The sequence below is a fragment of the Mycobacterium sp. 20KCMC460 genome, from assembly GCF_022179425.1.
GTDB classification, from domain to species: domain Bacteria; phylum Actinomycetota; class Actinomycetes; order Mycobacteriales; family Mycobacteriaceae; genus Mycobacterium; species Mycobacterium kiyosense.
In genome coordinates, this window is record NZ_AP025524.1 from 572,236 (window position 1) to 801,763 (window position 229,528).

206 protein-coding genes, 5 pseudogenes and 1 riboswitch (2 of these 212 running past the window's edge) are annotated in these 229,528 nt (G+C 67.7%); of the genes and pseudogenes, 124 read left to right on the top strand and 87 right to left on the bottom strand.

Annotated elements, in window-relative coordinates; all coding sequences use genetic code 11:
* Positions 1-543, top strand: the 3' end of a protein-coding gene (locus MKCMC460_RS02670) for an SLC13 family permease (RefSeq protein ID WP_238305948.1). It extends 675 nt beyond the left edge of the window; the window shows 543 of its 1,218 coding nt (coding positions 676-1,218); its start codon lies beyond the left edge, outside the window; the stop codon is at positions 541-543.
* Here MKCMC460_RS02670 and MKCMC460_RS02675 read toward each other — a convergent pair.
* Complete coding sequence (locus tag MKCMC460_RS02675) at positions 540-1,124, bottom strand: TetR/AcrR family transcriptional regulator (protein ID WP_236979783.1); 585 nt, start codon at positions 1,122-1,124, stop codon at positions 540-542. The genes MKCMC460_RS02670 and MKCMC460_RS02675 overlap by 4 nt on opposite strands.
* Positions 1,125-1,313: 189 nt before the next feature.
* On the opposite strand from MKCMC460_RS02675, the gene MKCMC460_RS02680 reads away from it, so the two are divergent.
* From MKCMC460_RS02680 to MKCMC460_RS02690, 3 genes are read left to right on the top strand one after another with little or no spacing between them, the layout of a single operon-like run.
* Positions 1,314-3,545 carry an acyl-CoA dehydrogenase gene (locus tag MKCMC460_RS02680; RefSeq protein ID WP_236979785.1) on the top strand — a complete coding sequence of 744 codons (2,232 nt, stop codon included), beginning with the start codon at positions 1,314-1,316 and terminating at the stop codon, positions 3,543-3,545.
* A gap of 10 nt (positions 3,546-3,555) precedes the next feature.
* Entirely contained in the window at positions 3,556-4,764 is a 1,209-nt protein-coding gene (locus MKCMC460_RS02685; RefSeq protein WP_238305295.1) for a thiolase family protein, read from the top strand.
* 2 nt (positions 4,765-4,766) lie between these two features.
* Complete coding sequence (locus MKCMC460_RS02690) at positions 4,767-5,174, top strand: Zn-ribbon domain-containing OB-fold protein (RefSeq protein ID WP_236979795.1); 408 nt, start codon at positions 4,767-4,769, stop codon at positions 5,172-5,174.
* 33 nt (positions 5,175-5,207) lie between these two features.
* Here the strand turns inward: MKCMC460_RS02690 and MKCMC460_RS02695 are convergent, their stop codons facing one another.
* Both MKCMC460_RS02695 and MKCMC460_RS02700 read right to left on the bottom strand, forming a co-directional pair.
* Positions 5,208-6,662 (bottom strand): aldehyde dehydrogenase, encoded by a 1,455-nt coding sequence (locus MKCMC460_RS02695; protein ID WP_236979797.1) that lies wholly within the window; start codon positions 6,660-6,662, stop codon positions 5,208-5,210.
* Between the two features lie 117 nt (positions 6,663-6,779).
* Entirely contained in the window at positions 6,780-7,757 is a 978-nt protein-coding gene (locus MKCMC460_RS02700; RefSeq protein WP_236979799.1) for a LacI family DNA-binding transcriptional regulator, read from the bottom strand.
* Between the two features lie 267 nt (positions 7,758-8,024).
* On the opposite strand from MKCMC460_RS02700, the gene MKCMC460_RS02705 reads away from it, so the two are divergent.
* From MKCMC460_RS02705 to MKCMC460_RS02730, 6 genes and pseudogenes are all read left to right on the top strand, one after another.
* A complete protein-coding gene (locus MKCMC460_RS02705; RefSeq protein WP_236979800.1) occupies positions 8,025-9,377 on the top strand; it encodes an amidohydrolase family protein in 1,353 nt (450 codons plus the stop codon).
* Between the two features lie 44 nt (positions 9,378-9,421).
* Positions 9,422-11,719, top strand: a complete 2,298-nt coding sequence (locus MKCMC460_RS02710) for a CoA transferase (protein ID WP_370653137.1) — start codon at positions 9,422-9,424, stop codon at positions 11,717-11,719.
* A gap of 1 nt (position 11,720) precedes the next feature.
* Positions 11,721-12,050 carry a hypothetical protein gene (locus tag MKCMC460_RS02715; protein WP_236979804.1) on the top strand — a complete coding sequence of 110 codons (330 nt, stop codon included), beginning with the start codon at positions 11,721-11,723 and terminating at the stop codon, positions 12,048-12,050.
* Between the two features lie 15 nt (positions 12,051-12,065).
* Positions 12,066-13,238, top strand: a complete 1,173-nt coding sequence (locus MKCMC460_RS02720) for a thiolase family protein (RefSeq protein ID WP_236979806.1) — start codon at positions 12,066-12,068, stop codon at positions 13,236-13,238.
* On the top strand, positions 13,235-13,666 hold the full coding sequence (locus MKCMC460_RS02725) for a Zn-ribbon domain-containing OB-fold protein (protein WP_236979814.1): 432 nt from the start codon (positions 13,235-13,237) through the stop codon (positions 13,664-13,666). The genes MKCMC460_RS02720 and MKCMC460_RS02725 overlap by 4 nt, the downstream gene beginning before the upstream one ends.
* Positions 13,663-14,316 (top strand): annotated as a pseudogene (locus MKCMC460_RS02730) (hypothetical protein); the annotation flags it as partial. The gene MKCMC460_RS02725 and the pseudogene MKCMC460_RS02730, both read left to right, overlap by 4 nt.
* On the opposite strand, the pseudogene MKCMC460_RS02735 reads toward MKCMC460_RS02730, so the two are convergent.
* A pseudogene (locus tag MKCMC460_RS02735) lies at positions 14,314-14,448 on the bottom strand (short-chain dehydrogenase); the annotation flags it as partial. The pseudogenes MKCMC460_RS02730 and MKCMC460_RS02735 overlap by 3 nt on opposite strands.
* A 129-nt stretch (positions 14,449-14,577) precedes the next feature.
* Between MKCMC460_RS02735 and MKCMC460_RS02740 the strand changes: the two are divergent.
* Positions 14,578-16,425, top strand: a complete 1,848-nt coding sequence (locus MKCMC460_RS02740) for a hypothetical protein (protein WP_236979816.1) — start codon at positions 14,578-14,580, stop codon at positions 16,423-16,425.
* Between the two features lie 79 nt (positions 16,426-16,504).
* Here MKCMC460_RS02740 and MKCMC460_RS02745 read toward each other — a convergent pair whose 3' ends face one another.
* Positions 16,505-17,044 (bottom strand): DUF3558 domain-containing protein, encoded by a 540-nt coding sequence (locus MKCMC460_RS02745; RefSeq protein ID WP_236979818.1) that lies wholly within the window; start codon positions 17,042-17,044, stop codon positions 16,505-16,507.
* 48 nt (positions 17,045-17,092) lie between these two features.
* On the bottom strand, positions 17,093-17,905 hold the full coding sequence (locus MKCMC460_RS02750; RefSeq protein ID WP_236984553.1) for a polysaccharide deacetylase family protein: 813 nt from the start codon (positions 17,903-17,905) through the stop codon (positions 17,093-17,095).
* Positions 17,906-18,128: 223 nt separating this feature from the next.
* Between MKCMC460_RS02750 and MKCMC460_RS02755 the strand changes: the two genes are divergently transcribed.
* Entirely contained in the window at positions 18,129-18,608 is a 480-nt protein-coding gene (locus tag MKCMC460_RS02755; RefSeq protein ID WP_236984555.1) for an SRPBCC family protein, read from the top strand.
* Between the two features lie 79 nt (positions 18,609-18,687).
* Here the strand turns inward: MKCMC460_RS02755 and MKCMC460_RS02760 are convergent, their stop codons facing one another.
* Complete coding sequence (locus MKCMC460_RS02760) at positions 18,688-19,392, bottom strand: cutinase family protein (RefSeq protein WP_236979819.1); 705 nt, start codon at positions 19,390-19,392, stop codon at positions 18,688-18,690.
* Positions 19,393-19,761: 369 nt separating this feature from the next.
* On the opposite strand from MKCMC460_RS02760, the pseudogene MKCMC460_RS02765 reads away from it, so the two are divergent.
* The 4 genes and pseudogenes from MKCMC460_RS02765 to MKCMC460_RS02780 all read left to right on the top strand — a co-directional run.
* Positions 19,762-20,160: pseudogene (locus MKCMC460_RS02765) on the top strand (NAD(P)/FAD-dependent oxidoreductase); the annotation flags it as partial.
* The gene (locus MKCMC460_RS02770) at positions 20,160-22,028 is read left to right on the top strand and encodes a PE family protein (RefSeq protein WP_238305296.1); all 1,869 of its coding nucleotides are present in this window, start codon (positions 20,160-20,162) and stop codon (positions 22,026-22,028) included. The pseudogene MKCMC460_RS02765 and the gene MKCMC460_RS02770, both read left to right, overlap by 1 nt.
* A 110-nt stretch (positions 22,029-22,138) precedes the next feature.
* On the top strand, positions 22,139-23,194 hold the full coding sequence (locus MKCMC460_RS02775; protein ID WP_238305297.1) for a sulfate ABC transporter substrate-binding protein: 1,056 nt from the start codon (positions 22,139-22,141) through the stop codon (positions 23,192-23,194).
* 10 nt (positions 23,195-23,204) lie between these two features.
* Complete coding sequence (locus tag MKCMC460_RS02780) at positions 23,205-24,953, top strand: SulP family inorganic anion transporter (protein WP_236979821.1); 1,749 nt, start codon at positions 23,205-23,207, stop codon at positions 24,951-24,953.
* Here MKCMC460_RS02780 and MKCMC460_RS02785 read toward each other — a convergent pair.
* Positions 24,950-25,771, bottom strand: coding sequence for an SDR family oxidoreductase (locus tag MKCMC460_RS02785; RefSeq protein ID WP_236979823.1), 822 nt, complete (start codon positions 25,769-25,771; stop codon positions 24,950-24,952). The two genes, MKCMC460_RS02780 and MKCMC460_RS02785, sit on opposite strands and share 4 nt — an antisense overlap.
* 54 nt (positions 25,772-25,825) lie before the next feature.
* Between MKCMC460_RS02785 and MKCMC460_RS02790 the strand changes: the two genes are divergently transcribed.
* Positions 25,826-26,419, top strand: a complete 594-nt coding sequence (locus MKCMC460_RS02790; protein WP_236979831.1) for a bifunctional 2-polyprenyl-6-hydroxyphenol methylase/3-demethylubiquinol 3-O-methyltransferase UbiG — start codon at positions 25,826-25,828, stop codon at positions 26,417-26,419.
* Here MKCMC460_RS02790 and MKCMC460_RS02795 read toward each other — a convergent pair.
* From MKCMC460_RS02795 to MKCMC460_RS02805, 3 genes are read right to left on the bottom strand one after another with little or no spacing between them, the layout of a single operon-like run.
* The gene (locus tag MKCMC460_RS02795) at positions 26,327-27,235 is read right to left on the bottom strand and encodes an SDR family oxidoreductase (RefSeq protein ID WP_238305298.1); all 909 of its coding nucleotides are present in this window, start codon (positions 27,233-27,235) and stop codon (positions 26,327-26,329) included. The two genes, MKCMC460_RS02790 and MKCMC460_RS02795, sit on opposite strands and share 93 nt — an antisense overlap.
* Before the next feature lie 7 nt (positions 27,236-27,242).
* Positions 27,243-27,650 (bottom strand): nuclear transport factor 2 family protein, encoded by a 408-nt coding sequence (locus tag MKCMC460_RS02800; RefSeq protein ID WP_236984557.1) that lies wholly within the window; start codon positions 27,648-27,650, stop codon positions 27,243-27,245.
* Positions 27,647-28,699 carry a zinc-binding dehydrogenase gene (locus tag MKCMC460_RS02805; protein ID WP_238305299.1) on the bottom strand — a complete coding sequence of 351 codons (1,053 nt, stop codon included), beginning with the start codon at positions 28,697-28,699 and terminating at the stop codon, positions 27,647-27,649. The genes MKCMC460_RS02800 and MKCMC460_RS02805 overlap by 4 nt, the downstream gene beginning before the upstream one ends.
* A 122-nt stretch (positions 28,700-28,821) precedes the next feature.
* Here MKCMC460_RS02805 and MKCMC460_RS02810 point away from each other — a divergent pair, with 122 nt between their 5' ends.
* Positions 28,822-29,652 (top strand): helix-turn-helix domain-containing protein, encoded by an 831-nt coding sequence (locus MKCMC460_RS02810; RefSeq protein ID WP_236984559.1) that lies wholly within the window; start codon positions 28,822-28,824, stop codon positions 29,650-29,652.
* Here the strand turns inward: MKCMC460_RS02810 and MKCMC460_RS02815 are convergent.
* The 3 genes from MKCMC460_RS02815 to MKCMC460_RS02825 all read right to left on the bottom strand — a co-directional run bounded on the left by MKCMC460_RS02815 (position 29,642) and on the right by MKCMC460_RS02825 (position 31,028).
* Complete coding sequence (locus MKCMC460_RS02815) at positions 29,642-30,052, bottom strand: DUF302 domain-containing protein (RefSeq protein WP_236979833.1); 411 nt, start codon at positions 30,050-30,052, stop codon at positions 29,642-29,644. The genes MKCMC460_RS02810 and MKCMC460_RS02815 overlap by 11 nt on opposite strands.
* Positions 30,053-30,069: 17 nt before the next feature.
* Positions 30,070-30,339: a metal-sensitive transcriptional regulator gene (locus MKCMC460_RS02820; protein WP_236979835.1), complete on the bottom strand. Its 270-nt coding sequence runs from the start codon at positions 30,337-30,339 to the stop codon at positions 30,070-30,072.
* A 74-nt stretch (positions 30,340-30,413) separates the two neighbouring features.
* Entirely contained in the window at positions 30,414-31,028 is a 615-nt protein-coding gene (locus MKCMC460_RS02825; RefSeq protein WP_236979837.1) for a DsbA family protein, read from the bottom strand.
* Positions 31,029-31,126: 98 nt separating this feature from the next.
* Between MKCMC460_RS02825 and MKCMC460_RS02830 the strand changes: the two genes are divergently transcribed.
* The 3 genes from MKCMC460_RS02830 to MKCMC460_RS02840 are packed head-to-tail and all read left to right on the top strand — an operon-like array spanning position 31,127 to position 35,222.
* Positions 31,127-31,558 carry an MmpS family transport accessory protein gene (locus MKCMC460_RS02830; protein ID WP_370653060.1) on the top strand — a complete coding sequence of 144 codons (432 nt, stop codon included), beginning with the start codon at positions 31,127-31,129 and terminating at the stop codon, positions 31,556-31,558.
* A complete protein-coding gene (locus MKCMC460_RS02835; protein ID WP_236979841.1) occupies positions 31,555-34,491 on the top strand; it encodes an RND family transporter in 2,937 nt (978 codons plus the stop codon). The genes MKCMC460_RS02830 and MKCMC460_RS02835 overlap by 4 nt, the downstream gene beginning before the upstream one ends.
* Positions 34,449-35,222, top strand: coding sequence for a DUF2127 domain-containing protein (locus MKCMC460_RS02840; RefSeq protein ID WP_236979843.1), 774 nt, complete (start codon positions 34,449-34,451; stop codon positions 35,220-35,222). The genes MKCMC460_RS02835 and MKCMC460_RS02840 overlap by 43 nt, the downstream gene beginning before the upstream one ends.
* Positions 35,223-35,288: 66 nt before the next feature.
* On the opposite strand, the gene MKCMC460_RS31675 is transcribed toward MKCMC460_RS02840, so the two are convergent.
* Complete coding sequence (locus MKCMC460_RS31675) at positions 35,289-36,251, bottom strand: DUF5134 domain-containing protein (protein ID WP_370653061.1); 963 nt, start codon at positions 36,249-36,251, stop codon at positions 35,289-35,291.
* Between the two features lie 127 nt (positions 36,252-36,378).
* Between MKCMC460_RS31675 and MKCMC460_RS02850 the strand changes: the two genes are divergently transcribed.
* The gene (locus MKCMC460_RS02850) at positions 36,379-38,286 is read left to right on the top strand and encodes a cytochrome c oxidase assembly protein (protein ID WP_309297851.1); all 1,908 of its coding nucleotides are present in this window, start codon (positions 36,379-36,381) and stop codon (positions 38,284-38,286) included.
* A 12-nt stretch (positions 38,287-38,298) separates the two neighbouring features.
* On the opposite strand, the gene MKCMC460_RS02855 is transcribed toward MKCMC460_RS02850, so the two are convergent.
* The 3 genes from MKCMC460_RS02855 to MKCMC460_RS02865 all read right to left on the bottom strand — a co-directional run bounded on the left by MKCMC460_RS02855 (position 38,299) and on the right by MKCMC460_RS02865 (position 41,449).
* Positions 38,299-38,517: a heavy-metal-associated domain-containing protein gene (locus MKCMC460_RS02855; RefSeq protein WP_236979847.1), complete on the bottom strand. Its 219-nt coding sequence runs from the start codon at positions 38,515-38,517 to the stop codon at positions 38,299-38,301.
* Between the two features lie 9 nt (positions 38,518-38,526).
* The gene (locus MKCMC460_RS02860; protein WP_236979848.1) at positions 38,527-40,761 is read right to left on the bottom strand and encodes a cation-translocating P-type ATPase; all 2,235 of its coding nucleotides are present in this window, start codon (positions 40,759-40,761) and stop codon (positions 38,527-38,529) included.
* Positions 40,762-40,849: 88 nt separating this feature from the next.
* Entirely contained in the window at positions 40,850-41,449 is a 600-nt protein-coding gene (locus tag MKCMC460_RS02865) for a TetR/AcrR family transcriptional regulator (protein WP_236984563.1), read from the bottom strand.
* Positions 41,450-41,696: 247 nt separating this feature from the next.
* Between MKCMC460_RS02865 and MKCMC460_RS02870 the strand changes: the two genes are divergently transcribed.
* The 3 genes from MKCMC460_RS02870 (at position 41,697) to MKCMC460_RS02880 (ending at position 45,096) form a co-directional block, all read left to right on the top strand.
* Complete coding sequence (locus MKCMC460_RS02870) at positions 41,697-42,566, top strand: oxygenase MpaB family protein (RefSeq protein ID WP_236984565.1); 870 nt, start codon at positions 41,697-41,699, stop codon at positions 42,564-42,566.
* Between the two features lie 63 nt (positions 42,567-42,629).
* On the top strand, positions 42,630-43,736 hold the full coding sequence (locus MKCMC460_RS02875) for an AMP-binding protein (protein WP_236979850.1): 1,107 nt from the start codon (positions 42,630-42,632) through the stop codon (positions 43,734-43,736).
* Positions 43,726-45,096, top strand: a complete 1,371-nt coding sequence (locus MKCMC460_RS02880) for an aldehyde dehydrogenase family protein (protein WP_236979852.1) — start codon at positions 43,726-43,728, stop codon at positions 45,094-45,096. Before MKCMC460_RS02875 ends, MKCMC460_RS02880 begins: the two co-directional genes overlap by 11 nt.
* Positions 45,097-45,108: 12 nt before the next feature.
* Here the strand turns inward: MKCMC460_RS02880 and rpsR are convergent, their stop codons facing one another.
* The 4 genes from rpsR to rpmB are packed head-to-tail and all read right to left on the bottom strand — an operon-like array spanning position 45,109 to position 46,070.
* Complete coding sequence (gene rpsR, locus MKCMC460_RS02885; RefSeq protein WP_236979854.1) at positions 45,109-45,363, bottom strand: 30S ribosomal protein S18; 255 nt, start codon at positions 45,361-45,363, stop codon at positions 45,109-45,111.
* On the bottom strand, positions 45,364-45,669 hold the full coding sequence (gene rpsN / locus MKCMC460_RS02890; RefSeq protein ID WP_236979862.1) for a 30S ribosomal protein S14: 306 nt from the start codon (positions 45,667-45,669) through the stop codon (positions 45,364-45,366).
* Positions 45,670-45,834, bottom strand: coding sequence for a 50S ribosomal protein L33 (rpmG, locus tag MKCMC460_RS02895; RefSeq protein ID WP_236979864.1), 165 nt, complete (start codon positions 45,832-45,834; stop codon positions 45,670-45,672).
* Complete coding sequence (gene rpmB, locus MKCMC460_RS02900; protein WP_236979867.1) at positions 45,834-46,070, bottom strand: 50S ribosomal protein L28; 237 nt, start codon at positions 46,068-46,070, stop codon at positions 45,834-45,836. Before rpmB ends, rpmG begins: the two co-directional genes overlap by 1 nt.
* Positions 46,071-46,147: 77 nt before the next feature.
* Between rpmB and mrf the strand changes: the two genes are divergently transcribed.
* The 3 genes from mrf to MKCMC460_RS02915 all read left to right on the top strand — a co-directional run bounded on the left by mrf (position 46,148) and on the right by MKCMC460_RS02915 (position 49,981).
* Positions 46,148-47,344 (top strand): ribosome hibernation factor-recruiting GTPase MRF, encoded by a 1,197-nt coding sequence (mrf, locus tag MKCMC460_RS02905; RefSeq protein WP_236979875.1) that lies wholly within the window; start codon positions 46,148-46,150, stop codon positions 47,342-47,344.
* Positions 47,345-47,528: 184 nt separating this feature from the next.
* Positions 47,529-48,419, top strand: a complete 891-nt coding sequence (locus tag MKCMC460_RS02910) for an SDR family NAD(P)-dependent oxidoreductase (protein WP_238305300.1) — start codon at positions 47,529-47,531, stop codon at positions 48,417-48,419.
* Positions 48,416-49,981, top strand: a complete 1,566-nt coding sequence (locus MKCMC460_RS02915) for an AMP-binding protein (RefSeq protein ID WP_236979877.1) — start codon at positions 48,416-48,418, stop codon at positions 49,979-49,981. Before MKCMC460_RS02910 ends, MKCMC460_RS02915 begins: the two co-directional genes overlap by 4 nt.
* 1 nt (position 49,982) lies before the next feature.
* Here MKCMC460_RS02915 and MKCMC460_RS02920 read toward each other — a convergent pair whose 3' ends face one another.
* A complete protein-coding gene (locus MKCMC460_RS02920) occupies positions 49,983-54,836 on the bottom strand; it encodes a cation-translocating P-type ATPase (protein WP_370653062.1) in 4,854 nt (1,617 codons plus the stop codon).
* A gap of 80 nt (positions 54,837-54,916) precedes the next feature.
* Positions 54,917-55,045, bottom strand: coding sequence for a hypothetical protein (locus MKCMC460_RS31350; protein ID WP_255735447.1), 129 nt, complete (start codon positions 55,043-55,045; stop codon positions 54,917-54,919).
* 216 nt (positions 55,046-55,261) lie between these two features.
* Here MKCMC460_RS31350 and MKCMC460_RS02925 point away from each other — a divergent pair.
* A pseudogene (locus tag MKCMC460_RS02925) lies at positions 55,262-55,608 on the top strand (DUF899 family protein).
* Positions 55,609-55,643: 35 nt separating this feature from the next.
* Here MKCMC460_RS02925 and MKCMC460_RS02930 read toward each other — a convergent pair.
* Entirely contained in the window at positions 55,644-55,868 is a 225-nt protein-coding gene (locus MKCMC460_RS02930; protein ID WP_238305301.1) for a hypothetical protein, read from the bottom strand.
* 168 nt (positions 55,869-56,036) lie between these two features.
* Between MKCMC460_RS02930 and MKCMC460_RS02935 the strand changes: the two genes are divergently transcribed.
* Complete coding sequence (locus MKCMC460_RS02935; protein WP_236979881.1) at positions 56,037-56,909, top strand: rhomboid family intramembrane serine protease; 873 nt, start codon at positions 56,037-56,039, stop codon at positions 56,907-56,909.
* On the top strand, positions 56,906-57,373 hold the full coding sequence (locus tag MKCMC460_RS02940) for an SRPBCC family protein (RefSeq protein WP_236979883.1): 468 nt from the start codon (positions 56,906-56,908) through the stop codon (positions 57,371-57,373). Before MKCMC460_RS02935 ends, MKCMC460_RS02940 begins: the two co-directional genes overlap by 4 nt.
* 1 nt (position 57,374) lies before the next feature.
* Here MKCMC460_RS02940 and MKCMC460_RS02945 read toward each other — a convergent pair whose 3' ends face one another.
* The 4 genes from MKCMC460_RS02945 to MKCMC460_RS02960 are packed head-to-tail and all read right to left on the bottom strand — an operon-like array spanning position 57,375 to position 62,101.
* Positions 57,375-58,139, bottom strand: a complete 765-nt coding sequence (locus MKCMC460_RS02945; RefSeq protein WP_236979885.1) for an SDR family NAD(P)-dependent oxidoreductase — start codon at positions 58,137-58,139, stop codon at positions 57,375-57,377.
* Position 58,140: 1 nt separating this feature from the next.
* Positions 58,141-59,739, bottom strand: a complete 1,599-nt coding sequence (locus MKCMC460_RS02950; protein ID WP_236979886.1) for an AMP-binding protein — start codon at positions 59,737-59,739, stop codon at positions 58,141-58,143.
* Positions 59,732-60,484, bottom strand: coding sequence for a GntR family transcriptional regulator (locus MKCMC460_RS02955; RefSeq protein ID WP_236979888.1), 753 nt, complete (start codon positions 60,482-60,484; stop codon positions 59,732-59,734). Before MKCMC460_RS02955 ends, MKCMC460_RS02950 begins: the two co-directional genes overlap by 8 nt.
* Positions 60,485-60,496: 12 nt before the next feature.
* Positions 60,497-62,101 (bottom strand): SMP-30/gluconolactonase/LRE family protein, encoded by a 1,605-nt coding sequence (locus tag MKCMC460_RS02960; RefSeq protein WP_370653063.1) that lies wholly within the window; start codon positions 62,099-62,101, stop codon positions 60,497-60,499.
* A 137-nt stretch (positions 62,102-62,238) separates the two neighbouring features.
* On the opposite strand from MKCMC460_RS02960, the gene MKCMC460_RS02965 reads away from it, so the two are divergent.
* From MKCMC460_RS02965 to MKCMC460_RS02995, 7 genes are all read left to right on the top strand, one after another.
* On the top strand, positions 62,239-63,165 hold the full coding sequence (locus MKCMC460_RS02965; RefSeq protein WP_236979890.1) for an SDR family NAD(P)-dependent oxidoreductase: 927 nt from the start codon (positions 62,239-62,241) through the stop codon (positions 63,163-63,165).
* Positions 63,166-63,184: 19 nt separating this feature from the next.
* The gene (locus MKCMC460_RS02970; protein ID WP_236979892.1) at positions 63,185-64,546 is read left to right on the top strand and encodes an SRPBCC family protein; all 1,362 of its coding nucleotides are present in this window, start codon (positions 63,185-63,187) and stop codon (positions 64,544-64,546) included.
* Complete coding sequence (locus MKCMC460_RS02975) at positions 64,543-65,721, top strand: LLM class flavin-dependent oxidoreductase (RefSeq protein ID WP_236979894.1); 1,179 nt, start codon at positions 64,543-64,545, stop codon at positions 65,719-65,721. The genes MKCMC460_RS02970 and MKCMC460_RS02975 overlap by 4 nt, the downstream gene beginning before the upstream one ends.
* Entirely contained in the window at positions 65,718-67,559 is a 1,842-nt protein-coding gene (locus MKCMC460_RS02980) for an NAD(P)/FAD-dependent oxidoreductase (protein ID WP_236979896.1), read from the top strand. The genes MKCMC460_RS02975 and MKCMC460_RS02980 overlap by 4 nt, the downstream gene beginning before the upstream one ends.
* Complete coding sequence (locus MKCMC460_RS02985; RefSeq protein ID WP_236979904.1) at positions 67,559-68,494, top strand: SDR family NAD(P)-dependent oxidoreductase; 936 nt, start codon at positions 67,559-67,561, stop codon at positions 68,492-68,494. The genes MKCMC460_RS02980 and MKCMC460_RS02985 overlap by 1 nt, the downstream gene beginning before the upstream one ends.
* On the top strand, positions 68,487-69,656 hold the full coding sequence (locus tag MKCMC460_RS02990; RefSeq protein ID WP_255731134.1) for a CaiB/BaiF CoA-transferase family protein: 1,170 nt from the start codon (positions 68,487-68,489) through the stop codon (positions 69,654-69,656). The genes MKCMC460_RS02985 and MKCMC460_RS02990 overlap by 8 nt, the downstream gene beginning before the upstream one ends.
* A gap of 270 nt (positions 69,657-69,926) precedes the next feature.
* Complete coding sequence (locus tag MKCMC460_RS02995) at positions 69,927-71,930, top strand: acyltransferase family protein (RefSeq protein ID WP_236979906.1); 2,004 nt, start codon at positions 69,927-69,929, stop codon at positions 71,928-71,930.
* On the opposite strand, the gene MKCMC460_RS03000 is transcribed toward MKCMC460_RS02995, so the two are convergent.
* Positions 71,931-72,590 (bottom strand): O-methyltransferase, encoded by a 660-nt coding sequence (locus MKCMC460_RS03000; RefSeq protein WP_236979908.1) that lies wholly within the window; start codon positions 72,588-72,590, stop codon positions 71,931-71,933.
* Positions 72,591-72,651: 61 nt separating this feature from the next.
* Positions 72,652-72,825, top strand: a riboswitch (M-box (ykoK) riboswitch).
* A 234-nt stretch (positions 72,826-73,059) separates the two neighbouring features.
* Here MKCMC460_RS03000 and MKCMC460_RS03005 point away from each other — a divergent pair.
* Positions 73,060-73,239 carry a hypothetical protein gene (locus MKCMC460_RS03005; protein WP_236979909.1) on the top strand — a complete coding sequence of 60 codons (180 nt, stop codon included), beginning with the start codon at positions 73,060-73,062 and terminating at the stop codon, positions 73,237-73,239.
* Between the two features lie 44 nt (positions 73,240-73,283).
* Here MKCMC460_RS03005 and MKCMC460_RS03010 read toward each other — a convergent pair whose 3' ends face one another.
* The 3 genes from MKCMC460_RS03010 to oxc all read right to left on the bottom strand — a co-directional run bounded on the left by MKCMC460_RS03010 (position 73,284) and on the right by oxc (position 77,036).
* Positions 73,284-74,219, bottom strand: coding sequence for an NADP-dependent oxidoreductase (locus tag MKCMC460_RS03010; RefSeq protein WP_236979911.1), 936 nt, complete (start codon positions 74,217-74,219; stop codon positions 73,284-73,286).
* Between the two features lie 108 nt (positions 74,220-74,327).
* Complete coding sequence (locus MKCMC460_RS03015) at positions 74,328-75,083, bottom strand: L,D-transpeptidase family protein (RefSeq protein WP_238305302.1); 756 nt, start codon at positions 75,081-75,083, stop codon at positions 74,328-74,330.
* A gap of 240 nt (positions 75,084-75,323) precedes the next feature.
* Positions 75,324-77,036, bottom strand: coding sequence for an oxalyl-CoA decarboxylase (oxc, locus tag MKCMC460_RS03020; RefSeq protein ID WP_236979913.1), 1,713 nt, complete (start codon positions 77,034-77,036; stop codon positions 75,324-75,326).
* A 114-nt stretch (positions 77,037-77,150) separates the two neighbouring features.
* On the opposite strand from oxc, the gene MKCMC460_RS03025 reads away from it, so the two are divergent.
* Positions 77,151-78,692: a FadD7 family fatty acid--CoA ligase gene (locus tag MKCMC460_RS03025; protein WP_236979915.1), complete on the top strand. Its 1,542-nt coding sequence runs from the start codon at positions 77,151-77,153 to the stop codon at positions 78,690-78,692.
* Here the strand turns inward: MKCMC460_RS03025 and MKCMC460_RS03030 are convergent.
* From MKCMC460_RS03030 to MKCMC460_RS03040, 3 genes are all read right to left on the bottom strand, one after another.
* Positions 78,654-79,160 (bottom strand): DUF2231 domain-containing protein, encoded by a 507-nt coding sequence (locus MKCMC460_RS03030; protein WP_236979917.1) that lies wholly within the window; start codon positions 79,158-79,160, stop codon positions 78,654-78,656. The genes MKCMC460_RS03025 and MKCMC460_RS03030 overlap by 39 nt on opposite strands.
* Before the next feature lie 11 nt (positions 79,161-79,171).
* Positions 79,172-81,328, bottom strand: a complete 2,157-nt coding sequence (locus tag MKCMC460_RS03035; protein ID WP_238305303.1) for an elongation factor G-like protein EF-G2 — start codon at positions 81,326-81,328, stop codon at positions 79,172-79,174.
* Positions 81,329-81,456: 128 nt separating this feature from the next.
* Positions 81,457-81,864 carry a TIGR03668 family PPOX class F420-dependent oxidoreductase gene (locus tag MKCMC460_RS03040; RefSeq protein ID WP_236979921.1) on the bottom strand — a complete coding sequence of 136 codons (408 nt, stop codon included), beginning with the start codon at positions 81,862-81,864 and terminating at the stop codon, positions 81,457-81,459.
* A gap of 264 nt (positions 81,865-82,128) precedes the next feature.
* Here MKCMC460_RS03040 and MKCMC460_RS03045 point away from each other — a divergent pair, with 264 nt between their 5' ends.
* The 4 genes from MKCMC460_RS03045 (at position 82,129) to MKCMC460_RS03060 (ending at position 87,281) form a co-directional block, all read left to right on the top strand.
* Positions 82,129-83,175 (top strand): S1C family serine protease, encoded by a 1,047-nt coding sequence (locus MKCMC460_RS03045; RefSeq protein ID WP_236979923.1) that lies wholly within the window; start codon positions 82,129-82,131, stop codon positions 83,173-83,175.
* Between the two features lie 122 nt (positions 83,176-83,297).
* Complete coding sequence (gene treS / locus MKCMC460_RS03050) at positions 83,298-85,091, top strand: maltose alpha-D-glucosyltransferase (RefSeq protein ID WP_236979925.1); 1,794 nt, start codon at positions 83,298-83,300, stop codon at positions 85,089-85,091.
* 59 nt (positions 85,092-85,150) lie between these two features.
* A complete protein-coding gene (locus MKCMC460_RS03055) occupies positions 85,151-86,554 on the top strand; it encodes a maltokinase (protein ID WP_236984574.1) in 1,404 nt (467 codons plus the stop codon).
* A gap of 46 nt (positions 86,555-86,600) precedes the next feature.
* Positions 86,601-87,281, top strand: a complete 681-nt coding sequence (locus MKCMC460_RS03060; RefSeq protein WP_238305304.1) for a YoaK family protein — start codon at positions 86,601-86,603, stop codon at positions 87,279-87,281.
* A gap of 71 nt (positions 87,282-87,352) precedes the next feature.
* On the opposite strand, the gene ag85C is transcribed toward MKCMC460_RS03060, so the two are convergent.
* The 5 genes from ag85C to MKCMC460_RS03085 all read right to left on the bottom strand — a co-directional run bounded on the left by ag85C (position 87,353) and on the right by MKCMC460_RS03085 (position 91,232).
* Entirely contained in the window at positions 87,353-88,417 is a 1,065-nt protein-coding gene (ag85C, locus tag MKCMC460_RS03065; RefSeq protein ID WP_236979927.1) for an esterase family protein, read from the bottom strand.
* Positions 88,418-88,642: 225 nt separating this feature from the next.
* Positions 88,643-89,467: an ABC transporter permease gene (locus MKCMC460_RS03070; protein WP_236979929.1), complete on the bottom strand. Its 825-nt coding sequence runs from the start codon at positions 89,465-89,467 to the stop codon at positions 88,643-88,645.
* Positions 89,457-90,257, bottom strand: coding sequence for an ATP-binding cassette domain-containing protein (locus MKCMC460_RS03075; RefSeq protein WP_236979930.1), 801 nt, complete (start codon positions 90,255-90,257; stop codon positions 89,457-89,459). The genes MKCMC460_RS03070 and MKCMC460_RS03075 overlap by 11 nt, the downstream gene beginning before the upstream one ends.
* On the bottom strand, positions 90,254-90,706 hold the full coding sequence (locus tag MKCMC460_RS03080; RefSeq protein ID WP_236979932.1) for a MarR family winged helix-turn-helix transcriptional regulator: 453 nt from the start codon (positions 90,704-90,706) through the stop codon (positions 90,254-90,256). Before MKCMC460_RS03080 ends, MKCMC460_RS03075 begins: the two co-directional genes overlap by 4 nt.
* A 28-nt stretch (positions 90,707-90,734) precedes the next feature.
* Entirely contained in the window at positions 90,735-91,232 is a 498-nt protein-coding gene (locus MKCMC460_RS03085) for a metallophosphoesterase (protein ID WP_236979934.1), read from the bottom strand.
* Between the two features lie 35 nt (positions 91,233-91,267).
* Between MKCMC460_RS03085 and MKCMC460_RS03090 the strand changes: the two genes are divergently transcribed.
* Positions 91,268-91,723, top strand: a complete 456-nt coding sequence (locus tag MKCMC460_RS03090; RefSeq protein WP_236979936.1) for a MaoC family dehydratase — start codon at positions 91,268-91,270, stop codon at positions 91,721-91,723.
* A gap of 11 nt (positions 91,724-91,734) precedes the next feature.
* On the opposite strand, the gene MKCMC460_RS03095 is transcribed toward MKCMC460_RS03090, so the two are convergent.
* The gene (locus MKCMC460_RS03095) at positions 91,735-93,030 is read right to left on the bottom strand and encodes an acyl-CoA dehydrogenase family protein (protein WP_236979938.1); all 1,296 of its coding nucleotides are present in this window, start codon (positions 93,028-93,030) and stop codon (positions 91,735-91,737) included.
* A gap of 124 nt (positions 93,031-93,154) precedes the next feature.
* On the opposite strand from MKCMC460_RS03095, the gene MKCMC460_RS03100 reads away from it, so the two are divergent.
* Entirely contained in the window at positions 93,155-93,760 is a 606-nt protein-coding gene (locus MKCMC460_RS03100; RefSeq protein ID WP_236979940.1) for a GNAT family N-acetyltransferase, read from the top strand.
* A 39-nt stretch (positions 93,761-93,799) separates the two neighbouring features.
* Complete coding sequence (locus MKCMC460_RS03105; protein ID WP_236979942.1) at positions 93,800-94,114, top strand: hypothetical protein; 315 nt, start codon at positions 93,800-93,802, stop codon at positions 94,112-94,114.
* Position 94,115: 1 nt separating this feature from the next.
* Here the strand turns inward: MKCMC460_RS03105 and MKCMC460_RS03110 are convergent, their stop codons facing one another.
* Positions 94,116-94,790 carry a TetR family transcriptional regulator gene (locus MKCMC460_RS03110; protein WP_236979944.1) on the bottom strand — a complete coding sequence of 225 codons (675 nt, stop codon included), beginning with the start codon at positions 94,788-94,790 and terminating at the stop codon, positions 94,116-94,118.
* Between the two features lie 70 nt (positions 94,791-94,860).
* Between MKCMC460_RS03110 and MKCMC460_RS03115 the strand changes: the two genes are divergently transcribed.
* The 4 genes from MKCMC460_RS03115 to MKCMC460_RS03130 all read left to right on the top strand — a co-directional run bounded on the left by MKCMC460_RS03115 (position 94,861) and on the right by MKCMC460_RS03130 (position 98,725).
* Positions 94,861-95,949, top strand: coding sequence for a ferredoxin reductase (locus MKCMC460_RS03115; protein WP_236979946.1), 1,089 nt, complete (start codon positions 94,861-94,863; stop codon positions 95,947-95,949).
* Between the two features lie 28 nt (positions 95,950-95,977).
* Positions 95,978-97,090 (top strand): acyl-CoA desaturase, encoded by a 1,113-nt coding sequence (locus MKCMC460_RS03120; RefSeq protein WP_236979948.1) that lies wholly within the window; start codon positions 95,978-95,980, stop codon positions 97,088-97,090.
* A 76-nt stretch (positions 97,091-97,166) separates the two neighbouring features.
* A complete protein-coding gene (locus MKCMC460_RS03125; RefSeq protein WP_236979950.1) occupies positions 97,167-97,691 on the top strand; it encodes an SRPBCC family protein in 525 nt (174 codons plus the stop codon).
* Positions 97,691-98,725: an LLM class flavin-dependent oxidoreductase gene (locus MKCMC460_RS03130; RefSeq protein WP_236979952.1), complete on the top strand. Its 1,035-nt coding sequence runs from the start codon at positions 97,691-97,693 to the stop codon at positions 98,723-98,725. The genes MKCMC460_RS03125 and MKCMC460_RS03130 overlap by 1 nt, the downstream gene beginning before the upstream one ends.
* On the opposite strand, the gene MKCMC460_RS03135 is transcribed toward MKCMC460_RS03130, so the two are convergent.
* On the bottom strand, positions 98,722-99,351 hold the full coding sequence (locus MKCMC460_RS03135; RefSeq protein ID WP_236979954.1) for a TetR/AcrR family transcriptional regulator: 630 nt from the start codon (positions 99,349-99,351) through the stop codon (positions 98,722-98,724). The genes MKCMC460_RS03130 and MKCMC460_RS03135 overlap by 4 nt on opposite strands.
* Positions 99,352-99,432: 81 nt before the next feature.
* On the opposite strand from MKCMC460_RS03135, the gene MKCMC460_RS03140 reads away from it, so the two are divergent.
* Entirely contained in the window at positions 99,433-101,103 is a 1,671-nt protein-coding gene (locus tag MKCMC460_RS03140; RefSeq protein ID WP_236979961.1) for a CocE/NonD family hydrolase, read from the top strand.
* On the opposite strand, the gene MKCMC460_RS03145 is transcribed toward MKCMC460_RS03140, so the two are convergent.
* Entirely contained in the window at positions 101,100-102,212 is a 1,113-nt protein-coding gene (locus tag MKCMC460_RS03145; RefSeq protein ID WP_236979963.1) for a DUF1214 domain-containing protein, read from the bottom strand. The two genes, MKCMC460_RS03140 and MKCMC460_RS03145, sit on opposite strands and share 4 nt — an antisense overlap.
* A complete protein-coding gene (locus MKCMC460_RS03150) occupies positions 102,209-102,784 on the bottom strand; it encodes a TetR/AcrR family transcriptional regulator (RefSeq protein ID WP_236979965.1) in 576 nt (191 codons plus the stop codon). The genes MKCMC460_RS03145 and MKCMC460_RS03150 overlap by 4 nt, the downstream gene beginning before the upstream one ends.
* A 91-nt stretch (positions 102,785-102,875) precedes the next feature.
* Here MKCMC460_RS03150 and MKCMC460_RS03155 point away from each other — a divergent pair, with 91 nt between their 5' ends.
* A complete protein-coding gene (locus MKCMC460_RS03155; RefSeq protein WP_236984576.1) occupies positions 102,876-104,039 on the top strand; it encodes a sulfotransferase in 1,164 nt (387 codons plus the stop codon).
* A gap of 18 nt (positions 104,040-104,057) precedes the next feature.
* On the top strand, positions 104,058-104,942 hold the full coding sequence (locus tag MKCMC460_RS03160; protein WP_236984578.1) for an alpha/beta fold hydrolase: 885 nt from the start codon (positions 104,058-104,060) through the stop codon (positions 104,940-104,942).
* Here MKCMC460_RS03160 and MKCMC460_RS03165 read toward each other — a convergent pair.
* Genes MKCMC460_RS03165 through MKCMC460_RS03175 form a run of 3 tightly spaced genes read right to left on the bottom strand, consistent with a single transcriptional unit; the run spans position 104,939 to position 106,843 of the window.
* Positions 104,939-105,982, bottom strand: coding sequence for a zinc-binding dehydrogenase (locus MKCMC460_RS03165; RefSeq protein WP_236979967.1), 1,044 nt, complete (start codon positions 105,980-105,982; stop codon positions 104,939-104,941). The genes MKCMC460_RS03160 and MKCMC460_RS03165 overlap by 4 nt on opposite strands.
* A 2-nt stretch (positions 105,983-105,984) precedes the next feature.
* Positions 105,985-106,197: a molybdopterin-binding protein gene (locus MKCMC460_RS03170; RefSeq protein ID WP_236979969.1), complete on the bottom strand. Its 213-nt coding sequence runs from the start codon at positions 106,195-106,197 to the stop codon at positions 105,985-105,987.
* Positions 106,198-106,255: 58 nt separating this feature from the next.
* On the bottom strand, positions 106,256-106,843 hold the full coding sequence (locus MKCMC460_RS03175) for a TetR/AcrR family transcriptional regulator (RefSeq protein ID WP_236984579.1): 588 nt from the start codon (positions 106,841-106,843) through the stop codon (positions 106,256-106,258).
* Between the two features lie 137 nt (positions 106,844-106,980).
* Here MKCMC460_RS03175 and MKCMC460_RS03180 point away from each other — a divergent pair, with 137 nt between their 5' ends.
* Positions 106,981-108,321 (top strand): cytochrome P450, encoded by a 1,341-nt coding sequence (locus tag MKCMC460_RS03180; RefSeq protein WP_370653064.1) that lies wholly within the window; start codon positions 106,981-106,983, stop codon positions 108,319-108,321.
* 180 nt (positions 108,322-108,501) lie between these two features.
* On the opposite strand, the gene msrA is transcribed toward MKCMC460_RS03180, so the two are convergent.
* The gene (msrA, locus tag MKCMC460_RS03185) at positions 108,502-109,017 is read right to left on the bottom strand and encodes a peptide-methionine (S)-S-oxide reductase MsrA (RefSeq protein ID WP_236979971.1); all 516 of its coding nucleotides are present in this window, start codon (positions 109,015-109,017) and stop codon (positions 108,502-108,504) included.
* A gap of 87 nt (positions 109,018-109,104) precedes the next feature.
* Positions 109,105-110,139 carry an LLM class flavin-dependent oxidoreductase gene (locus tag MKCMC460_RS03190; protein ID WP_236979973.1) on the bottom strand — a complete coding sequence of 345 codons (1,035 nt, stop codon included), beginning with the start codon at positions 110,137-110,139 and terminating at the stop codon, positions 109,105-109,107.
* Positions 110,140-110,359: 220 nt separating this feature from the next.
* Here MKCMC460_RS03190 and MKCMC460_RS03195 point away from each other — a divergent pair, with 220 nt between their 5' ends.
* The 4 genes from MKCMC460_RS03195 to MKCMC460_RS03210 are packed head-to-tail and all read left to right on the top strand — an operon-like array spanning position 110,360 to position 113,116.
* The gene (locus MKCMC460_RS03195; RefSeq protein ID WP_236979975.1) at positions 110,360-110,866 is read left to right on the top strand and encodes a nuclear transport factor 2 family protein; all 507 of its coding nucleotides are present in this window, start codon (positions 110,360-110,362) and stop codon (positions 110,864-110,866) included.
* On the top strand, positions 110,863-111,900 hold the full coding sequence (locus MKCMC460_RS03200; protein ID WP_236979977.1) for an NAD-dependent epimerase/dehydratase family protein: 1,038 nt from the start codon (positions 110,863-110,865) through the stop codon (positions 111,898-111,900). Before MKCMC460_RS03195 ends, MKCMC460_RS03200 begins: the two co-directional genes overlap by 4 nt.
* Positions 111,901-111,910: 10 nt before the next feature.
* The gene (locus MKCMC460_RS03205; RefSeq protein WP_236979979.1) at positions 111,911-112,726 is read left to right on the top strand and encodes a class I SAM-dependent methyltransferase; all 816 of its coding nucleotides are present in this window, start codon (positions 111,911-111,913) and stop codon (positions 112,724-112,726) included.
* Positions 112,727-112,741: 15 nt separating this feature from the next.
* On the top strand, positions 112,742-113,116 hold the full coding sequence (locus MKCMC460_RS03210; protein WP_238305305.1) for a DUF427 domain-containing protein: 375 nt from the start codon (positions 112,742-112,744) through the stop codon (positions 113,114-113,116).
* On the opposite strand, the gene MKCMC460_RS03215 is transcribed toward MKCMC460_RS03210, so the two are convergent.
* A complete protein-coding gene (locus MKCMC460_RS03215) occupies positions 113,113-113,496 on the bottom strand; it encodes a nuclear transport factor 2 family protein (RefSeq protein WP_236984581.1) in 384 nt (127 codons plus the stop codon). The genes MKCMC460_RS03210 and MKCMC460_RS03215 overlap by 4 nt on opposite strands.
* 73 nt (positions 113,497-113,569) lie before the next feature.
* Between MKCMC460_RS03215 and MKCMC460_RS03220 the strand changes: the two genes are divergently transcribed.
* Both MKCMC460_RS03220 and MKCMC460_RS03225 read left to right on the top strand, forming a co-directional pair.
* Positions 113,570-114,478, top strand: a complete 909-nt coding sequence (locus MKCMC460_RS03220; protein ID WP_370653065.1) for a DNA-3-methyladenine glycosylase — start codon at positions 113,570-113,572, stop codon at positions 114,476-114,478.
* Positions 114,479-114,545: 67 nt separating this feature from the next.
* Complete coding sequence (locus MKCMC460_RS03225; RefSeq protein WP_238305306.1) at positions 114,546-115,094, top strand: Dps family protein; 549 nt, start codon at positions 114,546-114,548, stop codon at positions 115,092-115,094.
* Between the two features lie 12 nt (positions 115,095-115,106).
* Here MKCMC460_RS03225 and MKCMC460_RS03230 read toward each other — a convergent pair whose 3' ends face one another.
* Positions 115,107-115,538 (bottom strand): PE family protein, encoded by a 432-nt coding sequence (locus MKCMC460_RS03230; protein ID WP_236979985.1) that lies wholly within the window; start codon positions 115,536-115,538, stop codon positions 115,107-115,109.
* A 104-nt stretch (positions 115,539-115,642) separates the two neighbouring features.
* Positions 115,643-117,064, bottom strand: a complete 1,422-nt coding sequence (locus tag MKCMC460_RS03235) for a chloride channel protein (RefSeq protein ID WP_236979994.1) — start codon at positions 117,062-117,064, stop codon at positions 115,643-115,645.
* A 114-nt stretch (positions 117,065-117,178) separates the two neighbouring features.
* Between MKCMC460_RS03235 and MKCMC460_RS03240 the strand changes: the two genes are divergently transcribed.
* The 7 genes from MKCMC460_RS03240 to MKCMC460_RS03270 all read left to right on the top strand — a co-directional run bounded on the left by MKCMC460_RS03240 (position 117,179) and on the right by MKCMC460_RS03270 (position 124,163).
* Positions 117,179-118,150 (top strand): pirin family protein, encoded by a 972-nt coding sequence (locus tag MKCMC460_RS03240; protein WP_236979996.1) that lies wholly within the window; start codon positions 117,179-117,181, stop codon positions 118,148-118,150.
* Between the two features lie 2 nt (positions 118,151-118,152).
* Positions 118,153-118,812 carry a TetR/AcrR family transcriptional regulator gene (locus MKCMC460_RS03245; protein WP_236979998.1) on the top strand — a complete coding sequence of 220 codons (660 nt, stop codon included), beginning with the start codon at positions 118,153-118,155 and terminating at the stop codon, positions 118,810-118,812.
* A 54-nt stretch (positions 118,813-118,866) separates the two neighbouring features.
* Positions 118,867-119,796, top strand: a complete 930-nt coding sequence (locus MKCMC460_RS03250; protein WP_236979999.1) for a class I SAM-dependent methyltransferase — start codon at positions 118,867-118,869, stop codon at positions 119,794-119,796.
* Positions 119,793-120,734, top strand: a complete 942-nt coding sequence (locus MKCMC460_RS03255; RefSeq protein WP_236980001.1) for a class I SAM-dependent methyltransferase — start codon at positions 119,793-119,795, stop codon at positions 120,732-120,734. The genes MKCMC460_RS03250 and MKCMC460_RS03255 overlap by 4 nt, the downstream gene beginning before the upstream one ends.
* Before the next feature lie 118 nt (positions 120,735-120,852).
* Complete coding sequence (locus tag MKCMC460_RS03260) at positions 120,853-122,286, top strand: aldehyde dehydrogenase family protein (RefSeq protein WP_236980003.1); 1,434 nt, start codon at positions 120,853-120,855, stop codon at positions 122,284-122,286.
* 39 nt (positions 122,287-122,325) lie between these two features.
* Positions 122,326-123,186, top strand: coding sequence for an SDR family oxidoreductase (locus MKCMC460_RS03265; RefSeq protein ID WP_236980005.1), 861 nt, complete (start codon positions 122,326-122,328; stop codon positions 123,184-123,186).
* Between the two features lie 8 nt (positions 123,187-123,194).
* Complete coding sequence (locus tag MKCMC460_RS03270; RefSeq protein WP_236980007.1) at positions 123,195-124,163, top strand: NADPH:quinone oxidoreductase family protein; 969 nt, start codon at positions 123,195-123,197, stop codon at positions 124,161-124,163.
* Here the strand turns inward: MKCMC460_RS03270 and MKCMC460_RS03275 are convergent.
* From MKCMC460_RS03275 to MKCMC460_RS03310, 7 genes are all read right to left on the bottom strand, one after another.
* Positions 124,160-125,503 carry a PE-PPE domain-containing protein gene (locus MKCMC460_RS03275; protein WP_236980009.1) on the bottom strand — a complete coding sequence of 448 codons (1,344 nt, stop codon included), beginning with the start codon at positions 125,501-125,503 and terminating at the stop codon, positions 124,160-124,162. The two genes, MKCMC460_RS03270 and MKCMC460_RS03275, sit on opposite strands and share 4 nt — an antisense overlap.
* 74 nt (positions 125,504-125,577) lie before the next feature.
* Complete coding sequence (locus tag MKCMC460_RS03280; protein ID WP_236980011.1) at positions 125,578-125,877, bottom strand: PE family protein; 300 nt, start codon at positions 125,875-125,877, stop codon at positions 125,578-125,580.
* On the bottom strand, positions 125,877-127,694 hold the full coding sequence (locus MKCMC460_RS03285; protein ID WP_289624895.1) for a PE-PPE domain-containing protein: 1,818 nt from the start codon (positions 127,692-127,694) through the stop codon (positions 125,877-125,879). The genes MKCMC460_RS03280 and MKCMC460_RS03285 overlap by 1 nt, the downstream gene beginning before the upstream one ends.
* 190 nt (positions 127,695-127,884) lie before the next feature.
* Positions 127,885-129,555, bottom strand: a complete 1,671-nt coding sequence (locus MKCMC460_RS03295; protein ID WP_236980013.1) for a PE-PPE domain-containing protein — start codon at positions 129,553-129,555, stop codon at positions 127,885-127,887.
* A gap of 151 nt (positions 129,556-129,706) precedes the next feature.
* Positions 129,707-131,338: a PE-PPE domain-containing protein gene (locus MKCMC460_RS03300; protein WP_236980015.1), complete on the bottom strand. Its 1,632-nt coding sequence runs from the start codon at positions 131,336-131,338 to the stop codon at positions 129,707-129,709.
* Between the two features lie 107 nt (positions 131,339-131,445).
* On the bottom strand, positions 131,446-132,279 hold the full coding sequence (locus MKCMC460_RS03305) for a tyrosine-protein phosphatase (protein WP_236980017.1): 834 nt from the start codon (positions 132,277-132,279) through the stop codon (positions 131,446-131,448).
* Positions 132,272-133,492 carry an acyl-CoA dehydrogenase family protein gene (locus MKCMC460_RS03310; protein ID WP_236984585.1) on the bottom strand — a complete coding sequence of 407 codons (1,221 nt, stop codon included), beginning with the start codon at positions 133,490-133,492 and terminating at the stop codon, positions 132,272-132,274. Before MKCMC460_RS03310 ends, MKCMC460_RS03305 begins: the two co-directional genes overlap by 8 nt.
* A 176-nt stretch (positions 133,493-133,668) precedes the next feature.
* On the opposite strand from MKCMC460_RS03310, the gene MKCMC460_RS03315 reads away from it, so the two are divergent.
* The 3 genes from MKCMC460_RS03315 to MKCMC460_RS03325 are packed head-to-tail and all read left to right on the top strand — an operon-like array spanning position 133,669 to position 136,532.
* Entirely contained in the window at positions 133,669-134,781 is a 1,113-nt protein-coding gene (locus tag MKCMC460_RS03315) for a Re/Si-specific NAD(P)(+) transhydrogenase subunit alpha (RefSeq protein ID WP_236980018.1), read from the top strand.
* Complete coding sequence (locus MKCMC460_RS03320; protein ID WP_236980020.1) at positions 134,782-135,111, top strand: NAD(P) transhydrogenase subunit alpha; 330 nt, start codon at positions 134,782-134,784, stop codon at positions 135,109-135,111.
* Positions 135,108-136,532, top strand: coding sequence for an NAD(P)(+) transhydrogenase (Re/Si-specific) subunit beta (locus MKCMC460_RS03325; protein ID WP_236980022.1), 1,425 nt, complete (start codon positions 135,108-135,110; stop codon positions 136,530-136,532). Before MKCMC460_RS03320 ends, MKCMC460_RS03325 begins: the two co-directional genes overlap by 4 nt.
* Positions 136,533-136,550: 18 nt before the next feature.
* Here the strand turns inward: MKCMC460_RS03325 and MKCMC460_RS03330 are convergent, their stop codons facing one another.
* A complete protein-coding gene (locus MKCMC460_RS03330; RefSeq protein ID WP_236980024.1) occupies positions 136,551-136,676 on the bottom strand; it encodes a hypothetical protein in 126 nt (41 codons plus the stop codon).
* Between the two features lie 139 nt (positions 136,677-136,815).
* On the opposite strand from MKCMC460_RS03330, the gene MKCMC460_RS03335 reads away from it, so the two are divergent.
* On the top strand, positions 136,816-137,436 hold the full coding sequence (locus tag MKCMC460_RS03335; RefSeq protein ID WP_236980026.1) for a TetR/AcrR family transcriptional regulator: 621 nt from the start codon (positions 136,816-136,818) through the stop codon (positions 137,434-137,436).
* A gap of 12 nt (positions 137,437-137,448) precedes the next feature.
* Here MKCMC460_RS03335 and MKCMC460_RS03340 read toward each other — a convergent pair whose 3' ends face one another.
* On the bottom strand, positions 137,449-138,876 hold the full coding sequence (locus MKCMC460_RS03340) for a PE-PPE domain-containing protein (protein WP_236980028.1): 1,428 nt from the start codon (positions 138,874-138,876) through the stop codon (positions 137,449-137,451).
* A gap of 211 nt (positions 138,877-139,087) precedes the next feature.
* On the opposite strand from MKCMC460_RS03340, the gene MKCMC460_RS03345 reads away from it, so the two are divergent.
* Genes MKCMC460_RS03345 through MKCMC460_RS03355 form a run of 3 tightly spaced genes read left to right on the top strand, consistent with a single transcriptional unit; the run spans position 139,088 to position 142,329 of the window.
* On the top strand, positions 139,088-140,200 hold the full coding sequence (locus MKCMC460_RS03345) for a diacylglycerol kinase (RefSeq protein ID WP_238305307.1): 1,113 nt from the start codon (positions 139,088-139,090) through the stop codon (positions 140,198-140,200).
* A 27-nt stretch (positions 140,201-140,227) separates the two neighbouring features.
* Positions 140,228-140,977: a glucose 1-dehydrogenase gene (locus MKCMC460_RS03350; RefSeq protein WP_236980030.1), complete on the top strand. Its 750-nt coding sequence runs from the start codon at positions 140,228-140,230 to the stop codon at positions 140,975-140,977.
* Positions 140,977-142,329 (top strand): FAD-binding oxidoreductase, encoded by a 1,353-nt coding sequence (locus MKCMC460_RS03355; RefSeq protein WP_236980032.1) that lies wholly within the window; start codon positions 140,977-140,979, stop codon positions 142,327-142,329. Before MKCMC460_RS03350 ends, MKCMC460_RS03355 begins: the two co-directional genes overlap by 1 nt.
* A gap of 17 nt (positions 142,330-142,346) precedes the next feature.
* Here MKCMC460_RS03355 and MKCMC460_RS03360 read toward each other — a convergent pair whose 3' ends face one another.
* The 3 genes from MKCMC460_RS03360 to MKCMC460_RS03370 are packed head-to-tail and all read right to left on the bottom strand — an operon-like array spanning position 142,347 to position 144,574.
* Complete coding sequence (locus tag MKCMC460_RS03360) at positions 142,347-142,895, bottom strand: TetR/AcrR family transcriptional regulator (protein WP_236980034.1); 549 nt, start codon at positions 142,893-142,895, stop codon at positions 142,347-142,349.
* Positions 142,892-143,737 carry a thioesterase family protein gene (locus MKCMC460_RS03365; RefSeq protein WP_236980036.1) on the bottom strand — a complete coding sequence of 282 codons (846 nt, stop codon included), beginning with the start codon at positions 143,735-143,737 and terminating at the stop codon, positions 142,892-142,894. The genes MKCMC460_RS03360 and MKCMC460_RS03365 overlap by 4 nt, the downstream gene beginning before the upstream one ends.
* Positions 143,738-143,755: 18 nt before the next feature.
* Positions 143,756-144,574 carry an SMP-30/gluconolactonase/LRE family protein gene (locus MKCMC460_RS03370; RefSeq protein WP_236984587.1) on the bottom strand — a complete coding sequence of 273 codons (819 nt, stop codon included), beginning with the start codon at positions 144,572-144,574 and terminating at the stop codon, positions 143,756-143,758.
* 148 nt (positions 144,575-144,722) lie between these two features.
* On the opposite strand from MKCMC460_RS03370, the gene MKCMC460_RS03375 reads away from it, so the two are divergent.
* The 3 genes from MKCMC460_RS03375 to MKCMC460_RS03385 are packed head-to-tail and all read left to right on the top strand — an operon-like array spanning position 144,723 to position 147,693.
* Positions 144,723-145,604: an acyl-CoA thioesterase gene (locus MKCMC460_RS03375; protein WP_370653138.1), complete on the top strand. Its 882-nt coding sequence runs from the start codon at positions 144,723-144,725 to the stop codon at positions 145,602-145,604.
* A gap of 6 nt (positions 145,605-145,610) precedes the next feature.
* Complete coding sequence (locus MKCMC460_RS03380; RefSeq protein ID WP_236980040.1) at positions 145,611-146,525, top strand: LLM class F420-dependent oxidoreductase; 915 nt, start codon at positions 145,611-145,613, stop codon at positions 146,523-146,525.
* Position 146,526: 1 nt separating this feature from the next.
* Positions 146,527-147,693 carry an acyl-CoA dehydrogenase family protein gene (locus tag MKCMC460_RS03385; protein ID WP_236980042.1) on the top strand — a complete coding sequence of 389 codons (1,167 nt, stop codon included), beginning with the start codon at positions 146,527-146,529 and terminating at the stop codon, positions 147,691-147,693.
* Positions 147,694-147,809: 116 nt separating this feature from the next.
* On the opposite strand, the gene MKCMC460_RS03390 is transcribed toward MKCMC460_RS03385, so the two are convergent.
* A complete protein-coding gene (locus MKCMC460_RS03390) occupies positions 147,810-148,481 on the bottom strand; it encodes a DUF427 domain-containing protein (protein ID WP_236980044.1) in 672 nt (223 codons plus the stop codon).
* An 82-nt stretch (positions 148,482-148,563) separates the two neighbouring features.
* Positions 148,564-149,379 (bottom strand): pentapeptide repeat-containing protein, encoded by an 816-nt coding sequence (locus MKCMC460_RS03395; protein WP_236980046.1) that lies wholly within the window; start codon positions 149,377-149,379, stop codon positions 148,564-148,566.
* Between the two features lie 97 nt (positions 149,380-149,476).
* On the opposite strand from MKCMC460_RS03395, the gene MKCMC460_RS03400 reads away from it, so the two are divergent.
* From MKCMC460_RS03400 to MKCMC460_RS03445, 10 genes are all read left to right on the top strand, one after another.
* Positions 149,477-150,646: a CaiB/BaiF CoA-transferase family protein gene (locus tag MKCMC460_RS03400; RefSeq protein WP_236980048.1), complete on the top strand. Its 1,170-nt coding sequence runs from the start codon at positions 149,477-149,479 to the stop codon at positions 150,644-150,646.
* Between the two features lie 115 nt (positions 150,647-150,761).
* Positions 150,762-151,310 (top strand): hypothetical protein, encoded by a 549-nt coding sequence (locus MKCMC460_RS03405; protein WP_236980050.1) that lies wholly within the window; start codon positions 150,762-150,764, stop codon positions 151,308-151,310.
* 11 nt (positions 151,311-151,321) lie between these two features.
* The gene (locus MKCMC460_RS03410) at positions 151,322-152,026 is read left to right on the top strand and encodes an NIPSNAP family protein (protein ID WP_238305951.1); all 705 of its coding nucleotides are present in this window, start codon (positions 151,322-151,324) and stop codon (positions 152,024-152,026) included.
* Positions 152,023-153,234, top strand: a complete 1,212-nt coding sequence (locus MKCMC460_RS03415) for a cytochrome P450 (protein ID WP_236980051.1) — start codon at positions 152,023-152,025, stop codon at positions 153,232-153,234. The genes MKCMC460_RS03410 and MKCMC460_RS03415 overlap by 4 nt, the downstream gene beginning before the upstream one ends.
* Before the next feature lies 1 nt (position 153,235).
* Positions 153,236-154,204 (top strand): zinc-binding dehydrogenase, encoded by a 969-nt coding sequence (locus MKCMC460_RS03420; protein ID WP_236980053.1) that lies wholly within the window; start codon positions 153,236-153,238, stop codon positions 154,202-154,204.
* Entirely contained in the window at positions 154,201-154,941 is a 741-nt protein-coding gene (locus MKCMC460_RS03425; protein ID WP_236980055.1) for an HpcH/HpaI aldolase/citrate lyase family protein, read from the top strand. The genes MKCMC460_RS03420 and MKCMC460_RS03425 overlap by 4 nt, the downstream gene beginning before the upstream one ends.
* Positions 154,938-155,336, top strand: coding sequence for a nuclear transport factor 2 family protein (locus tag MKCMC460_RS03430; protein ID WP_236980057.1), 399 nt, complete (start codon positions 154,938-154,940; stop codon positions 155,334-155,336). The genes MKCMC460_RS03425 and MKCMC460_RS03430 overlap by 4 nt, the downstream gene beginning before the upstream one ends.
* Positions 155,333-156,055, top strand: a complete 723-nt coding sequence (locus tag MKCMC460_RS03435; protein ID WP_236980058.1) for an SDR family NAD(P)-dependent oxidoreductase — start codon at positions 155,333-155,335, stop codon at positions 156,053-156,055. Before MKCMC460_RS03430 ends, MKCMC460_RS03435 begins: the two co-directional genes overlap by 4 nt.
* 108 nt (positions 156,056-156,163) lie before the next feature.
* The gene (locus MKCMC460_RS03440) at positions 156,164-157,354 is read left to right on the top strand and encodes an enolase C-terminal domain-like protein (protein WP_238305308.1); all 1,191 of its coding nucleotides are present in this window, start codon (positions 156,164-156,166) and stop codon (positions 157,352-157,354) included.
* A gap of 9 nt (positions 157,355-157,363) precedes the next feature.
* Positions 157,364-158,293 carry an alpha/beta hydrolase gene (locus MKCMC460_RS03445; RefSeq protein ID WP_236980060.1) on the top strand — a complete coding sequence of 310 codons (930 nt, stop codon included), beginning with the start codon at positions 157,364-157,366 and terminating at the stop codon, positions 158,291-158,293.
* Here MKCMC460_RS03445 and MKCMC460_RS03450 read toward each other — a convergent pair.
* The gene (locus tag MKCMC460_RS03450; RefSeq protein ID WP_236980062.1) at positions 158,284-159,654 is read right to left on the bottom strand and encodes a sensor histidine kinase KdpD; all 1,371 of its coding nucleotides are present in this window, start codon (positions 159,652-159,654) and stop codon (positions 158,284-158,286) included. The two genes, MKCMC460_RS03445 and MKCMC460_RS03450, sit on opposite strands and share 10 nt — an antisense overlap.
* A gap of 15 nt (positions 159,655-159,669) precedes the next feature.
* A complete protein-coding gene (locus MKCMC460_RS03455) occupies positions 159,670-160,776 on the bottom strand; it encodes an alcohol dehydrogenase catalytic domain-containing protein (protein WP_236980064.1) in 1,107 nt (368 codons plus the stop codon).
* 14 nt (positions 160,777-160,790) lie between these two features.
* Between MKCMC460_RS03455 and MKCMC460_RS03460 the strand changes: the two genes are divergently transcribed.
* Positions 160,791-161,258, top strand: a complete 468-nt coding sequence (locus MKCMC460_RS03460) for a thioesterase family protein (RefSeq protein ID WP_236980066.1) — start codon at positions 160,791-160,793, stop codon at positions 161,256-161,258.
* A gap of 23 nt (positions 161,259-161,281) precedes the next feature.
* The gene (locus MKCMC460_RS03465) at positions 161,282-161,722 is read left to right on the top strand and encodes an SRPBCC family protein (protein WP_236980068.1); all 441 of its coding nucleotides are present in this window, start codon (positions 161,282-161,284) and stop codon (positions 161,720-161,722) included.
* Between the two features lie 9 nt (positions 161,723-161,731).
* Here the strand turns inward: MKCMC460_RS03465 and MKCMC460_RS03470 are convergent, their stop codons facing one another.
* Positions 161,732-162,436, bottom strand: coding sequence for a GntR family transcriptional regulator (locus MKCMC460_RS03470; RefSeq protein WP_236980069.1), 705 nt, complete (start codon positions 162,434-162,436; stop codon positions 161,732-161,734).
* Positions 162,437-162,605: 169 nt separating this feature from the next.
* On the opposite strand from MKCMC460_RS03470, the gene fadD5 reads away from it, so the two are divergent.
* The 14 genes from fadD5 (at position 162,606) to MKCMC460_RS03540 (ending at position 178,227) form a co-directional block, all read left to right on the top strand.
* Positions 162,606-164,261, top strand: coding sequence for a fatty-acid--CoA ligase FadD5 (gene fadD5 / locus MKCMC460_RS03475; RefSeq protein ID WP_236980071.1), 1,656 nt, complete (start codon positions 162,606-162,608; stop codon positions 164,259-164,261).
* A gap of 280 nt (positions 164,262-164,541) precedes the next feature.
* Complete coding sequence (locus MKCMC460_RS03480) at positions 164,542-165,279, top strand: ABC transporter permease (RefSeq protein ID WP_236984594.1); 738 nt, start codon at positions 164,542-164,544, stop codon at positions 165,277-165,279.
* A gap of 1 nt (position 165,280) precedes the next feature.
* Complete coding sequence (locus MKCMC460_RS03485; protein WP_236980073.1) at positions 165,281-166,150, top strand: ABC transporter permease; 870 nt, start codon at positions 165,281-165,283, stop codon at positions 166,148-166,150.
* A gap of 4 nt (positions 166,151-166,154) precedes the next feature.
* Positions 166,155-167,492 (top strand): MCE family protein, encoded by a 1,338-nt coding sequence (locus MKCMC460_RS03490; protein ID WP_236980075.1) that lies wholly within the window; start codon positions 166,155-166,157, stop codon positions 167,490-167,492.
* Entirely contained in the window at positions 167,489-168,529 is a 1,041-nt protein-coding gene (locus tag MKCMC460_RS03495; RefSeq protein ID WP_236980076.1) for a virulence factor Mce family protein, read from the top strand. The genes MKCMC460_RS03490 and MKCMC460_RS03495 overlap by 4 nt, the downstream gene beginning before the upstream one ends.
* Positions 168,526-170,088, top strand: coding sequence for an MCE family protein (locus tag MKCMC460_RS03500; protein WP_236980078.1), 1,563 nt, complete (start codon positions 168,526-168,528; stop codon positions 170,086-170,088). The genes MKCMC460_RS03495 and MKCMC460_RS03500 overlap by 4 nt, the downstream gene beginning before the upstream one ends.
* On the top strand, positions 170,085-171,686 hold the full coding sequence (locus MKCMC460_RS03505; protein WP_236980080.1) for a virulence factor Mce family protein: 1,602 nt from the start codon (positions 170,085-170,087) through the stop codon (positions 171,684-171,686). The genes MKCMC460_RS03500 and MKCMC460_RS03505 overlap by 4 nt, the downstream gene beginning before the upstream one ends.
* Positions 171,687-171,733: 47 nt before the next feature.
* Positions 171,734-172,855 carry a virulence factor Mce family protein gene (locus MKCMC460_RS03510; protein WP_236984596.1) on the top strand — a complete coding sequence of 374 codons (1,122 nt, stop codon included), beginning with the start codon at positions 171,734-171,736 and terminating at the stop codon, positions 172,853-172,855.
* On the top strand, positions 172,849-174,408 hold the full coding sequence (locus tag MKCMC460_RS03515) for an MCE family protein (RefSeq protein ID WP_236980082.1): 1,560 nt from the start codon (positions 172,849-172,851) through the stop codon (positions 174,406-174,408). The genes MKCMC460_RS03510 and MKCMC460_RS03515 overlap by 7 nt, the downstream gene beginning before the upstream one ends.
* A complete protein-coding gene (locus MKCMC460_RS03520) occupies positions 174,378-175,229 on the top strand; it encodes an Mce protein (RefSeq protein ID WP_236980084.1) in 852 nt (283 codons plus the stop codon). The genes MKCMC460_RS03515 and MKCMC460_RS03520 overlap by 31 nt, the downstream gene beginning before the upstream one ends.
* On the top strand, positions 175,226-176,212 hold the full coding sequence (locus MKCMC460_RS03525; RefSeq protein WP_236980085.1) for an RDD family protein: 987 nt from the start codon (positions 175,226-175,228) through the stop codon (positions 176,210-176,212). Before MKCMC460_RS03520 ends, MKCMC460_RS03525 begins: the two co-directional genes overlap by 4 nt.
* Positions 176,209-176,760, top strand: a complete 552-nt coding sequence (locus tag MKCMC460_RS03530; RefSeq protein WP_236980087.1) for a mammalian cell entry protein — start codon at positions 176,209-176,211, stop codon at positions 176,758-176,760. Before MKCMC460_RS03525 ends, MKCMC460_RS03530 begins: the two co-directional genes overlap by 4 nt.
* A complete protein-coding gene (locus MKCMC460_RS03535; RefSeq protein WP_238305309.1) occupies positions 176,727-177,536 on the top strand; it encodes a mammalian cell entry protein in 810 nt (269 codons plus the stop codon). Before MKCMC460_RS03530 ends, MKCMC460_RS03535 begins: the two co-directional genes overlap by 34 nt.
* 19 nt (positions 177,537-177,555) lie before the next feature.
* Positions 177,556-178,227: a YoaK family protein gene (locus tag MKCMC460_RS03540; protein WP_238305310.1), complete on the top strand. Its 672-nt coding sequence runs from the start codon at positions 177,556-177,558 to the stop codon at positions 178,225-178,227.
* Positions 178,228-178,369: 142 nt separating this feature from the next.
* On the opposite strand, the gene MKCMC460_RS03545 is transcribed toward MKCMC460_RS03540, so the two are convergent.
* The 4 genes from MKCMC460_RS03545 to MKCMC460_RS03560 form a co-directional block, all read right to left on the bottom strand.
* Positions 178,370-179,491: a phosphodiester glycosidase family protein gene (locus tag MKCMC460_RS03545; protein ID WP_236984598.1), complete on the bottom strand. Its 1,122-nt coding sequence runs from the start codon at positions 179,489-179,491 to the stop codon at positions 178,370-178,372.
* 66 nt (positions 179,492-179,557) lie between these two features.
* The gene (locus tag MKCMC460_RS03550) at positions 179,558-181,036 is read right to left on the bottom strand and encodes a DUF3533 domain-containing protein (protein WP_238305311.1); all 1,479 of its coding nucleotides are present in this window, start codon (positions 181,034-181,036) and stop codon (positions 179,558-179,560) included.
* A gap of 35 nt (positions 181,037-181,071) precedes the next feature.
* Positions 181,072-181,791, bottom strand: coding sequence for a pirin-like bicupin family protein (locus MKCMC460_RS03555; RefSeq protein WP_236980093.1), 720 nt, complete (start codon positions 181,789-181,791; stop codon positions 181,072-181,074).
* Between the two features lie 5 nt (positions 181,792-181,796).
* Positions 181,797-182,618 (bottom strand): MarR family transcriptional regulator, encoded by an 822-nt coding sequence (locus MKCMC460_RS03560; protein WP_236980095.1) that lies wholly within the window; start codon positions 182,616-182,618, stop codon positions 181,797-181,799.
* Between the two features lie 104 nt (positions 182,619-182,722).
* Here MKCMC460_RS03560 and MKCMC460_RS03565 point away from each other — a divergent pair, with 104 nt between their 5' ends.
* Positions 182,723-183,859: a dihydrodipicolinate reductase gene (locus tag MKCMC460_RS03565; protein ID WP_236980097.1), complete on the top strand. Its 1,137-nt coding sequence runs from the start codon at positions 182,723-182,725 to the stop codon at positions 183,857-183,859.
* Here MKCMC460_RS03565 and MKCMC460_RS03570 read toward each other — a convergent pair.
* Positions 183,856-185,277: an alpha/beta hydrolase domain-containing protein gene (locus MKCMC460_RS03570; protein ID WP_236980099.1), complete on the bottom strand. Its 1,422-nt coding sequence runs from the start codon at positions 185,275-185,277 to the stop codon at positions 183,856-183,858. The genes MKCMC460_RS03565 and MKCMC460_RS03570 overlap by 4 nt on opposite strands.
* A pseudogene (locus tag MKCMC460_RS03575) lies at positions 185,274-186,396 on the bottom strand (sigma-70 family RNA polymerase sigma factor). The gene MKCMC460_RS03570 and the pseudogene MKCMC460_RS03575 overlap by 4 nt, the downstream one beginning before the upstream one ends.
* Between MKCMC460_RS03575 and MKCMC460_RS03580 the strand changes: the two are divergent.
* Genes MKCMC460_RS03580 through MKCMC460_RS03595 form a run of 4 tightly spaced genes read left to right on the top strand, consistent with a single transcriptional unit; the run spans position 186,344 to position 190,587 of the window.
* Complete coding sequence (locus MKCMC460_RS03580; RefSeq protein ID WP_236980101.1) at positions 186,344-187,183, top strand: alpha/beta hydrolase; 840 nt, start codon at positions 186,344-186,346, stop codon at positions 187,181-187,183. The pseudogene MKCMC460_RS03575 and the gene MKCMC460_RS03580 sit on opposite strands and share 53 nt — an antisense overlap.
* Positions 187,184-187,217: 34 nt before the next feature.
* On the top strand, positions 187,218-187,967 hold the full coding sequence (locus MKCMC460_RS03585) for a DUF2786 domain-containing protein (RefSeq protein WP_236980103.1): 750 nt from the start codon (positions 187,218-187,220) through the stop codon (positions 187,965-187,967).
* Positions 187,964-188,482, top strand: a complete 519-nt coding sequence (locus tag MKCMC460_RS03590; protein ID WP_370653066.1) for a TIGR04338 family metallohydrolase — start codon at positions 187,964-187,966, stop codon at positions 188,480-188,482. The genes MKCMC460_RS03585 and MKCMC460_RS03590 overlap by 4 nt, the downstream gene beginning before the upstream one ends.
* Complete coding sequence (locus MKCMC460_RS03595) at positions 188,479-190,587, top strand: glycoside hydrolase family 3 protein (protein ID WP_236980105.1); 2,109 nt, start codon at positions 188,479-188,481, stop codon at positions 190,585-190,587. Before MKCMC460_RS03590 ends, MKCMC460_RS03595 begins: the two co-directional genes overlap by 4 nt.
* 35 nt (positions 190,588-190,622) lie before the next feature.
* Here MKCMC460_RS03595 and MKCMC460_RS03600 read toward each other — a convergent pair whose 3' ends face one another.
* The gene (locus tag MKCMC460_RS03600; protein ID WP_236980107.1) at positions 190,623-190,769 is read right to left on the bottom strand and encodes a metallothionein; all 147 of its coding nucleotides are present in this window, start codon (positions 190,767-190,769) and stop codon (positions 190,623-190,625) included.
* 202 nt (positions 190,770-190,971) lie between these two features.
* Here MKCMC460_RS03600 and MKCMC460_RS03605 point away from each other — a divergent pair, with 202 nt between their 5' ends.
* Complete coding sequence (locus MKCMC460_RS03605) at positions 190,972-191,628, top strand: O-methyltransferase (RefSeq protein WP_236980109.1); 657 nt, start codon at positions 190,972-190,974, stop codon at positions 191,626-191,628.
* Positions 191,629-191,634: 6 nt separating this feature from the next.
* Here the strand turns inward: MKCMC460_RS03605 and ilvD are convergent, their stop codons facing one another.
* Positions 191,635-193,341, bottom strand: a complete 1,707-nt coding sequence (gene ilvD / locus MKCMC460_RS03610) for a dihydroxy-acid dehydratase (RefSeq protein ID WP_236980111.1) — start codon at positions 193,339-193,341, stop codon at positions 191,635-191,637.
* A gap of 85 nt (positions 193,342-193,426) precedes the next feature.
* Between ilvD and MKCMC460_RS03615 the strand changes: the two genes are divergently transcribed.
* The 3 genes from MKCMC460_RS03615 (at position 193,427) to MKCMC460_RS03625 (ending at position 196,253) form a co-directional block, all read left to right on the top strand.
* Positions 193,427-193,717: a metal-sensitive transcriptional regulator gene (locus MKCMC460_RS03615; protein ID WP_236980112.1), complete on the top strand. Its 291-nt coding sequence runs from the start codon at positions 193,427-193,429 to the stop codon at positions 193,715-193,717.
* 131 nt (positions 193,718-193,848) lie between these two features.
* On the top strand, positions 193,849-195,102 hold the full coding sequence (locus MKCMC460_RS03620) for an MFS transporter (protein ID WP_238305313.1): 1,254 nt from the start codon (positions 193,849-193,851) through the stop codon (positions 195,100-195,102).
* A gap of 119 nt (positions 195,103-195,221) precedes the next feature.
* Complete coding sequence (locus tag MKCMC460_RS03625; protein WP_236980116.1) at positions 195,222-196,253, top strand: L,D-transpeptidase family protein; 1,032 nt, start codon at positions 195,222-195,224, stop codon at positions 196,251-196,253.
* A 316-nt stretch (positions 196,254-196,569) separates the two neighbouring features.
* Here MKCMC460_RS03625 and MKCMC460_RS03630 read toward each other — a convergent pair whose 3' ends face one another.
* Positions 196,570-198,555 (bottom strand): M13 family metallopeptidase, encoded by a 1,986-nt coding sequence (locus MKCMC460_RS03630; protein ID WP_236980118.1) that lies wholly within the window; start codon positions 198,553-198,555, stop codon positions 196,570-196,572.
* 42 nt (positions 198,556-198,597) lie between these two features.
* Here MKCMC460_RS03630 and MKCMC460_RS03635 point away from each other — a divergent pair, with 42 nt between their 5' ends.
* Together MKCMC460_RS03635 and MKCMC460_RS03640 are read left to right on the top strand one after the other, a co-directional pair.
* Positions 198,598-199,299: a hypothetical protein gene (locus MKCMC460_RS03635; RefSeq protein WP_236980120.1), complete on the top strand. Its 702-nt coding sequence runs from the start codon at positions 198,598-198,600 to the stop codon at positions 199,297-199,299.
* Positions 199,296-199,985: a hypothetical protein gene (locus MKCMC460_RS03640; protein ID WP_236980122.1), complete on the top strand. Its 690-nt coding sequence runs from the start codon at positions 199,296-199,298 to the stop codon at positions 199,983-199,985. The genes MKCMC460_RS03635 and MKCMC460_RS03640 overlap by 4 nt, the downstream gene beginning before the upstream one ends.
* Positions 199,986-199,988: 3 nt before the next feature.
* Here MKCMC460_RS03640 and MKCMC460_RS03645 read toward each other — a convergent pair whose 3' ends face one another.
* Positions 199,989-200,510, bottom strand: coding sequence for an XRE family transcriptional regulator (locus MKCMC460_RS03645; RefSeq protein WP_236980124.1), 522 nt, complete (start codon positions 200,508-200,510; stop codon positions 199,989-199,991).
* Positions 200,507-203,440: an efflux RND transporter permease subunit gene (locus MKCMC460_RS03650; protein ID WP_236980125.1), complete on the bottom strand. Its 2,934-nt coding sequence runs from the start codon at positions 203,438-203,440 to the stop codon at positions 200,507-200,509. The genes MKCMC460_RS03645 and MKCMC460_RS03650 overlap by 4 nt, the downstream gene beginning before the upstream one ends.
* A 283-nt stretch (positions 203,441-203,723) precedes the next feature.
* Here MKCMC460_RS03650 and MKCMC460_RS03655 point away from each other — a divergent pair, with 283 nt between their 5' ends.
* Entirely contained in the window at positions 203,724-204,188 is a 465-nt protein-coding gene (locus MKCMC460_RS03655; RefSeq protein WP_236980127.1) for a hemophore, read from the top strand.
* Here MKCMC460_RS03655 and MKCMC460_RS03660 read toward each other — a convergent pair.
* Positions 204,185-205,360 carry a YbhN family protein gene (locus MKCMC460_RS03660; protein WP_236980129.1) on the bottom strand — a complete coding sequence of 392 codons (1,176 nt, stop codon included), beginning with the start codon at positions 205,358-205,360 and terminating at the stop codon, positions 204,185-204,187. The two genes, MKCMC460_RS03655 and MKCMC460_RS03660, sit on opposite strands and share 4 nt — an antisense overlap.
* A gap of 130 nt (positions 205,361-205,490) precedes the next feature.
* On the opposite strand from MKCMC460_RS03660, the gene MKCMC460_RS03665 reads away from it, so the two are divergent.
* A complete protein-coding gene (locus tag MKCMC460_RS03665; RefSeq protein ID WP_236980131.1) occupies positions 205,491-206,630 on the top strand; it encodes an AI-2E family transporter in 1,140 nt (379 codons plus the stop codon).
* Positions 206,631-206,761: 131 nt separating this feature from the next.
* Here the strand turns inward: MKCMC460_RS03665 and MKCMC460_RS03670 are convergent, their stop codons facing one another.
* From MKCMC460_RS03670 to trmB, 3 genes are all read right to left on the bottom strand, one after another.
* Complete coding sequence (locus MKCMC460_RS03670) at positions 206,762-209,695, bottom strand: MMPL family transporter (RefSeq protein WP_238305314.1); 2,934 nt, start codon at positions 209,693-209,695, stop codon at positions 206,762-206,764.
* 76 nt (positions 209,696-209,771) lie between these two features.
* Positions 209,772-210,521 carry an NYN domain-containing protein gene (locus MKCMC460_RS03675; RefSeq protein ID WP_236980133.1) on the bottom strand — a complete coding sequence of 250 codons (750 nt, stop codon included), beginning with the start codon at positions 210,519-210,521 and terminating at the stop codon, positions 209,772-209,774.
* On the bottom strand, positions 210,518-211,264 hold the full coding sequence (gene trmB, locus MKCMC460_RS03680; RefSeq protein WP_236980135.1) for a tRNA (guanosine(46)-N7)-methyltransferase TrmB: 747 nt from the start codon (positions 211,262-211,264) through the stop codon (positions 210,518-210,520). The genes MKCMC460_RS03675 and trmB overlap by 4 nt, the downstream gene beginning before the upstream one ends.
* 135 nt (positions 211,265-211,399) lie before the next feature.
* On the opposite strand from trmB, the gene MKCMC460_RS03685 reads away from it, so the two are divergent.
* From MKCMC460_RS03685 to MKCMC460_RS03715, 7 genes are all read left to right on the top strand, one after another.
* Positions 211,400-212,398 carry a hypothetical protein gene (locus tag MKCMC460_RS03685; RefSeq protein ID WP_236980137.1) on the top strand — a complete coding sequence of 333 codons (999 nt, stop codon included), beginning with the start codon at positions 211,400-211,402 and terminating at the stop codon, positions 212,396-212,398.
* Positions 212,395-213,924 (top strand): hypothetical protein, encoded by a 1,530-nt coding sequence (locus MKCMC460_RS03690; RefSeq protein WP_236980139.1) that lies wholly within the window; start codon positions 212,395-212,397, stop codon positions 213,922-213,924. Before MKCMC460_RS03685 ends, MKCMC460_RS03690 begins: the two co-directional genes overlap by 4 nt.
* 178 nt (positions 213,925-214,102) lie before the next feature.
* Complete coding sequence (locus MKCMC460_RS03695) at positions 214,103-215,923, top strand: phosphoenolpyruvate carboxykinase (GTP) (RefSeq protein WP_236980141.1); 1,821 nt, start codon at positions 214,103-214,105, stop codon at positions 215,921-215,923.
* 428 nt (positions 215,924-216,351) lie between these two features.
* On the top strand, positions 216,352-217,626 hold the full coding sequence (locus MKCMC460_RS03700; protein ID WP_236980142.1) for a sodium:proton exchanger: 1,275 nt from the start codon (positions 216,352-216,354) through the stop codon (positions 217,624-217,626).
* Positions 217,627-217,669: 43 nt separating this feature from the next.
* Positions 217,670-219,193 carry a fatty-acid--CoA ligase FadD4 gene (fadD4, locus tag MKCMC460_RS03705; RefSeq protein WP_236980144.1) on the top strand — a complete coding sequence of 508 codons (1,524 nt, stop codon included), beginning with the start codon at positions 217,670-217,672 and terminating at the stop codon, positions 219,191-219,193.
* Between the two features lie 3 nt (positions 219,194-219,196).
* Positions 219,197-220,132, top strand: a complete 936-nt coding sequence (locus MKCMC460_RS03710) for an enoyl-CoA hydratase/isomerase family protein (RefSeq protein WP_236980146.1) — start codon at positions 219,197-219,199, stop codon at positions 220,130-220,132.
* 148 nt (positions 220,133-220,280) lie between these two features.
* On the top strand, positions 220,281-221,282 hold the full coding sequence (locus MKCMC460_RS03715; protein ID WP_236980148.1) for a MaoC family dehydratase: 1,002 nt from the start codon (positions 220,281-220,283) through the stop codon (positions 221,280-221,282).
* Between the two features lie 58 nt (positions 221,283-221,340).
* On the opposite strand, the gene MKCMC460_RS03720 is transcribed toward MKCMC460_RS03715, so the two are convergent.
* Positions 221,341-229,528: the 3' portion of a PE family protein gene (locus MKCMC460_RS03720; protein ID WP_238305315.1), read on the bottom strand. It continues 692 nt past the right edge of the window; 8,188 of the gene's 8,880 nt are visible here — the last part of the coding sequence; the start codon falls outside the window, past its right edge — the gene reads right to left on this strand; its stop codon occupies positions 221,341-221,343.

Here is a 229,528-nt window from a genome sequence, read left to right on the forward strand (position 1 = left end):
TCGGCCGTCGGCGTCAATCCCGCCTGGGCGGCCGCCGCTGGCGCACTGATCCTGACTGCGTACGCGGCCGTGGGTGGTAGGACGAGCCTGCGTGTGGTGATTCATGCCGCGGACCCACCGTTCCTGATCTTCGTGCTCGCACTGGGCGTCGTGGTGCGCGCCGTGATCGACAACGGGCTGCACGACGAGCTGCGCGCAAGGCTGCCGCACCCGACCGGGCTGGCCGGGTTGTTGGCGATCGCGGCGGTGGCCGCGGTGGCGGCCAATGTGGTGAACAACTTGCCCGCGGTGCTGATGCTGGTCCCGCTGGTGGCGACCACAGGTGGTCCGGGGGCGGTGCTGGCCGTGCTGATCGGGGTGAACATCGGTCCCAACCTCACCTACACCGGCTCACTGGCCACCATGTTGTGGCGGCGGGTACTGCATCGGCATCAACAGCCCACCAATCTGGCCGTGTTCACCAAGCTGGGTCTGCTCACCACCCCGGCCGCACTGGTCGCGGCTGTCGCGGCGCTGTGGGTCTCGTTGCAGCTGATCGGTTAGCCGCCGCTAGTGTCTGCCGTCACGGCGCTCACGATGAGGCGGGTGGTCTGTTCGGCACGCCCGCGCGAATACCGTTGTGCATCAGAGAGAATCGGATACACGACGCCACCGATGATGGCGTCGGCCGCCGATTCGGCGGTGCCTTGCTCCACCCCTCCATCGACCAGGCGGTTGCGGACACTGTCGTGCAGTGGCTTGCTGAATCCCTCCCTGAGCCGGACGCCGGTGTCTTCGTGCTCCATTCCGGCGACGGTCAGGGTGCGCAGCATCGCCGCACCCCGGGTGGTGGTGAGGGTCGCGGCGAGCTTGCCCACCCACTCCACGAGGTCGGCGGCCAGGTCGTCGGTGTGTTTCATCGAGGCGAGGATCTTGTCGGCATCTTCGAGGACCACGTCGGCGACCAGTGCGGGCCGGCTGCGCCACCAGCGGTAGATGGTCTGCTTACCCACGCCCGCCCGCGCCGCCACCGCCTCGATGGTCAAGCCGTCGAAGCCGCGCTCCAGCAGCAACTCGCGTGTGGCAGTCACGATTGCCGTGCGCGACTTCTCGCTGCGGCGCCGGGACGCGAGATCGGTTGGCATGCAGTGGTCCTCGTTCGTGTCGTGCCGAGCTGACGCGGGTACCGGGCCCGGGGCCTAGCTTTACAGATCCGGGGGCGCGCCGTAATGTTCCACGAGACGAGACGGTTCGTCTTGTAGGACGAAAGGATAGCAGCCTGTGCGGCCGAAGCCGAGCCCCTTTACTCCGGGCGTGATCCCCGGGCCAGGCGCGTGACTCTCGGGCTGACCGCCGAGCAGCGTGACCTCAGTGCGGCCGTCCGGCAATTCGCGACGCGGCATGCCCCAATCGCCAAGACGCGGGACAATTTCGGGTCCCTCGCCGAAGGCGATCTCCCGGACTGGTGGGATGCGTTGGTCGCCAACGGTTTTCATGCTGTGCACCTGCCGGAGCACCTCGGCGGGCAAGGTGGTCGGCTGGTCGACTGCGCGTGCGTGCTCGAGGCCGCCGCCAAGGCGCTGCTGCCGGGACCCTTGCTGTCCACCGCCGCGGCGGGAGCGGTGGCGCTGCTGGCCGAGCGCACCCCGACCTGCGAATCGCTGCTGCGCGATCTCGCCGCCGGGACACCGGCCGCCGTCGTCCTGCCGGACGGTGCAGACTTCCGTGCCCGTCGGGACGAGGGACGCTGGGTGCTCACCGGCGCATCGGAGGTGACCGAGGGCATCCGCTCGGCGCGGGTGATCCTGGTGGCTGCCCGCACCCAGGACGGGGACATGGTATGGGTGCCGGTCGACCCGGACAAGCCCACAGCCACAATCGAATCCGTACCCGGCACTGATCTCGTCGCGGACGTCGGACGGCTACGGCTCGACCAGTACGTGGCGGCCGAGACGCTCACCGGAGTCCACCCGGACCGTGCCGAATGCGTCGTCACCGGACTGGTGGCCAGCGCCACGGCCGGCATCACGCAGTGGTGTGTCGAGGCGGTTACCGAACACCTGCGCGTCCGTGAGCAGTTCGGCAAGGTGATCGGCACTTTTCAGGCGTTGCAGCACAATGCGGCAATGTTGTTGATCAACAGCGAATTGGCCACGGCAGCGGCCTGGGATGCGGTGCGGGCGGGCGACGAATCGCTGGACCAGCATCGCATCGCCGCGGCCGGTGCGGCGGTGATCGCGATCTCGCCGGTGCCGGACCTCGTACTCGACGCGCTCACGTTGTTCGGCGCGATCGGTTTCACCTGGGAACACGATGTGCACCTGTACTGGCGCCGGGCCATCAGTCTGGCGGGCTCGATCGGCCCGGCGAACCGCTGGGCCAGGCGACTGGGCGGGCTCACGTCTACCCAGCCGCGCGACATGTCGGTCGATCTGGGCGACGCAGACTGCGAGTTCCGGTCCAAGGTTGCCGAAACACTCGACGCCGCACTGCAATTGCGCAACGACAAGCCCGGCCGGCAGGGTGACTACGAATACTTCGAGACCGGCCCGCAACGCACCCTGCTCGCCGAGGCGCGCCTGATCGCACCGCACTGGCCGCAGCCGTGGGGACTCGAAGCCGGCCCGCTGCGGCAGCTCATCATTGACGACGAGTTCGCCAAGCGGCCGGACCTGGTCCGGCCCTCGCTGGGTATCGCCGAGTGGATCCTGCCCTCGATAGTGGCCGCCGGGTCGAAAGAGTTGCAGGAGCGGCTGATACCGCCGACACAGCGCGGCGAACTCGCCTGGTGCCAGCTTTTCAGTGAGCCAGGGGCGGGGTCGGATCTGGCTGCGCTGTCCACCCGCGCCGTCAAGGTTGACGGCGGCTGGAAAGTCAACGGGCACAAGATATGGACGTCGATGGCACACCGGGCGGACTTCGGTGCGCTGCTGGCCCGCACCGACCCGGCGGCCGGCAAGCACCGCGGCATCGGCTATTTCATCCTCGACATGAATACGGCCGGCATCGAGATCCAGCCGATCAAGACCGCCACCGGAGAAGCACATTTCAACGAGGTGTTCCTCACCGAGGTCTTCATACCCGATGACATGTTGCTCGGCGACCCGGTCGGCGGTTGGAGCCTGGCAATCGCCACCATGGCCGAAGAACGCTCGGCGATAAGCGGTTACGTCAAGTTCGACCGTGCCGCCGCACTGCGCAACCTTGCCTGCCAGGACGGGCCCGACCGGGACGACGTGCTACGTGCGCTCGGTGAACTCGACGCCTATACCCACGCGATCAAAGCGCTCGGAGTGCGCGAGACCATCCGGTTGCTGGACGGGCAGGCTTCCGGGCCGGCATCCAGCATCGCCAAGGTCGCGATGAACGAACTGCTGCGCCGCACCTTCGCGGCAACGCTGCAGTTGACCGGTCGGCGGGCGATGGTGACCGACCCCGGGCTGGCCGCCGAACTCAACATCGTCGAGTCCTATCTGCACCTGCCCGCCGAGCTGATCGGCGGCGGAACTCGCGAGATTCAGCTGAACATCATCGCCCAGATGATCCTGGGCCTGCCCCGTAAGTGAGGACACCACAATGGGTTTACGCGGAGAAGCCGCCATCGTCGGATACGTCGAGTTGCCACCCGAGCGACTCAACAAGGCCTCGCCGGCACCATTCGTTCTCGAACAATGGGCCGAACTCGCCGCCGCCGCGCTCGACGACGCGGGCCTGCCGGGCGACGTCGTCAACGGCATCGTGGCATCGCACCTCGCCGAGTCGCAGATCTTCGTACCGTCCACCATCGCCGAATACCTTGGCATGCCGGCACGTTTCGCCGAACTGGTCGACCTCGGGGGTGCCAGCGCCGCCGCGATGGTGTGGCGCGCGGCCGCGGTGATCGAACTCGGGGTGTGCGACGCCGTGCTGTGTGCGCTGCCGGCCCGCTACATCACACCGTCGTCGAAGAAGAAGCCCAGGCCGATGGTGGACGCGATGTTCTTCGGCTCGTCGAGCAACCAATACGGTTCCCCGCAAGCAGAGTTCGAGATTCCCTACGGCAACCTGGGCCAGAACGGGCCGTACGGTCAGGTCGCGCAGCGATACGCCGCGGTCTACGGCTACGACGAACGTGTCATGGCCAAGCTCGTCGTCGACCAACGGGTCAATGCCAACCACACCGAGGGTGCGATCTGGAAAGACAAGCCGCTCACCGTCGAGGATGTCCTTGCCAGCCCGGTCATCGCGGATCCGCTGCATATGCTGGAGATCGTGATGCCGTGCGTCGGGGGAGCCGCCGTCGTCGTCGCCAACGCCGATCTGGCCAGGCGGTGCAAGAACCGCCCGGTGTGGATCAAGGGTTTCGGCGAGAATGTGCCGTTCAAGACGCCCACCTACGCCGAGGATCTGCTCAATACGCCGATGGCCGCCGCTGCCGACACCGCGTTTGCCATGACCGGCCTGAGCCGCGACCAGATGGACATGGTCTCCATCTACGACTGCTACACAATCACCGTGATGCTGTCGCTGGAGGACGCCGGATTCTGCGCGAAGGGAAAGGGTTTGGAGTTCATAGCCACCCACGACCTGACGTTTCGCGGCGATTTCCCGCTCAATACCGCCGGCGGCCAGCTCGGCTTCGGCCAGGCCGGATTGGCCGGCGGCATGCATCACGTGTGTGACGCCACCCGCCAGATCATGGGCCGTGCCGGCGCGGCGCAGGTCGCCGACTGCAACCGCGCGTTCGTGTCGGGCAACGGCGGAATCCTGTCCGAGCAGACGGCGCTCGTCCTCCAAGGAGACTGACAATGAACTTCGACCGGCCGATGCCCGTCAAAACGCCCACCACAGCGCCCTTTTGGGATGCGCTGGCCCAGCATCGCATCGAGATCCAGTACTCGCCGTCGTCGCAGAAGTATGTGTTCTACCCGCGGGTGCGGGCGCCCCGGACACTGGCCGACGACCTGGAATGGCGGGAGATCTCCGGGATGGGGACGTTGTACTCCTACACAGTCGCCCGCCGTCCGGTCAGCCCGCATTTCGCCGGCGCGGTGCCGCAACTGCTCGCAATCGTCGAATGGGATGAGGGCCCAAGGTTTTCCACCGAGATGGTCAACGTCGAACCCGACCAACTGAGCGTGGGCATGCGGGTGCGGCCGGTGTTCTGCGACTACCCCGAGCACGACGTCACGATGCTGCGCTACGAGCCCGCCTGAGGCCCGGCCCCGCGTCTGCTCGCGCAGGGAAGGCTACATCTGCGCCCAGACGATTTTGGTCTGCAGGTAGGTTTCCAGGCCGGCCTTGCCGGACTCGTAGCCCCAGCCGGACTGCTTGTAGCCACCGAATGGCATCGAGTGGTCGAACTGCATCTGGCAGTTGAGCCCGACCGTTCCGGCCTTGAGCCGCTTGGCGATTCGGTGCGCACGGCCCAGGTCGCTGGTCCAGCAGGTGGCCGCCAGCCCGTAGGTGCTGTCGTTGGCCAGGGCAACGGCCTCGTCCTCGGTGTCGAACGGCAGCACCGCCACCACCGGGCCGAAGATCTCCTCCTGGAACAGCCGGCTCGTGGAGGCGACGTTGGTCAGCACGGTCGGGCGGATGAAGTAACCCTTGCGGTCCACCCGTTGCCCACCGGTGACGACCTCGACTCCGTCGGCCCGGCCCTGCTCGAGATAGCCCAAGACCCGGGTGAGCTGCTTCTGGCTGATCAGCGGGCCGATCAGACTGCCCTCGTCCTTGGGGCCGCCCTGCGGCAGGCTGTCGGCGACCTTCGCGAGTTGCTCGACGAACTGCTCGTAGACCCCGCGCTGGACGAAGATGCGCGAACCGCACACACAGGCCTGACCGGAGTGGATGAAGGTGCCGAACGCCGCCATCGGGACGGCCTTGCTCAGGTCGGCGTCGTCGAAGACCACCACCGGCGACTTTCCGCCCAGCTCGAGGGTGACCTTCTTCAAGTTGCTGTCACCGGCGGCGTGCACGATCGCGCGGCCGACCTCGGTGGACCCGGTGAACGCGACCTTCTCGACGTCGGGGTGCGCGGTGATCGCGGCGCCCGCGGTGTGTCCGTAGCCGAGCAACAGATTCGCCACCCCTTCGGGCACGCCGGCCTCGTGCAGGATGTTGTCCAGCACCAGCGCCGACAGCGGGGTCTCCTCGGCCGGCTTGACCACGCTGCTGCAGCCCGCGGCCAGCGACGGCGCAAGCTTGGCGCAGAAATTGAAGACCGGCCCGTTCCACGGGAAGATCAGCCCGACCACGCCGTAGGGCTCTTTGAGCGTGTAGGCGTGCTGGTGCGAGTCGATGCCGGTGAGGCCGCCGGTGTGCACGTCGGCGGCGATGCCCTCGATCTTGGTGCACCACCCGGCGTAGTACCGGAAGAACTCCGAGCCGACCGTCACCGTGCCCCGGGCCTGCAGCGGCGTCATGCCGGCATTGAGTGATTCCAGTTCGGCCAGCAGTTCGGCGTTCTGGTCGATCAGCTCGCCCACCCGCCACAGGATCTTGGCCCGCTCGCTGGGAGGTTTGTCGCGCCACACGCCGGACTCGAACGACTCCCTGGCCCGCGCAACGGCGGCGTCGACGGCCTGGGGGCCGCAGTCTTTGAACTCGGTGACCTGGTCTTCGGTGGCGGGGTCGACGACCGTGATGGTCTCACCGGTGCCGGGGCGCTTGCTGATCTCGTCCAATACCGACTGGAGCGTCATCGGTACTCCTCCTTGAGTAACTGACTCGTCAGACGGGAGGTTATGCGCTTAACCAAAGGATGTCCAGTGCCTCTGCAGCCACCCTGGCGCGTTGGTGAACCGCTTAACCGCGGGCAGCTAAGTCGAGGAACGGACCACGACCCGAGCGATGTCGGTGATATCCGGCGACGGTGGCGCCGGGTAGCCCAACCGCTCGTAGATGGCGGCGATCGCGGCATCGGCGACGGCGCGTGGATCGAACTGCACGCTGGTCAGCGGGGGAGTGCTGACCACGCCCATGGGACTGGCGTCCACGCCGATCACGGCCAGGTCCTGCGGGCACCGAAGCCGTGCCTGGTGGATGCCGTATAGCACCAGGCAGGCGATGTCGTCGCTCTGCGCGCACACCGCGGTCACGCCGTCGCGCACCCAAGCACCCACCACCTCGGCGGCGTTCTCGACGGTGATGGTGGCGACCCGAACCGGCGGCAGGCCGCGGGTCTGTGCCGCGCGGGAGACGCCCTCCAACCAGTAGTCGCCCAGCGGGCGCCACCTGGCGATCCCGCCGTAGGCAAAGGCGATCTGGCGGTGACCGCGCGACACCAGGTGGGCGATCCGCATCTCGCCCACGGCCAGGTGGGGATCGCCGAGCGCGGGCAGGCTGCCGATGTCGATGTGCGGAATTCCCGCCGCCTTGACCGCGGCCGCCGCGGCGTCGCTGAGCGGGAACAGGCTCGCCACCGCGACCGGGTCGAGGTTCTCGATGGCGTCGACCACGTGGTGGTCGTCCTCGGTCTCGAAGATCTGCACCTGCAGCAAACCCAGCCGGGCCAACTCGGTCGTCATCCGACTGCCCGCCTGCATCGGCATGTCGCCTACCGCGACGTACGGGACCACGTAGAGCACCACGCCGCTCTTGCCGCGGGCGAGATTGCGCGCGGCCAGGTTCGGCCGGTAACCGAGTAGCTTCGCGGCGCGGTTGACCGCCTCGCGGGTCTGCGGCGAGATCCGCCGGCCCTCGGCATTGTTGAGCACGTAGCTGACCGTGGCTGTCGAGACGTCCGCCAACCGGGCCACGTCAGCGGTGGTGGGTCGCACACTTGAAGGCCCGGCCATGCCTCATGGTGGCATGCGTGCGGCTTGCGTCCAAGGTCGGCGGCGCATGAGCCGGTCGATGTCCAGTCAGCCCAAGTGTGACTAATAGTCGGTATCGGTGGTCGAAGCTCGACAGGTGACGATGGCCCAGCGTGCCACAGCACTCCTATGGCGGCAGCGGCTTTTCGCAGAGCGAGACGGAAGCGGCGCCCTCCGGGTGGCGTTGACCTATGACTCATGTCAATGTCTACTAGTCCGAGGATCGACGACGATCGGGGAGAGCGCGCAATGAACAAGGACGAGCTGATCCTGATCAGCGTCGACGACCACATCGCCGAACCCGCTGACATGTTCGACGCGCACGTGCCGGAAAGGTACAAACACCTCGCGCCGCGGGTGGTGGTCGAACCCGACGGAGTCCAGCAGTGGTACTACGGCGAGATCCGCGGTCGCAACATGGGTCTCAACGCCGTCGCCGGAAAGCCCCGCGAGATGTACAACGTCGACGCGTCGCGGTACGACGAGATGCGGCCGGGCTGTTTCAACGTCGACGAGCGGGTGCGCGACATGAACGCCGGCGGGCAGTTGGCCGGTCTGAACTTCCCGAACTTCACCGGTTTCTCCGGGCAGGTGCTCAACCAGGGCCCCGACCGCGAGGTGAACCTGGTGATGATCAAGGCCTACAACGACTGGCACATCGACGAGTGGTGCGCGGCCTACCCGGGCCGGTTCATCCCGTGCGGCATCCTGCCGCTCTTCGATGTCGCCGAAGCAGCTAAGGAAGTAAAGCGTCTGGCGGACAAGGGATGTCACGCGGTGACGTTCTCGGAAAATCCAGAAGCGTTGCAAATGCCCAGCATTCACACGAAATACTGGTATCCGCTGTTCGAGGCGGTCTGCGACAACAAGACCGTACTGTGCACCCACGTCGGATCGGCGTCGCGTTCGCCGATGGTGTCGTTGGACGCCCCGGCCAGTGTGATGATGACGGCGTCGTCAATGATGAGCATGTTCACCTTCACCGAACTCATCTGGGCCGAATTCTGGCGCGATTTCCCGGAGTTGAAGTTCTCGCTCACCGAGGGTGATATCGGTTGGATGCCGTACTTCTTATGGCGCGCCGAACACGTCTACCAGCGCCACTCCGGTTGGACGCTGGCCGAATTCCCGCCGGGATACTCCGGACCGGTCGATGTGTTCAAGCGGCACTTCTACACCTGCTTCATCAGCGACAAGGTCGGTGTGCGCAACATGGACTGGTACAACGAGGACATGGTGTGCTGGGAGTCCGACTTCCCGCACTCCGACAGCAACTGGCCGTTCGCACCCGAGGACGTCATCGAGACGATGGGTCATCTCGACGACAGTGTGATCAACAAGATCACCCACCAAAACGCCATGGCCGCATATTCTTTCGACCCCTTCCGGCACGTTCCCAGGGAGCACGCGCGGGCCGGCTATCTGCGCAGCCAGGCAACCGATGTGGACGTGGTGACGCACGTCGGGCACCAGGCCAGCCAACGTGACCGCGACGCGTGGACCCGGATGACGACGTTCGCGTTACAGGCCCAAGGTGTCACCGCGCCGGTGACGGTGGAGGCCGGCGGCATCGCCGGCCGGGCCAGCACCCTGGGCAACTGAGCGTGCCCCTCGAGGCGCCCTTCGCCGGGTGGCGGGTGCTGGAGATGTCCAACGGCATCGCCGCGGCCTACGCCGCCAAGATGTTCACCGACGCGGGTGCCGACGTGGTGAAAGTCGAATCCGCGCAGGGGGATCGGCTGCGCGGATGGTCTGCTGCAGGTGGGCCGCCGGGCGCCTTGTTCGGCTATCTGGCGGCCGGAAAGCGCTCGGTTCTCGATCACGATGAAGCAGCGGTTGTGGCGCTGCTGGCCGGCGCCGACGTGGTGTTCACCGACCTGACCGATGGTTGGACGCTGGACGGGCTGGCCGCGCGAACCGGCCCGTCGGCGGTGGTCGTCGCGGTGACGCCGTTCGGGACGACGGGGCCCTACGTGGACGAACAAGTCGTCGCCAACGAGTTCATCCTGCAAGCCCTGTGCGGGTCGACGGCCGGGCGTGGGTGGCCCGGTGACGAGCCCGTGCAAGCGGGTGGCCGGCTGGGCGAGTGGCTGGCGGGTACCTTCGCCGCGGCGGTCGGCGCCGCGGCCACGCGACATGCCGTCCGCGGTGGGCGCGCAGAAGTGATCGACGTCTCGACCTACGAGGCCATGGCGATTGCGATGGGTGGTTTGCCCGCCATGTCCGCCAGCGTGCTGGGTGCGGATTCGCTGCTGGTGTCACGAAGTCTGGAGTTGCCGTCGATCGTCCCCACCGCCGACGGCATGGTCGGATTCTGCACCATCACCGCGCAGCAGTTCCAGGACTTCCTGGTGCTGATCGAGCGGGAAGACCTGATCGACGACGCCGAACTGGCGACGTTCGACGGCCGAATCGCGCGCCGCGGCGAGTTCCTCGACATGGTCACCAAGTGGACCAGCAGCCGCACCACCCAAGAGATCGTCGAACTGGCGGTGGCGTTCCGAATTCCGGTGGCGCCCATCGCAACCCCGGCCACGCTGCCCGACATCGATCATTTCGTGCAACGGGGCGTCTTCGTCGAGTCCGAACTCGGTGTGCTGCAGCCCCGGGTGCCGTATCGGGGTGAACACCTCACCACCCGTGCGCCCGGCAGCCCCCCCGATCTGGGCGCCGACACCGGTCGCATCGACTGGCCGCCGCGCCTTGTAGGGCCCGAATCTGTTGATCCCCGGCAACTTCCGCTATCAGACGTCCGCGTGACCGACCTGACTGCGTTCTGGGCCGGACCGGTCGCCACCCAGTTCCTCGGCAGCCTAGGCGCCGACGTCATCAAGGTGGAGGGAGTGCGGCGGCCCGACGGCATGCGATTCTCGGCCGGTCGCCCGCCCGACTGGGACCAATGGTGGGAATGGGGCCCGGTGTTCCTGTGCAGCAACAACAACAAACGTGGCATCAGCGTCGAACTGGGCACCGAGGGCGGGCGGTCCGTGGCGCTGGACCTGATATCGACGAGCGACCTCGTCCTGGAGAACTTCTCGCCGCGGGTGATGGGCAACTTCCGCCTGGAGTGGGACGCGGTGTGTGCCGCCAACCCGCGCGCGGTCATGGTGCGGATGCCGGCCTTCGGGTTGGACGGTCCGTGGCGCGACCGGGTCGGCTTCGCCCAAACCATGGAACAGGCGACCGGCATGGCGTGGATGACCGGGCACGCCGACGGCCCGCCGCTGATTCCGCGCGGGGTCTGCGACCCGATCGCGGGACTGCATGCCGCATTCGCCGCGGTGGCCGGCCTGGTGGTGCGCGACCGCGACGGCATCGGCGTCCACGTGGAGTCCACGATGGTGGAGTCCGCCCTGAACGTCGCCGCGGAGATGCTGGTGGAATACTCGCGCAACGGAATCGAGTTGCGCCGCCAGGGGAATCGTGGCCCCGGAGCCAGCCCACAGGGTGTGTATCGGTGCCAGGGTGAGGACGAGTGGGTCGCGCTGTCAGCCATCGACGATGCCGGCCGCACCGGTCTGGCCCGGCTGATCGGCAGGCCTGAGGCGCATCAGGGCGAAACCTGGTGGCGGGAGCGCGCCGACGAGGTCGATAAGTTGATCGAGGACTGGACGGCGCACCACACCGTTGCGCAGGCGGTGCGGGAGCTGCGCTGCGCCGGGGTTGCCGCGGCGCCGCTGGTCGCGGCGGCCGGGCTGCTCGCCGACCCGCAGCTGCTGGCCCGCGGATTCTGGGAACGGATGGACCATCCCGTCGTGGGCTCGTTTCTTTGCACCGGAATGCCTTTCGAGTTCCTCGGCAGGCCCCGGCGTTGGCTCCGCCGGGTATCGCCGCTCTACGGTCAGCACACGCACGAGGTGTTGTCCGGCCTGGGGTATGGGGCAGGGGATCTGACCCGGCTGTCCGAATCGGGGGTCACCGCCGCCCGGCCGGCGGGACTGTGACGTGGCCGTCACGCTCTGTGTGCCGCCGCGTGCCGGTGAGCTGTGCGCGCCGGTGCGATTCCTGCTGCGCCAGGACTCGGTGGTGATGGAATTGACTGCCCGGCATCGCATTACCAGCGTCGAGTGGGATGAGCGCGAGCGTGCGGTGGCAATGGTCGTGGAGATCACCGACCCGCAGACCGCGCGGCCGGTGGACGTGCGGATCGACGTCGTCGACGCCGGTGCGGGATCCGCCGGAGTCCGGTGCACGACGATCGGGCGGATAACGCGTGACGGAAGGGAATACGACGTCGTGGGAACCTATCTCGGCGTTGTCGCGGACGAAAACTGAAGGAGTGAGATCGGTTTGAGCGCGAACAAGCGCACCGCAGCCATCGTCGGGGTGTACAACACCGCGCAGGGCCGGCGACTGGACGGACATACCAGCCGGGGACTGGCCGTCGAGGCCATCCGGGGGGCACTCGAGGACGCCGGCCTGACCCTCGACGATGTGGACGGAATCAGCGCCAGCCCGCAGTCGACCGCGCTGATCTACGACCTGCGCCTCGGCCCGGCCTGGCAGGGCATGGGCTTCGGTGTCGGCATGATCACCGAGGCGGCCACCGCTATCGAACACGGCATGGCCGATGTCGTGGTGCTCGTCGCCGCGCAGGCCGGGGAATATCGCGACCACGAGGCCACCGCGCCCTGGACGCGGCCGGAGAACGAATTCGTCGCGCCTTGGGGGATGTTCACCACCGCCGAGTTCGCGCTCATCGCCCGCCGCCACATGCACGTCTACGGCACCACGCGGGAGCAACTGTCCACGGTCGCCGCCACCATCCGCAACAACGGCTCACGTAACCCGGAAGCTGTTTACTACCAACGAGGTCCGTTCACCACCGACGACATCACCGCCTCCCGGCTCATCGCCGACCCGTTCCATCTGCTCGATTGTGCGACCACCTCGGAGGGTGGTTGCGCGCTGGTGGTGGCGAACCTGGAGACCGTCGGCGACAAGGCTACGAAATCTCGTCAACCCATCTACATTCTGGGCAGCGGCGCGGACTTCCACGGCCCGTCCTATCAGCACCCGCCGGCCTGGGATCTGGGCGGGCGCCGGCGTGATCACGTGAATGGCGTGGTGGGTCGCCGTGCCGCCGACCGCGCGTTCGCCCACGCCGGCCTGCGCCGCGACGACGTGGACGTACTGGAACTGTATGACCCCTTCTCGTTCGAGATCATTCGTCAACTGGAGGCGTTCGGGTTCTGCGGTGAGGGCGAGGGTGGGCCGTTCGTCGCCGCCGGTCACATTGCCGTCGACGGCAGTCATCCGATCACCACCGACGGCGGAACCATGTCGTTCAGCCATGCCGGGGCCAATCCGCAGATGATGCAGCGCGCGATCCGGGCCGTGCAGCAGTTGCGGGGTGAGGCCGGTGACCTGCAGGTCCCGAACGCACGTATTGCGTTGTGCAGCAACGGGGGAGCCGGAGCACTGTTCACCACCGTCCTGCTACTGGGAGACGAGCCGAGATGAAGTCTGAGAGCATGTTGCGGCCACAGTCCGGGCCGGTGCCGCACGCCAATAGTGCGGTCAGCGGTCCGTTCTGGGCGGGTTGCCGGTCTCACGAGCTGCGCTACCAGCGGTGCGCAGCGTGCGGGCTGGCCAATTTCCCGCCGACCGAACACTGCCGCGAGTGCCTCTCGGCCGAGCTGCAGTGGACACAAAGTGGCGGATCAGGCGAGATCTACAGCTGGACGGTGGTGCACCGGCCCGTCACCGCGGAGTTCGAACCCCCTTACGCACCAGCCATTGTCACCCTGGACGAGGGCTACCAGATGCTGACCAACATCGTCGGAGTCGCACCGGAACAGCTGGCGATCGGGATGCCGGTGACGGTGCAGTTCCACGCCGTCGACGCCGACGTGACGCTGCCGTACTTCCGGCCGTCGGGGTCAACGTGAGCCCGGTCCGCACCGCCGGTGGCCTGCCGGTCACCGCGTACCTGGTGCTGGGCGTGCTGGCGGCCAACGACGAGCAGCTAACCGCCGGTGAGATCAAGATGCGCGCCGAGTTGTCGGTCGGGCACTTCTACTGGTCGCCGTCGGTCAGCCACGTGCGCCGCGAGCTCAGCAAACTGCTGGAAAGATCCATGGTCAGCGAGATCGACACCCGATCGGGCAAGCGGGCCATCACCGTGTACGAGACCACCGACGCCGGCCGGGATGCGTTGCGGCGCTGGGTACAACACTTCCCGGGACAGGACCAGGTCGTCGTCAAACACCCCGTCATCCTGCGAACCTGGCTGGCGCGCGGCGAGGACCCGGACCGGGTGATCGACATGCTGGACCGTCATCTCGAGGCCACCCGGGCCAGGCTGGACGAGGCGCTGTGGTCGCGGGAACGATCCCGCGAAGTCGGCATCGTGGACGATCCCGACCAGCGCTACTCCTTCGCCGTCCTCGACTACGCGATCCGCGGGTTGTACGCGGAAATCTCCAACATCCAGCAGCTGCGCGACGAAATAGCTTCCGGCACAACGCGCGATCCGGTCAAGCGGGTGCGCCGGCCCAAGGGGCAGCTGCGGCGCCGCGGCGGCGCCGGACGTCCGGGCGCCGAGCCTGACCAGACCGCCGTCAACGGCAAGCAGCGCTCCGGTGAAGAACCCCGAGCCGGCTCCGGATAACAACACCAGCACGGGGCCCAGATCACGGGACGGGTCGCCCAGCGCACCGCCGAGCGGGACGGCAGGGTGATTACTGAGGAAATTTTCCTTTGCTGACCGATATCGTAATTCGTGGATGGGGGCGAATCGGCTCTGGTAGCCGCGGGACGGGCTTGGGCTGCGGAGCAAGAGCGTAAGTTTCCGGATTGGGTGGACCGGTTCGGGTGCGCAGACCCCAGCCTCTGGAACTTCGGCAGCGCCTCACTGGATCAGTTGACGTACAACATCTTTCACTGTTACCCCAGCATGCGAGCACTGGATGATTCGGGCAACGCGCAGTTCGTCGAAGGAGCCACCTGGTACCTCGGCGAGATCGTCCGACGCAGCAACCCGCGCACACTGCGCTGGACCGAATCCATTTTCGAGTATTCCGGTGGCCGGTTCATCGTGCAGCCGACGGCCAAAACCCGTGCCGCCGAGTACGTCTCGCCGCAAGCCAGTCTGCGTAATGTCGCGATGTCAGGCGACCCGCTTACCCTGCCCCGCACTTATCGCCCCTACATCGACACTGCGAACCGACCATCGTGGCAGTTCAGCCCGTCCGACATCTACCAACGCGGAACCGGCGTGTGGACCTGGGACTCGGCGACCGAGCGGTGGTTGTCGACCCGCGACCTCTGGCGCAACGGTATAGCCGAACTACTGGCAGTCCTGGCGCCGCGGCTCCCCGGCATCGCACTGGACTACTCACCTGCCTCATTGGCAGCTGTCGAACAATTCGCCTGCACAGATGCCGTGGCGACCGACCCCGCGCTTCGTTCCGCGGTGATCGCTTACCTGGGAGAGAGCCTGCTGCGCACCGGTGACGGCAGGTGGATCTGGGACGACCACCCCGGCTCGATCACCTACGGCTACCCGCTGGTCAAACCCTACCTGGGCGCGGCCGTGTCCCCGGCGCATGTGCTGGAATACGCGCGGACCTGGCCAGATGGGCGAAACTTTGCGCGGTTACACGAAGCCTGGTCGGCCGCGGTCGAGGGCTACCGCGATCGCAATCTGCTACACCTGCTGACCAGGGAATCGACACCCGGTATCGATGGCCCGGATCCGGTTGCACCGGGCGAGGCGTGGGCCGGTCTGCAGCGCGCGCGCTTTCCCGAGTGGATCGAAAGATTCGGCGCCGGCTACGCCTGGGACTTCAGTGAGCAGTCGATGGACAGCCTGGCCGAACTGATCCTGCGGCATTGTCCTACCGGCAGCGCCATCCTCGACAGCGGCGCACCGACTGAGTTTCTGGAGGGAGCGGTCTGGTACCTGGGCGAAACGTTGCACCGGGCTCGGCCGTCACGTTGGGTGCTGACCGATTTTGAGGCGCCGCGACTCGCGCGGTTGAGCATCATGGGGTATGCCAGTGAGGTACATCCGCTGGGTGAGTTCTTGATTCAAACATTGGACGGCGTGGTACGGCCCACCCGGATCTGGTACGGTCCGTCGGCACCGGCCAGTCATCCTGAGAGCTTGCGCTACACCTACAACCTCTGGCGTACCGGCGAAATGCGCTGGCGCATCGACGAATCCGTGAAGAGACGTGAGCGCACGAAGCGCAAGCGGGCGCGTCGAGGTGTCGACGACGCTGATGTGCTCGCCGACTGGCTCGCCGAACGGCAAGCGGCTTTTCCGGGATGGGTGCAGCGGTACGGCGCCCAGCTGCGTTGGGACTTCAGCCCTGCGACGCTGGACGACCTCGAGGGAGTCATCTGGTCGCAGGCGGTGGCACCCGAGGAGTTGCTGCTGGACCCCGCCCGAGAAGACTTTCTGCTCGGTGCCGCCTGGTATCTCGGTGAAGTCGTTCGGCGGCAGAGGAATTCGGCGCGCTGGACTTACCAGCGAGACTTTGCGCCGGAGCCGAGCGTCGAATGGATGAACCCCGGCCCGGGAGTGGTCCTCGCCGGGGTGTACACCGACCTCGATCGACGCGGCGGCATTCTGCAGGGCTGGTATCGGTCCAGACTGGAGACCCTCGCCCGATACGCGGAGACAGACGACGTCGAATCGTAGATCGGCGGAGCTCTGTCGTCGAGCCGACAGCACTGCCCGTGAGATCCGAGCGCGGCGCCGCCGACCGGCTGCGCACGGATTACTTTGCCGCCGCGATACTTCGGCGGGCCAGTTCGGTGGCGATGTCACACGGGTTGGGAAACGGCTTCCTGTTGAACTGGATCGACCATTCGAAGAAGTCGTCCTGGAACTGAATGGCGACGTCGCACAGCCGGGCGCCGAGCCGGTCGGTGGCCACGGCTACAAAGCCGCTGTGCCCGTCGACGGTGATGTTGTCGACCGACGTGCGCGTCAAGTCCTCGTTTCTGCGTTCCCGGCCGATGGGGCTGCCGCGGAACCAGCTGAATGAAAACCACGGACCGCTGATGCTGCCGTTGACCAGCCACTGACAGCCCAGTGAGTTACGGGCGGTGACCACCAGCCCGCCGGTGCCGGTCAACTGGGCCACGGTCTGGTCGCTCACGCCCCCGCATTCGGGGAAGAACGGCCCGTGGACGGCCTGCGTGGTGGTGTGTGAACCTTCCGGCGGCGCCGCCGGGCTGTCGCCGTGTGATCCGCCAGCGCACGCGGTCAGCACGGCGGCCAGGACCGCCGCCGGGATCACGCACCAACGACTCATGTATAGAACTGTGCCATCCATCGCGCGACCGGCGGTACCGCGCCAGAGCTAGGGCGTCTTGAGGAAAACGTCGTTGAGAGTGACGGTTCGGAGATTGCGTGCCCGGATGATGTCGATCAGCTGCGGATAGACATGCGTCACCGGCAAGTGGTTGAGATGCCCGATCACGATGGCCTGCGGAGTGAAGTACTGATCGGCCATCTTCACGATGTATTCCTCGGTGATCAGCGTCGAGTCCGACAGCGATCCCGACCACAGCACGGGCACGGTGTAGCCGAGGTCGGCGGCCACCGCGTCAACGGCCGCGTTGTGCTTGGCATAGGGCGGTCGCCAATACGGTTTGGCGCCAACACCGTAGGTCTTCTTCAGGAAGTCGTCGTTGCGGGTGAGTTGCTTGGCGATGTCGGCCTTGCTCAGCGTGGTCAGGTCGGGATGCGACCAGGTGTGGTTGCCGAGTTCGATCTGTCCGGAATCGACCAGCGGGCGCAGCGCTGCCAGGTTGTCGGTCCAGGAGTCGTACGTCCCGTTGACGAAGAAGGTCAGCCGGATGCCGGTGTCCTTCGCGAACTGGGTGTACGCGGCCACGACTTCGGAGTTGGTGCCGTCGTCGACCGTCAGCGCCAGCAGATCACCGCTGCCGGGGAGCTGGCTCAGTACACCGCCGCCGGGCAGCCGGACCCGGGAACTCGGGGGTGGCGGCGGCAGCAGACCCGCAGCCGTCGGGGCGCGGGGTGGCGCGATCTCCGCGGCGGCGGGCGTCTGGGCGAACGTGCGCGGCTGGGGGTCGACCATGCATCGGGCAAGACCCACGCTGGCCACGGTGGAGACGGCGAGGGATCCCAGGAAGCGGCGCCTGCTCAGTTCAGACATTCGACGGCCACAATCGAGCATGCCTGCGACCCGGTGCGCCACGAAGCAGGCAGACCCGCATTCGGGTTGCCAGGGTTGACACGCGACGACACCACAGCAGCGAACCGTACCATGACCAGCGTCGATAACCCGCGTTGGGAGCGGGCGGGTCGCTTGGCGTCGTCGATTCGGCCACAGCCGGGTGGGTACTCACCTGACGAAACGAGAGGACATGATGACAATCACTGTGGTCGATGCTGGACCCCGCCGAGTCAGCCGGTCTGTCGAAGTGGGCGCGCCTGCGGCCGAACTGTTCGCGATGGCCGCGGATCCGCGCCGCCACAGCGAACTGGACGGATCCGGCACGGTGCGGGACAACGTCACCGCACCCGCGACGCTGGCCGAGGGCTCGAAGTTCTCCACCAAGATGAAGATGCTGGGCCTGCCCTACCGCATCACCAGCACAGTGACCGGCTTCGAGCCGGACAAGCTGGTCGAGTGGCGTCACCCGCTGGGTCACCGGTGGCGGTGGGAATTCCAGTCGCTCTCGCCGACCAGCACCCGGGTGACCGAGACCTTCGACTATTCGGACGCCGGCGCGCTCAAGAACAAGCTCAAGTATTACGAGCGGACGGGCTTCGCGAAGGCCAACGCCCGCGGCATCGAGGCGACGTTGTCCAAGTTGCGCGACCGCTACCCGGCGCCGTCGGATTGATCCCGCCCCGTCTTGGCTCCGCTCTGGGTCGTCCCGAAAGTCCGGGTTGTCCCGAGACGTTCGGTCGTCCCGTGCAGCGCTAGTTTCCGAAACCGACCGGGGCCGGCGGCGGGCCGCCGAGGTGCGCGGCTGCGAATGCAACGCCCTGGTCGATCATCGCGCCGTCATCCGCGTACGAGTTGTGCGCGGCGAAGTTCATGCCCTCCGAGCACACCGGGTCGTCGGTGGCGCACACCTTGAGCGTCTTGGCCTGGTACAGCGGACCGATGGCAACCGGCGGCTGGCCGAGGAACTCCATGGCCCGCACATTGGGCGTGCCGAACAGCACCACCGACGAGACATGGTCGGCGACAGCGGGGTCCAGCGGTTTGGGCACCGTGGTCGGGTCGACTCCGTCGGGAACCTTGGCAGAGGTGACGAAACCCATCACCGCCGCGCCCTGGGAGAAGCCGGACAACACCATCTTCGTTTTCGGGCAGGCCGTCGCCATGGAGTTGACGTGCGCACCGGCATCCCGGATCCCGTCGATGCCGGTCGCCCACTCGTCACTCGCGGGGTAGTTGACGTTGTACACGCCCATGGACTGAGTGCCGATCCGTGGGCGTAACGCGTCGACGAAGGCCTGGCCCGTTGCGCCAAGACCTTCCTCGCCGGTACCCCGCGCATACACCACCTCGACGTCGGGGCAAGGCTCTGCTGACGCGGACGGCATCGGGACTGACAACACTGCCGAACTCACGCCCGCGGCGACGGCGGCCGCGGAACCAATAAACCGAGCGATCATGGATACATATTTTGCCCACCTAACCGCATCCCAAACCACCCCCGGCGCAACGTCGTCGAGAAATTTTTGCCGTAATTTACGTAGCCGTATGGCGGTGATGTGACGAGGCCGACATTCACACCCGCGGCAAGACCTCGTCGATGAGTCGATGCGAGCTGGCCCAGCCCCCGTCGATCGGCAACCCGCCCACCAATGGGTTCATCACGACATCCGTTCGGCCACTCCCGATCTGGTCGATCAGTTGGCTGGGGTGAGGATCTCGATCTGGTTGAGCCGACGCAGTCCCTCGATCGAACCGGCGGGCTGCTCGTTGGGTCTGGGCGCGCCGGCGCGTTTCCACGAGCTGTACTCGGCGGCCTTCGTTCGAGCGGCAATTCGATCGTCGACATCCTCGAGGCGGTGCCCGGCTGACGGCCAGCGCGGTCACCCGGATCGCTCGCCGGGGTGGCTACCTCGACGTGCCCGCGGACGCCGAGCAACGCTACAACGACCGGCTCTCGGCGGATCTGGAACGCACCATCTGGACGCAGTGCACCAGTTACTTCCGCCCCCGAGCGGCCGCATCGTGACGCAGTCTCCCGACACGGAATACGGGCGGCGGGCCGGGCGCGCCTCCGGGCGCGGGATCGGACGCACCGCGCCGGCGCGGCCGCGGACCCGGCGTCAATGATCAGACGATTGGTTGTCGGTGGAAAACCCACCAATAGCGGCGGACCGAATGCATATGATCACCCGACCGATGACGGGGGCTTAGCCGGAAGGTCGTGATGTCGGTTCTGGTGGTGCGCCCGGACGCCTTGATATCGGCGGCGGAGGATCTGACTGCGGTCGGGACCGCGCTGAGCAATGCAAATGCGGCGGCAGCACTCCCCACCACCGGGCTGGTAGCCGCTGCAGCTGACGAGGTCTCGGCGGCGATAACCGCGCTGTTCGCCGGTCACGCCCGTGCATACCAGGCCCTGAGTGCGCAGCTGGAGACGTTTCATCGGCAGTTCACCCAGCAGCTGGTTACGGGCGCTGGCGAGTACGCCGCGGCGGAGGTCGCCGGCGCCAAGCCGCTGGACCAACTGCGGAACCTGGTCAATGCACCGGCGCGAACGCTGTTGGGCCGACCGTTGATCGGTGACGGCGCCGACGGGGTGGCCGGCACCGGGCAGCACGGCGAGCCGGGCGGGCTGCTGTTCGGTAACGGCGGAAGGGGTGGGTCGGGCGCGGTCGGCCGAGCCGGCGGCGACGGTGGCAGCGCTGGGCTGATCGGCCACGGCGGGGCCGGCGGCCAGGCCGGTGCCGCTGCGGACTCCGCCAGTCCCGCGCCGGCCGGTGGTCGGGGTGGCAGTGGCGGCCTGCTGTGGGGCAATGGCGGTGTTGGGGGGCCGGGCGGGTCCGGAGCGATCGGCGGCGTCGGCGGTGCGGGCGGCAACGCTGTCTTGAGCGGTGATGGTGGTGCCGGCGGGACCGGCGGGCCGGGCCAGAGCCCGGGTGCCGGTGGAGCGGGTGGCTCGGGCGGGCAGTTGGCGGGCCACGACGGCGCGCGGGGAGCGACCGGCGCCAAGGTCAACGCGCCCACCAACCCGACGAATCCGACCAACCCGACGAATCCGACCAACCCGACGAATCCGACCAACCCGACGAATCCGACCAACCCGAGCAACCCGTCTAATCCGACGAATCCGACGAATCCGACGAATCCGAGCAACCCGACTGATCCGACCAACCCGACTGATCCGGCCAATCCGACTGATCCGACGAACCCAACCGACCCGTCAAACCTGAATGCCGTTGACGCGGCCAAAGCCGGCCACCTCGATTCCTCCAACGGGGGAGTCATCACCAACAGCGACCTCAAGGAGATCTCGGGAATCGACGCAGGAATCAGGAATCCGAACGTCTACTGGGTGCACAACGATTCCGGGGACACGAACCGCATCTTCGCGGTGGACGCCAAGACAGGTCAGACCTTGGGCACCTACACACTCCAAGGCGCCACCGCAAAGGACTGGGAGGACATCGAAGTCGCGACCGGCGCCGACGGAAAGTCCTATATCTATGTCGGCGATATCGGCGACAACGCGGGATCACGTAGCAACGTCACCATCTATCGTGTGCTCGAACCCGAGGTCACGGGCACGGCGAGCAATCCGACCAACGCGACCCTGACCGGAGTGGACCAGTTACGCCTGATCTATCCCGACGGCAGCAAAATCAACTCCGAGGCGCTGGCTGTCGACCCGCAGACCAACAAGCTGATGGTCATCGAGAAGACCGGCAGCAGTGTCTCCCGGGTTTACGCACCGGAAAGCCAGGTCTGGGTAGCCGCCACCAGCAGCAGCGCCCCCGTCACACCACTGAATCAGGTTGCGACACTGAATACTTCGGGTGCCAGCTCACCCCTGGTCACCAGCGCCGACTTCTCGCCGGACGGTTCACAATTGGCTGTCCGCACCTACGGCGATGTCCTGCTATGGAACCGCGCCGACGGCACCACCGCCTGGTCGCCGTTCAGCAGCACCGCGGTCAGGGGACCCGTTGTTGCTGAGACGCAAGGCGAGGCAATCGCATTCCACAACGACGGGCGGGGCTATGTCACCGTCAGCGAAGGGACCAACCAGACGCTGCACGAGTTCAGCATCAACTGATCGCGTTATCTTCAGACTGATTCTCAACGCTGTCGCGCGCTGCCCTGATCGCTAGCATCGGCAGGTTGCCGAAGGCGCAATGACCGATGAACCAGGGTAGGAGAGTTGCGGTGAGAGGACGCCTGCGTTCGCTGGGTCGTGTTCCGTGGCTCAACGTCCTTGGTGTCGTCGCCGTCGTCGTCGCGGCGAGCGCGATCGCATTCAAGAACTTGCCGGACGACCGGGCCGGGATCCTCAACGTCTCCTACGACCCGACGCGCGAGTTGTATGCGGCGCTCAACCAGGCGTTCGCTGCGCAATACGGGTCGGGAAACGGGTTGGAGATCAAGCAGTCTCACGGCGGATCGGGAAGGCAAGCGCGCAGCGTGATCGACGGTTCGCAAAAGGCCGACGTGGTGTCGCTGGCGTTGAGCAGCGATATCGACACACTGGCCAAGCGCGGCCTGGTGGCAGCAAACTGGCGGCAACGACTCCCCAACAACTCGGTGCCCTACACGTCGACCATCGTCTTCCTGGTCCGGAAGGGAAATCCCAGAGGCGTTCACGACTGGCCGGACCTAATCAATCGTGACGTGGCCGTCGTTTCACCTAATCCGCGTACATCGGGCAATGGCCAGCTGAGTGTGCTGGCGGCATGGGGGTCGGTCACCACCCGCGGCGGCAGCCCCGAGCAGGCAGCCGGGTATCTGCGGACGTTGCTGCAACACGTCGCGGTTTCCGATGCCGGCGCACGGGGGGCCGGCACCAGCTTCGCGGTGCAGCGGATCGGCGACGTGCAGCTGACGTGGGAGAACGAGGCGCTGCGGGAGGTCGCCGCCAACAAAGACGAACTCGAGATCGTTTATCCGCCGGTGAGCATCTTGGCCGAACCGGCCGTTGCGTGGGTCGATGCCAACGTCACCGATCCCAAAGTGGCCTCGTTCACCAAGGACTACCTGCGCTACCTGTTCAGCGACGCCGCACAAGAAGTGATAGCTCAGCAGGGTTACCGCCCGTTCAAGCCGGAAATCCTTGCGCGCCATGCCGACCGACTACCGGCGCTGGCGCTTTTTCCGGTCACGGCGCTGGCCAAGGACTGGGCGGACGCGCGTCAAAAGTTCTTCGGCGACAACGGAATCCTCGACACCATCACGGCGGCGCCGTTTCTCGCCGCGCCGGCGACCTGAGGAAGAGACGGTGCCCAACGTGCTACCGAACTACGGCTGGGTGAAGGGCCGTGCTGATCTGGTCGCGGGGCTGACCGTCGCGGCCATCTCGTTCCCGCAAGCCATCGCCTACGCGCTGATCGCTGGGGTGGACCCCAGATTCGGGGTGTACTCCGCGATCGTAGTGACGACGATCGCGTCGATCTTCGGATCGTCCTCCCACCTGATCAACGGGCCGACGAGTGCCATCTCACTGCTGGTGTTCACCGCGCTGGCTTTCATCGACTCGGAGAATTCCAAGCAACTGTTCGAGGCGTTGTTCCTACTCGGAGTGCTGGTCGGTGCGTTCCAGATCGTGATCGCGGTGCTCAATCTGGGCAACTTGACCCGTTATATCTCGGAGTCGGTCATCATCGGCTTCATGGCGGCTGCGGCATTTCTGCTCGCCGTCGGCCAGCTGGGGAACGCGTTGGGCGTCAAGGACAAAGGCAATGGGCACATGCAGGTGCTCAAGCGCGTGTACCTCACCCTGTTCCACGGCGACGCGGTCAACTACCGTGCCGCGATCATCAGTGTCAGTGCGGTGCTGCTGGCCGTTGTACTGCGAAAGCTGGTGCAGCGCTTCGGGCTCCCGCAGATCGACATGCTCGCCGTGTTGGTCATTACCGGGCTGGTCGCTTACCTGGCCGGCTGGTCTGTACCGGGCGCCGGAGGACGTACCGCGGTGGCGGTAGCGGCCAAGGTGCCGCGCAGCCTGCCCACCCCGCACATTCCCGACGTCAATACCGCTTGGCTGCCCGAATTATCGACAGGAGCATTGGCCATCGCTTTCGTCGGCATTATCGAGGCGCTGTCGATCGCCAAAGCCATTGCGCACCAGACTCAGCAGAAGATCGACTACAACCGCCAGATTATGGCCGAGGGTCTGGCCAACCTCGGCGGCGGCTTCTTCCAAAGCCTGCCCGGCTCGGGGTCGCTGTCCCGGTCGGCGATCAACTACCAGTCGGGCGCCAAGACTCGGTTTTCCGGAATCGTCTCGGCCGCAACGGTTGCGGTGGCATTGCTGTTGTTCGCACCGCTCCTGCGGTATGTTCCGCAGCCGGCGCTGGCTGGGCTGCTGCTGGTCACCGCTGTGCGACTGGTCGACTTCAAACGATTGGTCTACACGTTGAAGGCCTCACGCTATGACGCAGGCCTCGTCATCGTCACCGCGTTCACCGGTATCGCGATCGATCTGGACAAGGCCGTGCTGCTGGGCGTGATTCTGTCGATCCTGCTGTTCGTTCCGCGCGCGGCAAAGCTGAAAGCCTCCGAACTCATCGTCACTCCCGAACGTGTGGTGCGGGAACGCATTCCGGGCGATAAGCCCGACTCCAGCATGGTGATCTACGACCTGGAGGGCGAGCTGTTCTTCGGGGCCGCACCGGAATTGGACCGCCACCTCGGTGAACTCCGGAAACGGATCGAAGCGGACGATCAGGGCAAGGTCGTGATTCTGCGTCTCAAACGGGTAAGGCATCCCGACGTCGTATGCATCGAGCGCATCGAGCATTTCCTGCGTGAACTCACCGAGCACGGAACGACGGTGCTGCTGGCCGGGGTGCGTTCCGACACGCTCACCGTGCTGCACAACGTCGGCTTCGCGCGCTGGTTCCCGGCCGAACACGTCTTCCCCGAGGAGGACAAAGAATTCTCGGCGACGCTCAAAGCGGTGCGCTATGCCCACGCGAAGACGGCGGCCGAGCGCGCCGACCAACGCGGTCTCTACTACCTGGTCTAAGGGTTGCCGGCTTTCACCGCGGCGATGACGCCGCCGTCGACCAGCAGATCGGTGCCCGTGATGAACGTGGCCTCCGGCCCCAGCAGGAAGGCGGTCGCCGCGGCGATGTCGTCGGGAGTGCCGAGCCGACCGGTTGCTGACATGTCGATCATGGCGCGCATCCCGTCGCCGACCGGGGACGCCAGTTCCTCCTGCCCCATCGGGGTGGAGATGATCCCGGGGCTGATCGAGTTGATCCGGGCGCCGCGGCGGCCCCAGTGTGCTGCGGCGGCTCGAACCCGAATATGGTTGGCCTGCTTGGCAATCGGGTAGGCGAAGGCCGATTCGGTGATGCTGTTGATGAAGTCCAGCTCCAGTAGTTGCTCTGGCGGGTTGTGCGCCAACGCTTTTTCGCGCTCCGGGGGCTGCGGCGGGAACATGTGACCGGCCATGCTGGCGATCACCACGCCGGCACCCCCCGGTGCGACGACCTCGCCGAACTCCTGCAGCACCAGCGCGGTGCCGAGTAGGTCGACAGCCATGATCGCCTGGGCGGAGGCTTGGGCCGGAGAGAGTCCGGCGGTGTGTGCCACTTGGGTGAGCGGCCCGAGCGAGGCGGCGAACTCGGCGAGTGCATGCACCGACTCGGCGGAGGAGACGTCGACGGCTCGGCTCTGGACGGCGTAGCCGTCGGCGGCGAGCGCGTTGGCCACCGAGGTCAGGGTCTCTTCGTTGTTGTCGGCCAGCAGGACGGTCTTACCGCTGCCCAGCCGGCGCGCGATCGCCTGACCCATACCGCCCACGCCGATGACGGCCAGAACTTGCCGGTGTTCGCTCATTCCATCTCCTTGCGCCCGTCGAAATATAGGGGCCGCGAGGCTACTTTGGGCGAAGTGTCGACGCGACAACCTTGGAATATCAACATTCATTACAACGCACTCATCGATGCCGAGGTCCCACGCGGTGCCCAACGAGCGCTCGACGTCGGCTGTGGCGACGGGTTCCTGGCCGCTCGGCTGGCTCGGCGGGTACCGCAGGTCACCGCACTGGACGTGGACGGCGCCGTCCTGCAGCGTGCTCAGACCAGGTTCGGAGACGCGCCGGTCACCTGGTTGCAGGGTGACGTGATGACCGCCGAGCTGGCGACGTTCGACGCGGTGGTCTCCAACGCCGCGATGCATCACATCGACGACACCAAGGCAGCGATCGCCCGACTTTCCGGTCTGGTGGCGCCCGGCGGCACACTGGCCGTCGTCACCTTCGTCAGAGTGTCGCTACGCGAACTGTGGTGGCACCTGCCGTCCTGGATCGCCTGTGCCGTCGTCAACCGAGTCAGAGGAAAATGGGAGCACACCGCCCCCATCAAATGGCCGCCGCCGGACAACTTTTCGCAGTTACGCACCCATGTCCGCACGGTACTTCCGCACGCCCGGATCCGGCGACTGCTCTACGGCCGAGTATTGATCACCTGGCGGGCACCGGCCTAATCGCCAACCGCCCATTGCTGCCGCGCTGGCCTGGATCATGAGTTCGACGACCTGTTTGCGTGGCAGCGAACCCATCACCTGCGCGGCGGCGCGCATGGCTTCACCCACAATCCACGTCGGACCGTTGGCCAGATTTTCGAACGCCTCGGCGATCACGTCGTCGACCGCGGCGGCTCCGGGGGGAACATCTGCGGGCGATTCGATCTGCCCTCGGCTGTACTCGAGTTCGCGCAGTGCGGGTGTGTCGGTTTTGCCCAGGATCAGACCCAGCACGTCGACGCCCTTGTCGTGCAGCTCGGCCCACAGCGCCTCGGCGAACACCATATCGAACGCTTTGGACGCGCCGTAGGCAACCATGTTCGGTCCGCCGGCGAGACCGGCCCCCGACCCGAAGATGACGATGCCACCCCGTCCGCGCTCGACCATGGGTCGTGCGAAGTGATGGCACAGCTGCATCGGCACCATGCAGTTGCGGTGCACCATCGTTTCGGCGGCCTCAACCGAATTAGCCAGGAAGGGACGGAAATTCGGGTCTGCCCCCGCGCAGTACACGAGTAGGCCGATCTCCAGCCCGCCGGTTGCCTCGGCGATCACTGATGCCGCGTGCGGTTGCGCGAGATCGACCGCCAACGTCCGGGTCTGCACCGAGGTCGCCGAATTGATCTGCGCGGCAACCTGATCCAATACCTGCTGACGTCGGGCCAGCAGTACCACGTTGACACCGCGTTCGGCCAGGCCGATGGCGAAGGCGGCGCCTACGCCGTCCGAGGCGCCGGCGACCAGGGCCCACGGGCCGTACTTCGCGGCGAAAGTCACCTCCGCGCTACCCGACCGCTACCACGCGCACCGCGGTGAACTGCCGACGGGTGATGCGCCATCCGTCGGCGGTCCGGACCAGTACATCGTCGTAGAACCCGACCGCGTTGACCCCACCCTGATTGTCGGCCGCCATGATGAGACCGTCGATGTAGGTGCGGGCCTCGGCATGATCGCCCTCGATGGTGATGGCGATATTGCTCAGTCGGTGCAGTGTGTACCCGGCCATCGCGTGCGCCGAGTCCATGAACTCGATCACCTCGGTTGCGGTACGCCAGGTGCCGATCTCGCCGTAGTCCACGTCGCATTGGTCGGTGAAGACCGTGCCGAGCAGTTGGTACTCGCGTCGGTCGATGGCGGTCGCGTAGCGCACCAGCAGGTCCGAAATATCTTGTCGATCCTCGCGTTCGGTCATGCGACGGCTCCGTTCGGGTGAACGATGATCCGCGGCGGACCCTCGGATCTGCGGGCCAGTTCCAGTGCGTCGGGGACCTCGTCGAGGGTGATGATCTTGCCGACGCTGGGCAGCGGGTCCAGCCGTCCCGACGCGATCGCATCGAGCGTGCCGTACCAGTCCTGGGGGTGCGGGCCCCCGCCGAACTGGATGGTGACGCCTTGGCGGGTGGCGGTGGTGATGTCCAGCGCGTCACCCGTGTACCAGCCGCCCGCGCAATAGATCCGCGTCCCCATCTCGGCCTCTTCGACGATCCGCTGGATCAGACCGGGGGCACCGACACACTCGAAAACGACTGCGGGACCGGGCAATCCACGCTGCGCGCGCACCTCCCGGAACGCGTCGAACGCCGGCGTGGCGGCGGGGTCGACCACAATGTGCGCGCCGAACCCGGCCCGGGCCAGATCCCGGCGGTCCGCCTTGAAGTCGGTGACGACGATTGGTTCGATGCCCCGACTGGCCAGCGCGGCGACCGCGGAGAGCCCGATTGCGCCGGCCCCGATGACAATCGGAACCTCACCCGGCCGCAGCCGAGCCGACCGCACATAGAACTCGCCGACCGCGAACGCGTCGGTCAGGGCGACGGCGTCGCTGGACACATCGCCGGTCACCGGTTTGGCGGCGGCCTCCGAAACCACCAACAACTCGGCGAAGCTGCCCTGCGCCTCCGGATGCTGGCCGATGATGCGCAGGCCGCCGGCTCCACCCTCCACCAGGCGAACGGGCATCGCCGTCACGCGGGAGCCGACGGCGAAATCATCCGTACAGCCGGGGCCGAATCCGATTACCTCGCCGACAAATTCGTGACCGAGCACGATGTCGCGGTCTGGGTCGTACAGAGACCTGCCGGTCGGATCGTTGATCGCCAGTTCCGGGTGGTCCAGGTAATGCACGTCTGAGGCACAGATCGCGGTGCTCAGCGTCTTGAGCAGCAGTTCGCCGGGCCCGGGCGTGGGATCCGGCGTCGCGCGCACCTGCAACCGGCCGTTCCGCAGCACGACAGCGCGCATTGCCCCAGCTTCCAATATCTCGAATAATCGAGATATATTCTCGACATATCAAGGTCACTGTAGGAACGTCGACGGTGAGGAGTCAAGCCATTCGCGGATCGACTTCGGCGCCCACCGCGCGCGTGCTCGACGTGGTGGAGTTGCTGGCCCGCGCGGGTGACGCGCGACTGCGCTTCTCCGATGTGGTGCGCGAACTCGGTCTCACCCAGGCGACGGCGCACGCAATACTCAAGACGCTGTGCGACCGGGGCTGGGCGAGCCGTGACCCGGTGTCAAAGACCTTCACGTTGGGTCCGGCTCTGGCCGTGGTCGCGGCTCGCACCGACGCGGCGCGGCCCCTGGCGCATGCCGCACGCGCCGCCGTGCTGCGCGTATTGGCGGAGGTGGGGTATGCCGGTTCGGTGGTCGAGCGGTTCGGCGACTCACTGGTGATCACCGCCTTCGAGGGCGATGCCGCCACCGAACCGTCCGGCCTGCCCGGGGACCGGATTCCCTATGCCCCGCCGTTCGGGGTTGCCTTTGCCGCCTGGGACACGCCTGACGGGCAACGCGACTGGATCCGGCGCGGAGCAGGCAGCGACAGCGAACGCGCGCGCCGCCTGGACGGGGTGTTGGCGCGAACCCGCCAACGCGGATTCGACGTGGACTGCACCACACCCGCGCTGGCGCAGGCCGCCCAACTGGTCGGGGAGCTACAGGGCGACGAGATGCCCGCTTCGGTGCGGCAGCTCATGGATCAGCTGCTGGTCGAATTCACCGCCAGCGGAGCTCTTTTCGAAGACAGTGCCGACGACGCGGCACCCTCCGTGGCCACCATCGCGGCACCGGTGTTCGACCACGGCGGACGGGTGGGCCTGATCGTCGCCGTGCACCCGCTGTGCGACCTCAGCCGACGGCAGATCCAGACCGTGGGCAGGCGTCTGGCCGAAGAGGCGGCCCGAATCAGCTACTGAGGTCGCCGATCGCTGCCCGCAGCTTGGCGGCGGCCTGGTCGGCGACTTCCTGCAGGCCGGGTTGGTCGATGGCGCGGACCATCAGCTGCGGGTCCATGGCCTCGACGATCACCCCGCCGTCGGAACCCGCGGTGTCGGCCCGCACCACCACGTTGCACGGCAGCAGCTGGCCGATCTGGCGGTCGACGTCGAGAGCGCGATGCGCGAGCTGCGGGTTGCAGGCGCCGAGGATGGTGTAGTCCTCCATGTCCTCGCCCAGCTTCTGCTTCAGCGTGGCCTTGACGTCGATCCGGGTCAGTACGCCGAAGCCATGCTCGGCGAGGGCGTTGGTGGTCTTTTCGATCGCGTCGTCGAAGGGGACGTGCAGCGTGGTGGTCAAACCCGTTGTCTGCGTGGTCATTGCGAGTGCCTCCTTAGTCAGGCCAGGGCCAGGAAGAGTTTTTCCAGTTCGGCTTCGGTCAGCGGCGCCGAATCGCCGTGTTTTGTCCCGTTGATGCAGTCGCGCAGGCCGGACGCGACGATCTTGAAGCCGGCGCGGTCCAGTGCGCGGGATACCGCCGCGAGCTGTGTGACGACGTCCTTGCAGTTGCGGCCCTGTTCGATCATCGTGATCACGCCCGCCAGCTGCCCCTGCGCCCGGCGCAGGCGGTTGAGCACCGCGGCGATGTTGTCCTCGTCAGCACTCATGTTCCATCTCCATCTCGATGCTCTTCATCCACTTCAACCCAACGTACCCCAGGGGGTATTCCACTGCAACGGGCTCACGCGTGCGTGCGGGGGCGCTGCAACTGGCTGAACTCGGGGGTGGCGGCGAGTATGACGAAGGCGTCGAACAGCGCCCCGCCGGCTTCGGGGGTCGGCACGGCAGTGAGTACCGGGCCGAAGAAGGTATTGCCGTCGATGCTCAGCATCGGGCTCCCGCCCGCCTCGCCGAGGGCGTCCTGGCCGGCCCGATGTGATTGGCGGACGGCGTCGTCCAGTGAGACGTCGGACAACACGCCGACCGTGGTGTGCCCGGCCCCGGCGTCGCGCAGGACGTGTTCGGCAAGCCGGTCGTCCACTGCGGCCGATGCGTCGAAGTACCTTCGGCCGAACGAGAAGTAGGCTTTCGCGAGTCCCTGGCCGCCGAGTTCGGCGCGGATCGCCGCCATCAGCCGACCGACCCGTTGCGAATCGCGCATTCGCGCGCGCTGCTGGGGCGGCAACTCACGGCCTTCGTTCAAGATCGCCAAATTGAGCAGCCGCCAATCGATTCCGAAGCCGGCGCGCTCGGCGACGCCGTCCAGCCAGCGGGCGGTGTTCCAGGAGAAGGGGCACACCGGATCGAGCCACAGGGTCACGTCGTGTCCCATGGTGTCGCGCGTCAACAGCTCCATCTCTGCCTCCCGATGCTGCGGATCGTTATCATCACATTGGCAAATATACCATAGGGGGTATGGTATTACTGCACGGTGCGGACGAAAGGGATATTGCTGTGATCGCGATTCTGAAAAGAGTCTGGGTTCCCCTGGTCGTGGTGGTGGCAGTCGTCTTGGGCACGATGGCCGTACTCCGGCTGCGCGGCGTGTTCGGATCCGACGAGATCTTCGCCAGCACCGGTACCCGCGCCGAAACGATCGTGTCGTTCAACCCCAAGAGGGTGACCTACGAGGTTTACGGGCCGAGCGGAACGACCGGGCGGGTGAGCTACCTGAACAAGATCGCGCAGCCCGAGCAGACGCAATTCACCAGTCTGCCTTGGACATACACGATCACCACGACCATTCCCGCAGTGATCGCCAACGTGCTGGCTCAGGGTGACAGTGACCGCATCGGCTGCCGGATCACCGTCAACGGCGATGTCAAGGACGAACAATCCAGCGTGGGACACCACGCGCAGACGTTCTGTCTGGTGAAGGCAGCATGAGCACCGGCCCCGTCTCGCCGCCGCGTTTCATGCGGGCGGTCCGGGTGTTCGCGCTGCCGATCATCCTGCTCTGGCTCGGCGTCACGATCGCCCTGAATGTTCTGGTGCCGCCGATCGAACGGGTCGCGCGCGAGAACGCGATCTCGATGTCGCCCGCCGACGCGCCATCGGTGATCGCCGCCAAGGCGATCGGCAAGAAGTTCGGCGAATCGGACTCCGACAGCATCGTCATGATCGTCCTGGAAGGCGACACGCAACTCGGCGACCAGGCGCACCGGTATTACGACGGGCTGGTCAAAAGCCTTGGGGCTGAGACCAAGCACGTTCAGCACGTCCAGAACCTGTGGGGCGACCTGATCACCGCGGCCGGGTCGCAGAGCAGCGACGGCAAAGCCGCCTACGTTCAGATCCATATCGCCGGCAACCAAGGCAGTACCTTGGCCAATCAATCCGTCGACGCAGTGCGCAAAATCGTCGACGAATCGCATCCACCCCCAGGTGTCAAAGCCTACGTCACCGGGCCGGCCGCCCTCACCACGGACATGAACGAAGCGGCCGACAAGAGCATGTTCACCATGATGGGCGTGACGGGCCTGGTCATCGTGATCATGCTGGCCCTCGTCTACCGCTCGGTGAGTACCGTGCTGCTGGTCCTGGCCATGGTGGGCGTGGAAATGGGAACGGCCAGAAGCGTTGTCGCCCTGCTCGGAGACCATCATCTGCTCGGTTTCTCGACGTTCGTCGTCGCGATGCTGTCGTCGCTGGCGATCGCCGCCGGGACGGACTACGCGATCTTCCTCGTCGGGCGCTACCAGGAGGCGCGCCAAGCGGGTGAAGACCGGGAAGCCGCCTACTACACCATGTTTCGCGGTACGTATCACGTCATCCTGGGTTCCGGTCTGACGATCGCGGGCGCGACCCTGTGTCTGTATCTGGCGCGGTTGGCGTACTTCAAGGCACTGGGCATACCGTCGGCGCTGGGTCTGCTCGTCGTGATCGCGGGGGCGTTGACCTTCGCGCCCGCGGTGGTCGCCGTCGCAAGCCGGTTCGGCCTGCTCGACCCCAAGCGGGCCATCAAGGTCCGGGGGTGGCGGCGCATTGGAACAGCGGCGGTGCGCTGGCCGGGGCCGATCGCTGCCGCCGCCCTGCTCGTCGCGTTGATTGGTCTGCTCATCGTGCCGACCATGAAGACCAGTTACAACGATCGCTATTACATACCCGGCAATCTCCCGTCGAACGTCGGATACACAGCGGCGGAACGGCATTTCAGCGCGGCCAGGATGAATCCGGACATCCTGATGGTCGAGGGCGACCACGACATGCGCAATCCCGCCGACATGATCGTCCTGGACCGGATCGCCAAGAACATTTTCCGCACCCCGGGCATCGCCCGGATCCAAGGCATCACCAGGCCACTCGGCGGCCCCATCGAACACAGCTCGATCCCGTTCCAGGTCAGCATGCAGTCGATCCCCATCAGCCAGAACCTGCAATTCATGAACGATCGCATGGCCGACATGTTGAAGATGAGCGACGATCTCGGAACCGTGGTGACGTCGATGCAGCGGATGTACGGGCTGATGGATCAGCTGCGCGACACCACCCACCGGATGGACGGCGACCTGGGCGAGGTGAAAGTCACCCTGGACCAGATCCGGGACCACTTCGCGGATTTCGACGATGTGTGGCGGCCGGTGCGCAGCTACTTCTATTGGGAACAGCATTGTTTCGACATCTCGCTCTGCTGGTCGGTCCGCTCGGTGTTCGACGCGCTCGACGGCGTCGACAAATTCAGCCAGAACATGGATGCGGTGCTCAAGGACATGGGCGAGTTCGACACCGTGTTCCCGCAGCTGATCAACCAGCTCCCGCCCATCATCGCGACGGCGAAGTCCATGCAGGCGACCCTGCTCACCCTGCACAGCAGCTTCGCGGGCCTGGTCAAGCAGATGGCGCGGATGACCGAAACAGCAGCCGCGATGGGCGAGGCATTCGACTCCTCGCGCAACGACGACTTCTTCTACCTACCGCCCGAGGCGTTCGACAACCCCGACTTCCAGCGCGGGCTCCGGCTCTTCCTGTCGCCGGACGGCAAAGCCGCCCGCTTCATCGTCATCCACGACGCGGATCCAGCCACCCCCAAAGGGATCTCGGCCGTCGAACCGGAACTCAAGGCCGCCCACGAGGCCGTGAAAGGCACACCGCTGGCCGACGCCAAGTTCTACCTGACCGGAACGGCCGCCATCTACAACGACATTCAGACCGGCTCGAAGTACGACATCCTCATCGTCGGAATCGCAGCTGTCACACTGATATTCATCGTCATGGTGCTCATCACCCGAGCCTTGGTCGCGTCGCTGGTGATCGTCGGGACGGTGCTGTTGTCGCTGGGCGCGGCGTTCGGGTTGTCGGTGCTGGTCTGGCAGCACATCCTCGGACTCGAACTTAACTGGATCGCACCCGTTTTCGGTGTGATCATCCTGCTGGCGGTCGGATCGGACTACAACCTGCTGCTGGTATCGCGCTTCCAGGAGGAGATAGGCGCGGGATTGAAGACCGGCATCATCCGGTCCATGGGCAGCACCGGTGGCGTGGTGACCGCGGCGGGTCTGGTGTTCGCGTTCACCATGGCCTCCATGGTGGCCAGCGACCTGAGCTCCATCGGTCAGGCCGGCAGCACCATGGGTCTGGGACTGTTGTTCGACACGCTGATCGTGCGATCGCTCATGACGCCGTCCATTGCGGCCCTGCTGGGTCGCTGGTTCTGGTGGCCGCAGCGGGTTTTGCCGCGACGGCGGGCCGGCGTCCCCTTGCGCCGTTCGCGGCCGACGTTGAATGATCGGCGCAGCCCGTCTCGGTTGGGCCGTGACCAGGCACCGGAGGAGCGCACGTGGCCAAGACCAAGAACCGCACCCTCAACCGCTGGGAGCTGATCACCTGCGCGCTGACCGGACACGCCACCTATGCCCCGGATGACGAGGCACTGGCCGAGCGTCTGCACGCCAAGACCGAGCTCGGCGAAGTGTGGCGTTGCCTACGGTGCGGTGACTTCGCGCTCGGCGCGCCCCGCGGCCGCGGCAAGCCCGAAGACGCGCCATTGATCATGCGCGGCAAGGCATTACGTCAAGCCATCATCATCCGCGCGCTCAGCATCGAACGCCTGGGCCGCGCCGTGGTACTTGGGCTCGCGGCGTGGGCGGTCTGGACGTTCCGCGGCTCGCGGGGAGCCATCCAAGCAACCCTGGACCGCGACCTGCCGATCTTCCGCGCCGCCGGATTCAAGGTGGACCAGATGTCGGCCATCCACGAGCTGGAGAAGGCATTGGCCGCCAAGCCGTCCACCCTGACGTTGATCACCTGCTTACTGGCGGCCTACGCCGTCCTGCAGGTCGTCGAAGGCGTCGGCCTGTGGCTACTGAAACGCTGGGGTGAATATTTCGCGGTGGTGGCCACCTCGGTGTTCCTGCCCCTGGAGATTCATGACCTGGCCAAGGGGATCACCATGACCCGGATGGTGACCTTCGGCATCAACGTCGCCGCGGTGATCTACCTACTGGTCTCCAAGCGGCTGTTCGGTTTGCGGGGTGGCCGCCGGGCATACGACGAAGAGCGCCATGGCGACCAGCTGCTCGATCTCGAGCGTGCGGCCATGACGGCGGCATGACCGTGTGACGCAACCGGGTGCGCACCTGCACTGTGCGGTATCCCATAACACCGATTCGCGCGGTGTTTACCCGCACGCCGTGTCCAGGTAAAGCGAACCGGCTGAAATACAGCAACGTGATTTAACAAAGGATCGAGCCGTGACCACATTGCAGAACTGGATCAACCAGACTCCCAGCGGCTCCGACCTCGTCGCGCCGATCAAGGCGCGCGCCTGCCACGCCCTGCACACCGTGCTGCGCACCAAGCCGGATCGCCCGGCCGGCGGCGCACGCCTGATGGAGCGTGGCGCCGAGCGCTGCTGACCGGCCGGCGCCGGCTGAGCGCGGATCCTTCGCGGCAACCCAGCTGGGACGGCAAGGGCAACCCCGCCCAGACCGGGCAGCGGGTACATCCTGTCGGCGAACTCTTCGTCGCCACGCTCAGTGCGTGAACTCCATGACGGCGAACATGACTGACATTCCCGCCGCCATCGTCGTCTGAGCCGCGCTGACCAGCCGCTCGCGCCACCCCCGCCGGCGGGATCCCGCCGCAGCATGACGAACCGGCAGCCCCAGGCGAAGGTGGCCAGCAGGAACACGGCGGCCCAGATCCAATTGCCGATATCCAGCCAGGGGGTGCCGGTTGGTTCCCCGGGCATGTCCATTCCCGGCATATCGGGCATATCCGGCGTGTCGTGGCGGGGGAGAACGGCCGGCCGGTCGCCCATCACGTCGTACATCCATACCATCGCCAGCATCTTGAGCACGTGATACGCGCCCGCCACTCGCGCGGCCGGCACGCGGGCAACGAGGACGGTGGTCGCGGCGAACCAGCCCGCTGCTCCCAGAAAGAAGACCTCGACCGCCGTCGCGGGCAGTCGCAGGCCCTGTGGCCAGGCCATCACCGCCATCGCGACGGCGGTCGTGACGTGCAGGCCGTGACCGATCACCGAGACCACCGAGCGTCGGTCGATCACCACCGCGAAACACACCGCGCTGAGCAGGAACAAGCCCGTCATCACCAGACGCAACGGCAGTTCCTGGATCATTTACCGAAGACTATGCGGCCCGGCCGATGGCTACGACTCGCGGTCGTAAGCTGCAAGGGTGCCAACCGACGAGACAAGCGCCGCAGCGCCACCGCCTGAGCAGGTGGAACGACGGGGCTGGCCGCGGCTGGTGGTGCCGGCCGCGGGTTTTGCGGTCGCGGCGATCGCTGTCGCGGCCTACGGGCTGCTCTCCGGCCCGCGTCGGTACGCCGACGCCGGCAATCCCTACCCCGGCGGTTTCGTCAGTGCCGCCGCGCCGGTGGGTTACTTCGTCGCGTCGCTGCTTGCAGCGTTGTGCCTCGGCGCGTTGATCCTGGTGGTGACGACCTCCCGCCCGGAACCGGACGGCTTACTGGACCCGCAGGCTTTCCGTATTCATATTCTGGCAGAACGTGTTTCGCTGTTGTGGACCTTCGCTGCGGCGCTGATGGCCGTGCTGCAGGCCGCACACGACACCGGGGTGGGCGCCGGCGCGCTGCTGGGCAGCGGTGCCCTGTTGGATGCGGTCACCGTGTCCGAGACGGCACGCGCCTGGGTTGTGGTGCTGATCTGCACCCTGCCTATCTCGGTGACACTGCGCTTCACCACCCGCTGGCTTCCGCACGTTGTGCTACTTGTCCCGACGGTGATCGCCGTCGTCGCGCCGGCGGTGACGGGCAATGCCGGGCAAGGACCCGATCATGATTACTCGACCAGCGCGGCCATCGTGCTCGCGGTCGCACTGGCCGCGCTGACGGGCCTGAAGTTGATCGTCGCGCTGACCGGGGCGCCGACCACCCGCCTGCTGGTGCTGCTGCAAACCGCTGCCGGCGCGCTGGCGGTGGGGTACGGGGCGCTGCTGCTCTTCCTGCTGATCCCCGGCTGGTCGTTCGATTCGGACTTCGCCCGACTCGGCCTGTTCGCCGGTGCCGCGGTGACCGGGGTGTGGCTGTCGGACTGTTGGCGGCTGGTCAAGCGGCGCGAGTCGGGGGCAGTGACCAACACGGTGGGCGGGCTGGCGATGACGGCCGCGGTGGCGGCGGTCGCCGCGATGGCCACGCAGGTCGCACCGCGTTTCCTGGCGCACCGGTACACCGGCTGGGATGTGTACCTGGGTTTCGAACTACCGCACCCACCCACCATCGTCGGCGTGCTGACGCTCTGGCGTTTCGACAGCTTCGTCGGGATGGCCGGCGTCGTGCTGGCCGTCGGCTACACGGTGGGGTTCATCCGGCTGCGCCGCCAGGGCAACCACTGGTCGGTGGGCCGGCTGGTTGCGTGGCTCGCCGGCTGCGCATCGTTGGTGATCACCAGCAGCTCAGGGGTGCGGGCTTACGGGTCGGCGATGTTCAGCATGCACATGGCCGAACACATGATCCTCAACATGTTCATCCCGGTCCTGCTGGTCCTCGGTGGACCGGTGACGCTGGCGCTGCGGGTGCTGCCCGCCGCCGGTGACGGCAACCCGCCGGGGCCGCGGGAATGGCTGACCTGGCTGCTGCATTCCCGGGTGACGAACTTTCTCTCCCACCCGATTGTGGCTTTCGTGCTCTTCGTCGGATCGCCCTACATCGTCTACTTCACGCCGTTGTTCGACACATTCGTCCGCTACCACTGGGGCCACGAGTTCATGACGATCCACTTCCTGATCGTCGGATACCTGTTCTACTGGGCGATCATCGGTATCGACCCGGGACCGCGGCGGTTGCCCTACCCGGGCCGGATCGGATTGTTGTTCGCGGTCATGCCTTTTCACGCGTTCTTCGGTGTCGCGCTGATGACTATGACCTCGCCGGTGGGCTCGACCTTCTACCGATCGGTGAATCTGCCATGGTTGTCCTCCATCCTGGAAGACCAGCACCTCGGTGGTGGGATCGCTTGGACCCTGACGGAATTGCCGGTGATCATCGTGATCGTGGCGCTGGTGACCCAATGGGCGCGGCAGGACCGCCGCGCGGCCGCCAGGTCGGACCGGCACGCCGACAGCGACTACGCCGACGATGATCTCGACGCATACAACGCAATGCTGCGGGAACTGTCGCGAATGCGGCGGTGACGGTGTCGCCCGTCAGCCCACTACCGTGAAATTCCCCTCGCCGTCCAGGGCCGCCTGGACCTGATCGCGGGTGAGTTCCACATTGGTCGAAATCCGAACGGTGGAACTGCCTTTGGTGTCCAGGTCGACGCTGACACTCATCACCGGCTTCAGTTCGCTGAGCGCGGTCGTGACGGTGGTCACGCACCCGTCGCAGTGCAGTCCGTCCACGGAAAAAGTCTGTTCGGCCATGATTGGAGCCTACCGGGTGCCAAAATTGCGCAGCCGCAGGCTGTTTGATACCACGAAGAACGACGAGAAGGCCATGGCCGCGCCGGCGATCAACGGATTGAGCAGGCCGGCAGCGGCGATCGGGATGGCCGCGACGTTGTAGCCGAACGCCCAGACCATGTTCATCCGGATGGTGCGCATGGTTGCGCGCGCCAGATCCAACGCCTGCGGGACGATGGTCAGGTCGTCGCGCACCAAGATGACGTCGGCCGCGCCGATCGCGACGTCGGTGCCGCGCCCGATCGCCAACCCCAAATCGGCGCAAGCCAAAGCGGGGCCGTCGTTGATGCCGTCACCCACCATGGCGACCACCCGGCCCGCATCGCGAAGACGCGCAATCTCGGCGACCTTGCCCTCGGGCAGCACCTCGGCGATCGCGGTGTCGATGCCGACACGGGTGGCCACCGCGTTAGCGGCGGCCTGGTTGTCGCCGGTGAGCAGGATGGTTCGCAGCCCGCGCTGGTGCAGCGCCGCGATCGCCTCGGCCGCGGTGTCCTTGACGGTGTCCGCGATGGCCACCGCGGCGCACACCACGCCATCGACTGATACGAAAACCACTGTCTCACCGCGTATCTCGCCCTCACGGCGGGCGGCGTCCAACGTCGCGTCGCAGGGCGCGGCCCGAGTGACCCAGGATGGCTTGCCGACCTCGACGCGGTGGTCGCCGACCACGCCCGAAGCCCCGCACCCGGGCACCGCGGTGAAGTCGCTGACCGATGCGGGATCTGACGCGGCGGCAACGATCGCGGCCGCCACGGCATGCTCGGAGGCGGCTTCGACCGCGGCGGCCAAGGCGAGCACCGACTCGGCGGAGTGGCCCGGAATGACCGTCACGCGACTCACGCTCAGCGCCCCGACCGTCAGGGTGCCGGTCTTGTCGAACACCACGGTGTCGATGCAGCGGATGGCCTCCAGTGCCCGGTACCCCTTGATGAAGATGCCCAGCTGCGCACCTCGCCCGGAAGCCACCATCATCGCGGTCGGCGTCGCCAAACCCAGGGCACACGGGCAGGCGATCACCAGCACGCCGAGCACCACCGAGAAGGCGCGCTCCGGCCCGGCGCCGGCAAATAACCAGGCCGTGCCGGCCAGTAGTGCGATGGCGAACACCACGGGTACGAACACCGCGGCGATGCGGTCGGCGAGCCGCTGAGCGCGGGCCTTCTGTCCCTGCGCCTCTTCGACAAGCCGGACCATCGCCGCGAACGCGGTGTCGGCGCCCACCGCGGTGGCCTTGATGATCAGGCGGCCGTCCAGTACGACGGTGCCACCCAGCACCGGCGCGTCCGGGTGCGCCTGCACCGGCTTGGCCTCGCCGGTCATCGCGCTGGTGTCGACCGCCGCCGACCCGTCGACCACGATGCCGTCCGCGGCGATCGTCTCACCGGGTCGGGTCACGAAGCGCTGCCGCTTCTTGAGCTCCTCGGCCGGGATCACCAGTTCGGCGCCATCGTCCAACAGCACCGTCACGCTCTTGGCGCCCAACTCGGCCAATGCCCGCAGCGCACCGCCGGCCTTGGACTTGGCGCGTGCCTCGAAGTACCGGCCCGCCAGCACGAACACCGTGACACCGGCGGCGACCTCGAGGTAGATCGCGTCGCTGTGCAGGATGGCCTGCCAGATTCCGTGCGTCTCCCGCGCCGGCCTGGGTACCAGGACAGTCGCCAGCGACCAAACGGTGGCTGCGGTGACACCGACCGAGATCAACGTCTCCATCGACGCGGTCCGGTGCCGCGCGTTGCGCAGCGCCACCGAATGGAAGGGCCAGGCCGCCCACGTCACGATCGGCGCGGCCAGCGCGATCAACGCATAGCCCCAGCCGGGGAACCGGGCGCTGGGCACCATCGCGAACATCGTGGACAGGTCGGCGAGCGGTACGAACAACACCGCCGCGACCAGTAGCCGTCGGAGCAGGCTGCGGGCCTGGTCGGCGTCGGGGTCGGCGGAAACGCCGGTGGACTCCCGGTGTGGAGCCGCCTGGTAGCCGGCCTTCTCCACCACCCCGCACAGGTCGTCGACGCCGACGTCGACCGCGTCGATGGTGGCCACCCGGGTGGCGTAATTGACCGACGCGCGCACCCCGGGAACCTTGTTGAGTTTGGTTTCGACCCGGCTGGCGCACGCCGCACACGTCATACCGGAGACGTCGAGGCGGACCCGCTGTACGGAGCGCAGGTCGGAATCCTCCACAACCGGAGTCGCCACAGTCCTCCTCGGCTCTCGTCGTCGATCAGCGCAAACACGCCAAACCAGCCTACAAGCGGCCGGCTACCCGCCCGTCGGGCGTGATCGGTTAGAGGCTGATGATCGGCACCAGGTATCGCGCCGCGTAGTCGCGGACCGCCTGCTGATCGGACGTGTCGAGCCGGTCGGTGGGGAACACGATGATGCCCACCGCTACGCGCAGCAAGATGTCGGCGACGTTGGCCAGGTCGTGGTCGGCCAGCTCGGCGCCGCAGCGGCGCAGGGTATGGGCGATTCCGTCGGCGAACCGGCCGATCGGGAAGGTGTCCGAGCGGGAGAACATGCCGAACAGTTCGGGTTCGCTCTCGGCGATTCGTGAGTACAGGGGTGAATCCGCGATGAGCTGCACACCGAGTGCGAAGGCCTCGACGACCGCTTGCTGCGGGTCAAGCCCGGTGGTGGCCTGGTCCAGGGTGGTGAAGAAGGTCTGACCCTCGCGGCGCACGACGGCCTCGAACAGGTCGTCCTTGGTGGGGAAGCGCCGGTAGATGGTGCTGCGGCTGACGCCGGCGCGAACGGCGACGTCTTCGATGTTGGCTCGTCGCACGCCGTAGGTCTCGAAGACAGACCGCGCGGTGTCCAGGATCACCTGCTCGAGATCGGCGGGCGCGGCGCCCGTTTCTCGAGCCGGCGTCGCTCTCCGGCGCATCGTGGACATGGTTGCCATTGTGGTCCGCTCTGTTTGTGCGACGTTCGTCACGGTCGAGCTCAGCCTGACAGATGGTAAGATGAAACAAAAGTACGAATTTGTTTCTATGATTCAAGGTACGGCTTCGACCCGCCACGAGGAGTTCGTGATGACCGCTGAGCTTGACCTACAGCACGGCGGGCGGCAGCATCAGCCGGCCTGTCGCGCCGACGATGATTTCGAGACCGGTATCCGCGAAGCCGTCCCCATGCTGGTCGACGAGATCGCTGACGCTGCCCCGGTGCTGGGCCCCGATTCGCTGATCTGGAAGTTCTACGGCGACCACCGCACCCAGATCTTCGGCTTCCAGCGGGTCGCGGGCACCGAGAACTGCATCGAACAACTCGGGCAGGGAGTGCTAGACCACTCGGTGATCTTCAGCGACACCCTCGGCCGGGCCAAGCGCACCGCGCCACCGCTGATGAAGACCGTCTACTCCGCTGACCCACACAAGTGGGGCCGCACCGTGCGGGATTTCCACAAGCCGATCAAGGGCACCATCAGCGACGGCTCGCGGTACCACGCACTGAACCCCGAACTGTTCTATTGGGCGCACGCCACTTTCGTGGACCAGGTTCTGTACACGGCGGACATGTTCATCCGCCGGCTCACCCACGCCGAGAAGGAGCAGATCTTCGCCGAGAGCAAGGTCTGGTACGCCCTCTACGGCGTCAGCGACCGGGGCCAGCCGCAGACCTACGACGAATTCGTCGCGTACTGGGACGGCATGCTGGACCGTTTCGTGCCGCACAAGACGGTGTTGTACGGCACCGGCTACCTGCGCAAGGGCATCCCGGGGCCGCGCCGCATCCCCGGCCCCATCTGGAAGGTCTTGTCCGCACCGCTGAACGCCTACGCGCGGCTGGTGATCGTTGGGACCTGCCCGCCGCAGATGCGTGAGGTATGCGAACTGCCGTGGGATGCCAAGAAGGAGAAGCGGTTTCAGCGCTTCGCCGCGGTGATGCGGGCATTGAACCCGCTGATCAACCGGTTGCCGTTGCGCCTTATCTACACGAGCTGGGCCGCCGAAGCCTGGGAACGCACCGGCACCGATCCGCGCAAGATCAACAACAACTGAACGCAGCCGGAACAGCTGAAAGCCCGGTGGCTCACCGATCGGTGATACGACAGGATCGGGCTCATGGCCGATCCCGTTGCTGGCAATGATTTTTCGTTGCTCGAGGTACCCAGGTCGACGCCAGTCGACGACCCCGATGCGTATCTGCGTGCCGCGATCGCCTGGCACTTCGGCGCCGAGACCGGAAGCGCCTTCTGGTTGCACGCGGCGAAAACCCTGGACTTCGACCCGCTGACCGACATCGCGACATTCGCCGATCTGGCGCTGTTCCCCAACCTCGTCAACGAGTTGCGCACCGCGCCGGTCGAGGACCTCATTCCCCGCGGATACGGGTCGCCGCCGCCGGTGCCGCAGATCTTCGAATCGGGCGGCACCACCGGGCCGCCCAAACGCACCGCGCAGCTGCCGGACTGGGTTGAGCAGGTGATCCAATGGCAGACCGAGGATTTCACCGTCGGCGGCTTCGTGGCGGGACGCGGCTTCCTGTGCATGATGCCCAGCGGCCCGCACGGGGTGGGGTTCTTTTCGCGGCTGGTTTCACAGCGACTGGGCTCGGTGTTCCACGCGATCGACATCGATCCGCGCTGGGTTAAGAAACTCACCGCCCGCAACGCCGCCGCCGAGGTGTCGGCTTACCTCGACCATCTGGTCGAGCAGGCCGTCTTCGTGCTGCGGACGCAGCGCGTGGCGAATCTGCACACCACACCACCGCTGCTGGAGGCGATGGCCCGTGACGACAGGGTGGTGGACCTGCTGAACGAGAAGGTTCGTTACCTACTGCTCAGTGGCGCGCACGTGGACCCCGACACCCTCGACGTGCTGCGCGACGTCTTACCCGGCACGGTCATCGCAATGGCGTTCGGCAGCACCATGATTCTGTCGCAGGCGACTACCCGGACTGACAGTGCGGGGCACTTCGTGTTCGACCCACGCTCCCCGTACGTCGCATTCCGTGTGGTGGATCCGGAATCGGGTGCGCAGGTGCCCTACGGGCAGCGGGGTCAGGTGGTGATGAGCCACATCAGCAAGGGCATGTTCATTCCGAACAACCTCGAGCGTGACTGCGCCGTCCGGGTGCCGGGACCCGTTGGGCAAGTGGGTGACTCGCTGTGCGCGGTACAGCCGGTGGCCACCTTCGACGGCGAGGAGGTCATCGAAGGTGTGTACTGACACGCTGCATATCGACGCGCTCGGGATCGACGGCGACTTCCGGACCCGCAACCGCGAGAAGTTGACCTGTGCCGATCCGGTCGTAGAACTGAGCCTGGTTCCACCGCTGTATGTGTCGCGTACCATCAGCGCGCAGCGCAAGACAGCGCCGCTGCCGGCGGGGCAACGCGAAGCGGCACTGGCCGCGGCGGCCGACATTTTCGCCGGCAGTCTGGTCGCGGGTCTGGACTTCGAGTCGTATGTCGGTGCGGCCAGCCGAATTTCGGGTCTACCGGTCGCCGTGGTCCGCGCTGGGGCCCGCGGTGTAGCCGAGGCGGTGGCCTCGGCGTTCGACGCGGTACACCAGGCTCAGCCGGTTGGCGCAGTGGCCGATTGGCATGACGAGCACGCCCGGTCCGGTGGTGCGGTGTGGGTGCGGCGCGGCGAGGTGCTCGCCGTGCACGCCGCCGGCAACGGGCCCGGCGTCCACGGGCTGTGGCCACAAGCGCTGGCGCTGGGCTATCGGGTGGCCATCCGCCCATCACGGCGTGAGCCGCTGACCGCGCATCGACTGGTCAATGCGTTGCGGCAAGCTGGGTTTCGCGCCTGCGATGCGGTGTTCTTGCCCTGCGAACATCGGGGTGCCGACGAGATGATCCGGTCGGCCGACATCGCCATGGTCTATGGCGGTCAGGACGTGGTGGACAGGTACGCCCGCGATCCGACGGTGCTCGTCAACGGACCGGGCCGCACCAAGATCCTGATCACCGCGGACCGTGACTGGGGCGACTACCTGGATGTGATCATCGATTCGATCGCCGGCCTCGGTGGAGTCGCGTGCGTCAACACCACCGCCGTTCTCTGCGAGGGTGACCCGGAACCGCTGGCGCGGGCAATCGCCGACCGGCTGGCCGCGATCCAACCGCTGCCGGCCTTCGACGAACGCGCGATGCTGCCCACCCAGCCCGTCGAGCAGGCGAGGCAGCTGGTCGAGTATCTGGCCGCCAAGGCGGCCGGCACCACCCCGTTACTCGGCGCCGATCAGGTGGTCGCTGCGGTGGGGGACGGTTGTGCGGCATTGCGGCCGGCCGTCCACTTGATGGCGCGGCCCGACGTCGACACGCTCAATGTCGAGCTGCCGTTCCCGTGCGTCTGGGTGGCGCCGTGGTCGCGGGATGATGGCGTCGATCCCCTGCGAAACTCATTGGTGCTCAACCTGATAACCGGAGATCAACAGTTGGTTGACACCCTGGTGGCCGAGCCTACGGTGAGCAATGTCTACCTCGGTCGACACCCGACCCACTATGGCGCACCGGATGTTCCGCATGACGGGTTCTTGGCGGATGGGCTGATGCGCAACAAGGGTTTTGTCCGCGACTGACGGGTCGAGCACTCAGGGCGTGGAAATGTATGGCAGTAACGCCATCTCGCGGGCATTCTTGATTGCGGTCGCGACCTGGCGTTGTTGCTGGGCGGTCAACCCGGTGACGCGCCTGGACCGGATCTTGCCGCGTTCGGAGACGAACAGCCGCAGTGTTTTCGTGTCCTTGTAGTCCACAACGGCGAGGCCGAGGCTCGTCAGCAGGTTCCGTCTCGGCGTCGACGGTTTGACGATGCTACGCGCTGTGCGTTTCGGTCGGTGCGCCATCTACCAACTCGCCTTGCGTACGCCGGGCAACTGTCCCTGATGAGCCAGTTCGCGCACCCGCACCCGAGACAAACCGAACTTGCGCAGGTGGCCCCGGGGTCGCCCGTCGATCGAGTCGCGATTTCGCAACCGCACCGGACTGGCGTCCCGCGGCTGCCGGGCGAGAGCCTGCTGGGCGAGTAACCGCTGCTCCGGGCTGCTGGCCGGTGACCGAATGACTTTCTTGAGCTCTGCTCGCCGTTCGGCGTACCTTGCGACGGTTTCGCGCCGCTGCATGTCCTTGACGATCTTGGATTTCTTCGCCATTCAGCGCTCCTCGCGAAACTCGACGTGCCGGCGCAGCACGGGGTCGTACTTCTTCAGCACCAGGCGATCGGGGTCGTTTCGCCGGTTCTTGCGGGTGATGTAGGTATAGCCGGTTCCCGCGGTCGAACGCAGTTTCACGATCGGACGAATCTCGTTGCGCGCCATCAGATACGCGTTCCCGCCCGGCGCAGCCGCGCGACGACGGCCTCGATGCCGTCGCGATCGATCACCTTGATGCCCTTCGTGCTGACCCGTAACTTCACCCGCCTGTCCTCCGACGGCAAGTAATAGGTTTTCGTCTGCAGATTGGGCGACCAGCGCCGCCGCGTCCTGCGATGTGAATGCGAGACCGCGTTACCGAAACCGACTGTGCGGCCGGTGACTTGACAGCGCGCGGACATGTAGAGCCTCCTGTTTAGACAACCTGCGAATGGCACTGTAGCCTTAATGAAAACGATTTTCAATAAGGGGTGCAGTGATGCGAACTGAGGTGGTGCTGGTGGCCGGCCAGGGTGCTACCGACGATGTGGCGGGCACGCTGTTGCGGCAGCCGGGTACCGCGGTGGTGGAGCACCGTTTCGACGGCCATGTGGTGCGCCGAACCGTCATCACGTTGAACCGCGGCGAACTCACCACGATCGAGGAGGCGCTGGAGTTGGCGCACGGCTGCCTTGCCTGCACTATCCGCAACGATCTGCTGGTGTTGCTGCGCAAGTTGCACCGTCGCTCCAATGTGGACCGCATCGTCGTGCACCTGGCGCCCTGGCTGGAACCCGAACCCGTGTGCTGGGCGATCAACCACGTTCCGGTGCGGGTCGGGCCGGGTTATCCGGACGGCCCGGCGGGCCGCGACGTTCGGATCGGCGGGGTTGTCACGTGCATCGACACGCAGCGGTGGCTGACCCAGTCCCTCGGCGACGAGGGGTTGCCGGACGGACGCACGGTGGCCCAAGCGACCGTCGGCCAGGCAGAGTTCGCCGACTTGTTGGTGCTGACCCAGCCCGAACCCAGCACGCTGGCCGTATTGCGCCGACTGGCCCCGCGCGCGCGGATCACCGTCGGCACCGATCGCGTCGAACTCGCGCTGGCGCACCTCGACGAACATTCACGCCGGGGCCGCAGCGATTCGCCGCATGCACCGCTGCTGGCCGGCCTGCCGCCCTTGAACTCCGAGGGGAGGGTCGCGATCGTCGAGTTCAACGCGCGCCGCCCCTTCCGACCGGAACGGCTGCATGACGCCGTCGACCGACTGCTCGACGGCGTCGTCCGGACCCGCGGGCGGTTGTGGCTGGCGAACCGTCCCGATCACGTCATGTGGCTGGAATCTGCCGGCGGCGGCCTGCGGGTCGCCTCAGCGGGCAAATGGCTGGCCGCCATGGACATCTCGGAGGTCACCGGAGTCGACCCCGAACGGCGCCTGTTCGCAGATCTGATGTGGGAGTTCCACCATGGCGACCGGCACACCGCGATCACCGTGCTGGTCTGCGGCGCAGAGCCCGCTGAGATCACCGCGGCGTTGCAGCACGCCCTGTTGACCGACGCCGAGATGGCCGATCAAGACCAATGGGACGGTTACGACGACCCCTTCGGCGACTGGCATCAAGACCCCTGCCATGAAACTCCGGACGCCGCCGGCGAATTCACCGCCCACCGAAACGGCGGGGAGCAGGCATGAAACCCGGCATCCACCCCGACTGTCACGACGCCACCCGTCCAGTTTGACGTAGCCGGCGCGCCGTCAGGAGCGCGTTCCGAACGCAACTTGGCCGAGACGCTGGACGCGCCCGGTCGGTAGCTGCAATTGTGACCATGGGTCACGAATGGGCATGACGGGTGGAACGCTATCGAAGGACGCGCCGATGAACCTGGTTTTGCAGGCAGTTGACCGGGGTGTCGACAGATTGGCCAACCCGGCGCGGATTTCGGATCCCGACCGGCTGCGCGCAGTCGTCTCCGGCAAGACCGCCCTGGTCACCGGCGCCTCGTACGGCATCGGCGAAGCGACCGCGCGCAAGCTGGCGGCGGCCGGAGCGACCGTGCTGGTGGTGGCCCGCTCGGCTGAGCGCCTCGACGACGTGGCCGCCTCGATCACCGCCGGCGGAGGACAGGCCGTCGTCTATCCCACCGATCTGAGCGACGAGGACGCCGTCGCGCAGCTGGCCAAACAGATCAACGAGAACCACGGGCCGCTGGACGTCGTGGTGAGCAATGCCGGCAAGTCGCTGCGCCGCTCCCTGCACGAGCAGTACGACCGGCCGCACGACTTCCAGCGCACCATCGGGGTGAATTACCTGGGGCCGGTGTGGTTGCTGCTGGGCATCCTGCCGTTGATGCGCGAGGCGGGCCGCGGGCAGATCGTGAACGTGTCGAGTGTCGGCGTGCGCGTGGCTCCCGGGCCGCAGTGGGGGGCCTACCAGGCCTCCAAGGGCGCATTCGATCGCTGGCTGCGTAGCGTCGCGCCGGAACTGCAACTTGACGGCATCGACGTGTCCACCATCTACTTCGCGCTGGTCCGCACCCGGATGATCGAACCCACTCCGCTGCTGAGCCGGTTTCCGGGGCTGACGCCGGACCAGGCCGCCGACGCGGTCGCCCAGGCGATCATCGAGCGGCCCCGCACCAACGAACCGCCTTGGGTCTGGCCGGCCGAACTGGCCTCGGTGCTGCTGGCCGGACCGGCCGAACGGGCCGCCCGGATCTGGTACCGCCGGTTCTTCTCCGCAGCCGAGAGCAAGCAGGACCGGTCATGACCGACAGCGTCGTGGCCACGGCGATCCGCGCGGTGATGTCTTCGGGACTGCTCGGTCCGCCCGGGCCCGCAGCGGCGCTGCGCGTGCTCCGCGAGGCAGCGCGGGGCGGCACCAACCTGTACACCTTGCTCGCAGTCGCAGCGGCCCGATGGCCGGACCGGACGGCGATCATCGACGACGACGGTGTGCTGAGTTACTCTGAGCTGCAAGAGATTACCGAATCGCTCGCCCGCACGCTGCTCGAAGCCGGGGTGAGGGCGGGCAAGCCCGTGGGAATCATGTGCCGCAACGGCCGCAACTTCGTCGCGGCGGTCTTCGCCACCGGCCTGATAGGCGCCGACATCGTATTGGTCAACACCGAGTTCCGCGCCGACGCCCTGGCGGGCGCGCTGGCCGGCCACCAGATCCAGACGATGTTCTGCGACAACGAGTTTCTCGACCAGATCCACCACGCCTCGGATGCGATCACTGCGATCGACCCGTTGCAGGCTAAACCATGCCCCGGGTCGCGCCCCCAGGTGGCGCGTTCGGGCCGCATCGTCCTGTTGACGTCGGGCACCACCGGGGTGCCTAAAGGGGTGCCACGAACGCCGAAGGTCAGCTCGGGTCTGGGCGTCGGCGTCACCATTCTCGAACGCACCGGTCTGCACGTCGGCACCCGAATGGCCATGGCGACACCGATGTTTCACGGTCTGGGATTCGGGATGCTGACGCTGACCGTCAGCCTGGGCGGCACCATCCTGACCCACCGGCGCTTCGACGCCGAAGCCACCCTCGCGCAGGCCTCGCTGCACCGCGCCGACTCGATGAGCGCGGTGCCGATCATGCTGGCGCGGATTCTCGATCTACCGCAACGGGTGCGGGCACGAAACCCGTTGTCCTGCTTGCGGGTGGTCGTTTCCAGCGGTGACCGCCTCGAGCCCGGCCTGGCGCGGCGGTTCATGGACGCCTACGGCGACGTGGTCTACAACCTGTACGGATCGACCGAGGTGGGTATCGGGTCCCTGGCGACGCCGGCGGAGTTGCGGCGGTTCCCCGAAACGGTGGGCCGGCCCGTCGCGGGTTGCCCGGTGCGCATCTTCAGCCGCGCCGGCAGACCCGTCGGGCCGCGTGTCACCGGACGCATATTCGTTGGCGGGGAACTGAATTCGGAAGGCTATTCCGGCGGCGGCACCGAACGCAAAGCCGTCATCGACGGAATGACCAGCACCGGCGACATGGGGTACCTCGACGAAATAGGCCGGCTGTACATCGTCGGACGCGAGGACGACATGGTCGTCTCGGGCGGGGAGAACGTCTATCCCCGCGCGCTGGAGAACGCGCTGGCCGGGCATCCCGACATCGCCGAGAACGCCGTCGTCGGCGTGCCCGACGAGCAGTTCGGCAAACGGTTGGTCGCCTTCGTCGTGCCGCGCTCGGGCAGCGACGTCGACGCTGCGGGGCTACGAGAGTTCTTGAAGGGCAAGGTTTCCCGTTTCGAGCAGCCCCGGGACATCAACATCGTGAGCAGTATCCCGCGCAATCCCGCCGGCAAGGTGATCCGCCGGGAACTGTCCGGCTAGGTCAGTCCGACTCCAATTCCTGCCGCTTCTCGGACTCCAACGCCGGTGTCATCGCGCCGACCGTCTTGGACAACCATTGCGGTGCCAGCACGGAGACCACCGCAGTTCCCGCGGTGGCGCCGATCACGCCCGTCCAGGCAACCGGGCCCAGCGGAGTGCAGCCGAAGAACTGGCTGAGCACCGGCGTCTGGATGATGCCGACCAAGACCCCCGCACTGCCCAACGCGGTCGCCACCACCAGCGGACTGTGTCGGCGAGTCAGCAGCGTCTGCGCCAGCTGCGTGGTCACCAGAGCAGTCAAACCCATTGTCGAGGTACGCCTTTCGGTACCAGGAGTCCAACGCCCGATAGCCCAGGCGGTTGTTGCGCCCGCCGCGGTGACCACGCCGCGGTTGACGATCTGACGCATCAGGGCGTCGCCGAGCGACGGCTTGGGCTGCGTCAGCAACTCACGCTGACGGCTGCGGCGAGCCTCCTCGACCTCCTCTTCGGTGAGGCTCTCGTCCTCTTCGGGGTCCTCGTACTGCGAGGTCACCGCGACCGCGAGGGCGGGGAACATGTCGGTGAGCAGGTTCACCAACAGCAGCTGACGGGTGCCCACCGGCGCCCGGCCCTGGCCGAACGCCGTCCCGATGATGGTGAACAGGACCTCGCCGACGTTGCCGCCGACCAGGATGGTGACGGCGTCGCGCACCCCCGCCCACATGCTGCGACCCTCGACCAGCGCGTCGAGCAGCACGCTCAGATCGTCGTCGGTCAACACGATGTCCGCGGCGCCGCGGGCGGCCGACGAGCCGCGGCCGCTGACCCCGATGCCCACGTCGGCCATCCGGATTGCGGCGGCGTCGTTGGCGCCGTCGCCGACCATCGCGGTGACGCGGCCGGAGCGCTGCAGGGCCGCGACGATCTGCACCTTCTGTTCCGGGCTGACGCGCGCGAACACCTGGACGTCGTCGGCCAGCTTGGCGTGCCCCTCGGCGTCGATGTTGGCGAGCTCCGCGCCGGTCACCACCCGCGCGTCGGCGGGCAGGCCGAGCTGGTTGGCGATCGCCCGGGCGGTGACCGGATGGTCGCCGGTGATCAGCACGACGTTGCGATCGGCGGCCACCAGCTCCTCGATCAGCGGGCGTGACGAATCCCGGGCGGTGTCAGCCAGGCCGACATAGCCGAGCAGTTCCAGGTCGTGGGCGGCGGCGTCGACGTCATCGGCATCGGTGGCCTCGTCGGACGTGTCGTGCATCCAGGTGCGTTGCGCGACGGCGAGCACCCGCAACCCCTGCTCGGCGAGGTTCTGCACCAGCGCGTCGGCGTGCTGCCGGTCGGCCTCGGGATCGTCGAACCGGCAGCGCGGCAACACCACCTCCGGCGCGCCCTTCAGCATCAACAGCGGCGCCTGGTCGGTGCCTGCCTGGGCGCCGATCGAGGCGGCGAAACCGCGGCTGGACTCGAACGGCACCTCGGCGAGGATGGTCCAGTCGGAATCACCGTGGCCGTTGAGCGAATTGGCCGCGTTGATGATCGCTTCGTCGGTGGCGTGGGCGTGTCCCTGCCCGTCCTGCGGCTGAGTGGATGCGCGCGCGGCGGCCTGCAGTAGCGCCAGGGACTGCGGATCGCCGGGCGTGGCGAACGGACCCTCGGGGTCGGCGTCCTTCGGCACGGCGCGCACCACACGCAGCCGGTTCTCGGTGAGAGTGCCGGTCTTGTCGAAACAGATGGTGTCGACCCGGCCCAGCGCCTCGATGGTGCGCGGCGATCGCACCAGCACGCCGCGGGCGGTCAGGCGTTGCGCGGCGGCCAGCTGAGACAGGGTCGCCACCAGCGGCAGCCCCTCCGGGACCGCGGCGACGGCGATCGCGACGCCGTCGGCAACCGCCTGGCGCAGCGAGGAGCGGCGCAACAGCGCCAACCCGGTTACGGTGGCGCCGCCGGCCAGGGTCAGCGGCAGCACCTTGCTGGTCAGCTCGCGTAGCCGCGCCTGCACGCCGGCGGACGTCTCGACGTTGGCGACCGCCGAGATGGCGCGCTGCGCGGCGGTGCCGACGCCGGTGGCCACCACGATCGCGCGCGCCCGCCCCGCGACGATGGTGCTGCCCTCGAACAACATGCTCGCGCGTTCGGGGTCGTTGACCGCGACGGAGTCCACCTGCTTGTCGACGGGCAGCGACTCGCCGGTGAGGAACGACTCGTCGACCTCGAGGTCTTCGGCGACCAGGATCCGGGCGTCGGCCGGCACCACCTCGGGTGCGGCCAGGTCGATGACGTCGCCGGGGCGCAGCTTCTTGGCCGACACGGTGGCGGTGCGGGTGGCGCTGCGGGCGGCTTCCAGCCGGCGCCGCGTGGTGGCCATCGCCGGCACCACTACCCGCCGCACCAGTTGGTCCTGCTCGGCGAACAATTCCGCGGCCGCGGCCTCGGCTCGCAGCCGCTGTACCCCGCCGGTCACCGCGTTGACCGCCATGACGCCGGCCACCAGCAACGCGTCCACATTGCTGCCGACGATCGCCGATGCCGCCGCACCGACCGCCAGGATCGGGGTCAGCGGATCTGCCAGCTCGTGACGGGTGGCCACCGCCAACCGTCCCAGCGCCTGGGCCGGGCCCCGCAGTGGGGCGACCACCGGCTCGTAGGACAGGTCGTCAAGGCGGCGCCGCCAGGTCGGGGTGCCGGGTTCGACCGCCAGCGGGCGCGCACCGCCGGCCAACCGGGAGTACACGATCTCGGGGTCCAGCGCGTGCCAGGCGGTCAACGGCTGCGGGGTCGGATCGGGCAGTCGCAGCACCCGGGCGGCCGACAGCGTGCCGGACAGCAGGGCCGTCGCCCCGGCCGCGTTGACCGGGTTGAGCCAGCGCCGGAAGGTCGCCGGGTTGGCCGATCGGTTGTCCTCGCCGGTGACCAGCAACAGTCCGGCCAGCGTGGTGCCGCCCTGGGCCAGGTGTACGGCGGACTCGGTGGCCGCGCGGGCTACCGGCAGCGCGGACAGGATGCGCACCGCCGCGGCCAGGTCGGTTCCGGTGATGATGTCGGCGGTCCACGGCGTCGCCGCCCGCGGATCGTCGAGTGCGACACCCACGTCGGCGATGGCCAGGGCGGCCAGCGTGTCGGTGGAGGCGAAGTCGCGGTGCAGCGCGGTGATCAGCAGTACCGGCCCGCGGTCCCCGCGCAGCTCGCGCACCACCTTCAGCAGCGGGGTGCCCGGCGGATGCGTGGACCCGACGCTGGCCGAGAGGTCCTCGGTGCCGGCCACATGGCGCAGCACTACCCGGGCGCCGGTGCGGTGCGCGGTCTGCAGCAGCGGGATCGCGTAGGGGTCGACCTCCCACCCGACGTCCACGTGTCCGACCCGCTGGCCGTCGCAAATCAGGTCGGCATGCTCCAAGCCCTGCGCCGGCGCGGCCGACGGACTCTGTGGCCGAAGCCATTTCAATCGTGCACCGGCAGCCGGCAGTTCGTCGGGATCGGGCTCGGGTGGTTCCTCCTCGTGCAGCAGGGCGTCGGCGACCTCGTAGACACGGTCGTCGTCCCAGCCGGGTTCCTCGCCCCACGCGCTCAGCACCGCACGGTGGTCACCGCGCAGCGCGGCGCCGTCGATGACGACCACCTGCACCCGGTCCAGCCGGCGCAGCGCGCCGGGGTCCAGCACCAGCAGTCCGGCGTTGGCCAGGCCCCGGCCGAGCGTGGTGGCGAACGCCTGCCTGCCGAGGTGCGCAGCCTTCGGGACACCGGCCAGGATCGCTTCCGCAGCCTCGGCAGCGCCGCCGCCGGCGAACAGCGCGCCCGCCGCGGCGACCACCGAACCACTTGCCGCCTGGTTCACGTAATTCTCCAGGGGCCCGGCCATCGAGCCCTTCTCGGTGTCGATCGCGGCGTCGATGGCCCCGTCGACGACTACGTGAGAGGCCTCACCCGCCGCCGTCGCCGCCCAGTTGTGCCGCGGCACCTGCTCGTCTCCGGCGGACGAGAGCACCGGGACCACCGGAGCCTGCGGCCGGTCGGGAGAAGCCAGCCCGGGTTCGCGTTCGCGCCAGCGCTGCCGGTGCGCGGCCGCCTCGGAAAGCTGCAGGGTGCGCTGCACGAGATCGATGAGTGGCGTGCCCACCGACTGGCTCAGCCCGTAGGCCAGGGCCGTGGAGCCGCTGAGTGCGAGGTCGGTGCCGACCCGGCCGAGCTTGGACTCGAGAACGGCCACCACCCGCGGTTGATAATTGATCAGCGCCGCCGCGGCCCGCGCGCTGCGCGGCGCCACCGGCAGCCGGGTGAACCATCCGGTCACCGCCGCGCCCACGGCCACCGCGTCCATCGCGGCCACGGTCAGCGGCACCAGGATCGCCAGCGGGTTCGCGGGGTCCGCGAACGGCGCGGCCTGCGGCGCCGACACCGTCTCTGAGCCGGCGAGGTCCGCGGCCACCGCTGCCGCGGTATCGCGTACCTCCTCGAGCACCGCCCCGGTGTCGGCACCCTCGGCGACCTCGATGACCAGCCGACCCAGCGCGCCCTCGACATGCGCCTTCGCCACCCCGTCGATCCGGCGCACCGGCTCCTCCATCACCGCGGCGTATTCGTGCCAACGGGGAAACGGCAGCAGGGGATCGAGATCCAGATGGATACGGCGGCCGCTTTGCCAACGCACGGGCGGGGTGACCGGTTCGAGCGCGGCGTCGGAGGGACGCAGTCCGATCGCCCGCCCGGTGGTTTGGGCGACCGACTGCACCACCGGCCCTACCAGTTCGGTGACGGGGCTGGCCAGCGTCTGCACCGCATCGACCGCGCCCGCTGCGCCGTTCATGCCGGCCTGCAATGCCTGAACCGCCCCACCGGTGAGGGAGCCGACGATGTCGGCCACACCCGGGATCTTCATCCATCACCCTTCGATTAGGTCTACCGCGCCATCCTTCCGGCGCCGCGCGAAGCTGTCCACACGGCCGGTCCACCGGTGTATTACCGGTCGGGTGGCAATCCGAACGTGGGGAACAGCGTCGGTTCCAGAAATACGGTCATCGTGGCCACCCCGGCAACGCCGCCCGTGGCGTGACAGGTGTGGACCTGGATGGAATGGGCTTTCAACATGTTATCTGCGTTGCGTCGGTACTCAGCGACAGCCGGTTGGCCGACGGTTCCGCCTGCGCCGTGAATCCTGCTGCAGTGGCATGTCTGAACACATACCTGCGGCGGGCGACCCAGCAGCGCACCGATGAATTTGGACGGCGAGCCGCATCGATATTGGTGACCAAGTCGTTCGCGTCGCGGGCGCCGCAGCCCGACATTGCGCGTCTCAAGCAGCGGATGGGCCGGACGATGCCCTGGTACACCATCACCGACGGGTTCGACGCCGACTTCGGTGTGCACGAATGCACGGCACCATTTCGTTCATTCACGACGGGCCACGTGTGTTCCGTATTTACTTCGTGAACAATCGGGGCGACGAGGTGTTGGGCAACACCTGGAGCATCCCGGACATGACCGCGCTCGGGCGCCAAGGAGGACTGGAAAGGCTCCCCGCAGCGTTACCAGCAGAGCAAACCGTACGAGTGGTGGGCCTGGCACGACTGGTATGCGAGCACGTCCCGTTGCGCTGGTTCGGTGACGCCGACCCGAACGGACCGAATGACCAACGCCCGCCGCGCAATTGAGGCTCGTGGTTGCCGGACCGGGCTATTCGAAATCCCTACAGGTGTGTGTGGTCTGCCCGGCCGACGTGGTAGCCGGCGGGGAAGGACTTCTCGATGACCTGGAGTTGGTGATCCACTCTGGATTCCAGCTCGAGGACCACGCAGCCGTCACCGACCGTCTTCGACTCGAGAACTATGTACCGCTGGCCCCCGTCGGTGATGGGATCGCCCGAATGCAAATTTTCGACGGGCACCAATTCGGGGGTTCCGTGTGAGTCCACCTTTGTCACAGTAGGTGAACCGGGCTGGCGAGGGAATAGCCACGCGAGCGGGTCGCCGCGGGTAAGAGCGCGGGGTACAGCTACCGGAGCATCCGGCGAAACGTGCCCGGCGTCGGCCGTCCGCACCCATTCGCGCGGGCGCGGTGGATGGCGGCAAGAATGGGTGCGATGAGTGGCGCAATCCCACCGCAGCTGCCCGCCGATGCACCAACGTGTTACCGGCACCCGGACCGCCAGACGTACCTCCGGTGCACCCGCTGTGATCGTCCGATCTGCGGCGATTGCATGCGCAGCGCCGCGGTGGGTCACCAGTGCGTGGACTGCGTGCAGCAGGGCGCGGCCACCGTCCGGGATCCGCGAACCCGCTTCGGTGGCCGGGACCGGGCCGGCGCGCCGGTGGTCACCTATGTGCTGATCGCACTCAACGTGCTGGCGTTCATGGCCGAGTCCGCGTCGATAGAGGTACAGCGCCAACTGAGCCTCTGGCCGCCGGGCGTCGCGGTCTACGGGCAGCTGTACCGCCTGGTGACGTCGGCGTTCATGCATTACGGCCCGGCGCATCTGCTGCTCAATATGTGGGCGCTGTACGTCGTGGGGCCGCCGCTGGAGATGTGGCTGGGCCGGCTGCGGTTCAGCGCACTGTATGCGCTGAGCGGGCTGGGCGGCTCGGTGCTGGTCTATCTGATCTCGCCGCTGAACTCCGCGACCGCGGGGGCGTCGGGCGCATTGTTCGGCCTGTTCGCGGCAACGTTCGTGGTCGCCAAGCGGCTCACTCTGGACGTCCGCTGGGTGGTCGCCGTCATCGTCATCAACCTCGCCTTCACTTTCGTCGTACCGCTGATCAGCTCGCAGCAGATCAGCTGGCAGGGACACCTGGGCGGGTTGGTGACCGGCGGGTTGATCGCCGCCGCCTACGTGTACGCGCCGCGGCACCGACGAGACCTGATTCAGGCTTCAGTGACCGTCTTCGCCCTGGCGGTGTTCGCGGTCTTGATCTGGTGGCGCACCGGGGAACTGTTCACCCAACTCACGGGGGCATGACTGTGGGCTGGTGGACCGCCCACTTCGAGCGGACGCTGACCGAACAGGTGCCCGCCCCGCCCGACCAGGTCCGCGACTACTACGTCGATCTGGACAACATCCGGCTGGTACATCCGCTGATCGTGTCGGTGGAGTTGCTGGACCGCAGTGAAACGCCCGACGGCTACCGGGTCGGCTATCGGGTGGTGGACCGGATTCCGCTGGGGCCGATCACGACGAAGGTCACCTACCGGGCGCGGTTGCACGTTCCGGTCGAAGGCGACGTGCACACCGAGGCCGACCAGTCACCCGGGGTGCGCCTGCGCGGCACGGTGAGCTTCACGCCGATCGACGGCGGCACCCGCATCACCGAACGAATCCGGTTCGCCGCGCCGCGGCCGTTGGCCGCGTTCACCGTTCGCCAGGGGGTCAAGGCGCACGCCAGGATGCTCTACGGGATTCGGCGCCATTTCGAATTGCGTTGAGCTACTGAAGGTTCCACTCCGAGTTCAGCGCCCGATCGGACAGGTACTTCGTCGAACTCCAACCGCCGTCGACCACGATCGTCTGGCCGTTGATGAATTCGCCGCCGGGTGAGCACAGGAAAGCCACCGTGCCGGCGACGTCGTCCACCGTGCCCAACCGCTGATGCGGCGTCATCTCGACGTTGATTCGCCGGAACCGCTCGTCCTGCAGGCGATGCTCGGTCATGGCGGTCTGCACCACCCCGGGAGCTACTGCGTTGCAACGTATTCCCTGCGCACCGTATTGGCAGGCGATGTGGGTGGTCATCGCCGTCAGCCCGCCCTTGGCTGCCGAGTAGGCACCGCCGCGCATGCCGCCCACGACGGCGAACGTCGAGGTGATGTTGACGATGCCAGAACCCGGCCGCAAGTGCGGTAACACCTCACGCACCAGACGGAACGGCGCTCGCAGCATTAAACCCAGGAAATGATCCAGGGATTCGTCGTCGGTCTCGTGCAACGGCTTGGGACTGCCGATGCCTGCGGCGTTGATCAGGAAATCGATTCGGCCCCAACGTTTTAGCGCATCATCGACGATCTGGTGTGGGGCATCGTCGTCGACGAGGTCGACGGCCAGGGTGGCGACTCGGTCGTTCGACCGGGCCAGCTCGGCGAGCTTGTCTTCGTCGCGTCCGGTCGCCAGCACCGCCATGCCCGAATCGGCAAGCTTTGTCACGCAGCCGGATCCGATGCCGCCCGTCGCGCCGGTCACGATAGCTACCTGCATATCACCGCTCCGCTTCCATCAGCGCCGCTTTGATCTGATGCTTGAGTATCTTTCCGGCGTCGTTCTTCGGTAGGTCGTCCCAGATGACGACCTGCTCGGGCGCTTTGAAGCGCGCAACGCCCGCCGCCTCCAGAAAGGTACGCAGGTCGGTGACGTCGGGTCCGGCGCTGCTCGCGGCCACCACCACCGCGCACGCCCGTTCCCCGGTGCGCTCGTCCGGCAGTCCGACGACGGCTATCTCGGCGATCCCCGGATGGGTGACCAGGACGTCCTCGACTTCCTTGGGCGAGATGTTCTCGCCGTTGCGGATGATGATGTCCTTGGCGCGGCCGGTGACCACCAGGTACTCGTCGTCGACCCAGCGCCCCAGGTCGCCGGTGCGGAAGTAGCCGTCGGCGTCGAACGAGTTGTCGTCGTCCTCGGGATGCAGGTAGCCGACCAGCATCTGTGGCCCGCGCAGTCGGATCTCGCCGTCGACGAGCCGGATGTCGGCGATACCGGCCCGGCCGTCGGTGTCGGCCGCGCGGTCCCGATCATCGGGTGATCCGACCGTGGTCACCGGCACTTCGGTTGATCCGTACACCCGTGTCACGGTGGTCGACTCGAAATATGTTGCCGCCCGGCGTATCAGCTGAGGTGAAACGGATGCGCCGCCACAGATGAACACTTTCAGGTCGGGCAGGTTGGTGCCGGCCCGCTGCGCGGCGGCCAGCAGTTGCTCCAGGAAGGGGGTCGCGCCGGCCATATGCGTGCAGCGCTCGGTCCGTATGATCCGCACCGCTTCGTCGGCGTTCCAGCGGTCCATCAGCACCGCGGTGGTGCCGAGCAGCAGCGGCCCCTCGAACGCGTAGATGGAACCGCCGATATGTGCGATCGGCGAGGCCACCAGGAACACGTCGCCCGGCTCGACGAACCAGTGGTCGCGAATCTGGCACATCAACGCGTGAATCGAATTCTGGCTGTGCAGTACCCCTTTGGGCCGGCCGGTGGTTCCCGAGGTGTAGAGGATCATGCGGACGTCGTCGGGCTGCAGGCCGGGCAGCGGCACACTGCCAGACCGCGGCGAGGTCAACGACGCATACCCGAGTTGGCCGTCAAGGCAATCCCCGCGCACCACGACGACATCCGGTGGCGTCGTCAATTCGGCTACAACCCGATGCAGCATCGCGGCGTAGTCGTGGCGGCCGAAGGCCGACGGGATGAACAGCACGCGGCTGTCGGCGTCTTCGAGGATGAACCGCAGCTCGCGCTCGCGCAGCGAGGGCAGGATCGGGTTGGCCACCATCCCGGCCAGGGTGCTGGCCAGGTAGATCACCGCGGCTTCGTGCCAGTTGGGCAGCATGAACGACACCACGCTGCCGGCCGGGATGCGCTCCAGCAGCGCGTCCGCCAAAGCGGTGGCCTGTAGACGCAATTCGGCACAGGTCAGCCGATGATCGGCATCGACCAAGGCGACCCGGCGGGGCGTGTCCTGGGCGGCCGCGCGCAGCGCATCCGCCAAAGTTCCTCTGGCCCAATGTCCTTGGGTATACGCCTGCGACGCCCGCTCGTCGTCCCAGCGGAGCAGACGTCCGCCGACCAGCCTCCGGCCCTCAGCCACGTACCCGTCGCATCGTCATCGAATGCCGGAACCGCGATGCGGGATGGGTGTTGATGGTGACCTGGGCCACCTGGTCGTCGGAGGTGCGGTAGGTGCGCTGCACCTGCAGCGCAGGCGTGCCGGGCGCCACGTCGAGGCCGTCGGCCAGTTCCGCCGCCAGCAGCACCGCGACGATCTCCTGCTGCACCTCGACGATGCTGAGCCCGAACAAGTCCTCGATCAACGGGAAGATCGGCCCCTCGTGGCGTTGTAGCAGCCGGCCGACGGCCGCGAACGCGCGGTTGATGTAGTACTCGGTGCGGCACAGCGGCGGCTCACCGTCATCGGACTGTCGAAACCCGCGCACGGTCAGCCATTGCTCCCCTACGGCCAGCCCCGAGCGTGCCGCCGAGTCGTCGTCGATGGTGACCATCGCGACCGACTCGATCACGAACCGGGTCCCGGTGGCGAACTCCAGCAGGTCGTTGATCGACATGACATGCTGCACATAGGAATCCGACGACGGTCGCGGAACCACCAACGTTCCGGTCCGGGGCCGCGACGACACCAGGTTGTCGTCGCGCAGCCGCCGCAACGCCTCCCGAATCGTGTAGCGGCTCACCTCGAATCGCTCGCACAGCTCATGCTCGGTCGGCAGCTGCGACCCGACCGGATAGACGCCGTCGACGATTTCCTTACGCAGCGTGCGGGCCACCTGCAGATAGCGGTGGTCGACCACCTTGGCTTCCGACGGCGGGGGAGACAACGTTGCGGCCCTTCAGGATTCGCGGCGCAAGGCCAGCAGGCTGCCGTCGCCGTCGGCCGACACGTACAGCGTGCCGTCCGATCCGGCGGCGATTCCGGCGAACGGTCCTTGCGGCCCGGAGAACGGCGGCATGCCGCGCAATGGTTTGGGTGAGATGCCCGGTGGGGCACCGAGCGGCAGGTCCCCGGCGATGGTGGTCCGGACGCCGCTGTCCAGGTCGAAGGCAACGATTTCCTTTGCGCCGGTGTCGACTACGTAGAGCTCGCGGCCCAGCACCAATATCCCTTGCGGTCGCTGCAGCCCGTCGAACGCCACCGTGCCGTCGAGGCTGCGGACCCGGCCGGACTCCGAAACCAGGCACCTTCCGTCGCGGTCGACCGCGACGCCGACCGGATCAGCGAGGCCGGACGCCAACACCTCGACCTGCCCGCCGTGGACTCCCAACACGCGGCCGGCGCCGAGCTCCGCGACATAAGCCGCGCCGTCCGAAGCTACCGCGACCCCGTAGAGCTGGTCGAAACCCGTTGCCAAGATCTGACTTTCGTTGTCGGCGGGCCGGTATCGGGCAACCTCGCCGTTGGAGGTGGTGACGACGAACTCGCCGGGGCCGGTCGCGGTCAGGCCACGCAGGAACCCCGGGTAGCCAGGGCTGAACAGCATTCCGACCGTGCGCAGCGTGCCGTCGGGCTGCAGCGTGTAGAAGAAAGTGCCGTCGGCGACGTAGAGGTTGCCGTCGGGGCCGACGGTCAGGTCCAGCGGCCAGTTCAGTCCGCCTTTGAGGACCGTGCGGTGCTCGCCGCCGACCAGGACTTCGGTGATCTCGCCGGTGAAGTTCGAAACGAACAAGCGGTCGCCCACGAATGTGCAGTTGTCCAGGCCCGGATTGAGATCGGCCAGCACGGCGCGATCGCCGGTGCGGGGATTGATACGCAGCACCTGACCGCTGTGCGCCTGGGTGGAGACGATGTAACCCTCGGCGTCGAACTTCACCGAGTCCGGGACGCCGAGGTCGCCGACGACGCGCTCGGCCGCACCGCCTTCGGGATCGATGCGCCAGATTTCGTTGGCGCCCATCACCGGGAAATACAGCAACCCGTCCGGGCCGACCTCCATGGCGTTGGGCATCGGCACGTTCTCCAGCAGGATGCGTGGCGTGCCGGCGCCGCGGTCGAGTTCCATCAGTCGCCCGCCCGCGCGGCACTCGCCGATGAAAAGCCTGCCCTGGTGGACCGTGATGCCGTTCGCCGACGGCAGGTCGTCGCGAATGACCCGGGTGCGGCCGGCCGCGTCGCGAACGCTGACCCGCCCGTCCATCACCTCGGTGGCGTAGAGGTTGCCGTCCGGGTCAAACGCGACGTCGTCGGGCGCGATGATGTCGCCGCCTTTGGCGCTGACGGTGTCGATCAGGCCGGTCTCGACGTCGAGCGCGCTGATCTGGCTCCCGGTCACCTGGGCGATGTAGATCCGGCCGTCCGGACCGGTGCGGATGCCGTTGGCGCCGAACAGGCGGCTCGGCTCGGTGAGCCGAGTCAGGGTCCAGCCTTCGGCCACGGCCGGCGTGTACGCGACGGGGTAGCGGCCCGGCTGACCGATGGAGTGCGACGATCCGGCTATCACCGGTTGGACGATAGCAATTGCGCTGTGGTCCAGACAATAGTGACGCCGAGATCCTCGGCCGGCCTTGACGCGCAGGCCAGTAGCAGAGAATCATGCTCTCTAATGCGTGCACATCGTTATCATGTCCGGACAAATAGGTGAGTCGAGATCCGTTGGGACTCGCCGGCCGGGTCGTCGTGGTCGCCGGCGCGGCGGGCGGCGGTATCGGCACCACCGTCACCAGGATGGTCGCCGAGGCCGGTGCGACGGTGATCGGGGTGAGCCGCGGCCAGGACAATCTGGACCGGCACCTGCGCCCCTTGGTGGACCAGGGGTTGCCGGTAGTGCCGGTGGCCGCCGATGTGTCCACCGACGACGGCGTCGAGGTGGCGATCGGGGCAGCGCGACGTGCCGAGGGCGAACTGCACGGCCTGGTCAACGTCGCCGGCGGCGCGGACCCGTCGACCTGGATGCCGTCGACGCGGGTGAACCGCAGCGACTGGCGGGATCTGTTCGCCCGCAACCTGGAGACGATGTTCTTCATGAGTCAGGCGGTGGCCGCCGAGCTCAAAAGTCGGCGGCGCCCCGGCTCCATCGTGTCGATCTCGTCGATCAGCGGGATGAACACCGCACCGTTCCATATCGCCTACGGCACGGCCAAGGCCGCGATCGTGGCGGTGACTCGCACCATGGCGGCCGAACTGGCCTGCGACGAAGACGGCGGCGGCGCCATCCGGGTGAACGCGGTCGCGCCCGGGGTCACCGAGACGCCGGCGTCGCGCACCTACACCGACGACGACCCAGAACGGGACCGCCGGGCTATCGCGATGGGCCGGCGGGGCCGCCCCGAGGAAGTCGCCGGCGCGATCCTGTTCCTGCTGTCGGATCTGTCCAGCTATATCACCGGGCAGACGCTGCTGGTCGACGGTGGCCTGAACCTCAAATGGGGACACCTGGGTGCCGACAACACCTCGCTGTTCCTCAAGGACGAGTCGTTCCGGGCGGCGATCAAACGGTGGGACCAGCGCGGTGAAGCCGGGCGCAGCGGGTCGCCACCAGGGGACAGTAGCGGGTCGCAACTATGAGACGAGAAGGGAGACAGCGATGAATGACGATCTGAGCGCCCCCGTCACGATCGGGGTCGACGCCTACATCTCCGAGGAGTATGCCCGCGCCGAACGGGACAAGCTGTGGCGCAAGGTATGGCAGCAGGTGGGCCGGGTCGAAGACCTGCCCAGGGTGGGCAGCTACCTGACCTACGACATTCTCGACGACTCGATCCTGGTGGTCCGCACCGGGACTGACAGTTTCAAGGCGCACCACAACGTGTGCGTACACCGCGGCCGCCGACTGGTAGACACCCCGGCGGGCGCGAAAAATGCTTGCGGGCACAAGAAGTCGTTCGTCTGCGGATTCCACGGCTGGACCTACGACCAGGACGGCAACTGCACCCACATCCCGGAACGACAAGACTGGCAGGGCGCGCTGACCCCGGAGAACACCCACCTGGGCAGGGTCAACGTCGACACCTGGGGCGGCTGGATTTGGATCAACATGGATCCCGCCGCCGAACCGCTGCGCGACTACCTCGAACCCGCGGCCACCATGCTTGACCCGTTCAATCTGGCCGACATGCGCTGCAAATGGCGAAAGTGGCTGCATTTCCAATGCAATTGGAAGGTGGCGATGGAGGCGTTCAACGAGACCTACCACGTCGCCACCACACATCCGCAGTTCAACAAGTTCGGCAACTTCCGCGGCTGGGCCGCAGCGCAGGGCAAGCACAGCAACATCGGATACGACGCGCCGAAGGATCTGGCTGAGACCAAGTCCAAGATCCGGCTGGGCACCGGTGCCGACCCGCGGGTGTCGACGGCCGAAATGCAGCTCTACACATTGGAAGAGACCAACGCGACCACCACCAAGACACTGGTGGACGCGGCGCTGCGGCTGGTCGAGGAGCTGCCCGAGGACGCACCGGCCGACCAGGTGCTCAGCCATTGGCTCGGCTCGGCACGCCGCGACGACGAGGCCCGTGGCGTGATCTGGCCGACCATCGACCCCGAACACCTGGCCGCCAGCGGCACCGCGTGGCAGATCTTCCCGAACTTCCAGATCGGCCAGGGCCTGACCACCGCCCTGTGCTACAGCGCCCGCCCGCACGGCTACAACCCCGACGAGTGCATCTTCGAGGCATCGTGTTACGAGCTTTACCCCAAAGGGGAAGAGCCGCAGACAGAATGGGTGTATGCCCCGCCGGACGATCCGAACTGGCGCAGTGTCCTCCCGCAGGACTTCTCCAACATGGCCGCCGTGCAGCAGGGCATGAAATCGCTGGGCTTCCGGGGCCCCAAACCCAATCCCTACATGGAACGCAGTACCGCCAACCTGCACCGCAACCTCGCCAAGTACATGGGGACCGGCGCCCCGCAGCATCTAGCAACAGAGACGGAGATACAACGATGAAGGTCAATCTTGGCTTCGGAGCCCACAATTCGCACGACTGGGACCGGGTGCTGGCCGAAGACTTCAGCCAGCCGCCGGCCACCCCGGACTGGGAATGCGTGCAGAGCACGCTGGCGATCGCCGATCTGGCCGAACCGCTCGGGTTCGACGGCATCTGGATGCCCGAGCACTGCGGAACCCCGTATGGCATGACGCCCAACCCGATTCAGGCGCTGAGCTACTTTGCCGGACGCACCGAGCGGGTCAGCCTGGGCACCTTCGTCGTGGTCGCACCATGGTGGCATCCGGTGCGCTTGGCGCATCAGATCGCCTACCTCGACATCATCTCCAACGGCCGCTACGACACCATCGGCATCGGCCGCGGCGTGTCCAAGGGGGAGTTCGACGCCGTCGGCGTCCCGCGGGAGGAGAGCCGGCAGCGGTTCAACGAAACCCTGGACATCCTCGAACTCGCCTTCTCGGGCAAGCGATTCTCCTATGACGGTGAGATTTTCAAGGTGCCGGAGATGTCGCTACGGCCCGAGCCGCGCAGCGGCGATCTGTTCTCCCGCATCTACAGTTCGTCGTCGACCGCGGAGTCGCTGGAGATCCTGTCGCGGCGCGGCATGGTCCCGCTGTTCGTGGGCAACAAGCCGATCGAGGACGCCGGCCGGGAAGTGCAGAAGGTCAACACCTTCCGTCAGGAAGAAGGCCTGCCGCCGTGTCAGCCGAAGAACGTGATGTTCATGTACTGCACCCCCGACGCCGATGGCGCGGCGAAGTCCGAGGAGTGGATCTACACGGCCAACCGCGACGTCACCGTTCACTACGGCTTCGCCGACGCGTCGAACTTCAAGGGCGTCAAGGGTTACGAGGCCTATGCCGCTCGGGAGGCCACTGCGACCGCGGTGTTGGCCTCTTCGGTAACCCATGACGCGAAGGGCGCGCCCAAGACGCCCGGCTACCATGCCTCCAACCTGCTGATCGGTACACCCGACGAGATCTTCACCCGAATCAAAGCAGCGCAAGAGGCATGCTCGTTCTCGGAGATGACGATCGTGCCGCAGTTCGGCACCATGCCCTACGACGAGGCGATGGACAGCACCCGGCTGTTCGCCCAGGAGGTGCTGCCGGCCGTGCACCAGATGGCGGCACCGCTGCACCCCGCGGCGCTCCCGGAGAACGCGATCGCATGACCGGGGTACCGGACTGCCCCCCGACCGAGGGGGCCGACGACATCGACGTGGACGCACTGCGGGAGAAGTACCGCCAGGAGCGCGAAAAGCGGCTGCGCCCAGAGGGTTCCAAACAGTACATCGAATTGGTCGACGACTTCGCCGGTTTCTACGAAATCGATCCGCACTCGCCGGACCTGGTCCGCGACCCGATCTCGGCCGACATTGACGTCGCCGTGCTCGGCGGCGGCTTCGGCGGCCTGCTTTGCGGGGCGCATCTGAAGAAGGCCGGCGTGGAGGACGTCCGGATCATCGAGCTCGGCGGCGACTTCGGCGGCGTGTGGTACTGGAACCGCTACCCGGGGTTGCAGTGCGACAACGAATCCTACTGCTATATCCCGCAACTGGAGGAGCTCAACTACATCCCCAGCAAGAAGTTCGCCGACGGCAGTGAGATCTACGAGCACTGCCGCAGAATCGGCAAGCACTACGGCCTCTACGATTCCGCGCTGTTCTCCACCCAGGTACGGGCACTGCGCTGGGACGAGGAGATCAAGCGCTGGCGGGTCAGCACCAACCGCGACGACGACATCAGGGCGCGCTTCGTAGTGGTCGCCTCCGGCCCGTTCCACCGGCCCAAGCTGCCGGGAATCCCGGGCCTGAAAGACTTCCAGGGTCACAGTTTTCACTCGTCGCGCTGGGACTACGGCTACACCGGCGGCGACGCTACCGGCGGACTGACCGGGCTGAGCGACAAGCGCGTCGCGGTGGTGGGCACCGGCGCGACCGCCATCCAGATCGTGCCGTTTCTGGGCGAATACGCCAAGCACCTGTACGTGTTCCAGCGCACACCGTCGTCGGTGGGCGCCCGCAACAACACACCGACCGACCCCGAGTGGGTGAAGACGCTCAAGCCCGGCTGGCAGAAGGAACGGCAACGCAACTTCCACGCCTGGACTTTCGAGGGAATGGCGCTGGGACAGCCGGACCTGGTTTGCGACTTCTGGACCGAACTGGGCCGCAACACCGCCGCCCGGGTGCTGGCCCTGGAGGATCCCGCGTCGATGACCCCGGAGCAGTTCATGGCCATCCGGGAGGAAGAAGACTACAAGGTGATGGAGCGGCTGCGCCGGCGCGTGGCCGAGATCGTCGAGGACCCCGAGACCGCCGAAGCGCTCAAGCCCTACTACCGGTTCCTGTGCAAGCGGCCGTGCACCAACGACGACTACCTGCCCACGTTCAACCGGCCCAACGTGACGCTGGTGGACGTGTCGGGCACCAAGGGTGTCGAGCGGGCGACGCCAAAAGGATTGGTGGCCAACGGTATCGAATACGAGGTCGACTGCATCATCTACGCCAGCGGTTTCGAGATCACCACCGAGATCAGCCGCCGGTATTCGCTGGAGGCGATCGACGGCCGCGACGGCCTGTCCCTCTTCGACTACTGGCGGGACGGCTACAAGACGTTGCACGGCATGACCAGTCGCGGCTTCCCCAACCAGTTCTTCACCGGGTTCACCCAGGTCGGCATCTCGGCGAACATCGCCGCCAACTACGAACTGCAGGGCGAGCACATCGCTTACATCATCGCCGAGGCGCTCAAACGCGGTGCGACGGTCGTGGAACCCAGTCAGGAGGCGCAGGACCAGTGGTGCAAGACGATCAAGGAGACGGCGATCGACAACTCGGCGTTTGACCTGGAGTGCACCCCGGGTTACTACAACAACGAAGGCGGTGGCACCGAGGGCATCCGGTCACACCTGGGCGAGCCGTACGGGCCCGGCTTCTATGCTTTCGGTGACCTGCTCGCCGAATGGCGCGCCACCGGAACGCTGGATGGCCTGATCCTGGAGTCGTGATGACCGAACTCAGATACGACGGTCGCGTCGCCGTGATCACCGGCGCCGGCCGCGGGCTGGGACGTGCCTATGCCCTGATGCTTGCTGCCCGTGGGGCCAAGGTGGTGGTCAACGACACCGGCGGCGCGTTGACCGGAGACGGCCACAATCTCGAGCCCGCACAACAGGTTGTCGACGAAATCTCGGCGGCCGGCGGTGTGGCGGTGGCGTCAACCGAATCGGTGACGACCGCAGCCGGCGGCCAGGCCATCATCGGTGCCGCGCTGGACAACTTCGGGCGCGTCGACATCCTCATTCATAACGCCGGCACCGTGCGACGCGGTTCGTTGAAGGAGATGAGCTACCAGGACTTCGACGCAGTCCTCGACGTCCACCTGCGTGGCGCGTTTCACGTGGTGCGGCCCGCGTTCCCGCTGATGTGCGAGAAAGGGTACGGACGCATCGTGTTGACGTCGTCGATCGGCGGGCTGTACGGCAATCATGAGGTCGCCAATTATGCGGCCGCCAAAGCCGGACTGGTGGGGCTGTCCAACGTGGTGGCGCTCGAGGGCGCCGCCGACGGGGTGCTGTGCAACGTGATCGTACCGTCGGCGGTGACCAGAATGGCTGACGGCATTGACATTTCGGCGTATCCGCCGATGGGAACCGACCTGGTGGCGCCGGTGGTGGGGCTGCTGGCGCACGAGTCCTGCCCGGTCAGCGGGGAGATGCTGATCGCCATCGCCGGTCGGGTGGCACGCGCGGTGATCGCCGAAAGCCCAGGGGTGCAACGCTTGTCGTGGACAATCGAGGACGTTGCCGAACAGCTGTACGCCATCCGCAACCTGGCCGCGCCACTCGTTTTCCCGGTCGTCCCGGACGGGCACGCCGACCATATCCGCTACAGCTTCGAGTCGGCGGCGTGGGCGATGCGGGAAGCGGCGCACAGTGGCTGACTCCGGCTTCGGCCCGCTGGCGGGCGTGCGCGTCGTCGACCTCACCGCGATGGTGATGGGTCCCTACTGCACCCAGATCATGGCCGACATGGGCGCCGACGTCATCAAAATCGAGCCGCCGCAAGGCGATGACACCCGGTACGTCTCGGTCGGGCCGGCCCGCGGAATGAGTGGGGTGTTCGTCAACGTCAACCGCGGCAAGCGCGGCATCACCCTCGATCTGAAGTCCGACGCCGGCCAGACCGCCCTGCGTGCGCTCATCGAGCGCGCCGACGTGTTCATCCACTCCATGCGCGCCAAGGCGATCGCCCGGCTCGGACTCGCCTACGCCGACGTCGCCGCCATCAACCCGGGCATCGTGTACACGAATTGCTACGGCTACAGCCGTCGCGGCCCCAACCGGGATCTGCCCGCCTACGACGACACCATTCAGGCCGCCTGCGGCGTACCCGCCGTGCAGCAGCAGCTGACCGGTGAGGCTAATTTCGCCGGGACGATCCTGGCCGACAAAGTGGCCGGCCTCACCGCCCTGTATGCGACCACGATGGCGTTGTTCCACCGGGAGCGCACGGGTGAGGGGCAAGAAGTCGAGATCGGCATGTTCGAGGCGATGGCGTCGTTCATGCTGGTCGAACACGCCAACGGCGCCGTCTTCGATCCGCCGCTGAGCCCGGCGGTCTACCCGCGCGCGGTGGCGCCCAACCGCCGGCCCTACCGCACCAGCGACGGTTACATCGCGGCGCTGGTCTACAACGACAAGCATTGGGCCGCCTTCGTCGACGCGGTGCGACCGGCGTGGGCCAGTGACCGGTACGCGACCCTGGAAGGGCGTGCCGCGCAGATCGACACCGTGTACGCACTGCTGGGCGAGACGTTCGCACAGCGCACCACCCAGGAATGGCTGGATCTGCTGCGCGAGTTGGAGATACCCGCGTCGGCGCTGTCGAGTCCGGCCGAGCTGCTCGACGACCCGCAACTCGACGCCGTCGGATTCTTCGAGACGGTGGACACACCGAACGGCCCGGTACGGTTCCCCGGTGTGCCGACCTGGTTTTCGCGCACGCCCGGGCGGGTCGCGGGTCCGGCTCCGGAGCTGGGCGCCGACACCGCGGAGGTGCTCGAGCAACTCGGGCTGGCGCCGGTCGATCAGCTACGGGAGTGAACGCGCGCCCGGATGGGCGCGGCGACGATCGTGGTGACCGGCACGACGACGGGAAAGTCGTCGTCGAGCGATTTCTGGCCCAACTCGCGGCTCCCTCGCGTGTCTCCGGGAGATCCGGCGGCCCCGCCCCTAGGCTTGCTGGGATCACGAGGAGGGGCTCGACGTATCGGCATCAAACTCGGCGCCGGACGACAAGTTGGTCAGGGCGCGCGCACAGCGGGCGATGAGCCGGGCGGCAAACAATCCGCACCGGCGTCTCGCCGTCGCTGGGTGGCCCCGGTTCCCCGTACTCGTCGGCGCGCGGTCTGGGACAGCTCGGAGCGGCAGGGTATTCCCGCCCTGGACGGCCTGCGGGCCGTCGCGGTGGCGCTGGTGCTGGTCGGGCACGGCGGCATCCCCGGCGTCGCAGGTGGATTCATCGGCGTCGACATTTTTTTCGTGCTCAGCGGTTTCCTGATCACCTCGCTGCTGCTCGACGAACTCGGGCGCAGCGGACGAATCGACCTGACGGGCTTCTGGATTCGCCGCGCCCGCCGCCTATTGCCGGCCCTGCTGTTGATGGTGCTCGCCGTCGCCGCGGCCCGCGAAGTTCTGCCCTATCAGGCGCTCAACGGGTTGCGGGGGGACGCGATCGCCGCCTTCTGCTGGGTAGCCAACTGGCGGTTCGTTGCGCAGAAGACCGATTACTTCACCCAGGGTGCGCCCTCACCGCTGCAACACACCTGGTCGCTCGGGGTGGAAGAGCAGTACTACATCGTGTGGCCGCTGCTGCTGATCGCGGTGACGCTGCTGCTGGCCGCACGGGCGCGGCGATACTTCGGCAAGACCACGGTGGGCCACGTCCGGTTCAGCGCCTTTGTGATCGCGACCCTCGGCGCGCTGGCGTCGGCGGCGGCCGCCGCCGTCTTCACCTCCGACGCGACCCGCGATCGCATCTACTTCGGCACCGACACGCGAGCGCAGGCGCTGTTGGTCGGGGCGGCGGCTGCGGCGCTGATGGTTCGGGATTGGCCGGCGCTCAATCGCGGCTGGTGCCTGATCCGCAGCCGGTGGGGACGGCGGATCGCCCGAGGGTTACCGATCCTGGGGCTGGCCGCGCTGGCGGCGATCACCCACTACGCATCGGGCAGCGCCGGGGAGTTCCGGCACGGTCTGCTGATCGCGGTTGCCGTCGCGGCCGTCCTGGTGGTCGCGCCGGTGGCGATCGAGCAGCGCGGCGCGGTGGCCCGGCTGCTGGCGTGGCGCCCGCTGGTCTGGCTGGGCACCATCTCGTATGGCGTATATCTGTGGCACTGGCCGATCTTCATGGTGCTCAACGGCGAACGCACCGGCTGGTCGGGGCCGGGACTGTTCGCTGTCCGCTGTGCCGCCACGATCGCGGTGGCCGGTGTCTCGTTCTGGGCGATCGAACAACCCATTCGGCGCTGGCGGCCCGAGCGGGTGCCGCTGTTGCCGTTGGCGGCCGCGACGGTGGCCAGTGCGGCGGCGGCGACCATTCTGGTGATCCCGGTGGGGACCGGCCTGCGCGAGGTCGGCCTGCCGCCCGGGGTGTCCGCGGTCGCGGCGGTGTCGCCGTCGCCGCCGGAGACCCAGGTTCCCGCGCCGGGTCCGCGAGATCCGAATCAGCCGTTCACCGTTTCGGTGTTCGGAGATTCGATCGGCTGGACGATGATGCACTACCTGCCGGCCACCCCGGGCTTCCGGTTCCTCGACCACACCGTCATCGGATGCAGCCTGGTGCGCGGTACTCCGTACAGCTACATCGGCCAGACGCTGGAGCAGCGCGCGGAATGCGACACCTGGCCGAGTCGGTGGGCGGCGCAGATCAGCCGGGACCGTCCGGACGTCGCGCTGCTGGTCATCGGCCGCTGGGAGACCGTCGACCGGGTCAACGAGGGCAAGTGGACGCACATCGGCGACCCGACGTTCGACGGGTATCTCAACTTCGAGCTGAACCGGGCCCTGGACATCGTCGGCTCCACCGGTGTCCGGGTGCTGGTCGCCACCGTCCCGTACAGCCGGGGCGGTGAGAAGCCGGACGGTCGCCTCTATCCCGAGGACCAGCCGGATCGGGTCAACCAGTGGAATGCCATGCTGCGCAACGCGATTAGTCAGCGGCGCAATGTCGGGATCATCGACCTGAACAAGAAGCTGTGCCCGGACGGTGTCTACACCGCCAAGGTCGACGGCATCAAGGTGCGCAGCGACGGCGTCCATTTGACCCCGGAAGGGGTCAAATGGCTGCTGCCGTGGCTCGAGGAGTCGGTGCGCTGATCAGCTGCCGATCCAGCAGCTGAGCTCCATGCTGTCGCTGTCCCGGGCGTTGAAGTTGAAGCTCACGTAGCCGTTCGCCGGGTCGCGAACGTAATCGAGGTAGGGCGCCATGTCCGAGGCGCTGGCATTGTCGGCGACCACCAGCGCGCTTTCGGACAGTCGCGGTTGGAGCAGCTTGATCACCGGAAGGTACAGGTCTTTCCACCCGTCCAGCAGCACGAAATCGACCGGCCCGTCCGAAGTCTTGAGCGTGTCCAGCGCATCGCCTTCCAAAATCGTTATCACGTCGGCTAATCCGGTGTCGGCGAAGGTCCGTTTGGCGGCGGCGATCTTGGTGTCGCTGAGCTCGGTGGTGATCACCTGACCAGAGCCGTTGTCGCGCACCGCAGCCGCCAGATGGATCGCGGAAATGCCGAAGGACATGCCGAATTCGACGACCGTCGCGGGCCGGGTCGCGCGTACCAGCGAGTAGAGCAGCCGGCCGGCGTCGGCAGTCACCGGGATGTAGAACTCACTCATCGCCTCGGTGCGTTCGGCGGCCGTCATCGGCCGGTCGAACTGACCGCGTCGGTCCCGCAACAGCGACATCTGATCCCTGGCGGCGGCGTACATCTTGTCCAGCGTGGAGGCGACCCTAGGGTCTTGCAGAGTGTTGGCCATACCCGCGAGCGTAAGCCTCCGGTTTGACGTGCCCGGATGACGGTGCCACCATGGGTGGTTGCAAGCACCTCGGTAGGTGAGGCGTCTGCGCGGATACAGGCCACTGACCCCGAACGTCGAGAGACGCCCCGGGTCAGGACAGCTCTTCCCGGCTCAAGGGTTGAGCCCAAGTGGCTTCCGGTCGACCAACCGGATACGCCGTGCAGTGCCAAAGCTCCGACGAGAGGGGTGCGGCTCGGCGGCTTTCCGTTTGCCGGGCTGACTCCCCGCTCGTTCAGGTGGATGTGGTGACACCCGCGCGTGTCCTGGCTGCGAGGAGGTGAGGACGAGATGAGTCCCTGCGATAGTCCGATTCACAAATCCGTCTTGTCCCGACCCGGCTCCGGCTTTCCTGCTGCCTGAGTTGGTTGCCGCGCAACCGCTTTCCGCTGCTGCGGCTGGTCGGGTTCTGCACGCAAGGAGTAGACCGATGACCACGATGACCACTACCCAGATGTCCGTTGCGATCGCTCCGCGGGTTCTTCCGCTGCCTCGGCGGTCGGTGCGGCGGCGGCTGACCGACAGCCTGCACGCCGCGCTGAACATGACCGCGCAGCAGCGGGCCGACGCTTACGTGGCGCGGATGCCGATCTCGGTGATCGCAAAATAGGGGCTGCGGTGGCGGGTCGCCGATCCGGCGCCCGCCACCCACCGCTACGAACTCGTCGGCAGCAGCACGATTTTGCCGTGGGTGTGTCGCTGCTCGAGCACCTCGTAAGCATCCGCGACCCGGTCGAGCGGGAAGGTGGCCGCGATGTCGAAGTCGACGGCACCGCTGACCACCAGATTGGCGATCTCGGTGAGCACCGCGGGCGTCGACGCTTCGGCGCTGCCTTCGGTCTTTGCCCCGACTTCGGTGGCTTTCTGCATGGCGATGATGGTGTCGATCCGCTCGGGCGCGACGCCGAGATCCACTGCCAGCTGAACGTATTCGGGTCCGAACAGGTCGATGAACGCATCGATCCCATCGGGCGCAGCCGCCCGCAGTCGCCCGGCCAGCCCGTCGCCGTAGGCGACGGGCGTGACACCATGCGCCCGAAGCCAATCCGCGTTGCCGGGACCCGCGATGCCGAGCACCCGCGCGCCGTGCCGGACCAACAGTTGCACCACGATGCTGCCGACCCCGCCCGCGGCCGCCGAAACCGCCACCGTCTCACCGGGTTGCGCCGCCACGGCGCGGACCGCCGCGTAGGCCGCCGCACCGACGACGTACAGCGATCCCGCGACCGGCCAGCTCATTGCGGCCGGTTTGCGAATCAACTGCCCCACCGGCACGGCCGTATGGGTCGCGTGACTGGACCGTTGCCAGCTGAAGCCCAGAACCTCGTCACCGACCGAGAATTCAGTGACGCCGGTGCCGACGGCGGTGACCACTCCAGCCAGGTCGCTGCCCTCGCCGGACGGAAAGGCCGCCGGGAACATCTCGTGCAGCGCGCCGGAACGGATCGCGGCCTCGCCGGGATTGATTCCGGCGGCGCGGACTTCGACCACGACTTCGCCGGGAGCGGGGGAGGGCATCGGGATCTCGGCGATATACAACACCTCGCGGCCGCCGTAACGGTCGAACCGTACCGCCCTGGCTGTCGTCATGGTGGCCTCCCCTTCGAGTCCCGGCCCGCGGATGTAACGCCACCGCGAAGATCAGCGCTCCCACCCACCGCCCGCTTACCTTCGCGGACAACAGAATTGAGCGGAGACTCAGGCCACCACGTCGATCGGGTCACCGATGCTGACCATGTTGAAGTACCACGCCGCATTGTCCGGGCTCAGGTTGATGCAGCCGTGGCTGACATTGGCGTAGCCCTGCGAATTCACCGACCAGGGTGCGGAGTGTACGTACACCCCGCTCCCGGTGACACGGACGGCGTACTGCGCCGTGATCAGATAGCCGTCGGAGGAGTTGAGCGGGATGCCGATGGTGCGGGAGTCCATCACGACGGTGCGCTCCTTGGACATCGCATTGAAGTTACCGATCGGAGTCGGGCGGCTGGGCTTGCCCATCGACGCCGGCATGGTGCGCAGCACCTCGCCGTTGCGGCTCACGGTGAAGGTGTGCGCCGAGATGCTGGCGACACCCAGCAACTCGTCGCCGGTCTCGTAGCCCTCCGTCAACTCCTGGACACCCACCGAGATGTGTGTGTGAGCCGGCCAGTACCGGTCCGGAATCCACTGCACGGCATTGCCGTCCAGCCACTGAAAGTGACCGGTCATGTTACTCGGGGAACTGACCCGGATGGCGCGCTCGGCGGCGCGGCGGTCGATCACCGGCGCGCTGAAGGTCACCTGCACCGGGGTCGCGACGCCGACCACGGCACCCTGGCCGGGAAACACCGAGGCCACCGCGGGAAGCGGATGCGGTACCGGCACGGCACCGCTGGCGGGGCTGCCGGACGTGGCCACGGCCATCGTCGCGCTGGCGGCCAGAACGAAAAGACAACGAACCGCTCGACGCATTGGTCTTCACCCCTCGGGACGGTGCTGGTGGCAGTGCATAAACCCAATTGCCCATCCTAGTGGTTATCCGTCCGGAAAAGGTCTTGAATAGCGTCCTAGCAAACTTTTCGCGCTGAGCGAAGACGCCCTCGGCAATGGCCGGGTGCCACGGCCGTCCGCTGGCAGAGCGACGCGCCCAGCCCGCCGCCTGGCAAAGGATCAGGTCAGCTCGCCCCCGACGACTTCGTCGACACCGCGGCGCTAGCGGGTGGCCGCGCTGACGGGGTTCAGGCTGCCCAGGTGCCCACTTTCCACCCCCGCCGCCGGGTCTAGGGCGCAGTCGATGAGGCCGGGTCCGTTGGACGCCAGCGCCTCGGTCAACGCCGCTTCCAGTTCGGCCGGCGTGGTCGCGTGATATCCCTTGCCGCCGAAGGCTTCCGCCAGCAGTTCGTGCCGCGCGCCCGCATTGAGCACGGTGGGGGCGGGGTCGGCGGGGTCGGTCTGCGACGCAGTGGTCTCGTCGCCGCGGTAGACGCCGCCGTTGTTGAGGATGACCACAGTGACGGGAAGACGGTAACGGCAGATGGTTTCGATCTCCATGCCGCTGAATCCGAACGCGCTGTCGCCTTCGATGGCCACGACGGGCCGGCCCGTTTCGACGGCGGCGGCGATCGAGTAGCCCAGGCCGATACCCATCACGCCCCACGTACCGGTGTCGAGCCGATGCCGGGGCAACTCGATGTCGACGACGTTGCGGGTCAGGTCCAGTGCGTTGGCTCCCTCGTTGACCACGTATACGTCCGGATTACGTTGCAGCACAGCGCGAATCGCGCCCAACGCATTGTAGAACCGCATCGGGTGCGGGTTTTCGGCCAGCCGTTCGCGCATCTTGGCGTCGTTGCGGGCCTTGCGTTCGGCGAGCTCGTCGGTCCAGGCGGACGAGACCGAGACGCGATGGTCGGCCAGGCCGGCCAACAGCGCCGACAGCACCGAACCGACATCGCCCGCCAGCGGGGCGGCTATCGGTTGGTTGCTGTCGAACTCCGAGGCGGCGATGTCGATCTGGATGAACTTGGTCTCCGCCGACCACTGAGGTGACTCCCCGTGTCCCAGCAGCCAATTCAGTCGAGCTCCCACCAGCAGGACGGTGTCGGCGCGGGCGATCGCCAGCGAGCGGGCGGCGGCGACCGATTGTGGATGCACATCGGGCAGCAGGCCCTTGGCCATCGACATCGGCAGAAACGGTATTCCGGTGGTTTCGACGAACTCCCGAATCACGTTGTCGGCCTGCGCGTATGCGGCGCCTTTGCCCAGCACGATGAGCGGCCGGCGGGCGGCGGCCAGTAGCTGCAGCGCGCGGTCGACCGCCTCGGGCGCGGGCAGCTGGCGGGGGTGGGGGTCGACGATGCGCCATATGGTCTTTGAGCCTTCGGCGGCGTCCATCGCCTGACCCAGCACCTCGCCCGGGATGTCGAGGTAGACCCCGCCGGGCCGGCCGGAGATCGCGGTGCGAACTGCCCGCGCGACGCCGCGGCCGATGTCCTCGACCCGGCCGATCCGGTAAGCCGCCTTGGCGAACGGCCGCGCGGCGCTGAGCTGGTCGATGTCCTGGTAGTCGCCGCGTTGCAGGTCGACCGCGGCGCGCCCGCTGGACCCGGAGAGCTGGATCATCGGAAAGCAGTTCGCGGTCGCGTTGGCCAGGGCGGGCAATCCGTTGAGGAAGCCGGGCCCGGAGGTGGTCAGGCACACTCCCGGTCGGCGGGTGAGGAAGCCCGCGGCCGCGGCGGCGTTGCCGGCCGACGCCTCGTGCCGGAAACCGATATAACGGATCCCCGCGGCCTGAGCGGTGCGCGCCAAATCGGTGATCGGGATGCCGACCAATCCGTAGATGGTGTCGACGTCGTTGGCTTGCAGCGCGTCCACCACGAGGTGAAAACCGTCGGTCTGGCCGGGAGTCGCAGAGTCGGTGGTCATGCCCATCACTGTGGTCTAACCGACCCGCCGGTGTCCAAGTGCGGATCACCGACCATATTGGACAGCGGGTGTCGGCCCCCGGCAGTGTTGCCCTACACGCAGAAGGAGGGCGCAGTGACATCGCCACACACATCCACGCTCGTCGACCTGATCGGAGCCCAGGCCGACCGCGCGCCCGAGGCGCCGGCGCTGGTGGTCACCGCCGACCGGATCGCGATCAGCTATCGCGACCTGATCAGCCTGGTCGGCGACCTGGCCGCGCAGTTGCGGCAGGCCGGTCTGGCGCCCGGCGACCGGGTGGGGTTGCGCTGCGGCAGCAACGCCGAGTTCGTCGTGGCGTTGTTGGGGGCGTTGCGGGCAGGGCTGATCGTGGTCCCGCTGGACCCCGCCCTGCCGGTGGGCGACCAACGTGCCCGCAGCGAGGCCGCGGGGGCGCGGGTGGTGCTGGTGGACACCCGCCCGGATGACGCGAGCGAGCCGGCGGTGCGGTGGTGGCCGGTCACCGTGACCGTCGCCCCGGACGCCGGGGCGCACCGGGTCCGCCTGGACGCGACCGGCGAACCGAACCCGACCGGCTCCGCGCCCGAGGGCCTGCTCCCCGACGACGCGATGATCATGTTCACCGGCGGTACCACCGGGCTGCCCAAGATGGTCCCCTGGACGCACGACAACCTCGTCACCTCGGTGCAGGCCATCGTCGCGGGGTATCAGCTCGGTCCGCGGGATGCGACGGTTGCGGTGATGCCGCTGTATCACGGCCACGGTTTGGTCGCCGCGTTGTTCTCGACGCTGGCGTCGGGCGGCACGGTGTTGTTGCCGGCGCGGGGAAAGTTCTCGGCGCACACGTTCTGGGACGACGTCGACGCGGTCGGTGCGACCTGGTACACCGCCGTACCGACCATCCATCAGATCCTGCTCGAGCGCGCGAGTGCCGAGAAGTCTGGAAGCAGCAGGGCCGCAATGCGTTTCATCCGCAGTTGCAGTGCGCCGCTCACCCCGGAGACGGCCCAGGCGCTGCACGACAGGTTCTCCGCGCAGGTGGTGTGTGCCTTCGGGATGACCGAGTCCACCCACCAGGTCGCCACGACCTTGCCCGATCGTCAGGAAAACCCCGCTGCGACGACCGGTCTCGTCGGCCGGTCGACCGGACCCGAGATTCGCATCGCCGGTGGCGACGGGCAACCGGTGCCGGCAGGCTCGGTCGGCGAGGTATGGCTGCGCGGGGCCACGGTGGTGCGCGGCTATCTCGGCGACCCCGAGATCACCGCGGCGAACTTCACCGACGGCTGGCTGCGCACCGGCGATCTGGGGACGCTGTCCGAAGCCGGCGAGCTGTGCATCCGGGGCCGAATCAAGGAACTCATCAACCGCGGCGGGGAAAAGATCTCGCCGGAGCGGGTCGAGGGCGTGCTGGCCACGCACCCGAACGTCATGGAAGTGGCCGTGTTCGGGGTGCCCCACCCGATGTACGGCGAAGCCGTCGCGGCGGTGTTCGTGCCCCGGGGCTCGGCGCCGAGCCCTGAGGAACTCGCCGAGTTCTGCCGGGACCGGTTGGCGCCGTTCGAGATTCCGGCCACCTTCCGGGCCGTCGACGAACTGCCGCACACCGCCAAGGGGTCACTGGATCGCCGCGCGGTGGCGCGGCAGTTCGGTTGACCCGGCGCCGGCCGTGACGCTGCCCCAGGCGGCCCCCGCGCCCGAGTCGCCGACCCGGTAGGTCTGCACCAGAGTGCCGACCGCGGCAAGCACCACCAACACCGTGATCGCAATGCGCACAGCAGGTTTCACAGCTCGGTCGCGGGCCAGGCGCAACTGCACCACGGCCAGTGCGGTCATGGTGACAGCTAGCGCGCCAACGAAGTAGACCAGAGTCTCGCCGAGTTCGGCGTGCCGGTCGACGGCCGGGGAGGCACCCACCTTGCCGGCCAGCCACTCACCGGAGTTGGTCGTCAGCGGCGTGACGACGAGGGTGATCACCGCCAGCACCAGGGTCAGCCAGATGAACCGCTGCCGCGCCGCCGACCAGACCGCGCACAGGATCGCCAGTATCGCCGCCAGCGGCCCCAGCACCACCACCAGGTGGTTGAGCAGGATGTGGGCCGGGAGTCCGTTGACGGTCGACATGCGTAGGCAGGTTACGCGCTGGCCTTCACCCTGGCCGCGGCCGATTCGGGCATCGGTTCGTAGCGGGCGAACGAGCGGGTGAACGACGCGGCCCCGTGCGCCAGCGAACGCAGGTCGATGGCATACCGGGTCAATTCCACCTGCGGCACGTCGGCATTGATCAGGGTGCGGTCGCCACCGGCGGTCTCGGTGCCCAGCACCCGGCCGCGGCGCCCGGAGAGATCGCCCATCACCGCGCCGACGAAGTCGTCGGGCACCAGCACCGAGATCACGTCGATCGGTTCGAGCAGGACGACCTTCGTCGCGGCCGCCGCCTCGCGCAGCGCCAGCGAACCGGCCATCTGGAACGCGAAGTCGGAGGAGTCGACGCTGTGCGCCTTGCCGTCGAGCAGGGTGACCCGGATGTCGACCATCGGGTAGCCCGCGTGGACACCCTTTTCCATCTGAGCGCGGACGCCTTTTTCCGCGCTGGGGATGAACTGGCGCGGCACCGCGCCCCCGACCACCTTGTCCACAAACTCGAACCCCGACCCTTCCGGCAGCGGTTCCACTTCGATGTCGCACACCGCGTACTGGCCGTGACCGCCGGACTGCTTGACATGACGACCGTGGCCTTTAGCCTTGCCGCCCAGCGTTTCTCGCAGCGGCACCCGCAGCTCGACGGTGTCCACGGCGACGCCGTACCGGTTGGCCAGTGCGTCGAGCACCACCCCGGCGTGCGCCTCCCCCATGCACCACAGCACCACCTGGTGGGTCTCGGGGTTCTGCTCGATGCGCAACGTCGGGTCTTCGGCGGCCAACCGGCCGAGTCCGACCGAGAGCTTGTCCTCGTCGGTCTTGGCGTGCGCCTCGATGGCGATGGGCAGCAACGGTTCCGGCATGGTCCAAGGCTTGAGCACCAACGGTTCGGACTTGTCCGACAGGGTGTCGCCGGTTTCGGCGCGGCTGAGCTTGCCGATGGCGCAGATGTCGCCGGCCACCACGCTGGCGGCCGGGCGCTGTTGCTTGCCCAGCGGGAAGGACAGCACGCCGATGCGTTCGTCCTCGTCGTGGTCGGGGTGGATGTTGCCATGTTCCTGCGACGTGCCGTTGCTGCCGAAGAACGACGAGAAATGGCCCGACACATGGACGGTCGCGTCCGGCTTGATCGTCCCGGAGAACACCCGCACCAGGCTGATCCGGCCGACGTAGGGATCAGAGGTCGTCTTGACCACTTCGGCGAGCAACGGCGCCTCGGTGTCGCAGGTCAACTCGTCGTGCGCGGCGCCCTGCGGGGTGAACACCTCCGGCAACGGGTGCTCGCGCGGCGACGGGAAGCCCCGGGTGGCGACCTCGAGCAGTTCCTGAGTTCCGACGCCGGTGCTGCTGCACACGGGGATCACCGGGAAGAACGACCCCCGCGCGATGGCCTTCTCCAAGTCTTCGATGAGCACCGACTCGTCGATCGCCTCGCCGCCCAGATAACGCTCCATCAACGACTCGTCCTCGGACTCCTCGATGATTCCCTCGATCAGGCTGCCGCGGGCTTCCTCGATCCGGTCGGCCTCGGCCGGGTCCGGCGACGACTCGGTCCGCTTGCCGTCGGCGTAGCTGTACTGCGTTTGCGACAACAACCCGATCAACCCGTTCGAGGTCGGCAGGTATAGGGGTAAAACCTTGTCGCCGAACGCATTCTGCGCCGCTTCGAGTGCCTCGGCGTAGTTGGCGCGGGCATGGTCGAGCTTGGTGATCACCACCGCACGCGGCATCCCGACCTGGCTGCACTCCTGCCACAGCGACTTGGTGGGTTCGTCGACCCCCTCGTTGGCGGCGATGACGAATAGGGCGCAGTCCGCGGCGCGCAACCCGGCCCGCAGCTCGCCGACGAAATCCGCGTAGCCGGGGGTGTCGACCAGGTTGACTTTGACGCCGTCGTGCAGCAGCGACGCCACCGCGACGCCGACCGAGCGTTGCTGGCGGATCTCCGCCTCGTCGAAGTCGCAAACGGTGCTGCCGTCGGTGACCGAGCCTGGCCGCGACAGCACCCCACCCGTTACCAGCAGCGCCTCGACCAGGGTGGTCTTGCCGCCCCCCGAGGGCCCGACCAGAACCACGTTGCGAATGCCGTCCGGGCCGGTGGCGGTGGGAGCCGCGCCCGCGCCCTGGCTAGCACTCACTCTGTCGGCCATGACGTTCCTCCAGTTCTTCCGTGGGCTGTCACCGGCTCGGCGGATGTGGCGTGTGATCCAGCCCACAGGACGCAGTGCCAACTTTTCCCCCAACCGACGCCCAACACAAGGCCCGGGCGCGGGCGGCCTCAGGCATGCCAGCCGGACCAGCGCTGCACGGCGATGGCGATCACCGGGCCGTTAAGCGAAACAGATTGGTACTGAGGATATTTGGCGCGCAGCAGACTGCGCCCGGTGTGTAGTGCGTCGCCGTCTCGCAGCACGACGGCGGTACCGTCGGCGCGGACCCACCACAACCGGGTCCAGTCGTCCTCGTAGTGGTCGACGAGCAAGCTGACCGACGGGTTGTGCTCGATGTTGGTCAGCCGGCGCAGCCGTTGAGTGGTCTTCGGCTTGCCGTCCACCGCGGTGTACAGGGTTTCGGGACCGACCGCGAAGGCCACCGGCACCAGGTGCGGCACGCCGTCGGGGCTGGCTGTAGCCAGCCGCGCGACCCAAGCCCGGGCGAACCAGACCTGCGGGTCGAATTGGTCCACGGTGCCCAGCCTAAAACCACGGCACAGCGGTGATATGGGTCACCATCGGCAACGTCCGATTAGGCCATTGCGGGGCCGGTCGGTTTAGCTTGCGCAATCGGGGAACTCAATTCCCGCCATTACGCGTTACAGCAATTGCCCGATTCGGGGCCTGACCACCGTATTAATGGGTATCTGGATTACGGTGGTGGAGGCAACGCCGCCGTCCGGACCCCATTGGGCTGGGACAATTCAGTTCGTCATCCGACGCAGGAGGTTCACGGGATGAGCAAATTGCGCCACCGTTCACTCGGGTGGTTGGTCGCCGTTCTGGCCCTGGTCGGAATGAGCCTGGCGATTCCGCCGGCTGCAGTGCAGGCCGCGCCGGTCAAGGAGCGTCCCTCGATGCCGCTCGACCCGTCGGCGATGGTTGCTCAGGTGGGCCCGCAAGTGGTCAACATCAACACCAAGTTGGGCTACAACAACGCGGTCGGCGCCGGAACGGGCATCGTCATCGATCCCAACGGCGTCGTGCTGACCAACAACCACGTGATCTCCGGTGCCACCGACATCAGCGCGTTCAGCGTCGGCGACGGCCGCACCTACGGCGTCGACGTGATCGGTTACGACCGCACCCAGGATGTGGCGTTGCTGCAGCTCCGCGGCGCCGGCGGCCTGCCCAGCGCGGCGATCGGCGGCGGCGTGGCCGTCGGCGAACCGGTGGTGGCGATGGGCAACACCGGTGGCCAGGGCGGTACACCGCGCGCGCTGGGCGGAAAGGTGATCGCCACCGGCCAAACCGTGCAGGCCTCGGACGCGTTGACCGGTGCCGCCGAGACGCTCAACGGCCTGATCCAGTTCGACGCGCCGATCCAGCCCGGTGACTCCGGCGGGCCCGTCGTCAACGGCTCCGGCCAGGTCGTCGGAATGAACACCGCGGCGACCGAGAACTTCCAGATGTCCGGCGGCGGCCAGGGCTTCGCCATCCCGATCGGCACGGCGATGAGCGTTGCCAACCAGATCCGCGGCGGCGGGGGATCGCCCACCGTGCACATCGGCCCAACGGCGTTCCTCGGCTTGGGTGTGGTCGACAACAACGGCAACGGCGCACGCGTCCAGCGGGTGGTCGGCAACGCCCCCGCGGCGTCGGTCGGCATCTCGGTCGGCGACGTGATCACCGCGCTGGACAGCACTCCGATCAACTCGGCGACCGCCATGTCCGACGCCCTCAACGGGCACCACCCCGGCGACACCGTCTCGATCAGCTTCACGTCGAAGTCGGGTGTCGCGCGCACCGAGAACGTGACGCTGGCCGAGGGACCACCGGCCTGACGTACGAGTTGCGGCAAGCCAATTCTTTTGGTACTAGCCGTGATTCGGTGTCAGATTCCGCACATGTCGGCATGCGCGATTCTTAACGAGCCGCGTCGGGTACCCGTGGCATCGTGGATTTGATGAACGAGAGAGTTGCCGTCCGGCAGGATCCCGCCCACGATCCCGCGAAGGGCAGTCACGTCGAAGGGGGTGTGGTTGAGCACCCCAACGTCGAGGACTTCGGCAACGCGGCCGCCCTGCCCGCCGACCCGACCTGGTTCAAGCACGCAGTCTTCTACGAGGTGCTGGTTCGGGCATTCTTCGACTCCAATGCCGACGGCTCCGGGGATTTGCGCGGACTGATCGACCGCCTGGACTACCTGCAGTGGCTCGGCGTCGACTGCCTTTGGCTGCCGCCGTTCTACGACTCACCGCTACGTGACGGCGGCTACGACATCCGCGACTTCTACAAGGTGCTGCCCGAGTTCGGCACCGTCGAGGATTTCGTGGCGCTGATCGACGAGGCCCACCAGCGAGGCATCCGGGTCATCACCGACCTGGTGATGAACCACACCTCGGACTCCCACCCGTGGTTCCAGGAGTCCCGGCGGGACCCGGACGGCCCCTACGGCGACTTCTACATGTGGAGCGACACCAGCGAGAAGTACACCGACGCGCGGATCATCTTCGTCGACACCGAGGAGTCGAACTGGACCTTCGACCCGGTGCGCCGCCAGTTCTACTGGCACCGGTTCTTCTCGCACCAGCCGGACCTGAACTACGACAGCCCGGCGGTGCAGGAGGCGATGATCGACGTCATCCGGTTCTGGCTCGGGCTGGGTATCGACGGGTTCCGGCTGGACGCGGTGCCCTACCTGTTTGCGCGGGAGGGAACCAACTGCGAGAACCTGCCCGAGACGCATGCCTTCCTCAAGCGGTGCCGCAAGGTGGTGGACGACGAGTTTCCCGGCCGGGTGCTGCTGGCCGAGGCCAATCAGTGGCCGGCCGACGTGGTCGAGTATTTCGGCGACCCCACCACCGGCGGCGACGAGTGCCACATGGCGTTCCACTTCCCGCTGATGCCGCGCATCTTCATGGCGGTCCGCCGGGAGTCCCGGTTCCCGATCTCGGAGATCCTGGCTCAGACACCCGATATTCCGGATATGGCGCAGTGGGGGATCTTCCTGCGCAACCACGACGAGCTGACGCTGGAGATGGTCAGCGACGAAGAACGCGACTACATGTACGCCGAGTACGCCAAGGACCCGCGGATGAAGGCCAACGTGGGCATCCGCCGCCGACTGGCGCCGCTGCTGGAGAACGACTTCAACCAGATGCGGCTGTTCAACGCGCTGCTGTTGTCGCTGCCCGGCTCGCCGGTGTTGTACTACGGCGACGAGATCGGCATGGGCGACGTCATCTGGCTCGGTGACCGCGACGGTGTCCGGACGCCGATGCAGTGGACACCGGACCGCAACGCCGGGTTCTCCACCGCCAACCCGGGCCGGCTCTACCTGCCGACCAGCCAGGACCCGGTCTACGGCTATCAGGCGGTCAACGTTGAAGCCCAGCGCGACACCTCGACGTCGCTGCTCAACTGGACCCGCACCATGCTTGCGGTGCGCCGGCGCCACGACGCGTTCGCCGTCGGGTCTTTCCACGAGCTGGGCGGGTCCAACCCCTCGGTGCTGGCCTTCGTGCGCGAGGTGGTCCGCGAGGACGACGAGAACGACGTGGTGCTGTGCGTCAACAACCTTTCTCGGTTTCCCCAGCCGATCGAGCTGAACCTGCAGCAATGGAACAACTACACACCCATCGAGCTGACCGGACACGTGGAATTCCCGCGGATCGGGCACCTGCCCTATCTGCTGACCCTGCCGGGGCACGGGTTCTACTGGTTCCAGTTGTCCGCATCCGAGGAGGAGCACCGATGACCCGCTCCGAACGCGCCGGCGACAATGCAGAGCGCAGCGATGAGGAGGAGCGGCGCCATATGACCGCCGGCGACGATGCAGAGCGCAGCGATGAGGAGGAGCGGCGCTATCTGGCCGCCGGGAAGTTGCCCTGGTCGGAGTGGCTCCCGCAGCAACGCTGGTACGCCGGGCGCAACCGGCAGCCCTCGGCCGCCGAGCCGGCGATCGTCGTGCCGCTGCGCGACGACCTGGAACTGGTGTTGCTCGATGTCGCCTACACCGACGGATCCTCCGAGGGCTACCAGATAATCGTCCGTTGGGACACCGCGCCGATCTCGGAGTTCAGCACCCTGGCCACCATCGGCGAGGTCGACCAACACACCGGTTTCGACGCGCTGTACGACGGCGCGGCGCCGCAGTTCCTGCTCTCGCTGATCGACGAATCCGCGGTACGCGCCGCCGACGGCGCCCAAATCAGGTTCATCAGGGAACCGGACGTCGAATTGCCACTGGAGGCCTATCCCCGGGTTTCCGACGCCGAGCAGAGCAACACCAGCGTGATCTTCGACCGCGCGCCCGCGGCCATTTTCAAGGTGTTCCGCCGGGTCAGCGCGGGGATCAACCCCGACATCGAGCTGAACCGGGTGCTTGGCCGCGCCGGCAACCCGCACGTGGCCCGGCTGCTGGGCAGCTACGAGATCGGGGCGCCGGGTGACTCGGCGGATGCGACCTCCCCGCTGGGCATGGTGACCGCGTTCGCCGGCAACGCCGCCGAGGGCTGGGCGATGGCCACCGCCAGCGTCCGCGATCTGTTCGCCGAGGGCGACCTGTACGCCCACGAGGTGGGTGGCGACTTCGCCGGGGAGTCCTACCGGCTCGGTGAAGCTGTGGCCTCGGTGCACGCCACCCTGGCCGAGCACCTGGGCACCTCGCAGGCCCCGTTCCCGCTGGAGCACATGCTGTCGCGACTGTCGGCGTCGGTGGCCGCGGTGCCGGAGCTGAAGGAATACGCGGCGACGGTCCGGGAGCGCCTCGGCAAACTCGCCGACGAGCAGATCACGGTGCAGCGCGTACACGGCGACCTGCACCTGGGGCAGGTGCTGCGCACCCCCGAGACCTGGATACTGATCGACTTCGAGGGCGAGCCGGGGCAACCGCTGAGCGAGCGCCGGGCGCCCGATTCGCCGATGCGCGATGTGGCCGGCGTGCTGCGGTCATTCGAGTACGCCGCGTACGGGCCGCTGGTCGATCAGGCCGCAGACAAGCAACTGGCCGCCCGGGCCCGGGAGTGGGTCGAGCGAAACCGCACCGCATTCTGCGACGGGTACGCCGCCGCCTCCGGTGTCGACCCGCGTGATTCGGCGCTGCTGCTGGGCGCCTACGAACTGGATAAGGCGGTGTACGAGACCGGCTACGAATCCCGGCACCGGCCCACCTGGCTGCCGATTCCGCTGCGCTCGATCGCCCGTCTGACGACCAGCTGACCCGCAGGATTGGCAGCCGCTCGGCAGGCTCTGGAAGCATGCTGCTGTGCAGAAGGAGATCTACGACAGCGAAGCCAGACTGTCCTGGGTGCTGGCCGCGCTGGCCGGGGTGATCGGCGCCACCGCGTTCACCCACTCCGCGGGTTACTTCGTGACGTTCATGACCGGCAACGCCCAGCGCGCGGTGCTGGGCGTGTTCCGCGGCGACGTCTGGCTGTCGATAACCGCAGGCACGTTGCTGCTCTGCTTCCTGACCGGCGTGGTGGTCTCCTCGGTGTGTCGGCGACGGTACTGGGTGGCGCACCCGCACGGTCCGACCGTGTTGACCACGTTTTCGCTGGTATTCGCCACCGGCTTGGACATCGTGCTGGACGGCTGGGACGCAACCCTGCTCGATTTCGTGCCGATCATGTGCGTGGTGTTCGGGATCGGCGCGTTGAACACCTCGTTCGTCAAGGACGGCGAAGTGTCGGTGCCGCTGAGCTATGTGACCGGCACGCTGGTCAAGATGGGCCAGGGCATCGAACGGCACCTGGCCGGCGGAAAGATCGAGGACTGGCTGGGATATTTCCTGCTGCTCGCCAGCTTCATGCTGGGCGCGACCATCGGTGGCGCGGTCAGCCTGGTGGTCAGCGGCACCCAGATGCTGGGTGTCGCGGCCTTCGTCTGCGCGGTGACCACCTGTTACACCTACCTGCACGCCGACCGGCGCGGTCTGCTGGATTAGCTCGGGCGTCGGTTAAAAAACATCGGCAGCAGCGCTGGCCGTTGCGCTGCTGCCGATGTGGCTTGCGGGGGTTAGGTTGCCGGTTGGCCCGGCGCGCCGGGGGCAGCCGGAGCGCCGGGGGCAGCCGGCGCGGGCGGCGGGGGTGTGTTGACCGCATTGAGGACGGCCAGCATGTCGGGCTTCATCGCCATCAGCTGCTGGTTCCAGTAGTTCCAGGAGTGGGTGCCGTTGCTGGGGAACTGGAACACGCCGTTGCGCCCGCCGGTGGCGGCGTAGGTCTGCTGGAACTGCTGGTTGGTGCGCAGCGTGAGGCCCTCGAGGAACTTCGCCGGCATGTTGTCACCGCCGAGGTCGCTGGGGGTGCCGTTGCCGCAGTAGACCCAGATCCGGGTGTTGTTGGCGACCAGCCGCGGAATCTGCACCATGGGGTCGTTGCGCTTCCAGGCCGGGTCGGTGGACGGCCCCCACATGCTGTTGGCGTTGTACCCGCCCGAGTCGGTCATCGCCAGGCCGATCAGCGTCGGCCACCACCCTTCGGACGGGTTCAGGAAGCCCGACAGCGACGCGGCGTAGGGGAACATCTGCGGGTAGTAGGCCGCCAGGATCAGCGCCGAACCGCCCGACATGGAAAGGCCGACGGCCGCGTTGCCGGCCGGTGAGACGCCCTTGTTGGCCTGCAGCCAGGCCGGCATCTCCCGGGTCAGGAAGGTCTCCCACTTGTAGGTGTACCCCTGGCCGTTGCCCTGCGAGGGCTGGTACCAGTCGCTGTAGAAGCTGGACTGGCCGCCCACGGGCATGATCACCGACAGCCCGGAACCGTAGAACTCCTCGAACGCGGGGGTGTTGATGTCCCAGCCGCTGTAGTCGTCCTGGGCGCGCAGGCCGTCGAGCAGGTAGACGGCGTGCGCGCCGCCGCCCTGGAACTGGACCTTGATGTTGCGGCCCATCGACGGTGACGGGATCTGCAGGCTTTCGACCGGCAGGCCCGGCCGGGAGAACGCACTCGCGGGGCTTGTTGCGCCGACCGCGCCGACGAGACCGGCCAGCAAGGCAGCACCCACGGCCGCGATCGTCAGCCTGCGGGGCATGGTTTCGGCGGCGCCACGCAGCTTTCGCATCTCTTTCAAGAACGACATCGCTCCCTACCCATCCCGTAAATTTCGTCTGCCGCTCGGTGCGGTCGAATCTGTTCTGGGCGAGTGAAACACAGTTGGCAGACACAGTCCGGCTGTCGCGGCCGTACCGCCATGTCGCGGTTGGCTAACGATTAGGAATCGGGCAGGACTCCGTACGCGGGTGGTCGCGTTGCGATAACGATTTGCAGCCGAATGCATTTCGGCACAACGCCACCACGTGACTAGCTATGCGACCAGGCGCCGCAACACCTTTGACGCCGTGACGACGCCGATCACCGGCGCAACCAGCAGCACCGCGACGTCCACCAGGTGGAATGGGGTGCCGATCAACAGCGACCGCAGCACATCCACCTCGTAACTCAGTGGGTTGACCTTGCTCAGCGCGTGCAGCCAGCCCGGCATCACATCCACCGGGTAGAGCGCGTTGGACGCGAAGAACAGCGGCATCGTGATCGCCTGGCCGATGCCCATCAGCCGGTCACGGCTGCGCACCAGCCCGGCCAGCGTCATGGACAGGCAGGCGAAGAACGCGGCGCCGAGCATCACGGCGGCCATCGCCGCAAGGATGCGAATCGGGTTGACCGTCAACCCGATTCGCATCAGGTACGCCAGCGCCAGTACACCGACGACCTGGGCCACCGACCGCACTCCGGCGGCGAATGCCTTGCCGGTGATCAGCGCCGACGCGGGCGCCGGCGTCACCATCAGCTTGGCCAACACCCCGGCATCGCGATCCCAGATGATCTGGATGCCATAGAAGATGGAAATGAACAGCGCCGACTGCGCGATGATGCCCGGCGCGAGAAAAGCCAGATAGGAAACGTTTCCGGTGTCGATGACGCGCAGGTGGCTGAACGTGGTTCCGAAGATCAGCAGCCAGAGCGCGGGTTGCACCATCCGGGTCACGAGTTCGGTGCGGTCGTGACGCAGCTTCTGCAGCTCGACGATCGCGAAGGCGCCGACCCGGCTCGCGGTCGCCCGGACCCGGTCGAGTCCGCGCGGGGCGTGGACCAGGTTCATCGGCGGGGTGGCGGCGCGCTCAGCCGACATGGCGTGCTGTCCTTCTGCTGGACCGGATTTCGCGCATGTCCGCCGGCCCGGCGTCCAGTCCTGACGCGGCGTAGTGACGGAATACGTCTTCGAGGGTTGCGGTTGGCGACACGGTGGCCTTCAGCTCATCCGGCGTTCCCACCGCCTGCAGCGCACCGTGGTGCATCAGCGCGACCCGATCACACAGCGCGTCGGCTTCCTCCATGTAGTGGGTGGTCAACAGTACGGTCATGCCGAACATCTCCTGCATGCTCTTGACCTGCGTCCAGACCCCGTCGCGCGCAATCGGATCCAGGCCCACCGTCGGCTCGTCGAGCACCAGCAACGACGGGCGGTTCACCAGCGCTTGTGCCACTTCGAGTCGGCGGACCATGCCGCCGGAGAAGCTCGACGCGAGCTTGTCGGCCACGTCGAGCAGGTCCATGGCGGCCAGCGCCTGCTCCACCCGGTCGGTGCGCTCGGCGCGGGGAACGCCGTACAACCGGGCGAACCACTCCACGTTCTGCCGGCCGGTCAACGCGGTTTCGATCGAAAGTTGTTGCGGCACATAGCCGATATTGCTGCGGATGTCGATGGTCTGCCGCCGCGCATCCATCCCGAAAATGCTCAGTTCGCCGTCCTGGACCGGAGCCAGCGTGGTCAGCACCCGCACCACGGTCGTCTTGCCGGCACCGTTGGGGCCGAGCAGACCCATCGTCTCGCCGGGCTGTACGTCGAAGGTCACGTCGTCGACGGCGAGGTGTTGACCGTAGCGATAGGTCAGGTGCCGGCAGTCGATGGCCGCGGTCATGGCTTTCGTTCCTGCAGCATTTTGGTCATCGTTTCGAGGACCTCCAATCCCTGGGCCAATACCCCGATTTGGTGCTCGTCAAGCTCGTCGAGCAGGTCGGTGAGCACCGCACGCCGCAGGTGCGCCGTCGCGTCCATCACCTGCTGGGCCGACTCGGTGAGCCGTAACCTGCTGACCCGGCGGTCGGCAGGATCGGGGGTACGTTCCAACAGGCCCGCGCAGCACAGTTTGGTCACCAGGGTGGAGGCGGTGTTGGGCACCAGCCCGAGTTCGGCGGCGGCGACGCTGACCGAGACGCCCGGCCGGTGGGAGACCAGCCGCAGCAACTCGGCCTGCGACTCCGACAGCCGCCCGGGTGAGTACCAGGTGCCCACCGCGCGTCGCAGCTGGCGGCGGAACCTGCCCAGGGTCCGCGGAATGTCGGCGGCGAGATCGGTGTGCGTGCTCACTGCCCGCCATAATACCTCTGTAGCCGAGCTATTTATTGATCCTGTGTAGAACGACGTCGGTCAGCGCGCCGTTGTGTGCGGTGGCGGTCACATAGGTGCAGTGCGGCTGCCTGCGGCGATCCGTCGGCGAGCCCGGGTTCAGCAGCCGCAGGCCGGTCTGCGAAGTGGTGTCCCACGGGAGGTGGCTGTGGCCGAAGACCAGCACGTCGGTGTCGGGGTAGAGCCGCGACATGCGCGCGTCGCGACCGGCCGCGGCACCGGTCTCGTGTACCACGGTGAAACGCAGCCCGGCCAGCACCACATCGGCGCGCTCGGGTAGCCGCGCGCGCAACTCGGGGCCGTCGTTGTTGCCCCAGCAGGCCACGAGGCGGCGTGACCTGGCTTCGAGTTCGTCGAGCAGCCCGGGCACCACCCAATCGCCGGCATGGATGACGACGTCGGCGGCAGCGACCTGATCCCACACCTCGGCAGGCAGGTCGCGTGCCCGTTTGGGGACGTGCGTGTCAGCGATTAAGAGCAGCCGCATAAGTTCTATGGATACCCGTACGAGAGGATTGATCCATGCGCACCTTCGAGTCAGTCGCCGACTTCGCCGCCGCGGCGGGCGAGACGCTCGGGCAGAGCGACTGGGTGACGATCAGCCAGGAAGAGGTCAACCTGTTCGCCGACGCGACCGGCGACCACCAGTGGATCCACGTCGACCCGGAGCGAGCCGCCACGGGGCCGTTCGGGACGACCATCGCCCACGGTTTCATGACCTTGTCGCTGCTACCGCGACTGCACCACGAGATCTACACCGTCAACGGCGTCAAGCTGGCGATCAACTACGGCCTCAACAAGGTTCGCTTCCCGTCACCGGTTCCGGTGGGTTCCCGGGTACGCGCGACGAGCTCGCTGGTGAGCGTCGACGACCTCGGTAACGGCGCGGTGCAGGGCATCCTGTCGACCACCATCGAGATCGACGGGGCGGCCAAGCCGGCCTGTGTCGCCGAAAGCATCATTCGCTACGTCACCTAGGGTGGCGAGCCTCAGAACTCGGCGATCGCGTGTTCCAGTCGGGCGGCCAGTCGCGCCTCGGCTTCGGCCTTGCGGGTCGGTATGTGTTGGGACGGGAAAGGCGTTGTCACAGGCTGATATTCGCGCAGCGTGCGGCGGGCCACCGTCATCTTGTGCAGCTCGGTGGCGCCGTCGGCGATGCCCAGCGACTCGGCGGCCACCAGCATCTTGACGAACGGCATCTCGTCGGAGACGCCCAGGGCGCCGTGCAGGTGCAGCGCCCGCTGCGCGACGTCGTGCAGCACCTGCGGCATCGCGACCTTCACCGCCGCGATGTCGCGGCGCACCTTCTGATAGTCGTGGTGCTTGTCGATCAGCCAGGCGGTGCGCAGCACCAGCAGCCGGAACTGCTCGATCTGGATCCAGCTGTCGGCGATTTTCTCCTGGGTCATCTGGAAATCCGACAACCGGCCGTGCCGGGTCTGCCGTGACACCGCGCGCTCGCACATCATGTCGAATGCCCGGCGCGCCAACGCGATTGTGCGCATCGCGTGATGGATGCGGCCCCCGCCGAGGCGGGTCTGGGCGATCATGAACGCCTGTCCCTCGCCGCCGAGCACATGGTCGGCGGGCACCCGGACGTCGCGGTAGCGAACGTAGGCGTGGGTGGCTCGTTTCGACGACTCGGCGCCGACCCCGACATTGCGGATGATCTCGATACCGGGTGTCTCGGCCGGCACGATGAACAGCGACATCTTCTGGTAGGTACGGCCTTCGGGGTTGGTGACCGCCATGACGATGAAGAACGACGCGTGCTTGGCGTTGGTGGAAAACCACTTCTCGCCGTTGATGATCCAATCGTCACCGTCGCGCTTGGCCGAGGTGACGAACAGCCCCGGGTCCGATCCGCCCTGCGGCTCGGTCATCGAATAGCAGGACGTGATCTCGCCGTCCAGCAGCGGCTGCAGGTACCGGGCCTTCTGCTGTTCGGTGCCGAACAGCGCCAGGATCTCGGCGTTGCCCGAATCCGGTGCCTGGCAACCGAACACCGAGGGAGCCCACCGGGAACGGCCCAGGATCTCGTTGAGCAGCGCCAGCTTGACCTGACCGAAACCCTGCCCGCCGAGATCGGGCGTCAGGTGCGCGGCCCACAGGCCCTGCTCCTTCACCCGCTGCTGCAACGGGCGCAGGATCGCCACCATCTCGGCGTTCTGCTTGTCGTACGGGTCGAGTGCCACCAGGTCCAGCGGCTCGAGTTCGCTGACCATGAACTCTTCGACCCAGTCGAGCTTCGCCTGATATTCCGGATCGGTCTCGAAGTCCCACACCTGGTGCCGCCGTTTCCCCGGCGCAACGCCGCGCCGGCATCTCCGATGAAGCTGGTTCAAGCCAGTCCATCGTATGTGCCGGCGCTGCTGGCTCCTTGGCGGCCGCGCACCTACGGTGAGTGAGGTGACCCCGCAAGCGCGTCCGGCGCGCAAATCCGATGTCCGCGAGCTGGGCCAAACCCTGGGCCGGGCGTTCTACGACGATCCGGTGGCGATGTGGATTCTGCCCGACGACGACAAGCGGCGCCGGCACCTGGGTCGCGTGTTCGCCACCATGACCCGTCATCACCATCTGGCCGGTGGTGGCGTCGAAGTGGCCTGCGACGGGCCGGAGATCGGTGCGGCCGCCCTGTGGGATCCGCCGAACCGGTGGCGGGAGTCGGGCCGGGCGCAGCTGGCGCAGATCCCGACGTTCCTGCGGGTGTTCGGCGCTAAATCCGCTCGCGGTCGCGCTGTGCAGGAGCTGATGAAGCGCGCACATCCCGAAGAGCCGCACTGGTACCTCGCGGCGATCGGCAGCGACCCGTCGGTGCGCGGCCAGGGCTTCGGCCAGGTGCTGATGCGATCCCGCCTGCAGCGCTGCGACGCCGAGTACTGTCCGGCCTATCTGGAGTCCTCCAAGCCCGAGAATGTGCCGTATTACCAGCGTTTCGGGTTCCGGGTCACCGGAGAGCTCGAGGTTCCCGACGGCGGGCCCACATTGTGGGCGATGTGGCGTGATCCGCGTTGAGCGGGTTTAGCCGTCAGCGGCCTGGGCAACCAATCGCGCATGGCAACCGGCCCTGACGACACCCTGGACCCGAGTGAGTCCACCGATTCGGACGAGGTGCGCAACGACGACGGCGACATCGTCGTCGACCCGCCCGACGACTGGAGCGAGGCCGACAAGTTCGGCATGACGGCGCGCGAGGAGCGGGAAGGCGAATCGCTGGACCAGAAGCTCGCCGCGGAGGAGCCCGACGAGATTCGGCCCGCTCGCACCGATCCCGACCTGACCGACGAGCTGCCCGGTGGTGTGCACCGGGGCCAGATCGACGGCACCCCCGAGGACGGCAGCTCGCTGTTCACCGTCGTCGACGAATGAGCTAGGTTTCGCTCTTCCACCTCGCGACGCCGATCGCGATCATGCGCAGCTGCTTGACCGCGATCCGGTGGATCTCTTCGAGCGCCTCGGCGCTCTGCGCGTCCTCGATGGCCTCGGCGGTCACGATCATCGCGTTGACGAAAAGGCTTGCCAGCACGTTGAGATCCTCGGTGCTCCATTCGTTGAGCCGCGGGAAGCGGGCCAGGTCGGTGGCCAGTTCGGAGGTGATGAGCCGGATTTCGGTGCGGATGGCGTAGCGCAGCACCGAGAGTCCGGTAGAGCGCTCGCGCGAGATGAAGCGCCAGTGTTCGCGTTGTTCGGCGACGCTGCCGATCAGGATCTCCACCGACGATTCGATCACCCGGTTCGGGTCGAGTTTGCCGGCCCGCGCGCCCCGCAACGTGTCGCGCAGGCTGCGGAACGATTCGTCGATCAGGACCAGCCCGAGTGCCTCCATCGAGTCGAAGTGGCGGTAGAACGCGGCGGGCACGATCCCGGCTTCACGGGTGACCTCGCGCAGGCTCAGGCCGCTGAAGCTGCGCTCGTTGAGCAACTTCAGGGCCGCGGCGATGATGGCCCGCCGGGTGGCTTCCTTGCGTTCTTCGCGTGAGCCCCCGTCGCGGTTCTTCTCCCGGCTGGTGCGCCGCGAGTGTGAGCTAGGAGTACGACTGTTCACTATGTGAACCGTAACACAGAAGGCAAGAAAACCCTTGACCACCTGCACCGACCGATGTCACGGTGTACATATGTTCACTCAAACTTTCACTCGGACGGTCGCGAAGCGAGTCCTGAGTTCAAGCCTGGTCGACGTCCTCACCGGCCCGCACGGCGTCGACCGCTACACCGAGCTTGTCGAGCCGACGTGGACGTCGGGCGACGCCCGCGCCAAGGTGATCGACGTCCGGCGGACGACGCCGCGCAGCGTCACCCTGACGCTGGCCCCGAACGACGCGTTCACCGAACGCCACACCGTCAAAGCCGGGCAGTTCGTCAACGTGACCGTCGAGATCGACGGCCGCATGCACTCCCGGTGCTACTCGCCGGCCAACGTCGAGGGCAGCTCGCAACTCGAGCTGACCATCGGCGTCCACGATGGCGGGCTGGTCTCGACCTACCTGTATGAGCAGGCCCGTCGCGGCATGGTGGTCGGCCTGGACGGCGTCGGAGGCGACTTCGTGTTGCCCGACCAGCGGCCGCGGCGGATCCTGTTCGTCTCCGGCGGCAGCGGCATCACGCCCGTCATGGCGATGCTGCGCACGCTGGTCGCCGAAGGGCACCCCGGCGAGATCGCCTTCGTGCACTACGCCCGGACCGCCGCGGAAGCCTGCTATCGCGACGAGCTGGCGATGATGCCCGGTGTGCGGGTGCTGCACGGCTACACCCGATCCGGTGCCGGCGACCTCGAGGGCCGGTTCGGTGCCGAACACCTGGCCATCGCGATGGACGCACCCGACGCGGTGTTCGTCTGCGGGCCAACCGCTTTGGTCGACGCCGTCCGGGCACAGTGTGCCGCGGCGAACTGTGAAAAGGTGTTCACCGAAAGCTTCACGCCGCCGGTGATCGAAGTGCCGGCCAACCCGACGGGTGGTCGAGTCAGCTTCGGGGACAGCAAGGTGGACGTCGAAGACGACGGCCGGTCGATCCTCGAGCAGGCCGAGTCGGCCGGCTTGGCGCCCAAGAACGGATGCCGGATGGGTATCTGCCACACCTGCACCCGCCGCAAGACCTCCGGCACCGTGCGCAACCTGATCACCGGTGCCGTCTCGACCCAGCCCGACGAGAACGTCCAGATCTGCGTCACCGTGCCCGTCGGTGACGTCGAGATCGCCCTCTGACCACGCCGAATCAAAGGGAGCAAAAGCCATGACACAGAACAAGATCACCCTCACCAAGGAACAAGCCGACGAGTTCGGCCGCGAACTCGACGCCATCAAGGAACGGGTGATGGCCGACCTCGGCGAACAGGATGCGGAGTACATCCGCAAGGTCATCAAGGCGCAACGTGCCCTGGAGGTGGGCGGCCGCGCGCTGCTCTTCCTGCCGCCGGCGTGGCTGTTGGGCACCGGGATGCTGGGCATCGCGAAGATCATGGACAACATGGAGATCGGCCACAACATCATGCACGGCCAGTACGACTGGATGCGTGACCCGACGATCTCCGGCAACGACTTCGAGTGGGACACCGCCTGCCCGGCTGACCAGTGGCGGCACTCGCACAACTACATGCACCACACCCACACCAACATCGTCGGCATGGACCGCGACGTGGGCTACGGCATCCTGCGGATGAGCGAAGACCAGAAGTGGGAGCCGTACTTCCTGGGCAACCCGGTCTACGCGTTCCTGCTGATGGTGCTGTTCCAGTACGGCGTCGCGCTGCACGAGCTGGAAACCGAGCGGATTCGCTCCGGCGAGATCCGGCTGCGCGACAAGAAACAGACGCTCAAGGAGATCTGGGCCAAGACCCGCCGGCAGACCCTCAAGGACTACGTCGCGTTCCCGCTGCTGGCCGGCCCGTTCGCGCCGTTCGTGCTCAGCGGCAACCTGACCGCCAACCTGATGCGCAACGTGTGGTCGTACATGATCATCTTCTGCGGGCACTTTCCGGACGGCACCCAGGAGTTCACCGTCGAGGAGACCAAGGACGAGACCCGCGGCCAGTGGTACTTCCGCCAGGTGCTGGGCTCGGCGAACCTGACCGGCGGCAAGCTCTTCCACCTGCTGTCGGGCAACCTGTCGCACCAGATCGAGCACCACTTATTCCCCGACATGCCGGCCCGCCGCTACGCCGAGATTGCGCCCGAGGTGCAGGAGATCTGCGAGCGGTACGGAATCCCGTACAACAAGGGTCCGTTGCTGCGGCAGTTCGGCACGGTCGTGCGCAAGATCGTCCGGCTCAGTGTCCCGGACTCCTGGCTGCCGAACGCCAAGGCCAAGAAGTCCGGCAGCGTCGAACTGGAGCCGGTCGCTGCATGAAGACCCGCTGACCTACGACATTGACCTACGAAGCCCGGGGCTCGCGTTGTCGAAACCCCGGGCTTCGAGGTCTTTAATGGGTGGGGTGGAGTGGACCGGCGCGCGTTATGCGGACAACCCGACCGTGCAAGCCTCGACATGGATCGACGCCGATCCGCAGCGAGTGTGGGATCTGGTCTCCGACATCGAGCTGATGCCGACCCTGAGCAACGAACTGCAACGCGTCGAATGGCTCGACGGTGTGACCGGCCCGCGGGTCGGCGCCCGTTTCGTCGGCTACAACGAACACGACGCATTCGGCAAGTGGAGCAGCATCTCGCAGATCGTCTCGTGTGACCAACCACGCGAATTCAGTTGGGCGGTAGGCGAACCCGAATGCCCCGCCGCGACCTGGCGGTTCAGCCTGACACCGCAGGACGGCGGCACCACGCTGTCGTACTGGACGCAGCTGGGTCCGGGCCGCTCCGGATTGTCCACCGCGATCGACGCGATGCCCGACAAGGAACAGAAGATCGTGTTCGTGCGGCTGCGCGAGTTCGAAGCCGCCATCGACAAGACCCTGGCCGCGATCAAGAGGCTGGCCGAGCACGGGGTGCGCTGATGCGCACCGCCACGACGGTCGAGCTGTCGGTGGCGCCGGCCGAGACGGTGGAATTCGTGGTCGAGGCCGAAAAGCTGGGCCTGGACGTGTGCTGGGTCGCCGAGGCGTGGGGAGCCGACGCGGTTTCCGCACTGGGCTTCCTGGCGGCGCGCACCGAACGAATGCTGCTCGGCTCGGGCGTGCTGCAGGTCGGCACCCGCTCACCGGTGCTGGTCGCCCAGACCGCTATCACCTTGGCCAACCTGTCGTCGGGTCGGTTCCTGCTCGGCCTGGGCGCCTCGGGTCCGCAGGTGATCGAAGGGCTGCACGGCGTCTCGTTCGCGGGGCCGCTGGCGCGTGTCCGCGAAACCGTCGACATCATCCGCGAGGCGTTCGCGGGCGGCAAAATCTCCTACTCCGGCAAGGAGTTTCAGATACCCCGTCCGGGTGAGGCGAAGCCGATGCGGTTGTCGACCCGCACCGAGCACCCGATCCCGATCTATCTGGCCACCTTGTCACCGGCGATGCTGCGGCTGACCGGGCGGATCGCCGACGGCTGGCTGGGCACCAGTTTCGTGCCCGAAGGCGCCGGGCAGGCATATTTCGCCCACCTCGACGACGGCCTGGCCGCGGCCGGGCGGACCCGCGCGGATATCGACATCTGCCAGGGTGCCGAGGTCGCGTTCGCCCGCGATGAGGACGAACTACGGGGCATGGTCGCGGCACGCAAGACCGAGCTGGCCTTCAGCCTCGGCGGCATGGGGTCGGCGAGCACCAACTACTACAACCGGGCCTACAGCCGGCAGGGTTGGAGCGAGGTCGCCGAAGCGGTGCGGTCGCGTTGGCAGGCCGGCGACCGGTCGGGTGCGACCGCGCTGATCACCGACGAGATGGTATTGGCCACCACGCTGATCGGAACCGAAGCGATGGTGGTTGCGCGCCTTGCGGATTGGCGAGAGGCGGGCGTAAACACGGTGCGGCTGTACCCGGCGGGGGACACGCTCGACGCCAAGCTGGAGACCCTGGGCCGTGCGATCGAGCTGATCCGCGGCTAACGCAGGAGCGCGGCCCGCAGCGTCTGACGCATCCAGTTCTGAAACTGATCCAGTGTGTAACCGCGCCGCGCCACCAGCAGCTCATAACACTCCGGACTGACGATGGCCCATGCTGTGTCGACGGCCTCGCGGCGAGCGATGCCAGCGCGCAGCGCGCCGGCGGGGATGTTTCGCAGTGCTCTGTCGATCGTCGTTCGGCGCAGGGACTGCAACTCGTCCCAGTCGGCGGCAATCTCGGGATCCACCGCCGAGGCGTCCCGGTAGAGCTTCCACCCGATGGCTGCACGGTCGGCGATTTCGGCGACGAGCGCGGCGAGCTCGTCGACAACCTCCCGGGGTGGCTTGCCCGCGAAGCGTTCGACGACTGCACCGGGATCCTGTCCGCCGCCGGTGAGTCTGGACTCCAGGTAGGCACGCAGCAACGATCGCTTGTTGCCCCACGCCAGGTAGAGGGTTTGCACCGTGACACCGGCACGCTCGGCGATCCTGCTCACGGTGGCCGCCTGGTAGCCGCGCGCTTCGAACTCCTCCCCGGCGGCGATCAGCAACCTCCGGCGAGTCTCCTGGCGGGCCATGGCCCCGACCTGCTGTTGCCTGCTCACGGTGGCGGCGTCCTTTTCGACCATGGACACCAGCCTAGCTCATGGATTAGAGTGACCATCAAATGCATTAGAGTGGCACTTAAAAGCATGAAAGCAGAGGCAGAAATGGCAGTCAAAGATCGACCCTGGCGGCGGCCCGGCGAATTCGCCTACGCTCGCGGCAGGATCAAGGCCGCTCTCCGGCCCCCAGTGACCGTGACACCGGCGCCCGCGGACCTGGTCAAGGATCACGACGTCGCGGTTCCGATGGCCGACGGTGTTCGCCTTCGGGTCAACGTCTACCGTCCGGCCGGTGACGGGCCGTTCCCGGTCATCCTGTCCGCGCACCCCTACAACAAGGACGCGCTGCCCAAGAAGACCCGCAACGGCTGGTCGGTCAACGTGCAGTACCGGGTGATGAATCAGCCCGAGCCGCTGAGCTTGTCCAGCGAAACCAATTGGGAGGCGCCCGATCCGGTCTGGTGGACGCAGCACGGATACGCCGTGATCAATGCGGACACCCGGGGCGCGGGCAGCTCCGAGGGCGTGGGGTCGCTGTTCTCCGACCAGGAGGCCGACGACAACTACCAGCTGATCGAGTGGGCCGCATGTCAACCCTGGTGCACCGGCAGCGTGGGCATGCTGGGGGTGTCCTACCTTGCCATGTCGCAATACAAGGTGGCGGCGCTGAATCCGCCGAGCCTGAAGGCGATCTGCCCGTGGGAGGGGTTCGCCGACGCCTACCGGGACTTGATGACGCCCGGGGGTATCCCGGAGAATGGCTTCTCGCGAATCTGGCAGACCGTCACCAAGCGTCGGGCTCGGTTGAGCACCGATTTCGGTAAGCAGCGCCCACAGCACCCCCTGCGCGACGAGTGGTGGTCGTCCATCACACCCGACCTCCCGAAGATCACCGTCCCGATGCTGGTGTGCACCAGCTTTTCCGATAGCAACCTGCACAGCCGCGGATCGATGCGCGCCTTCCAAGAGGCTGGGTCCGCTGATCGCTTTGCCTACACGCACCGCGGGGCGAAATGGGCCGTCTTCTATGGCGAGGACGCGAAGCGAACCCAGCTCGCGTTCTTCGACCGCTACCTGCGCGGACTCGACGTGCCCGAGCCGCCGCGCGTGCGGCTGGAAGTACGCGAGAACCGGACGGACGTGGTCGCGGTGCGCAGCGAAAGCGAGTGGCCGCTCGCCCGCACGCAGTGGCAAGACTTGCACCTCGGCGACGGAGGTGCGCTATCCGAAATCGTTGCCCCCAAGGGCAATGCGACCTTCAGGGCTCGTCGCGGCGCAGTGGCCTTTACCCATGTGTTCTCCGAGGACACCGAGATAACCGGGCCGATGAGCCTGCAGCTGTGGGTATCGGCGCACGGCGCACCCGAGGCCGATGTCTTTGTCGGAGTGGAGAAATGGATCGGTTCGCGCTACGTTCCCTTCGAGGGCTCCTACGGCTATGGCCGCGACCGTGTCGCGTCGGGCCAGCTGCGGCTCTCGCTGCGCGAACCCGACGCGGCGGCGAGCCACCCGTATGAACCCGAGCACACGTTCCGCACCCGCATGCCGCTACAAGCCGACGACGTTGTGGCGGTGCAGATTCCGTTGTCAGCGTCGGCGACATTGTTCCGTGCCGGAGAGTCGCTGCGGTTGGTCATCGCCGGTCGCTACCCCCAACCGCGGAATCCATGGTTCGGGCACTTCCCGGCGCACTACCGGTCGAACCACCGTGGCAGGATCAGCATCCACTGGGGCGGCGAGCGTCAGTCGCTGCTCCGAATTCCGGTTGTCCGCTAAGACACGTCGGTCGGCGCGTCGATCGCCTTCACGAATTGCACCGCCGGCCGCTCCGGCACGCCATCGGCGAGGAACCATCGGAAGGCCAGGTTGCCCTGCGGGTAGCCCAGGGTCGTCAGCGAATTCGGGTGTGCAGTGCGCTCTTTGGCCAACACGACGGTCACCGAGCCGTCGGCGTTGGGTATCGCACTGTGGCAGTTGATCGAACAGCGAATGTCGGGTCCCTCCGACGCGCCGTAGGTGGCCATGAACTGGTTCCACACCACCAGATTCCAGAACCGGCACGCCGGCGGCCGGTGCGTGATCACCAGGGCCTCGTCGTCCTGGAGCACGAAACTGCCGTAGGCATAACACGCGTCGCGCGCCGACCAGCCGAAGTTGGCGTCGGGAACCTGGTAGGGATCGGCGAATTCATTTGCCGTGTAAGCCACTTCGTGCCCCAGCGCATGCTGGTCCTCAGCGCGGGTTCCCACCGCCAGCGGCACGATCGCGAACATGGTGCGCAGCCACGTGGTCACCGCCCGCAGCCGTTGCGCCGTCTCGGCGTCACCGTGCCGGATCGGGTCGGGATCGTCGAGCGCCGCGATGTTCCAGGTGACGGGGCGGCCGGTCGACGGGTCGGCCTGGTAGTCCCGCGTCATCAGTACCGCCGCGTCGGGTGTCGGCGGGAACTCGAAGCTGAAGTTGCCGTCGGCGTCGACGTCGAGGTCGGTGTCGCGGACGATCGAGACGACCCGGTCCGACCAGGCGCCGGGCGAGGGTTCGTTGTAGGCGGTCAGCGAGAAATACACGCTGTCACCCTTGTTGCCGCTGACCCGGTAGCGCCGTTGCGGATCGACCGGGCAGCAGTAGTAGTAGGCGTCGGTGTTGTCACCGCCCCAGCGGCGGTCGCGGCGGAACGGCGTGTTGACGGCGAAGAACTGCGGGCGGCCGGGTTCGGTGAACAAGTAGGTGTCCAGCGCGACGCCCAGCGTGGTGGCCAGCATGCGGTAGCCGTCGGCGATATGGCGGTCGTCGGTGACCGCCTTGTCGCCCTCGAGGAATCCGCGGTCCAGATCGCCGAGGGTGGCCAGCAGCTCTTTCCACGCCGTGGTGGATTCGTGTGTCATGTGCCGATTCCTTTCAGGAGCAATGTGGTGGTGCGATCGACCCAGGCGTCGTCGAGTTCGCTGATGCGGGTGAGTAGGGCGATCAACGTCAGACCGGCGATCGCCTCGGCCAGGTCGGTAGCCGACACGTCGGGGCGCACCTCGCCACGGGCGGCGGCGCTGTGCAGCCGCTCGGCCAGCCCGCCGGCGAAGAGGCCGGCGAATCGTTCCAGCAGCGCCGCATGCAATGTCGGGTCGGCGGCCATCTCGGCGATCAGGCCGGGCAGCGCCGCCGTGGCCGCCGGGGTGGTCAGTACGGCCGTGGTACGCCGCACCATCTCGCGCAGATCATCGGAAAGCGTTCCGGTGTGCGGGATTTCGGTGGCAACGCCGATCGGGAACACCGCCTCGTGCACCAGGTGCGCCTTACTGGGCCAGCGACGGTAAATCGCGGGCTTGCTGGTGCCGGCACGCTCGGCGATCGCCGAGACCAGCAGGCCGGGGTAACCGGTCTCGGCGAGCAGTTCGACCGTGGCGTTGAGCACCGCCGCGTCGATGCGCGGATCGCGGGGCCGACCCAGATCTAGAACCATTACGAAACCCACGGTAACATAAGTCGCCGTGACCCGCCTCGACGATCTGGAGCAGCCCCGGTTCAGCGCCGAGGCACAGCCGATCCTGGACATGATGGCCGGCATGGCCGCGAACTGTCCGCTGGATTCCGCCGCCCTGCACGCCCAAGCCAGCGCCGACACCGGCCTGTCCGACTTCGGCGCCGACGACTACCGCGAACGACTGGACGTCTACCTCGCCGCCCTGCGGGAGATCGACGGCCTGCACGACGCCGGGGTGGTCAACTTCTACGGCCAGCTGCTGCAGCTGCTCAAGAACCGGTTGCTGCTGACCGACCTGATGCGCCGGCACCCCGAGATCGACGACATCGAGCTGCACTCCCCGGTGGTCATCGCCGGCCTGCCGCGCACCGGCACCACCCACCTGCACAACCTGCTGGCGGCGGCGCCCACCTTTCGCACCATGCCGTACTGGGAGAGCAACGAGCCGTTTCCGTTGCCGTCCGAGGCCGGGGTCGAGCCCGATCCGCGGCGGGCCCGCATGGATGTCGCGGTCAGCGTGATCAACCTGGTGATGCCGCATTTCGCGCTGATGCACGAGATGACCACCGACCACGTGCACGAAGAGATCCAGCTGCTGGCCAACGACTTCTCCACCATGCTGTTCGAGACGCTGGGCCACGTGCCGCGCTGGCGGGACTACTACCAGAGCCACGACCAGACCCCGCATTACGAGTACCTGGCGCGCCAACTCAAGGCAATGCAGTTCCTGCGCGGCGGCCGGCGCTGGCTGCTCAAGTCTCCCCAACATCTCGAGCAGGTGCCGGTGCTCGATCGCGTATTCCCGGACAGCATCGTCGTTTTCACCCACCGCGACCCGGTGCCGGTGGCGCTGTCGATGATCGCCATGATCACCTACTCGGCGCGCATGCACCGCTCGCCGGTGCCGGTGCGGCAGATCGCGGACTACTGGATCGACCGCCTCGAGGCGATGCTGGGCGCGCTGGTCCGCGACCGCGACACGATCGGTCACGACCGGTCCATCGACATCCGGTTCGACACCTTCATGGCCGACGAACTCGGTGTCGCCAAACGGGTATACGCGCTGGCCGACGAGCCGTTCGACGACGACGTGCGCAGCGCCGTCGGTGCCTACCTGGCCGGCCACGAGCGGGGCCGGCTGGGCAGCGTCGAGACCTCCTGCGAGATGTTCGGGCTGGACGAAGAAGAACTGCGGGAGCGCTTTGCTCCCTACGTTGAGCGATTCCTGACCTGAGGACTAGGTTTGTCCAGCATGGTCACCATGCCCGAACTCGACGGCGTCGAACACCGCTACGTGGATCTCGGTGGCGGGGTCACCATCCATGTTGCCGACGCCGGTCCCGCCGACGGCCCGGCAGTGATGCTGGTGCACGGCTTTCCGCAGAACTGGTGGGAGTGGCACGCGCTGATCGGACCCCTGGCCGCCGACGGCTACCGTGTGCTCTGCCCCGACCTGCGCGGTGCCGGCTGGAGTTCGGCGCCGAACTCGCAGTACCTCAAGAGCGAGATGGCCGACGACCTGGCCGGCGTGCTGGACGCGTTGGGCATCGACAAGGTCAAGCTCGTCGCGCACGACTGGGGCGGACCTGTCGCGTTCATCATGATGCTGCGCCACCCGGAGAAGGTGACCGGGTTTTTCGGCTGCAACACGGCGGCGCCCTTCGTCAAACGCGATCTCGCGGCGCTGGGCAAGATCTGGCGGTTCTGGTATCAAATTCCAATGTCGTTGCCGCGGATTGGCCCGCGGCTGGTCAGCAGGCCCGGCTCGCTGTTTCTGCGCATCCTCGGGTCGTGGGTGGGCGGCGGCTATACGTTGCCCGACGACGAGGTGCAGATGTACAGCGAGTGCATGAACCAGCCCGGCCACGCCGAGGCCGGATCCCGTTGGTACCGCTCGTTTCAGACCAAGGAGTTGCTGCGCTGGTTGCGCGGCGAATACAGCGACGCCCGCGTCGACGTCCCGGTTCGCTGGCTGACCGGCACCGAGGATCCGGTGATGACCCCAGACGGCACCGACGGATATGAGGATCACATCAGCGATTTCGAGGTCGAGCTGGTTCCCGGTGTCGGTCATTGGATCGTCGATCAGCGGCCGGATCTGGTGCTGGACCGGGTCCGCGCGTTCCTGCTGCTCTAAGGGCGGACCAGGATCCGGATCGGGTTGCCGTCCTGACGCTCCAGCTTCTCGATGCCCTCATGAATGTCTTCGAGGGCTACCACTTCGCTGATGGAACGCGAAAGGTCAAGCCGCCCAAACGAAACCAGCTTGGCCAGGGTCTCGATGTCGACGTTCTGGTAGCCGAGGTGGCCCAGCACCTGTTTGCGGGTCAACCCGAACATGGCGGTCGGGCCGACGGTCGGTGACTCCGCACTCATGCCCACCCCGACCAGCCTGCCGCCGGCCGTCAGTGCGGCCAGCGCCTGCTCGAACGTGGCCTTGAGTCCGACGGCGTCGAACGCGACATCGAGCAACCGGCCGCCGGTGACCTCGGCGAGCTTGTCGGGCAGCGCGTCATCGCGGGTGTCGAACGCATAGTCCGCACCGATCTGCAGCGCCCGCTCCAATACCGCCGGGTTGATGTCCAGCGCGATCACCGGAACGGCCCCAACGAGTTTGGCGAGCTGGACGATATGCGTGCCCACACCGCCGACACCCCACACCCCGACCGATTCCCCGACGGCGACCTTGCCGGTGCGCACCACGGCACCGAACGGGGTGGAGACCGCGTCGGCCAGGATCGCGGCCTGTTCCAACGGAACGTTGTCCGGGACGCGGGTCAGACCCGCCGCCTGGGCCAGCGTGTATTCGGCCCACGCGCCGTCATAAGCGAAGGCCATCAACTGAATTCGCAAACAGTTCACCACGTCGCCGCGACGGCAGTTGGGGCAGCGCTGGCAGGGGCGGCCGGCGGCCACCACCACCCGGTCGCCCTCGGCCCAGCCCGTCACCCCGGGGCCGAGCTCGGCGATGGTGCCGGACGCTTCGTGCCCCTGGGTGACCACCGGCGCCTGGGCGGGAAAGGTTCCGTTGATCAGACTTAAATCCGAGTGGCAGATGCCGCAGAACGCAACCTTGACCAGGACTTCGCCGGGGCCGGGCCGTGGGATCGGAACATCTTCGAGCGCAACGGTTTTGGTGCCAGCATAGAACCGCTCGGCGCGCATGGTGGGCGCCATGGCTATTCGACGCCGATCGTCACTTCGGTGGACTTGACGAACACCGTCGCGGGCTGCCCGACCCGCAGGCCGAGTTCGACCGCGGCATCCTTGGTGATCGAAGAGGTGACGACCTGTTCGCCGCCGTCGAGGCGGACCTTGACGATCGCCATCACGGTGCCCAGGTCGACTTCGGTGATGGTTCCCTTGAGCTGGTTGCGGGTGGATAGGCGCATAGTCGGGCTCCTCCGATGATCGATGATCGGGACCGGTCGAGCCTAACTCCCGGCCTGCTCAGTGCCGGGGGCCCAATAGGGCTATCGAGGCGTCCACAGCCGGCTCGACGATTTCCCTGGGTGGCCTGCCGTCCTCGACGGCGAGGGCGACGAGTTCGCGCAGGCCGCCGACCAGGATTACCGCCAGCGGTTCGGTGAGCGGCGGCAAACCCGCGCGCTGGAAACCCGGGCTGCCGCTGAGACCGACGAGCAGATTGGTCAGCAATTCCAGGCTCTGGCGCTGCACCGGCCGGGCGACCTCGCCCAGGTAGGTGAACTCGCGGATCCAGCTCAACGTGATGGCGGGTCGGGACTCGATGTGACCGACGTAGCCTTCCACCGCCTGACGAATCTGGTGGTGCCAGTCGGCTTCGGGGTCGACTGCGGCCCGGATGTCTTGCGCCATCACCTGGATCTCGACTTGCAGCAGTTCCAGGAAGCACTGCTCCTTGCTCGGGAACTGGTCGTAGAAGGTGCGCTTGGAGGTGCGCGCGTGGCGCACGATGTCGGCCACGGTGGTGGCGCGATATCCGCGCTCCCCGATCGATGCCGCCAGGCCGTCGAGCAGTCGGAGCCTAAATGGGTCGGCGACGGTGCCGTCGGCCAGATCGGCACTGCCAGCCGCGACGGTCACCGGCGCCCCTTCTTGTCAGGTTTGGTACCACAGAGTACCGTACCTGCAATGCCCCGTGGTACGCCGTGGTACCACCGATGGATTCGGGCGGATTGGGAGCGCAGACACTAATGAGCACCGAAGCTGTGAGCGGCGTGGCAACCGCCCCCGCCGTGGCGGACCTCCGGCTGCCCCCGGCGGTCCGGGGGCCAAAGCTGTTGCAGGGCATCGGTTTCACCTTTCCGCGCCGTTGGTTCATGGAGCGCATGACACAGCGGCACGGCCCGGTCTTCATGGTGCGGATTCCGGTCTTCGGGAACGTGGTGGTGGTCGCCGACCCGCAGCTGGCCAAGCAGCTGTTCACCACCAGCCCCGAGGAGCTGGGCAACATCCAGCCCAACTTGAGCCGACTGTTCGGGTCGGGCTCGGTCTTCGCCCTCGACCGCGACGACCACCGTCGCCGCCGCCGCCTGCTGGCACCGCCCTTCCACGGCAAGGCGATGAAGAACTACGAGGCCGTCATCGAAGAGGAGACGTTGCGCGAGACGGCCAACTGGCCCGAAGGCCGGCCGTTCGAGACGCTGCCCTCGATGAACCGCATCACGCTCAACGCGATCCTGCGCGCGATTTTCGGCGCCGACGGAGCCGAACTCGACGAGCTGCGCCGCATCATCCCGCCCTGGGTCACCCTCGGTTCGAAGATGGCGCTGATGCCCCAGACCAAACGTAGCTACGGCCGTTTCAGCCCGTGGGGCCGGATGGCACGGTGGCGGCGACTGTACGACGATGTCATCGACAAGCTGATCGCTGACGAGCGCGCCGATCCGAACTTCGCCGACCGCACCGATGTGCTGGCATTGCTGCTGCGCAGCACGTACGACGACGGTACGGTCATGTCCCGCAAGGACATCGGGGACGAGCTGCTCACCCTGCTGGCCGCCGGTCACGAAACCACGGCGTCGACGTTGGCGTGGGCGTTCGAGCGGCTGACCCGGCACCCCGAGGTGTTGGCGGCGCTGGTCGCGGAGGCCGACGAGGGCGGCAGCGAGCTACGCCAGGCGACCATCTGGGAAGTCCAGCGGGTCGGCAACGTCATCGACTTCGCCGCCCGCAACGTCAACGTCCCGGTGTATCGGCTCGGCGAATGGACCATCCCGCAGGGGTATTCGGTTATGACGTGCATATCGCAGATCCACAAGAACCCGGCAGCGTTTCCCGACCCGGAGCGCTTCGACCCGCGCCGATTCATCGAGTCCAAGCCGTCGTCGTTCGCGTGGATACCGTTCGGCGGCGGCACCCGTCGCTGCGTGGGGGCTGCGTTCGCCAATATGGAGATGGACGTGGTGCTGCGAACCGTGCTGCGCGACTTCACCTTTGAAATCACAGACGCACCGGGTGAACGACCGTACAACCGTGGCGTCGCGTTCGTGCCGAAGAAGGGCGGCCGCGTCGTCGTGCACCGCCGCCGCTGAGTCCTTCGCGTGTGCGGCTACGGCATCGAGCGTGTATTCAGGGCTTTGCGCGTGAAGCTATGGCGTCGAAAGTGTATGTGGGGCGGGAAAATCGCTGAATTCTCGCCGCAGCTTCACTCGTAACGCCACAGCTGCACACCCAAGTCCGTCAGTTCACGCTGGATCTCGGGAAGACAGCGCCTACCGGCTGGCGTCGGCCCGTCGCGGCAGCTTCCACCCTGGCCGCACGAAGTGGCAGGTGTAGCCGTGCGGATAGCGCAGCAGGTAGTCCTGGTGCTCGGGCTCGGCCTCCCAGAAATCCCCGACCGGGCTGACCTCGGTCACCACCTTGCCCGGCCACAGCCCGGAGGCATCGACATCGGCGATGGTGTCCAGCGCGATCCGCTTCTGCTCCTCGTCGGTGTAGAAGATCGCTGATCGGTAGCTGGGGCCGCGGTCGTTGCCCTGCCGGTCCTTGGTGGTCGGGTCGTGGATCTGAAAGAAGAACTCCAGCAGTGTGCGGAAGTCGGTGACGCTCGGGTCGAAGATGATCTCGACGGCCTCGGCGTGCGTCCCGTGGTTGCGATACGTCGCGTTGGGAACGTCGCCACCGCTGTAGCCGACCCGCGTGGACACCACGCCGGGTTGCCTACGGATTAGATCTTGCATGCCCCAGAAGCAGCCGCCGGCGAGAACTGCTCGTTGTGTGCTAGTCATCTGTGGTCCTCTTCGCGCTCGGGAATCGTGGTCCACCTCATCGGCACAGCCAAGCCTAGCCGCGTTTGCGGTCTCGGGTTCGAGAGCTCACGCCCCCGCAGTCGCGGGAGCCAGAGCTGCCACCGTGTTGCGAAACGCGTCTTCGCTCGCGGCCGCCTCCAGCGGAGGTACGTAGGGCGTGTGCAGCACGATGTGGTCGAGCGCTCCTTCGAATTGCGCGATCTGCTCGCGACCTTCCTCGGGGGTTCCGCAGATCGCGAAGGTTTTGACCACGTTTTCTGGAATGTCGTCGAAAGCCGTTACTCCCTCGGTGAGCAGCTTGGTCAGTATCGCGTCGCGTTCCTCGGTGAGCCCCTCGAACTGAACCATCGGATCGGCGCCGGGAAAGCAGATGTAGTTCCCCACCTGAATGCGTGCTCGACGCATTGCCTCCGCACGATCCTCGGACACGCTGCAGATGACGAGCGCGGCGATCTCGACATCGCTGGGCGCGCGTCCGGCCGCCTCGGCGCCGGCCGCCACCTGCGGGCGATAGATCTCGTTGAAGTAGCGCGGAGTAGCCATGTAACCCAGTGCGCCGTCAGCGATCTCACCGGCCAGCCGCAGCATCCGGGGCCGCACGACCGACAGGAAGATCGGGATCTGCGGTCGAACCAGCTGCCGTACGCCCCAGGGGTTGAACGCCGGGCTGGCGGCTTTGTAGAACTTGCCTTCGTAGCTGAACGGCTCGCCGTCGCCGAGGTGCTTCCAGTGCGCCCGCATCACCTCGATGTACTCCCGGATGCGCGGCAGTGGGTGGGTGATGTCGGCGCCGTTGAACACATCGGTCCACATCGCGCCGCCGTTGGCCAGGCCGATGAGTGCGCGACCGTTGGTCAGTTCGTCGAGGTCGGCTGCGGCGTTGGCCATCGCGAACGGGCTGCGACTACAGGCGGTGGCGATGCCGGTCGCATGCCTGATCTGCGTCGTCGATCCCGCGCAGGTGGCGTGAATCATGAAGGGATTGCGGAAGAATTCGTAATCCCACAGCGAATCGAAGCCGGCGGCGTCGGCTATGGCAGCCAATTCGGTGAACTTGCCGTACGGCTGGTTCAGGATCGGCATCGAGATACCAACCTTCATGCTGCGCCTCCATTTCTCGTCATTGAGACGGTGCGTATCTAAAACCGAGCTGGCTCGAACATATCGCAAAGAATGCGACCGAACACGGGGGGCTGGGCTGGGCGCCGGGAGCCGGGGCCGCAGGCTGAGGACGCCGTGCCGGGGGAGGGCGACGCAGCAGCCCGCACCGGGTGCAGCGACGCCCTCGACAAACCTCAGTAGAACATGTTCTAGTTTTGGCGTGAGTAGTCCGGAATTCACCAAAGACGAACTGGCATCGGCCTTCGAGAAGTTCGAACACACCGTCGCCCGCGCGGCCGCGACACACGACTGGGACGCCTGGGTGCAGCACTACACCCCGGACGTCGAATACATCGAGCACGCGATGGGCACCATGCACGGGCGCGACGAGGTCCGCGCCTGGATCGAGCGCACGATGTCGACCTTCCCGGGCAGCTACATGGTGGAATTCCCGTCGCTGTGGTCGGTGATCGACGAGCCCACCGGCCGGGTGATCATGGAACTGGACAACCCGATGCGAGACCCCGGCGACGGCAGCGTGATCACCGCGACCAACATCTCGATCATCACCTATGCCGGTGACGGTCTGTGGCGCCGGCAGGAAGACATCTACAACCCGCTGCGCTTCCTACAGGCCGGGCTGAAATGGTGCAAAAAGGCCCAGGAGTGCGGCAACCTCGACGCCGAGGCCGCGGCCTGGATGAAGCGCAACGGCGGTGGCCGGTGAGCGGCAAGCCCAAGCTGGTCATCGGCGCCAACGGATTCCTGGGCTCCCACGTCACCCGCCTGCTGGTGCGAGACGGCCACCAGGTACGGGTGATGGTGCGCTCAGGCGCCAACACCCGATCCATCGACGACCTGGACGTGACCCGCTTTCACGGTGACGTCTTCGACACCGCGACCGTGCGCGCAGCCATGGACGGCGTTGACGACGTCTACTACTGCGTCGTTGACACCCGGGCGTGGCTGCAGGACCCGGCTCCGCTGTTCCGCACCAACGTCGAAGGGCTGCGCAACGTCCTGGATGTCGCCAAAGACGTCGCGAAAGACGGTGGGCTGCATCGATTTGTCTTCACCAGCACCTACGCGACGGTGGACCGCCGGCGCGGACACGTGGCCACCGAGGAAGACCGGATCCCGCCGCAGCGCCGGGTGAGTCCGTACGTGCGGTCCCGGGTGCAGGCCGAGGATCTGGTGCTGCGCTACGTCGCCGAACACGGCTTGCCCGCGGTGGCGATGTGCGTGTCGACGACCTACGGCGCCGGCGACTGGGGCCGCACCCCGCACGGCGCCTTCATCGCCGGCGCGGTCTTCGGCAAGCTGCCGTTCCTGATGCAGGGCATCCAGCTGGAGGTGGTGGGAGTCGACGACGCGGCGCGGGCAATGATCCTGGCTGCCGAGCGCGGTCGTAACGGTGAGAAGTACCTGATCTCCGAACGCATGATCCCGTTGACCGAGGTGGTCCGTATCGCGGCCGACGAGGCCGGGATGCCGCCGCCGAAATGGGCCATCCCGGTACCGGCGCTCTACGCCCTGGGCGGGCTGGGCAGCCTGCGCGCCAAGCTCACCGGCAAGGATGCCGAGCTCAGCCTGGAGTCGGTGCGGATGATGCGCGCCGAAGCTCCCGTCGACCACGGCAGGGCGGTACGGGAGCTGGGTTGGCAGCCCCGACCAGTGGAGGAGTCGATACGTGAGGCGGCCCGCTTCTGGGCGGCCATGCGCAAGACCAGCAAGGGTAGCCAGACCGCTCAAACGGAATAGGCTCGCGGCAATGGAACGTGTTCATGTCGACCTGGCCGGACCACCGCAGACCATGCTCGCGACGCTGTACGCCAAAGCTCTCGACGCCGACGCGCCGAAATCGATCCTGCACGACGACTTCGCGAAAGCCGCCGTCGCGCAAATCGATTACGACTGGCGGGCGACCACCATCACTCCACGGCGAGCCCCTTCGGTGGCCGTTCGCACCGCCCACTTCGACACCTGGACGCGCCAGTTTCTGGCCGCACACGAACACGCCACGGTGCTGCACGTCGGCTGCGGCCTGGACGCCCGGGTCTACCGGCTGGACCCCGGACCCGGCGTGCGGTGGTACGACGTGGACTACCCCGACGTCGTCGAACTTCGCAAACGCGTCTACCCCGCTCGCGACGGATACCGGATGCTGGCCGCGTCGGTGACCGAGCCGAGCTGGCTGGCCGAGGTGCCGGCCGACCGCCCCACTCTGTTCCTCGGTGAGGGCCTGACGATGTACCTGACCCAGGACGACGGGCTGGCGCTGCTGCGTCGTGTCGTGGACCGTTTTCCCTCCGGCGAACTGCAGTTCGACTCGTTCAACACGCTCGGGATCCGCACGCAGGTGACCAACGCCGTGGTCCGCCGCTCTGGGTCGACGCTGTACTGGGCGATCGACCGACCGTCGGACATATTGGACGCGGTTGCGGGAACTCGCCTGCTTGCGTGGGAATCAGTTTTCGACAGCGATACGTTCCACCAAGTGGCGCCGGTGGTTCGCTGGTTGGGCCGGGTGATGTCGTTGGTCCCGGCGATGCGGTACATGGCGCAGTATCACCGCTACGCATTCTGAGGAAGAAGGTCGACCATGAGCCACCCGGAAATCAAGGAGCCCAGTGCAGGACACCCGATCACCATCGAACCGACCGCGGCCCGGGTACAGGTCCGCGTCAACGGTGAACTGATCGCCGACACCACCGCGGCGCTGGGTCTGCAGGAGGCCACTTTGCCTCTGGTGCAATACATTCCGCTTGCCGACGTCGCGCAGGACCGGCTCCGCCGCTCCGACACCACCAGTTACTGCCCGTTCAAGGGTGAGGCCAGCTACTACAGCGTCACCACCGCCGCCGGCGACACCGTGCCGGATGCGATCTGGACCTACGAGCAGCCCTACCCCGCGGTCGCCGCGATCGCCGGGCACGTCGCCTTCTATCCGAACAAGGCCGACATCACGGTCGGCTAGGGAAACATCCGCGCGAACGACTGGGTGTCGCTGTATTCGCGCATCGAGGTGATCATGCCGTCCTGGGTGTCGAAAATGCAGACGAACGGGCTTTCGTATTTGTCCCCGGTGGGTCCGACGCCCTCGACCTGACCCTCGATCACCACCGTCTCGCCCTCGTTGACGCACCGCAGCAGGTCGATGTTGACCTCGAACACCTGCTTGCGCCGGTCGTTGGCGCGCCGCATGGCATCCTTGTCCAGCGTCGTGCGGCCGACGATGCTCCAGTAAGTGAAGTCGTCGCGCAGCAGCGCGAACCCCTCGTCGAGGTCTCCGCCCTCGCACAAGCTCTGCAGGAACATCCATGCCAGCTCGGCCTGCGGGTCGTCGAAAGGCGTCATCACCAGGCCATCCTGTAACGGGGCACAGTTGGCGGTCAATCGACGTGCCGTCGAACAAAGGAGACTCGAACCGGTGATCACACGCACCGTCACGTTTCCCGGCGCCGGGGGGTTCGGGCACACGTTGGCTCCGCTGCGCCGCGGCCGCGGCGACCCCTGCTTCCGGGTGCCCGGTGACGGCACGATCTGGCGCACCAGCCTGTTGCCGTCCGGGCCGGTCTCGGCGTGCATCGCCACGGTGTCCCGCGACACGGCACGATGTGCAGCGTGGGGCGACGGTGCGGCGGAATTCGTGGACGCGCTGCCCGCACTGCTGGGCGCTGACGACGACGCGTCCGGTTTCCGGCCGTACCACCCGACGATTGCCGCCGCCCACCGCAAGGTGCCCAACCTGCGGTTGGGTCGCACCGGCCAGGTGCTTGAAGCGCTCATCCCGGCCGTCATCGAGCAGCGGGTGCCGGGTGCCGATGCCTTCCGCTCCTGGCGGGTGTTGGTCACCAAATACGGCACACCGGCGCCCGGCCCGGCTCCGGACGGGATGCGGGTGCCGCCTTCGGCAGACGCGTGGCGGCACATCCCGTCCTGGGAGTTCCATCTCGCCAACGTCGACCCGGGCCGGGCGCAGACGGTGGTCGGCTGTGCGCGGCGGGCGTCGTCGCTGGAACGACTGGCCGCCATGCCGCCCGCCCAGGCTCGTGCGGCGCTGACGTCACTGCCGGGCATCGGGGCGTGGACGGCGGCCGAGACGGCGCAACGGGCTTTCGGGGATGCCGACGCCCTGTCCATCGGCGACTACCACATATGCAAGATGATCGGCTGGACATTGCTGGGTCACCCGGTTGACGACGCGAGAATGGTCGAGTTGCTCGAACCCATGCGTCCGCACCGGCACCGGGTGGTGCGGGTGCTCGAAGCCAGTGGCCTGGCCTACGAACCGCGCCGCGGTCCGCGGCTGCCGGTGCAGCACATTCACCGGCTGTGAGTGGTTAGCGCTCGGGTCATCGGGTACACGCGTCTGAGGACAGTAAGCGACTCTTTAGGGGAAACCGATGACGCAGTTCACCATTCCGGGGCTCACCGACAAGCAGGGCGCACGCCTCGCCGAACTACTGCAGCGCCAGCTGAGCACCTATAACGACCTACACCTGACGCTCAAGCACATTCACTGGAATGTGGTGGGCCCCAACTTCATCGGCGTGCACGAGATGATCGACCCGCAGGTGGAGGCGGTGCGCACGTTCGCCGACGATGTGGCCGAACGCATCGCCGCGTTGGGCGCCTCCCCCAAGGGCACGCCGAACGCCATCATCGAGGACCGGGACTGGGACGACTACTCGGTGGGCCGTGACACCGTCCAGGCCCACCTGGCCGCGCTGGACCTGGTCTACAACGGGGTGATCGAAGATGTTCGCAAGGCCATCGACGAGACCGACGAACTCGACCCGGTGACCCAGGACCTGTTGATCGGCCAGGCGGGTCAGCTGGAGAAGTTCCAGTGGTTCGTCCGGGCGCACTTGGAGAGTTCGGGCGGAAAACTCGACCACGAGGGCTCGACTACGGAAAAGGGTGCCGCGAAGTCGGCGCGCGGAAAAGGCTGATCCGGCGCGGGCCTATCCGGGGTGCCGCTGGTGCGGGAACCCGATCCGGAAAAGCACCGATTCGAACTGGTCTTCGACGTCTTCGACGACTTTTTCGATATACCCGACCGGTGACTTGACGAACTCTGCCGCGCTGGCTTGCACGGCGGCTATCGCCGCCTTCCCGCCGTTGTCGGCGCCTTTATAGGCCCATTCCGCGGCGGTGAGCGCGGCCGCGAATTGTTGCTGCAGCGCGGCCTGGAAGGAACTCAGGGCACCCTGCAACTGCTGGTTGTATTTTCCGAATACCGCCGCGACGGCCGTTGACACCTCGTCCGCGGCGGCCGCAGGGAGGGCGTTGAGATGGGAAGTGGCCTGATTGGCCGCAGTGATGCCGTTGCCGACTTGTTGGACCTGCCCGGCCGCGTCGAGCAGGGCCTGAGGTTCCACGGTGACGTGCGACATGAATATGCCTTCCGCACTTGGTGATTGGTGGAGGGGGATTGGTCGAAGGGTAATTGGTCGAAGTGAGGGGATGTTAGCCGAATTCGGACGCCGAATGCGGCATTTTACGAATCATTTGATTTACGCATGCGTTCGGCCGCGGCGACCTCGCGGTTCAACCGTTGCGCTTCGTAGATGGTGACGTTGGTGCGCGACATCAGCAGCGACGCGATGCCCACCGCGAGAATGGCTCCGGGAACCACGGAGAAAGACCCCGTCATCTCCGCAACCATGATCATGATCGCCAGTGGGGCGCGCGCGACGCTGCCGAAACACGCCATCATGCCGACCACCACGAAAATCCCCGGTTGATCGGGCACTCCGGGTAACGCCGCCAACTCGCCCAGTCGCCACGTGGCGCCCCCGACGAATGCGCCGATCACGATGCCGGGACCGAACAGGCCTCCCGATCCGCCGCTCCCGATGGACAGGCAGGTTGCCACGATCTTGGCGACCGGCAACGCGACGATGACCCACAGCGGGATGGCCAGCAGCGAAGAACGGTCGGCGGCCAGCTGCGCCCAGCCGTAGCCGCTGCTCAGGACCTGGGGGATCGCCAGGCCCAGCAGCCCGACCAGCAGCCCGCCCAGCGCGGGCTTGAGCACCGGGCCGCCCGGCAGGCGGCGCGCCAGCCTCGCCGAGACGTGGAAGGCGCGTGCGTAGAGATATCCGACGGCCGCCGCGATCACACCGATCACCACGAACCACAGCAGGGGCCAGGCCCGCTCGAAGCGGTACTCGGCATCGATGAAACCGAAGAGCGGATCGAAGCCCAGAAACGCACCGAGAATCGCGTACGCCGTTCCGGATGCGATGAACCCGGGCACCAGCGTGCTGTAGTCGAAGTCGTCCCGATAGACGATCGAGCCGGCCAGCACCGCTCCGCCCAGCGGCGCGGCAAAGATGGCGCCGATCCCCGCGCCGATACCGAGTGCCACGGCCACGCGTCCGTCGTCGTCGGACAGATGTAGCCGGCGAGTCAGCAGCGAGGCGAAACCGGCCGAAATTTGCGCGGTGGGACCCTCCCGGCCGCCGGATCCGCCCGAACCGATGGTCAGCGCGCTGGCGACCATCTTCACCAGCACCGCGCGGCCACGGATGGCCCGCGGGTTGGTGTGCACCGCCTCGATGGCTTCGTCGGTGCCGTGTCCGGTGGCTTCCGGGGCCAATCTGGCGACGATGAACGCCGACAGCAGCGCCCCGCCCGTCGTCACCAGCGGTATGGCCCAGGCCCGGACGAACCCGGCTGATCCGTGGCTGCCGCCCTCACCCACCGGGGTAGGGACGTGGTAGCCGGCCAGATCGCCGAGCAGGAACGCACCGGTGTACTTCAGGGCCTGGTAGAAGACGACCGCACCTAAGCCCGAGATAACACCGATTGTGGTGCCCAGCAGCAGCCATTTGGGCAGATAGTTCGCGTTGTGGATGGCGGCGCCGAACCGTCCGCCGGCGGATTCGGGCGGCGCCTCGCCAGGCTGGTCCGCCATGGTCGGCAGGCTATCAGCCGTTTCTGGGCGCCGGTGGCGCGTCGATCACGCCAGAGGAATATTCGGACCGCAGTCCGGTTATACCGGGCAAGCTGGAATAATCAGGAGGTAGAAATGCCCGCTATAACCGCAGACACGCTGAGCCTGCCCCGGGTGGTGCCGGCGGGACCGGCGGACACCGAGCGCCCGGTCCGGTCGGTGACGACCGGCCCCCGCGGCCACGAGGGATTGGGATTTCCGGTGGTCCGGGCCTTCGCCGGGGTGAGCGCCGCTGTGCTGGACCCCTTCGTGCATATGGATCAGATGGGCGAGGTGGACTACGAGCCGGGCGAACCGCGCGGCACCGACTGGCATCCGCACCGCGGCTTCGAGACGGTGACCTACATGATGGACGGGACCTTCGCCCATCAGGACTCGCATGGCGGTGGTGGGCTGATCGCCGACGGCGCAACCCAATGGATGACCGCCGGTTCGGGGGTACTGCACATCGAGACCCCGCCGGCCGAAATGGTGCGCAGCGGCGGCGTTTTCCACGGCATCCAGCTGTGGGTGAACCTGCCGAAGCGAGACAAGTTCGCGCCGCCTCGCTACCAGGCCATCGAGGGCACCGACACCAGGCTGCTGTCCTCCGGGGACGGCGGCGCGCTGGTCCGGATCATCGCCGGGGAGATCGACGGCAACCCCGGTCCGGGCGTCACCCACACCCCGATCACGATGGCCCACGCGACAGTGCAGAGCGGCGCTCGCCTGAACATCCCGTGGCGGCGCGACTTCAACGCCTTGGTGTACGTGCTGTCCGGGGAAGGGGCCGTTGGCCCGGTCGGTCATCCGATCAAGTCAGGGCAGTTGGCCGTCCTCGGCCCAGGCGACCGGATCACCGTGGCGGCGAAATCGGGCCGCGACACCCCCCTGGAGGTGCTGATCCTGGGTGGGCAGCCGATCCGCGAGCCGGTCTTTCACTACGGGCCGTTCGTGATGAACTCCAAGGCCGAAGTGATCGAGGCGCTCGAGGATTATCAAGCGGGCAAATTCGGCAGGATCCCGCCGAACGCGTTAATGCCGCACCGTGGCGGTGGCACACTCTAGGAATGCCGCAAACGGCTAGTCGCGGGCCTGGGCGGCCCCCCGCCGCGAAAGCTGACGAGACGCGCAAGCGCATTGTCGATGCTGCGCGTCAGGTGTTCAGCGAACGCGGCTACGAGGGGGCGACGTTCCAGGCCATCGCGACGCATGCCGATCTGACCCGGCCGGCGATCAACCACTACTTCGCCAGCAAGCGGGCGCTGTACACCGAAGTGGCCGACCGCACCAACGAACTGGTCGTCTGTGCCGGCATCGAGCGCGCGCGGGCCGAGTCGACCCTGATGGGCCGGCTCGGCGCGTTCATCATCGTCGCAATGGAAGTGGACTCCCAGCACCGTGGCACCGCTGCCTTCCTGGCCACCGCGGTGCTCGAGTCGCAGCGCCATCCCGAGTTGCGCCGAGTCGACAACGACGCGGTATGCACCACCCGGGACTTCCTGTGCTCGGCGGTCGGCGAGGCGGTTGCCAGCGGGGAACTCGCACCCGGCGTCGACGTCGGCGCGGTCAGTGAGGCGCTGCTGCTGGTGCTGTGCGGGGTGGGGTTCTATGCCGGCTTCGTGGGCAGCTACCAGGAGATCGAGAACATTCTCGCGACGTTGCGCCAGATGATCGCCGGCGGCTTGTGGAAGTCCAGTCCAGACGCGGCAGCGCCGGGCGCTCGGTGAGCTGCCGCACAAACCGTATAGGTTGCCTAACTTATTAGGTAGCATGGTCCGGACATGACTGATCTGGACTCCCGCGCGCTGCCCTCGTTACGAACCGCCGGCGACAGCTGGCACATCACCGAAAGCGTCGGCGCCACCGCACTGGCGGTGGCCGCGTCGCGCGCCGTGGAGTCGGCCGCAGCCAACCCCCTGGTCCGCGACGAATTCGCGCAGCTGCTGGTGGCCTCCGCCGGCCCGGCCTGGGCACGGCTGGCCGACCCCGCCATCGCCTGGCTCGACGGCGACGAGCACGGACGACGGTTGCACCGGGTCGGCTGCGATTACCAGGCGGTGCGGACCCACTACTTCGACGAGTACTTCAAAGCCGCCGGCCAGGCCGGCATCCGGCAGGTGGTGATTCTGGCCGCCGGCCTGGATTCGCGGGCCTACCGGCTGGAGTGGCCGGCGGGCACGCGCCTGTACGAGATCGACCAGCCCCAGGTGCTGGAATACAAGGCCGAGATCCTGGGTTCGTCCGGCGCGGTTGCCAAGACGGATCGGCACGCGGTCGCGGTAGACCTGCGCGACGACTGGCCGGCCGCGCTGAGCGCCGCTGGTTTCGACCCGGCCCGGCCCACCGCGTGGCTGGCCGAAGGTCTGCTCGCCTACCTGCCCAGCGACGCCCAGGACCGGCTCTTCCAGATGTGTACCGCGCTGAGCGCGCCGGGTAGCCGGATCGCCGTCGAAGCGTTCACCATGGTCGTCGGCGGGAACCGGCAACGCTGGGACCGGATGCGCGACCGGCTCGGTCTGGACGTGAACATCGGCGCCCTCACCTATCACGAGCCGGACCGATCGGATCCGGCGCAATGGCTCACCGACCACGGCTGGCAGGTCGACGCCGTGGCCAACCACCAGGAAATGGCCCGGCTGGGCCGCCCGGTGCCCGAAGACCTGGCCGGCGAGGCCATCACCAGCACCCTGATGCGAGGAGTACGCGAATGAGCACACTGCGCAGCCACGACGACACCTGGGACATCAGGACCAGCGTCGGCACCACCGCCGTGATGGTGGCCGCCGCGCGGGCCGTCGAGACCGAACAGCCCGACGCGCTGATCCGCGACCCATACGCCAAGCTGCTGGTGACCAACGCCAACGCGGGAGTGCTGTGGGAGGCCATGCTCGATCCGGCCGTCGCGGCCAGGGTCGAATCGCTGGACCCCGAGGCCGCCGCCATGGTCCAGCACATGCGCGGTTATCAGGCCGTCCGGACCAATTTCTTCGACACTTTCTTCGCCGACGCCGTCGCCGCCGGAATCCGGCAGGTGGTCATCCTGGCATCCGGCCTGGACTCGCGCGCCTACCGGCTGGACTGGCCGGCCGGGACCACGGTCTTCGAGATCGACCAGCCCCAGGTGCTCGAGTACAAGTCGGCGACCCTGGCCGAAAACGGGGTGGCGCCCTCGGCCGACCGCCGGGCGGTGGCCATCGACCTGCGTCAGGACTGGCCGGCGGCGCTGCGCGAGGCCGGTTTCGATCCGGCGGTTCCGACGGCGTGGCTGGCCGAGGGCCTGCTCATGTACCTGCCCGGCGAGGCGCAGGACCGGTTGTTCACCCAGGTCGGCGAGTTGAGCGCGCCGGGCAGCCGGGTCGCCGCCGAAACCGCCGCCAACCACGCCGACGAGCGCCGCCAGCAGATGAGGGAACGGTTCCGCCGGGTCGCCGAAGAGATCGGCCTGGAGGAGACGATCGACGTGGGCGAACTGATGTACCGCGACGAGAACCGCGCACCGCTGGCCGACTGGCTCAACGAGCACGGTTGGCGGGCCCAGGCGCAGAGCTCGGTCGACGAGATGCAGCGCATGGGCCGCTGGGTGGTCGACGTGCCGATGGCGGGCGACCGGGACGCCTTCTCCGATTTCGTGACGGCCGAGCGGCTGTAGTTCGTCTTTCCCCTTGCCGTCCTATTGCCGGCAAAGCCAGGTGGTTAGGATCGCGTCTATCACCCCTTTGGCGATCGCGCACCACGGCTGCGGGCACCTGGGGGAAGGAAGGACAACGATGACCACCGAATCCCCGCCCGCACCCGCGCAACCGCAGGCTGCCACTGAGTCGAGCAGCGTCGCAGAAACCGTCGCCCGGCTGCGCAAGACCTTCGCTACCGGCCGCACCCGCAGCTACGAGTGGCGCAAACAGCAGTTGCTGGCCCTGGCCAGGCTGGTGGAGGAGAACGAGCCCGCCATCGCCGCCGCGCTGGAAGAGGACCTGGACCGCAACCACGTCGAGGCGTTCATCGCCGACATCGCCACCACCGCGGGTGAGGCCAAGTACGCGGCCAAGAAGCTGAAGAAGTGGATGCGGCGCAAGTATCTGCTGCTGGAAGCCCCGCAGCTGCCCGGGCGCGGCTGGGTGGAGTACGAGCCCTACGGCACCGTGCTGATCATCGGCGCCTGGAACTACCCGTTCTACCTGACCCTGGGTCCGGCGGTGGGCGCGCTGGCCGCTGGAAACGCCGTCATCCTCAAGCCGTCGGAGATCGCCCCGGCTTCCTCGCGCCTGATGGCCGAACTGGTGCCCAAGTACCTGGACCGCGACGCGGTTGCGGTGGTCGAGGGCGACGGCATGGTGAGCCAGGAGCTGATCGCACAGGGCCTGGACCGGGTGATGTTCACCGGCGGCACCGAGATCGGCCGCAAGGTGTACGAGGGCGCGGCGCCGCACCTGACGCCGGTGACGCTGGAACTCGGCGGGAAGAGCCCGGTGGTGGTGGCCGCCGACGGCGACATCGACGTCGCGGCCAAGCGGATCGCCTGGCTGAAGATCCTCAACGCCGGACAGACCTGCGTGGCGCCCGACTATGTGCTGGCCGACGCCTCGATCCGGGACGAGCTCGTCGACAAGATCGGCGCCGCCCTCACCAAATTCCGCTCCCAGGACAACCCGGCCGGGATGCGCATCGTCAACAAGCGGCAGTTCGACCGGCTCAACGGCTACATCGCCGACGCCGAAGCCGACGGCGGTGCCAAGGTCGCCGTCGGTGGCAAGAGTGACCCGGCCAGCCTGCGCATCCAGCCGACCGTGGTCGTCGATCCCGCCCCGGACGGACCGTTGATGCAGAACGAGATCTTCGGACCGTTGCTGCCGGTGCTCACCGTCAAGAACTTCGACGAGGCCGTCGAATTCATCAACGCCCGGCCCAAGCCGCTGTCGGCGTACCTGTTCACCAAGTCCAAGGAAATCCGGGAGCGCTTCATCAAAGAGGTCCCGGCCGGGGGCATGCTGATCAACCACATCGCCTTCCAGGTGTCGACGGTCAAGTTGCCGTTCGGCGGTGTCGGCGCGTCGGGCATGGGCGCCTACCACGGCAAGTGGGGATTCGACGAGTTCAGCCACCGCAAGGCGGTGCTGACCAAACCGACCCGCCCCGACTTCTCCAAGATGATCTACCCGCCCTACACCGATCGCGCCTTCAAGCTGGCCCGAAAACTGTTCTGACCCAACCGATATCGCTGAACGCTTACAGAAAGGAAACTGATGCCCGGATTGCAGGACCGCGTCATCGTGGTGACCGGAGCCGGCGGGGGATTGGGCCGTGAATACGCCCTGACCCTGGCTCGCGAGGGTGCCAGCGTCGTTGTCAACGACCTCGGCGGAGCCCGCGACGGCACCGGCGCCGGCTCGGCGATGGCCGACCATGTCGTCGCCGAGATCCGGGACGGCGGGGGACGGGCAGTCGCCAACTACGACAGCGTCGCCGAAGCCGACGGCGCGGCCAACATCATCAAGACGGCGCTCGACGAGTTCGGTGCGGTCCACGGTGTGGTGAGCAATGCCGGCATCCTGCGCGACGGCACCTTCCACAAGATGACGTCGGAGAACTGGGACGCGGTGCTGAAGGTGCACCTGTACGGCGGGTACAACGTGATCCGCGCGGCGTGGCCGCACTTCCGCGAGCAGAGCTACGGCCGGGTGGTGGTCGCCACCTCCACCAGTGGGCTGTTCGGCAACTTCGGCCAAACCAACTACGGCGCAGCCAAACTCGGGCTGGTCGGCCTGATCAACACACTGGCGCTGGAAGGCGCGAAGTACAACATCCACTCCAACGCGGTCGCCCCGATCGCCGCCACCCGCATGACCGAGGACATCATGCCCAAGGAGGTGCTGGAGAAGCTGACGCCGGAGTTCGTCGCGCCGGTGGTCGCCTACCTGTGCACCGAGGAGAACGCCGACAACGGGTCGGTGTTCGTCGTCGGTGGCGGCAAGGTGCAACGCGTTGCGCTGTTCGGCAACGAGGGCGCCAACTTCGACAAGCCGCCCACCGTGCAGGACGTGGCGGAGCACTGGAGTGAGATCACCGACCTGTCGGCGGCGACAAAAGCTGGCTTCAAGCTGTAACCAATTCAGTGAAAGCCTGTGTGGTTCAAGAGCTTCGCGGCCCGTCCGGCATTGTCTACACCGATGTCGACGACGTACCCGATGGCGGTGGCAACATCGTCATCGAGGTGCGTGCCGCCGGAGTCTGCTTTCCCGATCTGCTCCTGACCAAAGGTAAATACCAGCTCAAGTTGCAGCCGCCGTTCGTGCCCGGCATGGAGACCGCAGGGGTGGTGCGTTCGGCGCCCGTCGACTCGGGTTTCCGTGTGGGCGAACGGGTTTCGGCGTTCGGTGTGCTCGGCTGCTATGCCGAGCAGGTGGCGGTGCCGGTGTCCAACGTGATCCGCAGCCCGGACGAACTCGACGACGCCGAAGCGGTGTCGTTGTTGGTCAACTACAACACCATGTATTTCGCACTGTCCCGGCGCGCGGTGATGCGACCGGGCCAGACGGTGCTGGTGCTCGGCGCCTCCGGCGGGGTGGGCACCGCCGCCGTGCAGATCGCCAAGGCGATGGGAGCCAGCCAGGTGATCGGCGTGGTGCACCGCGAAGCCGCCATCGACTACGTCAAGGCACTCGGCGCCGACCAGGTGGTGCACCTGGCGCCGGGCTGGGTCGAGCAGGTGCTCGCGCACACCAACGGCCGGGGCGTCGACATCGTGGTCGACCCGATCGGCGGCCGGGCGTTCGACGACGCCATCCAGGTGCTGGCCATCGACGGCAAGCTGCTGGTGGTCGGGTTCGCCGCCGGCAGCATCCCCACCCTGACCGTCAACCGGCTGCTGCTGCGCAATATCGGCGTGTTGGGTGTCGCGTGGGGTGAGTACCTCAACAAGGTGCCCGGCTCGGCGGTGCTGTTCTCCTCCGGCCTGAACCAGCTTGTCTCGCTCGGGCTGAAACCGCCTCCGCCGCAACGCTATCCGCTGTCGGAGGCGCGCGCCGCCCTGCAGAGCCTGGACGCCGGCGGGGTGCTCGGCAAGGTCGTGCTGGAGCCCTAGAGCGCTTTCAGCTCGGTGACGATGTCGCTGGCCGCGTGCTCGAACACCCGCACCTCGAACCCGCCGAGCAGCACCGCCAACCCGACGTCGGCCGCAACCGGTTTGCCGAAGGCATTGATCAGCCCGTTGACGGGATCGCCGTTGAGGGCCTGCAGTATCCCGTTGCCGAACAGGTCGATGTTGTAGGCCGGAATGGCGGTCACCACCGCGTTGAGCATGTCGGTGGTGGGCAACGCGGTCGCGTAGGCCGAGGCGGCGACGGCCGAGGCGGTGTAGGCGACGCGCAGGTTGGCGTTTAGCAGTGACTGGACGAAGTTCTGCGGCGACGACAGCGAGTGCTGCGCGCCCGCCAGTACCTGATTGAGCCCGGCGGTGTCGACGGCGGGAATCAGCGCGGTGAAGTCCGAGGGCCTGATAGCTGCGACGTCGCGGGCGAAGTCGGCGATCCCCTGCTGGGCGCCGGCGGCCAGGGCGGACACGATCTGGCCGGCCGGAACCGGTGGGATAACGCCGAATCCGGTGGCGATGTTCGGCGGGTCGGGGGACCAGCCATTCGTGGTGCTGCCATAGCCCAGGTTCACGATCACCCGCATATCGGGCTGGAGCAGGTCCGCCAGCGGGTGGCCGATGACCGGGATGGCGCGCAGCGGAGAGAGGATCGGCAGGTTCTCGGTGGGAATCATGTAGTAGTGCGTCAGGGTGGGGCCGACGGTGTTGGTCAACTCGACGGCCGTGCCGTTCGGTGCCGGCGTCAGTTCCTGGCCCGACAGGAACGGGTAGTGGCCGTGCAGCTCGATGATGCCCAGGAATGCGTTGACATCCGAGACCACGTTGAGCGGGTATTGCGGGAAGTCGCCGAAACCGTCGTATTCGATGGTGAAGATGTTGGTTTTGAACGAGTTGTCCGGCGTCGCGATGCCGAACACGTCCAGCCCCAGGCTCGGCAGGGCCAGTCCCGGGAATCGGGCCAGCAGACCACCGTTGGGGTTGCTGGGGTTGCCGACCAGGGTGAAGTTCAGGGGTATCGAGCTCGGCGTGTTAGTGGGGTCGAGCGCCTTCATCTCCATCGACGCGATGACCGCGCTCTGCGAGTAGCCGAAGACGTTGACCGAGGTGGCATTGAGTTGGCCGAACGCGGCGGTGATCGCGTTGTCCAGGATGGTCAGGCCCCGCGCCGCGGACACGTCGAAGGTCAGGTCCTTGATCCCGGTGAGCGGATACAGCCCTTCGGGGGTGTTGACACCCAGGTTGACTCCGCCGGGGAAGAACGGGTCGATGAACAACGGCGGGATGCCCTGGATGTAGTCCTGGATCGGGATGGGGTATCCGCTGGCGCCCATGACCAACGTGATGGCAGCGGCCGGGGCCGCCGCGGCTCCGCCGAGCAGCGACTTGATCGGCGCGAGAATCGGATTCAGCGCGTTCGACGCGGCGTTGGCGACTTCGGTCTCCAGTAGGCCAGTCCACCGGCGGCCATTGCCCGGGTGAATTCGCTCTGGAATGCCGTCGCCTGGGCGATCACCGCCTGGCATTCCCGGCCGTTTGCGGCGAAGAGATTTGCGATCGCGGTTGACACCTCGTCGGCGGCCGCCGCCGCCAAACCCGTGGTCGGTGCGGACGCGGCCGAGCTCGCCGCACCGATCAGCGCCTGCAGGTCCTCCAGAGAGACTGCCGCCGTTGCGATTACATCGGTGTGCGCGGCGAGGTACGACATCAGAGGATGCCGGTGAGGTCGCCGATCACGGACTCGATCGTGTCGATCGTCACGATGGTCTGGAATCCACCGGCCAGCGTCAGCAGCGCGACGTTTGCGGCGATCGGATTGCCGATCGCGTTGACCACACCCATCGGGTCGCCGTGGACCGCCTGCTGGATGCCGTCCAGGAACAGGTTGAAGTCATACGAGGGCAGCGTGGTCACGATGGTGTTCGCGATGTCGGCGGTGGGCAACAGCAGGGCGTAACCGTCGGCGGTCGCACTGGTGATGGAGTTGACGATGTTGGTGTTCGCCGACCGGAGCGCATCGAAGAAGCTGTCGACCGGCGAGCCGGTGGCGCCCGGCAACGTGAACGGCAGCGACAGGCCACCGCCGGCACCGCTCGGCAGCAGGCCGGTCAGCGACGGCAGCGAGGTGGGAGCCATGGCCCGGAGGTCGCCGACGAATGCTCCCCAGCCCTGGTTGGCCAGGGCGATCTGGTCGCCGATGAAGTTCTGCGGGATCGGCGGGATCAACCCGAACGAGGTCCAGACGTCGGCGTAGGAGGTGGAATAGCCGTAGTGCGGATCACCGTAGCCCCAGTTCACCAGGTAGGTCAGGTTCGGTTCGATCAAGTCTCCCAATGCATTTCCGATCAGCGGGATGGACCGGATCGGCTGCACGAGCGGCAGATGGTCGTAGGTGATCATGTAGTAGTGGTCCAGCCCGTTGGCGGCCGTTGTCGGGGAGACCGGCAACTCGACCATCTTGTAGCCGGGTGCCAGTGCGCCGGTGGTGGCATTGATGATGTTGGGGTAGGTGCCGTGCACGGTCTGGATGCCCAGGAACGCGTTGAGGTCGGCCAGGAAATTGATCGGGTAGCGCGGGAAATCGGTGTATCCGTCGTACTGCAGTGAGAACACGTTGACCGGGTAGCCGGAGTTCGCCGGCGTGGGGCCGTAGAAATCCAGGCCCAAGGCCGGCATGGTCAGCCCCGGGAACCGGGACAGCAGACCGCCGTTGGGGGACATCGGGTTGCCCAGCAGGGTGAAGCTGAGATCACCGGCGTGCGGGCTGCCCGCGGCGATCAGGTTGCGCAACTCGAGCGAGGACAAAATGGCGCTCTGCGAGTAGCCGAGGACCGAGACCTTCTGCCCGGCGGTGATCAGGCCGGTCGGGCTGAACAGCGCGTTGTTCAGCGCCGTCACACCGGTCGCCACCGACTGACTGAGCGGCAGGTCTTTGATCTGGGTGAGCGGATACAAACCCTCTGGGGTGTTCAGCGGAATCGACAGCGCGTTGGCCACCTGGAACTGAATCCACGGCCGCACGCTGGCCATGTACGCCAGTGAGGGTATCGGTGTGCCGCTGCCGGTCATGATCAGTGCCGAGTTGTACACGGTGGCAACGGTCGTCCCGACGGGCATCGTGACGGGAGTCCCGCCGGACGCGACGCTTGCGGCCGGGGCGAACAGCGATTGAATCGGAGCGAGCATCGGCTGCAGCGGCGCCAGCAGCGCCTCGATCGGTGACGCGGCCGCCAGGGCCGCCGCGCCGGCCGCCTCGGCTTCGGCGTAGGCGCCACCAGCAGCTGCCAGCACGCGGTTGAACTCGTCGTGGAATGCCGCCGCCTGGCCGACGACGTCCTGGTATTCCAGACCGAACGCGCGGAACAGCGCTGCCGCGGCCTGGGAGACCTCGTCGGCGGCGGCGGCAGCCAGACCGGTTGTCTGGCCCGCGGCGGCGGCGTTCGCCGAGGCGAGCGCGGTTCGGATTCCGGCCAGGTTCTCGGCGGCGTCGGTGATCAGCTGCGGTTGCGTCGCTAAGTAGGACATCGACGAATTCCTCTCTCGGCCAAGGCCTTTGGGTGCTACACCGCCGTTGCCAAGGACCCGACGACCCAGCGCTGAAGGCCGTCGCGAGGCGCAGCATTGTGAGCGTAGATCGGGTCTGGCCGGTAGGTGAGCGGAATCGCCTGGATAGCGTGGCTAAATTCCTGAGAGTTTCCTGCGGCTCGCGCACGCGTCAGGCGAGCAGGCTTTCGACGGCGCTGACGTTGCTGCTGACCGCCGCCAATATGGTCAGCGCCTCGACACCGCCGGCGATCGTCGCCAGACCCACGTTGGCGGCCAGCGGATACCCGATCGCATTCACCACACTGCCCAGCGCGAGCTGCTGCGCAAAGAGCTGGGCGTCGTATATCGGCATCGCTGTCGCGAGGGAGAGAGCTATGTCGGCCGTGGGCAGCAGGACGGCGTAGTCGGTCGAGATGATCGTCGCGGCCGTGTTGACGATCCGTTCCGGCGACGGGAATCTCGCCGCCGTCGCCAGCAGGTCGCCCGGCGTCGGCGCTGCGAACGACGGCAGGGTGGGCGGATGTGCGGCCAGCGCCTGCAGGTCCACGCTGAAGTCGTGGATACCCTGTTGCGTCCCGGCGACCAGGGCGTTGGTCACCACCTGTGGGGGCACCTCCGGGAACAGGCCGAACGGGGTCGCAACGTCGGCGTAACTCGTCGAGTAGCCGTGGGCCGGGTCTCCGTAGCCCAGGTTGACCAGGGCCTTCAAGTCCGGCTGCAGCAGGTTGGCCAATGGGTTACCGATCACCGGCAGCGCCCGAAGCGGTTCCAGTAGCGGCAGGTTCTGGGTCGGGATTGCATAGTAGGTGGTGTTGCCGGTGTAGCCCGGCGAGGTCGGCAACTGAACCGCATTGTTGACCTGGGCCACGCTGAGGTCGAAATAGGTGGGGTGCACGTAGATGATGCCGGCAAGCGCGTTGAGGTCTGCCAGGAAATTGAGCGGGTACCGCGGGAAGTCGGCGAACCCGTCGTACTCGAGGGTGTAGTTGGCCACCTGGTAGGGCGTGTCCGAGGGTGTCGCGCCGTAGAAATCCAGCCCGAGTGCCGGCAGGGCGAGACCCGGGAACCGCGACAGCATGCCGCCGTTGGGGTTCATCTCGTTGCCGGTCAGCACGAAGTTGAGCATGGACGGGTCGGGCGGGTGGGCCCCGAACAGCGAAGTGCCCGCAGCGAGGTTCCGCATCTCCAGCGAGGCGATGACGGAGCTCTGGGAGATGCCGAACACCGTTACCGGCTGGTTCAGCATGGCGATCTGTTTGTAGAGCGCGCCGTCCAAGATGTTCAGGCCCTCTTGCACCGACGCGTTGAGCGTCATGCTCCGCACTCCGGTCAGCGGATACAGCTCTTCGGGAGTGACAAGGGGAAACGGGACGGTGGGGTGCAGGGCGTCGGGACGGATATAGAGATCGAGAGCGCCGTTGATCAACTTCGGAGTCGGTATCGGAACTCCGGTGCCGCCGATGATTATCGACAGCAGATTGGGCGGGAATGGCGGCAGGCTGACGGCGCCGGGCGCCGGTGCCGACGGCGCTCCCAACAGCCCCGGCAGGCTGTTTGCGATAGCCGTCTCGGCGTTCGCGTAGGCGTTCGCGGCTGCGCCGAGGGACTGCTGGAACTGGTATTGAAATGCCGACGCGTGCGTGAGCACGTCTTGGCACTGCCGGCCGTACGCGCCGAACAGATCGGCGATGGCCGCAGAGACTTCATCGCCCGCCGCTGCCAGCAGGCTCGACGTGGGCCCAGCCGCAGCCGCGCCGGCGGTGCTGAGGGCGGAAGCGATTCCCTCGAGGTCCGCGGCTGCGGTAGCCATGACGTGGGGCTCGTTAACCAGAAACGACATTCCCGCAAATCCTTCCAGGCCCCCGACGATGTTGGCGACAGCGTAGATGGAAGCTCCCGTTGCGTCGGACTATTGCGCTGAATCGTTGACCGCCAAGCGAATTCACTGCGACACGGCAAAGTGCGGCGCCGCGGTCGCTGCGGCGCGCTGCTCAGAAGTGCAGGCTCTGCAGGTCCGCAGCGATCTCCGCGGCCGCCTCGACGACGGCGATGAACTCGATCATGCCGCCCAGTGCCGCCAACCCGGTGGTGGCCGCGAGCGGCAGCTGGATCGCGTCGACAATGTTGCCCTGGGCGAGCTGACTCAAAAACAGGGTCGCGTCGTAGGCGGGCAGCGTGGTGGCGAACGCGGTGGCCAGGTCGGCCGTCGGCAACAGCACCGAGTAGCCGGTGGACACCACCGAGGCCAGCGTGTTGGCGATGTTCATCGGGGTCGCGGGCAGCGACGGCGGTGCCGCGGGCACGTACTGCTGGATCAACGGCGGGAAGGCGGGCGCGGCGATCACCGGCGGCGAGGTGAGCGCCGTCGGTGTCACGGCCAGGAAGTCGTTGATGCCCTGGTGGGTTCCGGCGACCAGGGCGTTGGCGATCACGCCCGGAGGAACGTCGGGGAACAGCCCGAACGGGGTGGGTACGTTGGCCGGGCTGGTGGAGTAGCCGTAGTTCGGGTCGCCGTAGCCGAGGTTGACGAGCACCTTCAGATCCGGTTGCACCAGTGCGGCCAGGGGTTGGCCGATGACGGGGATGGCGCGCACGGGGTCCAGCAGCGGCAGATCCGGGTGGCTGATCATGTACCACTGGTTGTTGGTGGCGCCCTGGGTCGGCAGCAGTGTCGCCGACGAGATCTGGGCCGGCGTCAGGTCGGCGTAGGTGGTGTGCACGGTGAGGATGCCGAACACCGCGTTGAGGTCGGACAGGATGTTCAGCGGGTAGCGCGGGAAGTCGGCGAACCCGTCGTACTCGAGGGTGTAGGTCGTCGTCTGATAGGGCCCGTCCGGGGTGGCACCGTAGAACGGCAGGCCGATCGTGGAGATGTTCAGCCCGGGGATGCGGGCCAGCACGCCACCGTTGGGGTTCATCTCGTTGCCGGTCAGGATGAAGTTGATCAGGCCGGGGTCCGGCATATTCGGGCCCAGCGAGATGTAGTGCTGCATCAGCAGCGACGAGATGATTGCACTCTGTGAGTAGCCGAAGACGGTGACGTGGTTGCCCAGCGCCAGTTGATTGGAGACGGCCGCGTTCAGCACTTCCAGCCCCTGCTGCACGGAGGTGGCCAGTGGCAGGGAGCGGACGCCGGTGATCGGGTAGAGCTGCTCGGGGGTGAACAACCCGGAGACGGGGATGGCCGGCGACAGGAACAGCTCGGTGATGGCGTTGAGGTATTTGGGTGTGGGCATCGGCATTCCGGTGCCGCCCATCACGATCGCCGTGCTGAGCCCCGACGGCGCGCCGACAGCAGGGGTGGTCAGACCGGCCGTCGCGCTCTGCACCAACTGGGCCGTGTTGAGGGCGTCGGCGTCGGCGTAGTACGCCGCGGTGGCACTCAGGCGCTGCACCAGTTGGCCGTAGAGCGCATCGATGCGCGCGCTGATCCCCTGGAATTGCCGGCCGTACTCGCCGAAGAAATCGGCGATCGCCGCCGACACCTCGTCGGCGGCGGCCGTCAGCACCGCGGTCGTGGGCCCCGCCGCGGCCGCGCCGGCCGCGCCGATGGTCGCACCGAGCCCAGCTAATTCGGTTGCCGCAGCTGCCAACTCGGGCGTTTGGGCGAATACGTACGACAAGCGCAATCCCTTCCAGCACCCCGGGTCGAGAATTCCGCCCGGCTGGTATCCGTTGAGGGTAAAGCGATTCCGCCGCGCTGTCCGGCCTTTCGGCCGACCGCGCCGGCTCAGCCCAGCAGGGCGCGCTGCAGCTGCCGCACGTCGGCCTCGGTGACCCCGGAGGCGCGCAGGTAGGCCTCCAGCGACCCGAAGGATTCGTCGATCGCCTGCCAGGACGCCGCCAGGTATTCGGCCCGCACCCCCAGCACCCCGTCGGACAGCCGGGCTTTGGTGAACGTCACGACCTCGGGGGTCAGCTCGACGTCGGGGCGCGCGGCGACCATCTCCATGATCTGATGGCGCAACACCGGCACGGCGGCATTGCTGCGCAGATAGTCGGCGACGATGACGTCACGATCAATGCCCAAGGCCCCCAACACCGTCGCGACCACGAAGCCGGTACGGTCCTTGCCGGCAAAGCAGTGGGTGAGCACCGGGCGTCCGCCGGCCAGCAGTGTGAAGACGCGCTGCACCGCGCGTTGCGCCCCGTTGCGGGTGGGGAATTGGCGGTATTCGTCGATCATGTACTGGACGGCTCTGGCCTCGATGTCTTCGTCGGAGTCCTCCGGCGAGCCTTCGGCAAGGATTTTCTTGAAGGCGGACTCGTGCGGTGCGTCCTGATCAGGCCCGTCGTCCTTCTGGTCGCCCAGGTCGGGTACCGGCAGCAGGTGGATGTCGACGCCGTCGGGCACGCGCCCCGGCCCGCGCCGGGCGACTTCGCGGGCCGCGCGCAGATCGGCGACATCGGTGATGCCCAGCTCGCGCAGTACCGCGCGGCCCTCGTCGTCCAGACCGCTGAGCTCACCGGAGCGGAACAGCCGGCCCGGCCGCACCGCCCCGGCGGTGTCTGCGACGTCGCGAAAGTTCCACCCGCCCGGCAGATCTCGTAATCCGTCAGCCATTGTTGGTGACCGCTGCGGCCAGCGCGGACTGCTCGCGGCCGAGTTCGCTGCGGGCGATGGTCCGCATGTGCACCTCGTCGGGACCGTCGAAGATCCGCATGGCGCGGTGCCAGCCGTACAACCGGGCCAGTGGGGTGTCGTCGCAGATACCCGCGGCGCCGTGCACCTGAATCGCGCGGTCGATGACATCGCAAGCCACCTGCGGGGCTACCGCCTTGATCTGCGACACCAGCAGGTGGGCGGCTTTGTTGCCGTGCTGGTCGATGGTCCACGCAGCCTTCTCGCACAGCAGCCTGGCTTGGTCGATTTCGTTGCGGGACTTGGCAATTGCGTGCTGCACCAGACCCTGGTCGGCCAGTGGGCGACCAAACGCGATGCGGCTGTTGGCCCGATGCGTCATCAACGCCAAAGCCCGCTCGGCGCCGCCGAGAGCCCGCATACAGTGGTGGATGCGGCCCGGCCCCAGCCGCGCCTGGGCGATCGCGAAACCGGAGCCCTCCTCGCCGAGCAGGTTGGTCGCCGGCACCCGGACGTTGTCGAAGTCGATCTCGCAGTGGCCGTGCTGGTCTTGGCGGCCGAACACCGGGGTCGACCGCAGCACGGTCACTCCCGGGGTGTCGATCGGCACCAGGACCATGGACTGCTGCTGGTGGCTGGCCGCCTCGGGATTGGTGCGCCCCATCACGATCAGAATCTTGCAGCGCGGGTCCGCGGCGCCCGAAGTCCACCACTTACGGCCGTTGATCACGTAGTCGGCACCGTCGCGCACGATCGAGGTCTCGATGTTGCGGGCATCGCTGCTGGCTACCGCGGGCTCGGTCATCGAGAAGGCGCTGCGGATCTCGCCGTTGAGCAACGGCTCCAGCCAGTCTTTGCGCTGCTGCTCGGTGGCGAACAGGTGCAGGGTCTCCATGTTGCCGGTGTCCGGCGCCGCGCAGTTCAACGCTTCCGGCGCGATCTCGAGGCTCCACCCGGTCAGCTCCGCCAGCGGCGCGTACTCCAGGTTGGTCAGACCCGACTCGGCGGGCAGGAACAGGTTCCACAAGCCCCGCTCCCTGGCCTTGACCTTGAGCTCCTCGACCACCGGCGGAACCGTGAAGTCGTCCGGCCCGGCCTCGTGCCGGTACCGGTCGTACTCGGCCTCGGCGGGAAAGACGTACTCCGTCATGAAGTCGGACAGTTTCTTGTGGTAGTCGCTGGCTTTAGCCGACATCGCGAAGTCCATGTCCGCCACGATATGACACGCGTTGACCGCCACTTTCGGGCACATCGGACATTTACGCTCTGGTGGTCGCGTTATTGGCGGGGCTGCAAAGTCCCGTAGGGTGTCTGAGCAATCAGATCGGGGTGTGTACCCGGCAAAAACATCAGAAAGTGGATGTACGCGCCATGACAGAAGCGCAGGCAGGACTCGTGAAGGTCGGGGTGGTGGCCGAATCCGGGGCCGACGAGCGGCGCGTTGCGTTGGTACCCAAAGCGGTAGCCGGACTGGTGAACAACGGCCTGGCCGTGGTGGTCGAATCCGGCGCCGGGGAGCGCGCGCTGCTGCCCGACCAGCTCTACATCGATGCCGGCGCCACCATCGGTGACGCCTGGGCGGCCGACATCGTGGTGAAGGTGGCGCCACCGACCGCCGAGGAAGTGGGCAAGCTGCACAGCGGGCAGACGCTGATCGGCTTCCTGGCGCCGCGTAACAAGGACAACTCGATCGGCGCGCTGACGCAGGCCGGTGTGCAGGCCTTCGCCCTGGAGGCGATTCCGCGTATCTCGCGGGCACAGGCGATGGACGCGTTGTCGTCGCAGGGCAACGTCTCCGGTTACAAGGCGGTGCTGCTGGCGGCCTCCGAGTCCACCCGGTTCTTCCCCATGCTGACCACCGCGGCGGGCACCGTGAAGCCGGCCACCGTGCTGGTGCTCGGCGTCGGCGTGGCCGGGCTGCAGGCGCTGGCGACGGCCAAGCGACTGGGTGCCCGCACCACTGGATACGACGTGCGGCCCGAGGTGGCCGACCAGGTGCGCTCGGTGGGCGCGCAGTGGCTGGACATCGGCATCGACGCCGCCGGCGAGGGTGGGTATGCCCGCGAGCTCACCGACGACGAGCGCGCCCAGCAGCAGCAGGCGCTGGAGAAGGCGATCAGCGGCTTCGACGTGGTGATCACCACCGCGCTGGTGCCCGGCCGCCCGGCGCCGCGGTTGGTGACCGCCGCCGCGGTCGAGGCGATGAAGCCGGGCAGCGTGGTGGTGGACCTGGCCGGCGAGACCGGCGGCAACTGCGAGCTCACCGAGCCCGGCCAGACCGTCGTCAAGCACGACGTCACCATCGCCTCGCCGCTGAACCTGCCGGCCACCATGCCCGAGCACGCCAGCGAGCTCTACAGCAAGAACATCACCGCCCTGCTGGATCTGCTGATCAAGGACGGCAAGCTGGCCCCCGACTTCGACGACGAAGTCATCGCGGATTCCTGTGTGACGCGGCCCAAGACGGCCGGAGGAGAGGCGTAGATGTACGACGAGCTGTTGGCCAACCTCGCGATCCTGGTGCTGTCCGGTTTCGTCGGGTTCGCGGTGATCTCCAAGGTGCCCAACACCTTGCACACCCCGCTGATGTCGGGCACCAACGCCATCCACGGCATCGTGGTGCTGGGCGCGCTGGTGGTGTTCGGCGAAGTGGAGCACCCCTCGCTGGCCGTGCAGATCATCCTGTTCGTGGCGGTGGTGTTCGGCACGCTGAACGTCATCGGCGGCTTCATCGTCACCGACCGGATGCTGGGCATGTTCAAGGGCAAGAAGAAGGCCCTGCCCGCGGCGAAATCTGAAGAGGCCGCCAAATGAACTATCTGGTGATCGGCCTCTATATCTTCGCGTTCTCGCTGTTCATCTACGGCTTGATGGGCCTGACGGGTCCGAAAACCGCGGTGCGCGGCAATCTGATCGCTGCGGTCGGGATGGCCATCGCCGTGGCCGCCACGCTGGTCAAGATCCGGCACACCGAGAGCTGGATCTGGATCATCGCCGGGCTGGTGGTGGGTGTGGTGCTGGGCGTGCCGCCGGCGCGGCTGACCAGGATGACCGCGATGCCGCAGCTGGTGGCCTTCTTCAACGGTGTCGGCGGCGGCACGGTCGCGCTCATCGCGCTGGCGGAGTTCATGGAGACCAAGGGCTTCTCGGCGTTCCAGCACGGCGAGTCGCCGACCGTGCACATCGTGGTGGCCTCGCTGTTCGCCGCGATCATCGGGTCGATCTCGTTCTGGGGCTCGATCATCGCGTTCGGCAAGCTGCAGGAGATCATCTCCGGGTCGCCGATCGGGTTCGGCAAACTGCAGCAGCCGGTCAACCTGCTGCTACTGGTCGCCGCGGTCGGGGCCGCGGTTGTCGTCGGCCTGCACGCACATCCGGGCACCGGCGGGGCGTCGCTGTGGTGGATGATCGGCCTGCTCGCCGCGGCCGGCGTGCTGGGCCTGATGGTGGTGCTGCCCATCGGCGGCGCCGACATGCCAGTGGTGATCTCGCTGCTGAATGCGATGACCGGGCTGTCGGCCGCGGCCGCGGGCCTGGCGCTGAACAACACCGCGATGATCGTGGCCGGCATGATCGTCGGCGCCTCCGGTTCCATCCTGACCAACCTGATGGCCAAGGCGATGAACCGGTCCATCCCGGCGATCGTCGCCGGCGGGTTCGGTGGCGGCGGCGTGGCCGTCGGCGGCGGTGACAGCGCAGACAAGACCGTCAAGGCCACCTCGGCCGCCGATGCCGCGATCCAGATGGCCTACGCCAACCAGGTGATCGTGGTGCCGGGTTACGGCCTGGCCGTCGCGCAGGCACAGCACGCCGTCAAGGACATGGCCGCGTTGCTGGAGGCCAAGGGTGTGCCGGTCAAGTACGCGATCCACCCGGTCGCCGGCCGGATGCCCGGGCACATGAACGTGCTGCTGGCCGAGGCCGAGGTCGACTACGACGCGATGAAGGACATGGACGACATCAACGACGAGTTCGCCCGCACCGACGTCGCGATCGTCATCGGCGCCAACGACGTCACCAACCCGGCGGCCCGCAACGACGCGTCCAGCCCGATCTACGGCATGCCGATCCTCAACGTCGACAAGGCCAAGTCGGTGATCGTGCTGAAGCGTTCGATGAATTCCGGGTTCGCCGGCATCGACAACCCGTTGTTCTACGGGGAGGGCACCACGATGCTGTTCGGGGACGCGAAGAAGTCGGTAACTGAGGTCGCCGAGGAACTGAAGGCGCTCTAGACAGGCCAGACAGGCGTTCTAGACGGGCGGGTAGGCCGGCGGCGGGTAGCCGTTGCCGTCCTCGACGCCGCGCAAACCCCAGGTCAGATAGCTGAAGAAGAACTCGATCTCGTCGCTTCCGTCGTAGTCAGGACTCGGGTCCATAAGGCCACCTCTCGTCTGGTGTTCGACTCGCGACTGAATACCCGGGCAAGTCTAGTCCCATCCACGTCGCGGCGACAGGTGGTGCCGCCCGTAAACTGTCCAACCAGTTGATTGGTAAATGCGACGATAGTGAGTAAAGATGCCGTCCGAAAATGGCCTTTCGCGGCGCGAGGAATTGCTGGCTGTTGCCACCAAATTGTTCGCCGCCCGCGGCTACCACGGCACCCGGATGGACGACGTCGCCGACGTGATCGGGCTGAACAAGGCCACCGTCTACCACTACTACGCCAGCAAGTCGCTGATCCTGTTCGACATCTACCGTCAGGCCGCCGAGGGAACGCTGGCCGCCGTACACGACGATCCGTCCTGGACCGCCCGGGAAGCGCTGTACCAGTACACCGTTCGCCTCTTGACGGGCATCGCCGGCAACCCCGAGCGGGCTGCGGTGTACTTCCAGGAGCAGCCCTACATCACCGAGTGGTTCACCACCGAACAGGTCGCCGAGGTGCGCGAGAAGGAAGCCCAGGTCTACGAGCACGTGCATGGGCTGATCGACCGCGGCATCACCAGCGGTGAGTTCTACGAGTGCGACTCGCACGTGCTGGCGCTCGGCTACATCGGCATGACGCTGGGCAGCTACCGCTGGCTGCGCCCGAGCGGGCGGCGCACGGCCAAGGAGATCGCCGCCGAGTTCAGCACGGCGCTGCTGCGGGGGCTGATCCGCGACGAGGCGATCCGCACCACGTCGCCGCTGGGCTGAGGGGGGCCCCGGTCAGTTGAAGATCGGCGGAATGATGTCCAACACGTCGCCCAGTGCGCCGCTGAGCAGCGACACCGCGGTCACCGGCGACTGGCTCAGGCTGGGGCCGAGGTAGAAGTTCAGTCCCGGGTTGGTGGACGGCACCCACGGATAGGCGTCGGGGAAGTGTTCGGGACCCCACCAGCCGGCTTCGACGCCGATCTCCACCGCGGCGCCGTAGGGTCCCTGCCACAGCGACTGGCCCAGGTAGTAGGCGACATTGACCGGGTTGGGGATGTTGATCAGCCCGGCCGGGGTGGGCAGGTTGGCATAGCCGTCGTTGTAGCCGAGGTCGACCATCACCCGCAGCGCCGGCTGCAGCACATCGGCAATGGGCGGGCCGGCGTAGGGGATGTCGCGGATCGGCTGCAGCAGCGGCAGGTTCTGGGTCGGGAACATGTAGTACTGGGTGTGGCCGGTGTACCCGGGTGAGGTCGGCAGTTGGATGGCGGTGCTGGCCGACAGCGTCGGGTACTGGTTGTGCACGTAGAAGTAGCCCATCACCGCGTTGACGTCGGCCAGGACGTTCAGCGGGTACTGCGGAGCGTGGGCGATGCCGTCGTACTGGGCGGTGAAGATCTGGGTGGGGTACGGGTTGTTGGCCGGGGTGGCGCCGTTGAACGTCGCGTCGAGGATGGGGATGTAGAACCCGGGGAAGCGGGACAGCAGACCGCCGTTCGGGTTGTTGCCGGCGGCGGCCATGAGGAAGGACAGCTGGCCCTGGTAGGGCGAACCGGCCGCCATCAGCGCAACGATTTCGTTGTTGATGATCGAGGCGCTCTGCGAATAGCCGAACGCGACGACGTTGTTTCCCAGACCGATCTGCTGGCTGATCGCGCTGTTCAACAGGCTCACGCTCTTGGCGACGGACTGGTTGTAGGTCATGGTGCCCAGGTCTGGGGTGACCGGCCAGAACTGCTCGGGGGTGAACAGTGCCTTGGGAATCCAGCCCGGCAAAAGCTTTTGGATCCACCACTTTTGGATGTCCGCGAGGTACTCGGCGGTGGGCAGCGGATTGTTGGTGCCGCCCATGATCAGCGCGATGTTCTGCCCGGCCGCGGGCAACGCCGCCCCCGAGGCACTCAAAATTCCGCCGGCCGCGTTCGCCAACACGGTGCGCGCGGCGAGCTCGGCCTCGGCGTAGGCGGTCCCGGCGGCCGCGAGTGCCCGGGCGAACTCGCTCTGGAAGGCGTTCGCCTGCCGGACTACCTGCTGGTACTCGGCGCCGAAGTCGTTGAACAGCGCGGTGATTGCCGTCGATACCTCGTCGCCGGCGGCTGCCAATACGCCCGAAGTCGGACCCGCGGCCGCGGTGCTGGCCGCATGGATCGCCGCGGCGATCTCGTCGACATCGGTGGCAGCTGTCGCAAGCGAGTCGGGTGCAATGAGTAGCTGTGACATGGCCCCCTCGCCCCTCCTTCCCCGCAACCACGGGTATCGGGTATCAGAGAGCGTAGAACGGCTGTGGGCCGAATTCAGGCGTTTGGCGAAGCTTTGTTACTCGGGGGTTGGCTGGTCGCCGCACCGGGATCGGTCAGTGCCGCCGCCGGGCCGAAAAAATTATGGACTAGTGTCTAGAAAACTGCAGTGCCGCGGGATGGAGGGACCACTCATGCCAATTCGTGTCGCCCATGTGGGCACCGGAAATGTCGGCGGTCTGGCCCTTGCCGAACTCATCGCCAACCCGGCGTTCGAACTCACCGGGGTGTGCGTGTCCACTCCGGAGAAGGTCGGCAAGGACGCCGCCGAACTGTGCGGGGTCGGTCTCGATGACACCGGCCACGCCGGTGTTCCGACCGGGGTCAAGGCAGTCGACGACCTCGACGTGTTGCTGGCCACCCGACCCGAGTGCATCGTCTACTGCGCGATGGGCGACACCCGGCTGCCCGACGCGATGGCCGATGTGATGCGCATCCTGGCCGCCGGGGTCAACGTCGTCGGATCCTCCCCCGGTCTGTTGCAGTACCCGTGGGGCGTAATGCCCGACAAGTACATCGCGCGGGTGGAAGATGCTGCCCGACAAGGGAAGTCGAGTCTTTTCATCACCGGCGTCGACCCCGGTTTCGCCAACGACCTGATCCCGTTCGCACTGGCCGGCACCTGCCAGCGCATCGAGTCGGTGCGCTGCATGGAGATTCACGACTACGCCAGCTACGACGGCGCCGAGGTGATGCATTACATGGGCTTCGCCCGGCCGCTGGACGAGGTGCCGATGCTGTTGCAGCCGGGCGTGCTGAGCATCGCCTGGGGCACCGCGATCCGGCAGTTGGCCGCCGGCCTGGGCATCGAGGTCGACGAGATCACCGAGTCCTATCAACGGGAGCCGGCGCCCGAAGACTTCGACATCGCCGTCGGCCACGTCGCCAAGGGCACGCTGGCGGCGCTGCAATTCGAGATCCGCGGCATGGTCAAGGGACGCCCGGTCATCGTCATCGAGCACATCACCCGGCTGCGGCCCGACCTGCGGCCCGACTGGCAGCAACCGGCCGCCGGCGGCGGCTCGTACCGCGTCGAGATCACCGGGGAGCCGTCCTACGCGGTGGACATCGTGCCCAAGAGCCGCAAAGGCGACCACAACCACGCGGCGATCGCCGGCGCGGCCGGACGTATCGTCAACTCCATTCCCGCGGTACTAGCCGCGCCGCCCGGTATCCGGACCACGCTGGACCTGCCGCTGGTCACCGGCAAAGGCCTGTACAGCCCCAACGATCTAGTCGCCACGTAACGAGTTCTCGGAAAGGAGCCTGGCCGCATGGAACGACCCGGACGGGTAGAAGGCAAGGTCGCGATCATCAGCGGCGGCGCCCGGGGGATGGGCGCCGAACACGCGCGCCTGCTGGTCGCCGAGGGCGCCAAGGTGGTGATCGGCGACATCCGCGACGACGAGGGCAAGGCGCTGGCCGCCGAGATCGGCGACGCCGCACGCTACGTCCACCTCGACGTCACCCAACTCGATCAGTGGGAGGCCGCGGTCGCGACGGCGGTCGGGGACTTCGGCAAGCTCGACGTGCTGGTCAACAACGCCGGGATCGTCGCCGCCGGGCCGCTGCGCGAATTCCGGATGGACAAGTGGCAGCAGGTGCTCGACGTGAATCTGACCGGCACCTTCCTGGGCATGCGAGTGGCCGTGGACCCGATGACGGCCGCCGGTGGCGGGTCGATCATCAACGTGTCCTCGATCGAGGGGATCCGCGGTGCGCCGATGGTGCATCCCTACGTGGCGTCCAAGTGGGCGGTGCGCGGCATCACCAAGTCGGCGGCCCTGGAGCTGGCGCCGCTCAACATCCGGGTGAACTCGCTGCACCCCGGCTTCATCCGCACCCCCATGACCGCCCACCTACCCGAGGACATGGTCACCATCCCGCTCGGGCGGCCGGCCGAATCGCGGGAAGTGGCCACCTTCGTGGTGTTCCTGGCCAGCGACGAAGCGTCCTATGCGACGGGCAGCGAGTTCATCATGGACGGCGGCCTGGTGACCGACGTGCCGCACAAAGAGTTCTGATGCCGGCGAGCCTCACCGACCAGCTGGCCGAGTTGGTGGGCTCCAAGCACCTCGTCACCGACCCCGACGTCCTGGCCGGGCGCAGCGTCGACCACACCGGCCGGTACCGCGGTCGCGCCAGTGCGCTGGTGCGCCCGGGGTCGGCCGCCGAGGTCGCCGAGGTGCTGCGGACCTGTCGCGACGCCGGGGTTTTCGTGACCGTGCAGGGCGGCCGCACCTCGCTGGTGGCCGGGACGGTTCCCGCACACGACGACGTACTGTTGTCCACCGAACGGCTTTGCGCGGTAGGCGAAGTCGACGTGGTGGAGCGCCGGGTGCGGGTGGGCGCAGGCGCCACACTGGCGGCGGTGCAAGGCGCGGCCGCGGCGGCGGGCCTGGTGTTCGGGGTGGACCTGTCGGCCCGCGACACCGCGACCGTCGGCGGCATGGCATCCACCAACGCCGGGGGACTGCGCACGGTCCGCTACGGCAACATGGGCGAACAGGTGGTCGGGCTGGAGGTGGCGCTGCCCGACGGTTCGGTACTGCGCCGGCACAGCCGGGTGCGCAGCGACAACACCGGCTACGACATGGCGTCGCTGTTCGTCGGCGCCGAAGGCACGCTGGGGGTGATCACCGCGCTGGATCTGCGGCTGCACCCTGTTCCGGCGCACCGGGTGACCGCGGTGTGTGGGTTCGATTCGCTGGACCCGCTGGTGGCGGCCGGTCGGTTGTTCGCCGAGGTGGACGGAATCGCCGCGCTGGAACTGGTCGACGGCCGGGCAGCCGCCCTGAGTCACGAACACCTGGGTGTTCCGCCGCCGGTGGCCGGGGACTGGCTGCTGTTAGTGGAGTTGGCCGCCGACCACGACCAGACCGAGCGGCTGGCCGAGTTGCTCGACGGCGCGCGACTGTGCAGTGAGCCGGCCGTCGGCGTGGATCCGGCTGCGCAGCAACGGTTGTGGCGAGTGCGCGAGTCGCTGGCCGAGGTGTTGGGCGTGTACGGGCCGCCGCTGAAATTCGACGTCTCGCTGCCGTTGGAATCGGTGGGCGAATTCGCTTCTGGTGCCGTGGATTTGGTGGGTAAGCATGTTCCCGACGCGGTGCCGTTGCTGTTCGGCCATATCGGCGAGGGCAACCTGCACCTGAACGTGCTGCGCTGCCCGGTCGAGCGGGAGGCGGCGCTGTACTCCGAGATGATGGAGCTGATCGCCGGGTGCGGCGGCAACGTCAGCTCCGAGCATGGCGTCGGCACTCTCAAGCGGCCATATCTGAGCATGTCCCGGGAGCCCGCCGACATCGCCGCGATGCGCACGGTGAAAGCAGCCTTCGACCCGACGGGGTACCTGAACGCCGCGGTGCTGTTCGACTGAGATTTCTCGGCGCAGCTTCAGTCCGTCGTTTTGATCCCCACCGCATGGCGCAACTGCGCCAGGAACTGCTCGGCGTCGTCACTGCGAACGACGTAGTGCGAGATCGCGATTCGGATCACCGTCGCGGCCTTGACCGCCGCGTTGGGTCCGGGGATCAGCCGCTGCAGACCCGCCCGCATCTCCGGGATCACCCCGGACATCTGCGCGATGACGTGCTCGGGTTCGATGTCGACCATCCGCACGCCCGAATACGAATACTGGTAGTCGACGATGAAACGCATTGCGGCGTCCAGTCTTTCGACGCCCTTGAGCCCGGCGGTGGCCTTGGCCAAGCCCCTTTCGAACACTTCGCGCTCGTAGCGCGAGAACGCCGACATCAGCTCCTCTTTGGAGGCGAACCAGCGATACAGCGTGGGCCGCGACACCTGGGCCTGGGTCGCGACCTCCGACAGGCTGAGCTTGGTCTTGCCGCTGCGGGCCAGGACTTCGGCGGTGGCCGCCAGGATGCGTTGACGGGTTGAGCTGTCGGTGTCGAAGGCGTCGGTCACTTCGGGAGCTTGGCTCATGCGTCCACCTTCGGCTGCTTGGGAGGCCTCGGCGGCCTGGGTCGCACCAGTACCGACTGCTGGATGGCGCCGACCGCACTCTGTTCGTCGAACAGGGTTCCGACCGTGGTACCGATGCCGTCCGGCCCGTAGCTGGTCTCGGCGCGGATGCCGATCCACTCCCCTTCGGGGACCCGGAAGACGTGCACGGCCAGGTCGGTGTTGAGGAACGTCCACTTGCTGATGTCCAGCTTGCTGCCGATGCCGTTGGCGCAGTCGGCCACCGCGAACAACCGTTCCAGCGGGGTCATCGCTTCACCTGCCACCAGGGATGCGGTCGGCTTGATCCACGATTCACCGGGGCCCTGGGTCAGGCGTTCGGTCAGCCACAGCCACTGCAGGCTGTGCACGTAGTTGCGGTCCCAGTTGCGCGCCTTCATGTCCCGGTCGTGCGCCTCGGACCGCGGGCGGGGCATGGGCGCCGACGCATTCGCCGCGGCCGTGGTGTCGATCTGCTGCAGCCGCCAGCCGCTGGCCCGCGCCACCGGCCGGGGTTCGCCGTCGGGTCCGGGTGCCAGCATCTCGGCGGTCACGAGTTCGATCTGCTTGCCGCCACGTTCCAGTCGCGAGCGCACCCACAGGTCACCGTCGGCAGGGACCGGGCCGAGCAGGTCGACCACCACCCGGCTCAGCCGGGTGTCGTCGCGTTGCTCGCAGCGCTCCAGCGCGCGGGTCAACAGCGCCGATACCGGGGCACCGTGCTGGATCGACGACGACCAGGTGCCGCGGGCCAGGTCGGTGGCGCGGAACTTCTCGCCCCTCGGGTCGGCGCTGTCGAGCAGCTCGTAGTACGAGTCGGACAATGCATCCACCTTCACGTGTCAGGGCAAGCCGGCGCCGGGGACCTCGACCCGCACGGCGTCCAGCCTTGCCAGCCGGGTGCCCACCAGGCGTTGGGGATAAGCATCGGTGCTCGACAGCAAAAACAGGGTGCGGCGCTCCGGGCCGCCGAGTGCGCACGCGATCGCCACCCGATCACCCATGTCGATGCGGTCCGTCACTTCGCCGCCGGCGGTGATCCGCTCGAACTGGTGCGCCAGCGTCATCGCCGCCCATACCCCACCGTGGGCGTCGAGCGCGATGCCGTCGGGCGGGCCGTCGAGATTGTCGGCGAAGATCCTGCGGTCGCGCAGCTCGCCGTCGTCTCCGATGGTGAACGCCGTCAGCCGGCGGCCCATCGACTCGGCGACGATCAGGCTGCGGCGGTCTTCGGTGATCACCATGCCGTTGGGAAAATCGAGGTCCTCGGCGACGACGGTGGCGGTGTCGTCGGGGTCCAGCCGGATGATGGTGCCGCCTTCGAAAGCCTGTGATCCGATGTAGGCGCGGCCGGCGTCGTCGATCACCATGTCGCCGAGGCTGGCCGGGGTGAGTCCGGAGAGGTCGGCGACCGGAACGATGGTGTCGCCGTCGTAGTGCAGCACGGTGCGGTCTTCGGCGGAGACGATCAGCAGGCAGCCGTCGGGCCGGAAGCCCAGCCCCGACGGCGAATGGCCGGGCAGCGGCACGGTGGTCAGCGAGCCGCGCATGTCGCAGGTGTGCACGGCCTCGCCGAGCATGTCGGAGAACCAGAGCAGCCCCTCGAACCAGCGCGGCCCCTCGCCGAAGCAAAAGCCGTGGGCCAGCGGCGACGGCGCCAGAGTGCCGTTACAAATCACTGCCAGAGTGTCAGGCACCGCGGGTATTGCTGTCAACGCGCGTTATCTTGTGATGCCATCGGTTAGCTTTACAAACAATGCGCAAAGTGTCACGCTGAGCCGTGAGCTGCCGGAGCGAGGGGTGAGTGCGTTGACGACGGAATCCGAACAGGTGCAGTGGTCGGTCGAGAGCCTGCTGGAACTTTTCGAAGTACAGCCGGCGGGCCCCGACCGCTACACGGCCGAGACCGGGCTGGCCGGACAAGACGGCCGCCAGGTGGTGGAGGGCACCCAGGTGGTGGCGCAGGCGATCGTGGCGGTGGCGAACCGCTTCAGCGGCAAGTCGGTGCGCTCGGCGCACGCCGTGTTCGCCCGCGCCGTCATGGTGGGCCCGCCCATCGAGCTCGTCCTCGACGTGCTCAACGAGGGCCGCTCGACGGCCACCGCCATTGTCTCGGTGCTGCAGAACGGCAAGCGCTGCGTGGTGGTGACCTTGCTGACCGACGTGCCCACCGGCGACGTGATCCGTCACCACCTGACCCGGCCCGACGTGGTGTCACCCGCCGAGGCCAACCCGGCGCACATGCCGATGATCGGCCGGGAGCTGCGGCTGGTCGACGTGGTCGACGTGAACAGCCCCGACGAGGTCGGCCCACCCGAGCTGTACGCGTGGTTGCACTACGACCCCATCCCCGAACGCGACGACCTAGCCAAGGCCCTGATCGCGTATTTCACCGGTCACCTTGGCATTTCGACCACCATGCGGGCGCATCCGGGTATCGGCACCGCGCAGGCGCACCTGACCGTGTCGACCGCGCCGATGTCGATCTTCGTGTCGTTCCACGAACCGGTGCAGTGGGACGGGTGGCTGCTCTACAGCCACGAGAGCACCCAGGTGGGTGCGGGAATGTCCTATGTGCGCGGTGCGGTGCACACCGAGGACGGCGACCTGTTGTGCTCGTTCGCCCAGGAGGCACTGATCCGGCCGCTGCGCACCAGCGACACCTCGATCGAGGCAGCAGCGAGGTTCTGAAATCCTATGCGCTTCACCATCACCCACCCGATGCACAGCCATCCGTACAACCCGGAGCTGGCGGGCGGGGCGGGCATCGCGACGGTGGCGGCGGCGGCCGAGAAGGCTGGTTTCCACGGCTTCGGCTTCACCGATCATCCGGCCCCCTCGCAGCGGTGGCTGGATGCGGGCGGGCATGATTCACTGGATCCGTTTGTCGCGCTTGGCTTTGCGGCGGCTAAGACGTCCACGTTACGGCTGATCCCGAACATCGTGGTGCTGCCCTACCGAAACCCGTTCGTGGTGGCCAAGTCTGGCGCGACGCTGGATCTGCTGTCCGAGGGACGATTCACCCTCGCCGTCGGGGTCGGTTACCTGCGGCGGGAGTTCGCCGCGCTGGGCGTCGACTACGACGAGCGCGCGGCGTTGTTCGAGGAAGCGCTCGAAGTGATCCGGGCGATCTGGACATCCGACGACATCACTTATCAGGGAAAGCATTTCGATGCGCGCGGCATCACCGCGCACCCGCGGCCGGTGAGCCGGCCGCCGATCTGGGTGGGCGGCAACACCACCACGGCGCGGCAGCGGGTCGCTCAGTTCGGTGACGGCTGGTGCCCGTTTCCCGCGCCGGCCGGCTTGGCGCGCACCGCGGGCACCGCGCCGATGGATTCGCTGGAGATCCTTGCCGCGGGCATCGAGGACTTACGGCGGCGCTGCGAGAAGCTGGACCGTGACTGGTCGGCGCTGGACGTGACGTTCACCAACTCCGAGGGTGGTAGCCCCGCGACGGACGACTTTGCCGCGGACACATATCTGGACGGCCTGGAAAAGCTTGCCGCACTGGGCGTTACCTGGGTGTCGGTACACCTGCCCGGCGACAGCCTGGCGCACGTGCTGGAGACCATCGACCGGTTCGGCTCCTCGGTGATCGATGTGATCTGACATGGACTTCTCCCGCGTCGTGCTTTCCGACGACGACCAGGCCTTCTACGCGCAGATGCGCGAGTTCGTCACCGAGCACGTCACCGACGACGTGCGCCGCCGCAATCGCGAGTTCGGTGAGAACTTCGACGAGCAGGTTCACTTGGCGCTCGGTGCGGCCGGCTATCTCGCCGACGACTTCCGGCAGGAATCCGAAGGCGGTTTCAGCGCGGTGCGCCGGCGCATCTTCAATCTGGAGATCGCCCGCGCGCACACGCCGTGGTACCACTGGGGCACCACATCGGTTGTCGCGCATCTAGTTTCGGAATTCGCCGAGCCCGAGCTGGTGAAGCGGGTGCTACCGGGTGTGCTGTCCGGTCACATCCGGCTGTGCCTGGGCTACACCGAGCCCGATGGCGGCTCCGACGTCGCCACCTGCAAGACCCGCGCGACCCGTGACGGCGACGGCTGGATTATCAATGGCTCCAAGATGTTCACCTCGAACGCGCAGAACGCCGCATATGTCTTTCTGTTGACGAACACCGACCCGGACGGACCGAAACACAAGAACCTGACCATGTTCCTGGTGCCACTCGATACGCCGGGCATCGAAATCCAGGGCATCCGCACCCTGGACGGCGACCGCACCAACATCGTCTACTACAGCGACGTGCGGGTCGACGACCTCTACCGCATCGGCGAGGTCAACGGCGGCTGGACGGTGATGCGGGCGGCACTGGATTCCGAGCACGGACTCGTCGAAAAAGATGCCGAGGGCTTGCAGGATGTCGCGGCGATGGCCGGGCACGGCATGCTGATGGCCGAGGCCATCGACGGAGTTGCGGGTGTCGTGGCCGGGGACGACGAGTACGTACAGCATCGACTCGGCCGTTGCTTCGCCCGGGTGGAGGCGGCGCTGTCCACGCCGGGGATGTTCGGACGTGTCGCGATCGGCCAGACCATGCGCGAGGTGTCCGGGGAGTTGATGGAAATCCTGGGCCGGGCGGCGGTGCTGCCCACCGATGCTCCCGGCTCACCCGATGACGGGGCCCTGGAACACGTTGCGCGCCTGGCGTTGCCGATGGGTATCTACGGCGGGTCGCTGGAGGTGTTCCGCAACATGATCGCCCAGCATGAACTTCGGTTGGGGCGGCCCGCCTATGGTTCGGGGAGCTCCGCAGCTACGTAAGCTGCGCGAGCGGCCCCAAATGTACGCCAAAATCGCGGTTTTAGCGGCAATTTGGGGCCGCTCGGGCAGGCTGCGAAGGTGGGCCGACGGTGGGCCGGCCGTGGGCCGGCCCCGCCTCACGACTCGGGAAGCTCGGCCGCTACCTGAACTTTCGTCTCGTCGAAGCTCAGAAAGCCTTTGATGGGCCCGGTTTCGGGCAGCGGGTCTTCGTAGCTCCACGCGATGTCGGTGTGGTGCGACATGGGCGCCCAATACGTGGCGTAGCCCTTGTAGTTGCAGTAACTCGACGTCTCGGTCTTGTGCAACAGATCGGTACGAACATGCTGGGGTGCCACGTAAAGCCTTGGTGGCAGCGCGGTTTCGAACACAACGACCGTGTCGTCGGTGTCTACCAGCGTGATGCCGTCGTCCAGGGTTACCCGTAGCCGTCTGCTGGTCGGGCGGCAGTCGACCCGGTGATACGGATTCGGCGGGTAGTGGACCAGTTTGCGTCCCTCCTCGATCCACGCGTCGACGGCGTCCCACGGCACGTGCACGTACCCGGGGGCCTCGGGTTCCGGCTCGGTTGGAAGGTTCGTGACGAGTTCGGTGGGAAACACGTAGCTGAGCGGACGGCCGGCGCGGTGCACCATGAGCGCCTGCTCGGTGTCGATGACGGTGCGGCCGTCCTTGACGGCCTGGATGCGGCGCGGGTGTGGCTCGATGTAGACGACTTCACTGGGGATCGGGGGAGCGAAGCGTCCGGCAGGATCGACGCTGAGTGGACCGCGGCCGGCTACCAGGCTCACCGAGTCACCTTCGAGACGAACAAAGGCAGTTCACTTCCCTCCACGCGCACTGCTCCGCGCACCCGCGAGCTTATCGGCGTTGCTACGAATGCGTGAGATCAAACGCAGCGCTGATGGCATCGCGGAGACCACCCGGGTAACTGTCCAGAGCCAAAATCCCGATCGAATCATCGGGCAACAGGTCGGCTTCGTCTGCTTCGATTCGAAGAACCTCCTCCGCCGCCCGAGCATCCTGACCAGGCATTGATCTCAGCCGTGAGAGTGCTTGGCGGCACCTCGACGGAAAGAGTTCGACTTCCTCGATGATCGAATCCTGAAAATTGCAGCCTTCGAATACAGTGGACAGCGTCTGGGTACCTTTCCACTTCGTCGCCTTGAAATTGCAGTCGACGAAAGATCCCGGGTCGGTGGAAACATTTCTCAGATTTGCATCCTGAAAATCGCAACCGATGTATTGACTGCCCGGTTTTCGGGCTTCGACCCGAGCCCCGAGCTGTGCCCGCCTGAGGTCGGCGGACACGAACGAGCAGCCCGATAGTCGGGCTGAGTAGGTGCGCAGCGAAGGCGATCGTGCTTGATCGAATACGCAGTTCGTGAATTCAGACTCCAGCAGACGGAACTCGGGCAGAGTTGCGTAGCTCAGGTCGACACGACCCTGATAGTCAGGGTAAGGCGATTCGGCGCGACCCCGCGACAATGCGCCGATTACGGATGCGGTGGTCTCAATGCTCCAGCGCGTTCGTAGTTCTTTATCTTGGCGGGACATACTGAACTCCTCCCCACCCGACTCCACCGCTGTCGCCACGCGTGCAGACCCGGACACCTCGGCCAGTGCGTCGGCCAGCCAGTCAGCCACTCTGCGGGCAGCATCCACGTCCACCGCCGCGTCGAAATCCATCCCCTCAACCTCCCACGTTGAGCCGGTAACGGCCAACGGCATCTTCCAAATGTCCCTTCTATGCGTGCGTTCGGGGGTGCTGGTTAGTGTTCCAGCTATGGCGGGACCGATGGAGGGCTTCAACGTCGTCGAGCTCGGAGTCTGGGTCGCGGGCCCGGCGACGGGTGGCATCCTGGCCGATTGGGGCGCCGACGTCGTCAAGATCGAGCCGCCGACCGGGGATCCCGGCCGGCTGTTCGGGCGGATGCTGGGCTGCGATCTGGGCGTGAACCCGCCGTTCGAGATGGACAACCGGTCCAAGCGCAGCGTCGTGCTGGACCTCACCACCGACGAGGGTCGTCAACACGCGTTCGAATTGCTGGATGGCGCAGACGTTTTCGTCACCAACGTGCGGCCCCGGGCGCTGCGCCGCCTCGGTCTGGACTACGAAACGGTGGCCAAGAGCAACCCGCGACTGGTCTACGGGCTGATCACCGGATACGGCGAAACCGGGCCCGACGCCGATCGCGCCGCCTACGACGTGGCGGCCTTCTGGTCGCGCGGTGGCATCGCGCATCTGCTGACCCGGCCGGGCGACACCCCGCCGTTTCAGCGCGGCGGCATGGGCGACCACTCCGCCGGCATGACACTGGCCGCCGCGGTATGCGCCGCACTGCTTTCCCGCGCACGCACCGGCGCGGGTCAGCTCGTCACCACCTCGCTGTACCGGCAGGGCGCCTACACGATCAGCTTCGACCTCAACACGTACCTACTTACCGGCCAGCCGATCGCGATCGGCCAACGCGAAACCATGGGCAACCCGGTGATGAACAACTACGCCGCCGGCGACGGACGCCGGTTCTGGATCGTCGGGCTGGAGGTGGACCGGCACTGGCCCGCGCTGTGCCGCGTGGTCGGCCGGCCCGACTGGCTCACCGATCCCCGGTACGCCAACGCCCGCTCCCGCGCGGCCAACGCGGTGCAACTCATTGCCGCGCTCGACGAGATCTTCGCGACCAAGACGCTGGACGAATGGGCCGAACTCTTCGCCGAAGAACCGGACTTCTTCTGGTCGCCGATCAACGGCCTCGAGGACATCGTTGCGGACGAGCAGTTTCACGCCGCGGGCGGAATCGTGGACGTTCCCGAGGAGGACTCCGTGGTGCCAATGGTGGCCACCCCCGCGGATTTCCACGGAACTCCCTGGTCGGCACGCTCCCGAGCTCCCGAACTCGGCCAGCACACCGACGAGGTGCTCACCGAACTGGCCTCCCGCCGGACCACCTGAACGGGCGCTAAAGCTTTACAAAATTATGCAAAAGTGTCACGCTGTGCAGTGAGCCGGGGGTCCCGCTTCGCGGGCCTGGTGACAGCCCACGACAAGCGCGACAGGCATAGGTTTGATGGTCACTCAAACGTTCGGCGTCGGCGATCGCCCTAGCAACGGGGCCCCGCGACGCAACCGCGATGATGGACAGGCGCTGCGGCATCGGCTCGAGGTCGTCGCCGCCGACACCGGCGACGTCGTGCAGACTACCGGCGGCTGGTTGTTCGACCGCGTGATGGCGGGATGGCAGGTCAACGTCCTGCTGCCGCGGGGTTGCGCCGCCCGCCCCCTGCAGATTCTCGGCGTGCGGGTATCGGAGCTGGAGTCAGAACTCGACGAGACGGACCTGCGCAGCCACGGCCTGGCCGTCAGCTCCGAGGCGTTCAACGCCGACGACCGCGTCCGCAACAAGGTGCGCAAGGCCCTGGACAAGCGATTCGCCGACGTCGCGCTGTGGGGCGAGCACTGGCCACTGGGGATGACGCGCGGCATGCGCAGAATCGAGTACACCCTTAGCGCGGCGGCCCGGGCGTTCAAGGGTCAGGCGCTGCATGCCGCCGGATTACCCTACGGCGCAGTCGATTCCGTCGAGTCGTTGTTCACCGATTCGGCCTGGCTCGGCTGAGCCGGATGGCGATGAAGAAGTACTACCGCCATACGCTGCTGTACCTGCACGAGACCATCGACCTGGGCTCGGGCCGCAGCGATCGCTTCACCGAGGTGTTCGTCGACACCTATCAGCCGATGATGGAATCGCTTGGCGCCCGGCTGTTCTCGATCTGGGAGACCACCCCGTTCAACGGTCACTGGCCGCAGGTGACGATCATCTGGGAGATCGACGGCTTCTCCGACTACGCGCGGATCGGCGCCGCGCAGTCCCGCGGCGGCAGCCACGAAGCGGCCGCCGGAAAATGGTCGGCGTTCCTGGCCGACATCGGCGCCAACGGGGAGGGCCGAATCATGTACGCCGGGCCGAGCAACAAACCGCTGGCGCAGCTGCGGGAAGCAAATTTCAGTGCCGCGCTGGTGATTCAAGAGATCATGCAAACCAAGCCCGGCCGCCAGGACGACTACATCCGGGAACTGGAGCGGCTTTATGTCCCGTGGTCGGAGAGCACCGGCAAGCACTGGCTGGGTTCGTTCACCACCACTTTCCGATTCAACGAGGTCATCCACTACTGGGCGCTGGAGGGGGGGTGGGAGTGCTTCGCCAACCACTACCCGTCCTGGAAGGACAGCCCGCCGGCCGAGATCGTCACCTGGATGAGCGTGGCGCCCGCATTACGTGACGGCTGGGAAGACTCCATCCTGCAGGCGCTACCGCCGTCGCCATTGCAATGACCGAGTTCCACTACGACCCGTTCGACCCGCAGGTGATGGCCGATCCGCCGGCCTACTACCGCATCCTGCGCGACGAGTACCCGGTGTATTACATGCCGCGCTGGGATACCTACGCGCTGTCCCGATTCGAGGACATCTGGCGGGTGCTGGAAGTCAACGACGGCACCTTCGTGGCCTCCGAGGGGACGCTGCCGCCGGCATCGGTGCTGGCCAAGCACAACGACGGGCCGGTCGCCGATCCGCCGTTGCACCCGTTGCCTTTTCACGCGGTGTTCGACGCGGATCTGTACGGAGAGATCCGGCGCGCGCACTCCCAGCCGTTCCGGCCGCGGTCGGTCACCTCGCTGGAATCCCGGATCCGGGCGCTGGCCAACGAACGTCTCGATTTACTGCTGCCGCGCGGCGAGTTCGACCTCACCCAGGAGTACGGTGGCATCGTCGCAGCGTCGATGGTGTGTGAATTGCTCGGCATCCCATCCGATCTCGCCCCGCAGGTGCTGGCTGCGGTGAACGTCGGCAGCCTGGCCCAGCCCGGCGAAGGCGTCGACACGGCCGAATCGAGGCCCAACTACCTGCAATTCCTGATACCCGTGGTCGAGCGGCACCGAAACGGCGGTGAGCGAGCGCTGCCGATCGTCGACGGACTGCTCGGCTACCACCTGCCGGACGGCAGCGCGCTCAGCGACACCGAGGTCGCCACCCAGATGTTGTGTGTGTTCATCGGCGGCACCGAAACCGTCCCCAAGATCGTGGCGACCGGGCTGTGGGAGCTCAGCCGCCGTCCCGACCAGCTGGCCGCGGTGCGAGCCGATCTCGACGCAAACGTGCAGATCGCCCGGGAGGAGATTCTGCGCTACTGCGCTCCCGCACAATGGTTCGCCCGCACCGCGCGCAAGCCGTTCAGCCTGCACGGCCAAACCATCCAACCCGGACAGCGGGTCATCACGCTGCTGGCCTCGGCCAACCGCGACGAACGGGAATACCCCGACCCCGACGAGTTCATCTGGGACCGGCCGATCAAGCGGTCGCTGGTGTTCGGTCGCGGCCAGCACTTCTGTCTCGGCTTCCACCTGGCGCGGCTGGAAGTTGCGGTTTTGCTGCAGGAATGGCTGCAACGGGTGCCCGACTTCCAGATTCGCGACGACGACGCGGTGCGGTTGCCGTCGAGTTTCCAATGGGGCTGGAACAACATTCCCGTGGAGGTATGACGTGTGGTCCTACCGGATCATCGCCCCCTATGTGTTCGAGAAGACCGAGATCCCCGAGAAGACCGCCGACGATCTGGCGGATCGTCAAGTGCTGCTGCGGTTTCTGGCCGCCGGGGTCTGCGGCAGCGACCTGCCGGGCTTCCGCGGTGCCCAGGGACGACTCCCCGGCGACGACGGTCGCAGCGCAGCCGAGAAGGACGGCTTCCCGATCCACGAGGTCGCCGGCGAGGTGCTCGCCAGCCGGCACCCCGAACACCGGCCCGGCGACCTGGTGGTGGGCTGGGCGTCCGGCTTCGACGGCATGATGGAGCGGGTCATCAGCGACGGGGACGGCCTGGCACCCTACGACCCGTCGCTGACCCCGGCGCAGGCGGTCGGCCTGCAACCACTGGCCTGCGTGTTGTACGCGTGCGAGCAGTTGCCGGAGCTGGCCGGGCGGCACGTCGCGATCATCGGGCAGGGATCGATCGGGTTACTGTTCTCTTACATCGCCAAAGTCGCCGGGGCCAGCAGGGTGACCGGCGTCGATCCGGTTGACCGCGAAAAGCTCTGGCACACATACGGAGTCGACGACGGGGTGCGCGCCACCAGCGACCGGTGGGTGAGCCGGCTCGCGCCGGAAGATCGCGCCGACATCGTCATCGAAGCGGTCGGCCACCAGGTGGCCACCCTGGGGCACGCCGTCGAAGCCGCGGCATTCGGCGGCACCGTGTTCTACTTCGGTGTGGCCGACGACGAGTCCTACCCGATCAATATGCGCAGCATGCTGCGCAAGAACCTGACCCTGAAATCCGGTGTGACCCTTGATCGGCGTCGCATGCTGGACCAGGCCGGCAAGTTCGCGGCCGAACATCCGGCGTTGCTCGAGGCCTACCTCACCCACACCTTCGGGGTCGACGACGTGCAGGCCGCGTTCGAGTTGGCCTGCCGGCCCGACCCGCAGCGGGTCAAGATCGCCATCAGCGCATGAGTGTCTTCCAGAGCCGGCCGCAGCGCCCGATCTGGGGTGGCTGGATCACCGGCCCCACCCTGATCGGCCCGGAGGAGTTCGCCGGGGCCGGGTACGACTACGTCGGATTCGACACGCAGCACGGCTATCTCGACGACGCCGATGTCGCAAAGATCCTGCGGCGCCTCGAGAACGTGCCGATCGCCACCGCGGTGCGGCTGCCCAACGCCGACCCGGCGCCGATCGGGCGGGTGCTCGACGCCGGGGCCGACGCCGTCATCATCGCGATGATCGAGTCTCCCGAACAAGCCGCCGCCGCGGTGGCGGCAACCAGATATCCCCCGAACGGGGTACGCAGCTTCGGTCCGCTGCGGGCCGGTCTGGGACATGACCCCGCTGTGCTGGAATCGCGGGCCGGCGTGTTCGCCATGATCGAGACAGCCGCCGCCGCAGCAGATGTCGAGGCCATCTGCGCCGTTCCCGGGCTGACCGGGATCTACGTCGGCCCCGCCGACCTGGCCATCTCGATGGGTGTGGGACCGGTGGGTGCCCTGCGCGATCCGCAGGTGCTCGACGCGATCAAGCGAATCCACCGGGCGACCGCCGCGGCAGGTCTGGTCACCGGCATCCACGGCAGCGCCGGCAAGGCCGGTAATGCGTTGGCCAAGCTGGGTTTTCAGATGATCACCCTGGCGTCGGAGTCGCAGGCGCTGCGCCGCGGAGCCGCCGAACACCTGCGTGAGGCGAGTGCCGAATGACCGACGCCGTCAGCGCGATCCGCGAACTGCTCGCGGAATACGCGTTGGCCCTGGACGCCCACGACACGGCCAAAGCGCTCACGCTGTTCACCGAGGATGCCGAATTCACGGTCTACGGGCGCACATTCGCAGGCCGCAGCGGCATCAGCACGATGTTCCAAGAGGCGCCGCGTGGTTTGCATCTGCTCGGCGCCACCCGCATCGAGGTCGGCGCCGACACCGCGACAGCGAAATCCCAGGTGCTGTTCGTCAACGCCAGCACTCAGCAGCAACGACTCGCGCACTACGAAGACGCGCTGGTGCACCGCGACGGCCGCTGGTTGATTCGCCGACGCCGGTGCCGGTTCGTCACCAGCAGAGGGCTTTCCGACAGTCCGGAGGTGGTCTCGCTGTGAAAGTCGCATTGGTCACGGGCGCCGCCGGCGGACAAGGCTGGGCGATCGTGCAGAAGCTGCGCGGCAGCGGGTATTCGGTGGCCGCCGGTGATCTGCGGTACGACGAACTCGTCGCCGCCACCAGCGAATCGGGCGACGAATCGGTACTGCCCATCGAGCTCGACGTCACCGACCCGGCGCAATGGGAGGCCGCCGTCGCCGTCACCGTCGAACGGTTCGGCGCGCTGAGCACCCTGGTCAACAATGCGGGCCTGCTGCACCGCGCCCCGCTGGCCGAGGAATCGATCGACGACTTCGAAAGTTCTTGGCGGGTCAATTGTTTGGGCGCATTCCTGGGTATGCGTGCCGCACTTCCGCACCTGCGGACGGCCCAGAGCGCGGCGATCGTCAACATCTGTAGCACCGGAGCGATCCGGCCCTTCCCGCAGCACTGTGCGTATGGTTCGGCGAAGTGGGCGCTGCGCGGCCTGACCCAAACCGCCGCCGCAGAACTCGGCCCGGACCGCATCCGCGTCAACGCGGTCTTCCCCGGACCCATCGCCACCCCCATGCTCGACGAAGACATCCAGCAGCGGCTGGCGTCGGTTGCGATGTTCGGCCGCCTCGGCCGGCCCGGCGAGATCGCCGACGCGGTGTCCTTTCTGGTCTCCGACGAGGCTTCCTTCATCACCGGCTCGGAACTGGTGGTCGACGGCGGCCAATGTCTGCAGATCCGCTGAGCGCCGCCGCCAGCAGCTGACTTTCGCCCCTATCAGCGGCACCGGACCGGCTGACATCGTGACAATCGGCTGGATATCAGGTCGCACACGTTGTGGGGGAGATTCGTCGTGAAGATCACCGAGATCCAGGTCGTTCCGTTCGAGACAACCGTCGACCGGATCTCGTTCGGCCAACTTATATCCGATTATCCGGTGGTGCAGACCCTGACCAGGGTGCTCACCGACGAAGGCGTCGAGGGCTGCTACTTCGGTGGTCATTTTCACGGCGACCAGGACGGCCTGCTACCCGGTGACCAGGCCCTGATCAGGGATTTCCTCGGGCCGTTTCTGACCGGCCGGGACCCGCTGGACCGCGCCGAGATATGGCGGCAGCTCTGGGCGGCGAAGCTGCCCGAGAACGTGTGCAGCGTGATCGATCTGGCGTTGTGGGATCTGGCCGGCCGGGCGAGCGGGCTGCCCGTCCACAAGCTGCTCGGCGGTGCGCGCGACAAGGTCAAGGCATACGCCAGCAGCTTCAACAACCTGGGCAGGCCCGAGGACTACGCCGCCCACGCCGCCGAATGCCAGCGTCAGGGGTACCGCGCCTACAAGATCCATCCCTACCACTACTGGAACCCCGCCACCGGTCAGCCGGCGCTGCCGCGACCGTCGTACGTGGACTGGGACATCGAGGCGTGCCGCGCGGTGCGGTCGGCGGTCGGGGACGCGATGGTGCTGATGTTCGACCCGTGGGGTACCTACCACAACTACGCGGATGCGCTGCGGGTCGGGCGCGAGCTGCAACGGCTTGGTTTCTACTGGTACGAACACCCGATGCCGGAAACCCGGGTGGAGTCCTACGTCCGGCTGGCCGGTGAACTCGACATCCCGATCTGTTCGCCCGAGATCGCGGCGGGCGGCATCGAGACGCGAGCGGACTGGATTCTGCGCGGCGCCTCCGACATCAGCCGCATCGACGTGCTGCGCGGCGGGATCACCGGAGTGATGAAGCTGGCCGGGATGTGCGAGGCCGTCGGCATGCGCTGCGAACTGCACATGAGCGGCTTCGGGAATCTCCAAGTGCTCGGCGCGACGAGCGAGGACGTATGCGAATACTACGAACGGGGGCTGCTGGGTCCCGGAGCTCGCTACGAGGCCCCGCCTTACCTCGAGGCCGCTTGCGACCCGCTGGATTCGGCGGGCTTCGTCGCCGTCCCTGCTACACCGGGCCTCGGTTACCAGATCAGATGGGACTACATCGAGGCACATCGCCTACCTGATACACAGGTGGAGGCGGTTGCACCCCTGCATCCGAGATAGGACACCCCGATGACAGAGATCCTCGAGCTGCAAGCGGTCGAACGGCTGCATCCCGCCCTACGCACTGTCGCGGTGACCCGGACAATCTTCACCGCCGAGGCCATTCCGCTGATCCGCGAGTCGATGAATCAGCGCCGCGCCGTCCTCGAACACGACACGGCCGGCGTGGCCGTGGCAGACGCCGTCGCCCATCACGTGCCGGTGCGCATCTACCGCGGCGGCGACCGAACCCGACCGGCGCCGGCGGTGGTGTACTGCCACGCCGGCGGCTTCGCGCTGGGCAACCTCGACACCGACCACCGGCAGTGCATCGAAATCGCCCGTCGGGCAAGGTGTTCGGTGGTGTCGGTGGACTACCGGCTGGCGCCGGAGAATCCCTTCCCGGCCGCCCTGGAGGACGCGGTCACGGTGCTGAACTGGGTGGCCGGCAGCGCGGCGCAACTGGGGGTGGACCCGGCGCGGCTGGCCGTGGCCGGCAGCAGCGCGGGAGCCACCCTGGCCGCCTGCCTGGCCCATGGTGCCGCCGACGGACTGTTGCCCTCGCTGGTGTTCCAGCTGCTGCACCAGCCGGTGCTCGATGATCGGCTCACCGCGTCGCGAACCGAATTCCGCGCCACTCCGGCGTTCGACGGGGAAGCCGCGACGCTGATGTGGCAGCACTACCTGGCCGGGGAGGCGCCCACCGAGCAGGCGGTTCCGGCCAGGCGCGCCGAATTGTCCGGCCTGCCACCGGCATTGGTCACCTGTGCGGAGGTCGACCCATTCCGCGACGAGGCGGTGGACTACGCGCTGCGGCTGCTGCGCGCCGGAGTCGGCACCGGGTTGCACGTGTTTCCCGGCGCCTGCCACGGATTCGACTCGCTGCTGCCGGACTGGGCGCCCAGTCAACGACTGTTCGCGCTGCAGGGTGAGGCCCTGTCGAAGGCCTTCTACCTCTGATCGCCGGGGGGCTGGGGACCGGGCAGGTCCAGCAGCAACCGGGCGCCACCGAGCGGGCTTTCGTGCAGAGACGCCGTGCCGCCGTGCAGTTCGGCCTGCTGCGCCACCAGGGCGAGGCCCAGCCCGGACCCCGAATGTGACGCTGTCGACCCCCGGGAGAACCGGTCGAACACCGTCCGGCGTTCGTGCTCCGGTATCCCGGTGCCGTCGTCGTCGATGGCGATCTGCACCCCGGCGCGGGAACTGACCGCCGAGAGCTGTACCCGGCTGGCGTGACCGTGCTTGACCGCGTTGGCAATCGCGTTGTCCACCGCCAGCCGCAGCCCGGTGGGCAGGCCCAGCATCAGCAGCGTCGGCGAGGGCAGCAGCGACACCGTCAGGTCGGGGTAGATGCGCTCGGCGTCGTGGGCGGCGCGATCCAGCAACTCGGTGATGTCGACCGGCACGAAGTCGTCGGTGGTGATGGTCTGGCCCTGGGCCAGGCGTTCCAGCGCCGACAGCGTGGCCTCGATGCGGCTCTGGGTGCGCAGCACGTCGGCCATCACCTCCTCGCGCTGCTTGGCGGGCAGCTCGAGGGTCGCCAGCACCTCGAGGTTGGTGCGCATCGCGGTCAACGGCGTACGCAGCTCGTGGGAAGCGACCGAGGCGAAGTCGCGCGCGGAGTCCAGCGCGTCCTTGGTGCGCTGCTGTTCGTCGCCGATCCGGGCCAGCATGCCCTCGACGGCTTCGGCGATCTCCACCGCCTCCCACACGCCGCGGACCTGCACCTCGTCCGGCTTGGACTGGGCGTTGATCGCGCGAGCCTGCTGGGCCAGCAGCCGGAAGGGGTTGATCATGATCAGCCACATGACGCTGCCCACCAGGAAGGTGCCGACGATGACGCTGCCGCAGATCAGCAGCACCCGCAGGTGCAGTTGGTCGATCCGATCCTCGGCCTGGGCCAGCGGTGCCCCCAGCGCGACCCGGGCCTGGCCCGCGGTGAAGGTGCGCACCCGATAGGGCACACCGTTGATCGTGGTGGTGGTGTAGCCGACCGGCAGGTCCGGCAGCACGATGCCGCTCGGCACCGACGCGACGTGACCGTCCAGCCGTACCGTGCGGGCCACGCCGTCGACGGGGGCGGGTTGTTCGGCGGCCGGCGGGTCCTGCAGCAGGATGCTGACGTCGCCCAGGCTGCTCACCGAGTCCAGCCGCCGGTCCAGTTGGCTGTACTGGTCGTTGGTGACGCCCACCCACACCCAGGTGCCCAGGATGATGACCAGGGCGATCACCGACATTGCGGCCACGATCACGATGGTGCGCAACGAGACCACCGGTAGCGGCAGCCGCAGCAGCCGGTAGACCCGGTCGTTGATTGTCATCTGCTGGTCTCCCGATCAGAACCTGATGAGTTGACGAACCGCGGTGCCGTCGGCCAGGTGGTCCATCGCGTCGTTGATGTCGTCGAGCCGGATGGTCGAGGACACCAGCGCTTCCACCGGCAGCCGGCCGGACTGCCACAGCGCGACGAACCGGGGGATGTCGCGGCTGGGTACCGCCGACCCGAGATAGCTGCCGATCAGGGACCGCCCTTCGGCGACAAAACCCAACGGCGACAAGCTGATTCGGGCGTCGGGCCGGGGCAGCCCGACGGTGACGGTGCGGCCGCCCGGCGCGGTCAAACCGACGGCCGCCTCCAGCGCGGCGGGATGGCCGACCGCTTCGACCACGACGTCGGCCCGGATCCCGGCCTCGGTGGCCCGCTGCGGCGTGTACACCTCGTGTGCACCCAAACCTGTTGCCGCAGTGAGCTTTTCCTGCAGTGTATCGACGCCGATGACGCGAACGTCGGGATAGGTCAACGCGGTCAGCACCGCCGCCATGCCGACACCGCCCAGCCCGACGACGGCGACCGACTGGCCCGGCCGCGGGTCACCGACGTTGAGCACCGCGCCACCGCCGGTCAGCACCGCACACCCGAGCAGGGCGGCCACCTCGGGGGGCACGTCGGGCGGGACCGGCACCGCGCTGGCCGCATTGACCACCGCGTGCGTGGCGAAACCCGACACACCGAGGTGGTGATGCACCGGATGGCCGGCGCGGGCCAGGCGGATCCCGCCACCGAGCAGGGTCCCGGCGTTGTTGGCGGCGCTACCCGGCCGGCATGGCGTCAGCCCCTGCGTCGCGCAGGCCGGGCAGTGACCGCAGCGCGGCAGGAACACCAGCACCACCCGCTGCCCGACGGACATTCCGGTGACCCCGGCGCCGAGCCGTTCGACGATGCCGGCCGCCTCGTGGCCGAGCAGCATCGGCACCGGCCGCACCCGGTTGCCGTCGACCACCGAAAGATCGGAGTGGCACACTCCGGCGGCCTCGATGCGGACCAGCACCTCGTGCTCGGCCGGTTCGGCCAGCTCCACGTCGGCCACGCTGATGGGCCGGGAGTCCGCGTAGGGCCGCGGCGCACCGATCCGCTCGAGCACCGCGCCCCGGATGTGGAACATGCTGGAATACAACCATGGCCCAGGTTCCGCAGGTTCCGCCGTCACCCGACGACCTCACCAGTGCCGACTTTCCGGTGCAATGGCCGGTGCTGACCCGCTGGGCCGACAACGACATGTTCGGCCACCTCAACAACGCCGTCTACTACCAACTGTTCGACACCGCGATCAACGCCTGGATCGCCACCAGGGCGGGCGTCGACCCGCTGACCATCCCCGAGTTGGGCATCGTCGCGGAGTCGGGCTGCCGCTACTTCGCCGAACTCGGGTTCCCGGACCGCCTGATGGTGGGCCTGGCGGTGACGCGGCTGGGCCGCAGCAGCGTCACCTACCGGCTGGGGGTGTTCAAGGCGGACGCCGCCGCGCAGCCGATTGCGGCGCTGGGGCACTGGGTGCATGTGTACGTCGACCGGGCCAGTCGCCGGCCCGTTCCGATCCCGGACCGGATCCGGTCGCTGCTGACAACGGCGTGTGTCGAGGCCTGAGCGGGCACCAGTATGCTTCGCCAATGCCAGTTTTGAGCAAAACGGTCGAGGTCAGCGCCGATGCCGGGTCGATCATGGGCATCGTGTCCGACATCGAGCGCTACCCGGAGTGGAACGAAGGCGTCAAGGGCGCCTGGGTGCTGGCCCGCTACGACGACGGCCGGGCCAGCCAGGTGCGGCTGGACACCAACGTGAACGGATTCGAAGGCGTCTATATCCACGCCGTGTACTACCCGGGCGAGAACCAGATTCAGACCGTGATGCAGCAGGGCGATCTGTTCACCAAGCAGGAGCAGCTGTTCAGTGTGGTGGCCGCGGGCCCCACCAGCCTGCTGACCGTCGACATCGACGTCGAGCCCAGCATGCCGGTGCCTCCGCCGATGGTGAAGATGCTGATGAACAATGTGCTGGACCAGCTGGCCGCCAACGTCAAGCAGCGTGCCGAGCAGCTGGGCGCCAATTAGCGACGCGGGTCAGGTGTTGAAGATCCCGGTGCGCTCCAGCGCCTCGGTCAGCCGTTGGGCGGCGTCGGTGAACTGCCATACGGTGTGCTCCACCGCGGCCGCAGTGTCGCGGCGGCGCAGCGCGGCGATCAGTTCGCGGTGGCTGTCCACCGCCGCGGTGCCCCATCGCGGGTCCGCAGCGTACATCTGCGCCGGCATGTAGCGCGCGGCGTTCAGCAGGAACCAGGCCAGCTTGATGCGCCCGCTGGCCTGGTTGAACAACCGGTGGAAACCGAACTCCAGCGTCGCGATGGCTTGGGCGTCGCCGGCCTCGACCGCCGAGGCCAGCAGGTCGTTGGTGCGTTCGAGCTCGCCGATCTCGATCTCGGTGATGCGGTCGGTGGCGGTGACGGCCAGTTCGCGGGCGATGGTGGCCTGCAGCCAGAAGATGTCCTTGATGTCTTGCCGGGTCAACGGCAGCACCACGTGGCCGCGATGCGGCTCGAGCTGCACCATCCCCTCGCCCCGCAGCTTCAGCAGGGCTTCGCGGACCGGCGTGATGCTGACCCCGAGCTCGGCGGCGGTCTCGTCGAGCCGGATGAACGTTCCCGGGCGCAGCGTCCCGGACATGATGGCTGCGCGCAGATGGCTGGCGACCTCGTCGGACAACTGGGCCCGGCGCAACGGACGTCCGCGTCGCGGCTTCGACGATGCAGCCGACAGGGGTGCGTTCACGTGGCCTGCCAGGACCTTTCAGCAGCTGATGTGGCTGTTGGTCGGGTAGTTCCCAGGTCTTGTTAAGGGTCTCCGGGACCGTTAATGTGACCCAGACAACACATGTTTTATCAAATATCACTCTGGCGCAAGCGGTGCGCATGTGACGGATGGCAGGGGAGGGGACTAGGTGACCGCGCAGCTGGCCGGGCTCTCGGCCCAAACCCACGCGCACGAGCAGCCTTATCTGGCTCGGCGGCAGAACTGGGTCAACCAGCTGGAGCGGCACGCGATGATGCAGCCGCAGGCCACCGCGCTGAGGTTCTTGGGCAACACCCTGACGTGGGCCGATCTACGGCACCGTGTTGCCACGCTGGCCGGCGCCCTGAGCCGGCGCGGGGTCGGGTTCGGCGACCGGGTGATGATCCTGATGCTCAACCGCCCCGAGTTCGTCGAGTCGGTGCTGGCAGCCAACATGCTCGGCGCGATCGCCGTGCCATTGAACTTTCGGCTCACTCCCAGCGAGATCGCGTTCCTGGTCGAGGACAGCGAAGCACGGGTGATCGTCACCGAGGCGGTGCTGGCGCCAGTGGCTACCGGGGTGCGCCGGATCGCTGGGCTGCTGGAGACGGTGATCGTCGCGGGGACGGCCAACGGCGCCTCCGAGGACAACGTGCTCCCCTATGAAGACCTTATGAATGAGCCGGGCGAGCCGGCCGGGCTGATCGACATCCCCAACGAGTCGCCCGCCCTGATCATGTACACCTCGGGCACCACCGGCCGGCCCAAGGGCGCGGTGCTCACCCACGCCAACCTGACCGGTCAGACCATGACCATGCTCTACACCAGCGGAGTGGACCTCAACAACGACGTCGGCTTCGTCGGAGTACCGCTGTTCCACATCGCCGGCGTCGGCAACCTGCTGACCGGGCTGCTGCTCGGTGTCCCGACGGTGATCTATCCGCTGGGCGCGTTCGATCCCGCGCAGTTGCTCGACGTGCTCGAGGCGGAGCAGGTCACCGGCATCTTCCTGGTTCCCGCCCAGTGGCAGGCGGTCTGCGCCGAGCAGCAGGCCCGGCCGCGCAACCTGCGGCTGCGGGTGATGTCCTGGGGTGCCGCCCCGGCGCCAGATGTGTTGCTGCGCCAGATGTCTGAGATGTTCCCGGGCACCCAGATCCTCGCCGCGTTCGGCCAGACCGAGATGTCGCCGGTCACCTGCATGCTGCTGGGCGACGACGCCATCCGCAAGCGCGGCTCGGTGGGCAAGGTGATCCCGACCGTCGCCGCCCGCGTCGTCGACGACGACATGAACGACGTGCCGATCGGCGAGGTGGGCGAAATCGTCTATCGCGCACCGACATTGATGAGTGGCTACTGGAACAACCCGGAGGCCACCGCGGAGGCGTTCGCCGGCGGCTGGTTCCATTCCGGTGATCTGGTCCGGATGGACTCCGACGGCTACGTCTGGGTGGTCGACCGCAAGAAGGACATGATCATCTCCGGCGGCGAGAACATCTACTGCGCCGAGGTGGAGAACGTCCTGGCCGGTCACCCCCGCATAGTCGAGGTCGCCGTGATCGGTCGCGCCGACGAGCGATGGGGTGAGGTGCCGGTCGCGGTCGTCGCTGTAACGGAAGGCCACCTGCACATCGAAGAGCTAATCGAGTACCTGACCGAGAGGCTCGCGCGGTACAAGCATCCCAAGGCCCTCGAGATCGTCGACGCACTGCCGCGCAACCCCGCCGGGAAGGTGCTCAAAACTGAACTACGAGTTCGCTACGGAGTGCAGGCCGAGACCGAAAGCCCTTCTCCGCCAAATAAATTTGCGACGCGAGAGGGAAGCTGACGGACTGGAAATGTTTGCTAGGTGTTGACGTGACGTCAATTGTTGAGTTGCTATACACAGGTGGCCGACCATCGGGTACATTCCTGTGGTCTCCGTTACTACCTGCCGGTAGGGAGTCGTCGGTCACACACCAAGGGTCGGGGCAAGGAGGAGGCGTGCGACACCATCCGCCGCAGCGCCACAGGCCGAACGGCCCCGCCCACGGGAGGCCCGCGTGACGACCACCTCCCGCCCGCACCTGATCGGTTACGTGCGCGACCAACTCGAAACACCGCTGACAATGGTCGGCGGCTTCTTCCGTATGTGCGTGCTCACCGGCCGGGCGTTGTTCCGCCGGCCATTCCAGTGGCGTGAGCTGATCCTGCAGTGCTGGTTCATCATGCGGGTCGCGTTGCTGCCGACGATCATGGTCTCGATTCCGCTGACCGTGCTGCTGATCTTCACCCTCAACGTGTTGCTGGCCCAGTTCGGCGCCGCCGACCTGTCCGGTGCGGGCGCGGCGATCGGCGCGGTCACCCAGCTGGGTCCGCTGACCACGGTGCTGGTTGTCGCCGGAGCCGGCTCCACCGCCATCTGCGCCGACCTGGGGGCGCGCACCATCCGCGAAGAGATCGACGCGATGGAGGTGCTCGGCATCGACCCGATCCACCGCCTGGTGGTTCCCCGGGTGATCGCGGCGACCGTGGTGGCCACACTGCTCAACGCGCTGGTGATCACCGTCGGTCTGGTCGGCGGCTACCTGTTCGGCGTATATCTGCAGAACGTCTCCGGCGGCGCCTACCTGGCGACGCTGACCACCATCACCGGACTCCCCGAAGTGATCATCGCCATGATCAAGGCGGCGACCTTCGGGCTGATCGCCGGACTGGTCGGTTGCTACCGCGGGCTCACCGTGCGCGGCGGCTCGAAAGGCCTGGGGACCGCGGTGAACGAGACCGTGGTGCTGTGCGTGGTCGCGCTGTACGCGGTCAACGTCATCCTGACCACGATCGGCGTTCGATTCGGGACGGGACACTGACATGTCGACTTCAGCGGTAGTCCGGGCCCGGTTCCCGCGGGCGGTCGCCAACGTCAACCGTTACGCGGGCAGTGTCGGGCGGGGACTGGACGAGACCGGGCACCTCGCCTGGTTCTTTCTGGCCAGCCTGGGCCAGATTCCGCACGCGCTGCACTTCTACCGCAAGGAGACGCTGCGGCTGATCGCCCAGATCGGCATGGGGACCGGCGCGATGGCCGTGGTCGGCGGCACCGCCGCGATCGTCGGGTTCGTGACGCTGTCCGGTAGCTCGCTGGTGGCCATCCAGGGCTTCGCGTCGCTGGGCAACATCGGTGTCGAGGCGTTCACCGGGTTCTTCTCCGCGTTGATCAATGTGCGCATCGCCGGGCCGGTGGTCACCGGCATCGCGCTGGCGGCCACGGTCGGCGCCGGTGCAACCGCCGAGCTGGGCGCGATGCGCATCAGCGAGGAGATCGACGCCCTGGAAGTGATGGGCATCAAGTCGATCTCGTATCTGACGTCGACCCGCATCGTCGCCGGCCTGGTGGTGATCATTCCGCTGTACGCGCTGGCCATGATCATGTCGTTCCTGTCGCCGCAGGTCGTGACGACGCTGCTGTACGGGCAGTCCACCGGCACCTACGAGCACTATTTCCGAACGTTCTTGCGCCCCGATGACGTGTTCTGGTCGTTCCTGGAAGCGATCATCATCGCGGCGATCGTGATGGTGACCCACTGTTACTACGGATTCAACGCGGGCGGTGGTCCCGTCGGCGTCGGTGAGGCAGTCGGCCGATCGATGCGTTTCTCGCTGGTATCGGTCCAGGTAGTGGTCCTGTCCGCGGCGTTGGCGCTGTACGGCGTCAACCCCAACTTCGCACTGACGGTGTAGCGCCATGACTGCTCCGGACAAGGTCATCAAGACCAACAAGATCTCCAGCCCGCCCTACAAGATCGTCGGGATCGGCTCCCTGGTGGTGCTGCTGGTCGCGCTGTCGGTGGTGTACGTGCAGTTCCGGGGCGGCTTCACCAGCAAAGACAAGCTGACCATGTACTCCGACCGCGCCGGGTTGGTGATGGACCCCGGCTCGAAGGTCACCTACAACGGGGTGCAGATCGGCCGGGTCGGCAGCATCGAGGAAGTCACCCGCAACGGCAGGCCGGCCGCGAAATTCACCCTGGAGGTCTATCCGCAGTACCTCGGTCCGCACGGCGTGGTGCCGGAGAACGTCGACGTCCAGATCAAGGCCACCACCGTGTTCGGCGGCAAGTACGTGTCGTTGACGACACCGAAGGACGACCAGGGCAACAACATCGCCCACGGGCACCTGTCGGCCAAGAGCACCATCAACGCCTCGGCGGTGACGACCGAGATCAACACGGTCTTCCAGACGCTGACCGCGATCTCGGAGAAGGTCGACCCGGTCAAGCTCAACCTGACGCTGAGCGCGGCCGCGCAGTCACTGACCGGACTCGGTGACCGGTTCGGGCAGTCGATCGTCAACGGCAACGCGATCCTCGACGACGTCAACCCGCGGATGCCGCAGGCCCGCCGCGACATCCAGCAGCTGGCGGCCCTCGGCGACGTGTACGCGGACTCCGCGCCCGACCTGCTGGACTTCCTGAACAACTCGGTGCCCACCGCCCGTACCATCAACGCCCAGCAGCGCGACCTGGATCAGGCCCTGCTGGCGGCCGCCGGATTCGGCAACAACGGTGCCGACGTGTTCGAACGCGGCGGCCCGTACCTGGCCCGCGGCGCCAAGGACCTGGTGCCTTCGGCTCAGCTGCTGGACACCTACAGCCCGGAGCTGTTCTGCACGCTGCGCAACTACCACGACGCCGAGCCCGTCGTGCGCTCTTTCCTCGGCGGCAACGGCTACTCGCTGAACGCCCACTCCGAGATCCTGTCCGCGCTGGGCATGCTGCTCAACCCGGTCTCGCTGGCGCCCCTGCTGCTCTCCGCGGTCGGCGGCCTGGCGGCGGGCCTAGTCGGTGGGGCGCCCAACCCCTACACCTACCCGGAGAACCTGCCGCGGGTGAACTCGCACGGGGGACCGGGCGGGGCCCCAGGTTGCTGGCAGCAGATCACCCGCAACCTCTGGCCGGCTCCTGAGCTGGTGATGGACACCGGCAACAGCCTGGCGCCGTACAACCACTTGGACACCGGTTCGCCCTACGTGCTCGAGTACGTCTGGGGCCGTCAAGTAGGGGACAACACGATCAACCCATGAAAATCACCGGTACTTTAGTCAAGCTCAGCATCTTCGCGTTCGTGCTGCTGATGTTCAGCGTCATGATCATCATCGTGTTCGGCCAGATCCGCTTCGACCGGACCAACAGCTACTCCGCGGAGTTCAGCAACATCAGCGGCCTGCGGTCCGGCCAGTTCGTCCGGGCCTCCGGGGTGGAGATCGGCAAGGTCAAGGACGTCGAACTGCTCGACGGCGGCAAGCGGGTCCGGGTGAAATTCGACGTCGACCGCTCGATCCCGCTTTACCAGTCCACCACCGCGCAGATCCGATACCTCGACCTGATCGGCAACCGCTACCTCGAGCTGCGCCGCGGCGAGGGCGACGGCGCCGACAAGGTGATGCCGGCCGGCGGGCTCATCCCGCTGTCGCGCACCTCGCCCGCGCTGGACCTCGATGCGCTGATCGGTGGTTTCAAGCCGGTGTTCCGGGCATTGAACCCGGAGAAGGTCAACACCATCGCGTCGTCGCTGATCACGGTGTTCCAGGGCCAGGGCGGCACCATCAACGACATCCTCACCCAGACGGCACAGCTCACCTCGCAGCTCGCCGAGCGTGACCAGGCCATCGGTGAGGTGATCAAGAACCTCAACACCGTTCTGGACACCACCGTCCGGCACCGCAAAGACTTCGACCAGACCGTCAACAACCTCGAGGTGCTGATCACCGGCCTGAAGGACCACGGCGACTCGCTGGCCGGCGGGACGGCGCACATCAGCAACGCCGCCGGCACGGTGGCCGATCTGCTGGCCGAGGACCGCGCGCTGCTGAAGAAGACGGTCAACTACCTCGACGCCGTGCAGCAACCGCTGATCGACCAGAAGCAGCAGTTGAACGACTACCTGCACGCCCTGCCGCCCGCGCTGAACCACATCGGACGTGCCATCGGGTCCTACGGCGACTTCGTGAACTTCTACTCCTGCGACATCAGCCTCCGGATCAATGGTCTGCAGGCCGGTGGCCCGGTCCGCACGGTCCGGCTCTTCCACCAGCCGACGGGGAGGTGCTCGCCGCAATGAGGACTCTCGAACCGCCCAACCGGCTCAAGATCGGTTTGATGGGCATCCTGGTGACGCTGCTGGTCATCGGGGTGGGCCAGAGCTTCACCAGTGTGCCGATGCTGATGGCCAAGCCCAGCTACTACGGCCAGTTCACCGACACCGGCGGCATCAACAAAGGCGACAAGGTGCGCATCGCCGGCATGGACGTCGGCAAGGTCGAGGCCCTGTCCATCGACGGCGACCACATCCTGATGAAGTTCTCGATCGGCACCAACAGCATCGGCACCGAGAGCCGGCTCAACATCCGCACCGACACCCTGCTGGGTAAGAAAGTCCTGGAGATCGAGGCGCGCGGCAATCAGCCGCTGCGGCCCGGCGCCACGCTGCCCCTGGGGCAGAGCACCACGCCGTACCAGATCTACGACGCGTTCCTCGATGTCACCAAGGCCGCCACCGGTTGGGACATCGACACGGTCAAGAAGTCGCTGCATGTGCTGTCGGAGACCATCGACCAGACCTACCCGCAGCTCAGTCCCGCCCTGGAAGGGGTGTCGAACTTCTCCGACACCCTGGGTAAGCGCGACGAGGAGATCAAGCACCTGCTGGCCCAGGCCAACCAGGTGGCCAGCGTGCTCGGTGACCGCAGTGAGCAGGTGGACCGCGCGCTGGTCAACGCCAAGACGCTGCTGGCCGCCTTCAACGAGCGCGGCGCCGCCATCGACGCGCTGCTGAGCAACGTGGCATCGTTCTCCCAACAGGTGCAGGGCCTGATCAACGACAACCCCAACCTCAACCACGTGCTCGAGCAGCTGCGGACCGTCAGCGACCTGCTGGTCGAGCGCAAGCAGGACGTGGCGCAAGGGCTGCAGATGGTCGGCGGCTTCCTGCCGTCGCTGAACGAGGCGATCGGGTCGGGGCCGTTCTTCAAGGTGGTCATCCACAACCTGGTTCCGGGCCAGCTCATCCAGCCGTTCATCGACGCGGCGTTCAAGAAGCGTGGCCTGGATCCCGAAGAGTTCTGGCGCAACGCGGGTCTGCCGGCCTACCGCTTCCCGGACCCCAACGGCACCCGGTTCCCCAACGGCGCGCCGCCGCCGCCTCCACTGGTGCTCGAAGGCACCCCGGAACACCCCGGACCGGCGGTACCACCGGGATCGCCGTGCTCCTACACGCCGGGGCCGGGCGGGATCCCGACTCCGCAGAACCCGCTGCCCTGCATGGGGTTGAGCATCGGACCGTTCGGTGGCCCGGGCTTCCCGGCTCCGCTGGACGTGCAGGCCTCGCCGCCCAACCCGAACGGGGTGCCGCCGGCGCCGGGCCTGCCGATCGCCGGACGACCGGGCCAGGCTCCGCCGGATGCTCCCGGTACACCGGTGCCGATGCCGCCGAACTCGCCGCCGGGATCGCGTACCGAACCGATCGGACCGGCCGGGCCGGTTGCACCGCCATCGACCTTTGCGCCGGGACTGCCTCCCGGTCCGCCGGCCCCGCCGGGGCCCGGCAACCAGTTACCGGCACCGTTCATCACCCCGGGCGGCAACGGTGGTAGCGGCGCCGCGGGAGGTAGCGAGAATTGAGCACCATCTTCGACATCCGCAACATCCGCCTTCCGGTGATGTCCCGGGCGACGATCATCGTCGGGGTGCTGGTGGGCGTGCTGGCGATCGTGGCCGGGCTGGTCGGCTGGAACCTGTACCAGAAGCTGACCAACAACTATGTGGTGGCGTATTTCAGCGCCGCCAACGCGCTCTACCCCGGCGACAAGGTCCAGATCATGGGCCTGAAGGTGGGCCGCATCGACAGCATCGAGCCGGCCGGCGACAAGATGAAGGTGACCTTCCACTACGAGAACCAGTACAAGGTTCCGGCCAACGCCTCGGCGATCATCCTGAACCCCACCCTGGTGGCTTCCCGCGCGATCCAGCTGGAGCCGGCTTACAAGGGCGGTCCGGTGCTGGCCAACAATGCGGTGATTCCACTGGATCGCACCCAGGTGCCGGTGGAATGGGACGAGCTGCGTAACAGCATCACCAACATCATCTCCAAACTAGGCCCCACCGAGGCGCAGCCAACCGGACCGTTCGGCGAGGTCATCAACTCGTTCGCCAACGGGCTGGCCGGCAAGGGCAGGCAGCTGAACTCCACGCTGGACAACCTGTCGAAGGCGTTGACCGCGCTGAACGAAGGCCGCGGCGACTTTTTCGCCGTGGTCAAGAGCCTGGCGCTGTTCGTCAACGCACTGCACCAGGACGACCAGCAGTTCGTGGCGCTGAACCAGAACCTGGCCCAGTTCACCGGGCGGCTGGCCAGCTCGGACCACGCGCTGGCCAACGCGATCGAGCAGCTCGACGGCCTGCTCACCACGATCCGGCCGTTCCTGGACAAGAACCGCGAGGTGCTGACCCACGACGTCAACAACCTGGCCGACGTGACCAACACGCTGCTACAGCCCGACACGCTCAACGGGCTGGAGACGGCGCTGCACATCCTGCCCACCGCCGCGGCCAACGTGAACCAGATCTATCACCCTGCGCACGGTTCGGTGGTTTCCGTCCCCGAGATCACCAGCTTCGCCAACCCGATGCAGTTCATCTGCAGCTCGGTGCAAGCCGGCAGCCGGTTGGGGTATCAGGAGTCCGCGGAACTGTGCGCCGAGTACATGGCGCCCGTGCTGGACGCGATCAAGTTCAACTACTTCCCGTTCGGCTTCAACGGGTTCAGCACCGCCGAGGTACTGCCCAAGATGGTGGCCTACTCCGAGCCCCGGCTGCAGCCGCCGAACGGATATAAGGACACCACCGTGCCGGGCATCTGGGTGCCGGACACCCCGACGTCGCACCGCAACACCCAGCAGGGCTGGATCGTGGCCCCGGGTATGCAGGGCACCCAGGTCGGCCCGATCACGGCCGGCCTGCTGACCCCCGAATCGCTGTCCGAGCTGATGGGTGGACCCGACATCCCGCCGGTCCAATCGACGTTGCAGACGCCGCCGGGACCGCCCAACGCCTACGACGAGAACCCGATCCTGCCACCGATCGGTTTGAACGCGCCGCAGGTGCCGATCCCACCGCCGCCGCCGGGACCTGAGGTGCGACCAGGGCCGGTCGCGCCGACGCCGGGACCCGCGGCACCGGTGGGCGCGCCGTTGCCGGCTGAGGCAGGGGGCGGACAGTGAGGTCGACGAGCGTGGTGAGCCGGCTGCGTCGTGGCGGCTGGCGTGGCATGGTGCTGTTGTGCGCCGCGCTGGTGCTGAGCTCCTGTGGCTGGAAAGGGATCTCCCAAGTGCCGATCCCCGGCGCACCGGGCAGCGGCGAAGGCGCCTACACCGTCTATGCGCAGGTGCCGGACACGCTGGCGATCAACGGCAACAGCAAGGTGATGGTCGCCGACGTCGAAGTGGGTTCGATCCGCAAGATCGAGTTGAAGAACTGGATCGCCACCCTGACGCTCGGCCTGAAGAAGGACGTCAAGCTCCCCAAGAACGCGCTGCTCAAGATCGGCCAGACCAGCTTGCTCGGTTCGCAGCACGTGGAGTTGCTGGCTCCGGAGCACCCGTCGAGCGATCTGCTGCGCAACGGCGACACGATCAAGCTGCAGAACTCGTCCGTCTATCCGAACATCGAGCAGACCCTGGCCGTGGTGTCGCTGATCTTGCGCGGCGGCGGCATCCCCAACCTGGAAGTGCTGCAGAACGAGATCTACGCCATCTTCCACGGCCGGGGCGACCAGATCAGGGGCTTCCTGGGCAAACTCGACACGTTCACCCGGCAGCTCAACGAGCAGCGCAACGACATCACCCATGCCATCGACTCCACCAACCGCCTGCTCAGTTACGTGGGCAACCGCAGCGACGTGCTGGACCGCGTGCTGACCGACTTCCCGCCGCTGCTCAAGCACTTCGCCGACACCAAGAACCTGCTGATCAACGCGGTCGACTCGGTCGGGCGGCTGAGCCAGGTCACCGACCAGTACCTGTCCGAGGCCAAGGGCCCCCTGCACACCAACCTGCAGCTGCTGCAGTGCCCGCTGCGGGAACTGGGCCGTGGGTCGCCGTACCTGATCGGCGCGCTGAAGCTGATCCTGACGCAGCCGTTCGACGTCGACTCGGTTCCGGCGGTGTTCCGCGGTGACTACTTCAACATCAACGCGACCCTGGACGTGACCCTGAGCTCGGTCGACAACGCGGTGCTGACCGGTACCGGCTTCTCCGGCGCCCTGCGTGCCATCGAGCAGTCGTTCGGGCGTGACCCGGAGTCGATGATCCCCGATGTCCGCTACACGTCGAACCCGCTTGACGCGCCGGGCGGGCCGCTGGTGGAAAGGGCGGAGCGAGGCCAATGCTGACCCCTTTCATCAAGCGCCAGCTGATGATGTTCCTGGCCCTGACGGTGGTAGCGCTTTCCGTGCTGGGCATCTACTACCTGCAGATCCCGACCCTGGTCGGGATCGGGCGCTACGAGCTGACCGCCAACCTGCCAGCATCGGGCGGCCTTTACCCGACGGCGAACGTGACCTATCGCGGCATCACGATCGGCAAGGTCACCGAGGTCGAACCGACGGAGTGGGGCGCGCGGGCCAAGCTGAGCATCGACAGCCGCTACAAGATCCCGGTCGACGCCACCGCCAACGTGCACTCGGTGTCGGCGGTCGGTGAGCAGTACCTCGACCTGGTCTCGACGGGCAACCCCGGCAAGTTCTTCTCGTCGGGTCAGACCATCACCAAGGGCACTGTGCCCAGCGAGATCGGGCCGGCACTGGACACCGCCAACCGCGGACTCGCGGTGTTGCCCAGGGAGAAGATTCCGCAGTTGCTCGACGAGACGGCGCAAGCGGTCGGCGGACTGGGTCCGGCGCTGCAGCGGCTGGTGGACGCCACCCAGGCGATCGTCGGCGACTTCCACACGCAGATCAACGACGTCAACGACATCATCCAGAACTCCGGGCCGGTGCTGGACAGTCAGGTCACCTCGGGTAGCGCCATCGCGCGCTGGTCGCACAACCTGAACGTGCTGGCTGCGCAGTCCGCGCAGGAGGACCAGCACCTGCGCAGCGTGCTGACCCAGGCCGCGCCCACGGCCGACCAGGTCAACCAGGTGTTCACCGACGTGCACGACTCGTTGCCGCAGACGCTGGCGAACCTCGAGGTGGTCATCGACCTGCTCAAGCGCTACCACAATGGCCTCGAGCAGGTGCTGGTGTTCCTGCCGCAGGGCGCCTCGATCGCGCAGACGGTGGCCGCCCCCTTCCCGAACCAGGCGGCCCTGGACCTGGCGCTGGCAATCAACCAGCCGCCGCCGTGCCTGACCGGCTTCATTCCGGCCGAGCAGTGGCGCTCATTCGCCGACATCAGCAATCAGCCGCTGCCGGTGGGGACGTACTGCAAGATCCCGATGGACACGCCGGCCAACAGCGTGCGCGGGTCGCGCAACATCCCGTGTGTGGACGTGCCCGGTAAGCGGGCCGCCACGCCGCGCGAGTGCCGCAGCACCAAGCCCTACGAGCCGGCCGGCACCAACCCCTGGTACGGCGACCCCAACCAGCTGCTGTCCTGCCCGGCACCCGGGGCGCGCTGCGACCAGCCGGTCAAGCCGGGTCTGGTGGTTCCGGCGCCCTCCGTCAACAACGGGCTCAACCCGCTGCCCGCCGACAGGTTGCCGCCGGGTGGATTGACCCCCCCACCGAAAAGCGACCCGCTGACGCGGCCCGGTACTGGTTCAGTACAGTGCAACGGACAGCAGCCCAATCCCTGTGTCTACAACCCGGGCGGGCCTCCCTCGGCGGTCTACAGTCCGCAAAGCGGTGAACTGGTGGGGCCCGACGGGGTCAGGTACTCCGTCGAGAACTCGACCAAACTAGGAGACGACGGATGGCAGGAGATGCTGGCGGGAGCCAGCTGAACCCCATCGACGCGGACGATTCGCTGGGCACCCAGGCACAGACCGAGGATACGCAGGAATCCGAGGTCCGAGCCGCGCCGACTGACGCCCAGGCGACGACTGAGGAATCGAAAGATTCCGAAGGCGGAGCCGACCAGACCGGCTCCGAGACGACTGAGGAATCGAAAGATTCCGAAGGCGGAGCCGACCAGACCGGCTCCGAGACGACTGAGGAATCGGAAGATTCCGAAGGCGGAGCCGACCAGACCGGCTCCGAGGCGGCTGAGGAATCGGGAGATTCCGAAGGCGCAGCCGAGGCTGCGGCCGTCGCCGAGCGGGGGCCGTCGCGGGTGGGCAAGGCGTGGCTGATCGGTATCGCTGCCGTCCTGCTCATAGTCACCGGCGGTGTCGCGTTCGGCGGTTACTACGCGCTGCACATGCACCGCGAGATGCAGGATCTGGAGCGCAACAACGCCGTCGCGCTGAAGGCAGCCATCGACTGCGTGGCCGCCACGCAGGCACCCGACATCAACACCATGGCGGCCAGCCAGCAGAAGATCATCGACTGCGGCACCGACCAGTACCGCACCCAGGCCCTGCTCTACAGCAGCATGCTGGTGCAGGCGTACCAGGCCGCCAACGTGCACCTGCAGGTATCGCAGCTGCGCGCCGCCGTCGAGGGCAACAACAGCGACGGATCCGTGAAAGTGCTTGTCGCGCTGCGGGTTACGGTGTCCAATGATCAGACGCAGAATCAGGAGTCCGGGTATCGGCTGCGCGCGACGATGACGCCGACCGAGGGCACCTACAAGATCTCCAAGCTCGAACAGGTGAAGCAGTGACGGTGGTGGTCGAAGCCAGCGAGACCACGGACATGACCCCACAGATCGCCCAGGATTTGCCCGAGAAGGCCTTGGCGCCATGGCGTTTGCGTGCCGCCGCATTGGTTGTCGACGTGCTGCCCGGGGTTGCTGCGGTGACAGCTCTGGCGCTGGCCTCTTTCACGCTCCCGGTATGGAGCGCGTGGTGGTGGGTATGCATGTCGGTGCTGGGCGTGGTGGTGCTGGCGGTGTTGGTCAACCGGTTGCTGCTGCCGTCGATTACCGGGTGGAGCCTGGGCCGCGCCCTGTTCGGCGTCGCCGTGGTACGGCGCGACGGCGGGGAACTCAGCCCGTGGCGGCTGTTGCTGCGCGAGTTGGCGCACCTGCTGGACACCGCAGCGGTGTTGGTGGGTTGGCTTTGGCCGCTTTGGGATTCGGGACGCCGTACGTTCGCCGACATGGTGACCGGCACCGAGGTGCTGCGCGTGGTGCCGCACGAGCAGCCCGAGAAGGTGCGGCAATGGACGGCCGTTGCCCTGCTGGTCGCGGCTTCCATCTGCCTGGACGCGGCGGGCGTGGCCTACCAGATGAGCTACTCGCCGGCGCAGGCCGTCGACCGCACCCGCGCCGAGATATCGAGTCAGGGACCGACGATCGTCGCGCAGATGCTGACCTACGACCCCGCCACACTGCACGACGACTTCGCCCGCGCACTGGCGTTGACCACCGACAAGTACCGTCCGCAGTTGGCCGAAGAGCAACAGAAGGTCCAGAAGCGCAACCCTGTCGTCAACGAATACTGGGTCACCGCCAATTCGATTCTGTCGGCCACGACCGACCGGGCAACGATGCTGCTGTTCATGCAGGGCCGCCGCGGCACCGGGCCCGACGTGCGGTACATCACCGCCACCGTCCGGGTGAAATTCGTCAAAGACCACCAAAACCATTGGCGTGTCGACGAACTGACCCCGGTGACCTCCAAGCTGCAGCCAGGTGCCAAGTGAGTCCGCGCCGCAAGTACGCGCCCGGCGAGCCGGCGCTGCTGACGCCGCAACAGGTGCCCCGTCGGCGCTGGGAACTGCCTGTCGTCGCCGCCTTCACGGGTCTGCTGATGGTCGCGGCGATCGTGGTGTCCACCCTGCTGCTCGTCGACCATCAAGACCGCGACCACACCGCGGAGCGGGAGACGGCAGCGGTCAATTACGTGAAATGGTTCATGACCGGCTTCACATCCCTGGATCCGTTTCACGCCAACGATTACATCGACCGGGTACTGGGCCAGGCGACCGGAGATTTCCACAAGGAGTATGAGGCCAAGGCCAACGAAATCCTGCTGCAGGTCGCTCGTTCGGAGCGCTCCACCGGGACCGTTCTAGAGGCCGGTGTGGAACGGTGGAACGACGACGGCAGCGTCACCGTCCTGGTGGCCACCTCCGTCACCTCCAAATCGCCTGACGGCAAGCAGGTCTTCGAGAACGTCGACCGCTGGTCGGCAACGGCGACGCAGGAAGGAAATCAGTGGAAGATCAGCAACCTGTGGCAGGTGATCTGACCGACCAGACCGGGGACGAGGCGACCCCGGGCGATGTCGACGGCGGGACGGCAGCGGTATCCGACACCGAAGTTGTTGCGGAGGAGCCGGATTCGGACCCGGACTCCGGTGACGCCGAGCAACCGGTCGCGGCGCCGGCCACCGACACTGCGAAGAAGAGCAAGCGGCGCGGCCGCTCCGGCAGGGCTGCCAAGACCGGCGTCAAGAAGGCCAGCCTGAAGAAAGACAAACCCAAGAAGCCCAAGACGCCCAAGAAGAAGTTCGGCCGGCGGGCAGCCGCGGTGGTCGTCGGTCTGGTCGCAACCCTGTTCGTGGGCTCGGCCGCGTTCGCCGGGGCCATGGTGCAGCCGTACCTGTCCGCGACGGCCACCGTCGAGATCAAGGAGAACGTGGCCCGCGCCGCCAAGGACGCGGTCACCGCGTTGTTCAGCTACACACCCGAGGACGTCGACAAGCTGTCCGACCGTGCCGGCCGTTACCTCGGCGGCGATTTCGGCGCCCGATACCGGGCTTTCGTCGAGCCCATCGTGGCGCCCACCAAGCAGACCAAGATCACCACCTCCACGGTGGTGTCGGGCATCGCCGTCGAATCGCTGCAGTTGCCGAACGCGGTGGTGATCGTCTACGCCAACACCACCACCACGACGCCGTTGAAGAAGAACATCCCGACAATGCAGTACAAGTCGCTGCGGCTGCAGATGAAGCGCGAGCACGACAAATGGTTGGTGACGAGCATGAACACCGTCACCTCGCTGGACGTGACGCCCCAGCTGTAGCGGCGACAGGGCTCCGGCGATGGTGGCTGCGTCCCCGGTATCCGAGCGGCTGACCGTCACGGCACTGCTGTTGCTGACGTTCGTCACCGGATTGGCCGACGCCGTTAGCGTGTTGGTGCTGGGCCATGTGTTCGTGGCGAACATGACCGGCAACGTGATCTTCCTGGGCTTCTGGTTCGCCCCGAATTCGAATGTGGACCTGACCGCGGCACTGATCGCGTTCGTCACCTTCGTCGCCGGCACCATCGTGGGGGGCCGGCTGATGCGTCATTTCGGCGACCGGACCCGACCCTGGCTCACGGCGGCGCTGGGCGCCGAGTCGGTGCTGCTCGCGGCGCTGTCCGTGCTGGCCGGTACCGGCGTGTTCGGCTATCACGACAACACCAAGCTGTACCTGATCGGTGGGCTGGCGATCGCCTTCGGTCTGCAGCATTCCACCGCTCGTCAGTTCGGCATCCAGGAGCTCACCACGACGGTGCTGACGTCGACGATCGTGGGCCTCGGGGTGGACAGCCGGCTGGCCGGCGGGATCGGTAGCCGCGAAAAGCTGCGCTACAGCGTGGTGTTCACGATGTGCGGTGGTGCTGTGGTGGGGGCGACGATCACGCGGTTCGCGGTGGCGCCGGTGCTCGGGCTGGCCGCGGTGATCGTGGGCGTCAGCCTGTTGATCTTCCGGTTCGGGCGGGCGTGATCGGTGCCTGATTCTTGGCACACGCGAATCAGCAGAGGTGGCGGTCAAGGGCGGGCGCCGGTGCGCTAGCCCCTTCCGCGAGCGTCCTCATATGCGCGCTAAATCGGGCCTGCGACCGTACATTTGGGGCCGCTCGCCACGATCAGTTGAACGCCAGCCAACTGGGCAGGGCGCGCTCGTGGGAGTCGCACAGCACCTGCCGGGTGTCGCAGGAGCCCTTGGGTGATCCCGCGCCGGCCCACATGCCGCCGGTGTCGCGGCGCAGCACGATCGCCGAGGAGCCGCCCCCGTCGAGCAGAATCGCAGTGTCACTGCCCAGGCCGCGGAACAGGTCCTGGATGTTGTCGGGGGTGTAGCTACCACCCTCGAAGATGTACATCTCGTCCTTCTGCTTGTTGTAGGCCAGCGCCGTGCGGGCCGCGCTGGGGCCGCCGTCGTGCAGCTGGCCGAGGTTGCCCGGTGACAACAGACCGATGCCGGCCACCGCGACGAACTTGGCGTTCTTGTTGAGCAGGTCCGCGATCACCGGGGTGGCGAGGTCGTAGTCTTCTCTTCCCTTGGGGCGCAACACGTATGGCGCGCCACCGACCGGCAGGATCATTGTGGTCAGCGACGTCCAGGATTCGTTGCCGCCGGACAATCCCTGCTTGCCGGGGTAGGCGACGGTGCCGGTGACGGCCTGGTTGGCCCGGCCCTGCCCGTGGGTGTTGTCCACGAAGGCGCCCAGCGGTGAGCTGCACCCGGTTTCGCGCCAGGAGCCGCCCTTCTGACCGCGGACATCGAAGAAGTTGGCATTGATCGCGATCGTCGGCTGACCCATCCGGGCCCATGCCTGCAGCGGCGCGTACACCTCGCTGGCCTGCCACAGTCCCTCGCCGGTGCGGGCGCCCGCATTGTTCTCGCAGCGGGCCTGGTCGCCCTGGTGGGTGTCCACCAGCAGATGTGGCTGCAGCCGGCTGGAGGCCTGCTTGATGATCATCAGGTGGCCGCCGTTGTTCAGCTCGTACGCGCCGCCGGCTCCGTCGACGGCGGGCATCGGGTGACCACCGCCGAAGTTGTAGACCAGGTAGGTGCCTTTGGTGTTGGCGATGGCCTGCTCGAGGAGTTCGCGGGCGTCGGCGGCGCGGGCGACGGGCTGCCCGGTGGTGCTGGCCAGCGCGACGCAGAGCGCCACGGCGGCGCAACTCGCCGTCAGTCTGCGCACGACGGCAACTGGCGTCAGCACGGAAAGCCCTTTCGGCCCGGGGGGAAGCGACCAACCCAGAATCAGTCACATCCGTCACACTGTCAACTTAAGTCACAGCTGCGTGACGGTTCGGCCGCGCCGGAATTACGTTTGCTCGCTTGGGCTTTCGGGAGCGGTGACGGTCCCGGCCTCGACCTCGGTCTGGGTTTCGGCCTCGGTTTGGGTTTCGGCCTCGGCTTGGGGTGCGGGCTCGGCTTGGGGTGCGGGTTCGGTGTCTTTGGCCTTGTCGCGCGACTTCTCCCGGGCCTGATGGGCAGCCTGGTGTTCGGCCGCGATCGCATGTGCGATCGCACCCGGAATCCGGTGGAATCCCTTGCGGTCGTACAGGTGGGTGACGATGCCGCCGAACAACAGCCCGATCACCAAGCCGATCGCCGTCATCGACAGCGCCTGGGACAGGCCGGCATCGCCGTGGCCGTCGAGGTAGAGCAGCGCGCGCACGCCCAGGAACACCTGGTGCATCGGCTCGAACTCGGCCAGCCAGCGGAACAGCGGCGGGACCGCCTCGAGCGGCACCGTCGCACCCGCCGACGGGAGGCCGAGGATCACGAAGATCAGCATGCTGACCAGAAGTCCCATCGACCCGAACACCGCGATCAGCGAGCTCGACGTGACACCCACCGCGGTGATGGCGAACACGCCGTAGAGCCACAGCTGCCCTCCCAGCGTGACGGGCATGCCGAGTTTGTCCGCGATGAGCAGGTAGATGCCCGACGTCAGCAACGCCAGCACCACCATCATCCCCCACTTGATCAGCAGCGTGCGGAACCGCGAGATGCGCACCTGCTCGGCGAACCGGTACACCGGGCCGAATTCTGCTGGTACGTAACCAAGCATCGAGTCGACCAGGGTGCTGACCACGACGCTGCCGGTGAAGCCGGCCAGCAACAGCAGCAGGGCATAGTAGAAGGCCGACAACCCATTTCCGGTGCCATTGGGTAGCGGATTGTAGATGTCGGATTTGATCTCGATCGGACTGTTCAAGGCGAGCACCGCCGCGCCGGCCATCGGCGCGCCACCGGCTTGAGCGATCACATCGGCCGAAAGCCGTTCGCCCATCCTGCTATTCGCGGTCGCAGCGGCGCGGGTCAGGGTTTGTCCGGCGATGCTCGCACCCAACGTGCCCGCCCGCGGGTTGGTCAGCACGGTGATCGTCGGCCGCTCCGCGCGGTTGGCCGTCAACGCGCTCTCGCCGAGGTCGCGCACCTTGAGCGAGAATCCGGGCGGAATCACCATCTCCCCGTACACCTGGGCCCGGTCCAGCTGTTGTTTGGCCTCGGCCTGCGGCAGTACACGAACGTCGAACTTGTCTTTGTCCAGGGCGGAGACCAGGCCGTCGGCGATCATCTTGCCGTAGGGGCCGGCGTCCTGGTTGACCACCGCGATCGGGAAATGCCGCAGGTTGGTGGTCGGGTTGAGGATACCGCCCAGGTAGAGCGCGGACAGTGCGGCCAGGAACGCCGCCGTGATGACGATGGGTGCCAACCAGAACCGCACCGTCCGAAGTGACTTCGTATTCCGGTCGGGTTTGGGGGCGGCGTGGCGGGGCTGAGTGGAAGACATGAGGCTCCTGTCTGTCGAGCTCACTCTAATGTCGGTCAGCCACCCAGCTTCGCGTGCATCTCCCACACCAGTACTTCGGCGGCCTGGCGGGCGGTCAGGCGCCGCGCGCCGGATTCGGTGAGCCGGGCCGCGTCTCCTTCGCTCAGCTCGCCACCGTCTTCGAGGCTCACGCGCCCGCGTGCGACGAATACGTGCAGGTAGGGAGCATCGGGCAGAGTGACGGTGTCGCCTTCGCTCAGCCGCGCCACGTGCAGCGCCGCCGCGCGGTTGTGCAATCGGAGGGCTGCGTCGTGGCCGGGAATGCCGGAGGCGACAGTGACCAAGCCGACGTTGCCCAGCTGATTGTCGATTTCGTCCTGCTGGTAGCTCGGTGTGACCGGCGCCTCGTCGGGAACGACCCACATCTGCACGAAATGCACTGGCTGCGTGACGGACTCATTCGTCTCCGAGTGCAGGATTCCGCTGCCGGCCGACATGCGTTGCGCCAGACCGGGATAGATGACGCCCCGGGTGCCGGTCGAATCCTGATGTGTCAGTTCGCCTTCCAGTACCCAGGTCAGGATCTCCATGTCGCGGTGCTGATGTGTGCCGAACCCCGTGCCGGGGGCGACGATGTCGTCGTTGTTCACCAGCAGCAGGCCGAAGTGGGTGTTGTCCGGATCGTAGTGGTCGCCGAACGAGAAGGAATGCCGCGATTGCAGCCAATCCGTCGTGGTGACGGCCCGGTCGGCCGCTCGCCGGATATCCACGGGCATGGTCTCTACAGTAGTGCGGCGAGCAGGCCCTGGGCGTGCCGCAATGCATCCTCGAGTTCGGGCAGCGACAATTCGGGCGCGCCGCCCAGGTGGATCTCGATCTGGTACTCGGGCTGGCCGTCGCGCCCGAAAATCGGAAGCACGACGAATTCCGTTGTAGGAAGCTCTGTTTCGAGGGAATCGGTCACCGACCGCAGGGTCACCATGGTCATCAGCGTGGTGAGCTGACGGGTGACCGCGGCGGTGGGCTCCAGGGAGGCCAGCACGGTGGCCAGCCGATCGTGCAGCGGCTGGTGGGTGTCGTCGAATCGCCACGCGCCGTAGCCGCGGGCCCGGATGTCGGCGAGCACCCGGCGGTGCTGGGCCACGTCGGTGCCAGCCGGGCGCGGGGTGATTCGGCGTAGCCAGGCGTTCACGAACTCCTCGTCGCGCCAGGCCACCGCGACCAGCCCGAACGGCGGGTCGATGGGGAACCGCTGCCCCACCGCGTGCTCGCCGTCCGTGCCGTGACCGTAGGCGTCGACCGTGGTCAGATGCCGGGCGCCGATCTTGGACATGGAGCAGCCCGCACCGAGGGTGTCGTGCAGGTAGCGCAGCGCCTCGCGGCCGCGGTCCAGCAGCGGGAAGGTGCGTCGCAGGCCGTGCACCAGGCCGAACAGGCCGCTGCCCAGAACGTAGCGGCGGTCGTCGCGGCGGGCCACCCAGGTGCGCCGTTCCAGCTCGGTCAGGATCAGCGCGCAGGTGGAGGTGCTGATGCCGCAGAGCTTGGCCAGCTCGGCCGACGACCGCCCGTCCGGGGCGTCGGCCAGCGCGGTGAGCACTGTCATGACGCGGCTCGTCGGCGGCGACTTGGCGGTTGACGCCCTCACGGATCACTCCCTACCATCCGACCAAAATATAGATATAGCTGTCCTAATATTAGGAGATAATGATGCTGAAGGTGGGGGTGTGGGGCCCGGGGTCGATGGGTGTGATCGCACTGCGCGGAGTCATCGACCATCCGCAACTGCAACTGGTCGACCTGGTGGTGCACAGCGACGCCAAGGCCGGCCGCGACGCGGGCGAGCTCTGCGGGATCGGGCCGGTCGGGGTGGTGGCCACCCAGGACCCCGCTGGGCTGCTGGCCGGCGACGCCGACGTGGTGGTGTATGCGGCGGCGGCCAACCTGCGGCCGCTGGAAGCTGTGCAGGACATGGTGTCGATTCTGCGGGCGGGCAAGAACGTGGTGTCGTGTTCGGTGGTGCCGTTGGTATATCCGGACGCGCCGGATCTCGACGCGCTCACCGAACCGTTGCGGCAGGCGGCGCTGGACGGTGGGGTGTCGTTTCTCACCACAGGGATCGACTCGGGATTCGCCAATGATGTGCTGCCGCTGGTCCTTTCGGGAGTATCGCGGGTCATCGAATCGGTTCGGGTGACCGAGATGTTCAATTACGCAACCTATCCGGACCGCGAGGCGGTGTATGAGATCCTCGGATTCGGCAAGCCGCCAGAGGTCACGCCGTTCGCCGCTACCCCGGGGATCTTCACCTTCGGCTGGGGACCGGTGCTTCACCAGCTGGCGGCCGGGCTCGACGTCAAGATCGACCGCGTGGAGGAGAACGTCGAACGGGTGCCCGCGCCCGAGTCCTTCGACACGCCTACCGGCCACATCGCCGGCGGCACCATCGCGGCGATGCGCTCGACGCTGACCGGATTCGTTGGACAGAAGCCCACTTTCGTACTCGACCACGTGACGCGGATGCGCGACGACATCGCACCGGACTGGCCGCAGCCCCACATCAGCATCGAGCCGAAGGACCTCGGCTACGGCGCGGCATCCGGGCGCGGTCTGTACCGCGTCGAGATCGAGGGTTCACCGAGTATGCGGTGCGAGTTCGAGATGGCCGACGACCACGACCACGATCTGGGCGCTCGGATGGCCGGTGCGTCACGGATGGTGAATGCGATTCCCGCGGTGTGCGCGGCGCGGCCCGGTCTGCTGTCGGCGCTGGACCTGCCGTTGGTCACCGGCGCGGGTCTGGTGCGTTCGGTGTCCGGGCCGTCGCCGGACAGCAGGCTGTTCTAGCCGCGCGGGTAGGTCGCGGCGGCGAGCTGCAGGATCTCGTCGCGGTCGGCGGTGAGGATGAAGCCGGCATCGATCGCGGAGTCGAGTGCGGCGGTGAAACTGCCGAGGTACTCGTCGACGCCGCCGGGGTAGAGCCGGCTCAGGGTGGCCTCGTCGAAGTATTCGCCGGAGCCGAAGATGGCGGCCATGATGTTCTCGCCTGTCTCGCCTGTCTCGCCCGTCTCGGCTGCGCCGGTGGTCCGGGCGACCGGGACATCGACCCAGGGGGTCCGCACCCCGCCCACGGCGATGCCGTTGACATCCAAAACCGGTTCCGGACTGGCGGTTTCGCGCAATTCCAGCGGGGGGCCGGTGGGCGGTGCCGTGCCATCACGGACCCAGCTGTGCAGTGCGGCGAGGGCGGCCTGCACCACGTAGTGGTGCTGCGGTCCGAAGTTGATGTGGTGGTCGAGTTGCTGGCCCATCAGGTTGCTGGTAGGCGCGTAGGCGGCGGCCAGGTCCTCGATCGGAGCGAAACCGGAGTCGATCGGTGCGACCTGGATGGTGTAGTTGTCGGCGTGTGCGGCGCCGGCGATCTCCCAGACCCGCAGCAGATCGTGGTCGGGTTGCCGGGCAGCGTGGTAGCCCAGCAGCTGGGCTCCGAACAGGTCGGTCTCGGTGATGATCGTGAGCAGCGGGACCCGCAGGTCCGGGCTGAACTTGACGGCTTGCGCGGTGCCGGATTCCAGCACCTCGAAGATGGAGCCGCCGTCCAGCGGGGCGGCCGGCCCGAACCGGGAATGCACCAGGAAACCGTCGAAGACCTGCGCCAGCGGGTCGACGGCGTTGATGTAGCTGGTGAGGAACATAGCCGACTGGGATTCACCCAGGGCCACAACATGTTCGGCGCTCAGCCCGCCCAGGATGCCGCCGTCTCGGACAAGCTGGCCGGCCTGGGAGAAGATGTCGTAGGCAAACGCGTCGCCGGGATGACTCAGCTCGCCATACCGATTCGGATTCTGACTCTTCAAGGACATGTCGATGCCGAGCAGGCTCATGCCACCGTCGACACCGACCTTCTGCACCGAAACCATGACGTAGGCGTAGCCGGCGCGCAGCACCTCCCGGTGCGCCATCATCCATACCGCCGGGGCGTCGATGCCGCCGCTGACATTGAGCCATTCGACCAGTGCGGTGCCGTTGAACCTCGTCTGGTCGGTGGGGGTCAGCACCACCACCCGGGTAGTGTATTCGCCTGTCGCCGATGGGTTTACATGCCAACGCCCGTCGGGTCCCAGGTCGCCCTGGGGGCGGTAGGACGAGGCCGTTGCCGACATGAAGAACTCGTTCGCGACATAGCCGACGTCGCCGATGTCGAAGGCGCCCAACAGAAGCAGTGGTTTTCCCGGCACCGGTACCGCGGTGGGTGAAGTCGTCACAACGACTCCGGTAGTCCGAATTTGGCGAACAGCGAACCGTCGAGAAACGCCACCACGTGCGATACCCCGGCGGGCCGGACGTCGAGCACGTGCAGCTGGAACGGCACGTGCCGGTCGCCCATCCGCATGTACATGGCAGCGGCCGGTTGGCCGTTGGCGACCAGCGGGATCATCCGCATGTCGCCGGGCAGCTCGGCGGGGCACTGCTGGTGGATCAGGGTGATGATGTCCCGCGCCCCGCGATACCAGCCGGTGTAGGGCGGCATCTCCCAGATCGCCTCGGCGGTGAACAGCTCCACCAGCCGGTCGATGTCGTAGGCCTCGAACGCGGCGATGTAGCGGGCCAGCATGTCCTGCGCCTCGGCCGAGTCGGGTGCGGACAACCGGTCGTCGCTGCTGGGCCCGACCGTTTCCAGCTGGGAGCGGGCGCGTTGCAGCAGGCTGTTCACCGCGGCGGTGGTGGTGCCGATCGCCTCGGCGACCTCGGCCGCCTTCCACTGCAGCACGTCGCGCAGCAGCAACACCGCGCGCTGCCGCGGCGAGAGGTGCTGTAACGCGGCGACGAACGCCAACCGCACCGACTCCCGGGAGCCGACGATGTCCGAGGGGTCGGATGGGTCGTCCGATTTGCCGGGCAGGGGCTCCAGCCAGGGCACCTCGGCGCGCTCGACCAGCTCGGCCGTCGGGTCCGCGCTGTCGGTGCCCAGTCCCGTCGGCAGCGGCCGGCGTTGCCGACCTTCCAGCGCGGTCAGACAGGTGTTGGTGGCGATCCGGTGCAGCCAGGTGCGCACCGAGGACTTGCCCTCGAACCGGTCGTAGGACTTCCAGGCCCGCAGCAGCGTCTCCTGCACCAGGTCCTCGGCGTCGTGCAGCGAACCGGTCATCCGGTAGCAGTGCGCGAGCAGTTCGCGCCGGTACGGCTCGGCGTGGGTGGCGAAGTCGCCGCCCGGCTTGCCGAGCCGCTCGTTCCGCATGTTTTCAGTGACGACACTCACTCGTCTGAGGTTACGCAGAGCCGCCGACACACGCCGAGTGGCGTTACCGGCGAGCCCGTAAGCTGCACTCGATGACTACCACCCGCACGGAGAGAACATTCGACGGTCTCGGTGGCGCGCGCATCGTCTACGACGTGTGGACACCGGACGTCGCGCCGCGTGCGGTGGTGGTGCTGGCGCACGGCCTCGGCGAGCACGCCCGCCGCTACGACCATGTGGCCCAGCGGTTCGGTGAGGCCGGGCTGGTCACCTACGCGCTGGATCACCGGGGCCACGGCCGCTCGGGCGGCAAGCGGGTGGTGGTGCGCGACATCACCGAATTCACCGCCGACTTCGACACCCTGGTCGGCATCGCCACCCGCGAGCATCCCGGCCTGAAACGCATTGTCCTCGGGCACAGCATGGGCGGCGGGATCGTGTTCGCCTACGGCGTGGAACGGCCGGACAACTACGATTTGATGGTGCTGTCGGGGCCCGCGGTGGCGGCCCAGGACGTGGTGAACCCGGTGGTCGCGTTCGTGGCCAAGGCGCTGGGCGCCCTGGTGCCCGGGCTGCCGGTGCAGGAACTCGACGTCAGCGGCATCTCCCGCGACCCCGCGGTGGTGGCGGCCTACCAGAGCGACCCGCTGGTGTACCACGGCCGGGTGCCGTTCGGGATCGGCCGGGCGTTGCTGCAGGTTGGCGAGACGATGCCGCAGCGGGCGCCGGCGATGACGGCTCCGCTGCTGGTGGTGCATGGCACCGACGACCGGCTGATCCCGATCGCCGGCAGCCGCCGCCTGGCCGAGTGCGTGGGTTCGGCCGACGTCGAGCTCAAGGAGTATCCCGGGCTTTATCACGAGGTATTCAACGAACCCGAGCAGGACCAGGTGCTGCGCGACGTGATCTCATGGATCAACCTGCGCATATGACCGGATTGTCGGACCCCGTGACTAGCTTGGCGTCATGACCGACGACAAGATGCTGTCCCGTATCGCGGCCCTGCTGCGCCAGGCGGAGGGTACCGACAACACCCACGAAGCCGACGCGTTCCTCAGTGCCGCACAGCGGTTGGCGACGGCCGCGTCCATCGACCTGGCGGTGGCGCGTTCGCATTCCTCCAACCGATCCGCCGCGCAGGCTCCCACCCAGCGCATCATCACCATCGGCAACGCGGGCACCCGCGGATTACGCACCTACGTACAGCTTTTCGTGCTCATCGCCGCGGCGAACGACGTGCGCTGCGACATCGCGTCGAACTCGACGTTCCTGTACGCCTACGGGTTCGGCGAGGACATCGACGCCACGCATGCCCTCTACGCCAGCCTGGTGGTGCAGATGGTCCGGGCCTCCGACGCCTACCTGGCCACCGGCGCGCACCGGCCCACGCCGACCATCACCGCCCGGCTCAACTTCCAGCTGGCCTTCGGCGCACGGGTTGGGCAGCGGCTCGCGGAGGCCCGCGAGCAGGCTCGCCAGGAAGTCAGTAAGGACCGGGCCCGTGCGCCGGGAACCGCAATTGCCTTGCGGGACAAGGAACTCGAGTTGCGCGACTTCTACCGCAGCACGTCCAAGGCCCGCGGTAGCTGGCAGGCCAACCGGGCCAGTGCCGGATATTCGTCGGCGGCCCGGCGAGCGGGCGACCGGGCCGGTCGGCGGGCGCGGCTGGGCAACAGTCCCGAGTTACCCGGGGCGCGGACCGCGCTGGGCAGTTGAGTTCGCCGGCGCGTGCGGGTGTGCCGCGGGATGCCCAGCGCGCCAAAGTATATGCGGCCGAAGGGTTTGTCCGGACGATCTTCGATCGGGCCGCCGAGCACGGCTCACCCAGTCTGGAGTTCTTCGGCACGCAGTTGACGCTGCCCCCCGAGGGGCGATTCGCGTCGGTGGAGTCGGTGCAACGCTACGTCGACGGCGTGCTGGCGTTCCCCGCGGTGCGCGAACGGTGGCCCGCCGTGTCGCCGCTGCGGGTCCGGGCACGCCGTGCGGCTACCGCCGCGCACTACGAAAACCGGGACGGCACCGGCGTAATCGCCGTACCGGACCGGGCTACCGCCGACTGGGCGATGCGGGAGTTGGTGGTGCTGCACGAGATTGCGCACCACCTGTGCCAGGAGCCGCCGCCGCACGGTCCGGCGTTCGTGGCGACGATGTGCGAGTTGGCAGAGTCGGTGATGGGGCCCGAAGCCGGTCACGTGCTGCGGGTGGTTTACGCCAAAGAGGGGGTGCGGTGAGCGAATCGGCAGATCCCGACCTGCGGGCCGGCGAGGTCGAAGCGCAGCTGACCGACGACGAACGCTTCGCGATGCTGGTCGGGGTGATGGGGGCCGGCGACATGTGGCCGCTGCACGACGAGCGCATCCCCCCCGGCGTCCCGATGAGCGCCGGCTACGTGCCCGGGGTCGAGCGGCTCGGGGTGCCGGCGCTGCGGATGAGCGACGCCGGATTGGGCGTGACCAACCCCGGCTTCCGCCCGGGCGACACCGCTACGGCGCTGCCGGCCGGACTGGCCCTGGCGTCCAGTTTCAACCCGGCGCTGGCCCGCGCTGCGGGGTCGGTGATCGGCGCCGAGGCGCGCAGCCGCGGATTCAACGTCCAGCTGGCCGGTTCGATGAACCTGGCCCGGGACCCGCGCTGCGGCCGTAACTTCGAATACCTTTCCGAGGACCCGCTTTTGAGTGGTGTGCTGGCCGCCGAGCAGGTCCTCGGTATCCAGCAGCACGGCGTCATCTCGACGGTCAAGCACTTCTCGCTGAACTGCAACGAGACCAACCGGCACTGGCTGGACGCGGTGATCGACCCCGACGCACACCGCGAATCGGATCTGCTGGCTTTCCAGATTGCGATCGAGCGGGGCCGGCCCGGCGCGGTGATGGCCGCCTACAACAAAGTCAACGGTGCCTACTGCGCGGCCAGCAGTGTGCTGCTCGACGAGGTGCTGAAAACCGCCTGGGGGTATCGCGGCTGGGTGATGTCGGACTGGGGTGGCACGCCGAGTTGGGAGTGCGCGCTGGCCGGCCTCGACCAGGAGTGCGGCGCCCAGATCGACGCCTTGCTCTGGCAGGCCGAGACATTCGGCGCCCCGCTGCGCGCCGCGTACGCCGACGGCCGGCTGAGCAGAGACCGGCTGGCGGACATGGTGCGGCGGATCCTGCGCTCGATGTTCGCCGTCGGGATCGACCGGTGGGTCGACGTACCTGAGCCAAATACCAACATGCACAGCGACATTGCCGCCGATATCGCCAGGCAGGGCATCGTGTTGCTGCAGAACCAGGGTGTGCTGCCGCTGCGAGCGGACGCCCGGATCGCCGTCATCGGCGGGTATGCGCATCGTGGTGTGCCGGCCGGGTACGGGTCCAGCACCGTGCTGCCGCCGGGTGGCTATGCCGAGGTGATCCCGATCGGTGGGGCGGGGCTGGAGGCCGGGATGCGGAACCTGTACCTGACGCCGTCGAGCCCGCTCGACGCATTGCGCAAAGTGCTGCCACAGGCGCAGATCGAATTCGACCCCGGCATCAGCCCGGCCGAGGCGGTACCGGTGGCGCGCCGGGCCGACATCGCGATCGTGTTCGCGGTGCGCGCCGAAGGGGAGGGCTTCGACGGCGCCGACCTGTCGCTGCCGTGGGGGCAGGACGCGCTGATCGCCGCGGTGGCCGGCGCCAACCCGAACACGGTAGTGGTGCTACAGACGGGCAACCCGGTCGCGATGCCCTGGCGGGAAGCGGTAAGCGCCGTCGTCCAAGCGTGGTATCCGGGGCAGCAGGGCGGTCAGGCCATCGCGGAAGTACTTGCCGGGCAAGTGAATCCGTCGGGTCGGCTGCCGATCACCTTTCCGGCCGACCTGGACCAGACGCCGCGGCCGCGTTTGCCCGATGCCCCGCCCGGTGCGCCGACGACGATCGACTATTCCGAGGGCGCCGACGTCGGCTACCGCTGGTTCGCGCGTACCGGGCAGGCTCCGCTGTTCGCGTTCGGCCATGGCCTGTCCTACACAAGTTTCGAGTATCGCGAGCTGGACGTCGCCGGCGGCGACACGGTGACCGCCGCGGTCACCGTGGTCAACACCGGGCGGTGCGCCGGAGCCGACGTGCCGCAGCTGTACCTGACCGGCACGCCGGAGGAAAAGTGTCTGCGGCTGCTGGGATTCGCCAGAGTGGAACTCGAACCCGGTCAATCGCGCCGGGTGAGCATCGAATCCGATCCGCGATTGCTGGCCCGCTACCGCCAGGGAAGTTGGCGGATCGCGCCGGGCCGGCACGCGGTGGCCGTCGGCGCGTCGGCGGTGGACCTGAAACTCTCCGCCGAGGTCGAGTTGACCGGGCGTGCGTTCGGGCACTGAGGGGCACGGCCGAACGCACGCCCGGCAAGTTGGGATTACTTGACGGGGACCAGCGCTTCGCCGCAGGTGCAGCGGTACGGCTCGGTGGCACCGGAGCAGTGGCAGGGGACCTCGACCCGGACGCGACAGCCGCAGCCCTCGTGGCCGCAGGTCAGCTCGGTTCCAGCTTCGTGAGTTGTCATTGCATTTCACCTCATCTTCGGGACACAAATCGGAGTGGTAACCTCCGCCTCCGCAGCATATACCCCATAGGGGTACCCGGTAAAGCAATCGAGGCGGATGAGCGGGGATCCGGCCGATCCGGCCCCAAGATGTCAGGCGGAATTTCGCCGTCGTCTTGCGTCGCTAAATTGTCAAGATCGGCGATTTGGTTAGCGTTGACTTATGCCTGAAGAAGCGACCCCACAAGCCGTCGACGCGTTCCTGGACACCACGCTGATCGGTCTGGACCCCGTGCTGGCCGCGGCGGTCGAGGCCAGTGACGCCGCCGGACTGCCGCACATCGCGGTGTCGGCGCAGCAGGGCAAATTTCTGTGTCTGCTGGCCTCGGCCATGGGAGCGCACCGCATTCTCGAACTCGGCACGCTGGGCGGGTACAGCACCATCTGGCTGGCGCGCGGCGCCGGGCCCGAGGGGCGCGTGGTGACGCTGGAATACGACTCACACCGCGCCGAGGTCGCCCGCGCCAACATCGAGCGGGCCGGGCTGGGTGACCGGGTACGGGTGGTGGCGGGCGCCGCGCTGGACACCTTGCCGACGATCACCGACGGCCCGTTCGATCTGGTGTTCATCGACGCTGACAAAGAAAACAACGCCACCTACCTGGAGTGGGCGATCAAGCTCGGGCGCCCCGGCACGGTGATCGTGGTGGACAACGTCATTCGGGGCGGGCACGTGCTGACCGAATCCGACGACGCCCGCGTCGCCGCGACCCGCGGGACGCTGCAGGCGATGGGCGAGCATCCACGGTTGGACGCCGCGGCGCTGCAGACCGTCGGCAGCAAGGGCTGGGACGGGTTCGCGGTGGCGTTGGTGCGCTGAGGAAGCTCAGCCGCAGACAGCGCCACCCGCCGCCGAGCCGACCAGCTTGACGTACTTGGCGAGCACACCGGTTTTGTAACGCGGCGGCGGCGGAGTGAAACCTGTTTGGCGTGCGGCGAATTCGTCGGGATCGGCCAGCACGTCCAGCGTCTGGTTGGCCACGTCGAGCCGGATCCGGTCGCCGTCGCGAAGGAATGCGACCGGCCCCGCGTCGACGGCCTCGGGGGCGATGTGCCCGACGCACAAACCGGTCGTCCCGCCGGAGAACCGCCCGTCGGTCAGCAACAGCACGTCCTTGCCCAGCCCGGCGCCCTTGATCGCGCCGGTGATGGCGAGCATCTCGCGCATCCCTGGCCCGCCCTTGGGGCCTTCGTAACGGATCACCACCGCGTCACCCTTGGTGATGGTGCCGTCCTCGAGCGCGTCCAGCGCGGCCCGCTCGCCGTCGAAAACCCTTGCGGTGCCTTCGAACACATCGGAGTCGAAGCCGGCCGACTTGACCACCGCGCCCTCCGGTGCCAGCGATCCGTGCAGGATGGTGATGCCGCCGGTGGGGTGGATCGGATTGCTCAGCGCGCGCAGCACCTTGCCGTCCGGGTCGGGTGGGGCGATGTCGGCCAGATTCTCCGCGACCGTCCTGCCGGTCACCGTCAGGCAGTCGCCGTGCAGCAGGCCCGCGTCCAGCAGCGCCTTCATCATGACCGGCACCCCGCCGATGTGATCGACATGCGACATCACGTGCCGGCCGAACGGTTTGACGTCGGCCAGGTGCGGCACCTTCGACCCGATCCGGCTGAAGTCCGCCAGCGACAGCTCGACTTCGGCCTCATGCGCAATGGCCAGTAGGTGCAGCACCGCGTTGGTGGAGCCGCCGAACGCCATCACCACCGCGATCGCGTTCTCGAACGCCTCCTTGGTCATGACGTCGCGGGCGGTGATGCCGCGGCGCAGCAGTTCGACGACGGCCTGCCCGCTACGCCGGGCGAACCCGTCCCGACGTCGGTCGGTCGCCGGCGGCGCCGCGCTGCCCGGCAGCGACATACCCAGCGCCTCGGCCGCGCTGGCCATCGTGTTGGCGGTGTACATGCCGCCGCAGGCGCCCTCACCGGGGCAGATGGCGCGTTCGATGGCGTCGACGTCGGCGCGGCTCATCAAACCGCGCGCGCAGGCGCCGACCGCCTCGAAAGCGTCGATGATGGTGACCTCGCGCTCGCTGCCGTCGGACAGTTTGGCCACCCCCGGCAGGATCGAGCCCGCGTAGAGGAACACCGACGCCAGATCCAGCCGGGCGGCCGCCATCAGCATGCCGGGCAGCGACTTGTCGCAGCCGGCCAGCAGCACTGAACCGTCCAGGCGCTCGGCCTGCATCACCGTCTCGACGCTGTCGGCGATCACCTCGCGCGAGACCAGCGAGAAGTGCATGCCCTCGTGACCCATCGAGATGCCGTCGGAGACCGAGATCGTGCCGAACTCCAGCGGGTAGCCGCCGGCCTGGAACACACCCTCCTTGACCGCCTGGGCCAGCCGGTCCAGCGACAGGTTGCACGGCGTGATCTCGTTCCACGACGACGCCACCCCGATCTGCGGCTTGGCGAAGTCTTCGTCGACCATGCCTACGGCGCGCAGCATGCCACGAGCGGCGGCCTTCTCCAGACCGTCGGTGACGTCGCGACTGCGGGGTTTGATGTCGGCTTGATCAGCGGTTGAGGGCATTGTGCAAGTATGCGGTGCACCGTGATCGGTGCCAAAATCGTTTTCGTGCCGTAAGTGATACCCCGACGGGGTATAAAATGGCCGGATGACAGCGCCACATGGATACGCGCAGGAGAAGGACAACTACGCCAAGCGACTGCGGCGTATCGAAGGCCAGGTGCGTGGCATCGCGCGGATGATCGACGAGGACAAGTACTGCATCGACGTCCTCACCCAGATCAGCGCCGTCAACAGCGCCCTGCGGTCGGTGGCGTTGAACCTGCTCGACGAGCACCTGACCCACTGCGTCACCCGTGCCGTGGCCGAAGGCGGACCGGACGCCGACGGCAAGCTCGCCGAAGCCTCCGCGGCCATTGCGAGACTCGTTCGTTCCTGATCTGTGCGGGCGTGTTGAACCGCAATGTCGGCTGATGCCGCTACCTGGTTGCGTACCGTGAGGGCAGCGAATTCGTGCCCTCGAGCTACCGCAGCACCAGGCCGATTGCGTGCCCCACACTTATGACTGCCATGACTGCCGAACCCGGAACCGCCGCCGCACGAACGTGGACGCCACGGATCGCGGTGCAGCTGACGGTGCTGGCGGCGGCCGCTTTCATCTACGTCACCGCCGAGTTGCTCCCGGTCGGCGCGCTGTCGGCGATGGCCAAGAACCTGCACGTCACCGTGGTGTGGGTGGGGACGTTGCTGTCGTGGTACGCGTTCGTCGCCGCCCTGACCACGGTTCCGCTGGTGCGCTGGACCGCGCACTGGCCGCGGCGGCGGGCATTGCTGCTGAGCCTGGTCTGCCTGACCGTCTCGCAACTCGTCTCGGCGCTGGCGCCCAATTTCGCGGTGCTGGCCGCCGGCCGGGTGCTGTGCGCGATCACCCACGGCCTGCTGTGGTCGGTGATCGCCCCGATCGCCACCCGCCTGGTGCCGGCCAGCCACGCCGGACGCGCCACCATGTCGATCTACATCGGGACGAGCCTGGCCCTGGTGATCGGCAGCCCGCTCACCGCAGCCCTGAGCCTGATGTGGGGGTGGCGGCTGGCCGCCGTCTGCATCACCGTCGCGGCCGCCGTCGTCACCGTGGCGGTCCGGCTGGTGCTGCCCGAGATGATGCTGACCGACGACCAGCTGCAATACGTGGGCCCGCGGTCGACGCACCACCGCAATCGGGGGCTGATCATCGTCAGCCTGATCACCATGGTCGGCGTCACCGGGCATTTCGTGTCCTACACCTACATCGTGGAGGTCATCAAGCAGGTGGTCGGCGTGCGCGGACCCAACGTGGCGTGGGTGCTGGCCGCGTACGGCATCGCCGGGGTGCTGGCGGTGGGGATGGTGGCACGGCCGCTGGACCGCCGCCCCAAGGGCGCCATCATCTTCTGCATGGCGGGGCTGACGACGGCCTGTGCCCTGCTCAGCGTGCTGGCGTACGGGTGGCGCGGCTCGGCGCTGACGGTGCTGATGCTCGGGGTGGCGGCGATCGTGTTGTGGGGTGCGACGGCCACCGCGGTGTCGCCGATGCTGCAGGCCGCGGCCATGCGCGCCGGCGCCGACGACCCCGACGGCGCCTCCGGCCTGTACGTGACGGCCTTCCAGGTGGGCATCATGGCCGGTTCGCTGGCGGGCGGCCTGCTGTACGAGCGCAGCGTGGCGATGATGCTCACCGCGTCGGCGGGGTTGATGGGAATCGCGTTGCTGGCGATGACCGTGATTCGGCGGGTGATCGAACCCCCTGCCGAAGACTCCGCGGAGGCAACTTCACAGGACGGCTAACGCCGCAGCTCAGCACCCTGAACCGGGACTCGGGACCGTCACGCCGGGCTCTTCGAATGGCTATTCGGCAATTTCGTTGTGCCACACTGGGCGGAGTCTGAAACCGGAGGGAAAGAAATATGTCGCGCTGGATGAGGGGCTTTTCGAGGAGAAGTCTCTTGGCCATATTGGTGGCCGCTCTCAACGCATGCGGGGTCGCCCTGCTGGTGTTCGGTGCCGGCCCGGCCGTCGCCGACCCGGATGACGCACCCGGCGACCCCGGCCCTGTCGTCGCTCCCGCCGATCCTCCCGCGCCCGAACCGTTCGCGCTGCCGCCGCTGCCCGACCCGTTCGCTCCGCCCCCCGGCGTGCCCGGTGTCCCGGGCCTTCCGGGGGCGCCGGTTGCGGCTCCGGTGGCCGACGGGCCCGCGCCGCCCGGACAGGACAACACCCCGTTCGTGGGTGAGCCGCCCTTCCGGCCGCCGACCTTCAACCCGGTGAACGGTGCGATGGTGGGCGTGGGTAAGCCGATCATCATCAACTTCCAGGTGCCAATCGCCGACCAGGCGATGGCCGAGCGCGCCATCCACATTTCGTCGATCCCGCCGGTGCCGGGCAAGTTCTACTGGCTGACCCCGTCGCAGGTGCGCTGGCGCCCGCTGGCGTTCTGGCCGCCCAACACCGCGGTGAACATCGACGCGGCCGGCACCAAGTCGAGCTTCCGCACCGGAGACTCGCTGATCGCCACCGCCGACGACGCCACCCACCAGATGACGATCACCCGCAACGGGACCGTCGTGCAGACGTTCCCGATGTCGATGGGCATGGCCTCGGGCGGCCACCAGACCGCCAACGGCACCTACTACGTGCTCGAGAAGATGCCGACGGTGGTGATGGATTCCTCGACCTATGGGGTTCCGGTGAACTCGGCCAACGGCTACAAGGTGACCGTGTCGGACGCCGTCCGCTTCGACAACAGCGGCAATTTCGTGCACAGTGCGCCGTGGTCGGTGGGCGATCAGGGCAAGCGCGACGTCAGCCACGGCTGCATCAACCTGAGCCCTTCCAACGCCAAGTGGTTCTTCGACAACTTCGGCAGCGGTGACCCCATCATCGTGAAGAACTCCGTCGGTGTGCCCAAGAACGACGGGTCCAACGACTGGGAGCTGTAGCCGGCTCGGCCTGTTCGGGTTCATTGCGCGCGATTCGTCGTCGTCGAGGGCAGCCTCCCGCACGCTCGCCGGCCGAGGCGGCCGGGCTGGGGTCGGCTTCATGCCGTGCGGTGTGAAGCCTTGTGCTTGGGGTGTGAAGCGTGGGCTTTGGTTGTGAATCAACGGCTTTCAATGTGAGCGTAGGGCGGTATTCCGGACGGATTCCCGCCCTGGCTTCACGCCGAGCGCCCAGGTTTCACGCCCGACGCCCAGGTTTCACGCCCGAAACGAGGGTCGGAGCGGGCCGCCGCCGAAGGTGCGGCGGCAGCAAGGACTCCTAGTTCCAGATGCGGACCCGCCGTTGCGGTTCCAGGAACAGCGCGTCATCCTCGGACACCCCGAACGCCTCGTAGAACGCGTCGACGTTGCGGATCACCCCGTTGCAGCGAAACTCCGGCGGCGAGTGCGGATCCACCGCCAGCCGCCGAATCGCTTCGGCCTCACGGGATTTGGTCCGCCACACCTGCGCCCAGCCGAAGAACACCCGCTGCACGCCGGTCAGGCCGTCGATCACCGGTGCGGGCTCGCCGTTCAGCGACAACTGGTAAGCCAGCAGCGCGATCGACAGCCCACCCAGGTCGCCGATGTTCTCGCCGACGGTGAACGCGCCGTTCACATGATGGCCGCCGTCGAGCTCGCGCGGCGTATACCCCTCGTACTGCTCGATCAGCGCCTTGGTCCGCGCACCGAACTCCGTGCGGTCGTCGTCGGTCCACCAGTCCACCAGGTTGCCGTCGCCGTCGTACTTGGCGCCCTGGTCGTCGAAGCCGTGCCCGATCTCATGCCCGATCACCGCACCGATCCCCCCGTAGTTGGCGGCGTCGTCGGCGTCGGCGTCGAAGAACGGCGGCTGCAGAATCGCTGCGGGGAAAACGATTTCGTTCATGCCCGGGTTGTAGTAGGCGTTGACGGTCTGCGGCGTCATGAACCACTCGTCGCGGTCCACCGGCCCACCGAGCTTGGCCAACTCGCGGTCGTGGTTGACGGCGTAACCGCGCTGGAAGTTGCCGTACAGGTCGTCGCGATCGATGACCAGCGCGGAGTAGTCGCGCCAGGACACCGGGTAGCCCACCTTCGCGGTGAACTTGGCCAGCTTGGTCAGCGCGCGCTCCCGGGTCTGCGGGGTCATCCAGTCCAGGTCGCTGATGCTGATCCGGTACGCCTCCTGCAGGTTCTCCACCAGCTTGTCGATGCGCGCCTTGGCGTCCGGCGGGAAATGCTTTGCAACGTAGAGCTTTCCGACGGCGTCGCCCATCAGCGTCTCGACCAGCGCGACGGCCCGCTTCCAGCGGTCCCGGATCTGCTCGGTGCCGGTCAGCCGCCGACCGTAGAAGTCGAAGTCCGCGTCGACCATCTCTTTGGTCAGCCACGGCGACCGCGCCCGAATCAACCGCCAGCGCGCCCAGGCCTTCCAAACCTCGAAGTCCTCACTGTCCCAAAGCGCGGCGAAGGCGGTGAAGTAATCAGGTTGGCGCACAACCACTTCGGCGACAGCTTCCGGCGTCGTTCCCAGTCCGGCCACCCAGCCGGCCCAGTCGAAACCAGCGCCTTCGGTCTGCAGATCGGCGAACGTGCGCAGATTGTAGGTGAGCTCGGCGTCACGCCGCTTCACCACATCCCAGTGCGCCGCGGCCAGTTTGGTTTCCAGGGCCACGATGCGGGCCGCCGTGTCGGCGTGGTCGTCCGGGCTGCCGCCGAACACCAGGGCGAACATTCGCGCGATGTGTCCCGGATAGGCCGCCAGCACAGCGGCATGCTGCTCGTCGCGGAAGTACGACTCGTCGGGCAGCCCGATCCCGGACTGGCTGACGTGCACCAGGTAGCGGCTCGAATCCTTGGAGTCGGTGTCGACGTAGAGCCCGACGCCGCCGCCCACCCCGGTGCGCTGCAGCGCACCGATGATCGCCGCCAGTGCGGTGCGGTTGGCCGCGCCGTCGATGACGGCCAGTTCGTCGTGCAACGGTTGCAGGCCGCGGTGCTCGACGGTGTCCTCGTCCAGGAAGCTGGCGTAGAGGTCGCCGATGCGCTGCTCGTCGGTGCCGGCTGCCGCGTTGGCCGCGCTGGCCTGAGTGATCAGATCGCGCACCTGCTCCTCGGCCCGGTCGAACAGGGTGCGGAAGGCGCCGTCGGTGGCGCGGTCGGCCGGGATGTCGTACTCGGCCAGCCAGCGGCCGTTCACATGACCGAAAAGGTCGTCCTGGGGGCGGGCGGATGGGTCGACGTAGCTCAGGTCGATGCCCGAGCGGATGGCCTCTACTGTCACCCCGCCATCCTTCCACCTTGTTTCGGGTGCAACGATCGGGCCATGCCTGACCAGGATAAAACCGCGGAGCCGTCGGAGGGCGAACCCGATGAAGCCGTCGAACCCGCCGACGTCGAGGAGGTGGCCGCCAAGGACGACACCGACGTCGAAGACGAGGACGGCGCCGTAGAGGAGGACGTCGACGAGGATGGCGCGATGTTCTCCGGCTACGGCATCGCCTCGACGGTGCTGGGCCTGGTGTCGGTGGCAGCCGTGGTCCTCGCTGTGCTCATCTGGACCACGCATCGCGACGACTCCGGCGAACGCGCCTACCTGACCCGGGTCATGCAAGCAGCCACCGACTGGTCCACCGTGCTGATCAACATGAACACCAGCAACCTCGACGCCAGCCTGCAGCGGCTGCACGAGGGAACGGTCGGCGACCTCAACACCGACTTCGAGGCGGCCATCGGCGACTACCGGAAGCTGGCGCAGAAACTGCAAGCCAAAAGCGCCGGTCAGGTGGCAGCAGTGGCCATCGACACCGTGCACCGCGACCTGGACACCGTGCCCGGCTCACCCCGGCCGGTGGTGACGACCAAGCTGCCCGCATTCGCCAGCCGCACCGACTCGGTGCTCGTCGTCGCGACCTCGGTCGCCGAGAACGCCGGCGGCAAACCGCAAGTGGTGCAGTGGAACCTACGACTGGACGTCTCGCAGATCGACGGCAAGCTGATGATCTCCAAGCTGGAGTCGCTGCGATGAGAAATGCGTGGCGACTCGCGGTCTTCGACATCCTGGCGCCGCTGGCGGCCATCGCCGCGCTGGGCGGCATCGGAGTGGTGCTCGAATGGCCCAAGTGGTGGGTGGCGGTCGGCACGGCGCTGGCCCTGCTGATCGTGCAGGGCGTGCTGGTCAACTTCTGGCTGCTGCGCCGCGACTCGGTCAGCGTGGGAACCGACGACGACGCCCCGGGCCTGCGGCTGGCCGTCGTCTTCCTGGCCACCGCGGCGCTGTGCGCCGCGGTGATCACCGGCTACACCCACTGGACCAGCAAAGACGACGACTTCAAACGGAACTCGGCGGCGGTGGTGCAGGTAGCCACCACGGTGGCCGAAGCCATCTCGTCGCTCTCGCCCGCCGACCCGAACTCCACCATCGACAAGGCCGCGTCGATGATGGTGCCGGAGCAGGCGACCAAGTTCAAAGACGGATTCGGCAAGACCACCGCCGAACTGGTGCAACGCAAGGTGACGGCGCAGGCCGCCACGATGGCCGCCGGCGTCGAGGCGCTGGGGCCGACGGCGGCCAGGGTCGCAGTGGTCATGCGGGTCACCCAGAACGAGCCCGGCAAACCGCCCAGCGCGCAGCCGGTGGCGCTGCTGGTCGCGTTGACCAAGCACGGCAACGACTGGCTGGTCCAGGACGTGGTGCCGCTCAGCGCCCGCTGAGGGCTAGGCGCCGGGCGGACGCTCGTTCTTCACCCGGACGAACCGGTCGGACAGCCGGCGCATCCGGATCATCAACGACGCCGACGGGCTGACACTGCCGTCCAGATAGGCGGCGAGATCGTCGGCGGACACGCCGATCCGCGACGCGAACTCCGGCTGGGCCAAGCCACAGCGGTCCATCAGCAGATTCACGTGGCGGGCCACCTCGGCGCGTTCGTTGGCCTCCAGGTGAGCGCGGGCCCGATCAAGAACCTCCCACAGCGCTTTGGCGATGCCGACCGGGCGGGAACCCCCGAGGATCTCCTCGACCTGACGTGCAGTGCGGCCGTACGGGTCGCGCTTGAGTGCGGCGGCGATGCGCTTCCAGGTACCGATGTCGCCGCTTTGCAGCGCCGAGCGGATGGCCGCGGTGGACCAGAACTCGACCGGCTGCGGGTCGGCACCGGGAACCGCGTCGGGTTGCCGTGCACGTCCCCGGCCGTGCGGAGCGGGCGCGGCTTTTCGCTGGTCGGCAGCCAACGTCACCTCGCCTCCTCCAACATCGCCACAGCCACTGACAGGCAGCGCTGTCTCACTTCCTCCCAGTCTGCCTGCCCATCCGGCTCCGGCTCCACCTCGTCGAGGTCTGACGGGTCCGGATCCGCCAGCCGGCGGACCAGCTCAGTGGCGATCCCGTGCCGCTGCGAACCGGCAGGCTGACAACAGTAATAGTTATCCATCCCGGCCAGCACCGCCGCAACGGCCTCGGGTTCCATCACCTTCACCATGTCTGCGAAATCGGCGTAGTCGCGCCTGCTGTTACGGCTCATGATCAGGTAGCCCTTGAGACGCAGCGCTTCGGCGCCGGTCGGGATCTGCAGGCGGTCGCCGGTGGGTAGCTGAACGTTGGTCGTCTCCACCGGACTGCGCCGCCGGTAGCTCGGACCGCCCCTCGCGCCTTTGCGGTCCAACGCGTCGATGGCCACCGACAACCGGCCGCGCCACAACGTCACCGGGTGCACCGGCCGATCGGTCCACGCCATCGCCTTGGCGATCCCGCTGCGGTAGGCCAGACCGACCCTGCCGACCGGACCCGAGGCCACCGCCAAGGTCTCGGTCTGCACTTCCGCCGATTCCTGATCGGCGCCGGTGCGTTCACAGCCGCTGAAGGCGAACGGGTCGGCAACGCAAATAGTCTCGGGCGCAAGGTGTTTGAACCTTGCCGCCGACTTGATCACCATGCGCAGATCGGCGCTGGGCGCGATCGCCGCGGTGATGTCCTCGGGGATGACGACGACACCGCCGAGGTCGACGTCGGGCAGTGGCCGGTCGAAGTCGACCGACGGCAGGATCCGGCCCAGCCAGCCCGGCAGCCACCAGTTCCACTTGGCGAACATCGCCATCAGCGCCGGCACCAGGACCAATCGCACCACGGTGGCGTCGACGGCGATCGCCACGGCACACGCCACGCCGATCTCGGCGACCAGCGGCATGCCCGCGAACGCGAACCCGCAGAACACCGCGATCATGATGAGCGCGGCGCTGGTGATGGTACGTGCGCTGGTGCTGACACCGTAGGCGACGGCATCCCGGGTATGACCGGTCTGCAGGAACCGCTCCCGGATCCGGGTCAGCAGGAAGATCTCGTAGTCCATGGACAACCCGAACGTCATCGCCAGCACCAGCGGCGGCACCGTGCTGTCGATCGAGGGCAGATGCGGAAAACCCAGCGCCTGAGCCCAGCCCCACTGGAAGATCATCACCAGGGAGCCGTAGGCGGCCGCCACCGACAGCAGCGTCATCAGCACGCCCTTGAGCGCCAGCAGCACCGAGTGCACCGAGATCAGCAGCATCAGGAAAGCGATCAGCGCGACGAAGCCCAGCACCAGCGGCTGCGTCTCGGAGACGCGGCTGTCGAAGTCCTTGATCAGGGCCGTCGAGCCGCCCACCGAGACCTCGACGTCGGCGTTGACGCCGGGCAACTCGTGGCGCATCCAGTCGACGGTGTGCCGGGCCCGCATGTCCTCGGGGTCGACCGACAACACCGCCGACAGCAGCGCGCTGTTCTTGTCCTCGGCGAAGACCGGCGGTGGCACCGAGGCGACGTCGGGGGCCTGCGTCATCTTCTGCCGGACCGCGTTGACCACCGCGGTGTGCTCCGGCGCCGTCGCGTCCCCGTCGGGGAATGCGACCAGGACCTGGATCGGCCCCAGCGCGCCCGGCCCCAGCGCTTGGGCGGCCGCCGCCACGCCGGCCCGGATCTCGTGGGAGGAATCGAACTGGCGCAACAGGCTGTTGCCCAGCACCATCTGCGTCGCCGGCGCCGCCATCACCAGCAGCACGGCCGCGGCCGCCAACGCCGAGATCCACGGTCGGCGCATCACCCAGCCGACCCAGCGGGTCCAGAACCGGGACACCGTGCTCTCCGGCCGTCGCGACCAGTGCAGCAGCACCGACCGCTTGGCCGCGGCCCGGGCGAAGGTGGCCAGCAGCGCCGGCGTCAGGGTGGCCGACGTCAACATCGCGATCGCGACCGCCAGGATCGCGCCGGTGGCCATCGACCTCAGCGCCGGGGTGTTGATCACGTAAATGCCGGTGAGCGAGGCGATGACGGTCATCCCGGACAACACCACCGCCAGCCCGGAGGTGGCCATCGCCGCGTCCACCGCCTCCGGCGCCCGCCGGCCGGTACGCAGTTCCTCCCGGAACCGCATCAGGATGAACAGCGAATAGTCGACGGCCAGCGCGATGCCGAACATGGACACCGTCGACGTCACGAACACCGACATGGTCATGGACATGGACAGCAGATAGACCAGTCCCATGGTGACCACGACCGTGCAGATGCCCAGCGCCAACGGTATCGCCGCGGCCGCCAGCGAGCCGAAGACCGCCAGCAACACGATCAGGATGATCGGCAGGTTCCATTCCTCGGCTTTGGCGATGTCGTGCTTGGTGTTGGCCGCCGCGGCAGCGGACAGGGCGCCCTGGCCGATGACGTAGAGCCGGACCCGACCGTTGGCGGTCTGGCCCGACCGGTCGTCCTGCACGCCGATCCGCTGCCGCAGCTTCTTGGCGACGTCGCTGGTGCCGGGGTTGCGGGCGTCGAGATGCAAGGTGACGACGTAGGGCCGGTCGGGTTGCGGCGGACGCTGGGTGGGGTTGGGCACCTCGGTGACGCCCGGCAACTCGCCGGCGATGCGCTTCAGCTCGGCGACCGCGTCGTCGATGTCCTGGTAGGTGGCGTCGGCGCGGGGCGCGGCCACCAGCGCCAACGGGGAGGCGCCCTGGTCGGGGAATTGCGCGGCCAGCTGGTCGTGCACGGCCAGCGACTGGGATCCGGCAACCTCGAACCCGCCGCCGGTCAGATTGCCCGACTGCGTCATCGCCAGGTACACCGCCGGAACCAACGCGAGCAGCCAGCCTGTGAAAACAAACCAGCGAAACCTGCGCAGGTTGCGGCTCAGCCGCATCATGAACTGCTGGATTTCTCGACTCCCCGTATTTCTTGCGCAGCGCCTGCCCGCGAGCCTACTCCTGGCGTCTAAGCCTGCTTATCGGTTCCTGAGCTGCGAGGACAGCCGATCGACGGGATCGTTGTGAAGTCGTGATCGCGGCTGTGACCTGGGCTGGAACGTGGGCTTCGAAATGGCGAGGCGGTGGACCGGATGGCAGGATGTCGATTGGCCGCGCGGGCGTCAGCGGGCTTGGGCCGGCGGCATCGTGCGAATCCTGTGCGAATCCTGGAGGAGTTATCCGATGAAGCCAATCAGTGCGATCGTCGCCGCGGCGGCCGTGACGGGCGGTTTACTCGGTGCGCCCGCGGCGTCGGCCGCGCCCGATCCCTGCGCGGCCAGCGAAGTGGCCCGCACCGTGGGCACGGTCGCCAAGCAGACCGGCGACTACCTGGACTCGCACCCGGACACCAACCAGGCGTTGACGGCGGCCATGCGGGAGCCCTCCGGGCCTCAGTCGGCCGCGACGCTGAAGGCTTACTTCGAGGCCAACCCGAAGGTTGCGCTGGACCTGCAGGGGCTGGCCAACCCGCTGAACAAACTGGGCACCCAGTGCAAGCTGCCGATCACGCTGCCGCAGGCGCTCAGCCTGATCCAGGCGGCCCAAGGCGGTGGGCTGCCGGGCGGTGGGACTCCGGCGGCGGGGACGCCGGCCAGCCCGCTCGGCGGGGGCGGGCCGCTGCCCGGCCCCAAACCCAACAACGGCTAGACAGCGCCCTCCGGGGGCGGTAGCGGCCCCTGCAACGCCGTCTCCGCCGGATCGTCGAACCTGTCGAAAGTCGGCACCCGGATGCCCGGATCGGTTGGCGGATCGTCTGATTCGATCTTCTCGGTACGGAACATGAAGAAGAACACCACCCAGCCGACCGCAGCGATGAACAACCAGCTGATCAGCCGATAGACCAGCATGGCCGAGATGGCGTTGGGCAACGCCATGCCCGACGACACCAGGCCGGGCACCAGCACCGCCTCCACCACCAGCAGCCCGCCCGGCATCAGCGGGATCGTCCCGACCGCGCGAGCGGCCGCGTACGCGACCGTCAAACCCGCCACCGACGCGTGGTCACCGGCGGCGTACGCGGCAAAGCCCAGGCAGGCGACGTCGGCGACCCAGTTGAACAACGACCAGCTGAACGCCACCCCCAGATCGCGACGGCTCAGGCTCACCGACTCGAGCTGCATCAGGATCTCGCGCCACTTCGCCGCACCGGCGTCGGCGGGCTTGCCGCGGACCGAGTTGACCCACGACAGGACCTTGACGCCGATGCCCTCGATCAGCTCCGGCCGCGACGCCACCGCCTGCGCCAACAGCAGCAGCACCACGAACCCGCCCAGGGTGAACAGCAACGTGAACGGGTTGTTCCTGGCGCCCAGGAAGAATGCGCCGCCCAGCCCGAGCACCGCCAGCCCCACCGCCTGCAGCGCCCCCGACATCACCAGCTGCCACGACGCCACCACCGTCGAGGCGCCCCAGATGCGCTGCTGGCGCAACAGGAACGTCGCCGAGATGACCGGGCCGCCGGGCAACGTGGTACTCAGTGAATTCGCGGCGTAAAACGCCGCCTCCGAACGCATCTGCTTGACGTGCACGCCGGCCGAGGTCAGTAGCGTGCGCTGGATCTGGGCGAAACTGTGCATCGACGCCGCGGCGGCGATCATCGCGGCGACCAGCCACCACCACTTGGCCTCGAACAGGCTAGTCCACGCCTTGGCCAATTGGTCGCGGACCAGCGCGATCTCGACGACGAGCACGATGGCCACCACCGCGAGCACCACCCAGCGCAGCCACCAGTACCTGCCGCGCGGGGCCGCCGCGCTGCTGCGTGCGACCGTGCTCGGCCACCAAGCCACGAGCTTGCGGGCCACGGCGTCCGGTGACATCGAACTAGGGTAACCGCGCGTGCCGCGGTCCCATCGACGCACGTCGCCGACGTGTCGGGGTCGTTCCAGGGTCGTAACCGGATCGTGCCGGGCGGGTTTGCCGGTGCAGCCGGCCGGATAGTCTTGCCGCATGTCTGTCGACGACGACGCGGTGAGCCCACTGGTACGCAAGACCGCGGCCTGGTCGTGGCGGCTGCTGGTCATTGTGGCGGCCGGGGTGGCGCTGCTGTGGGTGGTGGAAAAACTCGAGGTCATCGTCGTTCCGGTGCTGCTCGCGTTGATGTTCAGCGCGTTGCTGATGCCGCTGGTGGACTGGCTGGACAAGCGGGGGGTGCCGCGCGGCGTGGCGGTGACGCTGGTGTTGCTGGCCGGCTTCGCGATTCTGGGCGGCATTCTGACGTTCGTCGTCAGCCAGTTCATCGTCGGGCTGCCCGACCTGGTCACCCAGGTCGAGCACAGCATCGACTCCACCCGCCGATGGTTGATCGAGGGCCCAGCGCACCTGCGTCGCGAACAGATCGACAACGCGGGCAACTCCGCGATCGAGGCGCTGCGCAACAACCAGGCCAAGCTGACCAGCGGTGCGCTGTCCACCGCGGCCACCATCACCGAGCTGGCGACCGGGGCGGTGCTGGTGCTGTTCACCCTGATCTTCTTCCTCTACGGAGGGCGCAACATCTGGGAGTACGTCTCCAAGATCGTGCCCGCGCACGTTCGCGACCGGGTCCACGAGGCCGGCAAGGCCGGATATGGCGCCCTGACCGGATACATCCGCGCCACGTTCCTGGTTGCGCTGACCGACGCCGCCGGGGTGGGTGCGGGGTTGGCGATCATGGGTGTGCCGCTGGCGCTGCCGCTGGCCTCGCTGGTGTTCCTCGGTGCATTCGTGCCACTGATCGGTGCGCTGATCTCCGGGCTGCTGGCGGTCGTGGTCGCTTTGCTGGCCAAGGGCATGGTGTATGCGCTGCTGACCCTGGGCTTGCTGATCGTGGTCAACCAGCTCGAAGCGCATGTGCTGCAGCCGCTGGTGATGGGGCGTGCGGTGTCGATCCATCCGCTGGCTGTGGTGCTGGCCATCTCTACCGGCGGTGTGTTGGCCGGGATCGTCGGGGCTTTGCTGGCTGTGCCGACTGTGGCGTTTTTGAACAACGCTATGCAGGTGCTGCTGGCCAAGGATCCCGAGGCCGAGGCGGAGGAGCAGGCGGAGGGGGAGACCGGCGCGATCGTTGCGGCCCAGCCCGACAAACCCCACGCGGTGGCCGAGGACTGACCTCGCTGCGCCCCGTGCGTGCGCGAGCAGGGGGCGTGAGCGGCCGCAAATGTACGGTCCACGGCGCTTTTGGACGGCATTTTGGGGCCGCTCACGGCGTGGGGGCGCGCAGCGAAGGGACGTCCGCCAGCTCAGATGCGGCGGCCCTCGCGGCGCAACAGATCCTGCGCGGACAGTCCGCCGCCGCCGGTACGCCGACGCCGCCCGGGGTCCACCGCGTTCTCGTCCTGGATGTCGCGCGCCTTGAGTTTCTCGGTGGCGGTATCGGAGTCGTTCTCGGCAGGACGTTGGGCCGGCAGGGCAGCGGTCTTGTCGGCCGGGTCCCCCGGCTCCGGCTTGGTGGCCGAGCGGCCGCCCGCGGCGGGCATCTTGTTGGTCTCGCCCGCGGAGGGCGGCGGAGTGGTCTTGGCCGGCGGAGCGGTCTTCGGCGCCGGAGCGGTCTTGGGCGTCTGAGCCCGCAGCGGCGCGGTCGGCGGGGCGGGTGCCGACGGCGCCGAGGGTGCGGTCGGCGCGGAGGGCGCCGCCGAGGCTGCGGGCCCGTTGCGCGGCGCGCCGCTCTGCGGAGCCGACAGACGCGTCGTCGGAGCGTCCGCCGGCTGACTCGCAGGCTGAGCCCGAACCGGCGCCGGCGGACCTCCCGCGGGGCCGTTGGACGCGGAGCCCAGCTCGGGCCGACCAGCCGGGCGCGGCAGCGGCGCCGGGTGCGTCGGGTCGTGCGGCGCCCGCGGGGTCGCCGCCACCAGCCCGGCCGTCACCGGCGGCCGCGCCTTATTGACCGGTCGCTTGCGTTCGTCGGGCAACTGGATCTCGCCGAGGCCGATGCGGGTCTGCAGGCGCCGCATCCAGCGCGGCGCCCACCAGCAGTCGTCGCCGAGCAGCTTCATCACCGACGGCACCAGGAACATCCGGACCACGGTGGCGTCCAGCAGCAGCGCCGCCATCAGGCCGAATGCCAGGTACTTCATCATCACCAGGTCGGAGAACACGAACGACCCGGCCACCACGGCCAGCACCAGCGCGGCCGCGGTGATCAGCCGCCCGGTGGTCGCGGTGCCGATCCGGATCGACTCCTGGGTGGACATGCCGTTCTCCCGGGCCTCGACCATGCGGGAGACCAGGAACACCTCGTAGTCGGTGGCCAGGCCGTAACCGACCGCCACCACCAGGGCGATGATCACCACCATCAGCGGCGTCGGTGTGAAATTCAGCAGTCCGGCGCCGTGCCCGTCGATGAAGATCCACGTCAAGATCCCCATCGTGGACCCGAGCGTCAACACGCTCATCACCGCCGCCTTGATCGGCAGCACCACCGATCCGAACGCCAGGAACATCAGCAACATGGTGGTGGTGATCAGCACGATCACCATCAGCGGGGCCTTGTCCACCAGGCTGTGAATCGAGTCCTGCTCCAGCGCGGGCGTACCCCCGACAAAGATCTGGATGCCCTTGGGCGGCGTGATCGACCGCAGTTCGGCGAGTTTCCTCGCCGAATCCGCCGGGTTCGTCAACGCGTTCTGCAGCACCCGCACCGACGGGTCCTTCGAGGCCCCCGGCGCCTGCGACCGTTCCTGCCACATGTTGGCCGGGTTGTTGTCCTGCTCGATGAAACCGCTGATCGACATGGCCTTGGCGCGGACATCGGCGATCTGCTGGTCGGTGACCGGCTGATGGTTGGTCGACTGGATCACCAGCGTCAGCGGATTGGTCCGGTAGCCGGGGAAGAGCTGGTCGAAATGCTCCTGAGCTTGGCGTGCCGGGTTGTCCGGTGGCAGGTACTTCTCGCTCATGCCGCCCAGCGACATGTTGCCCAGCGGGATCCACAGCAGGATCATGCCGAAGGCGATCGGGATGGCGAACGCCAGCGGCCGTTTCATCACGAAGTTCGTCAGCTTGCCCCAGAAACCCGCCTCGACCTCTTCGCGGGTCTTGGTCTTCTGCAGCCGGTCGGCCAGCCAGTTCAGGTAAGCCCGCGACACCTTCCAGTTCCGCAGGAACGGCACCCGGAACGCGGTCCGCACCCCCAGCGCGTCGACATGCTTGCCCAGCACACCCAGGCAGGCCGGCAGCAGCGTGATGGACAGGATCGCGGCCAGCGAAACCGCGGTGATCAGGGCGTAGGTCAGCGACTTCACGAAGCCCTGCGGCAACAGCAGCAGGCTGGCGCCCGACGCGGCGATCAGGACCGCCGAGAACACCACCGTCCGGCCGGCCGTCATCACCGTGCGGCGGACGGCGGACTCCGTGTCATACCCCTCGGCGATCTCCTCCCGGAACCTGCTCACCACGAACAGCCCGTAGTCCACCGCGATGCCCAGGCCGATCAGCGACACGACCGGCTGGGCGAAGAAGTGCACCGGCCCGAACATCGCGATCAACCGCAGGATGCCCAGCGAGCCGGCGATGCTCAGGCCGCCGACCATCACCGGTAGGCAGGCCGCGACCGCGCCGCCGAACACCAGGAACAACACCACCGCGACCAGCGGCAGCGCCAGCACCTCCATGCGGCGCTGGTCGGTGGCGATGGTGCCGGTCAGCGCACTGGCGATCGGCTGCAGCCCGGCCAGTTGGACGGTGCCGCCGTCCAGCTTCTGCAGCGCGGGTTCGATGTCTTTGAAGTTGGTCAGGATGGTGTCGTCGTCATCGCCCTTGAGTGGGATGGAAACGAACGTGTAGTGCTTGTCGTCGGTGGCCATGCCCTTGATGACCGGGCTGGTGCTGTCCGGGGCGCGCAGGTAGCCGGCCCAGCCGAGCACCTGCTTGGGGTGGTCGGACACAAACTGGTTGAGCTCGTCGGTGATCTTCTTCGACCACGCCGGGTCGTTGACCGTCTTGCCGTCCGGAGCCTTGAAAATGGCCACGATGTGGCCGGTGCGGTCGCGCCCGTAGACCTCGTCGCCCAGGATCGAGGCCTTGACCGACTGGCTGCCCTCGTCGTAGAACCCGCTCTGCGTGACGTGCTTACCGAGGCTGAGCCCGAAAATGCCGCCGCCCAGGCACAGCGCCACCGTGACCCCGATTACGATGTACCGCAGTCGGTACACAGTTCGACCCCACCAGGCGAACACGTATGCTCCTCACCGGATCTGTAGCGACCCACGCATTGAACTGCACTGCTTTTCGATTTTCTCCGACGCTCGCTCCCTATACCCGCGAGGTCAACAGCGAGGACAGCGGCCGGAACGGCTGCAACCATGCTCCCTGCTCGGGTAGCGAATCCAGGCCGATCCGCGGCAGTGGCTCCCGGAAAACACCTGCGATGTCCTCCAGGTCGACGAACTCCAAGCTATCCGACGCTAGCGCCCAACTAGCGTGTTCACGAAATCCAAGCACTTGAACAGGGGTTCCGCCGCGCGCCACCTCCTCCAGCGGCAGCCGGAACGCCTGGCCGTCGGCGGAAGCCACCATCAGCGCCGCCAGACCCTCCCGATACCGCAGCTCGATGTGCTCGAGCATGTCGCGGTCGACGTCGCTGTCCTCGTCGATCTTCGGCTTGGCGAAGACCGCGAAACCGACGTTGCGCAGCGCGTCCACCCACGGGCGCACCACCTCGGCGCTGCCGGGGGCGATATTGGTGAAGACGGTTGCCTCCGGCTCGATCCGGACGTCCGGCTCATCGACCATCCGATTGGCGATCTCGGCGGTGCGGGCCAGCAGCCACCGGCCCAGCGCATCGAAGCGGGGCCGTTCCACGCCCGTCGGACGGCGCCCCAGGATGGAGCCCAGCCCCATGTCGAGATTGGGCGCGTCCCACACCAACAGGACGCGCTTCACCGCCTGCTGGGCCGGGGCCGCCAGGCCGGCCAATCCTTCCTGCACCATGTCACCGGCCGCCAGCATCGGGCGGGCCAGGGCTTCCGACGGTGGGGTTTCATCGGTTTCGGTCAGGCTCATCTGTCTTCGCGCCTCTTCCATACGAACTCGCAGACGCTGCTGCCCGCTTCTTGAGCTTTCGTCTCGTACTTGGTGGTGGGACGGGTCACCGAGATCGGCAACGCTTCGGCGCCGGGGTCGACGCGCACCAGCCGGTGCTCGGCGTCACCGACCGCGGCAATGTGCTCGGCGTAGCCAGGGTGATCGGTGGCCGCGTGCAGCACACCTGCTGGGAGTAGCCGATCCGCGATCAGGGAAACCGTGCCGGTCTGCAGCAACCGGCGCTTGTGGTGGCGCGCTTTGGGCCACGGGTCGGGGAAGAACACCCGGACCCCGGTCAGCGAGGCGGGCGCGATCAGATCCTTGAGCACGTCCACGCCGTTCCCGCGGATCAGGCGGATGTTGGTGACGCCGGCGTTGTCGATCGCGCACAACAGTTGCGCGAGGCCGCGCCGGTAGATCTCCACAGCGATCACGTCGATGTCCGGTTCGGCCTGTGCCATCGCCAGCGTCGAGGTGCCGCTGCCGCAGCCGATCTCCACGACCAGGGGGGCGTCCCGGCCGAACCAGGCACGCGTATCCAGCGGCGCACCGTCGTCGGCCTGCCGTCCGAGCTGCGGAAACAGCCGGTCCCAGGTCTCCCGCTGGGTGTCGGACAACGCCGAACGCCGAGACCGGAAACTGGTGGGCGGCAGATAACCCCAGGGCGTGTCGGGCCGTAACCCCACCCCGGGTTGCGCATGCATTCGTCCATGGTGGCCCATGAACCGCGGATGTAGCCGCCTCTGGTCCGGATTGATACCTAACAGTTGCCTTCGGCTGGTAACGGGGGACACCTGGCTCGCGCGCCGTCGGCGACAATGCCACCATTCGGTGGGGGCTGGCACGGGCCAGGAAGCGTGAACAGGACGAGGAGCAGGGGGCACCAGATTTTCGTCGACGAGCTGACTTTGTTCGCCCGACACGCCGCTGACCAGCGGATAACGGCCATCGCCGATCGAGTCGCCGCGCCGCTGGCGGTGGCCGTCCGCGGCCGTCGAGGCGTGGGCGGCAGCACCGTCGCCCGGGTCCTGGACCGCGCGGGTTCGGGCATCCGGGTGCAAAGCACGGCCGCCGACCTGACCGTCCACGTCCTGGCCGAAGTCGTCAAACCCGAGGACACCCGGGCGCCGCGTCCGTCGCTGGCGGTGCTGAACAAGGCCGACGCAAGCCTGGCCGGCGGTGGGTCCCCCGGCGCGTGGTGCGACAGATTCGCCGAGTTGCTCGGTGCGCCGGTGGTGGCGATGAGCGGGTTGCTCGCCGCCGCGGCGCTGGACGACCTCGACGCGCAGTGCTGGGCGGGTCTGCGGGAGCTGGCCGCCGACCCCGGCGCGTTCGCCGGGCTGGACGGCTCCTTCGACGGTTTTCTGGCCGCGCCGCTCGCGGTGGCGTCGTCGACGCGGGCCCGGTTGCTGCAGAAGCTCGACCTTTTCGGAATCGCTTTGACGGTGGCGGCGCTGCGTCGCGGCGCCGGCCCGGCGCAGGTCCGGGCGTTGTGGTGGCGGGCCAGCGGCGTCGACGCGGTGCTGCGGCAACTGGCGACGTCCGGCGCCGAGGTGCGCTACCGGCGGATGCTGCGCGCGGTCGACGAATTGGAGGCGCTCGCGGTGCGCGACGACGCGGTGGGTGCGTTCCTGTCCCGCGACGACACGGTGACCGCCCGGATGACGACCGCCCTCGACGTCGTCGACGCCAGCGGCCTGGACCCCGGTCCGGACGCTCCGCTGGCACGCGCCGTGCACTGGCAGCGCCGCGCACCGCGCAGTGATCTGCATCGCGCCTGTGCGCGCGACATCACCCGGGGATCGCTGCGACTGTGGTCGCGAACCGGCGCGCTGCCACGTCGGGAGTCGGTGTGACGCGCGACGACCCGGTCGGCCGGGTCGACGCCCTGGTGGGTTCCATCGGGCCGAACCTGACGGCGCCGGTGGTCAACCGCCGGGACGTGGTGCTGGTCACCGGCCCCTGGCTGGCCGGGGTGACCGCGGTGGCCACCGCGCTGCGCCAAGGGCTGCCGCAGCACACCTTCGTCGAGTCGGCCGAGCTGGAATCCGGTGCAGCGCCCAAGGCGGTGGTGTTCGTGGTCTCGGCGGCCGCCCCGCTGACCGATTCCGACTGCGCCCTACTGGACGCCGCCGCCGAGAACACCGACGTGGTGGTGGCCGTGGTCACCAAAATCGACGTGCACTACGCCTGGCGCGACGTGCTGGCCGCCAACCAGGCCAAGCTGGCCGGGCATGCGCCGCGCTACGCCCAGGTGCCGTGGGTCGGAGTGGCCGCCGCGCCGGAAGTGGGTGACCCGCAGGTCGACGACTTGATCGCCGCAGTGCAGGGGCAGCTGGCCGATTCCGACACCGCCCGGCGCAATCGGCTACGGGCCTGGGAATCGCGGCTGCAGAAGGCGGCGCAGCGGTTCGACCGCGACGCCGACGGCGCCGGGCGCCGGGCCCGGGTCGACGCGCTGCGCGAGGAGCGCAGCGCCGCGTTGCGGCAGCGCCGCCAGTCCAGGTCCGAGCGCACGATCACGTTGCGCGGCCAGATCCAGCAGGCCCGGGTCCAGTTGTCGTACTTCGCGCGAAACCGGTGCTCCTCGGTGCGCACCGAGCTGCAGGAGGACATCGCGGGCCTGCCGCGGCGCGCGATGGCCGGGTTCGAGGAGCAGGTGCGGGCGCGGCTGGGTGAGGTCGCCGACGAGGTGGCCGCCGGCGTCGACACCGACCTCGTCGAGGTCGCGCGCCACGTCGGCGTGCCGCTGGAGCTGCCCGCCGCCGAGCGCCCGACCGTCCCGGTGCCGCCGGCCCAGCTGAAATCCCGCCGGCTGGAGACCCGGCTGCTGATGGTGTTCGGGGTGGCGTTCGGGCTGGGTGTCGCGCTGACGCTGAGCCGGGTGGTGGCCGGTCTGGCACCGCGGCTGCACCCGGGCCTGACGGCCGCCGGGATCGCGGTGTGCTTGGCGCTGGGTTTGGCCATGGCGGCGTGGGTGGTGCACATCCGCACCCTGCTGGGTGACCGGGCCGCGCTCGACCGCTGGGTGGGGGAGGCGACGTCGGCGTTGCGGTCGGTGCTGGAGCAGACGGTGGCCAGCCGGGTGGTGCTCGCCGAGTCGCTGCTGAGCACCGAGGTGACCGCCTACGACGAGGTGGAGAACGCGCGGGTGACCGACAAGGTGAGCCTGATCGACGGTGAACTGCGCGAGCACGCCCTGGCCGCGGCGCGTGCCGCCGCCGCGCGCGATCGGGAGATGCCGACGATCCAGGCCGCCCTGGATGCGGTGCGCGCCGAACTCGGCGACCCCGGCCACCCCTTAGCTCCTGAAGCAGCACCCGGCGCCTCCGCCGATTCGACCGCCGCCCCGCGTCCAACCGCAGGTGGTGGCGGATTCTGATCTTCTGAATCGGTCTTGTGAGCAGTCTTATACCTGCCCAGGACTTCCCCCACAAGTGATGCGCGATAACCTGTAACAAAGCGCCATCGCTGTGAGTAGCCACATGCGTTCGTGCCCACGGGACCCTAACAAACCGACAACCGCCGATTACGCAGCAGCAGAATTCAGGAGAGTTCGAATGACCTCAGCAACCATCCCCGGCTTGGATACCGCACCCACCAAACACAAGGGGTTGCTGTCCTGGGTAGAGGAGGTTGCCGAGCTCACCCAACCCGATCGGGTGGTGTTCACCGACGGTTCCGACGAAGAGTTCGCGCGGCTGTCCGAGCAGCTGGTCGAGGCCGGTACGTTCCAGCGCCTGAACCCCGACAAGCACAAGAACTCCTTCCTGGCGCTGTCGGACCCCTCCGACGTGGCCCGCGTGGAGTCGCGCACGTTCATCTGCTCCGAGCGCGAAGTCGACGCCGGCCCCACCAACAACTGGTACGACCCGGCCGAGATGCGGTCGCTGATGACGGACCTGTACCGCGGTTGTATGCGCGGTCGCACCATGTACGTGGTGCCGTTCTGCATGGGCCCGCTGGGCGCCGAGGACCCCAAGCTCGGCGTGGAGATCACCGACTCGGAGTACGTCGTGGTGTCCATGCGCACCATGACCCGGATGGGCAAGGCCGCGCTGGACAAGATCGGGGACGACGGCTTCTTCGTCAAGGCGCTGCACTCGGTGGGTGCTCCGCTGGAAGAGGGCCAGCAGGACGTGCCGTGGCCGTGCAACGACACCAAGTACATCACCCACTTCCCCGAGACCCGCGAGATCTGGAGCTACGGATCGGGCTACGGCGGCAACGCGCTGCTGGGCAAGAAGTGCTACTCGCTGCGGATCGCCTCGGCGATGGCCCACGACGAGGGCTGGCTGGCCGAGCACATGCTGATCCTCAAGCTGATCTCGCCGGAGAACAAGGCGTACTACTTCGCCGCGGCGTTCCCGTCGGCGTGCGGCAAGACCAACCTGGCGATGCTGCAGCCCACCATCCCGGGCTGGCGCGCCGAGACCCTGGGTGACGACATCGCCTGGATGCGATTCGGCAAGGACGGCCGGCTCTACGCCGTCAACCCGGAGTTCGGCTTCTTCGGCGTCGCGCCGGGCACCAACTGGAAGTCCAACCCCAACGCCATGAAGACCATCGAGGGCGGCAACACCGTCTTCACCAACGTGGCGCTGACCGACGACGGCGACGTGTGGTGGGAGGGCCTGGAAGGCGACCCCCAGCACCTGATCGACTGGAAGGGCCGCGACTGGACGCCGGACAACGGCGAGAAGGCCGCGCACCCGAACTCCCGCTACTGCACCCCGATGTCGCAGTGCCCGATCCTGGCCCCGGAGTGGGACGACCCGCAGGGCGTGCCGATCTCGGGCATCCTGTTCGGCGGTCGCCGCAAGACGACGGTCCCGCTGGTCACCGAGGCCCGCGACTGGCAGCACGGCGTGTTCATCGGCGCCACCCTGGGCAGCGAGCAGACCGCCGCCGCCGAGGGCAAGGTCGGCAACGTGCGTCGCGACCCGATGGCGATGCTGCCGTTCCTGGGCTACAACGTCGGCGACTACCTGGGCCACTGGATCAACCTGGGTAAGCAGGCCGACGAGTCCAAGCTGCCGAAGATCTTCTTCGTGAACTGGTTCCGCCGCGGTGACGACGGCCGTTTCCTGTGGCCGGGCTTCGGCGAGAACAGCCGGGTGCTGAAGTGGATCGTGGACCGCATCGAGCACCAGGCCGGCGGCCGGACCACCCCCATCGGCACCGTGCCCTCCGCCGAGGACATGGACCTCGAGGGCCTCGACGTGGACGCTGCCGATGTGGCCGCGGCGCTGGAGGTCAACGCCGACGAGTGGCGCGAGGAGCTGCCGCAGATCGAGGAGTGGCTGGAGTTCGTCGGCGAGAAGCTGCCGACCGGCGTCAAGGACGAGTTCGACGCTTTGAAGGAGCGACTCGCCCAGTAACGCGAGCAGACGTAAAAGAGCCCCCATTGCCGAATGGGGGCTCTTTTCATCTGGCTCGGCCGGGTGGTGAGGGCGGCACGGACCGCTTCAGACGGTTTGCCGGATAATAATGTTCGGCTGGGCGAACTCACCGATCCACGCCTTTGAACTGCGGATCTAAGGTAACCCTGTTTAAGTAACCGGTAGCCGCGCTAAGTTGCCATCGGCTGAGAATCGGGTTACCGTCATAGCTAGCGAAGGGGAGTAGTTCCAGATCGCCGCGCACAGCCGGCGACTGCGGATGGTCGACATACTGGCGATCTAGATCGCCCGGTCATCCACCGGAGAGGTTTTCCGGCGAGCGAGACCTTCGGCCGACAGCACGTCGGTCCGAGGTCTCGCCGCGCGCCGACGGACCAAGGATCGCCAAACGGGAGGATCCACCGGACATGGCCCTACTCGCCAACCGCCGCCGACCCCGGTCGGCCGCCCACACCCTGATCCGCTCACTGCTCATCACCATGCTGTTCATCAGCCCAGCGCTGGTGGCGCGCTTCGGTGGACTGCACCCGACACCGGTGGTCGCCCTGATCAGCTACGGGGCGGCCGTCGTCGCCGCCAGCTTCCTGCTCGCCTGGGCGGCCGAGGCCGCGCAGATCGACGTATCCGGCGGGCTGGCCATCGCGGTGCTCGCCCTGATCGCGGTGCTGCCGGAATACGCCGTCGACCTCTACTACGCGTACACCGCCGGGCACAACGCCGACTACACCCAATACGCGGCCGCCAACATGACGGGATCAAACCGGCTGCTGATGGGGTTGGGCTGGCCGGTCGTCGTCCTGGTCGGCCTCTGGGTGGCGCGCCGGATCGTGCGCAAAGCCGACGGCGTGACCCTCGAACGCGGCAACCGCGTCGAACTCGGGTTCCTGCTGATCGCCGGGGTGGTCGCGTTCGTCGTCCCGGCCACCGGCCACATCCACATCGTGCTCGGCGTCGCGCTGCTGGGCTGGTTCGGGTTCTACCTCTACAAGCTGACCCGCGGTGAGGTCGAAGAGCCGGAGCTGATCGGCACCGCCGCGGCACTGGGCACCCTGCCGCGGCGGGTCCGCCTGACCGTGGTCTGCACGATGTTCGCCTTCGCCGCCGCGGTCATCCTGGCCTGCGCGCAACCATTCGCCGAGAGCATGATCGCCGCGGGTGACCAGCTCGGGATCGACCGGTTCCTGCTGGTCCAGTGGCTGGCGCCGCTGGCCTCAGAGGCGCCGGAGTTCGTGATCGCCATCATCTTCGCCGCCCGCGGCAAGGGCACCGCGGCCATCGCGACGCTGATCTCGTCGAAGGTGAACCAGTGGACGCTGCTGATGGGCTCGCTGCCGATCGCCCACCTGGCCGGCGGGGGCGGGAGCAGCCTGGTCCTGGACGGCCGCCAGGTCGAGGAGATGCTGCTGACCGCGACCCAGACCATGATGGGCGTCGCGCTGATCCTGGCGCTGCGGTTCCACCGCTACACCGCGTGGACGCTGTTGGCGTTGTTCGTCGTGCAGTTCCCGATCACCTCGACCGAGGGCCGGCTGGTGCTCAGCGGCGTCTATGCCGCGGTGGCGGTGGTCGCGCTGGTGGTGAACCGGCACCACATCCTGCCGACGCTGCGCGCGCCGTTCGTCCGTGCCGAGGAGTCTGCAGAGCCGGTTCGCCGGATCGCGCCGGTGCTTGCCCTAAGTTAGTTCGGCTAGCGGCCCGCGAATCCGCGCGTCGTAAAGTTCAGCCATGCAGATTCGCTCGCACGCCCAGGCGCACCCCGACAAGCCCGCGGTGATCCTGCATCCGTCGGGCACGGTGGTGACGTTCGGTGAACTCGAGGCGCGTGCCAACCAATTGGCGCACTACTTTCGCCGAGCCGGGCTGGCCGAGGGCGACGCCGTCGCGATCCTGATGGAGAACAACGCGCACATGCACGTGGTCATGTGGGCGGCCCGGCGCAGCGGGCTGTACTACGTGCCGATCAACACCCACCTGACCGCAGCCGAGGCGGCCTACATCGTCGACAACAGCAACGCCAAGGCCATCGTCGGATCGGCGGCGCTGCGGGAGGTCTGCGCCGGCCTGGGTGAGCACCTGCCCCACGGCCTGCCGGAAGTGCTGCTGATCGCCGACGGCTCGCTTGCGGGCTGGCAGCGTTACCCGGAATGCGTTGCCGGGCAACCGGATACCCCGATCGAGGACGAGATCGAAGGCGACCTGCTGCAGTATTCGTCGGGAACCACCGGCCGGCCCAAAGGTATCAAACGCGAATTGCCGCACGTCCCACCGGAAGACGCGCCGGGCATGATGTCGGCGCTGGTCGATTTCTGGATGGGCCCTGCCGCCGTTTATCTGAGCCCGGCGCCGCTGTACCACACCGCGCCGTCGGTGTGGTCGATGACCGTGCAAGCCGCCGGACTCACCACGGTGGTGATGGCGAAGTTCGACGCCGAGGGCACGCTGGACGCGATCCAGCGCTACGGCGTGACGCACGGTCAGTTCGTGCCGGCCATGTTCGTCCGGATGCTCAAACTGCCTGAGGCCGTGCGCAATTCGTACGACCTGTCCTCGTTGAAGCGGGTCATGCACGCCGCGGCCCCGTGCCCGGTGCTGATCAAGAAGCAGATGATCGAATGGTGGGGGCCGATCGTCGACGAGTACTACGCCTCCTCGGAGGCGATCGGTTCGACGCTGATCAGCGCCGACGAGTGGCTGGCGCATCCGGGCTCGGTAGGCAAATCCATGATCGGCACGGTGCACATCGTGGGCGAGGACGGCAGCGAGTTGCCGCCCGGGCATCCCGGCGAGATCTACTTCGAAGGCGGCTATTCCTTCGAATACCTCAACGACCCGTCGAAAACCCAATCCGCCCGCGACAAGCACGGCTGGATGACCGTCGGCGACATCGGTTACCTCGACGAGGAAGGCTACCTCTATCTCACCGACCGCCGGCACCACATGATCATCTCCGGCGGGGTGAACATCTACCCGCAGGAGACGGAGAACCTGCTCGTCACTCATCCAAAAGTGTTGGACGCCGCGGTTTTCGGTGTTCCGGACGACGAGATGGGGCAGCGGGTGATGGCGGTGGTGCAAACCGTCGACCCCGGCGAGGCCACCGAGGAGTTCGGCGAGGAGTTGCTGGCCTGGTTGCGGGAGAATCTGTCGCATTTCAAGTGCCCACGGTCCATCGCGTTCGAGAAGGCGTTGCCGCGCACCGACACCGGCAAGCTGTATAAGAACGAGTTGGTCGAGAAGTATTCGGTGTGACCGATGCTCCGGGTGGTCGACCTGTCCAACCCGCCGGACGTCGACGTGGGCCGGCCGCCCGGTGTGATCGTGGCGCACGGGTCGGTAGCAGATGAATTCTGGCTCCAGACAGCAACTTTCACGTTGACCGAGCAACCGTGCGCGGATAGGCGGGTCATCACCGTCGGCTCGGTGCGGCGGGCACTCGATGAGCTGACCGCACGGTGTGAGCGGTGGCCGCAGGCCAGTGCGATCTGCGACGACGTGCTGCGCAGCCTCGACCCGGCCGGTCCGGCGACGGCAGGGTTGGTCACCGAATCGCTGGCATATTCCACCCTGCAGGCCGGGCCGGAATTCGCGCGCTGGCTAGCCGAACGCGGCCCGGCTCGGATGCCCGAAACCACCGATCCGGTTGTAGCCCAACGGGACGGGGATATAGTGCGCGTCACCTTCAATCGGCCCGGACGGCACAACGCGTTCTGCACCGATACCCGGGCGGCGCTGCTGGAGGCACTCGCGGTCGCGCAACTGGACACTTCGGTCACCGGAATCGTGTTGAGCGGCAACGGCCCCTCGTTCTGCAGCGGCGGCGATCTCGCCGAATTCGGCAGCTTCGCCGACCCGGCGGGCGCTCATCTGGCCCGCACCCGACACAGCCCAGCCCTGGTGCTCGACGAACTCACCACGCGACTCGGACACGCCTGCCGCGCCGAGGTGCACGGGCAGGTGCTCGGCAGCGGGCTGGAAATGGCCGCATTCTGCGGATGGGTGGTCGCGGCAACGGATTCGGTCTTCGGATTACCGGAGCTGAGCCTGGGCCTGATCCCCGGGGCCGGCGGCACGGTCAGCGTCGCCCGCCGGATCGGGCGTTGGCGCACCGCATATCTGGTGCTCTCCGGTCACACCGTCGGCGCCGAGACGGCCCTGCAGTGGGGTCTGGTGGACGCGATCAGCGCTTGAATTGGTCGCCACCGGCGTTGCCGGGCGCCGAGAGTGAGTCTCGCGACGCAAAACCGGGGCGTGTCGCGTCGTGCGGTTCACTCTCGGGAAGGGGGGTGACGGGGCTGCGTTTGACCCCCCTCGAGCCAGCCTGCCAGCATGTGGCCTTGTGACTAACGGCTACACGGGCATCCGGGCGGGCGGGCCCTACTTCGACGACCTCACAGTGGGCCAGGTGTTCGACTGGGCGCCCTCGGTGACCCTGACCGGCGGTCTGGCCGCCGCGCACCAGGCGATCGTGGGGGACCGGCTGCGGCTGGCCCTGGACGCCGACCTGAGCACCGCGGTGACCGGCGCGCCGGCGGCACTGGCCCATCCGGGGCTGGTGTGCGACGTGGCGATCGGACAGTCCACGCTGGCCACCCAGCGGGTCAAGGCCAACCTGTTCTACCGCGGACTCACCTTCCACCGATTCCCAGTCCTCGGAGACACCCTCTACACCCGCACCGAAGTCGTGGGCCTGCGCGCCAACACCGTGAAGGCGGGCCGCCCGCCCACGGGTCTTGCGGCGCTGCGGATGACCACCATCGACCAGTCCGACCAGCTGGTGCTGGACTTCTACCGCTGCGCGATGCTGCCGGCCAGCCCGGACTGGGTTGCGGGATCCGGCCGCGCCGACGACCTTTCCGGTGTCGGGGCCGATGCCGCCCCGCCGGCGGTGTCGCCGACCGAATCCTGGGACGCCGCGGCATTCCGGCGCCGGGTGCCGGGGCCGCACTTCGACGCCGGGATCGCAGGCGCGGTGCTGCACAGCACCGCCGACGTGGTCGGCAGCGCCGCCGAGCTGGCCCGACTCACGTTGAACGTTGCTGCCACACATCATGATTCGCGGGTGGGTGGGCAACGGCTGGTGTACGGCGGACACACCATCGGGCTGGCGTTCGCGCAGGCCAACCGGCTGCTGCCCAACCTGGTGACCGTGCTGGGCTGGGAGTCCTGCGACCACACCGGGCCGGTACGCGAAGGCGACACCCTGTACAGCGAGTTGCACGTCGAATCCGCTGCAGATGGTGTGCTGGGGCTGCGGTCGCTGGTACACGCCGTCAGCGACGTCGCGGGTGAGCCGGACCGCCAGGTGCTGGACTGGCGTTTCAGCGCGCTGCAGTTCTGAGCTTGCAGAACGACCGCCCGGGCCCGCTGCTGGACCGGGGCGGTCGGACTGCCCGTCTCTAGGTGCCCGGGGTCCCGGCGCTACCGGAACCACCCTGAGTGCCGCCAGTGCCGGTACCGGCGCCGTTGCCGCCTCCGCCGCCGACGCCGGCGGTGCCGCCGCCGCCCCCGGAGCCCGCCGAGCCGTTGCCGCCCGGGTTGCCACCGGGGCCGGCTGCGCCGCCGGTGCCCAGGGTGCCGCCGTCACCGCCGTTGCCGCCGCTCGGGCCCTTGCCGCCGTTGCCGCCGTTGCCGTTGGTGCCGGTGCCGGCGTTGCCGCCCACCCCGCCGGTCTGACCGCCCAGGGTGCTGCCGCCGCTGCCGCCGGCCCCGCCGCTGCTGCCCGCTCCGCCATTGCCGGAGGTCGCGCCGCCGTTGCCGCCGACCGCGCCGTTGCCGCCGTCGCCGCCCTTGCCGCCGGTGCCGCTGTCGCCGCCGTTGCCGCCGTTGGGGTGGCCAACGGTCCCGGTGGCTCCGTTGCCGCCGGTGCCGGGTGCGCCGCCGTCACCGCCCGTGCCCGCAGTGCCGGCCACACCGCCATTACCGGCACCCAGGGCATTGCCGCCGGCGCCCGCGTTGCCTCCGGACCCGCCGTTGCCGCCGGTGCCGCCCGAGCCTCCGGCGCCGTTGTTGACGACGAAGCTGGCGTCTCCGTTTGCGCCGGTGCCGCCCGCGCCGCCGGCGCCGCCCGCCCCGCCGCTACCGCCGGTGCCGCCGTTACCGGAGATCGATCCGCCCAGCCCGCCGGCGCCGCCGTTGCCGCCTGAGCTGCCGGCACCACCGTTGGTGCCGTTGCTGCCGGCGGTCGGGCCGGTGGTGCCTGCGGTACCGGTCGCGCCGCCGCCGCCGTTGCCGCCCTTGCCGCCGTTGCCGACGTTGCCGGCGTTGCCGCCGCCGCCACCGTTGCCGCCGTTGACGCCGGGCGTCGTGGAGGTCCAGCCGTTGCCGCCGGTACCACCGTCGCCGCCGCTGGTGGGTGCGGTGCCGTTGGAGCCGGGGCTCGGGGTGCCCGAGCCGGTGTCGACGGAGCCCGCGTTGCCCGCGGTGCCGCGGTCGCCGCCGTTGCCGCCGTTGCCGCCGTTGGGGTTGGCGGCGCTGACGCCGTTGGCGCCGGTGCCCCCGGTGCCGCCGGCTGCGGCGTTGCCGCCGGAGCCCGCACTACCCGCGGTGCCGACGGTCGATCCGGTGCCGCCGTTGCCGCCGTTACCGCCCGTGCCGCCGCTACCGCCGTTCCCGGCGTTGCCCGCATTGCCGCTGTTGGTGCCGGCCACCCCGGCCGCACCGTCGCCGCCGGCCGCTCCGTTGCCGCCCTTTCCACCGCTGCCGGCATTGCCGCCGGAACCGCTGGCCGCCTGCGTTCCGGTGCCGCCGAGCGTCTTACCGCCGGCGCCGCCATTGCCGCCGCTGCCGCCGCTGCCGCCCTGGCCGCCGCTGCCGCCGGCCTGACCGGTCCCGCCGGCGACCCCGTCGCCGCCGTTACCGCCCTGGGCTCCGGTGCCGCCGTTGCCGCCGACGCCGGCGTTGCCCGAGATCGAGCCACCGTTGCCGCCGTTGCCGCCGACGCCGCCTGAGCCGCCGGCCTGGCCGGCGTTACCGCTGGCTCCCGCGCCGGAGACCGGGGTGGCGTCCGTGCCGGCCACCCCGTTGCCGCCGTTGCCGCCCTTGCCGCCGTTGCCGACGTTGCCGCCGTTGCCGCCGTCACCGCCTGCCGTGCCACTGGCGCCCGGCGTGGTGGGGCTGAAGCCGTTGCCGCCGTCGCCACCGTTGCCGGCCGGCGTGGTCACCGAGGTGCCGGGATTGCCGTTGACACCCGCGCCGACGCCGGCCTTGCCGGTACCGGCGCTGCCGCCGCCGCCTGCGGTGCCGGCGTCGCCGCCGTTCCCACCCCGGGCGCCGGTGCTGGCCGCGCTGGTGGCGTCACCGCCCTTGCCGCCGTTGCCCGGTGTTCCGGCGTTGCCGCCGTCGCCGCCAGACCCGCCGAAGCCCTGGTTGCCCGAGGTGACCGCGCCCGCGTTGCCGCCGGCGCCGCCGTCGCCGCCATTGGCACCGCTGCCGCCGTTGCCGCCGGCTTGGCCGGGGTCGCCGTCGATGCCGTTACCGCCGGTTCCGCCGTTACCGCCGCTGCCGCCCGTGCCGCCGTTGCCGCTGTTACCGGAGATGGTGCCGCCGGCGCCGCCGCTGCCGCCCGCGCCGCCCTTTCCGCCGGCTGTTCCGCTGGTTCCGGAGGCACCGGCGCCGGTGCCGTCGACACCGTTGGTGCCGTCGGCCGCGTTGCCGCCGGATCCGCCTGCGCCACCATTGCCGTAGGTGCCGCCGCTACCGCCGTTGCCGCCGTTGCCGCCGTTGGCGCCTGCGACGGTGCCGCCGGAGGCGTCGTAGCCGTTACCGCCGGCGCCGCCGTTGCCGACTGTGCCCAGTGGCGTTCCGTTGCTGCCGGCGGTGCCATCGGCCGCCGGGTTGGCGCCGTTACCGTCGGTGCCGCCGGTGCCGGTTTGGCCGGCCTTGCCGACGTACGCGGTGCCGCCGTTGCCGCCGTTGCCGCCGTTGGGGTTGGTGACAGTGCCGTTCGCGCCGTTGCCGCCGTTGCCCGGGGTGCCACCGTTGGCGCCGTTACCGGCGTTGCCGCCTGCGCCGCCGGCGCCGACGGTACCGGCGGGTGCCGCTCCGCCCTTGCCGCCGTTGCCGCCGGCGCCGCCGTCGCCGCCCGCACCGCCGTTGCCGCCGTTCTGGGCGCTACCGATGCCGGTGCCGTACTGGTTGACGTCGGTCACGCCGTTGCCGCCACTGACGCCGTTGCCGCCCGCGGTGCCGTCACCGCCGTTGCCGCCGTAGCCGCCGGTGCCGCCGTTGCCGGCTTTCGAGCCGCCGCTGCCGCCGTTGCCGCCGGCGCCGCCGGCGCCGCCGTTATGTCCGGCGGTGCCGCTGCCGCCGGCAGCGGTGGCGTTGCTACCGCTCACCACGGCTGAAGCTCCGCTGCCGCCGTTGCCGCCGTTGCCGCCGCTGCCGTACATCCCGCCGTTGCCGCCGTTGCCGCCGGACCCGCCGCTCTTGCCCGGGGTCAACGCGTTGTAGCCGTTACCGCCCTGGCCGCCGTTGCCGTTCAGGCCGCTGACCGATGTGCCGGGGGTGCCACCGCCGCCGGGGGTCGACCCGGCACCGCCGCTCCCGGCGGGACCGGCGGTGCCGGCATTGCCGCCGTTGCCGCCGTTGCCGCCGTTGCGGTAGGTCTGGGTGCCGTTGGCGCCCGCGCCGCCGTCGCCGGCTGTTCCGGCGTTGCCGCCGTTGCCGCCCTTGCCGCCGGCACCCTGGGCACCCGCGGAGCCGTTGGTGAACCCGCCGCCCGCGCCGCCGTCGCCGCCGTTGCCGCCGCCGCCGCCACTGCCGCCGCTGCCGCCGTTCTGACCGCCGCCGACGCCATTGCCCTGGCCGTAGTCCTGGCCCGCGACACCGTATTTGCCGATCACGCCGTTGCCACCGTTGCCACCGTTGGCGCCGATCCCGCCGGCACCGCCGGTGCCGCCGTTACCGGCTATCGTGCCGCCCTGGCCGCCGGCACCGCCGGTGCCGCCGGAGCCACCCAGCTGGCCGCTCTTGCCGCTGTCGCCGGGGTTGGTGCCGTTGATGCCGTTGTCACCCGCGACGCCGTTGCCGCCGACACCGCCGGTGCCGCCGTTGCCGTACTGCCCGGCGTCGCCGCCCGCCCCGCCGACGCCGCCGCTGGCGCCCGCCGTGGTGGGCGTGTATCCGGCGCCGCCGGTGCCGCCGGCGCCGCCGGCGGTGCTGGTGTTCACGCTGCCGGAGCCACCCTTGGCGCCCGGAGTCGTGCCGGTGCCGCCGTTACCGCCAGTGCCGACCACGGTGATGTCGCCAGGGTTGCCGCCCGTGCCGCCCTTGCCGCCGGTGGTATGGCTGGCGTCGCCGGCCGAGCCGACACCACCATTGCCGCCGAGGCCGGTAGTGCCGCCAGCTCCGCCGTTGCCTCCGTTGCCCACGGTGCCGTTGGTGACCGTTCCGGCGTTGCCACCTTGCCCGCCGGTACCGCCCTTGCCGCCGGTACCGCCGGTACCGCCGTCGGGAGAGTTGAGCGTCCAGGAACCGGCACCGCCGGTGCCGCCGGTGCCCCCGGTTCCACCGGTACCGCCGTTACCGCCGTTGCCGCTGTTGCCGGCCGTCCAACCGCCGTTGCCGCCCTTGCCGCCGTTGCCGCCGACGCCGCCTTGCTGGCCGGTGCCACCGGGACCGCTGGGGAAGTTACCCGTGTTACCGGTGACGCCGGTACCGCCGGTGCCGCCGTTGCCGCCGTTGCCGCCGTTGCCGTAGGCGCCGGCGTCGCCGCCGTCACCGCCGCTGTAGCCCTGCTGGCCGGCGCCTGGGACGCCGAAGGCGTTGCCGCCGTTGCCGCCGTCGCCGCGATGGGTGCCGCCGGCGAGGTTTTGACCGTCGGTGCCGGGCGAGGCGGTTGCGCCTGAACCGGCGCTGCCGGTGCCGGGGGTACCCGCGGCGCCGCCCTTGCCCGGGTTGCCGCCGGCACCGCCGTCGCCGCCGCCGAGGAATCCGTCGCCGCCGGCGCCGCCCTGACCGGCGGTGCCGCCGTTGCCGCCCTTGCCGGCGTTGCCGCCGGTACCGGCCGGGTTGTTCCAGCCGTTGCCGCCGGTGCCGCCGTCGGCGCCGCTGCCGGCGTTGCCGCCCGCCCCGCCGTAACCGTTGTAGATACCGCTCTTGCCGCCGGCGCCGCCGTCACCACCGTTGCCGCCGGTCTGACCGTCGGCCCCGTTGGGGTTCGTCGCGGAATTGCCGTTGCCGCCGTTCGCGCCGGCGACACCATTGCCGCCGTCGCCGCCGTTACCGCCGTTGCCGTAGTCGCCGCCAGCACCGCCGGCGCCGCCCTTGCCGCCGCTGGCGCCGGGTGTCGTCGGGTTGTAGCCGTCGCCGCCGTCGCCGCCGTTGCCGCCGACGCCGGTGGGAGTGCTGCCGGTGTTGCCATTAGCGCCGTTGTTACCGGTGGTCGACCCCGCGCCGCCGGTGCCGCCCGCGCCGCCGCCGGCGCCGACACCGGCGTCGCCACCCTTGCCGCCCTTGCCGCCGTCCGGGTTGGCCTTGGTGCCGTCGGCGCCGCGGCCGCCGTTACCTTCCTGGCCGCCGTTGCCGCCGTCGCCGCCGTTGCCGGCGTTGCCGCCGGCCCCGGTGGTGCTGCCCGCGCCGCCCGTGCCACCGTTGCCGCCGGCTCCGCCGGTGCCGCCGCTACCACCGTTTCCGGCGTCCTGACCGCCGCCGATACCGTTGCCGTACGCGTTGACGTTGGCCACGCCGTTGGCGCCGCCGGCGCCAGTCCCGCCGTCGCCGCCGTCGCCACCGTTGCCGCCCGAGCCCGCTGCGCCGCCGGCGCCCTGGGTGCCGGCGAAGCCGTACAGGCCGGCGGTGCCGCCTGCGCCGCCGGCGCCGCCGTTGCCTCCCGTGCCGCCACCGCCGCCGATGCCACCGTTCTGGCCGCCGCCGGCAGCCTGACCGGTGCCGGAGTATCCGCCTGCGCCGGTGCCGCCGTTTCCGCCATCGCCACCACTGCCGCCGACGCCGCCCTGGCCGCCCTTACCGCCGTTGCCCATCATCGAGCCGGCGTTGCCGCCGACGCCGCCCTGGCCACCCTTGCCGCCGGCCTGGCCCGCGGTGCCGTTGATGTCGTTGGTGGATCCGCTGACGCCGTTGAGGCCGTCGGAACCGTCTGCACCGTTGCCGCCGATACCACCGTCGCCGCCGCTGCCGTAGGTGCCGCCTCTACCGCCGGCGCCACCGGTACCGCCGTCAGCGCCAGGTGTGGAAGGCGTGTATCCGGCCCCACCGTGTCCGCCGTTGCCGGCCGGAGCAGTGGGGATGGCACCGTCGCTGCCGTCGGCGCCGGCTGTGGAGCCGCTACCGCCAGTGCCACCGCCTCCGGCCCTGCCCGGGTTGCCGCCGTTGCCGCCGGCCCCGCCGGTCGTGTAGCTCGCGACGCCCGCCGCGCCGCTGCCGCCGTCACCGGGTGTCCCGGCGTTCCCACCGTTGCCGGCCGCGGCGCCGGCAGCAGTGCTGCCGTTGCTGGCGCCGTTCTGTCCGGCGCCGCCGACGCCGCCGTTGCCGCCGTCCCCGCCGTTGGCGCCGTTGCCGCCGCTGCCGCCGTTCTCGCCGCCGCCGACGCCGTTGCCGTAGAGGGTGGAACCGGACTGTCCGTCGCGACCGGTCCAACCGGTACCACCCGAGCCGCCGTTGCCTCCAACGCCCGCGGCCCCGCCACTACCGCCGTGCTGCCCGGCACCGTAGCCGATGCCGCCCGCACCACCGTTTCCGCCGCTACCGCCGGCCTGACCGTCGGTGCCGTCGTGGTGCGTCGCGGTGCCGTCGACGCCGTTGGCGCCGGCTATACCCTTGCCGCCGGCACCGCCGTCGCCGCCGTTGCCCTGCGATCCGCCGTTACCGCCGGCGCCGCCGTTACCACCGCTGGACCCTGCGGCAGCGGACGTGTAACCCGCGCCGCCCTTACCGCCGTTACCGGCCGAGCCGACAATCGAGGCGCCGGCGCTTCCGGCGTTGCCGGCGGAACCACCGGAGCCGCCAGTGCCGGCCGCACCGGCCGTTCCGCCTAAGCCGGCGGTGCCGACGTTGCCGCCGCTGCCGCCGTTGCCGCCGTGGATGTAAGCGGAGGTACCGTCTGCGCCGTTGCCGCCGTCGCCCGGTCGTCCGGCGTTGCCACCGTTGCTGGCGTTGCCGCCGTTGCCATTGGTGCCTACGCTGCCGGCCGTGCCGCCGTTGGTCGCGCCGGCAGCCCCGCCGCCACCACCGGCCCCGCCGTTACCGCCCTTGCCGCCGTTGCCGCCGTTGCCGCCGTTGTAGCCGCCGCCGTTGTTGCCGGCAGTGTTGTTGACGCCTGAGACACCGTCGGCGCCGCGCGCACCGGCCCCGCCGTTACCTGCGGTTCCGGCCGAGCCGCCGTTGCCCCCGCTGCCGCCACTGCCCGCGGTCCCGGCAGTGCCGCCGGATGCGCCGCCGGCGCCCCCGGCTCCACCCGTGCCGCCGCTGCCGGCGTTGCCGCCGCGCAGGCCGTCCTGGCCGGTGCCGCTGGTGTTCGCGCCGCTGGCGCCCTCCAGGCCGCTGCCGCCGTTGCCGCCGGTGCCGCCGTTGCCGCCCGCGCCGCCGTTCCCGTCGACGGTGCCGGCCGTCGCGGACGCGCTGCGGGTGCCGCCGTTGCCGCCCTGGCCGCCGGTCCCGCCACCCTGACCGTTAGTGCCGTCCGGGCTGGTGGTGCTGGTCCCATCGGTTCCGGCCGCGCCGTTGGCGCCGTTACCGCCGTTGCCGCCGTTGCCGCCGCTGGCGCCGGCGCCGTTGCTGCCGGCCGCGCCGGCGCCGTTGCCGCTGGTGCTGCCGGCGGCGTTGGCGCCCTTGGTTCCGGCCGATCCAACGGTGCCGGCGTTGCCGCCGGCCCCGCCCTTACCGCCGTTGAGGTAGCTGGCGGTGCCATCAGCGCCGCGCCCCCCGACCCCGCCGGCGCCGGCGTTTCCGCCGTTGCCCGCGGTGCCGCCGGTGCCGTTACCGGCCGAGGTGGTGCCATCGCCGTTGAGGCCGCCGGCGCCGGCCTTACCGCCGTTGCCGCCGGTACCGCCGTTACCGCCGTTACCGCCGTTGGAGGCCCCGCCCAGCCCGTTAGCGCCGTTGGTGACCCCGGCGACCCCGTCAGCGCCCCTGGCGCCGTACCCGCCGGCCCCGGCGTTGCCGCCGTTACCGCCGTTAGAACCGATCTGACCGCTGCCGTTGGCTGCTGCCGAGGCGCTGCCGTCACCGTTGAGGCCCTTGGCGCCGCCGGCGCCGCCGGCCGCGCCGTTACCGCCGGCCCCGCCGGCCCCACCCTTACCGCCATCACCGACACCGGTGCCGTAGTTGACCCCGGTGATGCCGTTGGCCCCGGCCGCCCCGGCGCCACCATTGCCCGCGGTCCCGGCCGCCCCACCGTTGCCGCCGGCCCCGCCGGCACCGGTGGTGCCGGTCGCTCCGCCGGCCGCACCGCCCTGGCCGCCGGCCCCGCCGGCGCCACCAGCCCCGGCGTCACCACCCTCTTGCCCGGCATTACCGACACCGTTGGCGGTGGTGCCCGTGGCGTCAGCGCCCTTGACCCCGGAACCACCGGCCCCGCCGACCCCACCGGCGCCGCCGGCGCCGCCGTTGCCGTCCACGGTGCCCACA

Coding starts and splice junctions, on each gene's coding strand:
- MKCMC460_RS03380 (WP_236980040.1), top strand. CDS start 145,611: ATGCGCTTCACCATCACCCACCCGATGCACAGCCATCCGTACAACCCG.
- MKCMC460_RS03640 (WP_236980122.1), top strand. CDS start 199,296: ATGAGAAATGCGTGGCGACTCGCGGTCTTCGACATCCTGGCGCCGCTG.
- MKCMC460_RS03450 (WP_236980062.1), bottom strand. CDS start 159,654: ATGACAATCAACGACCGGGTCTACCGGCTGCTGCGGCTGCCGCTACCG.
- MKCMC460_RS03035 (WP_238305303.1), bottom strand. CDS start 81,328: ATGGCCGACAGAGTGAGTGCTAGCCAGGGCGCGGGCGCGGCTCCCACC.
- MKCMC460_RS02705 (WP_236979800.1), top strand. CDS start 8,025: ATGAACAAGGACGAGCTGATCCTGATCAGCGTCGACGACCACATCGCC.
- MKCMC460_RS03145 (WP_236979963.1), bottom strand. CDS start 102,212: ATGACACACGAATCCACCACGGCGTGGAAAGAGCTGCTGGCCACCCTC.
- MKCMC460_RS03010 (WP_236979911.1), bottom strand. CDS start 74,219: ATGACGACAGCCAGGGCGGTACGGTTCGACCGTTACGGCGGCCGCGAG.
- MKCMC460_RS03170 (WP_236979969.1), bottom strand. CDS start 106,197: ATGCGCCTATCCACCCGCAACCAGCTCAAGGGAACCATCACCGAAGTC.
- MKCMC460_RS03360 (WP_236980034.1), bottom strand. CDS start 142,895: ATGAGCCAAGCTCCCGAAGTGACCGACGCCTTCGACACCGACAGCTCA.
- MKCMC460_RS03695 (WP_236980141.1), top strand. CDS start 214,103: ATGACCTCAGCAACCATCCCCGGCTTGGATACCGCACCCACCAAACAC.
- MKCMC460_RS03005 (WP_236979909.1), top strand. CDS start 73,060: ATGACCACGATGACCACTACCCAGATGTCCGTTGCGATCGCTCCGCGG.
- MKCMC460_RS03415 (WP_236980051.1), top strand. CDS start 152,023: ATGACCGAGTTCCACTACGACCCGTTCGACCCGCAGGTGATGGCCGAT.
- MKCMC460_RS03160 (WP_236984578.1), top strand. CDS start 104,058: ATGGTCACCATGCCCGAACTCGACGGCGTCGAACACCGCTACGTGGAT.
- MKCMC460_RS03255 (WP_236980001.1), top strand. CDS start 119,793: ATGAGCACACTGCGCAGCCACGACGACACCTGGGACATCAGGACCAGC.
- MKCMC460_RS03340 (WP_236980028.1), bottom strand. CDS start 138,876: ATGTCACAGCTACTCATTGCACCCGACTCGCTTGCGACAGCTGCCACC.
- MKCMC460_RS03135 (WP_236979954.1), bottom strand. CDS start 99,351: ATGGTCGAAAAGGACGCCGCCACCGTGAGCAGGCAACAGCAGGTCGGG.
- MKCMC460_RS03600 (WP_236980107.1), bottom strand. CDS start 190,769: ATGACAACTCACGAAGCTGGAACCGAGCTGACCTGCGGCCACGAGGGC.
- MKCMC460_RS02875 (WP_236979850.1), top strand. CDS start 42,630: ATGGCCGATCCCGTTGCTGGCAATGATTTTTCGTTGCTCGAGGTACCC.
- MKCMC460_RS03635 (WP_236980120.1), top strand. CDS start 198,598: ATGCCTGACCAGGATAAAACCGCGGAGCCGTCGGAGGGCGAACCCGAT.
- MKCMC460_RS03130 (WP_236979952.1), top strand. CDS start 97,691: ATGCGCACCGCCACGACGGTCGAGCTGTCGGTGGCGCCGGCCGAGACG.
- MKCMC460_RS03180 (WP_370653064.1), top strand. CDS start 106,981: ATGAGCACCGAAGCTGTGAGCGGCGTGGCAACCGCCCCCGCCGTGGCG.
- rpmB (WP_236979867.1), bottom strand. CDS start 46,070: ATGTCCGCGCGCTGTCAAGTCACCGGCCGCACAGTCGGTTTCGGTAAC.
- MKCMC460_RS03295 (WP_236980013.1), bottom strand. CDS start 129,555: ATGTCGTTTCTGGTTAACGAGCCCCACGTCATGGCTACCGCAGCCGCG.
- MKCMC460_RS03120 (WP_236979948.1), top strand. CDS start 95,978: ATGACACAGAACAAGATCACCCTCACCAAGGAACAAGCCGACGAGTTC.
- MKCMC460_RS03230 (WP_236979985.1), bottom strand. CDS start 115,538: ATGTCGCACGTCACCGTGGAACCTCAGGCCCTGCTCGACGCGGCCGGG.
- MKCMC460_RS02685 (WP_238305295.1), top strand. CDS start 3,556: ATGGGTTTACGCGGAGAAGCCGCCATCGTCGGATACGTCGAGTTGCCA.
- MKCMC460_RS02915 (WP_236979877.1), top strand. CDS start 48,416: ATGACCGACAGCGTCGTGGCCACGGCGATCCGCGCGGTGATGTCTTCG.
- MKCMC460_RS03620 (WP_238305313.1), top strand. CDS start 193,849: ATGACTGCCGAACCCGGAACCGCCGCCGCACGAACGTGGACGCCACGG.
- MKCMC460_RS03480 (WP_236984594.1), top strand. CDS start 164,542: ATGGTCGGCGGCTTCTTCCGTATGTGCGTGCTCACCGGCCGGGCGTTG.
- MKCMC460_RS03585 (WP_236980103.1), top strand. CDS start 187,218: ATGACCGACGACAAGATGCTGTCCCGTATCGCGGCCCTGCTGCGCCAG.
- MKCMC460_RS02770 (WP_238305296.1), top strand. CDS start 20,160: ATGTCGGTTCTGGTGGTGCGCCCGGACGCCTTGATATCGGCGGCGGAG.
- MKCMC460_RS02745 (WP_236979818.1), bottom strand. CDS start 17,044: ATGAGTCGTTGGTGCGTGATCCCGGCGGCGGTCCTGGCCGCCGTGCTG.
- MKCMC460_RS02865 (WP_236984563.1), bottom strand. CDS start 41,449: ATGCGCCGGAGAGCGACGCCGGCTCGAGAAACGGGCGCCGCGCCCGCC.
- rpsN (WP_236979862.1), bottom strand. CDS start 45,669: ATGGCGAAGAAATCCAAGATCGTCAAGGACATGCAGCGGCGCGAAACC.
- MKCMC460_RS02710 (WP_370653137.1), top strand. CDS start 9,422: ATGTCCAACGGCATCGCCGCGGCCTACGCCGCCAAGATGTTCACCGAC.
- MKCMC460_RS03325 (WP_236980022.1), top strand. CDS start 135,108: ATGAACTATCTGGTGATCGGCCTCTATATCTTCGCGTTCTCGCTGTTC.
- MKCMC460_RS03485 (WP_236980073.1), top strand. CDS start 165,281: ATGTCGACTTCAGCGGTAGTCCGGGCCCGGTTCCCGCGGGCGGTCGCC.
- MKCMC460_RS02935 (WP_236979881.1), top strand. CDS start 56,037: ATGAGTGGCGCAATCCCACCGCAGCTGCCCGCCGATGCACCAACGTGT.
- MKCMC460_RS03560 (WP_236980095.1), bottom strand. CDS start 182,618: ATGACAGTGCTCACCGCGCTGGCCGACGCCCCGGACGGGCGGTCGTCG.
- MKCMC460_RS03075 (WP_236979930.1), bottom strand. CDS start 90,257: ATGACCGCGGCCATCGACTGCCGGCACCTGACCTATCGCTACGGTCAA.
- MKCMC460_RS03320 (WP_236980020.1), top strand. CDS start 134,782: ATGTACGACGAGCTGTTGGCCAACCTCGCGATCCTGGTGCTGTCCGGT.
- MKCMC460_RS03205 (WP_236979979.1), top strand. CDS start 111,911: ATGGAACGTGTTCATGTCGACCTGGCCGGACCACCGCAGACCATGCTC.
- MKCMC460_RS03315 (WP_236980018.1), top strand. CDS start 133,669: ATGACAGAAGCGCAGGCAGGACTCGTGAAGGTCGGGGTGGTGGCCGAA.
- MKCMC460_RS03215 (WP_236984581.1), bottom strand. CDS start 113,496: ATGACGCCTTTCGACGACCCGCAGGCCGAGCTGGCATGGATGTTCCTG.
- MKCMC460_RS03280 (WP_236980011.1), bottom strand. CDS start 125,877: ATGTCGTACCTCGCCGCGCACACCGATGTAATCGCAACGGCGGCAGTC.
- ilvD (WP_236980111.1), bottom strand. CDS start 193,341: ATGCCCTCAACCGCTGATCAAGCCGACATCAAACCCCGCAGTCGCGAC.
- MKCMC460_RS31350 (WP_255735447.1), bottom strand. CDS start 55,045: ATGTTGAAAGCCCATTCCATCCAGGTCCACACCTGTCACGCCACGGGC.
- MKCMC460_RS31675 (WP_370653061.1), bottom strand. CDS start 36,251: ATGATCCAGGAACTGCCGTTGCGTCTGGTGATGACGGGCTTGTTCCTG.
- MKCMC460_RS02940 (WP_236979883.1), top strand. CDS start 56,906: ATGACTGTGGGCTGGTGGACCGCCCACTTCGAGCGGACGCTGACCGAA.
- MKCMC460_RS03445 (WP_236980060.1), top strand. CDS start 157,364: ATGACAGAGATCCTCGAGCTGCAAGCGGTCGAACGGCTGCATCCCGCC.
- MKCMC460_RS03410 (WP_238305951.1), top strand. CDS start 151,322: ATGAAGAAGTACTACCGCCATACGCTGCTGTACCTGCACGAGACCATC.
- mrf (WP_236979875.1), top strand. CDS start 46,148: ATGCGAACTGAGGTGGTGCTGGTGGCCGGCCAGGGTGCTACCGACGAT.
- ag85C (WP_236979927.1), bottom strand. CDS start 88,417: ATGTCGTTCTTGAAAGAGATGCGAAAGCTGCGTGGCGCCGCCGAAACC.
- MKCMC460_RS03070 (WP_236979929.1), bottom strand. CDS start 89,467: ATGTCGGCTGAGCGCGCCGCCACCCCGCCGATGAACCTGGTCCACGCC.
- MKCMC460_RS03605 (WP_236980109.1), top strand. CDS start 190,972: ATGCCTGAAGAAGCGACCCCACAAGCCGTCGACGCGTTCCTGGACACC.
- oxc (WP_236979913.1), bottom strand. CDS start 77,036: ATGACCACCGACTCTGCGACTCCCGGCCAGACCGACGGTTTTCACCTC.
- MKCMC460_RS02835 (WP_236979841.1), top strand. CDS start 31,555: ATGAGCACCGGCCCCGTCTCGCCGCCGCGTTTCATGCGGGCGGTCCGG.
- MKCMC460_RS02970 (WP_236979892.1), top strand. CDS start 63,185: ATGAATGACGATCTGAGCGCCCCCGTCACGATCGGGGTCGACGCCTAC.
- MKCMC460_RS02945 (WP_236979885.1), bottom strand. CDS start 58,139: ATGCAGGTAGCTATCGTGACCGGCGCGACGGGCGGCATCGGATCCGGC.
- MKCMC460_RS03395 (WP_236980046.1), bottom strand. CDS start 149,379: ATGGATTTCGACGCGGCGGTGGACGTGGATGCTGCCCGCAGAGTGGCT.
- MKCMC460_RS03405 (WP_236980050.1), top strand. CDS start 150,762: ATGGTCACTCAAACGTTCGGCGTCGGCGATCGCCCTAGCAACGGGGCC.
- MKCMC460_RS03675 (WP_236980133.1), bottom strand. CDS start 210,521: ATGAGCCTGACCGAAACCGATGAAACCCCACCGTCGGAAGCCCTGGCC.
- MKCMC460_RS03430 (WP_236980057.1), top strand. CDS start 154,938: ATGACCGACGCCGTCAGCGCGATCCGCGAACTGCTCGCGGAATACGCG.
- trmB (WP_236980135.1), bottom strand. CDS start 211,264: ATGGGCCACCATGGACGAATGCATGCGCAACCCGGGGTGGGGTTACGG.
- MKCMC460_RS03090 (WP_236979936.1), top strand. CDS start 91,268: ATGCGCACCTTCGAGTCAGTCGCCGACTTCGCCGCCGCGGCGGGCGAG.
- MKCMC460_RS02675 (WP_236979783.1), bottom strand. CDS start 1,124: ATGCCAACCGATCTCGCGTCCCGGCGCCGCAGCGAGAAGTCGCGCACG.
- MKCMC460_RS02800 (WP_236984557.1), bottom strand. CDS start 27,650: ATGACCGAACGCGAGGATCGACAAGATATTTCGGACCTGCTGGTGCGC.
- MKCMC460_RS03165 (WP_236979967.1), bottom strand. CDS start 105,982: ATGGCGCCCACCATGCGCGCCGAGCGGTTCTATGCTGGCACCAAAACC.
- MKCMC460_RS03425 (WP_236980055.1), top strand. CDS start 154,201: ATGAGTGTCTTCCAGAGCCGGCCGCAGCGCCCGATCTGGGGTGGCTGG.
- MKCMC460_RS03045 (WP_236979923.1), top strand. CDS start 82,129: ATGAGCAAATTGCGCCACCGTTCACTCGGGTGGTTGGTCGCCGTTCTG.
- MKCMC460_RS03275 (WP_236980009.1), bottom strand. CDS start 125,503: ATGGGCGCCAGCGGATACCCCATCCCGATCCAGGACTACATCCAGGGC.
- MKCMC460_RS02825 (WP_236979837.1), bottom strand. CDS start 31,028: ATGGAGCTGTTGACGCGCGACACCATGGGACACGACGTGACCCTGTGG.
- MKCMC460_RS03000 (WP_236979908.1), bottom strand. CDS start 72,590: ATGGCCAACACTCTGCAAGACCCTAGGGTCGCCTCCACGCTGGACAAG.
- MKCMC460_RS03240 (WP_236979996.1), top strand. CDS start 117,179: ATGCCCGCTATAACCGCAGACACGCTGAGCCTGCCCCGGGTGGTGCCG.
- MKCMC460_RS03150 (WP_236979965.1), bottom strand. CDS start 102,784: ATGGTTCTAGATCTGGGTCGGCCCCGCGATCCGCGCATCGACGCGGCG.
- MKCMC460_RS02695 (WP_236979797.1), bottom strand. CDS start 6,662: ATGACGCTCCAGTCGGTATTGGACGAGATCAGCAAGCGCCCCGGCACC.
- MKCMC460_RS02920 (WP_370653062.1), bottom strand. CDS start 54,836: ATGAAGATCCCGGGTGTGGCCGACATCGTCGGCTCCCTCACCGGTGGG.
- MKCMC460_RS02700 (WP_236979799.1), bottom strand. CDS start 7,757: ATGGCCGGGCCTTCAAGTGTGCGACCCACCACCGCTGACGTGGCCCGG.
- MKCMC460_RS03330 (WP_236980024.1), bottom strand. CDS start 136,676: ATGGACCCGAGTCCTGACTACGACGGAAGCGACGAGATCGAGTTCTTC.
- MKCMC460_RS03625 (WP_236980116.1), top strand. CDS start 195,222: ATGTCGCGCTGGATGAGGGGCTTTTCGAGGAGAAGTCTCTTGGCCATA.
- MKCMC460_RS02910 (WP_238305300.1), top strand. CDS start 47,529: ATGAACCTGGTTTTGCAGGCAGTTGACCGGGGTGTCGACAGATTGGCC.
- MKCMC460_RS03335 (WP_236980026.1), top strand. CDS start 136,816: ATGCCGTCCGAAAATGGCCTTTCGCGGCGCGAGGAATTGCTGGCTGTT.
- MKCMC460_RS02980 (WP_236979896.1), top strand. CDS start 65,718: ATGACCGGGGTACCGGACTGCCCCCCGACCGAGGGGGCCGACGACATC.
- MKCMC460_RS02805 (WP_238305299.1), bottom strand. CDS start 28,699: ATGCGCGCTGTCGTGCTGCGGAACGGCCGGTTGCAGGTGCGCGCGACG.
- MKCMC460_RS03260 (WP_236980003.1), top strand. CDS start 120,853: ATGACCACCGAATCCCCGCCCGCACCCGCGCAACCGCAGGCTGCCACT.
- MKCMC460_RS03140 (WP_236979961.1), top strand. CDS start 99,433: ATGGCAGTCAAAGATCGACCCTGGCGGCGGCCCGGCGAATTCGCCTAC.
- MKCMC460_RS03285 (WP_289624895.1), bottom strand. CDS start 127,694: ATGTCCTACTTAGCGACGCAACCGCAGCTGATCACCGACGCCGCCGAG.
- MKCMC460_RS03700 (WP_236980142.1), top strand. CDS start 216,352: ATGGCCCTACTCGCCAACCGCCGCCGACCCCGGTCGGCCGCCCACACC.
- rpsR (WP_236979854.1), bottom strand. CDS start 45,363: ATGGCGCACCGACCGAAACGCACAGCGCGTAGCATCGTCAAACCGTCG.
- MKCMC460_RS03665 (WP_236980131.1), top strand. CDS start 205,491: ATGTCTGTCGACGACGACGCGGTGAGCCCACTGGTACGCAAGACCGCG.
- MKCMC460_RS03500 (WP_236980078.1), top strand. CDS start 168,526: ATGAGGACTCTCGAACCGCCCAACCGGCTCAAGATCGGTTTGATGGGC.
- MKCMC460_RS02855 (WP_236979847.1), bottom strand. CDS start 38,517: ATGGCCGAACAGACTTTTTCCGTGGACGGACTGCACTGCGACGGGTGC.
- MKCMC460_RS03030 (WP_236979917.1), bottom strand. CDS start 79,160: ATGTCGACCGTCAACGGACTCCCGGCCCACATCCTGCTCAACCACCTG.
- MKCMC460_RS03615 (WP_236980112.1), top strand. CDS start 193,427: ATGACAGCGCCACATGGATACGCGCAGGAGAAGGACAACTACGCCAAG.
- MKCMC460_RS03305 (WP_236980017.1), bottom strand. CDS start 132,279: ATGGCTGACGGATTACGAGATCTGCCGGGCGGGTGGAACTTTCGCGAC.
- MKCMC460_RS03345 (WP_238305307.1), top strand. CDS start 139,088: ATGCCAATTCGTGTCGCCCATGTGGGCACCGGAAATGTCGGCGGTCTG.
- MKCMC460_RS03085 (WP_236979934.1), bottom strand. CDS start 91,232: ATGCGGCTGCTCTTAATCGCTGACACGCACGTCCCCAAACGGGCACGC.
- MKCMC460_RS03210 (WP_238305305.1), top strand. CDS start 112,742: ATGAGCCACCCGGAAATCAAGGAGCCCAGTGCAGGACACCCGATCACC.
- MKCMC460_RS03540 (WP_238305310.1), top strand. CDS start 177,556: ATGGTGGCTGCGTCCCCGGTATCCGAGCGGCTGACCGTCACGGCACTG.
- MKCMC460_RS03510 (WP_236984596.1), top strand. CDS start 171,734: ATGGTGCTGTTGTGCGCCGCGCTGGTGCTGAGCTCCTGTGGCTGGAAA.
- MKCMC460_RS03245 (WP_236979998.1), top strand. CDS start 118,153: ATGCCGCAAACGGCTAGTCGCGGGCCTGGGCGGCCCCCCGCCGCGAAA.
- MKCMC460_RS02760 (WP_236979819.1), bottom strand. CDS start 19,392: ATGATCGCTCGGTTTATTGGTTCCGCGGCCGCCGTCGCCGCGGGCGTG.
- MKCMC460_RS03190 (WP_236979973.1), bottom strand. CDS start 110,139: ATGAAGGTTGGTATCTCGATGCCGATCCTGAACCAGCCGTACGGCAAG.
- MKCMC460_RS03550 (WP_238305311.1), bottom strand. CDS start 181,036: ATGTCTTCCACTCAGCCCCGCCACGCCGCCCCCAAACCCGACCGGAAT.
- rpmG (WP_236979864.1), bottom strand. CDS start 45,834: ATGGCGCGCAACGAGATTCGTCCGATCGTGAAACTGCGTTCGACCGCG.
- MKCMC460_RS03490 (WP_236980075.1), top strand. CDS start 166,155: ATGACTGCTCCGGACAAGGTCATCAAGACCAACAAGATCTCCAGCCCG.
- MKCMC460_RS03250 (WP_236979999.1), top strand. CDS start 118,867: ATGACTGATCTGGACTCCCGCGCGCTGCCCTCGTTACGAACCGCCGGC.
- MKCMC460_RS03465 (WP_236980068.1), top strand. CDS start 161,282: ATGCCAGTTTTGAGCAAAACGGTCGAGGTCAGCGCCGATGCCGGGTCG.
- MKCMC460_RS02785 (WP_236979823.1), bottom strand. CDS start 25,771: ATGAGCGAACACCGGCAAGTTCTGGCCGTCATCGGCGTGGGCGGTATG.
- MKCMC460_RS03650 (WP_236980125.1), bottom strand. CDS start 203,440: ATGATGCGGCTGAGCCGCAACCTGCGCAGGTTTCGCTGGTTTGTTTTC.
- treS (WP_236979925.1), top strand. CDS start 83,298: ATGAACGAGAGAGTTGCCGTCCGGCAGGATCCCGCCCACGATCCCGCG.
- MKCMC460_RS03015 (WP_238305302.1), bottom strand. CDS start 75,083: ATGCGTCGAGCGGTTCGTTGTCTTTTCGTTCTGGCCGCCAGCGCGACG.
- msrA (WP_236979971.1), bottom strand. CDS start 109,017: ATGACTAGCACACAACGAGCAGTTCTCGCCGGCGGCTGCTTCTGGGGC.
- MKCMC460_RS02725 (WP_236979814.1), top strand. CDS start 13,235: ATGAAGTCTGAGAGCATGTTGCGGCCACAGTCCGGGCCGGTGCCGCAC.
- MKCMC460_RS02815 (WP_236979833.1), bottom strand. CDS start 30,052: ATGACCACGCAGACAACGGGTTTGACCACCACGCTGCACGTCCCCTTC.
- MKCMC460_RS02820 (WP_236979835.1), bottom strand. CDS start 30,339: ATGAGTGCTGACGAGGACAACATCGCCGCGGTGCTCAACCGCCTGCGC.
- MKCMC460_RS03235 (WP_236979994.1), bottom strand. CDS start 117,064: ATGGCGGACCAGCCTGGCGAGGCGCCGCCCGAATCCGCCGGCGGACGG.
- MKCMC460_RS03495 (WP_236980076.1), top strand. CDS start 167,489: ATGAAAATCACCGGTACTTTAGTCAAGCTCAGCATCTTCGCGTTCGTG.
- MKCMC460_RS03355 (WP_236980032.1), top strand. CDS start 140,977: ATGCCGGCGAGCCTCACCGACCAGCTGGCCGAGTTGGTGGGCTCCAAG.
- MKCMC460_RS02690 (WP_236979795.1), top strand. CDS start 4,767: ATGAACTTCGACCGGCCGATGCCCGTCAAAACGCCCACCACAGCGCCC.
- MKCMC460_RS02985 (WP_236979904.1), top strand. CDS start 67,559: ATGACCGAACTCAGATACGACGGTCGCGTCGCCGTGATCACCGGCGCC.
- MKCMC460_RS03350 (WP_236980030.1), top strand. CDS start 140,228: ATGGAACGACCCGGACGGGTAGAAGGCAAGGTCGCGATCATCAGCGGC.
- MKCMC460_RS03460 (WP_236980066.1), top strand. CDS start 160,791: ATGGCCCAGGTTCCGCAGGTTCCGCCGTCACCCGACGACCTCACCAGT.
- MKCMC460_RS03310 (WP_236984585.1), bottom strand. CDS start 133,492: ATGTCGGCTAAAGCCAGCGACTACCACAAGAAACTGTCCGACTTCATG.
- MKCMC460_RS03455 (WP_236980064.1), bottom strand. CDS start 160,776: ATGTTCCACATCCGGGGCGCGGTGCTCGAGCGGATCGGTGCGCCGCGG.
- MKCMC460_RS03055 (WP_236984574.1), top strand. CDS start 85,151: ATGACCGCCGGCGACGATGCAGAGCGCAGCGATGAGGAGGAGCGGCGC.
- MKCMC460_RS03565 (WP_236980097.1), top strand. CDS start 182,723: ATGCTGAAGGTGGGGGTGTGGGGCCCGGGGTCGATGGGTGTGATCGCA.
- MKCMC460_RS03225 (WP_238305306.1), top strand. CDS start 114,546: ATGACGCAGTTCACCATTCCGGGGCTCACCGACAAGCAGGGCGCACGC.
- MKCMC460_RS02975 (WP_236979894.1), top strand. CDS start 64,543: ATGAAGGTCAATCTTGGCTTCGGAGCCCACAATTCGCACGACTGGGAC.
- MKCMC460_RS03105 (WP_236979942.1), top strand. CDS start 93,800: ATGGCAACCGGCCCTGACGACACCCTGGACCCGAGTGAGTCCACCGAT.
- MKCMC460_RS03580 (WP_236980101.1), top strand. CDS start 186,344: ATGACTACCACCCGCACGGAGAGAACATTCGACGGTCTCGGTGGCGCG.
- MKCMC460_RS03555 (WP_236980093.1), bottom strand. CDS start 181,791: ATGCCCGTGGATATCCGGCGAGCGGCCGACCGGGCCGTCACCACGACG.
- MKCMC460_RS03385 (WP_236980042.1), top strand. CDS start 146,527: ATGGACTTCTCCCGCGTCGTGCTTTCCGACGACGACCAGGCCTTCTAC.
- MKCMC460_RS02755 (WP_236984555.1), top strand. CDS start 18,129: ATGACAATCACTGTGGTCGATGCTGGACCCCGCCGAGTCAGCCGGTCT.
- MKCMC460_RS03115 (WP_236979946.1), top strand. CDS start 94,861: ATGTTCACTCAAACTTTCACTCGGACGGTCGCGAAGCGAGTCCTGAGT.
- MKCMC460_RS03520 (WP_236980084.1), top strand. CDS start 174,378: ATGGCAGGAGATGCTGGCGGGAGCCAGCTGAACCCCATCGACGCGGAC.
- MKCMC460_RS03155 (WP_236984576.1), top strand. CDS start 102,876: ATGATGGCCGGCATGGCCGCGAACTGTCCGCTGGATTCCGCCGCCCTG.
- MKCMC460_RS03125 (WP_236979950.1), top strand. CDS start 97,167: ATGGGTGGGGTGGAGTGGACCGGCGCGCGTTATGCGGACAACCCGACC.
- MKCMC460_RS03265 (WP_236980005.1), top strand. CDS start 122,326: ATGCCCGGATTGCAGGACCGCGTCATCGTGGTGACCGGAGCCGGCGGG.
- fadD4 (WP_236980144.1), top strand. CDS start 217,670: ATGCAGATTCGCTCGCACGCCCAGGCGCACCCCGACAAGCCCGCGGTG.
- MKCMC460_RS03655 (WP_236980127.1), top strand. CDS start 203,724: ATGAAGCCAATCAGTGCGATCGTCGCCGCGGCGGCCGTGACGGGCGGT.
- MKCMC460_RS03660 (WP_236980129.1), bottom strand. CDS start 205,360: ATGTCACCGGACGCCGTGGCCCGCAAGCTCGTGGCTTGGTGGCCGAGC.
- MKCMC460_RS03515 (WP_236980082.1), top strand. CDS start 172,849: ATGCTGACCCCTTTCATCAAGCGCCAGCTGATGATGTTCCTGGCCCTG.
- MKCMC460_RS03710 (WP_236980146.1), top strand. CDS start 219,197: ATGCTCCGGGTGGTCGACCTGTCCAACCCGCCGGACGTCGACGTGGGC.
- MKCMC460_RS02870 (WP_236984565.1), top strand. CDS start 41,697: ATGCTGGTCGACGAGATCGCTGACGCTGCCCCGGTGCTGGGCCCCGAT.
- MKCMC460_RS03400 (WP_236980048.1), top strand. CDS start 149,477: ATGGCGGGACCGATGGAGGGCTTCAACGTCGTCGAGCTCGGAGTCTGG.